At 69.0% G+C, this 223,289-nt stretch carries 214 protein-coding genes and 8 pseudogenes (1 of these 222 running past the window's edge); 126 read left to right on the forward strand and 96 right to left on the reverse strand.

Annotated features, from left to right (window positions below):
• The first annotated feature begins 318 nt into the window (after window positions 1-318).
• Window positions 319-855, forward strand: coding sequence for a peptidase inhibitor family I36 protein (locus ACZ3HL_RS28805; protein ID WP_465534737.1), 537 nt, complete (start codon window positions 319-321; stop codon window positions 853-855).
• 146 nt (window positions 856-1,001) lie between these two features.
• On the opposite strand, the gene ACZ3HL_RS28810 is transcribed toward ACZ3HL_RS28805, so the two are convergent.
• Window positions 1,002-2,237 (reverse strand): CynX/NimT family MFS transporter, encoded by a 1,236-nt coding sequence (locus ACZ3HL_RS28810; protein ID WP_465534738.1) that lies wholly within the window; start codon window positions 2,235-2,237, stop codon window positions 1,002-1,004.
• 146 nt (window positions 2,238-2,383) lie between these two features.
• Between ACZ3HL_RS28810 and ACZ3HL_RS28815 the strand changes: the two genes are divergently transcribed.
• Complete coding sequence (locus ACZ3HL_RS28815; protein WP_465534739.1) at window positions 2,384-3,217, forward strand: helix-turn-helix domain-containing protein; 834 nt, start codon at window positions 2,384-2,386, stop codon at window positions 3,215-3,217.
• Between the two features lie 177 nt (window positions 3,218-3,394).
• A complete protein-coding gene (locus ACZ3HL_RS28820; protein ID WP_465411399.1) occupies window positions 3,395-3,625 on the forward strand; it encodes a hypothetical protein in 231 nt (76 codons plus the stop codon).
• A gap of 140 nt (window positions 3,626-3,765) precedes the next feature.
• Here ACZ3HL_RS28820 and ACZ3HL_RS28825 read toward each other — a convergent pair whose 3' ends face one another.
• On the reverse strand, window positions 3,766-4,260 hold the full coding sequence (locus ACZ3HL_RS28825; RefSeq protein WP_465534740.1) for a hypothetical protein: 495 nt from the start codon (window positions 4,258-4,260) through the stop codon (window positions 3,766-3,768).
• A 17-nt stretch (window positions 4,261-4,277) separates the two neighbouring features.
• Window positions 4,278-4,754 carry a hypothetical protein gene (locus ACZ3HL_RS28830; RefSeq protein WP_465534741.1) on the reverse strand — a complete coding sequence of 159 codons (477 nt, stop codon included), beginning with the start codon at window positions 4,752-4,754 and terminating at the stop codon, window positions 4,278-4,280.
• Between the two features lie 906 nt (window positions 4,755-5,660).
• On the opposite strand from ACZ3HL_RS28830, the gene ACZ3HL_RS28835 reads away from it, so the two are divergent.
• The 6 genes from ACZ3HL_RS28835 (at window position 5,661) to ACZ3HL_RS28860 (ending at window position 13,260) form a co-directional block, all read left to right on the forward strand.
• On the forward strand, window positions 5,661-8,537 hold the full coding sequence (locus ACZ3HL_RS28835; protein ID WP_465534742.1) for a type 2 lanthipeptide synthetase LanM family protein: 2,877 nt from the start codon (window positions 5,661-5,663) through the stop codon (window positions 8,535-8,537).
• Window positions 8,538-8,550: 13 nt separating this feature from the next.
• Window positions 8,551-8,745: a hypothetical protein gene (locus ACZ3HL_RS28840; protein ID WP_034318598.1), complete on the forward strand. Its 195-nt coding sequence runs from the start codon at window positions 8,551-8,553 to the stop codon at window positions 8,743-8,745.
• Window positions 8,746-8,834: 89 nt separating this feature from the next.
• Window positions 8,835-11,723 carry an ATP-binding protein gene (locus ACZ3HL_RS28845; RefSeq protein ID WP_465534743.1) on the forward strand — a complete coding sequence of 963 codons (2,889 nt, stop codon included), beginning with the start codon at window positions 8,835-8,837 and terminating at the stop codon, window positions 11,721-11,723.
• A gap of 3 nt (window positions 11,724-11,726) precedes the next feature.
• Window positions 11,727-11,966 (forward strand): glutaredoxin family protein, encoded by a 240-nt coding sequence (locus tag ACZ3HL_RS28850; RefSeq protein ID WP_465411404.1) that lies wholly within the window; start codon window positions 11,727-11,729, stop codon window positions 11,964-11,966.
• Window positions 11,963-12,175 carry a putative acetyltransferase gene (locus ACZ3HL_RS28855; RefSeq protein ID WP_465534744.1) on the forward strand — a complete coding sequence of 71 codons (213 nt, stop codon included), beginning with the start codon at window positions 11,963-11,965 and terminating at the stop codon, window positions 12,173-12,175. The genes ACZ3HL_RS28850 and ACZ3HL_RS28855 overlap by 4 nt, the downstream gene beginning before the upstream one ends.
• Window positions 12,176-12,234: 59 nt before the next feature.
• Window positions 12,235-13,260: a YihY/virulence factor BrkB family protein gene (locus ACZ3HL_RS28860; protein ID WP_465534745.1), complete on the forward strand. Its 1,026-nt coding sequence runs from the start codon at window positions 12,235-12,237 to the stop codon at window positions 13,258-13,260.
• A gap of 213 nt (window positions 13,261-13,473) precedes the next feature.
• Here the strand turns inward: ACZ3HL_RS28860 and ACZ3HL_RS28865 are convergent, their stop codons facing one another.
• Window positions 13,474-14,355 carry a manganese catalase gene (locus ACZ3HL_RS28865; RefSeq protein WP_465534746.1) on the reverse strand — a complete coding sequence of 294 codons (882 nt, stop codon included), beginning with the start codon at window positions 14,353-14,355 and terminating at the stop codon, window positions 13,474-13,476.
• A gap of 33 nt (window positions 14,356-14,388) precedes the next feature.
• Window positions 14,389-14,844 (reverse strand): DUF4383 domain-containing protein, encoded by a 456-nt coding sequence (locus tag ACZ3HL_RS28870; RefSeq protein WP_465534747.1) that lies wholly within the window; start codon window positions 14,842-14,844, stop codon window positions 14,389-14,391.
• 185 nt (window positions 14,845-15,029) lie between these two features.
• On the opposite strand from ACZ3HL_RS28870, the gene ACZ3HL_RS28875 reads away from it, so the two are divergent.
• Window positions 15,030-15,710: a hypothetical protein gene (locus ACZ3HL_RS28875; protein WP_465534748.1), complete on the forward strand. Its 681-nt coding sequence runs from the start codon at window positions 15,030-15,032 to the stop codon at window positions 15,708-15,710.
• Window position 15,711: 1 nt separating this feature from the next.
• Here ACZ3HL_RS28875 and ACZ3HL_RS28880 read toward each other — a convergent pair whose 3' ends face one another.
• From ACZ3HL_RS28880 to ACZ3HL_RS28890, 3 genes are all read right to left on the reverse strand, one after another.
• Window positions 15,712-17,019, reverse strand: coding sequence for an aldehyde dehydrogenase family protein (locus tag ACZ3HL_RS28880; RefSeq protein ID WP_465534749.1), 1,308 nt, complete (start codon window positions 17,017-17,019; stop codon window positions 15,712-15,714).
• Between the two features lie 179 nt (window positions 17,020-17,198).
• The gene (locus tag ACZ3HL_RS28885; RefSeq protein ID WP_465534750.1) at window positions 17,199-19,532 is read right to left on the reverse strand and encodes a chitobiase/beta-hexosaminidase C-terminal domain-containing protein; all 2,334 of its coding nucleotides are present in this window, start codon (window positions 19,530-19,532) and stop codon (window positions 17,199-17,201) included.
• 189 nt (window positions 19,533-19,721) lie between these two features.
• Window positions 19,722-20,177: a hypothetical protein gene (locus tag ACZ3HL_RS28890; RefSeq protein WP_378439293.1), complete on the reverse strand. Its 456-nt coding sequence runs from the start codon at window positions 20,175-20,177 to the stop codon at window positions 19,722-19,724.
• A gap of 170 nt (window positions 20,178-20,347) precedes the next feature.
• On the opposite strand from ACZ3HL_RS28890, the gene ACZ3HL_RS28895 reads away from it, so the two are divergent.
• The 3 genes from ACZ3HL_RS28895 (at window position 20,348) to ACZ3HL_RS28905 (ending at window position 22,747) form a co-directional block, all read left to right on the forward strand.
• Entirely contained in the window at window positions 20,348-21,172 is an 825-nt protein-coding gene (locus ACZ3HL_RS28895; RefSeq protein WP_465411413.1) for a peptidoglycan-binding protein, read from the forward strand.
• A gap of 121 nt (window positions 21,173-21,293) precedes the next feature.
• Window positions 21,294-21,917, forward strand: a complete 624-nt coding sequence (locus ACZ3HL_RS28900) for a cyclodeaminase/cyclohydrolase family protein (RefSeq protein WP_465534751.1) — start codon at window positions 21,294-21,296, stop codon at window positions 21,915-21,917.
• Window positions 21,914-22,747, forward strand: a complete 834-nt coding sequence (locus tag ACZ3HL_RS28905; RefSeq protein ID WP_465534752.1) for a bifunctional 5,10-methylenetetrahydrofolate dehydrogenase/5,10-methenyltetrahydrofolate cyclohydrolase — start codon at window positions 21,914-21,916, stop codon at window positions 22,745-22,747. The genes ACZ3HL_RS28900 and ACZ3HL_RS28905 overlap by 4 nt, the downstream gene beginning before the upstream one ends.
• Before the next feature lie 313 nt (window positions 22,748-23,060).
• Here ACZ3HL_RS28905 and ACZ3HL_RS28910 read toward each other — a convergent pair whose 3' ends face one another.
• The 11 genes from ACZ3HL_RS28910 to ACZ3HL_RS28960 all read right to left on the reverse strand — a co-directional run bounded on the left by ACZ3HL_RS28910 (window position 23,061) and on the right by ACZ3HL_RS28960 (window position 33,177).
• Window positions 23,061-23,624 (reverse strand): hemerythrin domain-containing protein, encoded by a 564-nt coding sequence (locus tag ACZ3HL_RS28910; RefSeq protein WP_465534753.1) that lies wholly within the window; start codon window positions 23,622-23,624, stop codon window positions 23,061-23,063.
• A gap of 62 nt (window positions 23,625-23,686) precedes the next feature.
• Complete coding sequence (locus ACZ3HL_RS28915; protein WP_465534754.1) at window positions 23,687-24,364, reverse strand: DUF6766 family protein; 678 nt, start codon at window positions 24,362-24,364, stop codon at window positions 23,687-23,689.
• Window positions 24,365-24,459: 95 nt separating this feature from the next.
• Window positions 24,460-24,840, reverse strand: coding sequence for a hypothetical protein (locus tag ACZ3HL_RS28920; RefSeq protein ID WP_465534755.1), 381 nt, complete (start codon window positions 24,838-24,840; stop codon window positions 24,460-24,462).
• Window positions 24,841-24,876: 36 nt separating this feature from the next.
• Window positions 24,877-25,488, reverse strand: a complete 612-nt coding sequence (locus ACZ3HL_RS28925) for a flavodoxin family protein (RefSeq protein ID WP_465534756.1) — start codon at window positions 25,486-25,488, stop codon at window positions 24,877-24,879.
• The gene (locus tag ACZ3HL_RS28930; RefSeq protein ID WP_465534757.1) at window positions 25,485-26,792 is read right to left on the reverse strand and encodes a UDP-glucose dehydrogenase family protein; all 1,308 of its coding nucleotides are present in this window, start codon (window positions 26,790-26,792) and stop codon (window positions 25,485-25,487) included. Before ACZ3HL_RS28930 ends, ACZ3HL_RS28925 begins: the two co-directional genes overlap by 4 nt.
• Complete coding sequence (locus ACZ3HL_RS28935; protein WP_465534758.1) at window positions 26,785-27,723, reverse strand: glycosyltransferase family 9 protein; 939 nt, start codon at window positions 27,721-27,723, stop codon at window positions 26,785-26,787. The genes ACZ3HL_RS28930 and ACZ3HL_RS28935 overlap by 8 nt, the downstream gene beginning before the upstream one ends.
• On the reverse strand, window positions 27,720-28,406 hold the full coding sequence (locus ACZ3HL_RS28940; protein ID WP_465534908.1) for an SDR family oxidoreductase: 687 nt from the start codon (window positions 28,404-28,406) through the stop codon (window positions 27,720-27,722). Before ACZ3HL_RS28940 ends, ACZ3HL_RS28935 begins: the two co-directional genes overlap by 4 nt.
• On the reverse strand, window positions 28,406-29,764 hold the full coding sequence (locus ACZ3HL_RS28945) for a PfkB family carbohydrate kinase (RefSeq protein ID WP_465534759.1): 1,359 nt from the start codon (window positions 29,762-29,764) through the stop codon (window positions 28,406-28,408). The genes ACZ3HL_RS28940 and ACZ3HL_RS28945 overlap by 1 nt, the downstream gene beginning before the upstream one ends.
• Window positions 29,761-30,324, reverse strand: a complete 564-nt coding sequence (locus tag ACZ3HL_RS28950) for a D-sedoheptulose-7-phosphate isomerase (RefSeq protein WP_465534760.1) — start codon at window positions 30,322-30,324, stop codon at window positions 29,761-29,763. The genes ACZ3HL_RS28945 and ACZ3HL_RS28950 overlap by 4 nt, the downstream gene beginning before the upstream one ends.
• Before the next feature lie 15 nt (window positions 30,325-30,339).
• On the reverse strand, window positions 30,340-31,962 hold the full coding sequence (locus ACZ3HL_RS28955) for a carbamoyltransferase family protein (protein ID WP_465534761.1): 1,623 nt from the start codon (window positions 31,960-31,962) through the stop codon (window positions 30,340-30,342).
• 264 nt (window positions 31,963-32,226) lie between these two features.
• The gene (locus tag ACZ3HL_RS28960; RefSeq protein WP_465534762.1) at window positions 32,227-33,177 is read right to left on the reverse strand and encodes an NAD-dependent epimerase/dehydratase family protein; all 951 of its coding nucleotides are present in this window, start codon (window positions 33,175-33,177) and stop codon (window positions 32,227-32,229) included.
• Between the two features lie 70 nt (window positions 33,178-33,247).
• On the opposite strand from ACZ3HL_RS28960, the gene ACZ3HL_RS28965 reads away from it, so the two are divergent.
• From ACZ3HL_RS28965 to ACZ3HL_RS28975, 3 genes are read left to right on the forward strand one after another with little or no spacing between them, the layout of a single operon-like run.
• Window positions 33,248-34,135 (forward strand): polysaccharide pyruvyl transferase family protein, encoded by an 888-nt coding sequence (locus ACZ3HL_RS28965; RefSeq protein WP_465534763.1) that lies wholly within the window; start codon window positions 33,248-33,250, stop codon window positions 34,133-34,135.
• Window positions 34,132-35,004 carry a glycosyltransferase family 2 protein gene (locus tag ACZ3HL_RS28970; RefSeq protein ID WP_465534764.1) on the forward strand — a complete coding sequence of 291 codons (873 nt, stop codon included), beginning with the start codon at window positions 34,132-34,134 and terminating at the stop codon, window positions 35,002-35,004. Before ACZ3HL_RS28965 ends, ACZ3HL_RS28970 begins: the two co-directional genes overlap by 4 nt.
• Window positions 34,994-35,899 (forward strand): glycosyltransferase family 2 protein, encoded by a 906-nt coding sequence (locus ACZ3HL_RS28975; RefSeq protein ID WP_465534765.1) that lies wholly within the window; start codon window positions 34,994-34,996, stop codon window positions 35,897-35,899. The genes ACZ3HL_RS28970 and ACZ3HL_RS28975 overlap by 11 nt, the downstream gene beginning before the upstream one ends.
• A 280-nt stretch (window positions 35,900-36,179) precedes the next feature.
• Here the strand turns inward: ACZ3HL_RS28975 and ACZ3HL_RS28980 are convergent, their stop codons facing one another.
• From ACZ3HL_RS28980 to ACZ3HL_RS28990, 3 genes are read right to left on the reverse strand one after another with little or no spacing between them, the layout of a single operon-like run.
• On the reverse strand, window positions 36,180-37,397 hold the full coding sequence (locus ACZ3HL_RS28980; protein ID WP_465534766.1) for a glycosyltransferase: 1,218 nt from the start codon (window positions 37,395-37,397) through the stop codon (window positions 36,180-36,182).
• Window positions 37,398-37,426: 29 nt separating this feature from the next.
• Entirely contained in the window at window positions 37,427-38,392 is a 966-nt protein-coding gene (locus tag ACZ3HL_RS28985) for a glycosyltransferase (RefSeq protein WP_465534767.1), read from the reverse strand.
• Between the two features lie 28 nt (window positions 38,393-38,420).
• Window positions 38,421-38,840 carry a DUF4383 domain-containing protein gene (locus tag ACZ3HL_RS28990; RefSeq protein WP_465534768.1) on the reverse strand — a complete coding sequence of 140 codons (420 nt, stop codon included), beginning with the start codon at window positions 38,838-38,840 and terminating at the stop codon, window positions 38,421-38,423.
• Window positions 38,841-39,197: 357 nt separating this feature from the next.
• Here ACZ3HL_RS28990 and ACZ3HL_RS28995 point away from each other — a divergent pair, with 357 nt between their 5' ends.
• Window positions 39,198-39,890 carry a methyltransferase gene (locus ACZ3HL_RS28995; RefSeq protein WP_465417836.1) on the forward strand — a complete coding sequence of 231 codons (693 nt, stop codon included), beginning with the start codon at window positions 39,198-39,200 and terminating at the stop codon, window positions 39,888-39,890.
• Window positions 39,874-40,089 carry a CDGSH iron-sulfur domain-containing protein gene (locus tag ACZ3HL_RS29000; protein WP_465417833.1) on the forward strand — a complete coding sequence of 72 codons (216 nt, stop codon included), beginning with the start codon at window positions 39,874-39,876 and terminating at the stop codon, window positions 40,087-40,089. The genes ACZ3HL_RS28995 and ACZ3HL_RS29000 overlap by 17 nt, the downstream gene beginning before the upstream one ends.
• On the opposite strand, the gene ACZ3HL_RS29005 is transcribed toward ACZ3HL_RS29000, so the two are convergent.
• From ACZ3HL_RS29005 to ACZ3HL_RS29015, 3 genes are read right to left on the reverse strand one after another with little or no spacing between them, the layout of a single operon-like run.
• Window positions 40,057-41,067 (reverse strand): iron-containing redox enzyme family protein, encoded by a 1,011-nt coding sequence (locus ACZ3HL_RS29005; RefSeq protein WP_465534769.1) that lies wholly within the window; start codon window positions 41,065-41,067, stop codon window positions 40,057-40,059. The genes ACZ3HL_RS29000 and ACZ3HL_RS29005 overlap by 33 nt on opposite strands.
• Window positions 41,068-41,085: 18 nt before the next feature.
• Window positions 41,086-42,183, reverse strand: a complete 1,098-nt coding sequence (locus ACZ3HL_RS29010; protein ID WP_465534770.1) for a carboxylate-amine ligase — start codon at window positions 42,181-42,183, stop codon at window positions 41,086-41,088.
• Complete coding sequence (locus ACZ3HL_RS29015; protein ID WP_465534771.1) at window positions 42,183-43,697, reverse strand: FAD-dependent oxidoreductase; 1,515 nt, start codon at window positions 43,695-43,697, stop codon at window positions 42,183-42,185. Before ACZ3HL_RS29015 ends, ACZ3HL_RS29010 begins: the two co-directional genes overlap by 1 nt.
• 74 nt (window positions 43,698-43,771) lie before the next feature.
• Between ACZ3HL_RS29015 and ACZ3HL_RS29020 the strand changes: the two genes are divergently transcribed.
• The 4 genes from ACZ3HL_RS29020 (at window position 43,772) to ACZ3HL_RS29035 (ending at window position 48,609) form a co-directional block, all read left to right on the forward strand.
• Window positions 43,772-45,070, forward strand: coding sequence for an ATP-grasp domain-containing protein (locus ACZ3HL_RS29020; protein ID WP_465534772.1), 1,299 nt, complete (start codon window positions 43,772-43,774; stop codon window positions 45,068-45,070).
• 3 nt (window positions 45,071-45,073) lie between these two features.
• Window positions 45,074-47,098, forward strand: coding sequence for a CocE/NonD family hydrolase (locus ACZ3HL_RS29025; RefSeq protein WP_465534773.1), 2,025 nt, complete (start codon window positions 45,074-45,076; stop codon window positions 47,096-47,098).
• The gene (locus tag ACZ3HL_RS29030) at window positions 47,085-48,008 is read left to right on the forward strand and encodes an alpha/beta hydrolase (protein WP_465534774.1); all 924 of its coding nucleotides are present in this window, start codon (window positions 47,085-47,087) and stop codon (window positions 48,006-48,008) included. The genes ACZ3HL_RS29025 and ACZ3HL_RS29030 overlap by 14 nt, the downstream gene beginning before the upstream one ends.
• A 151-nt stretch (window positions 48,009-48,159) precedes the next feature.
• Entirely contained in the window at window positions 48,160-48,609 is a 450-nt protein-coding gene (locus ACZ3HL_RS29035; RefSeq protein WP_465534775.1) for a DUF6098 family protein, read from the forward strand.
• A 117-nt stretch (window positions 48,610-48,726) separates the two neighbouring features.
• On the opposite strand, the gene ACZ3HL_RS29040 is transcribed toward ACZ3HL_RS29035, so the two are convergent.
• Window positions 48,727-49,815: a carboxylate-amine ligase gene (locus ACZ3HL_RS29040; protein WP_465534776.1), complete on the reverse strand. Its 1,089-nt coding sequence runs from the start codon at window positions 49,813-49,815 to the stop codon at window positions 48,727-48,729.
• A gap of 70 nt (window positions 49,816-49,885) precedes the next feature.
• Between ACZ3HL_RS29040 and ACZ3HL_RS29045 the strand changes: the two genes are divergently transcribed.
• Complete coding sequence (locus ACZ3HL_RS29045; protein ID WP_465534777.1) at window positions 49,886-50,245, forward strand: hypothetical protein; 360 nt, start codon at window positions 49,886-49,888, stop codon at window positions 50,243-50,245.
• 10 nt (window positions 50,246-50,255) lie between these two features.
• Here the strand turns inward: ACZ3HL_RS29045 and ACZ3HL_RS29050 are convergent, their stop codons facing one another.
• Window positions 50,256-51,194: a universal stress protein gene (locus tag ACZ3HL_RS29050; protein ID WP_465534778.1), complete on the reverse strand. Its 939-nt coding sequence runs from the start codon at window positions 51,192-51,194 to the stop codon at window positions 50,256-50,258.
• Window positions 51,195-51,391: 197 nt separating this feature from the next.
• Here ACZ3HL_RS29050 and ACZ3HL_RS29055 point away from each other — a divergent pair, with 197 nt between their 5' ends.
• The gene (locus tag ACZ3HL_RS29055) at window positions 51,392-51,685 is read left to right on the forward strand and encodes an STAS domain-containing protein (protein WP_465534779.1); all 294 of its coding nucleotides are present in this window, start codon (window positions 51,392-51,394) and stop codon (window positions 51,683-51,685) included.
• 4 nt (window positions 51,686-51,689) lie between these two features.
• Here the strand turns inward: ACZ3HL_RS29055 and ACZ3HL_RS29060 are convergent, their stop codons facing one another.
• Together ACZ3HL_RS29060 and ACZ3HL_RS29065 are read right to left on the reverse strand one after the other, a co-directional pair.
• Window positions 51,690-52,922: a PucR family transcriptional regulator gene (locus tag ACZ3HL_RS29060; RefSeq protein WP_465534780.1), complete on the reverse strand. Its 1,233-nt coding sequence runs from the start codon at window positions 52,920-52,922 to the stop codon at window positions 51,690-51,692.
• Between the two features lie 22 nt (window positions 52,923-52,944).
• Entirely contained in the window at window positions 52,945-53,292 is a 348-nt protein-coding gene (locus ACZ3HL_RS29065) for an STAS domain-containing protein (protein ID WP_465534781.1), read from the reverse strand.
• Between the two features lie 264 nt (window positions 53,293-53,556).
• Here ACZ3HL_RS29065 and ACZ3HL_RS29070 point away from each other — a divergent pair, with 264 nt between their 5' ends.
• Window positions 53,557-54,213, forward strand: a complete 657-nt coding sequence (locus ACZ3HL_RS29070; RefSeq protein WP_465534782.1) for a DNA alkylation repair protein — start codon at window positions 53,557-53,559, stop codon at window positions 54,211-54,213.
• Between the two features lie 423 nt (window positions 54,214-54,636).
• On the opposite strand, the gene ACZ3HL_RS29075 is transcribed toward ACZ3HL_RS29070, so the two are convergent.
• Window positions 54,637-55,020 (reverse strand): nuclear transport factor 2 family protein, encoded by a 384-nt coding sequence (locus ACZ3HL_RS29075; RefSeq protein WP_465417777.1) that lies wholly within the window; start codon window positions 55,018-55,020, stop codon window positions 54,637-54,639.
• Window positions 55,021-55,137: 117 nt separating this feature from the next.
• On the opposite strand from ACZ3HL_RS29075, the gene ACZ3HL_RS29080 reads away from it, so the two are divergent.
• Both ACZ3HL_RS29080 and ACZ3HL_RS29085 read left to right on the forward strand, forming a co-directional pair.
• A complete protein-coding gene (locus ACZ3HL_RS29080; RefSeq protein ID WP_465534783.1) occupies window positions 55,138-55,707 on the forward strand; it encodes a PadR family transcriptional regulator in 570 nt (189 codons plus the stop codon).
• Entirely contained in the window at window positions 55,685-56,122 is a 438-nt protein-coding gene (locus tag ACZ3HL_RS29085; protein WP_465534784.1) for a VOC family protein, read from the forward strand. The genes ACZ3HL_RS29080 and ACZ3HL_RS29085 overlap by 23 nt, the downstream gene beginning before the upstream one ends.
• A 6-nt stretch (window positions 56,123-56,128) precedes the next feature.
• Here the strand turns inward: ACZ3HL_RS29085 and ACZ3HL_RS29090 are convergent, their stop codons facing one another.
• Window positions 56,129-57,970 (reverse strand): glycoside hydrolase family 5 protein, encoded by a 1,842-nt coding sequence (locus ACZ3HL_RS29090; protein WP_465534785.1) that lies wholly within the window; start codon window positions 57,968-57,970, stop codon window positions 56,129-56,131.
• A gap of 61 nt (window positions 57,971-58,031) precedes the next feature.
• On the opposite strand from ACZ3HL_RS29090, the gene ACZ3HL_RS29095 reads away from it, so the two are divergent.
• The 3 genes from ACZ3HL_RS29095 (at window position 58,032) to ACZ3HL_RS29105 (ending at window position 60,063) form a co-directional block, all read left to right on the forward strand.
• Window positions 58,032-58,580 (forward strand): cysteine hydrolase family protein, encoded by a 549-nt coding sequence (locus ACZ3HL_RS29095; protein WP_465534786.1) that lies wholly within the window; start codon window positions 58,032-58,034, stop codon window positions 58,578-58,580.
• Window positions 58,581-58,642: 62 nt separating this feature from the next.
• The gene (locus ACZ3HL_RS29100; RefSeq protein ID WP_465534787.1) at window positions 58,643-59,629 is read left to right on the forward strand and encodes an aldo/keto reductase; all 987 of its coding nucleotides are present in this window, start codon (window positions 58,643-58,645) and stop codon (window positions 59,627-59,629) included.
• Window positions 59,629-60,063, forward strand: a complete 435-nt coding sequence (locus ACZ3HL_RS29105) for a VOC family protein (protein ID WP_465534788.1) — start codon at window positions 59,629-59,631, stop codon at window positions 60,061-60,063. Before ACZ3HL_RS29100 ends, ACZ3HL_RS29105 begins: the two co-directional genes overlap by 1 nt.
• An 8-nt stretch (window positions 60,064-60,071) precedes the next feature.
• Here ACZ3HL_RS29105 and ACZ3HL_RS29110 read toward each other — a convergent pair whose 3' ends face one another.
• The 5 genes from ACZ3HL_RS29110 to ACZ3HL_RS29130 all read right to left on the reverse strand — a co-directional run bounded on the left by ACZ3HL_RS29110 (window position 60,072) and on the right by ACZ3HL_RS29130 (window position 64,636).
• On the reverse strand, window positions 60,072-60,650 hold the full coding sequence (locus ACZ3HL_RS29110) for a hypothetical protein (RefSeq protein WP_465534789.1): 579 nt from the start codon (window positions 60,648-60,650) through the stop codon (window positions 60,072-60,074).
• A gap of 248 nt (window positions 60,651-60,898) precedes the next feature.
• Window positions 60,899-63,208, reverse strand: a complete 2,310-nt coding sequence (locus ACZ3HL_RS29115) for a PQQ-dependent sugar dehydrogenase (protein ID WP_465534790.1) — start codon at window positions 63,206-63,208, stop codon at window positions 60,899-60,901.
• A gap of 174 nt (window positions 63,209-63,382) precedes the next feature.
• The gene (locus ACZ3HL_RS29120) at window positions 63,383-63,799 is read right to left on the reverse strand and encodes a YkvA family protein (protein ID WP_465417758.1); all 417 of its coding nucleotides are present in this window, start codon (window positions 63,797-63,799) and stop codon (window positions 63,383-63,385) included.
• Window positions 63,796-63,996, reverse strand: a complete 201-nt coding sequence (locus tag ACZ3HL_RS29125) for a hypothetical protein (RefSeq protein ID WP_465534791.1) — start codon at window positions 63,994-63,996, stop codon at window positions 63,796-63,798. The genes ACZ3HL_RS29120 and ACZ3HL_RS29125 overlap by 4 nt, the downstream gene beginning before the upstream one ends.
• Before the next feature lie 4 nt (window positions 63,997-64,000).
• A complete protein-coding gene (locus ACZ3HL_RS29130) occupies window positions 64,001-64,636 on the reverse strand; it encodes a TetR/AcrR family transcriptional regulator (protein WP_465534792.1) in 636 nt (211 codons plus the stop codon).
• Window positions 64,637-64,735: 99 nt separating this feature from the next.
• Between ACZ3HL_RS29130 and ACZ3HL_RS29135 the strand changes: the two genes are divergently transcribed.
• Both ACZ3HL_RS29135 and ACZ3HL_RS29140 read left to right on the forward strand, forming a co-directional pair.
• Window positions 64,736-66,178 carry an MFS transporter gene (locus tag ACZ3HL_RS29135; RefSeq protein ID WP_465534793.1) on the forward strand — a complete coding sequence of 481 codons (1,443 nt, stop codon included), beginning with the start codon at window positions 64,736-64,738 and terminating at the stop codon, window positions 66,176-66,178.
• Between the two features lie 27 nt (window positions 66,179-66,205).
• Window positions 66,206-67,375: an FAD-dependent monooxygenase gene (locus ACZ3HL_RS29140; protein ID WP_465534794.1), complete on the forward strand. Its 1,170-nt coding sequence runs from the start codon at window positions 66,206-66,208 to the stop codon at window positions 67,373-67,375.
• A gap of 52 nt (window positions 67,376-67,427) precedes the next feature.
• On the opposite strand, the gene ACZ3HL_RS29145 is transcribed toward ACZ3HL_RS29140, so the two are convergent.
• From ACZ3HL_RS29145 to ACZ3HL_RS29155, 3 genes are all read right to left on the reverse strand, one after another.
• Window positions 67,428-68,681 carry an HNH endonuclease signature motif containing protein gene (locus ACZ3HL_RS29145; RefSeq protein ID WP_465534795.1) on the reverse strand — a complete coding sequence of 418 codons (1,254 nt, stop codon included), beginning with the start codon at window positions 68,679-68,681 and terminating at the stop codon, window positions 67,428-67,430.
• Window positions 68,682-68,852: 171 nt separating this feature from the next.
• The gene (locus ACZ3HL_RS29150) at window positions 68,853-69,290 is read right to left on the reverse strand and encodes a hypothetical protein (RefSeq protein WP_465534796.1); all 438 of its coding nucleotides are present in this window, start codon (window positions 69,288-69,290) and stop codon (window positions 68,853-68,855) included.
• Window positions 69,291-69,379: 89 nt separating this feature from the next.
• Window positions 69,380-69,811 (reverse strand): PPOX class F420-dependent oxidoreductase, encoded by a 432-nt coding sequence (locus tag ACZ3HL_RS29155; RefSeq protein ID WP_465417746.1) that lies wholly within the window; start codon window positions 69,809-69,811, stop codon window positions 69,380-69,382.
• A gap of 169 nt (window positions 69,812-69,980) precedes the next feature.
• Here ACZ3HL_RS29155 and ACZ3HL_RS29160 point away from each other — a divergent pair, with 169 nt between their 5' ends.
• Window positions 69,981-70,757 carry an endonuclease I family protein gene (locus ACZ3HL_RS29160; protein WP_465534797.1) on the forward strand — a complete coding sequence of 259 codons (777 nt, stop codon included), beginning with the start codon at window positions 69,981-69,983 and terminating at the stop codon, window positions 70,755-70,757.
• Here the strand turns inward: ACZ3HL_RS29160 and ACZ3HL_RS29165 are convergent.
• Complete coding sequence (locus ACZ3HL_RS29165; RefSeq protein WP_465534798.1) at window positions 70,754-71,236, reverse strand: GNAT family N-acetyltransferase; 483 nt, start codon at window positions 71,234-71,236, stop codon at window positions 70,754-70,756. The genes ACZ3HL_RS29160 and ACZ3HL_RS29165 overlap by 4 nt on opposite strands.
• A gap of 39 nt (window positions 71,237-71,275) precedes the next feature.
• Window positions 71,276-72,088, reverse strand: a complete 813-nt coding sequence (locus ACZ3HL_RS29170) for a dienelactone hydrolase family protein (RefSeq protein WP_465534799.1) — start codon at window positions 72,086-72,088, stop codon at window positions 71,276-71,278.
• 72 nt (window positions 72,089-72,160) lie between these two features.
• Here ACZ3HL_RS29170 and ACZ3HL_RS29175 point away from each other — a divergent pair, with 72 nt between their 5' ends.
• The 6 genes and pseudogenes from ACZ3HL_RS29175 to ACZ3HL_RS29200 all read left to right on the forward strand — a co-directional run bounded on the left by ACZ3HL_RS29175 (window position 72,161) and on the right by ACZ3HL_RS29200 (window position 75,990).
• Window positions 72,161-73,132, forward strand: coding sequence for a GlxA family transcriptional regulator (locus ACZ3HL_RS29175; RefSeq protein ID WP_465534800.1), 972 nt, complete (start codon window positions 72,161-72,163; stop codon window positions 73,130-73,132).
• Window positions 73,133-73,186: 54 nt separating this feature from the next.
• On the forward strand, window positions 73,187-73,513 hold the full coding sequence (locus tag ACZ3HL_RS29180) for a PadR family transcriptional regulator (RefSeq protein WP_465417733.1): 327 nt from the start codon (window positions 73,187-73,189) through the stop codon (window positions 73,511-73,513).
• On the forward strand, window positions 73,510-73,866 hold the full coding sequence (locus ACZ3HL_RS29185; protein ID WP_465417731.1) for a DUF1048 domain-containing protein: 357 nt from the start codon (window positions 73,510-73,512) through the stop codon (window positions 73,864-73,866). Before ACZ3HL_RS29180 ends, ACZ3HL_RS29185 begins: the two co-directional genes overlap by 4 nt.
• A 1-nt stretch (window position 73,867) precedes the next feature.
• On the forward strand, window positions 73,868-74,194 hold the full coding sequence (locus tag ACZ3HL_RS29190) for a DUF1048 domain-containing protein (RefSeq protein WP_465417729.1): 327 nt from the start codon (window positions 73,868-73,870) through the stop codon (window positions 74,192-74,194).
• A gap of 259 nt (window positions 74,195-74,453) precedes the next feature.
• On the forward strand, window positions 74,454-75,233 hold the full coding sequence (locus tag ACZ3HL_RS29195; protein ID WP_465534801.1) for an ABC transporter ATP-binding protein: 780 nt from the start codon (window positions 74,454-74,456) through the stop codon (window positions 75,231-75,233).
• Window positions 75,230-75,990 (forward strand): annotated as a pseudogene (locus ACZ3HL_RS29200) (ABC transporter permease). Before ACZ3HL_RS29195 ends, ACZ3HL_RS29200 begins: the two are co-directional and overlap by 4 nt.
• A gap of 9 nt (window positions 75,991-75,999) precedes the next feature.
• Here ACZ3HL_RS29200 and ACZ3HL_RS29205 read toward each other — a convergent pair.
• On the reverse strand, window positions 76,000-76,230 hold the full coding sequence (locus ACZ3HL_RS29205; RefSeq protein ID WP_465417722.1) for a hypothetical protein: 231 nt from the start codon (window positions 76,228-76,230) through the stop codon (window positions 76,000-76,002).
• A gap of 40 nt (window positions 76,231-76,270) precedes the next feature.
• The gene (locus tag ACZ3HL_RS29210) at window positions 76,271-77,140 is read right to left on the reverse strand and encodes an alpha/beta fold hydrolase (protein WP_465534802.1); all 870 of its coding nucleotides are present in this window, start codon (window positions 77,138-77,140) and stop codon (window positions 76,271-76,273) included.
• A 104-nt stretch (window positions 77,141-77,244) separates the two neighbouring features.
• Here ACZ3HL_RS29210 and ACZ3HL_RS29215 point away from each other — a divergent pair, with 104 nt between their 5' ends.
• The gene (locus ACZ3HL_RS29215) at window positions 77,245-77,775 is read left to right on the forward strand and encodes a CGNR zinc finger domain-containing protein (protein WP_465417716.1); all 531 of its coding nucleotides are present in this window, start codon (window positions 77,245-77,247) and stop codon (window positions 77,773-77,775) included.
• On the opposite strand, the gene ACZ3HL_RS29220 is transcribed toward ACZ3HL_RS29215, so the two are convergent.
• On the reverse strand, window positions 77,776-78,048 hold the full coding sequence (locus ACZ3HL_RS29220) for a hypothetical protein (protein WP_465534803.1): 273 nt from the start codon (window positions 78,046-78,048) through the stop codon (window positions 77,776-77,778). It abuts the gene before it with no gap.
• A 406-nt stretch (window positions 78,049-78,454) separates the two neighbouring features.
• Between ACZ3HL_RS29220 and ACZ3HL_RS29225 the strand changes: the two genes are divergently transcribed.
• The 4 genes from ACZ3HL_RS29225 (at window position 78,455) to ACZ3HL_RS29240 (ending at window position 82,891) form a co-directional block, all read left to right on the forward strand.
• On the forward strand, window positions 78,455-79,240 hold the full coding sequence (locus ACZ3HL_RS29225; protein ID WP_465417712.1) for a S1 family peptidase: 786 nt from the start codon (window positions 78,455-78,457) through the stop codon (window positions 79,238-79,240).
• A gap of 185 nt (window positions 79,241-79,425) precedes the next feature.
• A complete protein-coding gene (locus tag ACZ3HL_RS29230) occupies window positions 79,426-80,085 on the forward strand; it encodes a Pvc16 family protein (protein WP_465417706.1) in 660 nt (219 codons plus the stop codon).
• A complete protein-coding gene (locus ACZ3HL_RS29235) occupies window positions 80,082-82,055 on the forward strand; it encodes an ATP-binding protein (RefSeq protein WP_465534804.1) in 1,974 nt (657 codons plus the stop codon). The genes ACZ3HL_RS29230 and ACZ3HL_RS29235 overlap by 4 nt, the downstream gene beginning before the upstream one ends.
• Before the next feature lie 113 nt (window positions 82,056-82,168).
• Window positions 82,169-82,891, forward strand: a complete 723-nt coding sequence (locus ACZ3HL_RS29240) for an eCIS core domain-containing protein (protein WP_465534805.1) — start codon at window positions 82,169-82,171, stop codon at window positions 82,889-82,891.
• A gap of 56 nt (window positions 82,892-82,947) precedes the next feature.
• On the opposite strand, the gene ACZ3HL_RS29245 is transcribed toward ACZ3HL_RS29240, so the two are convergent.
• Window positions 82,948-86,307, reverse strand: a complete 3,360-nt coding sequence (locus ACZ3HL_RS29245; protein ID WP_465534806.1) for a phage tail protein — start codon at window positions 86,305-86,307, stop codon at window positions 82,948-82,950.
• Between the two features lie 186 nt (window positions 86,308-86,493).
• Here ACZ3HL_RS29245 and ACZ3HL_RS29250 point away from each other — a divergent pair, with 186 nt between their 5' ends.
• The 15 genes from ACZ3HL_RS29250 (at window position 86,494) to ACZ3HL_RS29320 (ending at window position 104,696) form a co-directional block, all read left to right on the forward strand.
• Window positions 86,494-88,035 carry a phage tail sheath family protein gene (locus tag ACZ3HL_RS29250; RefSeq protein ID WP_465417697.1) on the forward strand — a complete coding sequence of 514 codons (1,542 nt, stop codon included), beginning with the start codon at window positions 86,494-86,496 and terminating at the stop codon, window positions 88,033-88,035.
• A 15-nt stretch (window positions 88,036-88,050) separates the two neighbouring features.
• Window positions 88,051-88,494 (forward strand): phage tail protein, encoded by a 444-nt coding sequence (locus ACZ3HL_RS29255; protein WP_465417695.1) that lies wholly within the window; start codon window positions 88,051-88,053, stop codon window positions 88,492-88,494.
• Between the two features lie 4 nt (window positions 88,495-88,498).
• Complete coding sequence (locus ACZ3HL_RS29260) at window positions 88,499-88,939, forward strand: hypothetical protein (RefSeq protein ID WP_465417692.1); 441 nt, start codon at window positions 88,499-88,501, stop codon at window positions 88,937-88,939.
• Window positions 88,936-89,094 (forward strand): DUF6760 family protein, encoded by a 159-nt coding sequence (locus ACZ3HL_RS29265; RefSeq protein WP_016333592.1) that lies wholly within the window; start codon window positions 88,936-88,938, stop codon window positions 89,092-89,094. The genes ACZ3HL_RS29260 and ACZ3HL_RS29265 overlap by 4 nt, the downstream gene beginning before the upstream one ends.
• A gap of 7 nt (window positions 89,095-89,101) precedes the next feature.
• Window positions 89,102-91,459: a hypothetical protein gene (locus ACZ3HL_RS29270; RefSeq protein WP_465534807.1), complete on the forward strand. Its 2,358-nt coding sequence runs from the start codon at window positions 89,102-89,104 to the stop codon at window positions 91,457-91,459.
• 11 nt (window positions 91,460-91,470) lie between these two features.
• Entirely contained in the window at window positions 91,471-91,917 is a 447-nt protein-coding gene (locus ACZ3HL_RS29275; RefSeq protein ID WP_465534808.1) for a phage tail protein, read from the forward strand.
• A 2-nt stretch (window positions 91,918-91,919) separates the two neighbouring features.
• Window positions 91,920-92,684: a CIS tube protein gene (locus tag ACZ3HL_RS29280; protein ID WP_395875279.1), complete on the forward strand. Its 765-nt coding sequence runs from the start codon at window positions 91,920-91,922 to the stop codon at window positions 92,682-92,684.
• Window positions 92,677-94,497, forward strand: coding sequence for a VgrG-related protein (locus ACZ3HL_RS29285; protein ID WP_465534809.1), 1,821 nt, complete (start codon window positions 92,677-92,679; stop codon window positions 94,495-94,497). Before ACZ3HL_RS29280 ends, ACZ3HL_RS29285 begins: the two co-directional genes overlap by 8 nt.
• A gap of 104 nt (window positions 94,498-94,601) precedes the next feature.
• Window positions 94,602-94,883 (forward strand): PAAR domain-containing protein, encoded by a 282-nt coding sequence (locus tag ACZ3HL_RS29290; RefSeq protein WP_240597075.1) that lies wholly within the window; start codon window positions 94,602-94,604, stop codon window positions 94,881-94,883.
• Between the two features lies 1 nt (window position 94,884).
• The gene (locus ACZ3HL_RS29295; protein ID WP_465534810.1) at window positions 94,885-95,295 is read left to right on the forward strand and encodes a GPW/gp25 family protein; all 411 of its coding nucleotides are present in this window, start codon (window positions 94,885-94,887) and stop codon (window positions 95,293-95,295) included.
• Window positions 95,295-97,256, forward strand: coding sequence for a putative baseplate assembly protein (locus ACZ3HL_RS29300; protein ID WP_465534811.1), 1,962 nt, complete (start codon window positions 95,295-95,297; stop codon window positions 97,254-97,256). Before ACZ3HL_RS29295 ends, ACZ3HL_RS29300 begins: the two co-directional genes overlap by 1 nt.
• Window positions 97,253-97,792: a phage tail protein gene (locus ACZ3HL_RS29305; RefSeq protein ID WP_465534812.1), complete on the forward strand. Its 540-nt coding sequence runs from the start codon at window positions 97,253-97,255 to the stop codon at window positions 97,790-97,792. Before ACZ3HL_RS29300 ends, ACZ3HL_RS29305 begins: the two co-directional genes overlap by 4 nt.
• A 2-nt stretch (window positions 97,793-97,794) precedes the next feature.
• Window positions 97,795-98,769 carry an NADase-type glycan-binding domain-containing protein gene (locus ACZ3HL_RS29310; RefSeq protein WP_465534813.1) on the forward strand — a complete coding sequence of 325 codons (975 nt, stop codon included), beginning with the start codon at window positions 97,795-97,797 and terminating at the stop codon, window positions 98,767-98,769.
• Window positions 98,770-99,052: 283 nt separating this feature from the next.
• A complete protein-coding gene (locus ACZ3HL_RS29315) occupies window positions 99,053-103,099 on the forward strand; it encodes a DPP IV N-terminal domain-containing protein (protein WP_465534814.1) in 4,047 nt (1,348 codons plus the stop codon).
• 277 nt (window positions 103,100-103,376) lie between these two features.
• Entirely contained in the window at window positions 103,377-104,696 is a 1,320-nt protein-coding gene (locus ACZ3HL_RS29320; RefSeq protein WP_465534815.1) for a COG1470 family protein, read from the forward strand.
• Between the two features lie 6 nt (window positions 104,697-104,702).
• Here ACZ3HL_RS29320 and ACZ3HL_RS29325 read toward each other — a convergent pair whose 3' ends face one another.
• The 5 genes from ACZ3HL_RS29325 to ACZ3HL_RS29345 all read right to left on the reverse strand — a co-directional run bounded on the left by ACZ3HL_RS29325 (window position 104,703) and on the right by ACZ3HL_RS29345 (window position 109,044).
• Window positions 104,703-105,326, reverse strand: coding sequence for a response regulator transcription factor (locus tag ACZ3HL_RS29325; RefSeq protein WP_192744943.1), 624 nt, complete (start codon window positions 105,324-105,326; stop codon window positions 104,703-104,705).
• Between the two features lie 100 nt (window positions 105,327-105,426).
• Entirely contained in the window at window positions 105,427-106,077 is a 651-nt protein-coding gene (locus tag ACZ3HL_RS29330; protein WP_465417664.1) for a response regulator, read from the reverse strand.
• A gap of 3 nt (window positions 106,078-106,080) precedes the next feature.
• Entirely contained in the window at window positions 106,081-106,758 is a 678-nt protein-coding gene (locus ACZ3HL_RS29335) for a sensor histidine kinase (RefSeq protein ID WP_465534816.1), read from the reverse strand.
• Window positions 106,759-106,978: 220 nt separating this feature from the next.
• Window positions 106,979-108,058 (reverse strand): M20 family metallopeptidase, encoded by a 1,080-nt coding sequence (locus ACZ3HL_RS29340; RefSeq protein ID WP_465534817.1) that lies wholly within the window; start codon window positions 108,056-108,058, stop codon window positions 106,979-106,981.
• Window positions 108,055-109,044: a LacI family DNA-binding transcriptional regulator gene (locus ACZ3HL_RS29345; protein ID WP_465534818.1), complete on the reverse strand. Its 990-nt coding sequence runs from the start codon at window positions 109,042-109,044 to the stop codon at window positions 108,055-108,057. Before ACZ3HL_RS29345 ends, ACZ3HL_RS29340 begins: the two co-directional genes overlap by 4 nt.
• A gap of 110 nt (window positions 109,045-109,154) precedes the next feature.
• On the opposite strand from ACZ3HL_RS29345, the gene ACZ3HL_RS29350 reads away from it, so the two are divergent.
• From ACZ3HL_RS29350 to ACZ3HL_RS29370, 5 genes are read left to right on the forward strand one after another with little or no spacing between them, the layout of a single operon-like run.
• Complete coding sequence (locus ACZ3HL_RS29350) at window positions 109,155-109,907, forward strand: glutamine amidotransferase (protein ID WP_465534819.1); 753 nt, start codon at window positions 109,155-109,157, stop codon at window positions 109,905-109,907.
• A 29-nt stretch (window positions 109,908-109,936) separates the two neighbouring features.
• Window positions 109,937-110,932, forward strand: a complete 996-nt coding sequence (locus tag ACZ3HL_RS29355; protein WP_465534820.1) for a DMT family transporter — start codon at window positions 109,937-109,939, stop codon at window positions 110,930-110,932.
• Complete coding sequence (locus ACZ3HL_RS29360) at window positions 110,925-111,959, forward strand: phosphotriesterase family protein (RefSeq protein WP_465534821.1); 1,035 nt, start codon at window positions 110,925-110,927, stop codon at window positions 111,957-111,959. The genes ACZ3HL_RS29355 and ACZ3HL_RS29360 overlap by 8 nt, the downstream gene beginning before the upstream one ends.
• A complete protein-coding gene (locus ACZ3HL_RS29365; protein ID WP_465534822.1) occupies window positions 111,956-112,888 on the forward strand; it encodes a ribokinase in 933 nt (310 codons plus the stop codon). The genes ACZ3HL_RS29360 and ACZ3HL_RS29365 overlap by 4 nt, the downstream gene beginning before the upstream one ends.
• A gap of 7 nt (window positions 112,889-112,895) precedes the next feature.
• Entirely contained in the window at window positions 112,896-113,588 is a 693-nt protein-coding gene (locus ACZ3HL_RS29370; RefSeq protein ID WP_465417640.1) for a gamma carbonic anhydrase family protein, read from the forward strand.
• Between the two features lie 8 nt (window positions 113,589-113,596).
• Here ACZ3HL_RS29370 and ACZ3HL_RS29375 read toward each other — a convergent pair whose 3' ends face one another.
• A complete protein-coding gene (locus tag ACZ3HL_RS29375; protein WP_465534823.1) occupies window positions 113,597-114,379 on the reverse strand; it encodes a tyrosine-protein phosphatase in 783 nt (260 codons plus the stop codon).
• A gap of 288 nt (window positions 114,380-114,667) precedes the next feature.
• On the opposite strand from ACZ3HL_RS29375, the gene ACZ3HL_RS29380 reads away from it, so the two are divergent.
• On the forward strand, window positions 114,668-114,931 hold the full coding sequence (locus tag ACZ3HL_RS29380; RefSeq protein WP_465534824.1) for a hypothetical protein: 264 nt from the start codon (window positions 114,668-114,670) through the stop codon (window positions 114,929-114,931).
• A 181-nt stretch (window positions 114,932-115,112) separates the two neighbouring features.
• Here the strand turns inward: ACZ3HL_RS29380 and ACZ3HL_RS29385 are convergent, their stop codons facing one another.
• Window positions 115,113-116,378, reverse strand: coding sequence for a helix-turn-helix transcriptional regulator (locus ACZ3HL_RS29385; RefSeq protein WP_465534825.1), 1,266 nt, complete (start codon window positions 116,376-116,378; stop codon window positions 115,113-115,115).
• A 150-nt stretch (window positions 116,379-116,528) separates the two neighbouring features.
• Between ACZ3HL_RS29385 and ACZ3HL_RS29390 the strand changes: the two genes are divergently transcribed.
• From ACZ3HL_RS29390 to ACZ3HL_RS29405, 4 genes are all read left to right on the forward strand, one after another.
• Window positions 116,529-117,614, forward strand: a complete 1,086-nt coding sequence (locus tag ACZ3HL_RS29390; protein WP_465417631.1) for an S-(hydroxymethyl)mycothiol dehydrogenase — start codon at window positions 116,529-116,531, stop codon at window positions 117,612-117,614.
• On the forward strand, window positions 117,611-118,243 hold the full coding sequence (locus ACZ3HL_RS29395; protein WP_465534826.1) for an MBL fold metallo-hydrolase: 633 nt from the start codon (window positions 117,611-117,613) through the stop codon (window positions 118,241-118,243). Before ACZ3HL_RS29390 ends, ACZ3HL_RS29395 begins: the two co-directional genes overlap by 4 nt.
• Before the next feature lie 212 nt (window positions 118,244-118,455).
• Window positions 118,456-119,463 (forward strand): iron-containing redox enzyme family protein, encoded by a 1,008-nt coding sequence (locus tag ACZ3HL_RS29400; protein WP_465534827.1) that lies wholly within the window; start codon window positions 118,456-118,458, stop codon window positions 119,461-119,463.
• Entirely contained in the window at window positions 119,460-119,666 is a 207-nt protein-coding gene (locus tag ACZ3HL_RS29405; protein ID WP_465534828.1) for a CDGSH iron-sulfur domain-containing protein, read from the forward strand. Before ACZ3HL_RS29400 ends, ACZ3HL_RS29405 begins: the two co-directional genes overlap by 4 nt.
• Before the next feature lie 33 nt (window positions 119,667-119,699).
• Here ACZ3HL_RS29405 and ACZ3HL_RS29410 read toward each other — a convergent pair whose 3' ends face one another.
• From ACZ3HL_RS29410 to ACZ3HL_RS29425, 4 genes are all read right to left on the reverse strand, one after another.
• Complete coding sequence (locus ACZ3HL_RS29410; RefSeq protein ID WP_465534829.1) at window positions 119,700-120,335, reverse strand: TetR/AcrR family transcriptional regulator; 636 nt, start codon at window positions 120,333-120,335, stop codon at window positions 119,700-119,702.
• Window positions 120,336-120,430: 95 nt separating this feature from the next.
• Entirely contained in the window at window positions 120,431-121,267 is an 837-nt protein-coding gene (locus tag ACZ3HL_RS29415; protein WP_465534830.1) for an alpha/beta fold hydrolase, read from the reverse strand.
• A gap of 16 nt (window positions 121,268-121,283) precedes the next feature.
• Window positions 121,284-122,570, reverse strand: a complete 1,287-nt coding sequence (locus ACZ3HL_RS29420; RefSeq protein WP_465534831.1) for an MFS transporter — start codon at window positions 122,568-122,570, stop codon at window positions 121,284-121,286.
• A 147-nt stretch (window positions 122,571-122,717) separates the two neighbouring features.
• Window positions 122,718-123,329 carry a TetR/AcrR family transcriptional regulator gene (locus tag ACZ3HL_RS29425; RefSeq protein WP_465417617.1) on the reverse strand — a complete coding sequence of 204 codons (612 nt, stop codon included), beginning with the start codon at window positions 123,327-123,329 and terminating at the stop codon, window positions 122,718-122,720.
• Window positions 123,330-123,467: 138 nt separating this feature from the next.
• Here ACZ3HL_RS29425 and ACZ3HL_RS29430 point away from each other — a divergent pair, with 138 nt between their 5' ends.
• The 7 genes from ACZ3HL_RS29430 (at window position 123,468) to ACZ3HL_RS29460 (ending at window position 133,667) form a co-directional block, all read left to right on the forward strand.
• Window positions 123,468-124,730: an MFS transporter gene (locus ACZ3HL_RS29430; RefSeq protein ID WP_465534832.1), complete on the forward strand. Its 1,263-nt coding sequence runs from the start codon at window positions 123,468-123,470 to the stop codon at window positions 124,728-124,730.
• Window positions 124,731-124,771: 41 nt separating this feature from the next.
• A complete protein-coding gene (locus ACZ3HL_RS29435) occupies window positions 124,772-127,258 on the forward strand; it encodes a glycoside hydrolase family 3 protein (RefSeq protein ID WP_465534833.1) in 2,487 nt (828 codons plus the stop codon).
• Window positions 127,259-127,380: 122 nt separating this feature from the next.
• On the forward strand, window positions 127,381-128,406 hold the full coding sequence (gene surE / locus ACZ3HL_RS29440; RefSeq protein WP_465534834.1) for a 5'/3'-nucleotidase SurE: 1,026 nt from the start codon (window positions 127,381-127,383) through the stop codon (window positions 128,404-128,406).
• A 358-nt stretch (window positions 128,407-128,764) separates the two neighbouring features.
• Complete coding sequence (locus tag ACZ3HL_RS29445; protein WP_465534835.1) at window positions 128,765-130,003, forward strand: sarcosine oxidase subunit beta family protein; 1,239 nt, start codon at window positions 128,765-128,767, stop codon at window positions 130,001-130,003.
• 13 nt (window positions 130,004-130,016) lie between these two features.
• Complete coding sequence (locus ACZ3HL_RS29450) at window positions 130,017-130,313, forward strand: sarcosine oxidase subunit delta (protein WP_465534836.1); 297 nt, start codon at window positions 130,017-130,019, stop codon at window positions 130,311-130,313.
• Window positions 130,310-133,090, forward strand: a complete 2,781-nt coding sequence (locus ACZ3HL_RS29455) for a 2Fe-2S iron-sulfur cluster-binding protein (protein WP_465534837.1) — start codon at window positions 130,310-130,312, stop codon at window positions 133,088-133,090. The genes ACZ3HL_RS29450 and ACZ3HL_RS29455 overlap by 4 nt, the downstream gene beginning before the upstream one ends.
• Window positions 133,083-133,667, forward strand: coding sequence for a sarcosine oxidase subunit gamma (locus tag ACZ3HL_RS29460; protein WP_465534838.1), 585 nt, complete (start codon window positions 133,083-133,085; stop codon window positions 133,665-133,667). Before ACZ3HL_RS29455 ends, ACZ3HL_RS29460 begins: the two co-directional genes overlap by 8 nt.
• A gap of 4 nt (window positions 133,668-133,671) precedes the next feature.
• On the opposite strand, the gene ACZ3HL_RS29465 is transcribed toward ACZ3HL_RS29460, so the two are convergent.
• Window positions 133,672-134,343, reverse strand: a complete 672-nt coding sequence (locus ACZ3HL_RS29465) for a GntR family transcriptional regulator (protein ID WP_465534839.1) — start codon at window positions 134,341-134,343, stop codon at window positions 133,672-133,674.
• A 112-nt stretch (window positions 134,344-134,455) separates the two neighbouring features.
• Between ACZ3HL_RS29465 and purU the strand changes: the two genes are divergently transcribed.
• The gene (purU, locus tag ACZ3HL_RS29470) at window positions 134,456-135,304 is read left to right on the forward strand and encodes a formyltetrahydrofolate deformylase (protein WP_465534840.1); all 849 of its coding nucleotides are present in this window, start codon (window positions 134,456-134,458) and stop codon (window positions 135,302-135,304) included.
• 263 nt (window positions 135,305-135,567) lie between these two features.
• Entirely contained in the window at window positions 135,568-136,365 is a 798-nt protein-coding gene (locus ACZ3HL_RS29475) for a hypothetical protein (RefSeq protein WP_465534841.1), read from the forward strand.
• 81 nt (window positions 136,366-136,446) lie between these two features.
• Here the strand turns inward: ACZ3HL_RS29475 and ACZ3HL_RS29480 are convergent, their stop codons facing one another.
• The 7 genes from ACZ3HL_RS29480 to ACZ3HL_RS29510 form a co-directional block, all read right to left on the reverse strand.
• A complete protein-coding gene (locus ACZ3HL_RS29480; RefSeq protein ID WP_465417594.1) occupies window positions 136,447-137,670 on the reverse strand; it encodes a glycoside hydrolase family 18 protein in 1,224 nt (407 codons plus the stop codon).
• 203 nt (window positions 137,671-137,873) lie between these two features.
• The gene (locus tag ACZ3HL_RS29485; protein WP_465534842.1) at window positions 137,874-138,866 is read right to left on the reverse strand and encodes a LuxR C-terminal-related transcriptional regulator; all 993 of its coding nucleotides are present in this window, start codon (window positions 138,864-138,866) and stop codon (window positions 137,874-137,876) included.
• Complete coding sequence (locus tag ACZ3HL_RS29490) at window positions 138,856-140,094, reverse strand: MFS transporter (protein WP_465534843.1); 1,239 nt, start codon at window positions 140,092-140,094, stop codon at window positions 138,856-138,858. The genes ACZ3HL_RS29485 and ACZ3HL_RS29490 overlap by 11 nt, the downstream gene beginning before the upstream one ends.
• Window positions 140,091-141,812, reverse strand: coding sequence for a condensation domain-containing protein (locus ACZ3HL_RS29495; protein ID WP_465534844.1), 1,722 nt, complete (start codon window positions 141,810-141,812; stop codon window positions 140,091-140,093). The genes ACZ3HL_RS29490 and ACZ3HL_RS29495 overlap by 4 nt, the downstream gene beginning before the upstream one ends.
• Complete coding sequence (locus tag ACZ3HL_RS29500; RefSeq protein ID WP_465534845.1) at window positions 141,809-142,603, reverse strand: protein phosphatase 2C domain-containing protein; 795 nt, start codon at window positions 142,601-142,603, stop codon at window positions 141,809-141,811. Before ACZ3HL_RS29500 ends, ACZ3HL_RS29495 begins: the two co-directional genes overlap by 4 nt.
• Window positions 142,600-144,303 (reverse strand): NAD-dependent epimerase/dehydratase family protein, encoded by a 1,704-nt coding sequence (locus ACZ3HL_RS29505; protein WP_465534846.1) that lies wholly within the window; start codon window positions 144,301-144,303, stop codon window positions 142,600-142,602. The genes ACZ3HL_RS29500 and ACZ3HL_RS29505 overlap by 4 nt, the downstream gene beginning before the upstream one ends.
• A gap of 186 nt (window positions 144,304-144,489) precedes the next feature.
• Window positions 144,490-145,047: a response regulator transcription factor gene (locus tag ACZ3HL_RS29510; RefSeq protein WP_465417584.1), complete on the reverse strand. Its 558-nt coding sequence runs from the start codon at window positions 145,045-145,047 to the stop codon at window positions 144,490-144,492.
• Between the two features lie 253 nt (window positions 145,048-145,300).
• Here ACZ3HL_RS29510 and ACZ3HL_RS29515 point away from each other — a divergent pair, with 253 nt between their 5' ends.
• The gene (locus ACZ3HL_RS29515) at window positions 145,301-148,531 is read left to right on the forward strand and encodes an AfsR/SARP family transcriptional regulator (protein WP_465534847.1); all 3,231 of its coding nucleotides are present in this window, start codon (window positions 145,301-145,303) and stop codon (window positions 148,529-148,531) included.
• 2 nt (window positions 148,532-148,533) lie between these two features.
• Here ACZ3HL_RS29515 and ACZ3HL_RS29520 read toward each other — a convergent pair whose 3' ends face one another.
• Window positions 148,534-148,899, reverse strand: coding sequence for a 4'-phosphopantetheinyl transferase superfamily protein (locus ACZ3HL_RS29520; RefSeq protein ID WP_465534848.1), 366 nt, complete (start codon window positions 148,897-148,899; stop codon window positions 148,534-148,536).
• A gap of 365 nt (window positions 148,900-149,264) precedes the next feature.
• On the opposite strand from ACZ3HL_RS29520, the gene ACZ3HL_RS29525 reads away from it, so the two are divergent.
• Genes ACZ3HL_RS29525 through ACZ3HL_RS29565 form a run of 9 tightly spaced genes read left to right on the forward strand, consistent with a single transcriptional unit; the run spans window position 149,265 to window position 154,914 of the window.
• Window positions 149,265-150,149, forward strand: a complete 885-nt coding sequence (locus tag ACZ3HL_RS29525) for a diiron oxygenase (RefSeq protein ID WP_465534849.1) — start codon at window positions 149,265-149,267, stop codon at window positions 150,147-150,149.
• Window positions 150,146-150,988 (forward strand): class-II aminoacyl-tRNA synthetase family protein, encoded by an 843-nt coding sequence (locus tag ACZ3HL_RS29530; protein WP_465534850.1) that lies wholly within the window; start codon window positions 150,146-150,148, stop codon window positions 150,986-150,988. The genes ACZ3HL_RS29525 and ACZ3HL_RS29530 overlap by 4 nt, the downstream gene beginning before the upstream one ends.
• Before the next feature lie 2 nt (window positions 150,989-150,990).
• Window positions 150,991-151,374 carry a holo-ACP synthase gene (locus ACZ3HL_RS29535; RefSeq protein WP_465534851.1) on the forward strand — a complete coding sequence of 128 codons (384 nt, stop codon included), beginning with the start codon at window positions 150,991-150,993 and terminating at the stop codon, window positions 151,372-151,374.
• Window positions 151,375-151,401: 27 nt separating this feature from the next.
• Window positions 151,402-151,650, forward strand: coding sequence for an acyl carrier protein (locus ACZ3HL_RS29540; protein WP_465417571.1), 249 nt, complete (start codon window positions 151,402-151,404; stop codon window positions 151,648-151,650).
• Complete coding sequence (locus ACZ3HL_RS29545; RefSeq protein ID WP_465417570.1) at window positions 151,650-152,474, forward strand: SAM-dependent methyltransferase; 825 nt, start codon at window positions 151,650-151,652, stop codon at window positions 152,472-152,474. Before ACZ3HL_RS29540 ends, ACZ3HL_RS29545 begins: the two co-directional genes overlap by 1 nt.
• Complete coding sequence (locus ACZ3HL_RS29550) at window positions 152,474-153,433, forward strand: 3-oxoacyl-ACP synthase III family protein (RefSeq protein WP_465534852.1); 960 nt, start codon at window positions 152,474-152,476, stop codon at window positions 153,431-153,433. Before ACZ3HL_RS29545 ends, ACZ3HL_RS29550 begins: the two co-directional genes overlap by 1 nt.
• Window positions 153,430-153,699: an acyl carrier protein gene (locus ACZ3HL_RS29555; RefSeq protein WP_125684794.1), complete on the forward strand. Its 270-nt coding sequence runs from the start codon at window positions 153,430-153,432 to the stop codon at window positions 153,697-153,699. Before ACZ3HL_RS29550 ends, ACZ3HL_RS29555 begins: the two co-directional genes overlap by 4 nt.
• On the forward strand, window positions 153,696-154,490 hold the full coding sequence (locus tag ACZ3HL_RS29560) for a hypothetical protein (protein ID WP_465417564.1): 795 nt from the start codon (window positions 153,696-153,698) through the stop codon (window positions 154,488-154,490). Before ACZ3HL_RS29555 ends, ACZ3HL_RS29560 begins: the two co-directional genes overlap by 4 nt.
• A gap of 4 nt (window positions 154,491-154,494) precedes the next feature.
• On the forward strand, window positions 154,495-154,914 hold the full coding sequence (locus tag ACZ3HL_RS29565) for a holo-ACP synthase (protein WP_465534853.1): 420 nt from the start codon (window positions 154,495-154,497) through the stop codon (window positions 154,912-154,914).
• A gap of 273 nt (window positions 154,915-155,187) precedes the next feature.
• Here the strand turns inward: ACZ3HL_RS29565 and ACZ3HL_RS29570 are convergent, their stop codons facing one another.
• Together ACZ3HL_RS29570 and ACZ3HL_RS29575 are read right to left on the reverse strand one after the other, a co-directional pair.
• Window positions 155,188-156,747 carry an MFS transporter gene (locus tag ACZ3HL_RS29570; protein ID WP_465534854.1) on the reverse strand — a complete coding sequence of 520 codons (1,560 nt, stop codon included), beginning with the start codon at window positions 156,745-156,747 and terminating at the stop codon, window positions 155,188-155,190.
• A 191-nt stretch (window positions 156,748-156,938) separates the two neighbouring features.
• Window positions 156,939-157,553, reverse strand: a complete 615-nt coding sequence (locus ACZ3HL_RS29575; RefSeq protein ID WP_465417558.1) for a TetR/AcrR family transcriptional regulator — start codon at window positions 157,551-157,553, stop codon at window positions 156,939-156,941.
• Between the two features lie 158 nt (window positions 157,554-157,711).
• Here ACZ3HL_RS29575 and ACZ3HL_RS29580 point away from each other — a divergent pair.
• Together ACZ3HL_RS29580 and ACZ3HL_RS29585 are read left to right on the forward strand one after the other, a co-directional pair.
• Window positions 157,712-157,975 (forward strand): annotated as a pseudogene (locus ACZ3HL_RS29580) (IclR family transcriptional regulator domain-containing protein); the annotation flags it as partial.
• Between the two features lie 62 nt (window positions 157,976-158,037).
• Window positions 158,038-158,181: a hypothetical protein gene (locus ACZ3HL_RS29585; protein WP_465534910.1), complete on the forward strand. Its 144-nt coding sequence runs from the start codon at window positions 158,038-158,040 to the stop codon at window positions 158,179-158,181.
• 355 nt (window positions 158,182-158,536) lie between these two features.
• On the opposite strand, the gene ACZ3HL_RS29590 is transcribed toward ACZ3HL_RS29585, so the two are convergent.
• From ACZ3HL_RS29590 to ACZ3HL_RS29605, 4 genes are read right to left on the reverse strand one after another with little or no spacing between them, the layout of a single operon-like run.
• A complete protein-coding gene (locus ACZ3HL_RS29590; RefSeq protein ID WP_465534855.1) occupies window positions 158,537-159,892 on the reverse strand; it encodes an MFS transporter in 1,356 nt (451 codons plus the stop codon).
• Between the two features lie 27 nt (window positions 159,893-159,919).
• Window positions 159,920-160,705, reverse strand: coding sequence for an ArsR/SmtB family transcription factor (locus tag ACZ3HL_RS29595; protein ID WP_465534856.1), 786 nt, complete (start codon window positions 160,703-160,705; stop codon window positions 159,920-159,922).
• A 57-nt stretch (window positions 160,706-160,762) separates the two neighbouring features.
• Window positions 160,763-161,731 carry an aspartate carbamoyltransferase gene (locus ACZ3HL_RS29600; RefSeq protein WP_465534857.1) on the reverse strand — a complete coding sequence of 323 codons (969 nt, stop codon included), beginning with the start codon at window positions 161,729-161,731 and terminating at the stop codon, window positions 160,763-160,765.
• On the reverse strand, window positions 161,728-162,522 hold the full coding sequence (locus tag ACZ3HL_RS29605; RefSeq protein WP_465534858.1) for a carbamoyl phosphate synthase preATP-grasp domain-containing protein: 795 nt from the start codon (window positions 162,520-162,522) through the stop codon (window positions 161,728-161,730). Before ACZ3HL_RS29605 ends, ACZ3HL_RS29600 begins: the two co-directional genes overlap by 4 nt.
• Before the next feature lie 775 nt (window positions 162,523-163,297).
• Between ACZ3HL_RS29605 and ACZ3HL_RS29610 the strand changes: the two are divergent.
• The 4 genes and pseudogenes from ACZ3HL_RS29610 to ACZ3HL_RS29625 all read left to right on the forward strand — a co-directional run.
• Window positions 163,298-163,390: pseudogene (locus ACZ3HL_RS29610) on the forward strand (hypothetical protein); the annotation flags it as partial.
• 55 nt (window positions 163,391-163,445) lie between these two features.
• Complete coding sequence (ligD, locus tag ACZ3HL_RS29615) at window positions 163,446-163,688, forward strand: non-homologous end-joining DNA ligase LigD (protein WP_465534859.1); 243 nt, start codon at window positions 163,446-163,448, stop codon at window positions 163,686-163,688.
• A complete protein-coding gene (locus tag ACZ3HL_RS29620) occupies window positions 163,643-163,813 on the forward strand; it encodes a hypothetical protein (RefSeq protein WP_465534911.1) in 171 nt (56 codons plus the stop codon). The genes ligD and ACZ3HL_RS29620 overlap by 46 nt, the downstream gene beginning before the upstream one ends.
• 480 nt (window positions 163,814-164,293) lie before the next feature.
• Window positions 164,294-164,515, forward strand: a complete 222-nt coding sequence (locus ACZ3HL_RS29625; RefSeq protein ID WP_465534860.1) for a DUF2188 domain-containing protein — start codon at window positions 164,294-164,296, stop codon at window positions 164,513-164,515.
• 908 nt (window positions 164,516-165,423) lie between these two features.
• On the opposite strand, the gene ACZ3HL_RS29630 is transcribed toward ACZ3HL_RS29625, so the two are convergent.
• Complete coding sequence (locus ACZ3HL_RS29630; protein WP_465534861.1) at window positions 165,424-166,515, reverse strand: DUF5937 family protein; 1,092 nt, start codon at window positions 166,513-166,515, stop codon at window positions 165,424-165,426.
• Between the two features lie 79 nt (window positions 166,516-166,594).
• Here ACZ3HL_RS29630 and ACZ3HL_RS29635 point away from each other — a divergent pair, with 79 nt between their 5' ends.
• Window positions 166,595-167,851: an MFS transporter gene (locus tag ACZ3HL_RS29635; RefSeq protein WP_465534862.1), complete on the forward strand. Its 1,257-nt coding sequence runs from the start codon at window positions 166,595-166,597 to the stop codon at window positions 167,849-167,851.
• A gap of 394 nt (window positions 167,852-168,245) precedes the next feature.
• Here the strand turns inward: ACZ3HL_RS29635 and ACZ3HL_RS29640 are convergent.
• Window positions 168,246-168,674: pseudogene (locus tag ACZ3HL_RS29640) on the reverse strand (transposase); the annotation flags it as partial.
• Window positions 168,675-168,688: 14 nt separating this feature from the next.
• Complete coding sequence (locus tag ACZ3HL_RS29645) at window positions 168,689-171,466, reverse strand: AfsR/SARP family transcriptional regulator (protein ID WP_465534863.1); 2,778 nt, start codon at window positions 171,464-171,466, stop codon at window positions 168,689-168,691.
• A 118-nt stretch (window positions 171,467-171,584) separates the two neighbouring features.
• On the opposite strand from ACZ3HL_RS29645, the gene ACZ3HL_RS29650 reads away from it, so the two are divergent.
• The 6 genes and pseudogenes from ACZ3HL_RS29650 to ACZ3HL_RS29675 form a co-directional block, all read left to right on the forward strand.
• Window positions 171,585-172,265 carry a hypothetical protein gene (locus tag ACZ3HL_RS29650; RefSeq protein ID WP_465534864.1) on the forward strand — a complete coding sequence of 227 codons (681 nt, stop codon included), beginning with the start codon at window positions 171,585-171,587 and terminating at the stop codon, window positions 172,263-172,265.
• Window positions 172,262-173,935 (forward strand): PrsW family intramembrane metalloprotease, encoded by a 1,674-nt coding sequence (locus ACZ3HL_RS29655; protein WP_465534865.1) that lies wholly within the window; start codon window positions 172,262-172,264, stop codon window positions 173,933-173,935. Before ACZ3HL_RS29650 ends, ACZ3HL_RS29655 begins: the two co-directional genes overlap by 4 nt.
• Entirely contained in the window at window positions 173,935-174,816 is an 882-nt protein-coding gene (locus tag ACZ3HL_RS29660) for a hypothetical protein (protein WP_465534866.1), read from the forward strand. The genes ACZ3HL_RS29655 and ACZ3HL_RS29660 overlap by 1 nt, the downstream gene beginning before the upstream one ends.
• A 154-nt stretch (window positions 174,817-174,970) precedes the next feature.
• Entirely contained in the window at window positions 174,971-175,351 is a 381-nt protein-coding gene (locus ACZ3HL_RS29665) for a hypothetical protein (RefSeq protein WP_465534867.1), read from the forward strand.
• A gap of 50 nt (window positions 175,352-175,401) precedes the next feature.
• Window positions 175,402-176,244 carry a hypothetical protein gene (locus ACZ3HL_RS29670; protein ID WP_465534868.1) on the forward strand — a complete coding sequence of 281 codons (843 nt, stop codon included), beginning with the start codon at window positions 175,402-175,404 and terminating at the stop codon, window positions 176,242-176,244.
• Window positions 176,245-176,474: 230 nt separating this feature from the next.
• Window positions 176,475-176,909 (forward strand): annotated as a pseudogene (locus ACZ3HL_RS29675) (transposase); the annotation flags it as partial.
• Window positions 176,910-177,023: 114 nt separating this feature from the next.
• Here ACZ3HL_RS29675 and ACZ3HL_RS29680 read toward each other — a convergent pair.
• The gene (locus ACZ3HL_RS29680) at window positions 177,024-177,986 is read right to left on the reverse strand and encodes an amidohydrolase family protein (RefSeq protein ID WP_465534869.1); all 963 of its coding nucleotides are present in this window, start codon (window positions 177,984-177,986) and stop codon (window positions 177,024-177,026) included.
• Between the two features lie 114 nt (window positions 177,987-178,100).
• Here ACZ3HL_RS29680 and ACZ3HL_RS29685 point away from each other — a divergent pair, with 114 nt between their 5' ends.
• From ACZ3HL_RS29685 to ACZ3HL_RS29695, 3 genes are all read left to right on the forward strand, one after another.
• On the forward strand, window positions 178,101-178,505 hold the full coding sequence (locus ACZ3HL_RS29685) for a MarR family winged helix-turn-helix transcriptional regulator (protein WP_465534870.1): 405 nt from the start codon (window positions 178,101-178,103) through the stop codon (window positions 178,503-178,505).
• Between the two features lie 174 nt (window positions 178,506-178,679).
• The gene (locus ACZ3HL_RS29690; RefSeq protein WP_465534871.1) at window positions 178,680-179,048 is read left to right on the forward strand and encodes an effector-associated constant component EACC1; all 369 of its coding nucleotides are present in this window, start codon (window positions 178,680-178,682) and stop codon (window positions 179,046-179,048) included.
• Complete coding sequence (locus ACZ3HL_RS29695) at window positions 179,045-180,538, forward strand: caspase family protein (RefSeq protein WP_465534872.1); 1,494 nt, start codon at window positions 179,045-179,047, stop codon at window positions 180,536-180,538. Before ACZ3HL_RS29690 ends, ACZ3HL_RS29695 begins: the two co-directional genes overlap by 4 nt.
• A 223-nt stretch (window positions 180,539-180,761) precedes the next feature.
• On the opposite strand, the gene ACZ3HL_RS29700 is transcribed toward ACZ3HL_RS29695, so the two are convergent.
• A complete protein-coding gene (locus ACZ3HL_RS29700) occupies window positions 180,762-181,136 on the reverse strand; it encodes a hypothetical protein (RefSeq protein ID WP_465534873.1) in 375 nt (124 codons plus the stop codon).
• A 178-nt stretch (window positions 181,137-181,314) separates the two neighbouring features.
• Between ACZ3HL_RS29700 and ACZ3HL_RS29705 the strand changes: the two genes are divergently transcribed.
• Entirely contained in the window at window positions 181,315-182,346 is a 1,032-nt protein-coding gene (locus ACZ3HL_RS29705; RefSeq protein WP_465534874.1) for an ArsR/SmtB family transcription factor, read from the forward strand.
• A gap of 722 nt (window positions 182,347-183,068) precedes the next feature.
• A complete protein-coding gene (locus ACZ3HL_RS29710) occupies window positions 183,069-183,620 on the forward strand; it encodes a hypothetical protein (RefSeq protein ID WP_465534875.1) in 552 nt (183 codons plus the stop codon).
• Between the two features lie 67 nt (window positions 183,621-183,687).
• Here the strand turns inward: ACZ3HL_RS29710 and ACZ3HL_RS29715 are convergent, their stop codons facing one another.
• A complete protein-coding gene (locus ACZ3HL_RS29715; RefSeq protein WP_465534876.1) occupies window positions 183,688-184,239 on the reverse strand; it encodes a hypothetical protein in 552 nt (183 codons plus the stop codon).
• A 114-nt stretch (window positions 184,240-184,353) separates the two neighbouring features.
• On the opposite strand from ACZ3HL_RS29715, the gene ACZ3HL_RS29720 reads away from it, so the two are divergent.
• On the forward strand, window positions 184,354-185,028 hold the full coding sequence (locus tag ACZ3HL_RS29720; RefSeq protein WP_465534877.1) for a TetR/AcrR family transcriptional regulator: 675 nt from the start codon (window positions 184,354-184,356) through the stop codon (window positions 185,026-185,028).
• A 300-nt stretch (window positions 185,029-185,328) separates the two neighbouring features.
• Here ACZ3HL_RS29720 and ACZ3HL_RS29725 read toward each other — a convergent pair whose 3' ends face one another.
• From ACZ3HL_RS29725 to ACZ3HL_RS29745, 5 genes are all read right to left on the reverse strand, one after another.
• The gene (locus tag ACZ3HL_RS29725) at window positions 185,329-187,458 is read right to left on the reverse strand and encodes a transglycosylase domain-containing protein (RefSeq protein WP_465534878.1); all 2,130 of its coding nucleotides are present in this window, start codon (window positions 187,456-187,458) and stop codon (window positions 185,329-185,331) included.
• Window positions 187,459-187,564: 106 nt separating this feature from the next.
• Entirely contained in the window at window positions 187,565-189,388 is a 1,824-nt protein-coding gene (locus ACZ3HL_RS29730; protein ID WP_465534879.1) for a glycoside hydrolase family 15 protein, read from the reverse strand.
• Between the two features lie 10 nt (window positions 189,389-189,398).
• Entirely contained in the window at window positions 189,399-190,406 is a 1,008-nt protein-coding gene (locus ACZ3HL_RS29735; RefSeq protein WP_465534880.1) for an SDR family oxidoreductase, read from the reverse strand.
• Window positions 190,407-190,539: 133 nt separating this feature from the next.
• Window positions 190,540-191,238, reverse strand: coding sequence for a DUF4396 domain-containing protein (locus tag ACZ3HL_RS29740; RefSeq protein ID WP_465534881.1), 699 nt, complete (start codon window positions 191,236-191,238; stop codon window positions 190,540-190,542).
• A 29-nt stretch (window positions 191,239-191,267) separates the two neighbouring features.
• Window positions 191,268-193,061 (reverse strand): chloride channel protein, encoded by a 1,794-nt coding sequence (locus tag ACZ3HL_RS29745; protein ID WP_465534882.1) that lies wholly within the window; start codon window positions 193,059-193,061, stop codon window positions 191,268-191,270.
• Window positions 193,062-193,117: 56 nt separating this feature from the next.
• Here ACZ3HL_RS29745 and ACZ3HL_RS29750 point away from each other — a divergent pair, with 56 nt between their 5' ends.
• Window positions 193,118-193,651, forward strand: a complete 534-nt coding sequence (locus ACZ3HL_RS29750; protein WP_465534883.1) for a MarR family winged helix-turn-helix transcriptional regulator — start codon at window positions 193,118-193,120, stop codon at window positions 193,649-193,651.
• A gap of 118 nt (window positions 193,652-193,769) precedes the next feature.
• Here ACZ3HL_RS29750 and ACZ3HL_RS29755 read toward each other — a convergent pair whose 3' ends face one another.
• From ACZ3HL_RS29755 to ACZ3HL_RS29775, 5 genes are all read right to left on the reverse strand, one after another.
• Complete coding sequence (locus ACZ3HL_RS29755) at window positions 193,770-194,528, reverse strand: lysostaphin resistance A-like protein (RefSeq protein ID WP_465534884.1); 759 nt, start codon at window positions 194,526-194,528, stop codon at window positions 193,770-193,772.
• Window positions 194,525-195,655: a site-2 protease family protein gene (locus ACZ3HL_RS29760; protein WP_465534885.1), complete on the reverse strand. Its 1,131-nt coding sequence runs from the start codon at window positions 195,653-195,655 to the stop codon at window positions 194,525-194,527. Before ACZ3HL_RS29760 ends, ACZ3HL_RS29755 begins: the two co-directional genes overlap by 4 nt.
• A gap of 43 nt (window positions 195,656-195,698) precedes the next feature.
• Window positions 195,699-195,950, reverse strand: coding sequence for a DUF3040 domain-containing protein (locus ACZ3HL_RS29765; protein ID WP_465534886.1), 252 nt, complete (start codon window positions 195,948-195,950; stop codon window positions 195,699-195,701).
• Window positions 195,951-195,981: 31 nt separating this feature from the next.
• Window positions 195,982-197,436, reverse strand: a complete 1,455-nt coding sequence (locus ACZ3HL_RS29770) for a peptide MFS transporter (RefSeq protein ID WP_465534887.1) — start codon at window positions 197,434-197,436, stop codon at window positions 195,982-195,984.
• Window positions 197,437-197,579: 143 nt separating this feature from the next.
• The gene (locus ACZ3HL_RS29775) at window positions 197,580-198,569 is read right to left on the reverse strand and encodes a universal stress protein (protein WP_465534888.1); all 990 of its coding nucleotides are present in this window, start codon (window positions 198,567-198,569) and stop codon (window positions 197,580-197,582) included.
• Window positions 198,570-198,794: 225 nt separating this feature from the next.
• On the opposite strand from ACZ3HL_RS29775, the gene ACZ3HL_RS29780 reads away from it, so the two are divergent.
• The gene (locus ACZ3HL_RS29780) at window positions 198,795-199,394 is read left to right on the forward strand and encodes a DUF4232 domain-containing protein (protein WP_465534889.1); all 600 of its coding nucleotides are present in this window, start codon (window positions 198,795-198,797) and stop codon (window positions 199,392-199,394) included.
• Window positions 199,395-199,528: 134 nt separating this feature from the next.
• On the opposite strand, the gene ACZ3HL_RS29785 is transcribed toward ACZ3HL_RS29780, so the two are convergent.
• Complete coding sequence (locus tag ACZ3HL_RS29785; protein ID WP_465534890.1) at window positions 199,529-201,322, reverse strand: thiamine pyrophosphate-requiring protein; 1,794 nt, start codon at window positions 201,320-201,322, stop codon at window positions 199,529-199,531.
• Window positions 201,323-201,502: 180 nt separating this feature from the next.
• On the opposite strand from ACZ3HL_RS29785, the gene ACZ3HL_RS29790 reads away from it, so the two are divergent.
• The 4 genes and pseudogenes from ACZ3HL_RS29790 (at window position 201,503) to ACZ3HL_RS29805 (ending at window position 206,062) form a co-directional block, all read left to right on the forward strand.
• A complete protein-coding gene (locus ACZ3HL_RS29790) occupies window positions 201,503-202,630 on the forward strand; it encodes an enolase C-terminal domain-like protein (RefSeq protein ID WP_465534891.1) in 1,128 nt (375 codons plus the stop codon).
• Window positions 202,631-202,668: 38 nt separating this feature from the next.
• A pseudogene (locus tag ACZ3HL_RS29795) lies at window positions 202,669-203,082 on the forward strand (FAD-binding oxidoreductase); the annotation flags it as partial.
• Between the two features lie 119 nt (window positions 203,083-203,201).
• Complete coding sequence (locus tag ACZ3HL_RS29800) at window positions 203,202-205,736, forward strand: FAD-binding and (Fe-S)-binding domain-containing protein (RefSeq protein WP_465534892.1); 2,535 nt, start codon at window positions 203,202-203,204, stop codon at window positions 205,734-205,736.
• 107 nt (window positions 205,737-205,843) lie between these two features.
• The gene (locus ACZ3HL_RS29805) at window positions 205,844-206,062 is read left to right on the forward strand and encodes a hypothetical protein (protein ID WP_465534893.1); all 219 of its coding nucleotides are present in this window, start codon (window positions 205,844-205,846) and stop codon (window positions 206,060-206,062) included.
• Between the two features lie 14 nt (window positions 206,063-206,076).
• On the opposite strand, the gene ctaD is transcribed toward ACZ3HL_RS29805, so the two are convergent.
• Entirely contained in the window at window positions 206,077-207,768 is a 1,692-nt protein-coding gene (ctaD, locus tag ACZ3HL_RS29810) for an aa3-type cytochrome oxidase subunit I (protein WP_465417496.1), read from the reverse strand.
• Between the two features lie 261 nt (window positions 207,769-208,029).
• Between ctaD and qcrA the strand changes: the two genes are divergently transcribed.
• From qcrA to ACZ3HL_RS29830, 4 genes are read left to right on the forward strand one after another with little or no spacing between them, the layout of a single operon-like run.
• Complete coding sequence (gene qcrA, locus ACZ3HL_RS29815) at window positions 208,030-209,181, forward strand: cytochrome bc1 complex Rieske iron-sulfur subunit (RefSeq protein ID WP_465534894.1); 1,152 nt, start codon at window positions 208,030-208,032, stop codon at window positions 209,179-209,181.
• Window positions 209,178-210,731 (forward strand): cytochrome bc1 complex cytochrome b subunit, encoded by a 1,554-nt coding sequence (gene qcrB, locus ACZ3HL_RS29820; RefSeq protein ID WP_465534895.1) that lies wholly within the window; start codon window positions 209,178-209,180, stop codon window positions 210,729-210,731. The genes qcrA and qcrB overlap by 4 nt, the downstream gene beginning before the upstream one ends.
• Entirely contained in the window at window positions 210,721-211,323 is a 603-nt protein-coding gene (locus ACZ3HL_RS29825) for a copper chaperone PCu(A)C domain-containing protein (RefSeq protein ID WP_465417490.1), read from the forward strand. The genes qcrB and ACZ3HL_RS29825 overlap by 11 nt, the downstream gene beginning before the upstream one ends.
• A 43-nt stretch (window positions 211,324-211,366) precedes the next feature.
• The gene (locus ACZ3HL_RS29830) at window positions 211,367-211,804 is read left to right on the forward strand and encodes a hypothetical protein (RefSeq protein WP_465534896.1); all 438 of its coding nucleotides are present in this window, start codon (window positions 211,367-211,369) and stop codon (window positions 211,802-211,804) included.
• Window positions 211,805-211,829: 25 nt separating this feature from the next.
• Here the strand turns inward: ACZ3HL_RS29830 and ACZ3HL_RS29835 are convergent, their stop codons facing one another.
• Window positions 211,830-212,201 (reverse strand): hypothetical protein, encoded by a 372-nt coding sequence (locus ACZ3HL_RS29835; protein WP_465417486.1) that lies wholly within the window; start codon window positions 212,199-212,201, stop codon window positions 211,830-211,832.
• A 33-nt stretch (window positions 212,202-212,234) separates the two neighbouring features.
• A complete protein-coding gene (locus ACZ3HL_RS29840; protein WP_465534897.1) occupies window positions 212,235-212,729 on the reverse strand; it encodes a DUF4383 domain-containing protein in 495 nt (164 codons plus the stop codon).
• Between the two features lie 171 nt (window positions 212,730-212,900).
• Between ACZ3HL_RS29840 and ACZ3HL_RS29845 the strand changes: the two genes are divergently transcribed.
• Both ACZ3HL_RS29845 and ACZ3HL_RS29850 read left to right on the forward strand, forming a co-directional pair.
• Complete coding sequence (locus tag ACZ3HL_RS29845; protein ID WP_465534898.1) at window positions 212,901-213,959, forward strand: glucose 1-dehydrogenase; 1,059 nt, start codon at window positions 212,901-212,903, stop codon at window positions 213,957-213,959.
• Window positions 213,960-214,344: 385 nt separating this feature from the next.
• Window positions 214,345-214,875, forward strand: a complete 531-nt coding sequence (locus tag ACZ3HL_RS29850; protein ID WP_465534899.1) for an SPW repeat domain-containing protein — start codon at window positions 214,345-214,347, stop codon at window positions 214,873-214,875.
• On the opposite strand, the gene ACZ3HL_RS29855 is transcribed toward ACZ3HL_RS29850, so the two are convergent.
• The gene (locus ACZ3HL_RS29855; protein WP_465534909.1) at window positions 214,817-216,403 is read right to left on the reverse strand and encodes a phytoene desaturase family protein; all 1,587 of its coding nucleotides are present in this window, start codon (window positions 216,401-216,403) and stop codon (window positions 214,817-214,819) included. The two genes, ACZ3HL_RS29850 and ACZ3HL_RS29855, sit on opposite strands and share 59 nt — an antisense overlap.
• 411 nt (window positions 216,404-216,814) lie before the next feature.
• Between ACZ3HL_RS29855 and ACZ3HL_RS29860 the strand changes: the two genes are divergently transcribed.
• Complete coding sequence (locus ACZ3HL_RS29860; protein WP_465417476.1) at window positions 216,815-217,180, forward strand: hypothetical protein; 366 nt, start codon at window positions 216,815-216,817, stop codon at window positions 217,178-217,180.
• Window positions 217,181-217,200: 20 nt separating this feature from the next.
• Here ACZ3HL_RS29860 and ACZ3HL_RS29865 read toward each other — a convergent pair whose 3' ends face one another.
• Window positions 217,201-217,323, reverse strand: a complete 123-nt coding sequence (locus ACZ3HL_RS29865; protein ID WP_465417474.1) for a hypothetical protein — start codon at window positions 217,321-217,323, stop codon at window positions 217,201-217,203.
• Window positions 217,324-217,366: 43 nt separating this feature from the next.
• Window positions 217,367-217,711 (reverse strand): DoxX family protein, encoded by a 345-nt coding sequence (locus tag ACZ3HL_RS29870; protein WP_465534900.1) that lies wholly within the window; start codon window positions 217,709-217,711, stop codon window positions 217,367-217,369.
• A 622-nt stretch (window positions 217,712-218,333) separates the two neighbouring features.
• On the opposite strand from ACZ3HL_RS29870, the gene ACZ3HL_RS29875 reads away from it, so the two are divergent.
• Window positions 218,334-218,705: a hypothetical protein gene (locus tag ACZ3HL_RS29875; protein ID WP_465534901.1), complete on the forward strand. Its 372-nt coding sequence runs from the start codon at window positions 218,334-218,336 to the stop codon at window positions 218,703-218,705.
• 61 nt (window positions 218,706-218,766) lie between these two features.
• Here ACZ3HL_RS29875 and ACZ3HL_RS29880 read toward each other — a convergent pair.
• Both ACZ3HL_RS29880 and ACZ3HL_RS29885 read right to left on the reverse strand, forming a co-directional pair.
• Window positions 218,767-219,592, reverse strand: a pseudogene (locus ACZ3HL_RS29880) (type I glyceraldehyde-3-phosphate dehydrogenase).
• A pseudogene (locus ACZ3HL_RS29885) lies at window positions 219,570-219,698 on the reverse strand (hypothetical protein); the annotation flags it as partial. The pseudogenes ACZ3HL_RS29885 and ACZ3HL_RS29880, both read right to left, overlap by 23 nt.
• Window positions 219,699-219,853: 155 nt before the next feature.
• On the opposite strand from ACZ3HL_RS29885, the gene ACZ3HL_RS29890 reads away from it, so the two are divergent.
• The 5 genes in view from ACZ3HL_RS29890 to ACZ3HL_RS29910 are tightly spaced (at most 5 nt apart) and all read left to right on the forward strand, a layout consistent with a single transcriptional unit that may run on beyond the window.
• Entirely contained in the window at window positions 219,854-220,390 is a 537-nt protein-coding gene (locus ACZ3HL_RS29890) for a flavodoxin domain-containing protein (protein WP_465534902.1), read from the forward strand.
• Window positions 220,374-221,279 (forward strand): universal stress protein, encoded by a 906-nt coding sequence (locus ACZ3HL_RS29895; RefSeq protein WP_465534903.1) that lies wholly within the window; start codon window positions 220,374-220,376, stop codon window positions 221,277-221,279. The genes ACZ3HL_RS29890 and ACZ3HL_RS29895 overlap by 17 nt, the downstream gene beginning before the upstream one ends.
• A gap of 5 nt (window positions 221,280-221,284) precedes the next feature.
• The gene (locus ACZ3HL_RS29900) at window positions 221,285-221,890 is read left to right on the forward strand and encodes a CBS domain-containing protein (protein ID WP_465534904.1); all 606 of its coding nucleotides are present in this window, start codon (window positions 221,285-221,287) and stop codon (window positions 221,888-221,890) included.
• The gene (locus ACZ3HL_RS29905; protein ID WP_465417462.1) at window positions 221,887-222,786 is read left to right on the forward strand and encodes a universal stress protein; all 900 of its coding nucleotides are present in this window, start codon (window positions 221,887-221,889) and stop codon (window positions 222,784-222,786) included. The genes ACZ3HL_RS29900 and ACZ3HL_RS29905 overlap by 4 nt, the downstream gene beginning before the upstream one ends.
• On the forward strand, window positions 222,747-223,289 hold the start of the coding sequence (locus tag ACZ3HL_RS29910) for a phosphoketolase family protein (RefSeq protein WP_465534905.1). The gene runs 1,881 nt beyond the window's last position; the window shows 543 of its 2,424 coding nt (coding positions 1-543); it begins with the start codon at window positions 222,747-222,749; the stop codon falls past the right edge of the window. The genes ACZ3HL_RS29905 and ACZ3HL_RS29910 overlap by 40 nt, the downstream gene beginning before the upstream one ends.

The following is a 223,289-nucleotide window of genomic DNA, read 5'->3' on the forward strand; positions in this document are numbered from 1 at the left end:
TGAGCACATTCAACACGGCCCTGGCGGAACTAGAAACGCCCAGGACTCCCTGGCGTCTTAGCTAGAACACGACTTGCCACTCACGACCACCTGTACCCACGCCGCCTTTTCCCAATTCCTCAGTAGCAGTGGTGCGGTCCAGCCGTCGTCCTACTTTCGAAGGACTCCGGTAGATAGCGGAGTATGACAACCTCCGCCCCCGATCAGGACTAATCTGATCGAAGTGCGTGAATCTGGGGCTGGGCGCGTGCGAAATGTCGAATCGCTGGTCGATGTTTCGCGCTGCGAAACAAAGAAAAGGGGATGAGAATGTTGAAGGTGAAAGCCGTGGTCGCCGCGGTTCTGGTGACCGTGTCGCTCGGTTCCATCGCCACTCCTGCCTATGCGTCCGATGAGGCGTCGCTGCCGAAGCGCACGGTCACCAAGCATACGGGCGACGGAGTCGTGGTCACCGAGACGCTCGACTACGCCAAGTCCCGGTACGCGAACATCCGGGCGAAGGCTGCCGATGACTGCATGGTCGGCTACCTGTGCATGTGGGAAGACGCGCACGCGGGCGGCCAGGTCGTCATGTGGAACGACGTGAAGGGTAACCATGAAAACGATTTCACCAACGTCTGGAGTCCTGGCCAGCCGTATGGGCCGAATCGTTGGGGTGTCCTTTCCAAGGATTTCAATGACCAGATGTCTTCCTGGATGAACCGCACTTCCCGAACCTGGTATTGGTATTTCGGTGCGAACGGCACTTGGGAACGCCACCAGATGGGGTGGTCCGGTGATCGTTGGATCAACGTGCTGGACAACGAAAACGATCACGCGTCATCGGTCTACTCGTGGCTCGGTCAGATCTCGTGATCCACGGCCGGGATTTCAGCGCCGGCTTCGATCAAATTCGGTTCGGTCACCAGGCATTCCTACCACTGGTGGAGCCCGCCGACCCGTTGCCACCGCTGGGTGGACAGCGTGTGACCGCCCACTCCCGCGGACGGCACCGCACCTGATCACCGAGCAGGCGCTGGAGTTTGATCGGGTGCCCGGTGATCACCGGAGGGACGCACGGTTCCCTTGCCGGCCACCAACCCGATGACAGCCTGGCCGAACGCGGGGACGCACATCAGGATGAGCGGTGCGTGCCAGCCCGAGCTGACGGAGTGCAGGAACCCGAACAGCACCGGCCCGGCCGCCGCCAGCAGGTAACCGGCCGATTGCGCCATCGCCGACAGCGCTCCCGCTCCGGCCGCGTCCTGCGCACGCAGGCCGAGGAAGGCCAAGGCGAGCACCAGGCAGACGCCACCACCAAAGCCGAGGACGACGGTCCACACCACGGCCCATTCCGGCGCCAAAAGCAGTCCGATGTAGCCGGCGAGCATGATCAGCGAGCTCGCCGTCGCCAACCCGCGCTGGTCACGCGCTCGGCGCAGCAACGCGGGTGCGGCCAGACTCGTCAGCACCGCGACGACCTGGAAGAGGAACAGCAGCCATCCCGCCGAGGCCGGGCTGATCCCGGTGTCCTGGACCACCCCGGGAAGCCACGTCACGACGACGTAGAAGCCCAGTGACTGCAGTCCCATGAACGCCGTGACCGCCCAGGCCAAGCCCGATTTCCACGGCAGCCGGTGTCCACCGCCCACCGCCGCCGCGACCGGCGGCGGGGTCCGCAGTCGCGGTGACCACAGCACGAACGCCACCAGCGCGAGCACGATCCAGCAGCCCAGAGCGGTCGACCAACCACCGGGCGCGGCCTCGCTGATCGGCACGGCCACCCCGGAGGCCACCGCCGCGACACCGCCCATGACCGTGGCGTACGCGCTCGTCACCAAGCCCACCTTCGTGGGGAAGTCGCGTCTGACGAGGCTCGGCAGGAGCACGTTGCCCACCGCGATACCTGCCCCGATCAGCACGGTCCCGCCGAACAGACCGGCCACCGTCGGGATCCACCGGATCGCGATCCCGACCATCAGCACCACGAGCGCACCCGCGAGAACCCGCTCCGGCCCGCGGCGCGCGGCCAGCCGCGGCACCAGCGGGGATATCACCGCGAATGCGAGGAGGGGCACCGTGTTCAGCAGCCCGGCCACTGCAGCCGACAATCCCAGGTCGGCCTGCACTTGATCCAGCAGCGGCCCGACTCCGGTCAGGCTCGGCCGCAGGTTCGCCGCGATCACCAGCAAACCCCAGAGCAGTAGCGCCTGGCCGGGACGACGCGTCGGCTGTCGTGCGTCCAATGCGGAACTCATGTCAGCAGGCCGACCTGGTGCAACGCTCGTTCATGCGCCCATGTTCTGGCCAACTCGCGTCGGCAACCAGGCCGTGCTCAGGCTGGCCCCCACAGGGCTACCCTGAGCAGTGCGCGCTTGGCGAATCGCGCCGTAAGTTGAGGATCATGGGTTCTCCGTTGGGTGACTTCATCCGAGCCAAGCGAGACGCTGTCCAGCCGGAGTCCCTGGGGCTGCCGGACCGAGACCGTCGCCGGTCGCCAGGACTACGCCGTCTGGACCTCGCAACTCGAGCGGGCATCAGCGTGGAATACCTGGCCCGCATCGAGCAGGGGCGTGACCGCAACCCGTCCACCGCGGTCGTGAACACGATCGCCGACGCGCTCAGTCTCGCCACCTCGGAGCGTAACCACCTGCGTTACCTGGCGAAGATCACCGGGGACGGATGCTCCGCCCACTTCAAGCCCGCACCGCCGCGCCGTGAGGTGCGCCAGTCCGTCATGGACACGTTGCGCATGCTCGAACAGGGAATCGCCATCGTGACGAACAGGCTGGGCGACGTCCTCGCCCATACCGGCACGTACGCGACGGTCACCAGCGGAACCGGTCTGCTCGACGCCGAAATACCGAACATCACGCGCTACGTCTTCACCGATCCCCGCGCGCGCACCTTCTTCACCGATTGGGACGCCATCGCCGACGAGCAGGCGTTCGACCTGTGGCTCGCGCCCTCCGTCGAGAATCTCGAATGGCTCGCCGCCGAGCTGATCCCACTCGCGGGCACCGACTTCACCCGCAGGCTGAACCGCCACGAGGTACCACGACGAGGCGTTCTGCGACTCAAGCATCCGTCTGGCCCCGAACTTCGGCTGACGCGCGAAACCCTGGAACTGCCCTCCGACGACCAGCAGATCGTCGTGTTCCTGCCCGCGGACGACCAGACGGCGCAGGCCGTCGACCACCTGCACAGGCACGGAGGACGACTGCGGTCCATCTCGTGAGACTTGCCGGGACCGTTTCGGTCCGGCACAACGGCGTGCGACTTCGGCAAAGAGAGCAGTGGCGAGCATTCCGGCAAGTGCGGCCGGCTCGAACTCGGCCGTTCGGCAGACAAGCGAACCCTGTTCATGGTTGTTTGTTCACGCACGTGTTCCAAGAAGAGAACTGGGGCTACACAAGTGAAGAAGAAGACCGTGGCGACCGCCGCCGTCCTGGGCGCGCTGGCGTCGACGATCGCGTTCGCGCAGCCTGCCGGCGCGGGTGTCGATCCGAGGTACTACTACGAGTCCAGCTGGTCGACCGAGGGCGACTGCCGGATCAACGGCCACTCCGGCCAGGAGGCCGGCCGGTGGTCGGCCTACTTCTGCTCCGCGTCGACCTGGTCGTGGGATCTCTACATCAAGCCGTAGCCCGCGAAGCCGTGGGGACCTGAGCGCCCCGTGGCAGCCGGACGACATCACGACGACGGCGACACACCCACGTCGGTGGCGTGCTGAAGGGGCTCCTTCCCTACCTTCGGAGTGGGGAAGGAGGCCTTCGCCATCTCAGGTCAGTTCACCGTCACGGTCGCGGCCACCGGCGGTTGCTGCTCCGAGGGCAACGCGCACCACCAGTAGGTGAGCGGCCTGCCGAAGCGATGGAGGCCGAGGGTGACGGTGCCGGGAGTCGAGAACGTGACCTGCTGGGTACCCTCGACGATGAAGTCGCCACCCGTCGGGATCGGGGCCGGGTTGTTCAGCACGTCGATCTTGACCTCGCCGGTGCCCACCCCACCCTGTCTCAGGAAACCGACCAACCAGGCCGACCTCGCCGACAACTCCGAATTCGCCCAGGGCTCGACGCCGTCGACCTTGACGAAGACCGGCACGGGCACCCCGCGGGTCGCGGTCGCCGGCGCGGTGATCGTCACGTGCACCGTTTTCGGACCGCTGTATGCGGGGCAGGTCTGGGTCACGGTATCGGCGGAGGCGGTACCCGCCGTCACGGTCAAGCCGAACCCGGTGGCCACAGCGACGGCGACGGCCGCGATCTTTCGACGGAACATGGGAAGGTCCTTTCCACTCAAGGCTGCACGGTCACGGTCTCGGCGACCGGCGGATCGGCCTGCCCACAGTTGTAGTACGGAGGAACGCCGTATCCGTTCATGGCGAGGGTGCCCGTTCCCGTACTGGTGAAAGTGACTTTCGCCGTCCCCTGCATGATCCACGGGTCGCCCGGCTCGAGGACGGTCGGTGAGCTCAGGTAGAAGTTGACGGTGCCGCTGCCGGCGCCGCCCAAGACGACTCGTCCCGAGGTATAAGGGGTACCCGAACCCGAATAAGGCTTGACGTTTTCGACCTTGACGAAAACCGCGGCCTCCACATTCTTTTTCACGACGGCGGGCGCGGTGACGGTCACGTGCACGGTCTGACTGGAAAGCCTCGGATGACAGGCCCAGGTCTGGGTGACGGTACCGGCCGCGGCCGAATCCGCCGCGACGGTAAGTCCGAACGCGGTCGCCAGCCCGACGGCGACGGTCGCGATTGTTCGACGAAACACAGGACAACCCCTCTTCCGACGAGTGAGTGAGCGATCACCGTCCCGCAATCGGCCGGAGCGAAGCGTCTTCCTTCGTGCTATTGGACGCGGGGTGTCGTCACCCGTATCGGTGATTCTCGTCGACTCACCATTCGTGGCGTGTGGATCACCGGTTCGTGTCACATACCCGCCCACTTGCCGTAGCGGAGGCTTAGCTTCCACATCGGCCCACCATCTGCCTGCTACACACAGTGTCATCGCCCGCGAAGCCCACCCCTGGCGCAAAACACGAAAGACTTACGTGTTTATCGTAGGAAGATTCACGACTCGCCGGCGGCCCGGGAAATCGTTTTTTGACAGAGTGCCAACGTGGTGAAAATCTTCGATCGCTCCTCGCGAGAGCAAAACCGAACACGAAATCCGATACAAGGAGCCCCTCAATGCAGATGTTCACCCAGCACCTGCACCACGGCCACGACCTGATCTCGGGTCTGCTCGCGCACCTGGCCCACGTGCTCGGATGGCTGGTCTGACGCTCTAAGCACAGGGTTTGACGGGGGCCAATCTGTTGGCGCGGGTCGGCCCCTCGTGTTTGCGACCCGGGAAAGGGGCACAACCGTGTCCCTTTCCCGGGTTCCGGTTTTTCATCGCCGAAAAGAAGACCGTTCATTTTTCCGCCCGCCCCCAGGCGGGCGCGGGCCGGACCCCCAGAACCGGCCCGCGCCCGACACCGCGGTGATCCCCCTGCGACCACCGCGAGTTCCGCGCCACCCGACCATGGTGCGGCCGGGACCGGTCCCCACGCATGGGTGCCGGGACCCCATATTCCGCTGAAGGCTCTCCTGTCCGTCACTCTCCGGACATCTTCGTGCGTGCGCTGAATGTGGGGGTGCGGCCCCCATGTGCGCACCACGCCGAGCTGAAACCATGACTTCCGTGACGCCCCCACCATCGGCGACGTCCCTGCCGCCGAAGTGGTGGGTACACGGCCAGACCCCGCGCGAACGGACAGCGGACAAGCCCGCCTGGGCGGACTTCGCCGAACACGCGGTCACCGCGCTTCTGCCGGAGCATCCCCCAGCGAGTGACTGGCGTGCCGAGTTCGCCGGGGTCTTCAGGTCGCTCGTCCACGCCGCTTCGCGTGACGCGGTCCCGGACGAGCTACCCGGCGCCGACGTAGAAGCCCTCCGCCGGGGTTTCGCGGCTCAACTCGACCAGCATCTGCTCAAACTCGCGGTCCGCACACTGGTCCTCGAACTCCACCGCGACCGCAAGGCCGGAAACCTCCGGGGCGAGACCCCCGAAGAGCGCTTCTCGGATTTCGTACGACGGCAAGCCAGTCCGGGCGGGCTCGTACGGTTGTTCGGCGAGTACCCGGTCCTGGCCCGGCTCGTCGCTCAGGCGTGCCTCCACGCCGCCGAAGCCCACGCCGAGACGCTGGCCCGGTTCTCGGCCGACGCCGCCTTGCTGCCCTGCTCGGTCGTCGACGGGGAACTCGGCACGCTCGCCGAGGTCGCGGGCGGGATCGGTGACTCGCACGCCCGCGGCCGTTCGGTCAAACTGCTCCGGTTCTCCAGCGGCGCCAAGGTGATCTACAAACCCCGGCCGCTGATCCTGCACGAGCGGTTCACCGACGTCGTCACGCGGCTGAACAAGCGGCTGCCCGGACTCGAACTGCGGACCGCGGACGCGCTACCGCGTGCGGGCTACGGCTGGCTCCGGTTCGTCGAGCACCGGCCGTGCGCCGACATCGGCGACGTCGACCGCTTCTACCGGCGGCAAGGCATCCTCCTGGCGCTCCTGTACGCGCTCGACGCCACCGACGTCCACTACGAGAACGTCATCGCCTGCGGCGACCAGCCGGTGCTGATCGATATCGAGACGCTGTTCCAGCCGTCGCCGCCCGATCCGCCGGAGGGCGACCCCGCGGCGGCGATGCTGGCGAGGTCGGTCCAGCGCACCCTGCTGCTCCCCCAGCTCTTCGCGGGCGAAGACGGTGCCGTCGACATCTCCGGCCTCGCCGGCCGCGGCGGCAAGCTACCCACCGACCGCGTCGATTGGGCCGATCCGGGCACCGACCGCATGCGGCTGGTCCGGGTGCCCGGCGAACTCGCGGGCGGGAACAACCTGCCGCGTCTCGACGGCCGCGACATCACGCCCGCCGAGCACAGCGCCGCGTTGCTGGCCGGGTTCCGGCTCGGCTACGACGCGATCTCCCACGGGCGGGACGAGCTCGCCGAGCACCTCCGGCGCTGCGCCGAGGATCCCATCCGGGTGCTCATCCGGCCGACGAACTTCTACTTCCGGTTGCTGGACGAGACCACCCATCCCGACCTGCTTCGCGACGCCGCCGACCGCGACCGCGCGTTCGACCTGCTCGAAGAGGATTCCGCCGCCGAGGAGAAGCTGCTCCGCCTGGTACCACACGAACGGGACGACCTCTGGGCGGGCGACGTGCCGATGTTCACTTCGAATCCCGGCTCGACGTCGCTGCTCGATTCGCGCGGCGAGAGCGTCGAAGGGGTGGTCGACCGGCCGTCGCTGGACACCGTGCTGGCGAAGCTCACCGACCTGGACCCTCTCGACCAGCGCGACCAGGAATGGCTGATCTCGGCCACCCTCGCGATCAGCACGGCGACCACGGGCCATCACGGTGGCGAGACCGCGGAGACGGCTGCGCCGAACCAGGCGCCCGACGCGGAACGACTGCTGGTCACCGCGTGCGGCATCGCCGACCAGATCGTCGCCAACGCCTTCTCCGACGAACACCGCTCCAACTGGCTCGGAATCGAACTCGTCGACGACCGCTACTGGACCGTGCTGCCGATGGGCGCCGGGCTCGGCGAGGGCTACTGCGGTGTCGCGTTGTTCCTCGCCCAGCTCGCCGAACTGACCGGGATCGCGCGATACCGCGATCTGGCCGCGTACGCGATCAGCCCGCTCCCAGGCCTCTTCGCCACGCTCCGCGCCGACCGCGAGCTGGCCGCCACCGCCGGCTGCGGCGGTCTTCTCGGCCTCGGCGGCGTCGCGTACACGATCGCGCGGCTCAGCACGCTGGTCGGCCTTCCGGCGGGCGATCTCATCGAGCAGGCCGTCGACCTGATGCCCGAGGCGACTCCCGAAACGCCCGCCGGGTTCACGACGGGACTGGCGGGCGGTGTCGCGTCGATGCGGTCGGTGTATGTCCAAACAGGACTGGACGCGGCACTGGCGCGGGCCGACCGCTACGCCGGGGAACTGCTCGACCGCGAACGTCCGCACGAGAAGTCGTTCGCCCGCGGTTCGGCCGGGATCGACTGGGTGCTGCGGGCACACGACCGTTCCGGCGAAGAACCGCCCGGAAGGGCGGACGATCGGGCGGAAAGCACCGGCGGTTGGTGCGAGGGCCTGGCGGGTGACGCGCTCGGCCTCGCCGCTCACCGGCCCGATCCCGGATACGCCGTGGACCTCGACCGGATGATCAAACGGGTGGCCGACGGGGCGCCGCTGAAGGATCTCAGTCTCTGCCACGGCGAGTCCGGAGTGCTGGACGTGTTGTGCGTGCTGGCGGAGAACGGGCACACTGGCGCCGCCGCCGCGGTACGCCGCCGGACCGGTCATCTGCTCGCTGCCATCGACCAGCGCGGTGCCCGCTGCGGGACACCCGGCGCGGTGCCCTCGCCGGGGCTGCTGAGCGGTCTGGCGGGAATCGGTTACGGCCTGCTGCGGCTGGGATTCGGTGACCGCGTCCCCTCCGCGCTCCTGCTCCGCCCCGACCGGCCGCATCCCGCGGCCACCGTAGTCCCGCCGGTAAATCGAGTATGAGGAGAAAGATCGCATGTACGAAAGAGATCTGCCCGCCACCGAAGACGTCCTCGGCGCCGTGAACCTGCCGCGCGCCCTCGAGGTCGGCTCGCGCAATCACGCGCTGGCGGGCGGCAAGCCGCGGCTGAGCGCCAACCCGCTCGCCACCCTGTCCACGGACCCCGGTTCGCCGTCCGTCGTCAGCGTCTTCACCGGCGGCTGGATCTGAGACAGGCTCACGGAGGCGGGTTCGCGCCGCCCGCCTTCGTGATCACTTCTTGGCCGTGACGGGGAAAACCGCTCGCTATAGTCACGGCGGTGGGTATCCGTTCGTCGCGGGTGATCGGCCGCGACGCCGAACTGGCGGAGCTCTCCGGAGCTCTCGATCGCGCCATCGCCGGCCGCGGCGGCGCGATCTTCCTCGTGGGCGAAGGCGGTATCGGCAAATCGCGGCTCGCCGTCGAAGCCGCCTCACGAGCGGTCGCCGCCGAAATCCCGGTGTTGCAGGGCCGGGCAGGTTCGATCGGCCCACTCGTCCCGTTCCGCCCGCTGGCCCAGGCACTGTGGTCGTATTTCCGCGGCGGAGGCCCTCCGTCGGCGGCCGAACTCGATCCGTTCCTCCCCGTGCTCGCCCAGCTCATCCCCGACTGGGGCCGGGGAGACCGGCCACGGGAGTCGGGCTCCCTGCTGGTGCTCGCCGAAGCGGTGTTCCGGCTGCTGGCCGTCACCAGCCGCGACCGCGGCGCGCTCCTGGTCCTCGACGATCTCCAGGACGCCGACGCGGAGACGCTGTTCATTCTCGAATACCTCGTCGACAACCTGTCCGCGGCGCAGGCCCTGTTCGTCGGCACGCTCCGCAACGAGCCCTCCGACGCCCTGCGCCTGGCCACCTCCGGCGCTCAGCGGATGAGCTGCGCCGTCGTCGAACTGGGGAGGCTCGGCCTCGCCGACACCCGCGCCCTGGCCGCCGCCTGCCTCGAGACCGAGCCGGGGCGGCTTCCGTCGGCCGCCGCGGAACTGTTGTGGCGCAACAGTGCCGGCCTTCCCTTCATCGTCGAGGAACTGCTCCACGGCATGGTGAACGACGGACTGCTGGTCGAAGGCCGCGACGGCTGGCGCGTCATCGGCGAACTCCGCGCCCGCGTTCCCGCCGCGCTGGTCACCAGCATCGGCGTCCGGATGGAGCAGCTCGGCGAGCAGGCGGGCGAGCTGCTGTCGGTCGCGGCGATCATCGGCCGCCGCTTCCCGCTGGCGGTGGTCCAGACGGTCACCGGCACCAACGACCGGACGCTGCACAACCACCTGAGCGCCGCGGTCTCGGCGAACCTGGTGACCACCGACGAGACGACGCCCGGCTGGTACGCCTTCCGTCATCCACTCACCGCGGAAGCGTTGCTGGCACGCCAGTCACCGGCGCGGAAGGCGGCTCTAGCCCGTCAGGCCGCCGACGCCGTCGAGAAGCTCTACCCGGGGCTGCCGGGCGATCTATGCGCGCTCGTCGCGTCGCTCCGGCTGACCGCGCAGGACGAACAGGCCGCCGGCCGCCTGTTCGCCGAAACCGGCCGCCGGGCCCTCGACGCGGGAGCCGCGGACTCCGCGGTCACGATGCTCACCAAGGCCGTCGACCTGCTCGCCGGGGCCGACGCAGGCGACCGGGCCGAGGTGCTGGAGACGCTGGTGCACGCGCTCGGGCAGACCGGTCAATTCGACCGCGCCGTCGAGCTTTCCGCCGGATTCGGCGAGATCGGCACCCTCGAACGCGCCGCGAAACTTCATACCCAGCTGGCCTGGGCCGCCTACATCGCCGGACGGCACGACGAATGCCTCGCCCAGATCGAACGCGCCCGCGCTCCCCTCGGTTCGGCGATCTCGCCGGCTCAGCAGGCCGCGCTCGACGCCGTCGAAGCGAACCTCTGGCTGGACGTCCCCGGCCGGGCGGACACGGCGGAACGGCTCGCTCGCCAGGCATGGAAGGTGGCCGAGGCGACCGAGCAGCCGTTCGTCGTCTGCCAGGCGCTGCAGGTGCTCGGCATGCTCGCGCTGTCGCGGGACCTCACCGAATCCGAGCACTACATGCAGCTCGCGCGGCGGACCGCCGAGGACAACCAGCTCCACCATCTGCGCACCCAGGCGCTGGTCCGGCTGGGCGGACATCGCGTGCTGATGAACGGCGACGAGCAGACCCTGCTGCTCGCCCGCGCGGACGCCCAGCGCACCGGGTCGATCACCCTGCACTGCGCGGTCGATTCCGTGCGCACCATGCACGCGATCCTGCGGTGCGAATTCGGCACCGCGCACGCGCTGCTGGCGGAGAACCTCGCCGTGCTGGGCAGGCTGCGGTTGACCGCGTTGCTGCAGTACGCCCATATGACGAGGGCGATGTCCGCCGGGCACCGCGCGGACCGCCCCGCGATGGAGCAGGCGCTCGACGACTTCCGGGAGAGCGGCGGAGAGAACGCGCAGGAGATGGTGCTCAGCATCGGGCTCGCCCGGGTCTTCTGTTCGCTGCTCGAAGAGGACTTCGACCGGGCCCGCCGCGAACTCGGCCAGGTCGTCGAGCTGGAGGACCGGCGGCCCAGCCGGTTCCACCTCGCCGGCAGGCACGGGCTCCGGACGCTGGTCGGCACCCTCGACGGCGCCCCCTGCCCAGAGGACGGCTCCGCCGTGAGCGGGATGCGGTGGAACCGGCAGTTCGTCGAATTCGCGCACGCGGTCGAGCACGGCAGACGAGGCGACGCGGCGGCGGCCGGACAGGCGGTGGCCTCCGCGCTGGAGACGTCGGCGCCCTATCCCCTGGCCCGGCATCTCGGGCTCCGGCTGATCGCCGAACCGGCCGCCGCCGACGGCTGGGGTGATCCGGCGGGCTGGCTCAAAGAGGCCGAAGAGTACTTCCACCGGAGGGAGATCCCGGCGGTCGCGGCCGTCTGCCGGACCCTCCTGCGCAAACTCGGCGCACCCGTCCGGCAGCGCCGCTCCGGGGTCGACCGGGTCCCCGGCGACCTGCGATCGTCCGGCGTCACCGTGCGCGAGTACGAGGTCCTGATGCTGCTCGCCGAGCGGATGGGCAACAAGGACATCGGCGCCCGCCTGCACATCTCGCCGCGGACGGTCGAGAAGCACGTCGCGAGCCTGCTCGCCAAGACCGGGCTCGCCGACCGTGCCGCCCTCGCCGAACGCGCCGCCGGACCGCGACCTGGCATGCTGTGATCCATGAGCGACCTCACCGTGTACGGCGCCGGCTGGTGCCCCGACGTCAAACGCAGCCGTGCCCTCCTCGACTCGAAAGGCATCGAGTACGACTACGTCGACGTCGAAGCGGATTCCGGCGCGGAGGAGACCGTGCGGGCGCTGCAGAACGGTGAGCGGCGGATCCCGACCATCGTCTGGCCGGACGGCACCCACCTGGTCGAGCCGAGCGACGACGAGCTCACCGCCCACCTGAACCGGTGACCCTGCCGGACGTCCCGCTCGGCACGAGAGTCGTCGTGCGCTACCGGATCGAAGGCGGGTTCACCGACGCGCTCGGCTACCTCCGTTCCCGTGGCGACACGGAATGCACGGTGGAGACCAAACGGGGACTCGCCACGATCCGGCTGGCCGACATCGTGCTGGCGAAGACGGTCCCGCCCCCGCCCGCGCCACGTAACCGCCCGGCCTGACCACCCGTTTCGTCCCCGCGCCACCGGGTAAGCCAAGGAAACCCCAGCAGGAGGTTCCCTTGGCTGCCAAAGCGAAAGACCCGGACGGTCCCACCGAGTTGTCCCGGCGATCGTGGTGGGCGGTGCTCAAACGGACGATCGCCGGGTTCAACCGCGACAACATGCTGGACTGGGCGGCCGCGCTCACCTACTACGGCGTGCTCTCGCTCTTCCCCGGTCTGCTCGTGCTGACCGCGATCCTCGGTCTGATGGGTCCGTCGGCCACCCAGGCACTGATCGAGAACGTCGGCCGGATCGCACCCGGCCAGGGCCGGGACATCCTGATCGGCGCGATCGAAGAGCTGTCCAAGACCGGCGGGCTGGCCGGAACCGCGGCGATCATCGGCACCGCGGGCGCGTTGTGGTCCGCGTCCGCCTACATCGGCGCGTTCATGCGGGCGTCCAACGTCATCTACTCGATGCCCGAAGGCCGCCCGATCTGGAAGACCGTGCCGTTGCGGATCGGGCTCACCATCGCCGTGCTGATCGTGCTCGCCCTGTGTGCCGCCGGGGTGGTGGCGACCGGCGGGATCGCCCGCTACCTCGGTGACCTGATCGGCCTCGGTTCGACCGGCGTCCTCGTCTGGGACATCGCGAAATGGCCCGTGATCGCGTTGCTGGCGGGGCTGGCGTTCGCGATGCTCTACTGGGTGAGCCCCAACGTGCGGCAGCCGAAATTCCGCTGGCTGACACCGGGCGGCCTCGTGGCCGTGCTGCTCTGGGCCGCGGCCACCGCTGGGTTCGCCATCTACGTCGGCAACTTCGGCTCGTACAACAAGGTCTACGGATCCCTCGCCGGCGTCATCGTGTTCCTGGTCTGGCTGTGGATCTCGAACATCGCGGTCCTCCTCGGCGCCGAACTGGACGCCGAACTCGCGCGTGGCAAGGAGCAGGCCTCCGGATCCCCCGCCGACGACGAACCCTTCCTCCCGCCGCGTGACACCGCGGCGATGGACGACGTCGAAGCGGCCGCGGTCGCCGAAGCCGAAACGAGGAACGCCGACTACCCGAAGGAGCAGAGCCACCAAAGAGACACCTTCTCCTGACTGCCGCGGCGTCGGTGCCGAGTTGAGCGACTTGGTTAGAACGATCATTGCCACTCACGGCAGTCCCCTATGGACAGTCGCGGAGGTGCCACCGCCACTGTGGCAAGCCCGTCTCCCACTTGACCAGTGGTTATGTGACTTGCCGGTCCCCTGCTGAAAACCGTGAAGGGCTCCTCCCCTCGGCCGTGGGGAGGAGCCCTTCACATGGGGGTACTAGCTCTTGCTCGACTTGGTGGCCTTCTTCTTGGCGTCCTTGACCTTGCCCTTGACCGTCCCGACCGCGTCCTGCAGCGGCGCGTAGGTGCCATAAAGCGCCGGGTCCGGTTTCGGAGCGGTGCCCGGTCCGCCGAGCGCTTCGGGCTCCATCAGGTACTCGATCCCGTCTTCGCCGAAGCTCCAGCCGCCCTTCGCACCGTCCGGGCCGTCGGACAGATGCCAGATGGTGTTGTTGTGCTCCTGGTTCTCCTCCTCGAACAACGCCGTCGGCGCGATGTCGCTTTCCAGGCCGTCGGCCTTGAGTTCCTCGATCGCGGCGAGCCACTGCTTCTGGTGCACTGTGTCCCGCGCGAGGTTGAACTGCAGCATCGCCTTCACACCGGGGTCGTCGGTCATGTTGTACAACCGGGCCGTCTGCAGGCGGCCCTGCGCCTCGGCCGCGGCGTTCGCCCGGAAATCGGCCAGCAGATTGCCCGACGCCACGACGTAGCGGCCGTTCCAGGGGTAGCCCTGGCTGTCGCTCGGCGTGGCGCCGCCGCCGGAGATGATCGCCTGCTGGGGATCCATCCCACCGAGGATCGCCGCGGTGGCCGGATCCTTCACGGCTTCGGCCATCGTGGTGGCGGGCGCGCCTTCGAGCAGCCGGGCGACCATCGTCGCGAGCATTTCGACGTGCCCGATCTCCTCGGTCGCCGTATCCATGATCAAATCCTTGTACTTGCCCTCGATCCGGCAATTCCAGCCCTGGAACAGGTACTGCATGGTGACGGTCATTTCACCGTAGGCGCCGCCGATGAGCTCCTGCAGCTTACGGGCGTACAAAGCGTCGGGCTTTTCCGGTTTGGCCTCGAATTGGAGCGATTTGGTATGACGGAACACTGACGACCTCCAGAGAATTGAGGAGAGAGCGGGTTAGCGCGAGTCGGCGATCGGCGCCTTGGAACCGGAGAGCGGAATGAGCCCGAGGGCGATCATCCCGACGGCGAGCCCGAGGTGAAGCCAGTTGTCGGCGGTGTTGACCGGTACGAAATTCGCCGCCGACCCGTGGTCGATCAGCAGCCCGTACAGCCAGAGCACGAGGTAGATCACCCCGCCTCCGACGAGGAACGCCTTCGCGCCGCTCACCGTGCGGGCCAGCAGAATGCCCGCGACACCGAACGCCAGGTGGACGATGTTGTGCAGGATCGACACCTGGAACACGCCCAGCAGCAACGCGCCGGACTCGTGCCCGGCGCCGCTCAGCTGCTCGTAGTTCGTGGTGATACCGGGAATGAAGCCGAGAATGCCGACGAGCAGGAAGACCGCGCCCATGCCGAGGGCGATGAGCTGGCGCGGAGCCCGCCGAACCGTGGCCGGCGATGCAGTCATGATTTCCTCCGATCCAGGTGGAACAGGACTGTCGGACGCCCGATGGGCGAACAACACGCGAGTACCCGGACGAAAGCCGGTCACACCGGAAAACGGGTGATTTCGAATCCGGGGGAATTCCCGTGTAATCCGGCCTCTCCGGGGTAGCCCCTGCGGAACACACACGTCGCCAGGAGGGTGAAATCGTGGCCGAGGACAACACACCGCAGGCAGGGCCGGTCGGCAAGCTTTTCCGCGCCGGATTTCACGCCCTGGCGGCACTTCGCGGCGCCAGGGCCTTCCACCCGAACGGCCTACTGCTCAACGGAGAACTTCAGGCTTTACGGCGTGACGAGCTCGCCCTGCCGGAGGAACCGGTGGCCGTGACCGTGCGGATGTCCAAGGGAGCCGGTCTTCCGGGACGCGTACCTGACGCGCTGGGGCTGGCGGTGCGGATCCCTGCCGTCGGAGGTCACCCGTGGGATCTCACGTTCACCACTTCGGGCACCGGCCTCGTCGGCCGGGTGCTGCCGCGGGCGGCCCGAGCCTGGACCGCCGGCCGCTACAGCACGTTGCTGCCCTATCGCACGAAGGGCGAACTGGTCTGGCTGTCCGCCCGTGCGGAGACGTCACGGCACGCCGAAGCGTCACTCGATGGATTGAGGCGGCTGGTGACGGAAGGGCCGGTGACCTACCTCGTCGAGACCGTCCGTGCGAACGGACGTCGGAACCCCTGCGCGAAGCTGACCCTTCACGAGGTCGACGAAGACTCCCCTCGTCCCGCCATCGATCCGATGCTCAACCCACCGCCGGGCTGGGAACTGCGTCCCGGTTGGCTCACCGGGCTACGTGAGCGCGCCTACGAAGGCAGCCGGGAAGGCCGCTGATTCACCCCGCGAGCGGCTTGTCCAGTACGGCCTTGACATGGCTGAAGTTGTCGATCGAGTAGCGCCCGTGGTATCGGCCCATCCCGCTCTCCCCCACGCCGCCGAACGGCAGCTCAGGCGCCGCGAGGTGGATGATCGCGGCACCGAACACCAGCCCGCCCGAAGACGTCTCCGTCTCGATCCGGCGCTTCGTCTCCTCCGATTCGGTGAAGGCGTACAACGCCAGCGGCTTGTCACGCTCGTTGACGAACGCCAGCGCCGCGTCGACGTCGGGAACGTCGATGATCGGCAGGATCGGGCCGAAGATCTCGTCCCGCATCACCGGGGCGTCCGGGGAGACACCGGTGAGGACCGTGGGCGCGATGTACCTCTCGTCGCGGTCGGCCTGGCCGCCGACGACGACGGTTCCGTCGCCCAGCAGCCCGGCGAGCCGGTCGTGATGGCGGGTCGAGATGATCCGGCCGTAGGAATCGCTGGTGGCCGGATCGTCGCCGAACATCGCGCGAACCGTTTCGGCCAGGTGCTCGGCCAGCTTCGGGCCGGTGTCGCCGATCGCGAGGACGTAGTCGGGCGCGACGCAGGTCTGGCCGGCGTTGGCGAACTTGCCGTACGCGAGCCGCTGCGCGGTCACCGCGAGATCCGCTCCCGGCTCGACGATCGCCGGACTCTTCCCGCCCAGTTCCAGCGTGACCGGCGTGAGATGCTTCGCCGCCGCGGCCATGACGATCCGGCCGACCGTGCCGTTCCCGGTGTAGAAGATGGTGTCGAACTTCTGCTCCAGCAGCGCCGTCGTCTCGGGGATCGCCCCCTCGACGACCCGGACGCCCTCGACGTAGTCCGGCAGATGCTCCGCGATCGCCGCCGAGGTGTTCGGGGACAGTTCGCTCGGCTTGACGACCGCGCAGTTCCCTGCTGCCAACGCCCCGACGAGCGGCGCCAGCACCAGCTGCAAGGGGTAGTTCCACGGCCCGATGATCAGGGCGACCCCGAGCGGCTCGCGTACGACCCGGCCTTCGCCCGGCCGCAGCGGGTGTGGGAGGCCGGCGGGCTCCGGGGTCAGCCAGGCGTCAAGATTCTCCAGCGTGTGGTCGATCTCGTTGCGCACGAGCGCGATCTCCGCACGTTTGGCCTCGACGGGGTTTTTGCGCAGATCGGCATAGAGCGCCTCGATGAAGACGTCGGCCTGCTCGGTCAGGAGCCTCTTGAGGCCCGTGAGCTGCGTCCGCCGCCAGTCCACCGGTTTCGTGACGCCGGACCGGAAGAGGTCACGCAGTTCTTCGACGACGGCTTGGGCATCCGTGCTGATCATGGTCTTGAGCCTAACCGCGGGCGTTGGTCGCCGCTTGGTATAGGTCGTTATACGGCAGGCTGTCTCCGTCTTGCCGACCTGCACGACCGTGATGAGCCGCTGACACAGGCTCGTTCATGAAGGATTTGGGACCCTCGATGTCCCAAATCCTTCATGAACAAAGTGCGGGGCGACGGACACTACGGGTAGCTCACCAGGTTGCTCGGCCGTGTGTCCGGTGGCGTCACCGCCCCGGCGTCGTTGATCACGTGCGTGATGGTTCCCTTGTAGTTCAACGACACCGTCACCATGTTGTGGAACCGGACGCCGGAGCGGTTCGGCACCTCGAACGCGTGGTACAGGTTCACCGACGGATTGTCGTTGAAGAAGCAGTAGCTGCCCAGACCCCATGCCTCGTGGGAGGTCACGTTGTCCCCCACCTTGTACGCGGCGTACCCGTTGAGCCCGTTGGGACTCTTCCAGCCCGCCTGATCCGGGACGTCGTACGGGATCTCGTTCTGGAAGAAGATCGTCCTGCCGTTCTGGCCGTTCCAGATGACCTGGTACTTCTGGTAATGCTCGACGAACAGCCCCGTGGCCAGCACGTTGTCGCCGTTGACGACCACGCCGGTGTCACCGGTGTTGATCGTCCAGCCGTAGGTTCCCGCGTTGCCGTGGTCGGCCCGCCACGCCCAGATGTGGTCGATGATCGTGTCACGGCTGTTGACGATCAGGCTGTTCGTCGCCCTCCCCGCGATCTGGCCGCCGATCCGGAAGAACACGTCCTGCAGCGTCGTCGGGTTCGCGGAGTGGTTCGCCGTCGAGCCCGCCTGCCCGACCGTGAGCAGCGACTGCGAGTTGGTCGTCCCGGCGTCGAACAGGAGCCCCTTGATCCGGACGCCGTCCACGTCGGCGACCTTCATCGCGTCGACGCCGTTGTCCGGCACCAGTGTCGGATAGCCGACGCCGAGGACGACGGTGTTCGCCTTCGTCACGTTGAGCGTCTGGTTCAGGTGGTAGACGCCCGGAGTGAAGAACAGGTTGCAGCCCTGGGAGAGCGCGGTGTTGATCGACGACGCCGTGTCCTCCGCCTTCACCACGTAGAACTGGCTCATCGGGAGCGAGCTGCCCGGGGTGCCGCCGTTGGCCCAGCTGGGGCCGGAAGCGTTGGTGCGCAAGGAAGGCAGGAACACGCGATACTTGCCGGAGCCGTCGAGGTACAGATACGGGACGTCACGGGACACCGGCGTGGTGCCGAGCGTCGTCTCCGGCGGATTCGGGAAGGTGTTCGCGGGAGCGCCACTCGTCCCCGAGAAGACCATGTTCCAGACACCGCCGTCCCAGCTGCCGTAGCTGCTGTCCCGGGTGTACCACTGCTGTTGCGAGATCGACGCGGTCTGCCCGGACACCTTGCTGTCGGCGGTGTAGCCACCACTGGCGAACCCGTAGCTGGCCGGGTAGAGCTGGAGCCCGCCGCGGATGTCCATCCGGCGGAACGGCGCGGCCTGCGCGACGGCCCAGCGGGTCGATCCGCTGCTCGGGACGACGGCCAGGTTCTCCGCCGAGCGCCAGAAGTTCTGCAGCGCCACCCCCTTGTCCGACTCGTTGAACGCGTCGACGGTCACGTCGCCGTTGATCACGACGTCGCCCGGGTTCTGCCCGAGCCCCGCGACGGAGGTGTAGTAGCCGACGTTGTCGTGGATGCCGTTGTACACGCCGGGCTTGAACAGGTGCGCGTACCGGCGCTCGGTGAACTGCGCGGTCAGCGTGTCCTTCTGCGCGTTGAAGTCCGCGTCGAGTTTGGCCTGGATCGACGACGCCGGCATGCCGGGGTCGAAGATCCGCACGTTCGGGCCGAAGTCCGGGACCTCGGCCTGCGCCGGACACGTCGCCTGCGTCGATCCGATCGTGTAGCTCGCCGAGGCCACCGGGGAGTTCGCCGAACCGGACTTCAGCGCGATCGCGGAGATCGTCGAGGTGGCGGAGACCGTGATCGGGCCGGTGTACACAGTGGACGACGCGGTCGGCGTGGATCCGTCCACTGTGTACCGGATGGTCGCGCCCGCGGTCGCGCTCGACAACGTCACCGAGCGGGCGCTCGGATAGCTGCCACCCGGTGGATCGAACGTCGGCGAGGCGACGGTCGTACCGCCGCCACCGTGGGTGTACGTGAAGTGCGGGGTGTCGTACTGCGGTCCGCTCTTCTCGTAGGTGAACCAGTAGTCGAGCACCGTGCCCGCCGACAGCGAGCCGACGGTGTGCCGCCACGTGCCACCGTTTTCGGTCATGCGGACGTTCTGCTGCCCCACCCCCGGGACACCGGTGTAGTGGATGTCGACGTACCGCGCCGGCGTCGACGGCGTGAAGGAGAACTGCGCCTGACTCGAGTTCAAGGAGGCGGCACTCTGACTGTAGTCGGCGGCCGCGGCGGTGGCACCGCCAAGCCCGGCCGTGATCAGGAGCGCGGAAAGGCCGGCGGCGAGCACGCCGCGCACCCCTTTCCGTCGTGGGGACCGCACAAGGATCCGGTTCACGTCGTGACACCTCCGGCGTTGGAAATCCACGGGCGAAGCAATTCGTTGCGCGCCACAACAAAGTAGCCGTCCGTGCGATATGTCCAGATCACGCTTCGGTAACAGTGGTGGTCCAAACCACTGAGTGCGCCGGACAGCGCAGGGCGATACGGCCGTTCGGCGTCCTCGCGCGGTGCGATCGGGCGCTGGTCAGCGGTCTGGGACGACGTAGAGCGTCGACGCTTCCCCGCCGTGCATGGCGCTCAGGCTGGTCCGGCAGGCCAGGAGGACCTCGCGGTTCGCGACGGTGTCCGGCGGTACACCGCAGCCGTCGCAGAAGAGCTCGACCGAGCCGGGAAAGGTCTCGTCGACCCGGACTTCGACCGTGCGATCGCAGCGGCGGCACCAGCGATGCCCGGTGACGACCAGGACGTGCATCGGATCGGAGATGCACTGATGCACCCAGCCGCGGTGGACGTAACACGTCGTCCGGACGTGCGCGCTCAGCCCGTGCTCCTCGGCCACGTCCTCCGCGGCCAGGATCGCGGCGAGCCGCCGGTCGGGGATCTCGCCGTACCGGTCCCGGCGTCGCGCCGGCGGGGCCGAGTCCGCCGCCGCGAGCAGTCTGAGATGAGCCCTTGAGGGTGGCTGAGTCCGTAGCACCATGTGGGTCTCGACCTTTCGGCGTCCACTGGAAGTCTTATCAGCTCGCTTCCGATTTCGCCGGAGTGACACCCGACCGGGCGACAAGGACCTGAGAAAGGTTCGTTTGTACGGCCCTTGTATTCACGCTGCCCATGCTGACCGGACAACCGAATCCGTTCAGGAGGCAGGAATTGTTGACCAAGGTAGCCGTGCTCGCGACAGCGACCGCGCTCTCCCTCGGCGTGGCCGCACCGGCCGGCGCCGAAGTGACCGCGTTGCCCGCGGCCAGCATGGAAGCGGTGCTCAAGGCCGCGCAGATCGACCCGCGCCGGGCCGACAGCGCGCTGACCCCCGGGGCCAAGGACAGTGTGGTGCTGGTGGAGCAAGCGCTGGCCGCCAAGGGACTGCTCGCCCAGCAGTACGTCGACGGCCATTTCGGGACGTCGACCATCACGGCGTACTCCAGCTACCAGAAGTCGCTGGGCTACACCGGGATCGACGCCTCCGGCCTGCCGGGCAAGACGTCGCTCGAGAAGCTGGGCGAGGGCCGCTACACCGTCACCGCGGTGGTCTCGGCGGGTAGCCGCCTGACCTACCACGGCAAGACGATGAACACGCGGACCAAGGCGATGCTGGTGAAGGCCGAGGGGCTGCTCGGCAGGCAGCTCACCATCACGCAGGGCTCCTACAACCCCGGCGGCGTCGGCGCTTCGGCCGGGACGCACGACGGTGGCGGCGCGCTCGACATCGGCGTCGAGGGCATGTCCTCGACCACGCGGACCGACGTCGCCCGGAAGCTGCGTCAGGTGGGCTTCGCGGCTTGGGTCCGGACCCCGGCGCAGGGTTTCGCCTACCACATCCACGCCATCGCACTGTCCGATCCGGACCTGTCGTCGGGCGCGCAGCACCAGGCCGGTGACTACTACCTCGGCTACAACGGCCTCGCCGGCCGCGGTTCCGACGACGGCCCCGTCGTCACGCCGAAGCTCACTTGGGAGGAGTACCAGCGGTCCTGACCCCGCCGGCCGAAGGCCACCTTCGCCGACGTAGATCGTCGCGAAGGTGGCCTTCGGGCTGTCCGGGAACCCCCGGGTAGGCTTCGGCGCGACGGCAAAACCAGCGGGAAGGGAACATCGCGTGGAGGCTCAACCGGTCGGTCAATGGCTCGACGAGCTGGCATCGAAGGCCTCGACGCCCGGTGGCGGCGCGGGTGCCGCGATGAACGCCGCGGTCGGTGCCGCCCTGGTCTCCATGGTGTGCAACCTGACCATCGGCAAGCCGAAGTACGCCGAGCACGAGGCCACCATGACCGAGGCACTGGCCAAGGCCGAAGACCTCCGTGCGCGCGCTCTCGGCCTCGCCGCCGACGACGCCGCCGCGTTCGACGCCGTGGTCGCCGCGTACAAGCTCCCCAAGGCCACCGACGAGGAGAAGCAGGCGCGCACCGCCGCGATCCAGGCCGCGCTGGTCGGCGCCGCCGAGGTCCCACTGCGCACGGCCGCCCTCGCCGCCGAGGTCGTCGACGTCGCCGCCTCGATCCTCGAAGGCGCCAACACCAACGTCATCTCCGACATCGCGGTCGCGGCTTCGTCCGCCAAATCCGCGCTCGAATCCGGTGTGGTCAACGTCGAGGTCAACCTCGCGTCCATGGCGGACGAGCAGCTCCGCAAGGAGACCGAGGCCCGCCTCACCGAGTACACCCCCGCCGCCGGGCGCGCCGACGCCCTGATCGCCCAGGTTCGCGAAAGGCTCGCCCGATGACCCTGATCGACGGGCGCGCGATCGCCGCCGCCATCACCGCCGAGGTCACCGAGACCGCCGCCAAGCTTCGCGAATCGGGCACCGCTCCGACGCTCGCCGTGCTCGTGCCGACCGATGACGACGCCACCGCCTGGTACGTCCGCTCGATCGAGCGCGCCGCGAAGAAGGTCGGCGTCGACTGCCGCGTGGTCCAGCTCGAAAAGCCGACCGGCGAGGATGTGACCCGCGAACTCGACAAGCTGTCCGCGGACCCGTCGGTCCACGGCATCATCTGCCAGACCCCGCTGCCCGAAGGCGTCACACTCGACGACGTCGGCGCGCACATCGACCCCCGCAAGGACGTCGACGGCGCCAACCCGGTCAGCCTCGGCCGTCTCACCGCGGGCCTCCCGACCTACGCGCCCGCGACTGCCGCCGCGGTGCTGGAAATCCTGAAGCGCGAGCAGGTCGCCCTGTCGGGTGCCCAGGTCACCGTCGTGGGCCGCTCGACCATCGTCGGCAAGCCCGCCGCGCTGCTGCTGCTCGGCGAGCACGCGACGGTCACCGTCTGCCACTCCCGCACCAAGGATCTCGCGGCGGTCACCAGGACCGCGGACGTCCTGGTCGTCGCCGTCGGCCGGGCGCACTTCATCGGCGCCGACCACGTCAAGCCCGGTGCCGTGGTGATCGACGTCGGCACGAACCCGACTCCCGAAGGCGGGCTCGTCGGCGACGTCGACCAGGCCGCGGTCGAGGAGATCGCGGGGTCGATCACGCCGGTCCCTGGTGGCGTCGGCCCGGTCACGACGTCGTTGCTGCTGCGGCACACCGTCACCGCCGCGCGGTCCTGATCCACGACGAGAGGCGGCGAGTCCACTGTGGACTCGCCGCTTTTTCCTTTGCCAGGGCGAGCTCGACGTGTTGCGAAAGCCACTTTCGCAACCTTCAGTGTTGCGAAAGTGGCTTTCGCAACGTCCGTGGAGCCGGGAGACGTCCTGCGAAGGGTGGCGCGCCGGAGGCCGCGGAAATGCTGTCGCGAAAGGTACTTTCGCGGCACGCTTCCCCAACCGAACCGAGAGACGCCCCGCCCCAGTCCGTGAAGGCCTCCTTGAGGGACCCAGAGTCGCTCAAGGAGGCCTTCACGGACAGAACGCCACAGAAGGCTCAGGTGGCGCGGTCCGTCAGCGCGTCCCGGATCTTGTCGATGAACGCCGTTCCCGGCGCCAGGATCCGGTTCGCCGGCGGCCGGTCCGGGGCGGCGGGATGCGGCCGCGTCGGGGCGATCTCCTTGGCCCGCAACACTTTCTCGCCCAGCTCCCGCAGGTCTTCCGGCGAGCAGGCCGCCTGCAGTTTCGGCAGCAGGTCGCTTTCCTCCTCTTCGATGTGGTGCCGGACGTCCTCGATCAGCTTGGCGACCAGTTCGTCGAAGCGCTTGTCCGACGGTTCCAGGCCGATGAGCTCGCTCATCACGCGTTCGGCTTCGGCGTGCTCCTCGATCTCGTGGTCGGCGACCTCGTCGCCGTCCGGAAGGTGCTTCCGCGCGGCGGGGTACATGTGCTGCTCTTCGGCGATCGAATGCCGCACGAGTTCGGCGATCACGTGGTCCGCGAGGTCCTTGCGATGCCGATCACCGCCCTTGCCGGACTCGAGTTCCTTGAAGATCCGTTCGAAGGCGCGGTGGTCCTCGGTGATCACCGAGACGAGGTCTTGGTGCGTGGTGGTGGTCATGGACACTCCTGTCCGTCGTCGTCAGTCCGACGCCGCACGGATACCCGTTCCCCGCGGTTCAATCACCCGGATTCGTCGGTGGCGTGATGCGGCGCGCCCACGGGTTTGGATTCCGGGGAGCCGCGCTGGCGCAGGTACACGCTGAACACCGCCATCGAGCCGATTGCGAGGAATTCCGACTGCCAGTTCTGCAGGCTGCGGTTCCAGAAGTCCGACGACATCAGATAACCGAACCACGACTCCGGATCACCGAATTCGGTGAGCTGCTCGGCGTTGTAGGCGCTCATCCCGGCCACGGACTGCGCCAGCCAGGACAGCAGGAAAAGCCCGAGCATCACCAATCCGAGTGACATCGAGAAGATTCCCGTGCGCCAGCCGCCCGCCCGCGCCCAGTTCGGCGAATCGGCCGTCGAATGCGGGCCGATCTGCTGCTCCTCGTCCGTTTCCAGGCCGACCCGGTCGGCCGGTTTCGATTCGGGGGAGCCGCGTTGCAGCAGCCATACGGTCGCGAACACGTACAGGAAGAACTGGAGGTACTCGGATTGCCAGTTTTCGGCGACGTCCACGGCGAAGTCCGCGGACGTCAGATAGTCGAGCAGGCCGATCGGTTCGGCCGCGTGGCTGAGCCGTTTGTCGTTGTAATCGGCGAGCCCCGCGAACGCCTGTCCCGCGAGGCTCAGCAGGAACAGCAGCCCGAACGCCAGCGAGAGGGCGTTGTCCCGGAGAAAGCGCCGCATCATCCGCCTCCTTCACCGGTGGAGCAGGCCGAGTAGGACGCAATAGCCGAGGACGGCCACGACGAAGACGAGGTAGACGGTGAACACCGGGCGCGTTTTCACGGTCCACCCACCGCGCAGTCGTAGACCTGTTCGTTCCGGTGGCGGCAGCCCGCGCCCGTGATCACCCAGCCGGCGGACGATTCGTGCAGGAAGAGCGTCTCACGGGCGGTCTTCACCTGGGCTTCTTCGCTCCAGATCGAGACCGTTTCGGGCGTTCCTTCCGGGACGTCGGCGCCCGCGAGGCCGCGTTCGCAGCTCTCCGGCGCCCAGGATTCCCGTGCTCGTGGCGCCAGCAGGGCACAAGCCGAGCGATGATCACCCGACGCGAGCGCGCCGAGGAATCGCCCGGCGGCTTCTTTCACCGGTTCCTGCCCGCTCGCTCCGGCGCAGCCGGCGAGCAGCAGGCAAACACCGAACGCCAGCGTTTTGACGATCACGAGAGCGTGGTACCCGTTCCCACTCTCGTTCACACCTCAGGGCGCGGGGTACTGCTTCTCCCGCAGCAGATTCGCCAAGTGGACGGCGTTGCGCGCGAGGGTCGCGTTGGTCGAGGCGACCGCTTCGGGCGTTTCGTCGAGATCGTTGTAGTCACCGCCTTTCATCGCCTCGCCGTTCCAATAGGTCCCGCCCTGGGCGGGCACGGTGAAACCGACGTCGTCGAGGGCCTGGAACAGGTCGGCGGTGATCTTGTGCGCCCCGTCCTCGTTGCCGACGACGGCGGTGACGCCGACCTTGCCGTACATCGCGGGCCTGCCCTCGTCGTCCGTTTCGGACAGTTCGGCGTCGAGGCGTTCCAGGACGCGCTGCGCCACACTGGACATGTGGCCGACCCAGGTCGGTGTCGAGATCAGCAGGATGTCGGCCGCGGCGATCTTCCGGCGAAGCTCCGGCCAGGCGTCGCCGTCGCCCATGTCACCTTCCACGCCGGGTTTGACGTCGTGGTCGACCACCCGCACGAGTTCACCGGTGGCTCCGTGCCGGGCCAGCTCGTCGAGCAGCTGCTGGGCGATCAGCGCGCTGCTCGACGGTGCGGGGGACGGTTTGAGCGAGCACACCAGTGCGAGGGCCTTCAACGGCTGGGTCATCCTGTCCTCCTGTTCGGATCGGTACCGAGCCCCGTATGGGTGAAGCCCGCCTCGCCGATGGTCGCCGGGTCCAGGAGATTCCTGGCGTCGACGACGACGGCCCGTTCGGTGGCGGCGGCGAGCCGTTCCCAGTCGAGCTCGCGGAACTCGGGCCACTCGGTGAGCACGACCAGCGCCGCCGCGTCCTTCGCGACCAGGTACGGGTCGTCGACGACCTGGACGATGTCCGGTTCGACGGCCTCGACGCCGGGGTCGTACGCGGTGAGCACCGCGCCGCTCCTAGCGAGCTCCCGCGCGACCGCGAGCGCGGGGGACTCGCGCAGATCCCCGGTCCCCGCCTTGAACGCCAGTCCGAGCAACCCGATACGGATGCCCGAGAGCGAGCCGTCCGAAACACCGGTGATCGCGAGCCGGATCTTCCGCACGACGGCCGCCCGCTGCCGCGCGTTGGCTTTCATGGCGTCCCGCAGGATGCCGAAGTCGACGCCGGCGTGCTCGGCGGTCCGCAGCAGCGCGGCGGTGTCCTTGGGCAGGCACGAGCCACCCCAGCCGGGGCCGGGCACGAGGAAGGCGGGGCCGATCCGGGAATCGAGCCCCATGAGCCGCCCGACGTCACGGATGTCGGCGCCGTAGTGCTCGCAGAGTTCGGCGAGGACGTTCACATAGGACACTTTCAGCGCCAGGAACGCGTTGCTGGCGTACTTCGCGAGCTCGGCGCTGGCCGGATCGGTGAACCGAACCGGCGCGCCGGTCTCGCCGTACAACGCGGCCACCCGTTCGGCGGGCGCCCGGTTCTCCGGCGCCGAGCCGAGGACGATCCGGTCGGGTCGCAGGAAGTCCTCGACGGCGTGCCCCTCGCGGAGGAACTCGGGATTGCTCACCACCGGCAGATCCGGCCCGAGCCGCTCCGCCAGCCGGCTCCCGGTGCCGACCGGGACGGTGGACTTGGTGACGACGACACAGCCGGGCCGCAGCAGGCCGGGGAGCGTGGCCACCACCTCGTCCAGCACCTGGACGTCGGCGGCGCCGTCCTTGCCTTCCGGAGTGGGCAGGCAGAGCAGTACGAAGTCCACATCGGACAGCTCCCGCGGCTCGGTGGTGAACCGGAGCCGTCCACAGCCGAGGCCGTCCCGGACGAGTTCCGTGAGCCCCGGCTCGACGATCGTGACCTCGCCGCGCCGGAGCGCGTCCACTTTGGACTCATCGTTGTCGGCGCAGACCACCTGATGCCCCAGCTGCGTGAAGCACGCCGCGCTCGTGAGCCCGACATAGCCGGCGCCGATCACCCCCACCCGCTCACTCACGGGAAGCGCTCGTCGCCAGCAGGTCTTCGGCCGCGGCGAGCACGCGCTCTTCGCGTAACAGCAGCAGCCCCGGATCCGGGGCTTCGCCGTGCGGATCGCCGACGTCGCCCACCCAGAGGACCGTATGCCGCCGGGCCTCGGGAGGCGGGCCCCAGAGCCGCGGCGGGGTCGGCCCGAACAGCAGGACCGACGGCGTCCCGTACGCGGTGGCGAGATGCCCGGCGCCGGTGTCACCGCAGATCACCAGCCGGGCTTCGGCCACCGTCGCGGCCAGTTCGGCGAGACCGCCTCCGGCGAGCACCGCCTCGCCGGGAAGACCGGCCGCCTCGGCGACCTCGCGGACGAGCGGCGTTTCCCGCGCGCTGCCCGTGACGACCACCCGGTGACTGCCGGAGAGAGCCCGCGCCACCCGCGCGTACCGGTCCGGTGGCCAGCGCCGGGCGGCGGACGCTGCGCCGGGATGGATCACCACCGCGCCCGCCGCCGGGCTGGGACCGGGAGGCGGCGGCAACGCGAGATCGGTGCGGTCGGCCGGGATGCGGGCGGCCTCGAGCAGGCGGCACCAGCGGTCGACTTCGTGCGTCTCGGCGGCCCACTCCGGGCCGTCGACACCGGGGAAGTCCGGATGCCGGTGCGTGATCAGCTCCAGGGGATCCTGGGCGAGCAGGTCGTGGATGCTCTCCGGGCCGCGTCCGTGCAGGTTGACCGCGAGCCGCGGCGGCTCACCGGGCCAGGACAGCTCACCGAGCCCGGCCGTCGGGAGCAACTCGTCCACGGCGTCGATCAGTTCGACGATGTCGCGCAGGTTCTCGGGCGCGGCGAGCACCAGGCGCTCGCCGTCGAAGGCGCGGCGCAGTGCCCGCAGCGCGGGAACCGCGGTGAGCAGATCACCCAGACCGAGGGCACGCAGCGCGAGGATTCCACCGGTCACGGCCAGGACCCCTCTTCCGAAGCGCACACCACGAGTTCGCGGACCTCGCAGCCGGGCGGCTGGGAGAGGGCGAACACCACCGAAGCCGCGACGTGCTCGGGCTGGTTGAGTTTCGCGTCCGGCGGCGGCTTGTACTGCTCGGCCCGGTCGTCGAAGAACGCCGTGTGCATGCCACCGGGGACGAGCAGCGTCACCCCGACCCGGCCGGCCAGTTCCATGGCGAGTGCCCTGGTGAAGCCGACGACGCCGAATTTCGAGGCGCAGTAGGCGCTCGCGTCGCCGGCCACCCGCAGTCCGAGCGTCGACGCGCAGGTCACCACCGTGCCGTGGCTCAGCCGCAGATGGGGTAGCGCCGCGCGGACGACCGCCGCCGTGCCGAGCAGGTTGACCCGGACCACGCGTTCCCAGTCCTCTGTGGACACTTCGTCGAGCGCGCCGCACGCGTCGGTCCCCGCCGCGGTGAAGACGCCGTCGATCCCGCCCGCCCGTTCGGCGAGCTCGTCCACGGCGCGCGCGGCCGCGGCGGAATCGGCCAGGTCGGCCTGGACGAACGCGAAGTCGCCCGCCGGCTCGGCGCGGTCGACGACGAGAGGTGTACCGCCCGCATCGCGGACGGCTTCGACGGTCGCGGCACCGAGTCCGGAGGCGCCGCCGGTGATCAGGACGTTGCCGAGAGGGCGCATCATGCTCCTTCCGCCGCGGCCACCAGCCGGGTGGTGGAATAGCCGCGGATGGTCGGGATCAGGACGATCTCGCCGCCGTGCCGGCGCACGACGGCGCTTTCGGGGAGTTCCGTGTCCGCGTAGTCGCCGCCCTTGACCCAGACGTCCGGGCGGAGGCGGTCCAGCACAGCGGCGGGATCGGGTTCGTCGAACACGACGACGGCGTCGACCGAAGCGAGCTCGGTGAGCAGCCTGGCGCGGTCCCGGGCGGTCACGATCGGCCGTCCCGGACCCTTCAGGCCGCGCACGGAGGAGTCGGAATTGAGGCAGACGACGAGGGCGTCGCCCAAGGCGCGCGCCTGCCGGAGCAGGCTGGCGTGACCGGGGTGCAGCAGGTCGAAACAGCCACCGGTGGCGACGAGCCTGCCGCCTCGTGCGCGGACCCGTGCGGCCACGTCGAACGCCGAAGCACCGTGGTGCGCGGTCTCCGGGCGAGGTTCGTTGTCCACAGTGGACAACGTGGCGGCGCCACCCGTGGCGACGAACCGCGCCGCCGTCTCGACCCCGGTGGCCACCGCGTCGGCGGTGGACGCCCCGTCGAGCAGCGCGGCGGTGACCGCGGACGCGAAGCGGTCACCCGCGCCGCAAGTGTCCTTGGCGGCGATGCCCGACGGAGGCCGGAACGTCGTGCACGAACCGCCCTCGGTCAGCACCGCGCCCTGTGAGCCGGTGGTCACGCAGACCGCTTCGGCCTTCCAGAGCGAGTACACCTGCTTCGTCAGGTCCTCGGCGTCGGCGCGGGTCTCGGTGAGCTGCTCGGCTTCGGCGAGATTCGGGGTGGCGAGCCGGATCCCCGGCACGGGCTCCGATCCGCGGGGATGCGGATCCCAGACGACCGGGATCGTGCCCGCCAGTTCGGCGAGCAGCTTGCGGACCTCCGGATGGCCGGTGACGCCGCGGCCGTAGTCGGCGACGAGGATCGCCCCGGCCGAACGCAGTGCTGCACGGACGCCGGCGGTGAGCGGCGAGTACTCCGCCCTCCCGTCACCGCTGTCGAGGCGGACGAGCGACTGCCCGGCGGCGCGGACGCGGGTTTTGGTGACGGTGGTGCCGCACAACGGCATCGGCACCACCCGGACCTCGCGCTCCAGGAGCCCGGACAGGGTCCGGCCCGCCTGGTCGCCACCCAGCGGGGCGACGAGAACGACCTCGGCGGTCGACCGCGCCGCGAGCAGCGCGGCCAGCCCGGCGCCGCCCGGCCGCCGCCATTCGCGGGAGAGGTCGACCACGGGGACCGGCGCGTCCGGGCAGAGCCGGTCCGACGTGCCGTCGACGTCGACATCCAGCAGGGCGTCGCCCAGGACGACCAGCGGCCTCACGTGGGCACCCCGAGCGCGTCGTCGAACGCGGTGCACAGGGCGTGCACCAGCGCGAGATGGACCTCCTGCACGGTGGCCATCGACGGAGCCTCCACCGGGATCGCGTCGGAGCACAGCGCGGCGAGCGGGTTGGGAGAGGGGCCGGTGATCGCCCAGGTGGTGATGCCGAGTTCGTGCGCGGCCTTGGCTGCCGCGACGACGTTCTGGCTTCCCCCGCTGGTCGACAGGCAGACGAGGATGTCGCCCGGGCGGCCGTGCGCGCGCACCTGCCGGGCGAAGACCTCGTGCTCGCCGTAGTCGTTGACGATGGCCGTCACGGCGGAGGTGTCCGCGTGCAGGGCGATCGCCGAGAACGGCTGCCGGTCGTTGCGGAACCGGCCCACCAGTTCGCCGGTGAGGTGCTGCGCTTCCGCGGCGCTCCCGCCGTTGCCGCACGCGAGCAGCCGGCCGCCCGAGGACAGCACGGTGGCCAGCCGGTCACCCCAGTCACGGATCTTCGGCGACCAGGAAGCGGACTTCCCGGCGGCCTCGCTCAACGCTGCGAAGTGTTCTTCGATCACGACACACCTCCAGGGTCAGGGACGGCGGACCACGAAAGGTCCGAGGGCGAGCAGGTCGATGGGGGCCGAACCGAAGCACTCCAGCGCGTCCCGCGGGGAATCGACCATCGGCCTGCCCGCGGTGTTGAGGCTGGTGTTGACCACGGCTGGGACGCCGGTACGCCGTTCGAACGCGCCGAGCATCCGCGCCACGAGGGGCTCTTCGCCCGCGTCGACGGTCTGGACCCGGGCGGTGCCGTCGACATGGGTGACGGCGGGAATGCGATCCCTCCATCGTGGAGCGACGTCGTGCACGAAAAGCATGTACGGACTGGGAAGCGGGCCGCGGGAGAAGATCTCGCCCGCGCGTTCGGCGAGCACCATGGGGGCCACCGGACGGAACTGTTCGCGGCCCTTCACGTCGTTCAGCCGCTCCAGATTGGCCTCGTGGCCGGGATGCGCGAGCAGCGAACGGTGGCCGAGCGCGCGCGGGCCGAATTCGGACCGGCCCTGGAACCAGGCCACGATCCGATTTTCCGCCAGCGCTTCAGCCACGGCCTCGGCGACGTCGTCCGGCCGTTCGTAGCGCACGTTCGCGGTCTTGAGCGCGTTCTCCAGCTGGTCGTCCGTCCAGCCGCGGCCCAGGTCCGCGCCGGTCATCGGGCGACCGCGTTCGCCGAAGTCGGCCGCGAGCTGCAGCGCCGCGCCGAGTGCGGTGCCGGCGTCACCGGCGGCGGGCTGGACCCAGATCCGGTCGAACGGGCCCTCGGCGTGGAGCCGGGTGTTGGCCACGCAGTTGAGCGCGATCCCGCCCGCCATCGCGAGGTCGGTGTGCCCGGTGTGGTCGTGGATCTCGGCCGCGAGTTCGAGCAGCACGTCCTCCAGGCAGCGCTGCACGCTCGCGGTCAGGTCGGCGTGGACCTGACCGGGTTCCCGCCCCGGCTCGACGGCGGGCGCGAACGAGGCCCAGTCGATCTCGCCGGTGCGGAAACCCATCCCGTTGGTGTGCACGCTTTCCGCGATCCGGTCGAGGAACCGGGGCTTCCCGTAGGAGGCCAGCGCCATCACCTTGTACTCGTCGCTGGAGCGGGCGAAGCCGAGGTGCTCGGTCAGGTCCTCGTACATCAGCCCGAGCGAATGGGGGAGCCGTTGCTCGGCGATCTCCCCGAACTTGCCGTCGCGGTACTCGCCCGCGAGAAAGGACGTGCTCTCGCCGCGGCCGTCGGCCACCAGTACCGCGCAGTCGTCGAACGGCGCGGCGAGCGCGGCCGAGGCGGCGTGCGCGACGTGGTGCCGGACGAACCGCACGGTCGCGGGATCCAGCCCCGGCAGGGCCGCCTTGAGGAACGCGGGGGCCCGGCGGGCGAAGTCGGTGCGGAGACATTCGTTCTTACCGTCGTGCCCCGCCAGACCCGGCTCGACGAGCGCCGGATCGTACGAATAGCCGACGGCGTCGAGATCCTCTGCGGAGATCCCCGCCTCCGCCAAGCACCACGCGGCGGCTTCGGCCGGCTGTTCCCAAGCGGAGAACGGCACCGGCCGCTTGCCGTGCTTGCGACGGCTGAACCGTTCCTCCTCCGCCGCGGCCACGATCTCGCCGTCGACCACGAGGGCCGCGGCCGGGTCGTGGAAAACGGCGTTGACACCGAGTATGCGCACCGGGCCACCTCTCCGGTCGGGGAACGCGGGCCGTGACCCGCGCTTACCTCCGTAGCGCTACCCGGTGCGGTCGGCGATAAACGACGCGGCGCGAAAGCCCAGGACGTCGCTACCGAGCGAAGCGTCTCTCGGGAGATTCGGGGGCCGGGCTCCGATCCGTCATTCGCGTGCGCAGGCACGGAACTCACGTGATTGAAGCCGTAACTCGCGTGATCAGAGCCGATCCGGCTTCAAGCACGCGTGTTCCGGCTCCAATCACGTGAGTTACGGGTTCAGGCTCCCGGACCGCGGCCGCGCGAACCAGGCGACCGTGCGCGGAAGCCCTTCCGTCAGCGGGATTTCCGGCTCCCAGCCGAGTTCCCGGCGGGCACGGGAGATGTCCGGGCAGCGGCGGGCCGGATCGTCGACCGCCGCTTCGACGTGCTCGACCCGCGACGCGCTGCCGGTGACCGCCAGGACCTCCTCGGCGATCCGCAGTACGGTGAGTTCGTGCGGATTGCCCAGATTCACCGGGCCCGGCACGTCGGAACCCGCCAGCGCGATCAGGCCGCGGACCGTGTCGTCGACGTAGCACAGGGAACGGGTCTGGTCGCCCGTGCCGGTGACGGTGAGCGGTTCGCCCGCCAGCGCCTGGCCGATGAACGTCGGGATCATGCGGCCGTCGTCGGGGCGCATCCGCGGGCCGTAGGTGTTGAAGATCCGCGCTATGCCGGTGTTCACGTCCCGTTCCCGGCGCATGGCCGAAGTGAGCGCTTCGGCGTACCGCTTGGCTTCGTCGTAGACACTGCGCGGTCCGACCGGGTTCACGTGCCCCCAGTATTCCTCGCGCTGCGGGTGCTCCCGCGGGTCGCCGTAGACCTCGCTCGTCGAAGCGAGGACGAATCGGGCGCCGTCGCGTTCGGCGATGTCCAGCGCCCGCTCGGTCCCGTGCGAACCCGCGCGCAGCGTTTCGAGCGGAAGACGGAAGTAGTCACGGGGCGAGGCGGCGGACGCCAGATGGAAGACGGCGTCGAACGGACCCGGCGCGCTCATCGGGCCGGTGACGTCACGGGAGAGGAGCCGGAACCCCGGACGGTCGAGGAGATGTGCCACATTGGCCATGACGGCCGTGGCGAAATTGTCGGCCGCGACGACCTCCGTTCCCGCGTCCAGCAAGCGTTCGCACAGATGCGAGCCGACGAAACCCGCGCCCCCGGTCACCAGCACTCTGTCCATGGCGACTGGCTACCCGCGGCGAGGGCCGGAAAAACCGTGTGAATCCGGCGAGGCCGGGTACGCCTCGGATATGCGTGCATTGGTGATCGGCTGGGCGAGTTTCCGGCACGGCGAGGCGACGGCAGGGGACGTTCTCAGTATGCGCAGGGTCGACCAGGCGCTGTCGACCATGGGACTCCCGCACGATCTGGCGTGGAGCCCGGTGTACCGGCCGGGCGACGTGAACTACGAAGAGGTGGATCCGGCACGGTACAGCCACGTGGTGTTCGTCTGCGGGCCCGCGCACGGTAGGCAGGTGCGCGAGGTGCACCGGAGGTTCGCCCACTGCCACCGGATCGCCGTCGGGGTCACGGTGATCGACCCGGAGGAGGACACGGTCACGGGCTTCGACGAGGTCTTCGCGCGGGATCGGGACGGCGTCGGCACACCGGATCTCTCCCTCGGCGTGCCGACCGACGCGGCGCTGGTGACGGGGGTGATCCTGGCGCCGGAACAGCGGGAATACGGCGACTCCAGCCGCCACGCGGCGGTGCATGACTCCGTGACGGACTGGATCTCCGGGGTCGATTGTGCCCGGGTGCCGCTCGACACGCGGCTGGCGGCTTCGGATTGGGAACGCTGTGAGACGCCGGACCAGTTCACGTCGATCCTGGCGCATCTCGACGTCGTGGTCACGACGCGGCTGCACGGGCTGGTCCTGAGTCTTCAGACAGGCGTGCCCGCTCTGGCCATCGATCCCGTCGAGGGTGGTGGCAAGGTCACCGCCCAGGCCGACGCGCTCGGCTGGCCCGCCCTCGTCCCGGCCGAGGAGGCGGGGGACCGTGACGTGCTCGACTCATGGTGGCGCTGGTGTTCTTCGGTACAGGGCCGGGCGGTGGCCGCGTTGCGCGCGCTGCCCGGTGACGACGGGCTCGTGCGGGACATGGTGAAGGCGCTCAAGACCAGGCCGGTGCGATGAGCGCGCCCGCGACGACGGTGGTGATCGCCACCCGCGATCGGGCACCCGAACTGGAACGGACGTTACGGCGGCTGACGGCGTTGCGGCCGCCACCGCCGATCGTGGTGGTGGACAACGGATCGTCCGACGGTACGGCGGACATGGCCGCCACGTTCCCTGGCGTGCGCGTCGTCCGGTTGCCGCGCAACATCGGTGTGTCCGCGCGGAATCTCGGGGTCGCGGTGGCGCGGACGCCGTATGTCGCCTTCAGTGACGACGATTCCTGGTGGGCCGAGGACGCGCTCGCCGAGGCCGAGCGCATCCTCGACGCCCACGACGACGTCGGCCTGGTCGCCGCGAAAACCCTGGTGGGGGAGGCAGAACGCGAGGACCCGGTCGTCTCGTTGATGGCCGCCAGCCCCCTCGGCAGGCCCGACGGGCTTCCCGGGCCGGCCGTGCTCGGGTTCCTCGCCTGCTCCGCGGTCGTCCGGCGGACCGCCTATCTGCAGGCCGCCGGTTTTCACCCCCTGCTGCATTTCGGCGCCGAGGAGCGGCTGCTGTCCTACGATCTGGCGGCACGCGGCTGGTGGCTCTGCTACGCGGAGGACGTGCGAGCGCACCACCACCCGTCGCCGGTGCGGCCGTCGCCGTCGTGGCGTGAGCGCGCCGAACTCCGCAACCGGATGCTGATCACGGTGATGAGGCGGCCCGTGCGCCGATGTCTTGCCGAAGGATTCCGTGCGCTGGCAAGGGTTCCCCGGGAACCACACGTGCTCGGCGCGCTCGCCGGGGTGCTCCGGCGGCTGCCCCGCGCGCTCGCCGACCGGCAACGGCTGCCCGCTTCGGTGGAGCGCCGCATCCGCGTTCTGGAACACGCCCATGGAGGATGAAGTGACCGGCCGGATCACGGTCGTGGTGATCACGCACAACCGGCGCGCGCAGCTGCTGGAAACCCTCGACTCGATGACCGCGCTGCCCGACGCGGCGCCGATCGTGGTGGTGGACAACGCTTCCGGCGACGGCACGGCGGACGCCGTCGAGGACCGGTTCCCGCCGATCCGGGTGATCCGCTCACCGCGGAACCTCGGCGCCGTCGCGCGCAATCTCGCCGTCCGCGAGGTGGAGACGCCGTATGTGGCGTTCTGCGACGACGACACCCGCTGGCAGCCGGGATCGCTGCGGCGCGCCATCGAGCAGCTCGACGTCCACCCAGGACTGGGTGTGGTGACCGGGCGGTGCCTGGTGGAGCCCGCGCTGACCGAGGACCCGATCACCCCGGAACTGCGGCACTCCCCGGTTCCCGGCCCGGACTGGCTGCCCGGCCCGGCGCTGCTGGGCGTCATGGCGGGCCTGTCGGCCGTCCGCGTCCGCGCGTTCCACGACGTCGGTGGCTTCTCCGACCGGATGTGGCTCGGGGGAGAGGAGGAGCTGTTCGCCCTCGACCTCGCCGCCAACGGCTGGTGGATGTGCTGGGACGAGGAGATGGTGATCCACCACGCTCCCTCGGCCGTCCGCGATCCGCGACGGCGACGGCAGCTGGGCATCCGGAACACCCTGTGGACGTTGTGGTTGCGCCGTCCGATCGGCAGTATCGCGCGCCGGATGGTCGCGGTGCTGCGGTCGGCGCCCTTCGATCGGGCGACGTTCGCGGCGGTGGGGGAAGCGGTGCGGGGGATCCCGTGGGTGCTGCGTGAGCGCGCGGTGGTTCCGGATGCGGTGGAGCGGGGGCTGGTGTTGCTGGAGGAGTCGCAGCGGAACTCGGTCGCGCGACGGTATGTGGGGTGAGACGGGGTCTTGAGGGCTCAGGAGGTTGCGAAAGTGGCTTTCGCGACATGCGCGCCGGATCGGGCTTTGTGAGACGCGCTACGGAGGTCCGATCGTGAACGAGCGTGGTCGGTGTGTGGAAATAGGGATGTTCAGTGGCTTTATTTCCACACACCTCTCCGCAGGGTGTTGCGAAAGCCACTTTCGCAACCTTCAACGTTGCGAAAGTGGCTTTCGCAACGCGCGTGGGGCTGGGCGGGGAGAGATGCGCACCGGACGAGGCCCGCGTACGTGAAGCCGCTCAGGAAGGCGAAGCGGCTGTCGCCACTTCCGTCTCCCCGCTCGAAACGCGCCCATAAGCGCGCAAGGTGTCCGCGGCCACCCGGTCCCACGAGTACCGCGCCCGCACCCGGTCGGTCCCGGCGATCCCGAACGACTCGCGCGCCGAAGCGTCGCCGAGGAGCCGCCGCAGCGCTCCCGCCAAGTCCCTCGGGCTGCGAGGCGGAACCAGCAGACCCGTGACGCCGTCGACGACGGTGTCGGTCAGCCCGCCGACGGCGGTCGCCACGACCGGGACACCGCACGCCATCGCCTCCAGCGGCACGATGCCGAACGGTTCGTACCAAGGCGTGCACACCACCGCGTCGGCGGAGCGCAGGAGCGCGGGCATGTTCTCACGGGACACCAGTCCCGCCAGGTGGACGCGGTCGGCGACGCCGGCCCGATCGGCGATTTCCTGGAGTCGCCGCACTTCGGGAGCCCCGGCGAGAGGGCCCGAGTCCGGGCCTCCCGCGATGACCAGTTCCGTGTCCGGCAGCGACGGCAGCGCGGCGATGGCGAGGTCGAAACCCTTGCGCGGCACCAGCCTGCCGACACTGACGATCCGCTGCCTGGCCGTGCGGGGAGCGGTCTCACCGTCCGGGGTGAACTCGGTCAAGTCTACTCCGCAGGGGACGACCGAGGCCCGTGAGCGCGGCAGGCCCATCCGCACGAGTTCGAAGACCTCGTCCGAGCACGTCGCGATCACCCGGTCCGCCTGTTTGGCGATCATTCGCTCGAGCCGGATCCGCTCGGGCGGGCTCGTGTCCTTTTTCCCTTGATAGCGTCGTTTCACCACGCCCAGCGCGTGAAAGGTCTGGGTCACCGGGATGCCGAGATCCTTCGCCGCGAGGATCGAAGCCAGGCCGGACATCCAGAAATGCGCGTGGACGACGTCCGGCCGGTCCTTGGCCCAGCGCGAGCGCAGCACCCGGCCGAACTCTCCCATATGCGGCAGCAGCTCGTCCTTCGACAGCTTTCTCGCCGGGCCCGCCGGGACATGGACGACGTGGTAGCCGTCCGGCGTCTCGACCGTCGCGGCGACGCGCCGGTTCTCGCGGCGCGTGTAGACGGTGACGTCGTGGCCCTGCCTGCTCAGCGCGGCGGAGAGCTCGGCGACGTGGACGTTCTGGCCACCGGCGTCCGCTCCGCCGAGGGCGGCGAGCGGGCTGGCGTGCTCGGAAACCATCGCGATCCTCATCGGGCTCCTTCCCGCCGCGGTCGGCGTGGTCAAGCGGTCACCTCGGTCAGCACGGCGTCCCAGCGGGCGAGGAACGCGTCGAGCCCGTAATGGCTCAAAGCGAACTCGCGCGCGGTCTTCCCCGCCAGTACGGCGAAATCGGGTTCATGGATCAATGCGCGGTAGGCCCGCGCCAGCACGTCGATGTCCGTCGAGACGGCGCCGGCGTCGGGCGGGATCGCGAGTACGGCTTCGGTGGTCGCGAGTGCGACGACCGGCATGCCGAGGTGCATCGCTTCGAGCAACGAGAGCCCCAGCGACGTCCACCGGGCGGTGTGCAGGTAGACGCGGCGCCGGGCGACCTCGGCGTGCAGGTCCCGGGTGCGCAGGTCGCCGCCGGGACGCACCGCGGCGTGTCGGCCCTCCAGCTCTTCGCTGCCGATCCCGAACACGTCGACCGGCGCGATCTCCGCGAAAGCGGGCAGTAGATCGGTTCCGGTGATCCGCCCGCGTCTCGCCGGTTCGTTGATCAGGGCGGCGCCGTGGGGGAGTTCACCGGTGTAGCGCTCGCCCGGATCGGGGATCCCGTGCGGGACGACCACGGTGGGCGCGAGGCCGGAGTCCCACATCAGTTCGTTGAAGTGGGTGACATGGACCAGCGGGATGTCGCCCCGGTCGGACAGCGGATGCCGGGTCGTGGCCGCGTGCTCCCGGGGTGTGTTGTGCTCGACGTAGACGGCGGGCACTTCCCTGCCGGGGCGGCGGCGCAGCCACCGCGCGGCCAGGTGGATCTCCTCAGGCCGTTGGAGAACGACGACGTCGATGTCGAGGTCTTTCAGTTCGTCGACCGGGACCTCTTCGGCGGCGGGCCACTCACGGCCGCTGAGTCCGCGTCCCCACGGCCCGCCCTCGTCGAGCAGCGGCAGGTGGTAGCGATGGCCGCCCTGCACGAAGGATTCGGTCCAGGATCCGTGAACGTGCCACAGGAGGATCCGGAGCGGGGCCGGTTTCGTCATACCCGCCAAGTTGCCCGTTGTGGACGGACTAAACGTTTTCCCTTGGCTTACTTTGCTTCCGAGTGGCGGCGATACCCACCACGAGGGTCGCGAGCGCGGTCAGCGCGTGGAGGGTGTTGTCGGCCCAGTTGAGATTGACGGCGTCACCGGACATGTCCGTCCCCGCCGAGAGCACGCCGAACGCGGTCAGCCCCGCGAACGCCACGAAAGCCAGCCAGCAGTAGGCCGGGATCGCGGACGGTTTGAAGAACGCGACCAGGCCGAGTACCCCGAGCACGGTTCGGATGACGTCGAGCATCCCGGTCGCGCTGAAGATCCACACCGTGTTCCCGCCGGCCTGGTTCGCCTCGGGGAGGAAGAAGAAGCCGAGTACCCCCAGCACGAGATGGACCAGTGCGATCACCAGCACCACCGGTCGCAGAAGGAAGCCTGTCGTACGCAGGTTCATCGGAAACGCCTCCGTTTCGCCGCGAACCCGTCGGATACCCCGTGGAGACGTCGTGAAACTCCCCAGGCCGGGCGAGCCGGGGGAGTTCCGCGCGCTGGCTCAGCCGGATTGCGGGTCGGTGTCGTCGTGGGGGTCACCGGACGAGGTGCCCTGCTCCCCGCGCACCTCTTCGCGTTCTTCCTCGTCCCGTTTCTCGCCGGGGTCGGCCTTCTTCTCCATCTGGGCCTCCTTCGGTCGCTTGTCCTTGCGGCTACCCCCTTCCGGGCGCGGCCAACCCTCGGATCGCAGGCCATTGTGGACGTTTGGCACCACACGACCGGGGTAGCCGGGAGCAACATCGGCGAACCCGGAGGGGACATGACCGCGATCTCCAACGCAGCAGCGATTCCACTCACCCCGGCGCGCCCCCGGCTGCTGCGGCCGCCAGGGGTGTACCGCCCGCAACACGACACCTGGCTGCTGGCGAGCGTGTTGAGCAAGTCGGGAATGCCGGCCGGGGCAAGAGTTCTCGACCTCTGCACCGGGACCGGCGCCCTCGCGCTGGCGGCCGCGGCCCACGGCGCGGGGTCGGTGACGGCGGTGGACATCTCCCGGCGGGCCCTGGCCGCGGTCTGGGTCAATTCGCGGTTGCGCCGGCTCCCGGTCCGGCCGCTTCGGGGCAGCTTGGCCGAAGCGGCGCGCGGTGGGCCGTTCGACGTAGTGCTGGCGAACCCGCCGTACGTGCCGTCCCCGGTTCCCGCGGCCGGGGCCGCACGGGCGTGGGACGCCGGGCCGGACGGCCGGATCGTGCTCGACCAGGTGTGCGCCGGGGCGGCGTCCCTGGTGGCGCCGGGCGGCTATCTGATGATGGTCCACTCCGCGGTCGCCGGCCCGGACAAGTCGCTGGAGCAGTTGCGCGCGGCGGGAATGACGCCTGCGGTGGTCGCCACCCGGTCGATCCCGTTCGGACCCGTCATGCGGGCGCGGGCGGCCTTCCTCGAAGCGGCGGGCCTGATCGGCGCCGGGCAGCGGCACGAGGAACTGGTGGTGATCCGTGCCGACCGGCCGTGAGACCAGGGTCCGGATCGAACCCGGCGGGCCCCTCCTGGTGGAGGGGCCGGTCGAGATCGTCACCGAAGACGGCGAGACGGTGACCTCGGATCGCTTCGTGGTCGCCCTCTGCGCCTGCCGCCGCAGCAAGCGCTACCCGTTCTGCGACACCAGCCATCGCCGCCGTTCACGGCAAGGGGTGCAGCGGCCTGAGGAGTGAGCTCTCCCCGGCTGACCAGGCGCCAAGCAGGTGCTCGGTCAGCCGGCCCTCCAGCAGGTCGGTGGCCTGGATGCCCAGCGCGATGTCCGCGGCCAGCTCCGGCTCCCGGTCGAGCAGGTCGCCGACGACGTCGTGCCGCAGCACCTGTTCGTGCACCGCGTCGGCCTCGATGTGCTCGGTGTAGAAGTACCGGCATTCGGCGGGGCCGCCGAGGCGTTCCAGTGCCTGGTCCATGCGCCTGGCGGCGGGCGCGGTGGTGATCTCGGCGGCGGCGAAATGCCCGACGAGCGCGCCGCGCAGGCTCCGGTGCAGGCCGAACAGCGACATCATGTTCACCGTCGCGAGCATGGTGGCCGGGACGTGGTCGAGGTAGGCGAGGTAGCCGGACGACAGGCCCGCCGCGGTGAGCAGATCCGCGAACAGGCGGGAATGCGCCTGGTCGGCCCGCCCGCCGCCGAACTCGTCGAACTCCACGGCGACCAGTGCCGCCTTGGCCCTGCCCCGCAGCCGGGGGATCACCCACGCGTGGGGATCGGCCTCCTTGAGGTGGTAGATCGACCGATGCGCGAAGTACTCCTCGACGTGCCACCATTCGCCCTCGTCCCGCAGGAAATGGGAAACGCCGCCCCCGTCGGCCGGTTCGACGAGCAACTCGTCCAGCAGCCCGCGGACGTCGTCCCCGCCGGGCACGGCGGCGCGGATCCCGTCCAGGAACGCGTGCTCCAGAACGGACCGGAAACCGAGCAGGCGGGAGTCCCACTCCCATTCGGAGTCGACGCCGTCGAAGCCCTGATAGTGCAGCTCGTAGCAGACGTGCAGCGCCAACTGCAGGTCTTCACCGAACGGGTCGGCCTCGGTCGCCGCCTCGAGGTCGAAGTCGTCGCGGCGTCCGCCTGCCAGGGTGTCCACCACGGCGGCCGAGAGCGGGCCGCGGATCTCGGGCAGCCTCGCGGCCACCTCACGGTCGATCGTCGTCATGCCCCGGGAGTACCCGGTCTAGGCGTGCGGAACCGTCTCTTCGGTCAGCATCCGCAAGACCGCGACCTCGCCGTCGACGGCGGCCCGGCGTTGCCGTTCGGCACCGGTGCCCTCCCGTTCCAGCTGCCCGAGAAGGGTGCGGACGAGCTCCGCGTCCCCGGTGTCCTCCAGCGCCTGCTTGGTATGCGTCAGCAGCGCGGCGACCCGGTCGCCCACGGGGACCGGCTTTCCCGCGACCGGATCGACGGCCGGTCCCGAAAGACCGTGACGTGCGGCCGTCCACACCGCGGCGGCGGCGATCTGCGGATCCAGCGGCGCGGCCTCCACCCCGTGGTCCAGATCGGAGAGGGCGGTGCGCACCAGCGCGCGAGTCAGCAGGCCCTGAAGGACTGCTTCGTCGACGGTGGAGGCGGTGTCGGCGGCGCGCACCTCGACCGTCGGCCACCGTGCCGACGGCCTCGCGAGCCAGAAGGTCTGGTTCTCGTCCACCAGGACACCGCAGTCCACCAGCCGTCCGACCTGCTCCTCGTAAGCGGCGGCGTCCGCGAAGTACGGTGCGACGCCGGAACCGGGGAACCGGCTCTGCTCGACCATCCGCCAGCTCTCGTAGCCGGTGTCGCGGCCGCCCTCGAAGGGCGAGTTGCCCGACAGCGCGAGCAAGGTGGGCAGCCATTCACCCAGATGGTTCACGACGGCGACCGCCGTCTCCCGGTCGGGGACGCCGACGTGCACGTGGCATCCGCAGGCTTCGTACGCCTTGACCACGCCCGCGTACAGCGCGTCGACCTTGCCGAACCGGTCGTCGGTACCGTAGTCGCGCTCGGGTGAGCGGCGCGGGGGAGTGCCGGACGCGATGACGGCGCAGTCCTCTGCCGCGGCCGCTTCGGCGAGCGTGCGGCGCCCGGCGGTCAGGTGTTCGTACAGCTCGTCGGCGGTTTCGCAGACCCCGGTGGCGGCCTCGATCTGGGTCGGCCGCAGCTCCCGGTGGACCGCGGCGCCGTCCGGCAGCGGACAGCAGATCCGGTGCCGTTCGAGCACCGCCTCCGCCCGGGGACAGCTCACCCCGGTCCTGGGGTCGACCAGCAGGAACTCCTCTTCGATACCGATGCCGGTCATCACCGCTCCCGCTTCTTCGGCAGCGCGCGCACGGCCGGCCCCTGGATCACCGACCCGTCCAGACCGAACCGCGAACCGTGGCAAGGGCAGTCCCAGGTCTTCTCCGCGTTGTTGAACGCGACGAGGCAACCCAGATGGGTGCAGTGGGCACCGACGGCGTGCAGTTCACCGCCCGGATCGCGGTAGGCGGCGACGAGTTCGCCGCCGTCACGGGTCACCTTCGCCTCGCCGGGCAGGATCTCGTCCAGCGACGCTGGTTTGCGCAGCGCGCTGAGATGGTCGCCGACCAGGAACTTCGCCACGGTGGCGTTGTTCTCGACGGTCGAGATCGCGGACCGGAGGTCGAAACGGTTCGGGTCGTACAGACTCACGGACGGGTTGTCACGTCCGGTCAGGAGATCCGCGAGCAGCAGCCCGGCCGCGGTGCCGCCGGTCATCCCCCACTGGCCGAAGCCGGTGGCGACCCAGAGGTGGCGGCTCGCCGGGTGATAGCGCCCGACGTACGGCACCGAGTCCAAAGTAGACAGATCATGGGCGGACCACCGATGGGTGACCCGGTGCACCCCCGCGTGCTCGCCCGCCCAGCTCGCCAGCCGTTCGTAGCGGCTCTCGACGTCGACGGAGTCACCCACCCGGTAGTGCTCGCCGCCCACGACCGCGTACGGGACGCCGTCCTTGAGGTAGCTCCGCACGGAGTGGTGGGTGTCGGCGTCGAGGTACATCCCGTCGGGCGAGCGATTGCCTTCCACCGGTCCCGCGACGACCAGGTCGCGCACCGGGTCGAGCCGGGCGAAGAACAGGCCGCGGTCGAAAACGGGGTAGTGGGTGGCCACCACGACCTCACCCACCCGGACTTCGCCGGAACTGGTGCGCACCTTGACGCCGCCGAGTTCGTCGACGCCTTCCGCCCGCACCCCCTCGACGATCGTCCCGCCCGCGCGTTCGATCTCGTCGGCCAGCGCGAGCAGCCAGCGGCGTGGGTGGAAATGCGCCTGAGAGGCGAACTTCACCGCGCCGAGGGCGGGCACGTCGAGGTCGACCTCGGTGACGTATGAGGCCGGAAGACCGGCCTCGGCGGCCGCTTCCGCCTCGCGTTCGAGGCTTTCGACCGTCCCGGGATGGGTCGTGTAGACGAAGCTGTCGGCGCGGGTGAAACCGCAGTCGATGCCGAGTTCGGCCGTGGCCGCGGCGATCCAGTCCAGCGCGGCCGCCTGCGTGTACGCGTACGTCGCGGCGGCTTCGGAGCCCTTCGTCTTGGCCAGCGTGGCGTACTTGAGCCCGTGCTGGGTGCTGACCTTCGCCGTGGTGTGGCCGGAAACCCCGGCCGCGAGGCGGCCGGCCTCCAGCACCAGGACCGAGCGGCCCGCCCTCGCCAGCCGGTACGCCGTCGTGAGCCCGGCGATACCGCCGCCGAGCACGGCGACGTCGGCCTCCGGCGGCAGCGGCGTTCCGGTGCGGTCGGGAGCGGGAGCGGTGTCGAGCCACAGTGAACGCGTTCCGGGCAACTCGGTCATGACGGCCGGATTCCCGGGCGGCGACAGGGGCAAACCAGGGTTTTCCGGAACTTCGGAGCGGGTAGCACTGGCCTATGACCACATCCTCCAGGCCCCCAGAGGAAAAGAACATCTTCGTGATCGGTCTCGACGACAGCAATGACGAGGTGCTGAGACGAGTCCCCGGTGCCGACCGGTATCGCTTCCACGCCTTGCTGTCGCCCGAGGAACTCCAGCACGGCGAGATCCCGATCGTGGAACTCGTGGAGAAGGCCGAGTCGCAGCTGGACGCCTTCGACGGCCCGATCGACGCGATCGTCAGCTACTGGGACTTCCCGTCTTCGACGATGGTGGCCATGCTGTGCGAGAAGTACGGCCTTCCCGGTGTTTCGCTGGAAGCCGTGCTGAAATGCGAGCACAAGTACTGGAGCCGCCTCGAACAGTCGAAGGTGATCGACGAGGTGCCGGCGTTCGGCATCGTCGACCTGGACGAGGACGACCCCCGGCCGCCGGAGGGTGTCGACTACCCCATGTGGCTCAAGCCGGTGAAGTCGTTCTCCTCGGAGCTGGCCTTCCACGTCGCCGACGAGGACGAGTTCGACAAGGCCGTCGCCGAGATCCGGGCGGGTGTCGACCGGGTCGGCAAGCCCTTCGAGCGTGTGCTCGCCACGGTCGATCTCCCCGCCGAGGTGGCCGCCGCCGGGGGAGCCGCGTGCCTCGCGGAAGGTGAGCTCAACGCCGTGCAGGCCGCGACCGAAGGCTATGTCTACAAAGGACAGGTCACGGTCTACGGCGTCATCGATTCGATCAACTATCCCGACACCGCTTCGTTCCAGCGGCATCAGTACCCCTCGCAGCTGCCCGAGGACGCCGTCGAGCGGATGAAGGAGATCTCCGTCCGCGTCATGGAGCAGATCGGCTTCGACAACGCCACGTTCAGCATCGAGTTCTTCTGCCACCCCGAATCCGGCCAGGCCTGCCTGCTGGAGATCAATCCGCGGCATTCGCAGTCCCACGCGGAGCTGTTCGAATACGTCGACGGGGTGGCGAACCACCAGATCATGGTCCAGCTGGGCCTCGGCCAGGACCCCCGGACGCGGCGCAACCGGGGTGACTACCGGATCGCGGGCAAGTGGTACTACCGCCGCTTCCGCGACGGGCTGGTCACCCGGGTGCCCACCCGCGGCGAGATCGCGGACCTGGAGGCGGAGATCCCCGGGGTGAAGATCGAGCCGGTGGCCGAGAAGGGGGTCCGGCTCTCCGATCTGCCCGAACAGGACAGCTACAGCTACGAGCTCGCGCACATCTTCGTCGCGGCACAGACCGAACGGGAGATGGAGAGCAAATACCGCCGGTGCGTCGAGGCATTGCGGTTCGACTTCGAGGAGGGATAGCCCATGCGGACGGTGGCCTCGCTGCCGTACGAGATCACCGAGGAGGACCATGTCTGGATCCCGGTGTCCGACGGTGTCCGGTTGTCGGCCCGGATCTGGCGGCCGGTCGCTTCGGACGGTGAGCCGGTCCCCGCGATCCTGGAGTACATCCCGTACCGTCACCGCGACCTGACCTCGGTGCGGGACTCCGTGCACCATCCGTACCTCGCGGGACACGGCTACGCCTGTGTCCGCGTCGACATCCGAGGTTCGGGGGAGTCGGAGGGCGTTCTCGCCGACGAGTACCTCGAGCGGGAGCAACTCGACGCCGAGGACGTCCTGGAGTGGATCGCCGCGCAGCCGTGGTGCTCCGGCCGGACCGGCATGATGGGGATCTCGTGGGGCGGGTTCGCCGCGTTGCAGGTGGCGGCGCGCAAACCGCCGAGCCTGACCGCGATCGCGATCTCGTCGTTCACCGACGACCGCTACTCCGACGACATGCACTACATGGGTGGTTGCCTGCTTTCGGACAACGTCGCCGAAGCCTCCACGATGTTCGCCTACGCCACGTTGCCGCCCGACCCCGCGCTCGCGGGTGAGCGGTGGCGCGAGCTGTGGCACGAACGGCTGGAGAACTGCGGCCTCTGGGCCGGTGAATGGCTGAGCCACCAGCGCCGGGACGACTACTGGCGGCACGCGTCGGTCTGTGAGAACTACAGTGACGTCCAGGTGCCGGTCCTCGCCTCCAGCGGCTGGGCGGATGGGTACTCGAACGCGGTTTCGCGGCTGCTGGCCAATCTCGACGTGCCGCGGCGCGGGCTGATCGGGCCGTGGTCCCACAAGTACCCGCATCTCGGACGGCCCGGCCCCGCCATCGGGTATCTGCAGGAACTGGTCCGCTGGTGGGACCACTGGCTGAAGGACGTCGAGAACGGCGTCATGGACGGGCCGATGCTCCAGACCTGGATGCAGGACAGCGTCCCGCCGTCGACCTCGTACGAGGACCGTCCCGGCCGCTGGGTCGGGGAGCCGTCCTGGCCTTCACCGCATGTGCGCCCGTCCGAGCACCGGCTCGCCCGGCACCGGATCGCCCGTCCGGGTGAGGAGGTCCCGGCGGAGAACCTGTCGGTGGAGTCGCCGCTTTCGGTCGGCCAGTTCGCCGGCAAGTGGGCTTCCTACAGCGCTCCGCCCGATCTGCCCTACGACCAGCGGGAGGAGGACGGCGGCTCGCTCGTCTTCGATACCGACGAACTCACCGAGCCGTGTGAGATCCTCGGTTCGCCGGTGGTGGATCTGGAGGTCTCCGCGGACAAACCGGTGGCGCAGGTCGCCGTCCGGCTGTCCGACGTCGCCCCGGACGGCAGGGCCACCCGCGTGACCTACGGGCTGCTGAACCTGACCCACCGGGACGGGCACGACGAACCGGAGCCGCTCGAACCGGGTAAGCGGTACCGGGTGCGCGTCGAGCTCAACGCCGTCGCGCAGGCGTTCCCCACCGGGCACCGCATCCGGCTGTCGCTCTCGTCGTCGTACTGGCCGCTGGCGTGGCCGCCGCCGGAACCGGCGATGGTGACCGTCCACACAGGACAGAGTTCGCTCACGCTGCCGGTGCGGCCGATGGCGGAAGCCGACGAGGTACCCGCGCGGCCGTTCGGCGAACCCGAAGGGGCGGAACCGCTGCCCGCGACCCAGATCGAGCCCGGCGAGCAGCGCTGGACCGTCTCGCGTGACCTGATCGACTACCGGTCCGCGCTGGACATCGTCAAGGACGAGGGCAAGGTCCGGTTCGACGACATCGATCTGGACGTCACCAGGAACGTCTTCGAGCGCTACTCGTGGGTGGCCGACGACTTCTGCTCGCCGGTGGCGGAGACGGCCTGGTCGATGACGTTCGCCCGTGGCGACTGGGAAGCGAGGTCCGAGACCCGTACCCGGGTTTCCTGCACACCCACGGAGTTCGTCGTCGACGCGCAGCTCGACGCCTACGAAGGCGAGCGAAGGACGTTCTCCCGCAACTGGCATCGGACGGTTCCCCGTGATCAGGTCTAAGACGAGTCTCGCGGCGAAGTCGCTGCTCGCGTGGTTGCGCCTCACCGGTCGGAAGCGCACCTACGCCGAGCTCGACCGGTTCCGCCGAAGCATCGAAAGCAGCCAGGCGAAGGGAGATCGGGGGCCGATCCGCTCGGTCAGGCGCCGGTTCGACGTCCAGCGGTCCGAAGTGGACGGGCGGCCCTGCTACACGATCCGCTCGCGCGGCGGCGGGGACGGCAAGCACGTGCTGTACTTCCACGGCGGCGCCTACGTGCACCAGATCCAGCACGACCACTGGCGGTTCTTCGGACGGCTGATCGACCGCACCGGCTGCTCGGTCACCGTGCCGATCTATCCGCTGGCCCCGGACCACCAGTGCCCGGAGACCACCGCGTTCGTCCGCCGTGCCTACGACGAGTTCTCCGCGGGCGCCGGCCCGGAGGAGCAGATCGTGATGGGGGATTCCGCCGGCGCGGGGATCGCACTGGCGCTCATCAAGGCGTTGCGGGACGAAGGAAGGCCGGTGCCCAAGGAGACCGTCCTGCTGTCGCCGTGGCTGGACCTGACGATGAGCCACCCGGCGCAACCCGCGCTGGACGAGCGGGACCCGTACCTCGCGCTCACCGGCCTGAACGAGGCGGCCAGGCTCTACAGTGGACAGCTGCCACGTACCGATCCCCGGCTCAGCCCGGTGTTCGGCGACCTTTCGGGGCTCGGGGCACTGACCGTCTACATCGGAACCAAGGACGTCCTCCTGTCCGACGCCCGGCGCCTCCACACGCTGTGCACCGAACAGGGCGTGCCGCTGAGTTACCACGAGTACGAGGGCATGATCCACGCGTGGATGCTGGCCTCGATCCCGGAAGCGAAGCTGGCGCTGGAGGAGATCGCGCATCTTGTGGACCGAGCGCTCGTGAAAGGGGTGTAGCCGCGTGAAGAGCGGGTAACCGGAAGGCAACGGCCGGTGCAGCGAGGTTGTACGTCCGCCGGCCGTGAGGTGGACCGGCGTGGGCAACCCCGGCGGGGCAGGGACGCCGGCGCGCCGGTCACCGTGTCCACCCGTCGCACAGGAGCGCTCGATGCAGCAGCTGGAATCACTGGGGGAGCTCGCCGCGCTGGTCCGGCGGCGGAAAGGCCTGTACGTCCGGTGGGCGCCGACTCCCGAACATCGTCCCGGTACGAGCCTGGACGAACTCACCGGCGCGGAACTGCCGGGACTCTCGGTGAACCCGCTCGACCCCGAACCCTGGTGGCGCGACCAGCCGCTCGAACTCTGGCTGGCCAGGCGGCTTTACGACTACTGCCACCTCCGGCACGAACGCCGTCGCGAGACCAAGCCCTGGGTGCTGGCCGGCCGGATCGTGGGCTCGGGGCCGGACAACGAGCCGCTGCTGACCGTTCCCGAACCCGTCGGAAGGATCTCCACCGCGGTCCTCGGCGAAGCCCGCGAGCTGTTGCGCGACAAGGCCCGGCACGACACGGACTGGGGCCCGCTGCGCCGCCCGCCGGAACTGGGCCGGACGCCGTAACTCGCGTGATCGAAGGCGTAACTCGCGTGCTTGAAGCCGTAACTCTCGAGTTACGCCTTCAAGCACGCGAGTTACGGCTCCAGGCACGCGAGTTCGGTCTTCGATCACGGCGGCGGGCTACTCCGGCCGGACCGCCAAGAGGTCCACGACGTCTTCCGCGCGTCGCCGCTTCTCGAACCGGGCCCGTTGCCGGTCCGCCCCGCTGCCTTCGGCGGCGAGCCGGTCGCAGCCGTCGCGGACGAGATCGAGGTCGCCCGTCTCTTCGAGGGCACCGGCCGCGAAGGTGACGACGTCGTGGAGCACGTCGTTCGCCGGGGCGAGGTCGCCGGTCCGGAAATGCGGGCAGCGGCCGGAGAGTCCCTCCCGTGACGCGCGCCAGATCTGGGCCCGCAGGACCTCGTTGGACAGGTGCGAGGGATCCCCCTCCGTCGCGAGGATCGTGCCGACCAGCCCCCGGATCAGCACCCCGAGCAGAACCGCTTCGCCGGCGGTGGCGGCGACATCGCCGAGCCGGAACTCCACGGTCGGCTGCTTCTCGGAAAGCCGCACGTCCCAGTAGACCATCGCGCGATCGAGGATGGCGCCCGCCCGGAGCCAGGCGTCGACGACGCTTTCGTAGTGGTCCAGCGAGGTGAACAGCGGCGGTGAACCGGCCGACGGCCAGCGGTTCCACTGCTGGTAGCGCCAGCTGGCGTACCCGGTGTCGTACCCGTCGCAGATCGCGGAATTGGCGGTCACCGTCAGCAGCGCGGGCAGGAAGGGCCGGACGTGGTTGATCACCCGGATCCCGGTTTCCCGGTCGGGGACGGCGATGTGGACGTGACAGCCGCAGGTGTGCGACGTCCGCGCGGTCGCCCCGAAATGTTCGGACATCCGCTCGTAGCGCGGATTCGGGGTGATGGCGGGCAAGGCCGTCTCCGCGAGCGGCGCGCTCCCGCTGGGCAGCAGACGGCAGCCCCGCCGGGCGGCGGCCATGGCCAGTTCCGCCCGCATCGTCGTCAGCTGCCGCTCGGCCTCGTCATGGGTCGTGCAGACACCGGTGGCCGATTCGGCCTGGGAGAGGGTGAGCTCCTGCTGGAGTTCGCCCTGCTCTTCGTCCTCGTCCGCGGCGTCCACGACGGCGTCGCCCGCCGGGGCAAGGTGACCTGCCCGGTCCACCACGAAGAACTCTTCCTCGACCCCGAAAGTGAGTACGTCCTTGTTCACAACCGCTGATACCCACGGCCCTCTCGCCACAAACTTGTTTTCGCAGGTCGTGGACGGGGTATTTCAGGGCATGACACCGAAGTCGGAGGAGCCGCCGTACCTGCTGGCCGCACAGGCCGGGTCGGTCGTCCGTCACCTGTACACCAGGCTGCGCGACGAGGAACCTGCCTCGCCCGCCGACCTCTGCCGCACCATCGAGGCGTTGCAGCGGCTCGCCGACGACCTCGCCAATGTCCTGCCGGGCCTGCAGAAGCAACTCGAAGCGAGTCTGCTGGACGGCCAGGTGGGCGCGGGTGAGACGCCGGCCGAGGCCTGGGACAAGGTCGCCGAAGTCGGCTACGCGCTCGCGCAGGCTCGGACGGGCGGCCTCCTGATGGCCGCCGAACTGCGCGTTTCCCGGCGAACGCTCGGAGAGCTGGCCTCTTCGTGACGCTCCGCGCTCAGCTGACCGGTTGGGCGCGGACCACCGCCACCGGGCAGTGCGCGTGGTGCAACGCGTCGTCACTGACCGAACCCAGCAGCAGGCGCCGCAGATCGCCGTGATCGCTCCGGCCGAGCACCAGCAGCGCGGCCTCACTGGACTGCACGGTCAGCGCCTGCGCGGCGGGCCCCACCCCGTGCACCAGCTCGACGGCGACGTCCGGATAGCGCTCCCGCCATGGTTCGAGCTGCCGGGCGACGAGTTCGTCGGCGACCTCCTGGGGGAGACCGGGCGCCGGATCCAGTACCGGGCCGCCGAGCAGGGGTTCGCTCGCGGGCCCCCAGATCGGCATCCGCGCGACGTGGACCGCGTGCACGGTGAGCCCGTGCCTCGCCGCGAAATCGAACGCGAACCCCGCCGCCTGCGCGCTCTGCTCGGAGCCGTCGGTACCGAGGATCACCGGTCCACCCGGCGGAGGCTCTTCGCCGCGCACGACCACGACGGGACGACCGGCGGTCTTGGTCACGCCCGATTCGGTCGAACCGAGGACCGCTCTGGTGAACAACCCGGTGTGGGATTCGCCCAGCACGATCATCGCCGCGTCCACCTCGTCCGCGACCGAGGTCAGGACCTCCTCCGGAGTGCCGCCGCGGACGACGGTGCGGACGTCGAGATCGGGGTCGGAGCGCTTGAGGGCTTCGGTCATCGAAGCGAGTTGACGGCGGGCAGGCTCCACTTCCGCCGCGTCGTCGGCGGCCTGGGGAACCGCTTCGTTCAACGGCGTCGCGACAGGGTCCGAGCCGGGTGGGGGGAGCCGGTCCCGGGTGCAGTACGCGAGGACCAGGCCGAGGTCGCGGGTCTTCGCCTCGGCGACCGCCCAGCGGACGGCGCGGCGCGCCTCGGGCGACCCGTCGAAACCGGTCACGACCGGTCCGGTACCGCTCTGTGCAGCGGACATGGAACATCACCTCCGACGCGGTGGTGATACCCGCTTCAGGCGGTCTTCAAGCGATCCGTTTCGCCGGGCCGCGTACCTGGGTACTTCCAGGTATGACTTCCCTGTCGACGCCCCGCGCGCTTGACAAGAAGCGCGCCTTCTCAGCGGCCTCCGAACTCCGGGCCCTCGAGGAACCTCGAGGACGTCTCCGGCTGCACGTGAGCAGGCCGACCAAGGGGACCGCCGTCGTCAAGGCGAACGGCGAGGTCGATCTCGGGACCGCGCCGCGACTGTGGGAGATGCTCGCCCAGCGGCTTCACGGCAGCGGTACCACGCTCATCCTCAACCTGTCCGAACTCGAGTTCTTCGGCGCGACGGGTATCCGGGTGCTCGAACGGGCGCAGTTGCTGGCCGAGGACAGTCACACACGGCTCTTCGTCTTCCCCGGCGAATGCCGGTCCGCCCGCCGGATGCTCGGCCTCTGCGAGGCCGGCAAACTCCACACGCTGTGACGAGTCACAACCGGGTCGCACGAGCGACGAGTGCCGCGCTCACCAGGGCGACGTGGTCGAGCCGGGTGGGATCCAGTCCGGTGAGGTCGGCGATCCGGCGCAGGCGGTAGTCGACCGTGTTGGGGTGGACGTGCAGGGCGGCGGCGGTCTGACGGCGCCCGCCCCGGCGGAGGAAGGTCTCCAGCGTCTGCAGGAGTTCCTCGTTTCCGTCCAGCGGCGCCAGCCTGGAAGCCAGCCGGTCGAGCGCCGGCCCCGGACGGGAGAGCTGGTATTCGAGCAGGACGTCGTCGAGCCGGTACAGCCCGGGCGGCCGCCCGGATCCGATGGCGACCGCGAGCACGTCCTGCGCGAGCTTCGCCGCGTCGGGCACCCCGGCGGGTTCGGCGGCGGCCGCCCCGGCGATCACCTCCGCCCCGGCCGTGCGGGCGACGTCGGCGAAGACGCGGTCCAGCCGCGCCCAGTCCCGTGTGGACAGTTCGCCGGCCGGGGTTTCGTGCGGTAGCAAGGCGATGCCGCCTTCCGGAGTGAGCGAGGTCAGGACGGTGCCCCGGATCTGCCGCTCCAGTTCGACCCGCAGCCGCCGGAGCTTCCGCCGCCCGGCGACCAGCGGGTCGACCCCGTCGACCTCCTCGTCCGGATGCGCTCCGACCGACACCGCCAGGACGAGGTAGCACGGCGGCAGCCGCAGCCCGGCCTGCCCCGCCGCGACCTCCGCGGGTTCGCCGTCGAGCAGCGCGGAAAGCACCGTATGCCGTGCCGACCGCTCGTCGTCGAACATCGTCTGCCGCTCGTCGAGGTATCCGGCGCCGACCGCGGGCGTGACCACTTCCAGGTAGCGCAGGGTCAGCGCGTTGACGGCGAGGACGTCGGCGACCTCCTCCGGGCGCGCGTCCGGCCTCAACGACGCCCAGACCACTTGGACGCCGATGTGGTACGCGGTGAGCACGATGTCGATCGGGATGCCCTCCTCCGCGCGCCGGGCCGCCGACTCGCGGAGGAGGGCGAGCTCCTCCCGTTTCGGCGTGGACCCGGTGCGCAGAGAGTCGATGAACGAGCGCAGATTCTGCTCGATCACCCGGGTGATGTCGCCGCTGAGTTCCTCGGCGGGGAGCAGACCGTACTCCGGGATCCGGGAGACGATCTCGGCGAGCACCGTCTTCGTGAGCGACGGCAGGGCCTCGGTCAGCCGTTCCGTCAGGGGACGTCCGCCGATACGGAAGGGCTTGTCACTCGTCACAACCGCCCATCATGACACCTGGTCAGCGAGCGAGCACGTCCCGTGCCGAATCGAGGGTCGGGTGCACCGTGAAGACGGCGTCGAGGCCGAGCAGCGACATCGGCCGCAGCAGGGCCCGCTCCTGGGTGACCATGATGAAGGGGACGCCCGCTTCTTCGGCCTTCGCGCGGATCTGGACCAGAACGGTGAAGCCGGACGAATCACAGAAGGTGACCGCGGACAGATCCGCGATCAGTGCCGACGGCTTGAACCGGAGCTCCTCGTCCAGCGCTCGTCGCAGGTCGTCCGAGACGCCGAGGTCGATTTCCCCGGCTACGGCGACCACCGTGTCTTCGGCGGAAGCGGTGATCGAAATGTCGAGTGAGGACACGAATCTCCGCGTCGAACGTGCCGGATAAGAAGTAGGTGCGCGGTAATCGGTCAAGTTGACTCCTTGCCGGTTTGAGGGGGCCGGCTGCTGCCCGGTGGGCAGGCCAGACCCGGAAAAGGGACCCGGCGGCTGGTGTCTGAACCGCGACGGGTCAACCGTAGCAGTCTTGTGGCCCGGCACGCCGGGTGAGCGGTGCCCGGCAGGTCGTCACGCCCTCCGCGCCCGGGCTTCGCCGACCGTAGGCTGGCGTCACGGGAGGCCGAAATGACGACAGCCGAGGTGATGGCCGAACTGGCCGCGCTCGAAGACCCGCGCGCCCGGCAGGTGAACGAGAAACACGGCGACGACCACGGGGTGAACCTCGGCAAGCTGCGCGCGATCGCGAAGCGGCTGAAAACCCAGCAGGAGCTCGCGCGCGAGCTGTGGGAAACCGGCGACACGGCGGCGAAACTGCTCGCACTCCTGATCTGCCGTCCGAAGGCGTTCGACCGCGACGAGCTGGACCGCATGGTGCGCGAGGCGCGGACCCCGAAGGTGCACGACTGGCTCGTGAACTACGTGGTCAAGAAGAATCCGCACGCCGAAGAGCTGCGCCTGGCGTGGTCCGCCGATCCGGACCCTGTCGTCGCGAGCGCCGGCTGGGCGCTGACCACCGAACGTGTGGCGAAGCAGCCCGAGGGCCTCGACCTCGCCAGGCTGCTCGACGTCATCGAAGCGGAGATGAAGACCGCGCCGGATCGCCTGCAGTGGGCGATGAACCACTGCCTGGCGCAGATCGGGATCGACCATCCGGAACATCGCGCCCGGGCGATCGGCATCGGGGAGCGCCTCGAGGTACTCAAGGATTATCCGACCCCGCCGAACTGCACGTCGCCGTTCGCGCCCGTCTGGATCGCCGAGATGGTGCGACGGCAGTCGTGACCCGCGGGGTTGCCTGTCCGTGAAGGCCGCTGCTCCGGCTCGGGGCCCGAGAGTGGCGTGGTGGTTCGTTCATGAAGGAATCGGGACGCTCAAGGTCCCAATTCCTTCATCGACGTTGGTGGTCGCACGCCTTACGGCCCACACGCCAGCCCGCAAGTCAGGCGTGGGCACGCAAACGAAGTCCGTGAAGGCCTCCTTCAGGGACTGCATTTGCTCACCCACCGGTGTGGTCGGCGGTCGAGTGCCCCCGATGTGGCATTGGGGACACCGAACGTCTCCGATGCCACATTGGGGGCACCGTTGTCTCGGTGCCCGATGGAGCCGCGATTCTGGGAAGGCTGGTCCGCCGTCCAGTCCGTGAAGGCCTCCTTCAGGGACCCAGAGTCCCTCAAGGAGGCCTTCACGGACTTCGGGACCGGCGCCTCAGCCGAGCGCGTCCGCCTTGATGGCCTCGAACTGGGCACCCATCCGCGCCGCGAGCGCCTCGGCCGCCCGCAACGGCCGGACCATCACCTTGAAGTCGGTGATCCTGCCGTCGCCGTCGAAGGTCAGGATGTCGCAGCCGTTGATCTCCAGCCCGTCGACAGTCGCTTCGAACTCGTACACGTGATGCGCGCCGTCGTGGATCTCGCGGACGTAGCGGAAGTCCTCGAACACGCGCAGCACACCGCGCAGGATCGCCGCGGTGATCGCCTTCCCTTGGTAGGGCTTGAACGCCACCGGACTGGTGAAGACCACGTCGTCGGCGAGCAGCGCCTCGATCGCGGCGGCGTCCTTCGCTTCGACCGCTTCGCGGAACGTGGGCATGGGCGATCTCCTCATAGTCAACTTGTTGAGTAGATGACGCCGAGCGTAGGTGATCACCGCGCCGCTGTCCATCAAAGTGTCTAATCAACTTTGCGACTAATCCACTATCATCGCGCCATGGCGCTGCGAAACGCGATCCTCGCGACGCTCCTGGACGGCGAGTCCTCGGGCTACGACCTGGCGAAGAGCTTCAACGCGTCGGTCGCCAACTTCTGGACCGCGACACCGCAGCAGCTCTACCGCGAACTGGACAAGATGGAGGCGCAGGGTCTCGTGGCGGCGCGAGTCGTCGAACAGCGGCGGCGGCCCACCAAGCGGCTCTTCTCCTTGACCGACGCGGGTGCGGCCGAGCTCGCCGAATTCACCACCCGGGCACCGAAGCCGACCGCGATCCGCGACGAGTTGCTGGTCCAGGTCCAAGCCCTGGAGGCAGGCGACGACAGGGAGGTCCGGCGCGCGGTCGCGGACAGGATGGCCATCGCCGAGACGAAGCTCAAGCGGTTCGAGCGCCTTCGTGAGCGTCTGCTCGGCGAGTCCGCCGAAGCGGAGTTCCTCGCCACCGCACCCCGTGTCGGCCCGTATCTGACCCTCGCCAGGGGGATAGCGTTCGAACAGGAGAACATTCGTTGGTGCGAAACGGTTCTCGCGGTGCTCGATCAGCGCGATGGAGGTGAACGGCTTGGGTGACCGGAAATCGGGCCCGAAGTTCCGTCAGGTGGTGCTGGACGGCACGGACGTCCGTGGGCTGGCGGAGTTCTACCGGCGGCTGCTGGTGTGGGACTACCGCCCCGGTGACGAAGCGCCCCCGCCCGGCACCGAGGACAAGGATTGGCTGGTCCTGCGCAACCCGGACGGCGGGGCGCAACTCGCGTTCCAGCAGGTCGACCGGCTGCCAGAGGCGAGCCGGCCGGACGCCGAACCGGTGCCCCAGCAACTGCACCTCGACCTGACCGTGGACTCGGTCGAGGCCCTCGAGGCACAGCACGTCCGCGTCCTCGAACTCGGCGGGCGGCTCCGGTACGACCGCAGCGAAGACCCGGTGGAACCCTTGCGCGTCTACGCGGATCCGGCGGGCCATCCGTTCTGCGTCTTCGTCGACTGAACGCGCTCAGGCGCGGCACAGCAGCGCGTCAGGAGTGCGATTCGAGCCGACGCGCCCGGTATACGCGACACCGGCGACGTATTCACCCGGAGCGCATTGGCCCTTGTAGTGACCCGACGCGAAATCGCCGCCGGGACTCCCGGACGGCCGGTCGTCGCCGCGGTCGAACCAGACCGTCCGGCCGGTCCTGCCGAGCGGCGTGGCCGATTTGCCGCACAGGAGCGCGGAGAACGCCGCGCCGGTGACGCTGTAGCCGACCGCGGCGTGATCCGGCGGGCAGTGCACCTTGGTGTAGCCGGGCGCCCAGTCGGTGTCCACATAGGTCTCTCCGCGGACCACGGCGTAGCCCGCCGGCACGGCGAGCCTGCCGGTGCACAAGCCGCGGTTCCCGGTATGGGAAAGACCGGCGAGCCGCTGACCGTCGGGGCAGACCCCCTTGCGCGCGCCCGGATTCCAGTCCGCCATCGCGCGAACCCCGCGCGAGGCCTGGAAATCCGCGTAGTCGAGGTTCAGCACCGACCAGCGCTCGGTCTCGGGGATCCGTCCGGAGCGGGAAGGCGCCTCGACCAGCCGTCGCCACGCGGGGCCACGCCAGTCCGTGCCGTCGAGCACGTCGGCGCGGCGGCCCGCGGTGTCCCAGGAGAGCAAGGACCAGCCGTTGCCCGTGTTGCCCTCGTGGAACCCGACGGCGGGCCAGTAGGCGAAGTCGGTGTCGGTCTCCGCGAGATAGCCGACGAAATTTTCGAACCAGGCTCGGCTCGCCGCGTCGGTGGTGTGACGTCCTTCGCCGAACTCGCTGATCCAGAGCGGCGCGGTGTAGTGCTTGCCGGTCTCCGCCGAGACGAAGAACGCCTGCCGGTAAAGGACATCACGCAGTTCTTGCGGCGAAAGGTCGCGGTAGCGCGGGTCGTGGGTCTCGCCCGTGCCGGTCGCCCCGGAGTGGTTCGGACCGGTGTAGCCGTAGAAATGTGCGGCGTAGACCAGTTTCCCGGAGTCCACGAGCGTATGCGACAGCGTGCGGGCGGGCTCCAGCGTGGGCCTTCCGTGGGGAAGGCCGTCCACGGGCAGACCGGTCCAGTTGATGCCCTCGACGATGAGCAGCAGGTCGGGATTGGCCTCGGTCAGGATCCGGTCGGCCACACGCTGGCTCGCGCGCTGCCAGTCCGTGCCGTTTCCCCAGCCCCAGTTGGGATCGTCGAAGACGTTGCGGCGGACCTCGTTGTACAGATCGGCACCGGCCACCCGTTTGTTCGCGGCGTAGCGACGCGCCATGAACAGCCAGTCGTCCTGCCATCGCTGCTCGGTCTGCGCGGTGTTCCAGCGCTCGTTGCCGTCGAGACCACAGCACCAGCGGGAGGTCGTGGTGTGGTTGTTGAGGATCACCGCGAACCCGCGTGCGGTCAGCCGCGCGACGACGCGGTCGTAGACCTGCAACGGGGTGAGCCCGCGTAGTTCCGGGTTCGCCGGGAGGTCGGGGACCGGACTGGTGTCGTGGATCATCGCGTTGGAGAAGGGAAGCCGGACGCTGTTCAGGCCCAGCTCCGCCAGTCCGTCGATGATCGTGTCGATCGAAGCCCGGTCCAGCCCGAGCGGGGTCTGGTAAGCGATCTCCCCGGCATGGTGCGCGGCCGGATCGTTCACGTCGCCCGAGCCGGTCCACGTCCCGCTCGCGCCGTGCCAGTTGGCGGCCTTCAGCTTGAACCGGTCGCCCGCCGCGTCGACGATGTAGCGGCCGCGTGTGCTCAGCGGAGCCACCCACTCCGACGGGTCCGCCACGGCGACGGTGGACGGGGGAATCACGATTCCGGCGGTGACCAGGACGGCGAGCAGCACACTCTTGATCCTCACCCGCCGGAGGCTAGCCAGTCGCGCGGCCGGTTGTATACGGACGATCGGGTAGCTTCCGTGCATGACCACCGCGCTGATCATCGGTGACCTCCAACGAGGTATCACGGGCACTTACCCGTTCACCGGGACAGTCCTGCCGCCGATCAGGAATCTGCTGCCGCGTGCGCGTGCGGCCGGCGCGCTCGTCGTGTTCGTCCACTTCGCACTTCGCGGCAACGGAGCCGACCTGCCCGCGGGGAACGCTTTGTTCAAGTCGTTCCACGAAGCGGGGGACACCTTCCACGAAGGCTCGGCCGGGACCGAGATCGATCTGCCGGTCGACGGCGAGGACGTGGTCGTGCTGAAACGCCGTGCCAGCGCGTTCGCCGGGACGGATCTCGATCTGGTGCTCCGCGCCCGGGGAATCGGCACGGTCGCGATCGCCGGGGTCGCGACCAGCGCGATGGTGGCCGCGACGGCCTACGACGCGGCGGATCGCGGCTATCACGTGACCGTGTTGCGCGACGGTTGCGCCGACGGCGATCAGGCGATGCACGACTTCTTCGTGGACACGGTCTTCCCGAGCCGGGGGTTCGGGGTCGTGACGTGTGCGGACTGGCCCGGCGAATAATCGCGGGACCGGATCGTCCGGATATGGCACCGTGGTCGCCGAGCTGATCAGGGGGTCGGGGTATGGAGACGAGGCGACTCGGGCGCACCGAGGTCGAGGTGACGCGGCTGGGTTTCGGCGGCGGGCCGCTCGGCGGGTTGTTCGCGCCGCTGGACGACGAGACCGCGGCGGGAGCGCTGGCCGCGGCGTGGGACGGCGGGATCCGGTACTTCGACACGTCACCGCATTACGGGATCGGGCATTCCGAACGCCGCATCGGCGAGTTCCTGCGGTCGCGGCCGCGCGATTCCTTCGTCCTGTCGACGAAGGTCGGCCGTCTGCTGATACCCCAGGATCCGGCCGGGCGAACGGATCCGGCGGGCTTCCACGTCCCCGCGACGCACCGCCGGGTCCGCGACTTCACCCGTGACGGGATCCGGCGCAGTGTCTCCGATTCGCTGGAGCGGATGGGCCTCGACCGGATCGACGTGCTGTACCTGCACGACGCCGAGGAGTACTTCCAGGACGCGCTGCGCGACGGCTACCCGGCCCTCGCGGAGCTGCGCTCGGAAGGGATCGTCGGCGCGATCGGCGCCGGCATGTACGACACGGCGATGCTGACCACTTTGGTCAAGGAGACCGATGTCGACGTGATCATGCAGTCCGGTCGCCACACGCTGCTCGATCACAGCGCGCTCGACACCTTCCTGCCCGCCTGCGAGGAACGCGGCGTCTCGGTGATCGCGGCGTCGGTCTTCAACTCCGGGCTGCTCGCCGTGCCGAGGCCGGCCGGGGGAGCGCACTTCGACTACGAGACCGCCGCACCGGAAGTCGTGGAGCGGGCGAACCGGATCGCCGACGTGTGCGAAGCGCACGGCGTGACGCTTCCCCAAGCGGCCATGGCCTTCCCGCTCCAGCATCCGGCCGTCGCCGGCATCGCGGTCGGGATGCGGTCCGCCGAAGAGGCACGACGCAACTCGGAATCCTTCGCCGCGGAGGTTCCCGCGCAGGTCTGGGCCGATCTGCGGGCCGCGGGTCTGCTCGGTCCGACAGCGGTTAGGGTGGTCTGATGGTGTCGGTGAAACAGGTCCAGGTCACGTTCGATTGCGCGGAACCCGAGCGTCTCGCCCGTTTTTGGTGCGAGGTACTGGGTTATGTCGTGCCTTCGCCGCCGGAGGGGTTCGCGACCTGGGACGACTACACCCGCACGCTTCCGCCCGAGAAACAGGACGCCGACTTCGCCTGTGGCGACCCCAACGGCGTGGGTCCGCGGCTGTGCTTCCAGCGCGTTCCCGAAGGCAAGGTCGTCAAGAACCGGGTGCATCTCTGTGTGCGGGCGGGCATCGGGCTCGTGGGGGAGGAGCGTCTCGCCGTCCTCCAGGCCGAACGTGCCCGCCTGGAGGCGCTCGGCGCGGTCTGCGAGCGGGTCATGCTCGCCGACGGGGAGAACGAGTCCTGCATCGTGATGCAGGACATCGAGGGCAACGAGTTCTGTCTCGACTGAGGCCGGGTTCATCGTGCGTCGCGGATGCTGAACGTCGTGACGCAGAAATCGCCGTCCGCCTTGCGATCCGCGATCACGGTGCCCCTGGCCGACCGTCCTTTGACGACTCCGGCGACGTCGGCCAGGACGAACTTGGCCGTCCCGCCGGTGGTCGTCACCTGAACGCGCGAACCCAGCGGGAGCAGGGAATCGATCTTGTCGTCCATGAACCTCTTCTGCGTCTCGCAAGCGAGCGCGATCGCCGACGGCTTGTCCCCGGCGGCGATCTTGGCGAGGAAGTCCGCGATCACCTGAACGCCCTTTTCGGGCGGTCGAGCCGGACGCCTGGTGATGGTGCTCCTCGGGCGGCTGACCCTGGTGCTGCTCGGGCTTTCCGTGGTGCTCGTGGGGGACGAGGTGGTCGTCGTATGGGTGGGCACGGGCAGCGAGATCCCTGGTCCCTTGCGGAGCAGGAACCCGGGCGCGGCGAACGCAGTGACGCAGAAGGCGACCAGCGCGATCACCGCGACCAGGATCCCGATGGCGACACCGGGTTTGACGGTCGACGGCTGGGTGTTCTGCTGGCCGGGCAGGCCTGGATAGGTCATCGGAATCACCTTTCGTGCGGATCTGAATCGGCGATCCGACGAGGCGTTTCCGGAGTGGGTTCCGACCCTTTCGGAGGTCTTACGGCTGTCGCGAAAGGTGTTCCGTGACAGAGAGAAGCGTGCTTTCACGGCGAAGTGGCCATCTAGCGTGATTGGATGGACGACACGCGTGATCAGGCGGACGACTCGCGTTGGAGCCGTGCCGCGGGCGTGTCGTCCCTCCTCTCACGCGTGTCGTCCGGTCGGCTTCAGCAGGGTTGCAACAGCCAGCAGAGCCGGTACTTCGCCTGGTAGGTCGTGGACGTACCCGGCGCGATGATGTTCTGCGTCCGCGCGCCGCCTTGCGCCCAGCCGGTGTAGGCGTACTTCAGGTTGAGCGGTGGCAGATTCTGCGGGCTGTCCGCGCTGATCGAGTTGGTGGATCCGGCGATCACCGTCCGGGAGAACGGCGTGCGCTGCTGCGTGCCGCCGACGGTGAGCATCGCCTGATTGGGACTGGAAGTGAAGTTCAGCGACACCGTCTTCGGCTGGAGGTCGACCGTCTTGCTGCCGGTCCGGCCGGTCGAGTCGGTCGCGGTGAGAGTCAGCTGCAGGTACGACGGGTAGTCGTGGTCCGGTGCGACGAACGAGCCCGCCGCGACGCCGGGGAAGTCCTGGACGTTGTGCGTGTGGCAGGTGCCGTTGGTCGCGCAATGCCGGATCGCGAGCCGCCACGAAAGCGCCGAAGCCGGGAGTTGCCCGTCCTGGGCGTCGACGGCGCGGCCGGCGAAGGACACACTCTGGCCGACCGACCAGGTCAGCGTGCCCGCCGGGCCGTCGATGACCGGCACCGGGTCGAGACCCTCCGGGTTGCCGACGGTCACCCGCACCGTCGTGGTCGCGCTCGCGCCGTGGGAGTCCGTCACCCGCAATCCGGCGTCGACGGCGGCGGCCGCGGTGTAGGTCCAGGTGGGATCGGAGGCCGACGAATCGTCGTAAGCGCCGTCCGCGTCGAGGTCCCAGGCGTAGGCCAGGCTGTCCCCGGCGTCCGGGTCGGTGGACGACGTGCCGTCGAACCGCACGGTCAGCGGCGCCGGCCCGCTCGTCGGAGTCGCCTTGGCCACCGCGGAGGGCGGCCGGTTGGTGCCCCCGGGATGGCTCACGCGACGGAGTTCGCCGCTGCCCAGCGCGACGTAGAACAGGTCGCCGCCAGGCCCGGTGAGCACCTGCACCGGGACGTTGACCCCGGTCACGAACGGTACGAGACGGCTCGGGCTCGGCTGACCGCCGACGGTCTGCATGGCCCAGATACAGCCACGGGACGAGTCGGAGAAGAACAGCGCGCCGGCGTATTCGGCGGGGTAGTTGCTGCCGGATTCGAACGCGATCCCGCTGATCGACGAGCCCCCGGTGGGGCAGGGGTCGCTCGCCACCACCTTGGCGCGATGGTTGTAGGCGTAGTACGGGGCGGAATGCCCGCCGGAGGAGTACAGGGATTCGCAACGGTCGAGGTTCGCGCCGTCGTAGCCGGCCTGCCTGGCGTTGCCTTCGAAGCAGGGCCAGCCGAAGTTCTCCGCCACGCCGTCACCGACGTCGGCGACGCGGTTGATCTCCTCCCAGGTGTCCCAGCCGACGTCACCCGCCCAGAGCTCGCCGGTGCCCGGCCGGAAGCCGAACCGGAACTGGTTCCGTGCGCCGTAGGCGATCACGCGCCGGGCGTTGGCGTCGGCGCTGTTCGCGAAGGGGTTGCCGGGGACGCCTTCGCCGGTGTCCGGGTCGATGCGCAGCACCGTGCCGTTGAGCAGGACCGGCTGCCCGGCTGGGCGCCGCGGCGACTGCGACCGCAGCGCCCCGCCCTCCGCCGTCGGCGGTGCGAGATTCGTTCCGGCAGGCGAGGGCGGATCGGCGCACGGGTTCCCTGCCTGGCCGTAGTCGGCGAAGGCGAAGCTGGCGCCATCACCGCCGCCGGCGTACAGGGCACCGTCCGGACCGAAAGCGAGCGCGCCGACCGAGTGGCTGGGGAACTGCTGGCACCACCCTGTGACCAGAGGCTTTTCGCTGACGGCCGTGCCCGCCGAACCCATCGTCAGCTGGGAGACCCGGCCGGTCACCACGCAACCCTTGTCCGTCGCGCCCGGTGGGGTCGGGCAGGTGTCACCCCACCGCGGCGCGGTCCCGCCGGGTTCCGCGTCGAACGTGTACGAGACGTAGACGTACGGCCTGGCGGGAAAAGCGGGGTCGACGGCGAGCCCGAGCAGGCCGCGATCCCAGAAGTCCTGTGTCTGCGGGCGGAGGTCGGCGAACACCGTCGCCGTCGAGTCGGCGAGCGAGTCGAAGACCTTGACCAGGCCGCTCTTTTCGGCGACGAACACCCGGCCGTCCGGCGCGAACGCGGTGGCGGTCGGCGAGCTGAGCCCGCTGATCGCCACCGTGTCGGTGAACCCGGCCGGCACCGCGGCTTCGGCGGGCGCGACGGTGACGAGACCGACCGCGAGCGCGCCGGCCAACGGGCCGACCACGCCCACCGCCAGTGCGCGCCGTGATCTTCGGGGGAACGGGAAACGACGGGAACTCAGCACACGAACTCCTCCTGCGCGGGGACCGGCCGGAAAAAGACGGCTCTCCGGTATGCCGCGAGAAAGCCGAAAGTTGTTACGCGTCTGCCAGAAAACGCAGGCCAGGGGCTCTCCGCCGAGTGATCGTGACCGGGTGGATTTTGGGACGTCAGATGTCCGGAAATCCACCCGGTCACCTCAGCCCGTGGGGAAGCCGGTCAGGCGGGCGAGCGCGCCGAATCCGTCGTCGGTGCCGGGCCAGTGCGCGCGGACGGCGTCGAGCCCGGCGCGGCGGACGACGCCACGCAGCACGACGGTGACGATGATGGCGTCGTCGGCATAGCCCAGAACGGGGATGAAATCGGGCACGAGATCGAGGGGAAGGGCGAGGTAGACCAGAAGGAGTGCGAGCCTGATCCGTACGCCACGCGGCAGCGTCTCGTCCGCGGCCAGACGGCGGATCAGCCGCAGCACGTCGGGCAGCAGCCGCAGCGCCTCACGGAGCAGCCCGCCACGCGGCCGCGCGACGACGAGCGCCACAACCAGCGCGAGCCAGGCCAGGAGCAGCGCACCGGCGAGGCCGAGCAGCAGATCCCACCAGAACGACCCGGTCATCGTGGGTCGGGAGCGTCGGCGCGTAGAGCGGCTTCCTCGACGGCGTCGCGGGCAGCGTTCGGTTCGGCGATCACCGCCTGTTCCCCGGCCGGGCCGGTGAACGCCATCGGCAGCACGCGCGCCGTACCGCCTTGATGGCGGACCCGGTCGACGAGACGGCGTACGTCCCGCGTCACCTCCGCTCGCACAGGGGACACGACGTCAGCTGTAGGCGCGAAGGAACACGTCCACCCCGTCGGCGAGGATCGCGAGAACCTCCGGCTCGCCCACCGCGCCCTCCTGGTCCTCGTCGGTCACGTCGAGGACCAGACGCATGGTCAGGGCGACGAAGTGCTGCATGGCGCGCCGCGGGTCGGCCGGCCGGAGCTTGCCGTCCGCCGCGAACTTCGCGAACCGTTCCTCCATCATCCGTTCGGGTTCGTCCCGGGCCGCTTCCGGTAGCCGCGGCGCCACCGGGGCCTGGGAACTCAACCGCCGGAACGTCGCGTAGTCCGAAGTCGGGAACATCCCCGTCGTCACCCGGCGCGCGAAACCGAGTAAGGCGTCGCGGATGTCGCGGTCGTCGGCGAGCTCTTCGTCGATCGCCTTGCGCACGGTCGCGACCACGGCGTCGTTGGCGCGGCCGAGAACTTCGCGGAAGAGGGTCTGCTTGTCGCCGAAATGGTCGTAGACGGTGCGTTTGGACACTCCGGCCCGCGCCGATATCGCGTCGACGCTGGTGAGTTCGTAGCCGTCCGACACGAACAACGCCTCGGCGGCGTCAAGGATCGCCGCTCGTTTGGTCTCGGCTCGCAGCCGACGGCCCGGTGTCCGCGCGGTCGCTCTCGGGGTCGCCATGTTCTCATCGTATTCTCAGCCGCAGAAAACTGCACCGTGTAGTGTAGTTTTTGAGGCGGAAGACCCGCCTTTCCCTGAATCCCGCACAAGGAGTCCTTCATGCAGGAGAGCAGGATCGGCGCAGGACCCCAGACAAGCTGGAGCGGGCGGCTCATCGGCCTCGTGGCGGTGCTGGTGCTCGTCAACTTCATGGTCGACACGGCCATCACCGCACCGCTGCTCGTCCTTCCGGAGATGCTCGACCACTTCGGCACCGATCAGACGGCCTGGCTCAACGCCAGCGCGATGCTCGCGGGTGTGATGTGGGCGCCGTTGCTCGGCAAGAGCGCCGACGTGTACGGCAAACGCAAGGTGCTGGTGCTGACCTTGCTGCTCAGTTGCGCGGGCGCGCTCGTCTGCGCGGTCGCACCCGGCCTCTGGCTCTTCGTGCCAGGCCGCCTGTTGCAAGGGGCGGCCGTTGCCGCCTTGTTCCTGTCCGTCGCGATCGTCCGCGAGATCTGCGCACCCCGGATCGCGATGATCGTGGTGGGCATCGTGACCTCGGGGTCCGCGGTGCTCAACATCGGTTCCCGTTTCCTCACCGAGAAACTGGCCGCGGAGTTCGGTTTCCAGATCTTGTTCCTCGTCTCGGCGGTCGTCGCGATCGCGATGGCGATCTGTGTCCGCGCCGTCCTTCCCGAATCCGTGCTCAAGACCCCGGGCAGGATCGACATCGGAGGAGCGCTGCTCCTCGGCGGCGGCCTTGCCGGAGTGCTCGGCTACGTCAGCCTCGGCTCGGAGTTCGGCTGGTTCGCCCTCGGTCCGGTGGTCCTGCTCGCCGGTGGTGCCGCGGCCTTGGCGAGGTGGTTCCTCGTCTCGAGCCGGAAGCCCGATTCGCTGATCGACCTCCGGCACATCGGCGCGCCCCTGGCGCTCACGTTGCTCGTGCTCGTCCTCGGCACCGGTTCGTACCAAAGCATGCTCCAGCTCATTCCGCTGGTCAGCGATGTCTCGGCGGACCAGGGACTCGGGTACGGCCTGGCGGGCCAGGGAACGCTGGCGCTGCTGCTCGCGGCACCTGGAATCGGTGTGATGATCGGCGGTCCGGTGGCCGGGGTGCTCGCCACCCGTGTCGGGCCGGCGATGACCCTGGCCGGCGGAATCGCGCTCGGAACCGTGGGCACCCTCGGGATGTTCCTCGGCGTCTCGCGGTTCCCGGTCGCGGTGTTCTTCGCCTTCCTGCTGGGTTTCACGGTCGGCGCGCTGGGAACCTCCGGCTTCAACCTGGCGGGCGGACTCGCGCCCGCCGAACGGCAGGGCATCGTCTCCAGCCTGGTCATGGTCGTCGTCGCGATCGGCTCGGTGGTGCTGGACTTCGTGGGCGCCGCGGTGCTCAAGTCGACCGCCGTCTCCGTCGGCGGCGAGACGGTGAATTCGGGAGCGGGTGTCTTCACCTACATCACCATCGCGTCCGTCGCCTTCGCGATCGCCGCGGTCCTCGTCGTCTTGCTGGTGCGAAAGTCGCGCTCCAGCACCAAAGTTCCGTCACTGGCAGCTCTCTGACGGAATCCGAGAAGGGAAAAGTACATCGTGAAAGGCACTGTTCTGGTCTCCGGCGCGAGCATCGCCGGTCCCGCCGTCGCGTTCTGGCTGCGCCGTCACGGATTTTCCGTGACAGTGGTGGAGAAGGCGGGCGCGCTGCGCGGTGGCGGATATCCGATCGACATCCGCGGCACCGCCCTGGAAGTGGCTCGCCGCATGGGAATCCTTCCGCTGCTTCGAGAAGCGCATATCGAGACACGTTCGCTCACCTTCGTCGGTGCCGACGGCGGCGAGGTGGCGTCGGTGAACCCGCAGGCGGTGACCGGCGGAGTCGACGGGCGCGACGTCGAGGTACGGCGCGGCGATCTGGCGGAAATCCTCTACGGAGCCACGCGCGACGACGTGGAGTACGTCTTCGGCGACTCGATCGAGGCGCTCACCGAACATGAGGACGGTGTCGATGTCACCTTCCGCGGCGGAGCGCGACGCGGTTTCGACCTGGTGGTCGGCGCCGACGGACTGCACTCTCGCACCAGGGAACTCGTTTTCGGTCCCGAGTATCAGTACCACCGCTATCTGGGATACTGCTTCGCCGGTTTCACCATGCCCAACGAATTTGGCCTGGCGCGGGAAGGCGTCATCTGGAACGCGCCCGGACGCGGAGCGGCGCTGTACGCGGTGAAGGGAAGCGAGAAGGTCCACGGCTTCCTGGTCGCCGCCCGCCCCGAACCGCCGTACGAGGTCCTCCGCGATCCTCAGGCGCAACGCGACCTGATCGCCACGACTTTCGCCCATGACGGTTGGGAAATCCCGGCCATGATCGGCGCGATGCGCGACGCGGACGACCTGTTCTTCGACACCGTCAGCCAGATCCACCTGCCACGCTGGTCCAGTGGCCGGGTCGGGTTGGTCGGCGACGCCGCTTACGCGCCGTCGTTCCTGACAGGACAAGGATCCAGTCTCGCCCTCGTCGGTGCCTACATGCTGGCGCGGTCGCTCGCCGCCACCGGCGCTTTCGACGCGTACGAGAAGGAGACACGGGAATTCGTGGAACTGAACCAAGCACAGGTCGGCGTGGGTGAAGCGGCACTCTTCCCGGTCACCGCCGAAGCCCTCGCGCGACGGGACAGCCGGCTCCGCGGTCTGACCACCTTGCCACCGGAAACCGGGCGACCCGCGCATACCGCGCTCGTGCTGCCCGACCCGATCGTGGTCTAGCAGGGATGCCGAAGGGCCCGTCGCCGGCGTGGCCGACGGGCTCCTCGGGGGTTCAGACGTGGTGCAGGGTGTTACGCCGGGGTTGTCGGAGAGGATCTCGGTACTGGGGTGGGATGAACTCCGGTAGCCCGTCGGCCGCCATCCGTACTTGCCAATCACCGTGGTGGATCAGCCGGTGATGAAAACCGCACAACAGCACCAGATTCCGGAGATCGGTTGGTCCGCCGTCGACCCAGTGCTCGATATGGTGGGCGTGGCAATTCTTGGGTTTCCGATCACATCCGGGAAATGCGCAGCCGCCGTCGCGGATGTTCAACGCGCGGCGTTGGCCTGGAGTGACGAACCGTCGCAGCCGTCCCATATCCAGCGGTTCACCCGAGGCGCTCATCACGACCGGCAACATGAGACAGTCGCAGGCGGCGAGGCGTGCTTCCCGGGCGGTCATCGTCCCGACGAAGTCCAGACACGTGGTCCCGAGACCCGACTTCAACTCATCGAGCCCGATGGTCACGTGTACCAAGGTGCGGTAGCCGCTGGTGCCCGGCTGGTCTGGGCAGGCGATCGCGAGATCGAGGAGGTCGACCCAGGCGTCTCCCAGGCGTTCGCACTTCATCCGCAGATCGGCTTGCCCGAACTCGTCCACCGGGCGCGGCTGGGCGTGCGCCTCCAGTGCGGCGGCGGTGCGGGCACCGGTCTCGTCATCAAGCAGACCGGTCAGCTTCCAGAAGCCGTCCTTGCGGCGCTCCAACGTGATTTCCCGGCGTGGTTCCTTGGGTTCGGGATCTTTCGGTTCCTTGCCGTCGGGGTCTAGCCAGCCCAGAAGTTTCGCCTCGGCCTTCGCGAGTCGTCGCGGCCCGGCATCGGGGGCAAGTTCGGCGAGGATCCTGTCCGCTTCCGCCCGATCCTCAGCCGTGGTGTCGGCAGGAAGGTTCTTCAGGATCTCCAGGATCTGATCGATCCGCTCATCCCCGACCAACCCCTCCGCCGCCACCGCAGCCGTCGCGGGAGCGACCGGCGGAACCTCGCTACCGTCCAAAGCCCGCGTCGGATTCAACGCGAGCGCACGGTTCACCACCGCACGTGCCTCACCCACCGACAACCCCGCCATATCCGCGAACCAATTATCCGTACGGCCATACCCATACAAGTCTTTGGGGCCCCGATTCTCGATCTCCGCCAAAAACTGCCCCAAACCGGCAGTGGCCATCCGAATCACCCGCAAAGACTGCTGCACACCATGCGCAAGCTCCAGCTTGCCGGCGCGCCACAACTCCTGCGGCAACTCGGGGAGAAAGGTCTCGGACACCCCTCCAGAATACCGCAAACAATAGAACAAATATTCGTAATTTTAAGCGACAAGGAAACGAGCAAACCAACACTGAAGGGTGATTCGGTCGCGAAACGACGACTACGCCCTGAACGCGATGGCCAGATCGCCCGCGGCGCCAAAAGCACCACCTGGGTCGCAGGACACGGGCTAGCGGGGCAGCGTCGACAGCTTCGGTGCCGCCGGGATCGAGTCACGTTCGACGGTGAAGATGGCGAGGAAGTAGTTCGCCGTAGCGCAGTTGACGTTCTCCCCGCCGGTGAGATTCGCGGTCAGCGTATCGCCTTCGACGGTCAGTTCCGCGCCATCCTCGGCGCAACCGGGCACGACGAAGGCGAAACCGCGCCGGCCTGCCGGCGGCGCGAACGACAAGGCGGCACGGACTTCGTCCGGGTTCGAGATCTTGGCGCGTTCCAGGGCTCGCTGGAGCTCCTGTGCGTCGGCTGTTCCCAGCTCCGCGGGTTTCAAGCCCGCCAGTCCGCGGGCCGAGCCGAGGGCCGTGAAGGTTTCGAGCTCCACCTGCCCGTTGCCCGCGCCCGCGCCACATCCCGCCACGACCAGTAGAAGGCATACCGCGATCCATCTCATGCGACGTGGACGTAGCGAGCCGTTCCGTCGGTTGCGCGGTCCGGGTCTCGAAGCGATATCCGAAGTGTTCCGGCGGCTGACCGTTCGTCCTACGGCTGTCGCCCGCGCCGGAAGGGTTCGACGCCGACGACATGGCGAGAACGAGTCGGCTCGACGAGGACCTTGACCCGCCGTTCTCCCGGGATCCGCCATTCGAAACGGTCGGTCCCGACGTACTTCTTCGCCAGCCGGTCCATGCACCGATCGGCCTCGTCGCCTTCGACGAACTCGACGACCCGTCCGTGGATGACTACCCGGTCGTAGGGATTCTCCGTGTCCAGGCAGGAAAACGACACCCGAGGTTCGCGGCGGAGGTTCTCTTCCTTCACCCGGCCGACGGCGGTGTTGAACACGATGTGGTCGCCTTCGACGTCGATCCACATGGGGGACACCTGGGGGGAACCGTCCTGGTTCACCGTGGCCAGGTGCCAGAACCTCGGTGCCGCGACCCAGTCGCGGATCTGTTCGCTCAACTCGGCCACGCGGTCCTCCAGTGCGTCGGGACGACGATTGTCGCGTGACCGGCAGTGGATGTCACCCCTTGACAGTCATGACAGTATTTTTCCAACCATATGACTTGTGCGTTGCCGGGGTTGTGGCAGAGGAGACGACGACGATCCGGGCCGGCGCCTCTGGGGAGAGGAACTGTCCATGCGGCCAGCCCGCCGAATCTCGGTCGTACTCGCGCTCGGCGTCACGGCGGGAATCGCCTTCGCGTCGCCGACCCTCGCGGGCCCGTCCGGTGACGACTACTACCAGGACGCGCTGGGCAAGACCGGGCCCGAGCTCAAGGCGGCGTTGCACAAGATCATCAGTACCAACACCAAACTGACCTACGAACAGGTGTGGGACGGGATCAGGGCCATCGACGAGGATCCGGCCAACAAAGCGAACGTCGTGCTGCTCTACAGCGGCCGCTCACAGGCGAAGACGGCCAACGGCGGGGGAGTCGACGACTGGAACCGGGAACACGTCTGGGCCAAGTCTCACGGCGACTTCGGCACGGCGGTCGGGCCCGGTACCGACCTGCACCATCTGCGCGCGGAGGACGCGTCGGTCAACAGCACGCGCGGGAACAAGGACTTCGACGCCGGCGGTTCCCCGGTCGAGGAAGCGCCCGGCAGCTTGACCGATGACGATTCGTTCGAGCCACGCGACGCGGTCAAGGGCGACGTGGCCCGCATGATCCTCTACATGGGCGTCCGGTACGACGGCACCGACGGATTCCCCGACCTCGAACCCAACGACGCCGTCGGCAACGGGTCCAAACCCAACATCGGCCGGGTCTCGGTCCTGCTGAGCTGGCACACCCAGGACCCGCCCGACGCCACCGAGCAGCGCCGTAACCAGGTGATCCACGACCAGTTCCAGCGCAACCGCAACCCGTTCATCGACCATCCGGAATGGGCTGCCTCCATCTACGGCTAGGCGATTTTCCGGACGAAGCACACCCTGTCCTGGCCGGGGCCGTCGTAGTCGCTGTGCACGGGGACACCGTCGGGTTCGAGGGTGAACCCCATGGCGCGGTGAAAGGCGATGGATCCGGTGTTCCCCGGCGACGTGATCGCGCGGACTTCCGTGCGGCCCGCCTCCGCGGCGCGCCGGAAGAAGGTCGTGTACAGGCGGCGGGCCGTCCCCCGTCCGCGAAGTTCCGGATCCACGCCCACGAAATGGATGTACGCCTGGACGTCGTCGTCGGGGGAGTAAAAGCCGACGAGGAACGCCCTGATTCCGGTTTCGTCCTCCAAGACCAGGCTCGTTCCGGAGAAGAACTGGAGGAACAGTCTGGGGAGCAGCAACGAGAGCTCCCGGGCCTCGGCGGGGGTACGCGAGTCGCCCCACCACCGTTGGACCCGGTCGACGATCGCGCTGTGGTCGGAGACGTGGGCTCGGCGCGGTTCGGGCATGGCGGTCCCCTCTCGGACGATCTTGAGGCCACCCCGTTTCTACCGGGTCGTCAGCCGATCGGCGAGGAAGGCGAGGATCTCGTCCCTCGCGCGCCGCGTGGGATGGCCATCCGAGTCGACGAAATGGGCGGTGACAACGCTGTGCGGCGTGCCGACCAGGTCGCGGAAGAACGGGGGAGGGTCGGTGTTCGCGGCGCTGTCCGGCAGCACCCGTCCGTCGAAAGCGTCGCCGAGGAGAGCCTGGTAGGCGGCGAACCGCTGTCCGGTGCACCAGCGGTCACCTTCGAAGCGGTAGGCGAGCACCTTCAGGCCGTCGCGAGCGATCCGGTCTCGCACCTCGGTCGCGTCCTCGTCGGAGAGTTCGAGCGCGCCCTGGTCGTCCAGTGGCAGTGACGGGTGGTTGACCACGGGTGCGACGACGGCGGGTTCGAGCGCCATGGTGAGGGCGAAGTTGCCGGTGAAGCACAGGCCGATCGCGCCGACCCCGGGGCCGCCGCATTCGGCGTGGGCGATCCGCGCGAGCCCGCGCAGCCACCGCGTGACGGGGCTGGTCCCGCCGCCGGCGAACGCCCGGAATTCGGCACTGACACACGCGCGGCGGACCACTTCTTCGCCGTCCTCCGCGGTGGGATACGCGCCGTCGCGCCCGAAGAGCGAGGGGACGTAGACGGTGAAGCCCGCGTCTCGCACCCATCGCGCGAACCGGAGAACGTCAGGACTGATACCGGGCATCTCCGGCATCAGCACCACGCCGGGCCCGGATCCCGCGACGTGCACCGTCTTCGTCACGCCGTCCACCTCCACGGGCCGGCGGGAGAAGTCGGTGAGGGCATCGTCCGGGTGTTTACGCATGGCGAAAGCCTCGACCGGTGCGGCCTTCGCGGGGATAGGCCAGATCGCCGGATAGCGGGGTAATCTCGCCACATGCTGCGCGTGGGGGTCTTGGCCTACCCGGGCTGCTTCGCGTCGGAGGTGTTCGGTGTTCCCGATCTCCTCACGATGGCCACGCACGTCGCGGGGCCGGACCAGGCCGGCTACGAAGTTTCCGTCGTTTCCCCCCGTCGCCGGGTCGCGGCGTCGGGTGGTGTGGGGGTGGCCGTCGCGCCACTGCGTGAAGTCGACGTCCTCGTCGTGCCGGGATTCGAGCTCACGCCGGGACAGGACATCGACGCGAGGATCGCGAACCTCGCGCCGGAGATCGAAGCGATCCGGTCGCACGCCGCCGCGGGCCACGTCGTCGTCTCGCTCTGTGTCGGCGCGTTCCTGCTGGCCGCGGCCGGGCTGCTCGACCATCGCCGCGCGACCACATCGTGGCTCTTCGCGGACGAACTGGCTCAGCGGTGCCCCGAAACCGAAGTCCGGCCCGAGCGGCTCGTCGTCACCGACAGGGGAGTCACGACGACGGCGGCGTTCAGCGCCATGTACGACTTCGCCCTCGAACTGATCCGCGAGCACAGCGGCGCCGAAGTGGCACGGACGACGGCGCGGGTGGCGCTGGTGGACGACGCGCGATCGTCACAGACGCCGTACGTCGACACGCGGCTCCTGCCGCGGCCGGGCAACGCGTTCTCCCGCCGCGTCATGCGATGGCTGGACCAGAATCTGGCCGTCCGCTACGACCTCGCCGCCCTGGCCGCACGGTTCAACGTGAGCACCCGGACGTTGCTGCGGCGGTTCGCGGAGGAGGCCGGGCAGACGCCGCTCGAATACCTGCATTCCTCGCGCGTCCGGCGCGCCCGCCACCTCCTCGAAACGACGGATCGGACGGTCGCCGCGATCTGCGCCGCCGTCGGCTATCGGGATCCGGGAACGTTCGCCGCGCTTTTCGCGAAGCACACGGGAAGGCGGCCCGGTGACTATCGGGCCGCCTTCCGGCGCGACCCCAGTACTCTGTGATACTTTGTAGTGGTAGTCAGTGCCACTGAGTACCAGGAGTTCAAGAGGGTCACGATGGATGGTCTGACCGAGATGCTGAAAGGCACGCTCGAGGGTTGCGTGCTGGAGATCGTCGGCGGCGAGGAGACCTACGGGTACGCCATCACGCGCCGGTTGAACGAGCTCGGCTTCGCGGAAGTGGTCGAGGGGACGGTGTACGCCATCCTGCTGCGGCTGGAGAAGAACGGGCTGGTCCAGGTGACGAAACGGCCGTCCGGGCAGGGGCCGCCGCGCAAGTTCTACGCGCTGAACGACGCCGGGCGCGAGGAGCTCGCGAAGTTCTGGGCGAAATGGGAATTCGTCACGTCGCGGATCGACGAACTGAAGGAGGGCGGGAAATGAAGTTCTGGGACACCATCACGGGCAGCGATCTCACCAGGGAATGGAAGGCCTTCGAAGTCCGGGTCGGGGCCTTGCCCGCCGATCACCGGGCAGCGTGGGAAGAGATCACCGGGCATCTTTCGTCCTATTCGGACTTCACCGGCAGGAACCTGATGCCGATTTTCGACGGCGCACTGGGGCTGCTCGAGGAAACGGCCGCGGACGGGCAGAGCGTGCGCGAGGTGCTGGGTGACGACATCGAGGGCTTCTGCGCGGCGCTGGCCGGAGGGGAGCGCCGTCGTGGCTATCGCGACCGCTGGCGTGAGCAGCTGAACCGGAACGTCGCCAGGAAACTGAAGCAGCTGGGAGGCTGACGTGGGCATCCGGGACATCATCGAGGGCAAGAAGCAGTGGCGTGCGCACGTGGCCAGGGTCAAGGCGCTCCCGCCGGACTATCAGATCGTCTACCAGGAGATGCAGAGGTATCTCTTCAAGGTGGGGCCGGTCGACCTGGCCGATGGGCCGCTCCTGCCCGGGATCGTGGATTTCTTCGAGGAGGGCGTGGCGTCCGGAAAGGGAGTGCTGGCACTCGTCGGGGAAGACGTCGCCGCGTTCTGCGACGAGCTGATCAAGGACACGCCCACCCACGCGGACCTCTATCAGGAGTCCATCGGCGGGCGATCCGGCGAGGCCGGTGAATAACGCCGACAGCACTTGCTTGCGGGCCAGCCTTGCCTGACTGGTGTCATGATGTCCGGTTCCCGCGAGGGTCGTGAGTGGTAAAGACGGTTAGAACGATCATTGCCACTCACGACCCCTCACACATAGCGCACAAATAGGGGACACGGGGGAGTCTTGGTGTCCCTTGTGGACGGTGCGGTCACGATCGGCCGGCCCCCGGCATGCAAGACGCCACATTCGGCTTTCCCCTCAATGGTAGTGCTCCGAGAAAGGCTTGACGATGGCTGCGCGGCAAAGCGAGGCGATCCGGGTACGAGGACTGGAGAAGTCGTTCAAGGCTCTGCATGTCCTACGAGGCGTCGATTTCGAGGTGGCGCGGGGCAGTATCTTCGCCCTTCTCGGCTCCAACGGGGCGGGTAAGACCACGGTCGTGAGAATCCTGTCCACGTTGCTCAAGGCGGACGCGGGGACGGCGAGCGTCGCCGGCTGGGACGTCGCCACACGACCGGCGAGCGTGCGGGAAAGCATCAGCCTCACCGGACAGTTCGCCGCCGTCGACGAGATCCTCAGCGGGCGTGAGAATCTCGTGCTGGTCGCCCGGCTCCGGCATCTGAAACAGCCGGGCAGGATCGCCGACGAACTGCTGGACCGGTTTTCGCTGGCCGACGCGGGTGCGCGGAAGGTGTCGACGTATTCGGGTGGAATGCGCCGTCGGCTGGACATCGCCATGAGCCTCATCGGGAATCCGCCGGTGATCTTCCTGGACGAGCCGACCACCGGGCTCGACCCCGAGGCCCGTGCCGAGGTGTGGGCGGCGGTGAAGGAACTCGCCGCCCGTGGCACGACGGTACTGCTGACGACGCAGTACCTGGAGGAGGCTGAACAGCTCGCCGACCGGATCGCCATCCTCCACAAAGGACGGATCATCGTGAACGGCACGCTCGCCGAACTGAAGCGGCTGCTCCCGCCCGCCGAGGTCGAATACGTCGAGAAACAGCCATCTCTCGAAGACGTCTTCCTGGCCATCGTCGGTGCGGACAAGGAGCGGAGCGGGCGATGAACAAGCACTTCTTCGGCGACACGACCGTCCTGCTGGGCCGATCGATGAACACGTCACGCGCAGCATGGACACCATCGTCACGACCGCGATGATGCCGGTCGCCATGATGCTGATGTTCGTCTACGTCTTCGGCGGAGCGATCGAAACGGGGACGGATTCGTATGTGAACTACATGCTGCCCGGCATCCTGCTGATCACCGTCGCGTCGGGTGTCGCCTACACCGCGCTCCGGCTCTTCACCGACATGAAGAGCGGGATCTTCGAACGATTCCAATCCCTGCCCATCGCACGCTCGGGCGTCTTGTGGGCGCACGTGCTGACCTCGCTGGCCGCCAGTCTGATCTCGCTCGTCATCGTCGTGGGCGTGGCCCTGCTCATGGGCTTCCGTTCCACGGCGGGTGTGGCGACCTGGCTCGCGGTCGCCGGCATCCTGCTCCTGTTCACCCTGGCGCTGACGTGGCTGGCCGTCATCCCCGGTCTGTCCGCGAAATCCGCCGACGGGGCGAGCGCGTTCTCCTACCCGCTCATCTTCCTGCCGTTCCTCAGCTCGGCGTTCGTGCCGACGGCCACCATGCCGGGCCCCGTGCGGGCCTTCGCGGAGCACCAGCCGGTGACGTCGATCGTGAACGCCATCCGTGACCTGTTCGGCGGGCAACCGGTCGGCGACGACATCTGGATCGCCCTTGCCTGGTGTGCCGGTCTTCTCGTCGTCGCGTACTCGTTCGCGACGATCAGCTACCGGCGCAGGATCGCCTGACGCCGCCGGTCAGTCGTCCGGGCCGCGCAGGGTGAGAACCACGCGGAGCACGTGTTCGACCGCGGCCGGGAACGCGGCTCCGCGTAGTTCTCCGCGGCTGACGAGGGTGCGCCCGGCGAAGTCCAGCATCCGGTCCTCGCCGAGACGCCGGACGGTCAGCGTCGCCACTTCCTCGAGGTCGAGTCCGGGATGATCCAGGCGGGTCAGTGCGAATTCGATGAGCAGCTGTTCGTCCGTCACTTCACACCTCCGTCCCGCCTCGAGGATACGGCGGCCGTGGTCAGCGCAGGACGCGGCCGAGGAAGTCCCGGATGAGGCCGGCGATCTCCGTGCCGTGTGTCTCCAGCGCGAAGTGCCCGGCGTCGAGCAGATGCAATTCGGCGTCGGGCAGGTCGCGAAGGAACGCGCGGGCACCGTCGGCGCCGAAGATCTCGTCGTGCTCGCCCCAGGTGATGAGCGTCGGCGGGCGGTGCTCGCGGAAGTACCGCTGGAAGGCCGGGTAGGCGTCGAGATTGAACTGGTAGTCCCAGAAGAGCTGTAGCTGCACCTCCTGGTTGCCGGGGCGGTCGAGCAGGGCCTGGTCGAGGGTCCAGGTGTCCGGGGTGAGCCGGTCCAGCCGGTCGGCGGGGACGCCGTGGGTGTACTGCCAGCGGGTCGCCGCGGGCTTCAGGAGCTCGCGCACGGCTTCTTCGTGGGTTTCGCGGTCCTTGGCGTGCGCGAACAGAACGTCCCAGAACGGTGTGAAGCCGTCGACGTAGGCGTTGCCGGACTGGACCAGCAGCGCGGTGACCCGGTCCGGGTGACGGCTCGCGATGCGGAGCCCGATGGGGGCGCCGTAGTCCTGGATGTACAGGGCGAAACGGTCCAGGCCGAGCGTGTCGACGAGACCCATGGTGATCGCGGTCAGATTCTCGAACGAATAGTCGAACCGATCGACGGGCGGGGCGTCCGAGTGGCCGAAGCCGATGTGGTCGGGGGCGATGACGTGGTAGCGGTCGGCCAGCGCGGGGATCAGTGTGCGGAACATATGCGACGACGTGGGAAAACCGTGTAGCAGCACCACGGTCGGCGCGGTCGGATCACCGGCTTCCCGGTAGAACACGCTGCGGCCGTCGATGGTCGCCGTGCGGTGCATGGTGGCTTCGGACATGGGTGGGTGCTCCTCGCGACTGGTTCTAACCGTCTAAATACTTGAGAACGGTTAGAGATAAGCAGGAGGAGACCTAACCTGTCAAGCGGTCGACGGAGGGTAGGATGACGGCTGTGTCGCAACGCCCCTTGGTCGGTGAGCCGATCGCTCTGGACCTGCTGAACACCACCTGGCCCGAACGTGGTGAGCAGCGGGACGTCTTCGACGAACCCGGCGGGGTCGGTGCCTGGCTGGCCGAATGGGGCCTCCCGGATACGCCGGGAGCGGAGGAACCGTTGCGGCAGACGCGTTCCGTCCTGCGCGCAGCGCTCGAAAGCCCCGGCGCTTCAGCGGAACGCGCGCTGAACGAGGTGCTGGCGCGCGGACGTTTGCGGCCGGAGCTACGGCAAGGCGGCCCCGAGGAAGTGATCGAGGTCGAGGAAGCGGCTTGGCGACCTGCGTGGCTCGCGGCGTACGGCTACTTGGGCCTGCTTCGCGCGCGCCCGGAACGGATCAAGCGGTGCTCGGCGTATCCGGTGTGCACGCTGTACTTCGACGACACGACCCGGAACGGCACCAGGCGATGGTGCTCCATGGAGACCTGCGGCAACCGGGCGAAAGCCGCTCGTCACTATCGCCGCGAACGGACGGCCTAGCTACCGCCCGAACCAGCGGTGCCGCTTCGCGGCGGGTTCCTGCAGTCCCAGGCTTCCGGCCAGGAAGAAGGTCCCGGTCACGACGTTGCCGGGTGCGGGTGGCTGCTCCAGGTCGGTGGCCGCGATGGCGACGTCGAGTTCGATCGCGGCGATGGTCCGGACCCGGATCCGATGGAATGCCTTGCCGGTGACCGTGTTCACGGGAGTTTCGGCCTCGACGACCTCGCCGGCGAACAGTGCGCGGGCGGAGGGCGTCCTTCGCGGGCTTCCCACCTGTCGACCGTGTCGCGAAAGCCACTTTCGGGACATCAGGCGTCGCGAAAGTGGCTTTCGCGACACGGGCGCCGGTGGCGAGTGGTCGGCGCGGGTGACTGGCCGGGGCGAAGGGAGCTTTCACTGCATTAGATACGGCGAAGGGAGCCTTCACTCCGCCATCCACCCCACCCGCAACACGCCATCCCGAGCGGGGCCTCGGCCGGCTCGCCGTCAGACCGGGTCCGACCCGCCAGCCGAGCTGTACGACATGGCCACGCCCATCAGGTGATCGGCCGGTCCTGCTGTCACGCTGGGTCGGCCATTCGGCCGAGGTGCACCCGGCCGATGAGCCGATCCGGTTGTGATCATCACCCCATAGCGTGACGACTGTCAGCAATTCGTCGTCTACGGGGAGTTCATGATAATGCTTCGCAAAACAGGCGTACTGATGGTCGGGCTGGCCGCGGCGGGAGCGGTGCTGGTGCCGGGGGTCGCGGCGGCGGCCGACGGGCCGACGCCCTACGTCATCGGCGGGCACGACGCCACCGAGGACTATTCGTTCATGGTGTCGTTGCAGGAGGGCGGGCGGCACTTCTGCGGCGGTTCGCTGATCAGTGAGGACTGGGTGGTGACCGCGGCGCACTGCGTGCGGGGAGCGCAGCCGGGGCAGATCAGGACCAGGATCGGGGCGCGGCAGCACAACAGCGGGGGCACCGAGACCGGGGTCAGCCGGATCATCGTGCACCCGGACTTCACCGGGAAGGAGCCGCTGGGCCAGGACATCGCGCTGGTGCGGTTGGACAAGGCGGTGACCGAGCAGCCGATCAAGATCGCCGAAGCCGTGGGCGGCGCGGGGACGGCGACCCGGATCCTCGGCTGGGGTGAGCACTGCGCCGAGCAGAACTGCGGCGCGCCGGAGATCCTCCAGGAGCTCGACACGAAGGTCAGGCCGGCGGAAGACTGCCGCAGTATCGTCGCGGGCAAGGAGATCTGCACCGGTTCCGACACGCCGGACGCGATGGGCTGCTACGGCGACTCGGGCGGGCCGCAGATCAAGGGAAGGCCCGGTGAGTGGGAACTGGTCGGCGCCACCAGCCGCGATGGTGACGCGGATCCGAAATGCGCCAGCGGTCTGGGCATCTGGACCGATGTGACGGTGTACCGGGACTGGATCGCCGAGCAGACGAGCCGAACGCCGACCGTGGCGTGATTTCGGGGCGTGTCGCGAAAGCCACCCTCACCTCGGACGTGGCTTTCGCGGCACATCCGGCTCGTCGGCCGCGTCGAGTTGCCCGTAGGGGCAGCCGGGCGTACCCGAAGGTCTGCCGTCGTGCGGCTGGCCGGTCGGCGCCGCCGCGACCATCGTGGGAAGACCGCCGTCCGAGGAGGTCCGCAGTGATCCATGAGGTCGATGAGGCGCTGCGCCGGCTGGTCCGGGGCGAGGCCCGGCGCGGCAGCGAGATCGAAGTCGCGTTCGACGCACCGACCAAGGAGTGGGCGTCGCGGCGCAACGCTCCCACGGTGAACGTCTATCTCTACGACGTCCGCGAGGATCTGCGCCGCCGCTCACGCGGCCTGCTCAACGAGTACGACCCGCTCGGCAAGATCTCGGCGCGGCATCTTCCGCCCCGGCACATCAAGCTGTCCTATCTGGTCACCGCGTGGACGCAGCGCCCGGAAGACGAGCACCGCGTGCTGTCCGACCTGTTGCTCGGCCTGCTCGCCTACGACGCCGTCCCGGAGCCGGTGCTCACCGGGTCACTGGCGGAGATGGGCCTGCCGGTGCCGATGACGGTCGCGTTGCCACCGCCCGAAGACCGCGCGTTCGCCGACGTCTGGACCGCCTTGGGCGGCGAACTGAAACCGTCGCTGGACGTCGTCATCTCCGCGCCTGTCCACAGTGGACGGGTGTACCCGGCGGAACGGCCGCCGAAGGAAGGCCTGAAGCTCGACACCGGCGACGGCGACGTGATCGGCCATCATGTGGCGGAGAGCGGGGCGGTCGAAGGACAACGCCGGGTCGCGATGGCGCGCACCCACCGGAAGTCCCGATGAGCCTGGAGTACCTGTTCGAGCGGCTGGCCCGGCTCGAACAGCGGATCCGCGACGCGGTCGAGAGCCGCCGGGCCGCCGACCCGAACCCCGACGACCCCTTCCGTGGGCTGTACCTGTCGAACGAGACGATCGACGCGCTGCTGGAAGGCCACCGTGAGCCGTTCCCGCCGTTCACGGACTCCGTGCCGGACGGCCGCCTGTACCCGTTGGCGAAGCGCGCGGGACTCACCGGCGTCGACGTCGAACTGCTGCTGGTGGCGCTCGCGCCCGACCTCGACAGCCGGTTCGAGCAGTTCTACGGCTACCTCAACGACGACGTGACCCGCCGCCGGGCGACAGCGGGTCTGGCCCTGCGCCTGTGCGGCATCCCCGAGGCGTCGGCCGCCGGCAGGGCGCGGCTCGACGCCGACGCTCCGCTGATCACTTGTGGCCTGCTCACCCTCGAGGAGCAGGATCGCCCCTTCCTGTCACGGACGCTTCGTGTCCCCGACCGGGTGGTGAACCACCTGCTGGGCGACGATCGGCTCGCCCCGGAACTCGCCGGATGCGCGCGCCTCGGCACGGAGTTCACCGACGCGGCCGGTGCGGATCGGCTCACCCGGGCGATCAGGGGCCAGGTCGGATTGGTCTATCTGAAGGAGCATCCCGGTGGGGGTGCCGAAGAACTCGGTGCCGCGGCGCTGGCCGGTGCCGGCTTCCCCGCGCTGGTGGTCGACGCGGCACGGTGGCAGGGCGAGCTCACCGGTGCACTCGTGCGGGAGGCTTTGCTGCGCGGTGCCGGGTTGGTGCTGGGCCCGGTCGACGACTCGCCGCGACTGGAGAAGCTCGTTCATCCGGCGGTGCCGGTGATCGTGCACGGCACCGGGGCCTGGGACCCGCGGTGGAGCGCCATCCCGCCGTTGCAGCTCGACGCGTTCCCCCTGTCCGCGGCGAGCCGGGTGGGTCTTTGGCGCGGCCATCTCGAGGGTGGGCTCGCTCCGGACGTCGACCCGGGGGAAGCGACCGCGCATTTCGTGCTGGGGCCGGGGCAGATCGCCCGTGCGGCGAAGGCGGCGTCGGTGACGGCGCTGGCGGATGGCGGGCCGGTGCGGACTGCCCACCTGCGCGCGGGCGCGCGGAGCCAGAACGCGGCCGGTCTTCAGCGGCTCGCCCGGCGGATCGAACCCGTGGTCGGCTGGCGCGACCTCGTGCTGCCCGCGGGCGTACTGTCCCTTTTGGACGAACTGGCCGCGCGGGCGCGCTACCGGGACCGGGTGCTCGACGAGTGGCGGATGCGGCCGGGTGGCGGCCGCGGCCGGGGTGTGACGGGGCTGTTCGCCGGCGATTCGGGGACGGGTAAGACGATGTCCGCCGAGGTCATCGCCGCCTCGCTGGGGATGGATCTCTACACCGTGAACCTGGCGACCGTGGTCGACAAGTACGTCGGCGAGACGGAGAAGAACCTGGAACGGATCTTCACCGAGGCCGCCGGTGTCAACGGGGTGCTGCTCTTCGACGAGGCGGACGCGATCTTCGGCAAACGGTCCGAGGTCCGTGACGCTCACGACCGGTACGCGAACATCGAAAGCGCGTACCTGTTGCAGCGGATGGAAACCTTCGACGGCATCGCGGTGCTGGCCACCAACCTGCGGGCGAACCTCGACGAGGCGTTCACCCGCAGGCTGGACGTGATCGTGGACTTCCCGTTGCCGGACGTCGAGTTGCGGCGTCAGTTGTGGGACCGCTGCCTCGGCGCCCGGCTGCCCCGGGCCGACGACCTGGACCTGGGTTTTCTGGCCGAAGCGTTCGAGCTCGCCGGAGGACATATCCGCTCGGCCGCGGTGACCGGCGCGTATCTGGCCGCGGAGGCCGGCCGTCCGGTGGCGATGACGGATCTGGTCGGCGCGGTCGCGCGGGAGTACCGCAAGCTGGGCAGACTTTGCCTGGACCGCGAGTTCGGCCCGTATCTGGCGCTGGTGACCGAAGGCTGACCTGCCCGTTCGGGCGGCCGATACCGCCCTTTCGGCCGTGCGGGGCAGCCTGGTGCGCGGCGCCGCGACGGCGCAAGCTGGACAGGCGGCGTAGCGACCCGAGGGAGCGGACCATGCGCGGGCACAGTCACGACGACGACTTCGAAGCGAGCTTGCGGCCGAAAGGCGACCGGCTGGAGCGGGACGAGGGCGGCCTGCTGGGCCGCGCCGCCGCGGCCGGGCGCCCTGACGTCCTCGGTCCGGCGGGCATGCTGGATCTGCAGCGCGCGGTGGGAAACGCCGGCGTGAGCACCTTGGTCGAAGAAGAACGTTCGCCGGTGCACGACGTCGTCGGCTCCGGTGGCGGTTCGCCCCTGGACACCGAGACCCGGGCGGATATGGAAGGCCGCTTCGGGCACGACTTCGGCGACGTCCGGGTGCACACCGACGGCGCGGCGCACGACTCGGCGAAGTCCGTCAACGCCCAGGCCTACACGGTCGGTTCGAATATCGTGTTCCAGCGGGACAAGTACGACCCGGGGTCGGACGCGGGCAAGCACATGCTGGCGCACGAGCTGACGCATGTCGTCCAGCAGCGGAGCGGGCCGGTGGACGGGACGGACACCGGCGGCGGGGTGAAGGTCTCGGATCCCTCGGATCGGTTCGAGCGCGAAGCCGTCGCCAATGCCGACCGGCTGATGTCGGCTCCTGCACCTTCACCTGCCGTCCAGCGGTGCGAGGACGACGGCGAGGCGCACGTCCAGCGCGAAGAAGCTCCTGAGGCCGAGGAAGGCGAAGAGGAGAAGATGGCGCAGACGTACGTGCAGCGCGAGGAAGAGGCCGAGGAAGAGGCTTAGATAGTCGTGAGTGGTAATGACGGTTAGAACGATCATTGCCACTCACGAGCCGGCGCTCAGGTGCCGTCCGGCCCCTTGAAACCAGGCTGAATGGCCCAGATGCCCGTTCCGCTTTCCGCGGCACCATTGGATTTGTTGCAGGTTCCGCACATGCCGTGAAGGTTTTCCAGGTCGTTGAAGAACGTCGTGCGGACATCCTGATCGGATCTGCGTCCGGTGGCGTTCCAGTGCTTGATCACGGAAGGTTCCTTGTGATCGAGGTTTATCGCGGAATTTCCTATTCCCGGAACAAGGTGTGGCGACTTGTAGTCCTTGCCGGGGCAGATGTACGAGGTACCCATATTGTACACCGGGTCGTGCTGCCAGCGAGCCGCTTCCCGCAGCTTCTGGCTCATCAGGCGACTGAGTTCCGACTGGCGTTTGAGTTTGGCGGGACCGTTGAAGCCTCCGTAGAACGTGGGGCGGAACTTGCCGTCGGTGCGGAACTCGGAGCGGACCTCGCCGCCCAGCACGTAGGTGGACTCTTTGAGCATGTCCAGGTCGATCTCGTGACCGATCGCCTGCAGAGTGGAGGCGATGAGGAGCCGCTCCTGCCAGATCGCGGCCTCGGCGTTCTGGATTTCCTCCCGGGCGTTCGTGGCGAGGGCGTCCTTCAGTTTCGTCTCGTGCCCGACAACGATGCCGCGCATTTGTGACAGCTGGGTCCCCACGGCAGGCCTGCTCTTGATCATGTCGTGCTCGAGCGCTCGGTCGATCTTGTCCACCAGCGGGTCGGCATCGCTCGCCATCATCAGGACCGGGCGGCCGCCACGGACTTCCATGTAGAGGGAGTGACTGTTGCCCTTCATGGTGACCGCGGTCTTCTTCTTGAGTTTGGCGAACAGCGCGTCTTTGAGGGACTTCGCGCCTTCGATGACCTTGGCTCCCTTGCCCTTCAGCTTCGACCAGATCTTCTTTCCTGCCTTGACGATCGTGCCGACCACCGTGTCGATCGCCTTGCCGACCGGGGCTTGGACCTTCTCCAGGATCGACTTGATCTTCTCCGAGATCCCGCCCAGTCCGAGCAGGCTCGCCAGGAACCCGAGCACCATCGGCAGCGCCTTCGCCAGCGTGCGCTCGATCAGCCCGGCCACTGCGCCGGCCCCGCCACGGGCGATCGACTCGACCGAGTCCAGCACCGACGAGACGAACTCCTTGATCTGGGCGGCCTTGTCGACGAAGAACATGACGATGTCGTAGATCGCCTTGCAGGCCTTGATGAACGCGGCCGCCGGGTTGAGCATCGAGATGATCCAGGTGATTCCCGCCTTGACGATCTTCTCGATCACGAATTCCTTGATCTGGCCCAGCACCAGCTCCTTGAGGTCGCCCAGTTTCTCGACCACCCAGCGCCAGAGCCCCGGCACGCCTTCGGTGATCAGGATCTTGACCACCTCGAAGGTCTGCTCCAGCTTGGCGAGCACGGGTTCCGGGATGAAGCGGAGGATCCGTGCCCGGACGCTCGCCCAGGTGAGCCCCAGGAGCGACATGATCATCTTCAGGATGCCCTTGGCGTCCAGGGTTTCCGGGATCTCGATACCCGCGCTCGCCAGGTTCCCGAGCAACCAGGCCTTCAGCCCGTCCTTGAGATGCTGCACGATGTTCGCGCCGAAGTTCATGACGCCGGTCTTGACCGCGTTGACCAGGTTGCCGAGGAACTCGATGGGTTTCGCGATGATCAGGCCGACCGCGTTCGCCGCCCGCGACAGGACGCCCAGCAGCATGTCCTTCAGCTTGAGGATCGTGTCGATCGCGCCGCCGACCGCCTCCTTCGCCTTGTCCCACAGGCCTTTGTTCTCCGCCTGCAGCGCCTTGATCTCTTCGTCGACGGCGTTGCGGGCTTCGCTGTACTTCTGTGCCAGATCGTCGACCAGCGACTGCTGTTTCTCGTCGACGGAGTTCTCGAGTTCGTCGAACTGGCCGCCGAACTCCTTGGCCGCCTCGCCCGCGATCTTGCGCAGGGCAGGGGACTGCGAGTCGACCTTCTGCCGCACGCGCTCGCGCCCCTCGGCGATCAGCCTTTTCGCTTCCGTCAGCTGCTGGCCGACGAAATCGGCGATCTCCCCGATGACGCCCTGCATCTTCGACTCGTAGACCTTCTTGGCTTCGAGGAAGAGGTTGTTCGCCTCGGCGGGCAGGCCGGCGAACAGGTCGTAGGTCCAGCGGGCCGCGCCGGTGACACCGTCGTAGCGTTCGTCCTTGTACTTCTTCATCCGCGCCTGGTGGTCGGCGGTGAACGCGGCCTTAGCTGCCGCTTCGCCGGTCTCGAACCGTTTGGCCACCTGGTCGTCGAGCGCGCCGATGACCCCCTCGACCTTCGTCTTGGTCTCGTCGAAGATCGCCTTGATCTCCGCGGTGATCCGGGCCCGGTCCTGTTCGTCCTTGGATTTCGTGGCCGCCTTCGCCGCCTGCCCGCGTTGCCCGGCGGACGACCGTGCGCCGGTCATACCCGCCATCGCGGCCTGTCCGGACGCCTGCGCCGCGCCGGTGACGGCGGCCAGCGTGCCCGCTTCCGACTCGCGAACCGCCGCGGGTGCCGCCGCCGTGTGCTGTTCGCCTTCTCGTTTCGCGGCGAGCGCGCCGGTGAACTCGGGTTCGTTGGACTGCGCGAGCTGCTCGTCGGTGACTCCGGCTTCGGCCATCTTGCCGTGGGTTTCGCACTGATCGGCGCGCAGATCGGTCTGACCGGGCGGGGCCTTGTCCGGGGTGGCCTTGCGGGGGTCCGGCGGCGACAGCACGGGCGGCGGTGGGGATTCCGGTAGCGGCTTCACCGGTTTCTCCGTGGCACCGCCGGTATCCGGCGCTTCTTTCGTGCGGTCGGTGACGTCCTTGGCGGAAGCGTCTTTTCCGCTGGTGACCTTGCCCATCACCTCGGACTTGATCTGGTCCGCTTTGCCGGAGGAGGCGAACTTGTCGGCTTCGTCGAGATTCTTCGGCGCTTGCTTGGCCACGGCGGCGTTGACCGCCGCGACGAAGGCGGCCTTGTCGAACCCGGCCGGCTTGGCGGCGGCCATCTTGTCCGCCTGCGCCGCCTTGGCCTGCGCTTCCTTGTCGTCGGCGGGCGCGACCGCGGCGTCCTGCGCCTTCTTGACCTCCGAGGCGGCGGGCGGATGCGCTTTGGCCGCCTTGGCCTGCCCGCTGACGTCCTTCTCGAGCGACCCGAACTTCGGGTCCGACGCGGGCGTCACGCCGGTGGGCGCGACCGGGGGAGCGGGGCAGCTGCTGCGCTGCAAACCGACGAGACGCGTCACCGCCGCGTTGCCCGCGGCGGCCTGGAGCCGCAGCAGTGCCGGCGGGGTGGCACGGCGCGCGGGCTTGACCGGCCGCGCGGGTTGCGCGGCCGGGGCCTGTACCACCTTGTCCCGGCCCGCCGGCATGTCTTCACTTTCGGCTTCGCCGGGCCGATTGCCAACAGCCGGAAGGGCGGGCCCCGCTGCCCGAACGGGCAGCTGCCTTTTCGGGCAGGAATTGGTTCCCGCCGACCTATCCGCTTGGTCGTTTCGCGGCGAACGCCCGCACAGGAGCATCGCCGGGACAGAGAGTGCGTCGAAAGGGAGGCCCGCATGCCCACCTATCTCACCCCGGGTGTGTACGTCGAGGAGATCGAGGCGGGCGCCCGGCCGATCGAGGGTGTGGGCACCGCCGTCGCCGCCTTCGTCGGTTTCGCGGCGGACGGCCCTTTCAACACGCCCACCCTGGTGTCCAACTGGACCCAGTTCACCCAGACCTTCGGTGACTTCGTCGAAGGCTGCTATCTGGCCCAGTCGGTTTACGGCTATTTCCTCAACGGCGGTGCCAACTGCTACATCGTCCGGATCGGCGGCCCGCGGGGCCAGGAAAACGGTGCGGCACCGAAGGCGGCGACACGTCAGGCCGTGCTCGGTGGCTACCGTTTCGTCGCGAAAGAACTCACGAGTGGCGGACAGGCCGGAGAGCTCACCGTCGAAGTCACCGAACCGACCGGGGAGAACCCCGGCGACGACCGGTTCACCGTGCTCGTCAAGAAGGACGGCAAGGTCGTCGAGACCCACAACGTGACCACCAAGCGCACCAAGGAGAACGTCGTCACGCTGGTGCGCGAGAAGTCCAGCTTCATCACCATCGAAGAGCTCGCGACCGGTGGCGCGGTGGCGAAACCGGACCGGGGCACCGCCGTGCTCACCGAGCCGCCGCAGCCACCGCCCGTCCCGCGTCGCATTGCGGCGGACGACTATGTCGGCGACGTCGCCGACCGCACCGGTTTCGGTGGCCTGGAGGCGATCGACGAGATCACCATGGTCGCGGTGCCGGATCTGATGGCCGCTCACCAGCGCGACCTGATCGACCTCGACGGCGTCAAGGCCGTCCAGCTGGCGATGATCGCGCACTGCGAGCTGATGGGCGACCGGATGGCGATCGTCGACCCGCCGCCCGGGCTCAACCCGCAGGAGATCCGCTCCTGGCGCATGGACCAGGCCGGGTACGACTCGAAGTACGCGGCGCTGTACTACCCCTGGGTGCAGGTGCTCGACGCCGCCAGCGGGACCAACACCTACGTGCCGCCGAGCGGATACATGGCGGGTGTGTGGGCGCGCACCGATGCGACTCGCGGTGTCCACAAGGCACCGGCGAACGAGGTCGTCCGCGGCGTGCTGGCGCTCGAGACCCATCTGACCAAGGCGGAGCAGGAGCTGCTCAACCCGATCGGCGTGAACTGCGTGCGTTCGTTCGCGGGCAAGGGGATCCGGATCTGGGGAGCGCGGACGCTGTCGAGTGACCCGGCGTGGCGCTACCTGAATGTGCGGCGGCTGTTCAACTACCTCGAGGAGTCGATCCTCAACGGCACCCAGTGGGTCGTGTTCGAGCCGAACGACGACGCGCTGTGGGCCCGCATCCGGCGCACGATCAGCGCATTCCTGGTGATGGAGTGGCGCAAGGGTGCGTTGTTCGGCCTCACTCCCGACGAGGCCTTCTACGTGAAGTGTGACCGGGAGACCAACCCGGCCGAGGGGATCGACCTCGGCCAGGTGATCTGCGAAGTGGGCATCGCGCCGGTGAAACCGGCGGAGTTCGTGATCTTCCGGCTGGCCCAGATGTCCGGCGGCACCAGCCTGGTCAACGAATAGTGAAAGGGCTCCGAAATGGCACTTCCCGATCTTGACAAGGCCGTCGGCTGCTCGTTCGGGCTCGAGATCGACGGCGTTCAGATCAAGCAGATCTCCGAGGTCTCCGGACTGAAGATGGAGCAGGACGTCATCGAGCTCAAGCAGAACACCGTGGACGGCAAGTACGTCATCAAGAAGCTCCCCGGCCGCCCGAAGGCGGGCGAGGTGACGCTGACCCGCGGTCTGACCGACGACAGCAGCTTCGAGAAGTGGGTCAAGGACGCGCACTTCGGCAAAATGGGTGCCGCTCGTAAGGGCGGCGCGATCATCGTCTACGACTACGAAGGCACCCCGCTCAAACGCTACAAGCTCACCAACGCGTGGCCGAAGAGCCTGGAGATCGGTGCGCTGAAGGCGGGCGACACCAGTGTGCTCACCGAGAAGCTCGTGGTCACCTACGAGCAGATGGAAGTCGAGTGAGCCCATGCGCAGGGTGATGGCGTCGGCGCCGGCCGAAGAAGCGCCCGTCGTGCCGGACGCGCAGGCCCGGCCCAGGCTGCGGACCGAGTTCGCGTTCGAACTCCCGCGCGGCTACGTCGACGACGCGGGAAACGTGCACCACTCCGGGGTGATGCGGCTGGCGACCGCGAGGGACGAGCTCGTCCCGCTCCGGGACGACCGGGTTCGCGAGAACTCGGCCTTCCTCACGGTGGTGCTGCTGGCCAGGGTGATCACCCGGATCGGCGACGTCACCGATGTGCACGCCGGGATCATCGAGAACCTGTTCGCCTCGGATCTGGCGTTCCTGCAGGACATGTACCGGCGGATCAACAGCGAAGGCCATACCCGGGCGGGTGTCGCCTGCCCGGAGTGCGGCCACGAGTTCGTCGTCGACGTCGCCGGTGGCCGCCTGGGGGAATCGTGACGTACGCGGCCGGACGGCTGCACGAGGAAGTCGCGTACGTCGCCTACCACCTGCACTGGTCGCTCGACGACATCCTCGACCTCGAACACCACGACCGGTTGACCTACGTCGCCGAGATCGCCCGGATCAACACTCGGATGAGCGAGGGACGGTGACGCCGCGATGTGGATGTGGCGCAGGAAGCAGCCGGACCCGCCTCCGGAATCGCCGGCACCGGCCACGTTGCCGGTGACCCGTGCCGAATGGCGAAGCCTGCCGCCGATCCAGCGCGCCGTCGCGGAGCATCCGCTGATCAATCCGGTGCAGCGATTCAGCTCCACGCTGACGTCCTGGCGGAGCCCGGCCTACCTTGAGCCGCTGGGCCATCGGGTCGGCCCGGCGGAGCCCTCGGGGGTCATCGATGGTCTCGCGCGGGCGCCGATGCCAGCGCCGGACATGCCCGTGGTGCAGCGGTCTGTGCGCAAACGTGGTGTGCTGTCGCGTCTTTGGGGAATGTCGGTGCAGCGCGCTGCCGAGCCGGACCCGCCCGTGGTCGAAAGCCTCGCCCCCGAACCGGAAGCCGAGCCGCCGGCAGCGATCGAGGAGCCGGGGCGGTCTTTCGAGCCGACGGCCACGTTCGTGCTACCAGCCGTCGCGGCCGCGCCGCGGGAAACCGATCGGCCGTCGATGCCGCTGACCGCCGCCGGCCCGTCGGCGGTCTCGGCGCCGGTGAGGACGATCCAGGCGATCCGGTCGGAAACCCCGAGCGCTCCGTCGCCTACGCCGGAGCCTCCGGTCGAACCCATTCCGCTGTCCCCTGAACCGCCCGAGGGCGACCATGGCGCGATCGTGCCGGAGCCAGACCCGGTTGGTGCCGAGTTCTTCGAGACCGTGCCGGTCGGGGCCGCGGACCCGCTTCCCGCCGGACCACCGGCCTCGGAGGCGGTGACCCCGCGCCCGGTCGAGCCGTCGCGGCCCGCGCTACCGGTCGTCCAGCGGACCGGACAGATCGAGGCGGCCCCACGGCGGCTGGGGCTCGGCGCACCGATCCTGCCGGACTCGGACCAGGCCGAGGTGCTGGTTCCACCGGTCGTCGAAGTGCCCGACGCGGCTGGACCCGTCGTCGAAGCCGAGGTGGACGCTCCGTTGGCGGGCGCCGTCGAGACTTCGGTGCTGCCCACGGCGACGGCCGCCTCGGCGCCGGTGGCGGACGAGGTTCCGCGGCCGGTGGCCCGGATGGTGGCGGGGGAGGAGCGGATTCCTCCGGCCACGTCCGTGGAGACGCCGTCGCCGGTGTTGCGGACCTCCACGCCGGTGGCGGTCCAGCGTTCGGTCGTTGAACCGGTTCGGGGTCTTCCGTCGCCGGTCCACGGGGAGGTCTCTGCGTCGGTGGCGGTTCAGCGTTCGGTCGTTGAGCCGGTTCGGGGTCTTCCGTCGCCGAACCGCCAGGACGCACCGCGGTCCGTGGCTTCGGTTCAGAGACCGGTGCAGCGCCTGCGAGGCGAGTCACCACGGGAGCCCGCGGAGGCGCCGATCTTGGTCTCCCGGGCAGTCGAACCACCGCCGAGCCTGCCGATGGTCACCTCGTCGCGATCTTCACCCCGCACCGACTCCCACCCGCTCGAACCACCGCGGATCCGGTCCGGGACAACAGAAATTCCAGAACCGCCCGGCACCCCGGGCGGCTCGGTGAGCGCGCCACCGGCATCGGCGATCCCCACATCGCCGCTGCCGGTGGCACGAGTCGTCGACGGCGTGGCCACTGCATCGCCCGCACCGGCGGTGGTGGCTCAGCCGTCGGCGACCCGGCCGACCCTCACCGCCTTGATGAGCGGGCAGAGCGCTGCCTCCCCGCTGCCGGAATTGCCCGTGTCCCGCTTGACGAGCGAGGGCAGTGCTGCCAACCCGCTACCGGAACTGTCCGTGTCCCGGGTGATCGAGGCTCCGCCGCTCACGAACCCGCTGCCGTCCGCCCGTGTCGCGGACGCTTCGACACCACGGGCCGTCCAGCGCGCCCACGAGCCGAGCCCGCTGATCGCGGAGACGCTTACCGCCAAGAGGATCGCGTTGTCGCCGGTCGTTCAACGGAATGACGTAGGAGCGTCCCCTCAGCCGACGGCGGTGCTTCCAGTGGCGAGAACCGCGGAGAACGTCGAGCCGAGTGAGCGAACCGGGCCGTTGCCGGTGGCGAGGACCGCCGAAGCAGCGAACGGCTCGCGGTCCACAATGGACGTTCCGCGGACCGCGCCACGCGCTGTCCCGAGCGAGAACGGCCTGGTACTCAACCTGCCACCCGTCGTCGTGTCGCGGCAATCCGAGGCGGCCCCGGTCGTCCAGCGCGAGCCGGAAGCTCCACCGCCGGAGCCCGTCGCGCCGCCGCCCGCGGCATCGGTGCCCACGGCGCCGGCGACCGCGACGGCGGCGCAGCCGGAGACCGAGGAACTCGTCAAGAAGCTGTTCGACCCGCTGCTCCGGCGGCTCAAGACCGAACTCCGCCTCGACCGTGAGCGCCGCGGCGCGCTCACCGATCGCCCGCACTGAAGGAGAAACCGATGCCGAACGCGGAAGAAGCCGTCGCCGTCTGTTACGTCGTCAAGCTCGACGACAAGAACCTCGGCAACCTCGGCGCATTCAGCAGTTGCGACGGGCTGGGCTGCGAGTTCGTCATGGAGCAGCGGGAAGAGGGCGGCAACAACGGGATGGTCTGGCAGCTCCCGACGCGGATCAAGTACTCCAACATCAAACTCTCCCGGCCGATCACCGAAGCCAGCTCGCAGATCACGAAGTGGTTCGCCGGTATGGCGGGCGGCATCGAGCGCAAGACCGCGACCATCGAAGCACGCACCCTCGAAGGCACCGTGATCGCCAGCTGGTCGCTGGAGGGTGTCGTTCCCGTGCGCTGGAGCGGGCCGCAGCTCTCGCCCGACTCGCCGAAGGTCGCCACCGAGACCCTCGAACTGGCCCACCACGGCTTCCTCAGCCCGGCGAAGAAGGGCTAGCCATGTCCTCGCCCGTCACGTTCACCTCCGCCGGATCCCAGCCGCCCGCGGCGTACGGCTCCGGCGAACCGGCGCCGAACAACCTCCAGCGCGCGCTGCTGGAGGTCCGGAAACCCCCGCAGTCCGGCGGCACCGGGCAGCCCGGCGCCAAACTGTTCGAGATCAAGTTCCAGTTCAACCCCAAGGAACTCTCGCTCACCAAGAACGCCAAATGGGGCCGTGACCCGCAACGCAACGCGAAGAAGAGCGGCCCGCCCGAGTTCAAGGGCTCGGACCCGTGCAAGCTCGCGCTGGAGATGTTCCTCGACGCCACGGACAAGATGGACGACGCCGTCGTCAAGAAGGTCGAGCAGCTCTTCACCTGCTGTGTCGCCACCGAGGAAAGCCGCCAGCACGGCAAGGGTTCGCCGCCGTGGGTGATCTTCAAATGGGGCGGCATGACCGGCTTCCCCGCCTACGTCGCCAACGTCACCGCGAAGTACACGCTGTTCACCCCGTCGGGGACCCCGGTGCGCGCGGTGTGCACGGTGAACCTGGAGGAGATCGCGGGCGAGCTGAGCGGCCAGAACCCGACCTCGGGCGCGCTGGCGGCACGGGACACGCACGTGTTCGTCGCCGGCGATTCCCTGCAGGCGGTGGCGTTCCGTGCCTATGGCGACGCGGGGAAGTGGCGCGAGATCGCCGACGCCAACGACATCGACGACCCGATGCGGCTGCGGCCCGGAACCCGGTTGCTCGTGCCGGCACTGGAGGAACTCGATGGCTAACGAGAGCTTCGCGAACAACCTCATCGTCGAGGTCGGCGGCGGTCCGCTGCCCGACGACGTGAAGACGCTGCTCTCGTACGCCTATGTCGACGACAGCCGGAACCTGCCGGACATGTTCGTCCTGCGCTTCCGCGACTCCGGGCACGTGGTGCTGGACAAGGGGAAGTTCACGGTCGGCGCGCCCGTCAAGCTGAAGGTGCAGACCTCCGATCCCGAAGGGCCGCAGGAGCTGCTTTCCGGCGAGGTCACCGCGGTCGCGATCGACCTCGACCGGATCGGCACCTTCACCGAGGTCCGCGGCTACGACCACGCGCACCGGCTGTTCCGCGGCCGCCGGGTCGCGGTCTACCCGGGGATGAGCCTCGCCGACGTCGTCAGGAAGGTGACCCAGCGGGCCGGGCTGAAGGTCGGCACGATCGATGCGGTCCGTGGGGTCGGCGGCCGCCCGAACACGCAGTTCAGCCAGGACAACGTCAGCGACTGGGAGTTCCTGTCCCGGCTGGCCGATTCGGTCGGCGCCCAGATCGCGGTGCGCGACGGCGCGCTGGACTTCAGCCTCGCCGAGAAGCCTTCGGCCGCACCGGCCGTCACCGCCAAGGCCAACACCGACCCGCTGGTGCTCGAAGCACATCGGACGCTGGTCAGCCTGCGCGCCAGTGTCACCGCGGCCGAGCAGGTGCCCGAGGTCGAGGCCCGTGGCTGGGACATCGAGCGGAAGAAGCCCCTGGTGGCCGCCGAAAAGCCGAAGAACGCGGGAACCGAGGTCGAGGGTGTCGACCCGGTCGCGCTCGCGAACAAGTTCGCCAGCCCCAAGTACGTCTCGGCGGATAAGCCGCGGCGGACCCAGGCCGAGGCCAAAGCCGCGGCGGTCGCGCTGTCCGAACGGCTCGGCAGCGCCTGCACCGAACTCGACGGGGTGGCCAAGGGCAACCCGAAGCTCCGGGCGGGCGCGGCGGTGACGCTGACCGGCGTCGGCAAACCGTTCGCCGGCAAGTACACGCTCACCAGTACCCGGCACCTGTTCAACGCGGAAGTCGGCTACACCACCGAGTTCGCCGTCTCCGGCAGGCAGGAACGGTCCCTCTACGGGCTGGTCTCCGGTGGTCACGGGGCATCCGCGTGGCCCGGAGTGGTGCCTGCCGTGGTCAGCGACGCGCGGGATCCTGCCGGGCTCGGCCGGGTCAAGCTGACCTTTCCCTGGCTGGATCAGAACTTCACCAGCAACTGGGCGCGCACGGTGCAGCCCGGCGCCGGGAACGGGCGGGGCGCGATGGTCATGTCCGAGGTCGGCGACGAAGTGCTCGTCGGCTTCGAGCAAGGCGACTTCGACGCGCCGTATGTTCTCGGCGGGTTGTATAACGGCGTAGACGCGGTCCCGAAGTTCACCGCGTCGCCGATCGACGGCAACAGCGGCGAGATCGCCGTACGGGGCTTCGTCTCCCGCAAGGGCCACAAGCTCGAATTCGCCGAGCAGGACGGCATCGTCGTCGCCTCCGGGGACGGGAAGCTGGTGGTCAAGCTCGACCAGAAGAACCAGATGATCGAAGTGACCAGCGGCAAGGGCGTCACGGTGAAGGCGCGCAACGGGGTGAGCATCGACGCGGGCAGCGGTCCGCTGGAGCTCAAGGGCCAGAAGGTTTCCGTGAAGTCGATGACCGAAGCGACCGTCGAGGCGGGCAGCGGCCTGAAGCTGTCGGGTAAGGCGGGTGTGCAGGTCGAAGGCGCGACGGTTTCGGTCAAGGGACAGGGCCAGGCGGAGCTGACCGCGAGCGGCATGGTGACCGTGCGCGGCGGCGTGGTCAAGATCAACTGAGGGGAGGGCGGAGCCGAGATGTATGCGACACGCCGGCGACTTCGCGCACCAGGCAGACCGGCAACCGAGACCCGCCGGGTCTTGAGCGACTGAGGGGAGTGGGCATGCCACCAGCCGCGAGGGTCGGCGACCCGACCGGGCATCCGGGCGTCATCGCCGGGCCCGGTGTGCCGACCGTGCTCATCGGCGGGATGCCCGCCGCCACCGTCGGCACGCCGCACACCTGCTCGTTCCCGCCGCCCGCGGTGCATCCGCCGACACCGATCGTGCCACCGGGCTGCCCGACGGTGCTGATCGGCGGCCTGCCCGCGGCGCGCATGGGCGATCTGGCCGCCTGCGGCGCGCCGATCGTTTTGGGTTGTCCGACCGTCCTGATCGGAGGCTGACGTGGATTTCCTCGGCAGGGGGCTGGCGTTCCCGGTGCGCACCGACGCGACGGGTTCGATCGCCTTGGTCAGCGGAGAACGCGAGGTCGTCGAGAGTATCCGGCTGATCTTGGCCACCGCTCCCGGTGAACGGCCGATGCGCCCGGAGTTCGGCTGCGCGGTGCACGATCTGGTGTTCGCGCCCGCCGATTCGGCCACCGCCGGGCAGATCGCCTACGAGGTGCGCACCGCGCTGGAACGGTGGGAGCCGCGGATCACGCTCACCGACGTCGTGGTCGGGTTCTCCGAGGCCGAGCGCGGCACGCTGCTGATCGACATCAAGTACCAGCTGCGCGGCACCAACGACCCGCGCAACCTGGTCTTCCCGTTCTACGTGATCCCGCCGCACGAGTCCATTCAGGACGGTGTGTGATGTCGCTGCCCCTGCCCAATCTCGACGACCGCCGGTTCCAGGACCTGGTGGACGAGGCCAAGTACCTCGTCCAGCGCAACTGTCCGGAATGGACGGACCACAACGTCTCCGACCCCGGCGTGACGCTGATCGAGACGTTCGCGCAGATGGTCGACCAGGTGCTCTACCGGCTCAACCGGGTGCCGGACCTGCACTACCTGCGGTTCCTCGACCTCATCGGCGTGCGGTTGTTCCCACCGGCCGCCGCGCGCGCCGACGTGACGTTCTGGCTGTCGGCGGCGCGGGACGTCCCGGTGGTCGTGCCCGCGGGGAACCAGGTCGCGAGCGTGCGCGACGAGGTCGAGGACCCGGTCGTGTTCACCGTGGAGCGGACGCTGACGATCGTGCCGTGTTCGCTCACGGGCCTGGCGATCGGCGGGTCCGGCACCGGTGCGCCACCGGTCGACCGCACCGACGAGCTGCTGGTCGGCGGCGAACCCGCGTGTTTCGCCGAAAGTCCCGCGCCCGGCGATTCCGTCTACTTCGGACTTTCGGACGCCGTGCCCGGCTGCGCGGTGCTGCTGCGGATCGACTGCGAGGTCGAGGGACAGGGCGTCGACCCGCACGACCCGCCGTGGGTGTGGGAGGCATGGGACGGGCACGGCTGGGCGGCCGGTGAGATCGACCGGGACAGCACCGGCGCGTTCAACCGGCCCGGCGACGTCGTCCTGCACGTGCCGCCGACACACGCGGTGTCGGTGCTCGCCGGCAGGCACGCGGGCTGGATCCGATGCCGCTTGACGGAACCGAAGCAGCATCAGCCGTTCTTCCAGCGGCCACCGCGGCTGCGTTCGGTCGAGGCGTCGACCATCGGCGGCACGGTCGGCGCGGTGCACGCCGAGGTCGTGCGCGGCGAGATCGTGGGCACCTCGGACGGTCTGCCCGGCCAGCGGTTTCCGCTCGGCAGACGCCCGGTGGTGGCCGGCGGGGACGAGCTGATCGTGGAGGTGTCCGGTCCCGACGGCTGGCAGGTGTGGACCGAGGTGTCCTCGTTCGCCGAGTCGGGGCCGGACGACCGGCACGTCCAGTTCGACCGGGTGAACGGTGAGATCGCGTTCGGCCCGGCCGTGCGCCAGCCCGAGGGCGGCCTGAGGTACTACGGTGCCGTTCCGGCCAAGGCCGCCGCGATCCGCGTGCCCGCGTACCGGGCCGGTGGCGGGCGGCGGGGGAACGTCGCCCGCGAAGTACTCGAGGTGCAACGGGATCCGATCCCGTTCGTCAGCACCGTGGAGAACCGCCGCCCGGCGACCGGCGGGGTGGACGGCGAGTCGGTACGGGACGCGGCGGTCCGCGGTCCCCTGCTGCTGCGCACCCGCGACCGCGCCGTCACCGCCGAGGACTACGAACAGCTCGCGCGCGAAGCGGCGCCCGAGGCGGCGAGGGTGCGGTGTGTACCCGCGCACGGCCCCGACGGCCGCGAGACCGGCGCGATCCGCGTCCTCGTCGTGCCCGCGGTTCCCGACACCGGCGAGCTGAACTTCGCGACGCTGATGCTCGAACCCGGGATGCGCACGCGGATCGAGCGGTATCTGGACGAACGCCGTTGTGTCGGCGCGCTCGTGTCCGTGGAAGCGCCGTTCTACCACGGGGTGACGGTCGTCGCCCGGTTGAAGGCGCGCCGCCGGACCAGCCCCGGCGCCCTCGGCCCGCGCGCGACGCAGGCGCTCTACGACTACTTCAACCCGCTCACCGGCGGGCCGGACGGCGATGGCTGGCCGTTCGGGCGGCCGGTGCAGTCCGGCGAGGTCTTCGCGGTGCTGCAACGGCTTCCCGGGGTCGAGATGGTCGAGGACGTCCGCCTGTTCTCGGCCAATCCGATCACGCGGGAACGCGGCGAGCAGGTCGACCGGCTCGACCTGCCGCCGCACGCGCTCGCGTTCTCGTTCGGGCACCAGGTCCGGGTCCGGGAGAGTGACGGATGAGAACGGCCGTGCCCGGGCTGCCGAGCCCGCATCCGATCGGCGAGCAACTGCCCTCGGTCTACGCCGAGGACCGGTTCGTCCAGGGCTTCACCGGTGCGCTCGACGAAGTGCTCGCACCGGTCTTCGCCACGTTGGACAACTTCCCGGGTTACCTCGACCCGGAATTGGCGCCGGAGGACTTCGTCGGCTGGCTGGCGCATTGGGTGGCGTTGCGCGTCGACGAGGGGTGGAGCCCGGCCCGGTTGCGCGAACTCGTGCTCCGGTCGGTCGAGCTGCATCGGTGGCGCGGTACGCAGCGCGGGCTCGCCGAGCACGTGCGGCTGCTGACGGGTGGCGCTGTCGAGGTGACCGACAGCGGCGGTGTCGTGGCGTCGCCGGAGCCCGGGGCGCCGCTCCCGGATCCGGGAGCACCGTGGGTCCACGTGCGCGTGCGGGTGCCCGAGCGGAACCGGATCGACGAACGACGGCTGACGGCGACGGTCGTGGACTCGGTGCCCGCACATGTGCGCGTCACGGTGGAAGTGGTGGAGGGGTAGCGATGGTGATTTACCGGGAGTGCGGGCATCAGGGGCCCGCCGACGTCGAGTTCTGCGGGGAATGCGGGCGGTACCTGAAATGGGACGACGAGGAACCCGTCGCGGCGCGCCGGCCGGTCGCCCAGTACCAGGCCGTGCAACCCGCCGAGCCGCTCGCGCCGGTCCGGCAGCCGCAGCAGCGGACGGTCGAAGACCAGACGCTCCACCCCGGCGACCTGATCTGCGGCAGATGCGGCAAGGGCAACGTGCCCACCCGCAATTTCTGCGGCCGTTGTGGCGCGTCCCTGGCCGAATCGGAGGTCGTGAAGACCTCGTGGTGGCGACGGTTGTTCGGTCGCCGCGCCAAGGAACACAAGGCGGGGGAGCGGCCGGGCAAGGACGGTGTCCGCCGCCGCGCCGGCCGCGCCGGTGCCGCGCGACGCCGCGTCGGCAAGGCCGTCCGCCGGGTGGTCGCGGTGATGCTGCTGCTCTCGGCGCTGATCTACGCGCTCTACCAGCCTTTCCGGGGCGCGATCAACACCGCCGCGGTCGGCCTGTGGAATCAGACGACGGGAATCTTCGAAACGAAACTGAATCCGGTACGCCCGAGCAAGGTGACCGCGAGCGCGCAGTCTCCCGGCCATCCGGGGAACCTGGCGGGCGACAACGCCACGAACACCTTCTGGGCGGCGCCCGCCCAGAGCGAACCCGTACTGGTGTTCACCTTCGACCGTCCGGTGGATCTGCGGAAGGCGATCGTGCATTCCGGCAACGGCGCGAACTTCCAGGCCGCGCACCGGCCGAAGGCCCTGCATCTCGTCTTCTCCACCGGCAAGACCTACGACATGGTGCTGGCCGACACGCCGGACGCCCAGGAGGTCCCGATCGAGAACAGCGCGGGCGCGACCGGCGTCGAGCTGCACGTGGTCGGGCTGCATCGTTCGCTGGACGGCATGGACGTCGCGATCTCCGAGATCGAGTTGTTCGAGGCCGGCTGAGGAAGGGGGCGAGTGTCGTGTCACGAGCCTTGACCGTCCACAAGGGACACCCAGGCCGCGCTTCGCCGCCAAGTCACCGGGGCGCGCCGCCGAGACCGCTGACGTTGCGAAAGCCACTTTCCCAACCTTCAACGTTGCGAAAGTGGCTTTCGCGACACGCCACCTTTGCCTTGCGCGAAGTGATCGAAGCGGACGCCGAAAGCCGATCTTTGGTCCTTTATGGACAGTCGCCGATGCTTTCGGGACCTGACACTTTCCGGTGGCACCACTGAGGAAGGACTGGATGACCATGCGCCCGAACCGAGCGGTGGCGGCGATCGCGTGCGTCGCGGTGCTGGGCGGAGCGGCGCTCACCGGGGTCTTCGCGCCGACCGCGGCGCAGCAGCCCGCCCCGCCCGCCGCGCCCTACCGCGTCGGATACGTCAGCGCCGCGACCACGGGCCTGGTCCAGGCGACAGGCGAGGGCGTGGTGGCGGCGCTGCCCCCGGGCGCCGCGGGCGTCGATTCCGACGCGTCCGCGGGCAACGGCGGCCTGGTGTGGGTGAGCAAACGGGCCGTCCGCGACGGAGCCGAGCGCGACGGCGAGATCTGGTACCTCCGGGACGGCACCCAGGTTCCCGCACGCCTGACCGACGACGCGACCGCCGACTCGCGTCCGGCGTTGTCGCCCGACGGTTCGTCGGTCGCGTTCGTCTCGGAACGCACGGGCAGCAAGGACATCTTCGTCATCGGCGTCGACGGCCGGGGTCTGCGCCAGGTGACTTCCGGCCCGGCGGCGGACGATTCGCCGAGCTGGTCGCCCGACGGTGGCCGCCTCGTGTTCAGCGGCACCGGCGACGACCCGGCCGGTGACCTCTACACCGTGCCGGCGAGCGGCGGCGCCCCGACTCGCCTGACCACTGACCCCGGCGCCGACATCCAGCCCGCCTGGGCCCCCACGGGTTCCCGGATCGCTTTCACCACCACCAGGTTCGACCCGGCCGGGGACGTCGTGGTCATGGCCGACACCGGTGGCGCGGTCACCCGGGCGGTACCGGAGCCCGGTGACTCGTCCGAGCCCGCGTGGTCGCCGGACGGTGCGCGGCTGGCCTTCACCACACGGCAACCGGATCCGCTCGGCGACGTCAAACAGGTCGCCCTGTCCGGCGGTCAGGTCTCGGTGATCTCCGCGCGGCCCGAGGCCGGCGAGACCGAACCGACCTTCCGCACCGGAGGGCAGCCGGTGTTCACCCAGCTTCGCGGTGGGGACACCACCGACATCTGGAGCGCCGACGCGCGCGGCGGTGATCGCCGCGACCTCACGAACCGGCCGGACGCGGACGAAGCCGATCCCGCCTTCTCACCGGACGGGACTTCGCTGGCCTACACGGAATTCGGCACCGGTGAGTTCCGGAGCAGCCGGATCGTCGTGGCGAACGCCGACGGCGGCGCGCCCCGGCCGCTGACCGGGGCCGAGGACGGTGAACGGGAGCGGCACCCGGCATGGTCGCCGGACGCGACGAAGATCGCCTTCACCCGGACCGTGTCGATCGGCGACGGGTCGGACAGTTTCGTCCGGATCGTGCGCGTCGCGGACGGCCGTCGTCTCGGCGACATCCCGATCCCGGCGCATCTGCGCGGTGACGACTCGCAGCCGGTGTGGTCGGCGGACGGAACGAAGATCACGCTCACCCGGGCCGCCACCCGGATCGGGCCGCCGGGACCGTCCAGAGTGGACCCCGCGGTGGTGGACGTCCCGGTCGGGCGCGGCGGTTCGGCGCGGATCGGGAAGACGGTGCAGACCGACCGGATCCGGTCGCTGCCGGATGTCGTCCTGCTGATGGACCAGACCGGTTCCATGGGCGGGGTGATCGAGCAGGTCAAGACGAACCTCGGCAAGGTCATCGACAGCGTGCGCGACCGGGAGCAGGAAGCCCGGTTCGCGGTCGCGGCGTTCGGCGACGTGGCCGACGACGAGGGTGAACCGATCCCGCGGTCGTTCTTCGTGCAGCAACCGCTGACCCCGGCGGGCACCGAAGCCGAGCGCAAGCTGCTGTCCGACGCGTTCGCCCGGATCGAGGCTGGCGGCGGCGGAGACACCGCGGAAGACTGGCTGCTGGCCCTGCAGAAGGTCGCGACCGGAGCCATCACCTTCCGCCCGGGCAGCAGCCGGATCGTCGTCCTGGTCGGAGACGCGGCGAGCCACGAAGACCCGCCGGACAGGGGTTCGCCGGTCCGGGCGGCGGTGATCGCCGCGCTGAACGCGGCGGACATCAGCGTGGTGGCCGTGCCGGCGGTCACGGGCGGGTCGAGCGAGGATCCCGACCGCGGCCTCGACGCGCGGGGGCAGGCGACCGCGATCACCAAGGCGACCGACGGTGTCCTCACCCCCGGCACCGACGCCGGCCAGATCGCGGAGGCGATCATCGCGGGTATCGGCGACCTCCCGGTCAGCGTCCTGCCGGTGAGCTTCTGCGATCCCGGCCTCACGATGACGTTCGATCCCGCGGGGCCGCAAAGTGTTCCAGGCGGCACGAACGCGCGATTCACCGAAACGGCGACGGTGTCCCCGACGGCCGTGCCGGGTTCACTCCTGCGCTGCCGCGTGGAGTTCCGGTTGAACGGGGAGACCACCGTGCGGCCGGGCTACACCGAAAGCGTCACCGTGCGCGTCAAAGATCCCGCTCTGCCACTGATCACGCTGCACGACCGGACGGTGAACGGGACCGGCCCCACGGTGATCGACTATCCGGTGAGCGCGGTGGATGTGGACGGCGGCCGGCTCAGTCCGAGCTGTACGCCCTTGTCCGGCAGCTTGTTCCCGGTCGGGGCCACCACGGTGACGTGCAGGGCCACCGGGAAGAACGGCACGGCCGTCGAGACCGCGGTGATGGCCGTCGTCCCGCCGGGGGAGGGCCGGCGGAAGCAGGTGTGGCAGGTCTCCTTGACCCAGCCTTCGCCCGACGTCGTCGTGCCGGGAGACCAGCGTGATCTTTCGTCGCTGTTCGGGCCGGGTTGCGGTGCGGGCGCGGAAGGAGCGGCGGACGTCTCGCCGGACGGGGCCACACTGGCGTTCCAGAGCGGCAACACGCTGGTCTGTGTCGCTCCCGCGGACGGCGGGCCGGGCCGGATCCTGGTGCAGCGCACGGGATTCGTCGACGATCCGGCCTGGTCGCCGGACGGCGGGCTCGTCGCCTACACGAATTCCCCGGGTGAGTCCCCGTCACGGGTCGCGGTCGTGCCGTTCACCGGCGGCGACGGCCGGATCCTCATCGAGGGCCCCGGCGGGGCCGGGCAACCCGCGTTCCAGCGGATCCCCGACCTCGCCGTGAGCGCGACCGCCGTACCCGCCGCGATCCCGTTCGAGGGGCTCACCACGTTCGAGTTCGTCGTCACCAATCGCGGGGTCACCGCGTCACCCGCGGTGGGTCTGTTCGTCCGGCTGACCGCCGGACTGCGGCCGTCCGCGGTCCTTCCCACCAAGGGCACCTGCACCCCCGAACTGGTGTGCGCGTTCGGCACGCTGGTGCCGGGCGAGGAAGTACGGGTGCGGTTCGGCGCGACGGGCCTGACGGCGGGAACGCAGGTGGCGACCGGCACGGTCACCGCCACCGGCCAGGACGCCGACCCGCGGGACAACTCCGTGACGGCGGTCGTGACGGTCGGTGGGAAGCCGGCGCCGCCGGTGACTCCCGGCTCGCTGTCGGTCGGGATGTCGGTCTCGGCGGTCCCGCTGTTCGCCGGCGGCGACGACGTGGTGCTGACGTATCTGGTGCACAACGGATCCAAGGCCGCGATGCCGGGTGTCCGGCTCGTGACCCAGCTGCCCCCGCAACTCCCCGCGACCTCGGCCGCACCAGGATGTGCGCCGGGTGGCGGAAGTTGCGCGCTCGGGACGCTGGCACCCGATCAGACCGTGACGGTCCGGATCTCCTTGGCCGCGAAGGCCGCTTTCGAGGGCCAGGTGTCCGGAACGGTGAGCACGACGGGACCGGACGGCGACGCCGGGGACAACACGGCGAACGCGCGAGTGGTGGTCCGGCAGCCGGTGGTCGAACTGGACCCGAAGGTCGGCACACTCGGCTTCGTCCCCCGGGTGCGGGGAACGGACTTCCCGCCGGGCGCGACGGTCCGGCTGGCCTGGTCGGCGGGTATCTCCGCGCCGGGGCTGGTCACGGTCGGCGCGGACGGAAGATTCGAGGCGCGCTTCTTGATCTTCCACCACGACCTGATCGGCCCGCGCACCGTGAACGTGACCTCGGTGGCAGGCCCGAAATTCGGGCAGGCGCGGTCGGAGCCGATCCTGGTGGTGCTCCGCACCCTGCAACCCCCGTTCCTCACCCGAGGCTGAGTGTCCGTCGGCGGATTCGGGGCGGGTAGGTCACGATTTCCCGCCGCCGGGCTGAAGGCTCCTTTCGTCGCACCAGGCGCGGCGACGGGAGCCTTCGGCCCCCACCGGCCCCGTCCACGAACACGGCACGGTCGGTCTTCTCCCTGACCGGTTCCGGCATGTCGTGAACCCGCCGACAGGCCGAGGAAGGCACTGCCCCTATGGGCAACAACCGGCGCACCGCCGCACACCCGTCCGCTGGTGCCGGTGGGAGCGCCGGACGCGCAGACTTCCGGGTATGGGAGCAACGGCGACGCTGTCGGAGGCGGGCCTGGTCGCGGAACCGGGCCAGGAGATCAGCTGCTCGGTGACCGTGCGCAATGCCGGGCGGGTGGTCGACCAGTTCGCGATCGAGGTGGTCGGCGACCCGGGTGCCTGGGCCACCGCGGAACCGGCGACGGTGAACCTGATGCCGGGGGAGGCGGGCACGGTCGTCGTCCGGTTCGCGCCGCCGCGGTCGTCCGACGTCCGGGCGGGCGTGATTCCTTTCGGGGTCAGGGTTTTTTCGAGCGAGGACCCGGCAGGGTCGGTGGTCGAGGAGGGCACCCTCCGGCTCGGCGCCTTCACCGAGGTGACCGCCGAAGTCGTTCCGGCGAAAGTGGAGGCCGGTTCCAAGGCCGACTTCGAAGTGGCCGTCGACAACCGCGGGAACCATCCGGTCGCGGTCGAGCTGAGCGCGCTCGATCCCGAGGACGAGCTCGACTTCGAGCTCGAACGGAACCGGGCCGACCTCGCGCCGGGAACGGCCGCGTTCGTCCGTCTCCGGGCCAGGCCGCGGAAACGGTTCCTGCGCGGGCAGCCCGTCCGGCATCGCTTCCAGGTGTTCGTGATCGCCGACGACGCCGAACCGCTCAAGACCGAAGGCACCATGGTGCAGCGCCAGTTGCTGCCGAAATGGCTGCTGCCGGCGCTGGCCGCGTTGCTGGTGTTGTTGCTGGCCTTGGTGGCGTTGTGGTTCACCGTGCTGAGGCCCGCGGTGAAATCGGCCGCTCGTGAAGCCGCTCAGGAACAGAACCAGGAGGTGATCAAGGCCGCGCAGGACGCGGGTGGTGCCGCGGGCGAGGCGAAGAAGGACGCCGATCAGGCCAAACAGAACTCCGAAGACGCGATGAAGGCCGTCGGGCTGACCCCGCCCGTGGACGGCGCGCCTCTCGCCCCCAGGCCGTCGAACGGTGTCCCCAACCCGGCGGGCAACGCCGCCGGGACACCGACCGACTTCCGCGTGGCGGCGGACGCGGCCGTCGACTCGAACGTCAACCGCTTCACCGAATTCCCCTACACCCTCCCGGATGCCGCGAAAACGTTGGTCGTCACCGACCTGATCCTGCAGAACCCGCGTGGCGACAACGGAACCCTGCGGCTGTTGCGGGACGCCGGCGGCACCAAGACGGTCCTGCTGGAAGTCGGCCTCGCGAACTTCCGCGATCTCGACCACCACTGGTTGCAGGCCTGGCGGTTCGCCCCCGGGGAGAAGATCGTGCTCGCCGTCAGCTGCCAGACCCCGGGAGGTGGTGCCCGGTGCACTCCGTCGGTCTCCTTCTCCGGCCGGATCGAATGAGCCGGGTCAGATCAGCCCCTCGCGCAAGGCGAACGCGACGGCGTGAGCGCGGTTGCGGAGCTGGAAACGGTTGGTGATGTCGTGCAGGATCGACTTCACCGTCCGCTCGGAGTAGCTCAGCCGGTCGGCTATCTCCTTGGTCTCGAGCCCGTCGGCGATCATCCGCAGCACCTTGGTCTCGCGTTGCGACATCCCGGCCAGATCCCAGCCGTTCGGTTGCAGCACGTCCCGCTGCAACCGCGACACCCGGGACAGCAGACGGCCGAGCAGGTCCGGCGGCAGCGCGCCTTCCCCGGCGGCCGCGGCCTTCACCAGTCGCACCAGGGTGTCGGGGGTGGCGTCGCCCCGGCGGATGATCGCGGAGACGCCGTTGCCCACGACGTCCAGCAACTCGGAGTCGTCCACCTCGCCGGCGACCAGCACGATCCCCGCGCGGCCGGCGCAGTGGAGGCTGCGCAGCAACTGCCGCGCCTCCTCGTTGAGCCGCTCGACGATGACCAGGACGACGGCCGGCTCGTCGGAGTCTTCGGCGAAGCGGATCTCAGGGCGTGAGCGCAGCGCGGCGGTGACACCCGCGTGCGTGATGGTGTCGGTGGCATGAAGCAGCACCGGGATCTGGTCGACGAGCATCGATGAACCCTCCCCGTGAACGGCGTTTCGTCCTTTCTCAAGGATCGTGCGGACCGGGTTCGGCGAACAGGGACCCGGTGTCCCGATTTGTCCCGCTTCGCTACTCCGACCGGGCGACGCCGGCCTTCCGGATCTTGGCGATGGCCTGGGCCCGGTCGGTGACCTGGAGCTTGCGGAAGATGTGGGACACGTGGTTTCGCACCGTTTTCGGGCTGAGCACCAGCCGGTCGGCGATGGAGGCGTTCCCCATACCCTGTGCGATGAGCCGCATGATCTCCCGTTCGCGCGCGGTCAGCTGCGGAAAGGACTCGTCGCGCGGGGATTCCGTGCCCAGCAGCGAAAGCACCCGGGTCGCGATCGCCGGGCTGAAGATCGCCTCGCCGTCGCCGATCACCCGTACCGCGCGGACGACCTGTTCGTTGCGCGCCCCCTTGAGCAGGTAACCGCGCGCCCCGGCGCGCATGGCGGCGAACACCGCGGCTTCGTTCTCGAACATGGTCAGCATGAGCACACCGGTGTGCGGGCCGGCGGCCACGATCCGGCGGGTCGCCTCGACGCCGTCGAGGTCCGGGAGGTTCAGGTCCATCAGGACGACGTCGGGCTCCACCCTGCGCGCTTCCGCGACCGCGGTGAGGCCGTCCGGCGCCTGGCCGACGACCTCGATGTCGTCGGTACCGTCGAGGATCGCGCAGATGGCCGCCCGGAAGGCGGGATGGTCGTCCACCACGAGCACACGGAGGGCCGGGAACATCGCTCACTCCTTGGCGGCGAGCGGCAGCCAGGCGGCGATCCGGGTGCCACCCGACGGCACCGGCTCGATCACGCAGCCGCCGCCGAGGTCGCCTGCCCGCTCCCGCATCGAACGCAGCCCGGTCCCGCCGACCGCGGGCAGCGCCTCGCCGCCGGTGCCGACGCCGTCGTCGACGATCTCCACCCGCAGATCGCCGTCCCGCGGCCAGAGCCGCACCGCGCACTGCCGGGCACCGGAGTGGCGGGCGATGTTCACGAGCGCCTCGCGGATGATCCGGTACGCGGTGACCTCCACCTCGGCCGACAGCGGTGGCAGCTCACCGCGGACCTCGACCGCCACCGCCAGCGGGCCGTGCTCGGCGGGTACCCGGTCGGCGAGCAGTCCGGCATACCGGCGCACGGCCGTGACGAGGCCGGTTCCGTCGAGCGCGGGCGGGCGCGCGTCGGTCACGATGCGGCGCAACTCGGTGATGGCGCCGTGGAGTTCTTCCTCGAGCCGGGCCAGGAGGCGCTCGGCCCCGGCCCGGTCGCGGACGAGCAGATCGCGGGCCGCGCGCAGCCCGAGCACCGCCACGGCGAGGGTCGGTCCGACGCCGTCGTGGAGATCGTTGAGCACCGTCCTGAGCCGGTCTTCGTACCCGGCAGGACGAACGACGTCGGTGACGACGAAGGTCCGGCGCATTCTCTTCCCCCCGTCCGGCGGCAGGACCTGGAACCAGTTCTCGCGACTCGAACGCGCGTAGCGTTCTGGTCACTCGCTGTACTAGTCGCGGAACGCGGCCCCGGCGTTTCCTCGCCTACCGCCAGGTCGGGTAACGGTTTGGGGCCGATGCGAACGTGCCGGGGTCGGTCTCCGCGCGGGCGCTGTGGTTTCCGGACCTCGGGGTCGCCCGAGCGGTCGATCACCGAGCCGTCTCAGCCGGCCTGTCCGCGGCGGACGAGGCCAGCCGCAGGTAGTTGCGCGAAGCCTCGCGCCACGATTCCAGCTCCAGCCTTTCGTTGGCCGCGTGCATCTGCCGGGGATCTCCCGGGCCCCAGATCACGATCGGGGCTCCGGCCACCGATCCGGCCAAAGCCGAGGCGTCGGTGAAATAGGTGGCGGCGGGTGCGGTGGTCCGGCCGGCGAGCAGCTCGGGCAGGAGCGCGGTCCGGACGGCGGGCAGGTCGAGCTCCACCTCCGCGACGATGGCCGGGTCGAGCGAGGAAGCCCAGGCGATCGCCGGCGCTCCACCATCCACAGTGCGCACATCCAGCGTCAGAACAGCCGACGCGGGCACGATGTTCGTCGCGGTCCCGCCCTCGAAGGTACCGACGTTGACGGTTTCCTCGCCCAGGTAGTCGTCGGCGGCCAGCGGGAGGGAATCGAGCGCGCCGAGGGCCCGGCCGGCGAGCAACCGGATCGCGTTGCGGCCGAGCCCGGGTGTGGAACCGTGCGCTGCCTTCCCTTTCGCGGTGAGCCGCAGCCAGGTGGCGCCGCGATGTCCGAGTGACACGCGGTTCCGGGTCGCTTCCGGAACCACGACGATCCGCGGTGTCAGGTCCAGAGAGGCCGAAGCCTCGGTCGCGCCGAGGCACCCGATCTCTTCGTCGCTGGTGATGAGGACCTGCGCGGGGACACCGGTTTCCGCGGCGTTGCGCAACGCGGCCAAGGCGGCGACCAGCCCGCCCTTCATGTCGACGCTGCCGCGGCCGTGCAAGAACTCCTCGTCGACGTCCGCGGAGAACGGGGTGCGTTCCCACAGTGCGGGGGAGCCGACGGGGACGGTGTCGATATGGCACACGAACAACGCCCCGTCGCCGGAATGGCTGCCGAGCAGTACCCACGGTCGCCCGGTGGTGGAGCGCCGCAGCACGCGTACGCCCGCGGTGGCGGTGGCGTAGGAGACGGCCAGCTCCTGCGCGGCGGCCTGTGCGGCGCTGTCGCCGGAGGTGGTGTCATGGCGCACCAGGTCGCGCAGCAACGCGAGGGCTTCGTCGGTCATGCGGGGTACTCCTGGGTCGATTCGCGGACGACGAGCCGCATGGAGAGCACGTGGTCGGCGGGGGCGCGACCGGCCGCGAGCCGGGTGATCTCGTCGACCGCCTTGCGGGCCATCTGCTCCGTCGGCTGTGCGACGGTCGTCAGCCGTGGCGAGGTCCATTCCCCGAGGGTGATTCCGTCGCAGCCGATCACCGAAAGGTCTCCCGGCACCGTGACGCCGGCGCGGCGGGCCGCTTCGAGCAGACCGACCGCCGCGATGTCGCTGGCGGTGAACACGGCTGTCGGCGCCGCGCCGGCGCGTGCCATATGCGCGAAGAAGTTCATGCCGAACGCCGAGCTGAAGGCGCCGCGCACGATCATCGACTCGTCCACCTCGACCCCGTGGGTCTTCATGGCCGCCCGGTATCCGGCCTCACGCTGGTCGGCCGTACGCAGTCCGGCCGGTCCGCCGACATGGGCGATCCGCCGGTGGCCCAGGGAGAGCAGATGGGTGGTCGCCTGGTAGGCGCCGCCGAAACCGTTCGCGGTGACGTGCGCGATCCGCGGCCCGGTGGCCTCGACGTACTCGTCGAGGAAGACGACCGGGAAATCGCCTGCCAGCCGGCTCGCGAAGGCTTCGTTGGTGTTGTTCATCCCCAGGTAGACCAGCCCGCCCACATCCGGCACCCGCATCAGGCGCTCGACGGCGGCGCGCTCCCGCAACGGCGATGAACCGGTGAGCGTGGTGAGCACGTCGATGCCGTCCGCCGCGGCGGCGTCGACCACCGCGTCCGCCAGCGTGGAGAAGTACGGGTTGTCCAGGGACGGGACCACCAGGCCGAGGCTGAGGCCGGTGACTTGTTTCTGCACGGGCGGATGCCCGAGGACCGACAGTGCGGCGTCGATGCGCCGGGCCGTCTCGGGGGCGACGTTGAGCTCTCCCTTGACGTACCTCGACACGGTCGACACGGCCACTCCGGCCTCTCGGGCCACCTTCGCCAGTGACATCCGGCTCCTCCCCGTTGAGCGTTGACGGCGACTGCAGCGCATCCTATATTGACGCCGTTGCGCTATGTTGCGCAACGAACGCTAATGCTTTTAGCCCGAAGGAGTCGTCGATGGTCAAGGTCCTGCTAGCCGGGGAGTCGTGGGTCAGTGCGACGATCGACCACAAGGGATACGACCCGTTCGCGCACACGCAGGTGGAGATCGGGTGCGAGCGGCTGCTGGCGGCGCTGGCGGCGGAAGGGGTCGAGGTGACTCACCTGCGTTCGCACGACGTGGCCGAGAAGTTCCCGCAGACACTGGAGGAACTCGGCGCCTACGACGTCGTCCTGCTCTCCGACGTCGGCGCCAACACGCTGCTGCTGCATCCGGACACCTTCACCCGCGGCCGTCCGACACCCAACCGGCTCAAGCTGCTGCGCGAGTGGGTCACGAACGGCGGCGGCCTGATGATGGCCGGCGGCTACCTGAGCTTCCAGGGCTTCGAGGGCAAGGCCAACTACCACCGGACCCCGATCGAGGAGATCCTCCCGGTCGACATCGACCCGTACGACGACCGAGTCGAGGCACCGGAGGGCGTCCGTGCCCGCGTCGTGCGGCCCGGCCACCCCGTGGTCGACGGCCTCGACCAGGAGTGGCCGATCCTGCTGGGTTACCAGCACACCACGCTGAAACCGGACGCGGAGCTGCTCGCCACCGTCGAAGGCGACGTCATGCTGGCCGTGCGCCAGGTCGGCCGCGGCCGCACGCTCGCGTTCACCTCGGACATCTCCCCGCACTGGGCTCCGGAGGAGTTCATGGACTGGGACGGCTACCGCAAACTCTTCGCGCAGGCGATGACCTGGCTCGCCGGCCGCGAACTCTGAGCCGCGCACTCGGGATCAAGGAGGATTCGATGAGTACGTCACCCACCGGCCGCGCGGCTTCGGTCGTCGTCCTGACGATCGCGACCGTCTTCGCCGGAATGCTCGGCCCGTTGCAGTCGCTCGTCAACGGACATCTCGGTACCGCGCTCGCCGACGGGCACGCCGCCGCGCTGGTGTCCTTCGGTACCGGACTGGTGCTGATGCTGATGCTCGTGCTGGCGCGCGCCCGGACACGCGACGCGTTCTTCCGGCTGCCCGGTCAGCTGGTGCGCGGCGAGATCCCGCGGTGGAACTTCTTCGCCGGCCTGTGCGGTGCGGTGATCGTGCTTTCCGAAGGCGTCACAGTGGGTTTCCTCGGGGTGGCGATCTTCCAGACTTCGCTGATCTCCGGCATGGTCATCTCCGGCGTGGTGTGCGACCGCCTCGGTATCGGAGTTCCGTTCAAACAGGCGATGAGCGCGCCGCGCGTGGCCGGGGCGATCCTCGCCATCTGCGCCACGGTGCTGGTGGTGTCCCCGAACTGGTCGGCTCCGCACATGATCGCGCTGGCGATCATGCCGTTCGTCGGCGGCTTGCTCGCCGGCTGGCAGCCCGCGGGCAACTCCGAGGTCGGCCTGCTGTCCGGCTCGATGTTCGTGTCCATCACCTGGAACTTCCTCATCGGCTTCGTGGCGCTCGGCCTCGTGTACGTGGTGCGGATGGCGGTCGCGGGCGCGCATTTCGCGTTGCCGGGCACCTGGTGGATGTACTTCGGCGGCCCCCTCGGCCTCCTGTCGATCGCACTGATGGCCTTGCTGGTGCGTGGTCTCGGGCTCCTGTTGCTGGGATTGGCCTCCACGGCCGGTCAGCTCATCGGGTCGCTGCTGCTCGAAATCGTCGCTCCCGCGGCGGGTTCGAGCCTGCATCTGGTCACCGTCATCGGCGCGTTCGTGGCGCTGGCGGCCGCGGCGATCGCGATGATCCCGTCCCGGCACACGGCCGAACCGGTGGTCCTCGCCCAGCCGGCCGAGGTGCGCCGTGGCTGAGGTGCGCGGTGTTCTCGGCGCGGTCGACGCGGCCGGCCTCGGGTTGGTGCTGCCGCACGAGCACCTCTTCAACGATCTGTCCTCGGCGGTCGCCGAACCCTCCTATGTGTCCACGCGGCGGCTCGTCGAGGCGGAAGTGGGGCCGGGCTGGCAGTTCCTCCTCCGTCAGGATCCCTACTGCTGCGCCGACAACGTGGCGGCGAAGGACCGTGCGAGCGTCGTGCGCGAGGTGACCGCGTTCGCCGCGGCAGGCGGCGGCACGGTGGTCGACGCGACCGGAAGCGCGGCGATCGGCCGGGATCCGGTGGCCCTGGCCGCGGTCGCCGAGGCCACCGGGGTCACCATCGTCATGGGCACCGGTGCGTATTTGGAGAAGTTCGAGGGGGAGCGCATCACCGCGGTCACCGTCGACGCGCAGACCGAGCACATCCTCGCCGAACTGGACGAGGGCGTCGGCGAAACGGGGATCCGGGCCGGGGTCATCGGCGAGGTCGGTGTTTCGCCGTTCTTCACCGAGGGGGAGCGGGCCTCCTTACGGGCCGCCGCGCTCGCGCAGGCGGCGCGGCCGTCCGTGGGGCTGAACATCCACATGCCGGGCTGGCAGCGCCGCGGGCACGAAGTGCTCGACCTCGTGCTGGAGGAATGCGGCGCGCTTCCGGCCAAAGTGGCGCTGGCGCACAGCGATCCGTCCGGCGAAGACCCGGCATATCAACGAGAGCTGCTCGAACGCGGTGTGCTGCTGGAGTTCGACATGATCGGCCTCGACATTTCGTTCCCCGGCGAAGGCGTCGCCCCGACGGTGTCGCAGACCGCTCGCGCCGTGGCGAGGTGGGTGCACGAGGGCTTCGGGGACCAGATCATGCTGTCGCACGACCTTTTCCTGAAGCAGATGTGGACGCACAACGGCGGGAACGGGCTCGTGTTCGTGCCGACGATCTTCGCCGATCTGCTCGAAGCCGAAGGCGTCGCGGCCGACGCCGTGGCCCGGCTGATGCGAGACGTCCCGGCCCGGTGGCTGACCGCATGAGCCGCGCGATAGCGGTGGTCGCGTCGCTCAACGTCGATCACATCGTGAAGGCGCCGCGTATCCCGGAGCCGGGGGAGACCCTGATGGGCTTCTCGGCGAGCCGGGAACTGGGCGGGAAAGGCGGCAACCAAGCGGTCGCCGCCGCCCGGCTCGGCGCGGAAGTGGCCGTGATCGGCTGCGTCGGCCGGGACGAGGACGGCGACGAGTACCTGGAAGCCCTGCGCGCCGAAGGGGTGGACGTGTCCCACGTGCGCAGGTCCGCGCTGCCCACCGGCAGGGCGGCGATCACCGTCGACGCGGAGGGCGTCAACTCGATCGTCGTCGTGTCCGGGGCGAACGCCGGCATCCCCGCGGCGGCGGCCGAAGCGGCGATCAGCGAACTGCCGGGGCTTCGGGTCATCGCGGGTCAGCTGGAAGCGGCGCCCGAAGCGACGGAACGCGCTTTCGCGGCTGCTCGCTCCCGGGGCGTGCTGACCGTGCTCAACACCGCGCCCGCCGACGACGTGGCCGGGAAACTGGTGCCGCTGAGCGATGTCGTGGTGTCGAACGAAATCGAGTTCCGTCAGCTCACCGGTCAGGATCCGTTCGACGACGACGGTTTGCGGCGTGGCGGTGCCGAACTGTTCGCCGCGGGCTGCCGGTGGGTGATCGTGACGCTGGGCGCCGGGGGATGCGCGGTCCTCGACGCGTCGTCGTCCACGCGCGTCCCGGCCGTCGCGGTACGGGCGGTGGACACCACCGCAGCGGGGGATTCGTTCGTCGGAGCGCTCGCCGCCCGGCTCGCGGAAGTCCCCGGTGAGCCGGCGGCCGCGGACGTGGTGGCGGCTTGCCGTTTCGCGGCGAAAGTGGCCGCTGTCGTCGTGACGCGGCACGGAGCGCACCCCTCGCTGCCGACCTTGGCCGAGGTGTCGGAGGACCGTTCGGGATGAGAGCGCGATGTCCGAAATCCGCCAGCATGCCGACGGTGGGCCGGGCGAATATCTGCTGATGATCGCTGAAACGCGGGGGATCCGCATCCGGCACCGCGGGCAGGAACCACAGGTCCACCCCACCGCCTACGTCGCCCCGACGGCCACGCTGGTCGGTGATGTCCGCGTGGGGCCGAGGGCGCGGGTGATGTACGGGGCGGTGCTCGACGCCGAGGGCTCCCGGATCGAGATCGGGGAGGCGGCGGTGATCTGCGAGAACGCGGTGTTGCGCGGGTCCGCGGTCGCCGGTGATCAGCCGGTGCTCGTCGGCGACCACGTTTTCGTGGGGCCGCATGCCACGCTGCTGGGTTGTGAGGTCGGCAGGTGCTCGTACGTGGCGACCGCGGCGACGATCCTGCAGCACGCCCGGTTGGGGGCCGGCTCGGTCGCCGCTGTCGGCGCGCTCGTCCACGCGCGGACCGTGGTGCCGGACGAGTACTTCGTGCCGCCGCACACCGTGGCGCTGGACACGCCGGTGCGGCTGGTGGCCCCCGGCGATCCAGAGCTGGCCGAGGCCATCGGCCGGGTGGGTTTCGCGCGGACGGCGTTCGGTGTCGACGCGGACTGGACCGACCGGATCAGCAGGTACGAGCGCATCGCGGAGGTGCGCGTCGCGGAATTCGGCACGCACGCGGACGATGAGGTCCTGAATCCCGGCTAGGGCGCGTTTCATAAGCCAGGCCCCAGGAGCCTGCTGCGAACGCTGTGGATTTCGCTGCCGGTAACGCCGATGCCGAGCAAGTACTGCTCGGCATCGAATCCGTCGAGCGTCGCCGTGACGGCTTCTTCGAGCGTGGTGGACCGGTCCGCGAGGGCGGCCTGGATGAGTGGTTCTTGGCCGGGGGTTCCCATGGCGGCGAACAGGGCTTTGAGGGCTTCGGCGGACATGGCGTAGTCCGCGGCGATCGCCCGGGGCTCGACATCGGCGAGCGCGAGCAACAGAAGCGCGACGAGCCCGGTTCGGTCTCGGCCGGCGCCGCAGTGGAACAAGACCCCGCCGGGGCCGGTGCCGGCGATCGCCTTGATGACGGCGGCGCAACGCCCGGCCTTCCGCTGGAGGAAAACGGGATAGTAGAGCGGGGTGCCGTTGAGCCGCTCACGGTTGACGTGCCGCCAGAACTCGATGTCGTCGATGTCGTCGAGCGGGACTTCGAGCCGGTCGACGCCGGCCGGGGTGGCGGGACCTTCCGGGGAGGCGGCGAATCGCGCCGAGCCGGCCTGTGCCGTGGACGGAGTTTCCGCGGGCCGGATCTCGTCCGCGTTACGCAGGTCGATAACCGTGTGGACACCGCACTCGCGCGCCTGGGCCCAACCCGCCTCCGTGACGAAACGAAGGTCCGCCGCCCTGAAGAACGCGCCGTAGCTCGTCGTCGCGCCGGACCTGGTCGGTAATCCACCGAGGTCCCTGGTGTTGAAGAAGCCTTCCCAGGCAACCGTTCTACTGGTGCTCATCGATCAGGAACTCCCACTCCTGCCCTGCGGCCCGGCACCCCCTTGGACGTCGAGCCGGGTTCCGTCGCCGAGGCTAGCTCGGGCGTGGCCCGGTGTCGATCACCCCGGCCGAGGCGCCGCCAGTACGAACAGTGAATATACGTATGCAGGCTGAAGATCCCGATCGTCGTCGCCGACCGGTGCGGCGTCGAACGGGGCACCGACTGGATCCGGGGCAGCGCGGTCATCGACCAGTCCGGATACCTCCTGGCGGGACCGGGATTCGCGGACGACGACGGCGGTTCCGCGGTGCTGACCGCCGGCGTCGATCCGGCTTCCGCGAGGGACAAGGTGCTCGGCGAGTACAACGACGCGTTCGCCGATCGACGGCCCGGCCTCTACGCCGCGCTGGTGAAAACCGGTGCCGATGAAGGGAAGTCCATGTCCCCTCCGGATGCCGGCCGGGCTGGAAGAGGTGACCGGCGGGCAGCGGCCTCGCCCTCTCGGCTCGATGTTCCGGCCTGGGGTGCGCTCAAGCACGAACAAGCGCCGACAACGCGAAAGTCACCCTGACCCCGCGCGAAGTGTCCACAAGGGACACTTCGCCTCGATCGAACGCCCGGTCGATGTCATAGTGTCCGAGTCCACGCGGGGTCTTGAGTGTTGGAACGATCATTGCCCCTCACGACCCCGCACAACGGTCTCCGGCTCGCAACACGCCACGTTCGCCCTACCGCTCTGAACAGGCCCGCGATCACGGCACGATGGCCTGGGTACCGGAGACTCCGGCACTCAGGGCCAAGGCCGCGGCTTCACCACGTGAGGTGACGTTCAGCTTCTTCAGAAGGCCGGCGACGTGGAATTTGACCGTGCTTTCGGTGATGCCGAGCGCTGCGGCGATGGACTTGTTGCGTTGACCCTGGGCCACCAGCCGTAGCACTTCGAGTTCGCGAGGGTTGAGGTCTGCCAGCTGACTCTCGTCGACGCGGCCCGCGGCAGGCTCGAACGGGAGGTCGATGGTGACGCGGCTGCCCCAGCCGGCGACGGCGTCGATCTCGACGGTGGCCCCCAGTGTTCTCGCGCGCCCGTCGAGCTGCGAGCGCAGTCCGTGGACGTCGAGGTTCCCGGATTCCTGGTCCCGGATGTCGAGGTGCAGCGCGGTGCTGTCGCTCGACCAGGCGATCCGGAGGCGGGTCAGATCCGGCTGGCCGGTGAAGGCCAGGACCGCCGCACATGTCATCGCCCTGGCGGCATGGGCGACCTCGCCCGGTACCGGCCGTCCGTTCTTCGCCGGGGCCGTGAACTCCAGCTCCGCGTCGTGGTGGCGCAGCATCTGCCGGATTTCCCGCCGCAGCCTGGCGAACGCGGTGTGCATGGGCTCTTCGGACTGAGCGAGATCGGTTTCCCGGGCGGATCGGAGCGCGACCAGCGCGGCCGAGGCGGAGTCGGTCGCGGCGAGCCGGGCGCGGTGGTCGTCCAGCCGGGCCGACCGCAACGTGGTCAGAACCGTGACGAGAGCGGTTTCGTGGGCTGCGGCCATTTCGGCGATCGTCCTGGCGCGTTCGCTGGAGGCCGCGCGGGATTCGGCGAGGTAGTCGGGGCTGGCCTGGGTCACCTGTTGGCGGATCGAGGTCGCGACGATGCCGAAGACCTCGGCCAGGGGATCGGGATACGGGAAGCGAGCCCGGCTCGACCGGGGGACGAGTACGAGCAGGGTGCCGATCGGATCCTGCACGGCCCACACCGTCCGGAGGGTGCCGCCGAGAGTGGCCTTCGTGGTCAGCTGGCGGCCGGGCCGCACGTTCGCCTTGAGTGCTTCGAGTTCGGCGATGGTGACCTTGTCGGTGATTTCCCGGGCGCCGGTGACCTTGCGAGGCCGTCCGGTGCACTCTCGGGTGAAGATGACCAGGGCCTGATGTGGCCAGCCGTCGGCGAGGAAACGCGAAAAACGGTCGGCGATCTCGCGCAGCGGGCCCCCGATGACGTCGCGCAGCGCGGTCAGGTCGGCGGAGTCGGGCATCGGTTGAGCCTAGCCGTCGGCTCGCCTGGTCGAAAGGACAGGATCCACTGGACCGATGACCAGGTCGCCGCCGCGCGTTTCCGGCCTAACCTCACGTGAAGCATGCGCTCATGTGCATGCCTATGTCGCCGAACGGTGGAGGAACAGGGAATGCCACAGCAGGTGCGCGGGGTGATCGCCCGGTCCCGGAACGCTCCGGTGGAGCTGACGGACATCGTGATCCCGGACCCGGGCCCCGGCGAGGTCGTCGTATCGATCGCGGCCTGCGGGGTCTGCCACACGGATCTGACCTACCGTGACGGCGGCATCAACGACGAGTTCCCGTTCCTGCTCGGCCACGAGGCCGCGGGCACCGTGGAAAGCGTCGGAGAGGGCGTGGATTCGGTGCGGCCGGGGGATTTCGTCGTCCTCAACTGGCGCGCGGTGTGCGGGCAGTGCCGCGCCTGCAAACGCGGACGTCCGCAGTACTGCTTCGACACGTTCAACGCGACACAGAAGATGACGCTGACCGACGGCACCGAGCTGACCCCGGCCCTGGGCATCGGCGCGTTCGCGGACAAGACACTCGTCCACGCCGGACAGTGCACCAAGGTCGATCCCGCCGCGGACCCGGCAGTCGCGGGCCTGCTCGGCTGCGGCGTCATGGCCGGGCTCGGCGCGGCGGTCAACACCGGCGCGGTCGGCCGCGGGGATTCGGTCGCGGTCATCGGCTGCGGGGGTGTCGGCGACGCCGCCATCGCCGGGGCTCGGCTGGCGGGCGCGGGTACGATCATCGCGGTCGACCGGGACGAGCGGAAGCTCGCGTGGGCACGTGAACTCGGCGCGACCCACACCGTCGACGCCTCCGGCACCGACACGGTCGCCGCGATCCAGGAACTGACCGGCGGTTTCGGCGCCGACGTCGTCATCGACGCGGTCGGCCGTCCGGAGACGTGGAAGGCGGCCTTCTACGCGCGTGACCTGGCGGGCACGGTGGTCCTGGTCGGCGTTCCGACGCCGGACATGCGCCTGGAGATGCCGTTGATCGACTTCTTCTCCCGTGGTGGCGCGCTGAAATCGTCCTGGTACGGGGATTGCCTGCCGGAGCGGGACTTCCCGATGCTGATCGACCTCCACCTGCAGGGCCGGTTGCCGCTGGAGCGGTTCGTGACCGAGCGGATCGGCCTCGACGGTGTCGAGAAGGCCTTCCACGCCATGCACGCCGGCGAGGTGCTGCGTTCGGTGGTGATCCTGTGAGCGGGGACCTGCGGATCGAACGTGTCGTCACCGCCGGGGTCTTCGAACTCGACGGCGGGTCGTGGGACGTCGACAACAACGTCTGGCTCGTCGGGGACGACGACGAGGTCGTGATCGTGGACGCCGCGCACGACGAGAAGACCATCACCACGGCGGTGGGCGGCCGTGACGTGGTCGCCGTCGTCTGCACCCACGGGCACAACGACCATGTCACCGTCGCTCCGCAGCTGAGCGAACACCTGCACGCGCCGGCAGTTCTGCATCCGGGGGATCAGGAGCTGTGGGAGATGACCCACCCCGGCATCCGTTTCCGGCGGATGGAGGACGGTGAGCGGATCGCCGTGGCCGGCACGGAGATCGAGGTCATCCACACACCGGGACACTCGCCTGGATCGGTTTGCCTGTATCTTCCCGAGGCCAAGGCGCTCTTCTCCGGGGATACGCTGTTCTCGGGAGGGCCCGGCGCGACGGGACGCTCGTTCTCCGACTTCCCGACGATCATCTCCTCGATCAGCGAACGGCTTTTCACCCTGCCCGAGGACACCACCGTCCACACCGGACACGGCGACCCCACCACGATCGGCACCGAAGCGCCGCACCTGGCCGAATGGATCGCCCGCGGACACTGAGGATCGGTGGTCGCGCCGATCACCATCGGCCTGCTGCTCATCGAGATCACCGGCGCCGACGCGGCCGTCACGGTGGACACCGACCGGCCTTTCGGTGCGAATTCTCTCCCGCCCGGGGTCACCCCACTGGGTTATCTCTGCGTTTCGCGCGAGACAGGAGCGTCCGCGCGGTGTCCCTCCAGTGCGATGTTCCGCAAAGGAGGGAGGACGGTATGCGGCTTCCGGAGTCACGAGGGCCGGTGAGTGCCCGGGTCATCGAAGCACTGACAGGAAGTCCGGGGCAGGCGGTGCTGGCCGAAGTTCGTTCGTCCGGCCAGCCGGGCGCGGTCTGCGACGACGATCTCCAGCTGGCTCTTTACCTGTGTTACGAGCTGCATTACCGCGGTTTCGCCGGGGTGGACGAGCGCTGGGAATGGGATCCGGGCCTGCTCTCGTTGCGGTCGGTGCTCGAACGCGAATTCGAACGGGATCTGCTGCGAAGGGTCGGGCATCCGGTCGCCGAGAATCCGCGCGATCTGCCGGTGACGCTCACCGCGCTCGTCGAGTCCGCGGACGGCCCGCCGCTGGCCAGGTATCTGCAACGCTCCGCCACGGCGCAGCAGTTCCGCGAATTCGTCCAGCACCGGTCGGTGTATCACCTGAAGGAGGCCGATCCGCATACGTGGGCGGTGCCGAGGCTGGCGGGGCCGGTCAAGGCCGCGCTGGTCGACATCCAGGCCGACGAATACGGCGGCGGTCGCGCGGACCGGATGCACTCCGAACTGTTCCGCTCCACGATGCGGGCCTTCGGGCTGACCGACACCTACGGCGTTCACGTCGATTCGGTGCCCGCCGTGACGCTGGCGACGTCCAACCTCATTTCGCTGTTCGGCCTGCACCGGCGGTGGCGGGGCGCGCTGATCGGGCATCTCGCGGCCTTCGAGATGACGTCGTCGCTGCCGAACCGCCGCTATGGGCAAGGCGTGCGCCGGCTCGGCGGCGACGACGTCGCCGCCCGGTTCTTCGACGAGCACGTGACCGCCGACGCGGTGCACGAGCAGATCGCCGCCCACGACCTGTGCGGCGGATTCGCGCGCCAGCATCCGGAACTGGCGGGGGATGTGCTGTTCGGGGCCGCCTGCTGCCTCGACCTCGACGCGGCCTTCGCCGAACACCTGCTGGATTGCTGGCGGCGGGGCGTGTCCTCACTGCGACCCGAGCACGCGGCGAGGGCGTCATGACCGTCCGCGGCGAAGGGGCGCGGGTCACCGTCTACGAGAACGGGCCGCTGCTGCTCCGCGGCCGGTTCACCGTCGAGGATCAGGGCGGCAAACCGGTCGTGACCGCACGCACGGTCGCGGTGTGCCGCTGCGGGCGGACCGCCTTGCCGCCGTGGTGCGACGGCAACCACAAGGCAGGCAAAGGCGCGCCGATGAGCCGCTGAGTGGTGACGGGGCGTCCGGACAGCGGCTCGCCGTCACCTGCCCGGGTGACCGGCCCACCGATGCTTCACGGCGTCGACGAAGGCACCGAACTCCACGGTCATCGAGACCGTGCCGGGGTCGAGCATCCACTGCTGCTGCAGGCCGTCCAGTACGGCGATCGTCGTGTGCACCAACGTGGCCACCGGGGCGTCGGCCCGGATCTCCCCGCTGTGCTGTCCACTGTGGATCGCTTCGGTCAGCCACCGGGTCACTGTCGAGTAGTGCGATCGCGTCCACTGGTGCGCGGGGTGCAGCGGATCGGTGGCTTCGGCGGTCACGCGTACGAACAACCCCACCAGTTCCGGTCGCGTGGCGTTGCGGGCGACCAGCGCCTCGAGCGCCGCGAACGCGGCCCAGCTCAGGGGCATCCGGTCACCGCCTTGCCGGAGGAAGCGGGTGTCCTCCGCGTCGCGCGCTTCGAGCACCGCCGTCAAGAGGGCGGTCTTGCTGGGAAAGTGGTGCAGCAGCCCGGACTGGGAAAGCCCGGCGGTGCGCGCGACGGTGGCGATCGAGGTGCCGCGGTATCCGGTGGCGGAGAACAGTTCGGTGGCCACTCGTACGACGGCCGCCCGCGACGCCGCGCCGGCCGCTTCCCCGCGTGTGGTGGGCCGGTCGGCGGGGAGGGACATGAAGCGCTTCTCCTGGCGGTCCTGCGCTCGCGCGCCCGATGGGGTTACGAGCGCAGGGTAGCCCGCCAAGGCCGGAGGGGCGCGAACCAGGCCGCCTAGCCCGTTTGCGCCCAGAATTCCGCGAAGAGGCGCGCCGTGACGTCCGGCTTTTCCTCGTTCGGTGTGTGCCCCGCGCCGGCGATGACCTCGTACCGGGCGCCGAGGCGGGCCGCCATGTCGCGTTGTGCCTCCGGCGGCCACGCCGCGTCGTTCTCCCCATGGGCCACCATGATCGGGACCCCGGCCGCCCGCAGTTCCGCCACGCGGTCCGGTTCGCCGGTGATGGCGCGGGCGATGCCGAGCAGATTGGCCGGGTTGGTCTCGTGGATCCGGGTCCGCAGATAAGTCACGACCGGTTCCGGTGCCCCGGCGGCGAAGAACGGTTCGAGGAATCGCCAGGCGCCGGCCGAACCTTCGGCGGCGATGGCGTCCTGCAGCGTCGGTCCGGCCGGTCCGGTGACGGTGGAGCCGCCAGGGCCCGAGCACAGGATGGTGTAACTGCGGAAGCGGTCCGGCTCCCGGATCACCGCCGCGCGCGTGACCAGGCCGCCGAAGCTGTGCCCCGCCAGATGGACCCGCTCGCCGGGCACGACGGCGTCGAGGACCTCCAGCAGGCCGGTGGCGAAGGCGTCCACGGTGTAATCGCCGGCGTCGTCCGGGCCTTCGGACAGCCACTGTCCTTGCTGGCTGTAGGTCAGCACGTCGTAACCGGCTTCGGTCAGCCCGCTCAGCATCGGCACGAAGTCCTCTTTGGACCCGGTGTAGCCGGGGACGAGGACGGCGACGCCCTTGGCCGCGCCGGCGCCGCCTTCCGGCGTGGCCCGGACGGCGGACAGCCTGCCGGCCGTGGTGGGCACGGTGAGGGTGCGGGCTCGTGAGGGAAGGGAGTACAACGGTTGCTCCTCGGGGTCAGCGGACGGATCGGATGGGCAGGAACGCGGCGGCGCCGACGAGCACGAGCAGGCCGGCGACGGCGAACAGGACGTGGTACCCGGCAAGGGTGATGAGAAAAGCGGAGAAGGTCGGTGCCACCGCTTGCGGGAAATTGGTGGCGACGTTGAGCAGTCCGAGGTCCTTGGCGGCGTCGTCGCCGCTCGGCAGCACCTGGGTCATCAGCGCGACATCGAGGGTCATGTAGGTGCCGAACCCGAAGCCGGAGATCGCCGCGAAGGCCAGCATGCCCCCGATGGTCGGGCTGATCAACGGGCACGCCAGGCCGACGGCGATGATCACCGATGCGGCGATCACGAACGGCTTGCGGCGTCCGACGCGGTCCGACCACGGGCCGGTGACGAAGCTGGAGAGCACCGTGCCGACGAGCATCACCAAGGACAGTTGCCCGGTGACGGCGTTCGCGCGCTCCAGCGGAATTCCCACGTGGTCGACCAGGATGTAGAGCTGGAAGTTGTAGACGGCCCAATAGCCGAGCACGAACGACATCCGGGCGACGAAGGCCCAGGCGAAGTCGGGGTGACGGCGCGGGCTGACCCAGAAACCCTTCAGGAACGCCGACCACGACCAGGCCGCACGCGGCTGCCCCGCACTCGAGGTGTCGCGGTTGACGAGCACGAACAGCAAGATGACCACGAGCACGACGGCGGCGAAGACGCTGTAGCCGATCCCGAGGTCGGTGGCGAACCGGGCGGCCAGCAGCACTCCCGCGGTGGCGCCGACCATGCTGCCGACGCCGACGAAGGCGGACGCAGTGCCACGCTGCCCGGGCGGCAGCCGGTCGGCCAGGATCGCCGTCATCGGGCCCTGGACGATATTGAGCGAGACCTGCACGAGGAGCCACAGCACGGCCAGCAGCGCGACGGAGCCCGCCACGGGAAGCGTCACCAGGAACACCGCGCCGAACAGCGCGCCGAGCATCATCCACGGGGTGCGGCGGCCGAACCGGCTGCGCGTGCGATCGGACAGCGCGCCGACGATGGGCTGCACGAAGAGCGTGGCGAACGCCGACACGCTGACCACCAGGCCGAGGCTGCCGACCTTTCCCGCGGGGTCGACCTCGGCGACCTGGTTCGGCAGCAGGATGCCCAGCAGGCCCGAATAGGCGAGGAAGAGGGAGAAGTTGCCGACCAAGAGCGACCCGATGAGCACGCGCCCGCGCCCTGGACCAGGGCGGGGGCCGGGAACATCGTCCGGCGCGACGGTCGCGGGGTGCGGTGCTGGGTCAGGCAGTGTGGGGGCCATGGCCGCCTCCTGAACGCGATGCCGGGCACCACTGCCACGGCGAATGCGGCGCATCACATCACGGCAACCGACCGCGTGGTCGGTCTGTTTATGTGTTCGTGACCTATTAGGGTCGGGTATGTGACTTCGGCCGGGTGGCTGGCCGGCTCAGGTGGCCTGGCGCAGCAACTGGACCAAAGCGCTGAACGAGGCGGCCATGTCCGCCTCGTCGGGGTCCAGCAGCCACTGGAACTGCATACCGTCCATGACCGCGATCACCAGGGGTGCCACGGCTTCCGGGGTGAGGTTCCCCGGCAGGCGGTCGCCGAATTCCCGGCGCAGGGTCTCGGTCAGTGAGGCGCGGATCGTGGCGTACCGGCGGGTGAAGAACTCGCGTGCCGGATGGTCGCCCGTGACGCTCTCGCCGAGCAGTGCGGAGAACGTCTGGACCACGCCTGGCCTGCTCGAGTTGTATTCCACGAGGGTGGCCAGCAGGTCCAGTGGCCATGGCCCCGTCGCCTGTTCGGTGGTGCCGGCGGTGTCCCATTCGTCGCGCGCCTCGAGAAGGGCGACGAGCAGGTCCTCCTTGGTGGGGAAGTAGTGCAGGAGGCCCTGCTGGGTGATGCCGACGCGTTCGGCGACGGCGGCCAGGGACGCGCCGCGGTAGCCGCGTTCGGCGATGACGGCCATGGCCGCCTTGAGGATCTCGCCGCGCCGGTCCGCGCGCCGCCGTCCGGGGCGGGCCGTGTCGGCGTGCTCGGCCGGGTCTGTTGCGCGCACTGGGCAAGGGTAGCCGGTGGCTTGTCGATAACAGAATGAATACGAAACCTACCGAGTATCAGGTAGGTAGGTCACGATGGCTGCCATTCGAGCGGAGCCCGCCGGGCACCGTCGCCACCTCGACGAGGAGGACCGGCTGTGGACAACGTCATCGCGGCCACTCCCACGGCCCCCGAGGCCGAGGCGGACGCGCGTGCGCCCCGCGGTTTCGTGCTCCGGCTGGGACTCGCCAACTTCGGTCTGTACGCCGCCTTGATGACCCCGGTCATCGTCACGCTGGCGCTGCGGGTCGCCGAGGTCGCGCCGCAGGCCAAGGAATCCACCCTCGGCCTGGTGCTGGGGGTCGGCGCGATCCTGGCTCTTCTCGTGAACCCGTTGTCCGGCAGGCTTTCCGACCGGACCCGGTCGCGGTTCGGCCGGCGCCGTCCGTGGCTCGCCGGCGGCACCGTCGCCGGAATCCTCGGCCTGGCGGTGATCGCCTTCGTGCCGTCCGTGCCCGCGCTGGTGGCCGGCTGGGCGATCGTGCAGGCCGGATTCAACGCCGTCTACGCCGCACTGATGGCGACGATTCCGGACCAGGTCCCGGAAAGCGGCCGCGGCACGGCCTCCGGCGCGATCGGCACGAGCGTGACCGCGTCCGTGCTGGCCGGATCGGGTATCGCCGCGCTCAGCTCGGACGCGCGAGTGATGTTCCTGCTGCCCGCCGTCCTGACCGTCGTGCTGGTCGGCTGGTTCACCCTGAAACTGCGGGACCGGCGGCTGGAGACGGCCCCGGAACGCTTCTCCGCGAAGCAGTTCTTCGGCAGCCTGGTGTTCAACCCCGCCGCCGCGCCGGACTTCGGCTGGGCCTGGCTGACGAAGTTCCTCGTCATGTTCGGCTCGGTCGCCCCGATGACCTACCTCGCCTACTACGTCCCGTTCCGGATGGGCCTCGCGCCGGCGGAGACGGCGGGCATCGTCGCCGGGATGATCGCCGGCGGATACGCGGTGCAGTCCCTGATGGCGCTGCTCGGCGGCTGGGTCTCCGACCGGTTCGGCAGGCGCAAACCGTTCGTCATCGGCTCCGGCGTGATCGTGGCCATCGGCCTCGGCGTGCTGGCCGCCGCCCCGAACCTGCTGTGGATCGGCGTGGCGCAACTGGTGCTCGGCATCGGCGGCGGCCTGTTCTACGCGGTGGACATGGCGATGATCACCCAGGTGCTGCCGGATCCCGCCAACCCGGCCAAGGACCTGGGCGTGGTCAACATCGCCAACGCCCTTCCCCAGTCGCTGATGCCGATGATCGCCCCGTTCGTGCTGGCGGTGGGCGGCGGCCGGAACTATCCGCTGTTGTTCGGCATCGCCGCCGCGGCGGCGCTCGCCGGAGCCGTCCTGGTCGGCCGGATCAAGGGAATTCGATGAAGCGGCGGACCGGCCGCCGTGTCACTACAGAGGGAGTCGCAGTGAACAGTCACCACGCCGATCACGGGGCCGAGATCGAGGCGGCGATCGACGCCGCCTTGCCCGCCCTCGGCCTCGACGTCAAGACGAGGCTGGTGGCGGGTCAGGGCATGTGGTCCCTGCCCCCGCTGCCGGAGATCGGCCTGCGATCGCTGGTGATGTCCGACGGCCCGATCGGGGTCCGCGGTGTGCGCTGGACTGCCGCCGACCCCTCGATCGCCCTGCCGAGCCCCACCGCGATGGCGGCCACGTGGGACCCCGGGCTCATCCGCCGGGCAGGCCACCTGCTGGCGCAGGAAGCGCGCCGCAAAGGCGTGCACGTGCTTCTGGCGCCGACGGTCAACCTGCACCGTTCACCCTTGGGCGGCAGGCATTTCGAGTGCTATTCCGAAGACCCGTTCCTCACCGGCGCGATCGGGACCGGGTATGTGCGCGGCGTGCAGGAGGGCGGTGTCGGGACCACCGTCAAGCACTTCGTCGCCAACGACGCCGAGACCGACCGGTTCACCGTCGACAACCTCGTCGACGAGCGCACGCTTCGCGAGCTGTACCTGACGCCGTTCGAGATGATCGTCGCCGGTGCGAAGCCGTGGGGGGTGATGGCGGCCTACAACTCGGTGAACGGCCCGACGATGACCGAGCACGACGAACTGCAGAACGGGGTTCTGCGGGGAGAGTGGGGTTTCGACGGCGCCATCGTCTCCGACTGGTTCGCCACCCGGTCCACCAAGGGCGCCATCGACGGCGGGCTCGACGTCGCGATGCCCGGCCCGCGCACGGTCTACGGCGAAGCCTTGGCCGCGGCCGTCCGCGCCGGTGCGGTGCGAGAGTCCACAGTGGACGAGGCGGTGCGCCGGGTACTGCGCCTGGCCGCGCGGACCGGTGCCTGGGACCGGGTCGCTCCCGCCGTCGCGGAGGACGAGCTGCCTGCCCCACTCGACGGCGTGGCGCTGGCCAGGGAACTCGCCGGACGGACGTTCGTGCTCCTGCGCAATCGGGACGAGGTGCTCCCGCTGGACGCCGCCCGTCACGGCACCGTCACCCTGCTCGGCGCGGCCGCGCGGGACGCCCGGGTGCTGGGCGGCGGCTCGGCCCAGGTCTTCCCGGAGCGCGTGGTGTCCCCGCTGGAGGGCCTGCGTGCCGCTCTGCCGGAGGGGGCACTGACCTACCGCATCGGTGCCGACCCGACGGACGAGCTCAGCGTCGCCGGCAACTGTTTCGGGCTGCGCGCGGTGTGCCGGGACGTCGAGGGAACGGTGCTGGGTGAGGAACCACTGCCCCAGGGCATGGTGCAGTGGTTCGGTACCGACCTGCCCGACGGGGTCACGCTCGACCGCCTGCACTCGGTGGAGATCACCGGACGGTTCACTCCGCGCGAGTCCGGGCTGCATTCGTTCGGTACCAAGGGTCTTGGCGCGTTCGTCCTGTCCGTCGACGGCGCGGTGCTCTTCGACGGCGTCGCGGTCGCCGACGGCCTCGACCCCTTCGAGGCGTTCTTCGCCGCGCCGTCCGAGCGGGCCAAGGCGGAGCTCGTCGCGGGAAGAACCGTCGAGGTCAGCCTGGTCTACACCGTTCCCGACCTGTCGGAGGCGCCGGTCACGACCATCAGTTGCGCGCTGGTGCACCGCGAGCCCCAGCTCGACGCCGACGAGCTGATCGAGGAGGCGGTGGCCGCCGCGTCCGTGTCCGACACCGCGATCGTGGTCGTGGCGACCACCGAGCGGGTGGAGAGCGAAGGATTCGACCGCGCCGACCTGCGCCTGCCGGGCCGCCAGGACGAACTGGTGCACCGGGTGGCCGCGGTCAACCCGCGCACGATCGTCGTGGTCAACGCCGGCTCCCCGGTGGAGATGCCGTGGCGTGACGAGGTCGCCGCGGTGCTGCTGAGCTGGTTCCCCGGACAGGAGGGCGGTTCCGCGCTCGCCGACGTCCTGCTCGGCGAGACCGAACCAGGTGGCAGGCTGCCCACCACGTGGCCGGCCCGGCTCGGCGACGCGCCGGTCACCCAGGTGCGTCCTCAGGACGGGAAGCTCGGCTACGACGAGGGTGTCTTCATCGGCTACCGCGCCTGGCAACGGGGCGACGCCGAACCGGCCTACTGGTTCGGTCACGGACTCGGCTACACCGACTGGTCCTATGAGGACGCCCGCGTCCTCGAACCGGACACTGTGGACGGTGACGTGCGGGTCATGGTGACCGTGCACAACTCCGGCATCCGCGACGGCCGTGAGGTCGTCCAGGTCTACGCGTCCCGTCCGGACAGCGCGGTGGACCGCCCGCACCGGTGGCTCGCCGGTTTCGCGACCGTGAAGTGCGCCGCCGGGGCGCGGGCCACGGTGGACATCACCCTTCCCCGGCGTGTCTTCGCGCACTGGGACGGCGGATGGGCTGTCGAAGCGGGGGAATTCGGTCTCCACATCGGACGGTCGGCCGCCGACATCCGGCTCGTGCGCGCCACGACCCACACGCCAACCGCAGGCCAGGCGTAGGTCCGTGAAGGCCTCCTTGAGGGACCCAGAGTCCCTCAAGGAGGCCTTCACGGACCTTCGGCAGCCGACCCGCGAGATTGCCTTACCCCTCGATAAGTCCCCAGCACGAAAGGAAACCGCCCATGAAAACACGTTCGGTCCTCAAGGCCGGTGCCTTGCTGGCGGCCACCGCCACCGTGGTGTTCACCGGTGCCTCGGGTGCGGCCGCCGCGCCGGCGCCGCTGGCCGGGATGCGCGTCCTGCTCAGCAATGACGATTCGATGCAGGCCGCGCGGCCGGACGGCGCGGACGGCGTCGGCCTGTACGACCTGCGGAAACGGCTCTGCGCCGCGGGGGCCGACGTGATCGTGGTCGCGCCGTGGGCGTACATGAGCGGTGCGAGCGGAGCGGTGACCACCGGTGGCACCGTCTCCGCGCAGCGTCGCACCGTGATGCCCGCCGGATACCGGCAGGACTGCGCGGGAGCGCCCAGCGGCGGCGCGGTGTTCGGCCTGTGCCGGGGAGCTTCGCCGTGCACGGCGGCGTCCCCTTCGGCCACCCCGGCCGACACGGTGAAGTTCGCGCTGCGCGGTGGACTCGGTCATCTGGTGGGTTGGCGCGACGAGCCCGACGTCGTGGTGACCGGGATCAACTCGGGGCCGAACGTCAGCTCGGCGATCAACGACTCGGGCACCGTGGGCGCCGCGATCGCCGCGCTCGACAGCGAGGTCCCGGCGGTGGCGTTCAGCGGGATGGTCGGGGACGGCCTGGTCGTCGGCCGGAAGACCTACGAGGCCGCGGCCGGGTTCGGTGCCCGCCTGCTGACCCAGCTGCGGCAACGCGACCTGCTGTCCCCGCGGTTCGCGCTGAACGTGAACTACCCCGACGCGGCGCGAGGCAAGGCGAGCCGGGTGTCCTGGACCAGCATGGGCACCGGCCCGCTCGGCGTGGCCACGTTCGCCCCCGTGGACGCCGACACCTTCACCCTGGGCCTCGGTCTCTGCCCGGCGGACCGGTACTGCCTGCCCGAGACCAAACGCGATTCGGACACCGAGGCCATCCGCCGCGGCGAGGTCTCGATCACGCCGATCACGGCGGACCGGACGCTTCCGGGCCGGGACGCGGACCGGGTCCGGGCGGCCGTCATCGGCGGACGGCTGCCCGGCTGAGGGGGAGCTGCCCGGTCACCGATGCGTGGTGGCCGGGCAGCGGGCGTCCGCTGACTACAGCCCGGTGGCACGGACCCGTTCCCGGCCGGAGAGGCACAGGACGTTCTCGGTGTGCTGCGGCGCGGCGAGGGTGTCGACCGCGAAGTAGTGGCCGCGAACGGTATCGCTCTCCGGTGCGGGATCGCAGGAAACAGCCCTCGGTGCCCGCGGGCACGAATCCGGTCGGAGCGCGCGGTTGACTGCGCGGTGCGCACCGGCTTACCTTGATGTGAGGCTGATATATTAGTCGTCATGTTATAGATATACGGAAGGTGGGTTCCATGTCCGCACCGGTCGACCGCCCGCGGGCGGAGACGGCGTGAGCGTCGTGACCGAGCCGCCCGGCGCCGACCTGCCTGATCATCCGGACTTCTTGTGGAAGAACCCGGAACCGAAGAAGACCTATGACGTCGCGATCGTCGGCGGGGGCGGGCACGGGCTGGCCACCGCTCACTACCTGGCCGCGAACCATGGCATCACGAACGTGGCGGTGCTGGAGAAGGGCTGGCTCGCCGGCGGCAACATGGCCCGCAACACCACGCTGATCCGGTCCAACTACCTGTGGGACGAATCCGCGGCCATCTACGAGCATTCCTTGAAACTCTGGGAAGGACTGGAAGACGACCTCGGCTATCCGATCCTGTTCTCCCAGCGCGGTGTCCTGAACCTCGCGCACACCGAGCAGGACGTCCGGGACTCCGTGCGCCGGGTGGAGGCCAACAGGCTCAACGGCATCGACGCCGAGTGGCTGACGCCCCGGCAGGTCAAGGAGATCTGCCCGATCGTCGACATCTCGGACGAGATCCGCTACCCGGTGCACGGCGCGACGTACCAGCCGCGTGCCGGGATCGCCAAGCACGACTACGTCGCGTGGGGTTTCGCGCGGCGCGCGGACGAGGCCGGGATCGACCTGATCCAGGACTGCGAGGTCACCGGGTTCACCGTGGACGGTGACCGGGTCACCGGGGTGCGCACGACCCGCGGCGACATCGGCGCCGGCACGGTCGCGCTGTGCGCGGCGGGCCACACCTCGGTGCTGCTGGAGATGCTCGGGATCCGGGCGCCGCTGCAGTCGCATCCGTTGCAGGCGCTCGTGTCCGAACTGCTGCGGCCGGTGCATCCGACGATCGTGATGTCCAACGCGGTGCACGTCTACGTCTCCCAGGCGCACAAGGGCGAGCTGGTGATGGGCGCGGGTGTCGACGCCTACAACGGTTACGGCCAGCGCGGTGCGTTCCACGTCATCGAGCGGCAGATGGCCGCGGCCGTGGAGCTGTTCCCGGTGTTCGCCCGCGCGCATCTGCTGCGCTCGTGGGCGGGCATCGTCGACGTCACTCCCGACGCCAGCCCGATCGTCGGACACACCCCTTACGAGAACGTGTTCGTGAACTCCGGCTGGGGAACGGGCGGGTTCAAGGCCACCCCGGGTATCGGCTGGTGTTACGCGGACACCATCGCCAACGGCGAACCGCATCCGTACGTGGCGCCGTTCGCCTTGGACCGGTTCGTCTCCGGCGCGCTCGTGGACGAGCACGGCGCCGCCGCCGTCGCCCACTGAATCGAGGACCGTCATGCAACTCGTCCGCTGCCCGTGGTGCGGCCCTCGTGAGGAGGTCGAGTTCCACTACGGAGGCCAAGCCGACGTCGCCTACCCCGGGAATCCCGCTGAACTGACCGACCGGCAATGGGCGGAATTCTTGTTCTACCGCGACAACCCGAAGGGCCCGTTCGCCGAGCGCTGGAACCACACGGTGGGCTGCCGTCGCTGGTTCAACGCCGTCCGCGACACCCGCACCTACGAGTTCCTCGCCACCTACCTCGTTGGCGAGCCGCCCCCGGCCGCCGTCCGGCCGGAGGTGACCGGATGAGCCGCGTCGCCGGATACGGCCGGATCGACCGGGACCGTCTGCTCACCTTCACCTTCGACGGCCGCGCCTACACCGGCCACCCGGGCGACACGCTCGCCTCGGCGCTGCTCGCGAACGACGTGCACCAGGTCGGAACGAGCGTCAGGTTGGGCCGCCCGCGCGGGATCGGCGCCGCGTGGACCGAGGACCCGACCGGCCTGGTCCAGATCGAGAAGCCGTTTCCCGAGCCGATGCTGCAGGCGTCCACTGTGGAGCTGACCGAAGGTCTGGTGGCCCACAGCCTCGACGGGCAGGGCCGGCTCGCCGAAGTGCCTGATCCGGCCCGCTACGACCGCAAGCACACCCACACCGGCACTTTGGTCGTCGGCGCCGGGCCTGCCGGGCTGCTCGCGGCCCGCGACGCGGCCCGCGCCGGGGAATGTGTCGTGCTCGTCGACGACCGTGCCGAGCCCGGCGGCACGCTCACCGGAGCCGAGATCATCGACGGACGCCCGGCCCGGCGGTTCGTCGACGAGGTCGTGGCGGAGCTGACCGCGCACCCGCAGGTCGTCCACCTGCAGCGCACCACGGCGTTCGGCCGGTACGACGACGGGTTCGTCCTCGCGGTCGAGCGGCGCACCGACCACCTCGGTGCCGAGACTCCGGCGCATCGCTCGCGGCAGCGGGTGCACCGCATCCGGGCGCTCAGGGTCGTCGTCGCGACAGGGGCGATCGAACGACCGGTGGTCTTCGAGGACAACGACCGGCCGGGCGTCATGCTCGCCTCGGCCGCCCACGACTTCCTGCACCGCTACGGCGTTCTCGTGGGCCGGGAGATCGTGGTGTGCACGACCGGCGACTCCGCCTACGCCGTGGCCGTCGACCTCGCCGGGGCCGGTGCGCGGGTGACCGTGCTCGACGCGCGCGACCGCGCGCCGGCGGAGTGGGACGCCCGCTGTGCGGCCAGGGGGGTCGAAGTCCGGCCGGGCGCGGTCGTCACGGGCACCGAAGGAGAGCGGCGCGTCTCGGGCGTGCTCGCCCGGACCTCGGACGGTGGCGTCCGGCTCCCCGCCGACCTCCTGCTCGTCTCCGGCGGCTGGAACCCGGCCGTGCACCTCTTCAGCCACGTCAAGGGAGCACTGGCCTACGACGCGGGCCTCGGCGCGTTCCGGCCCGCGAGTCCGCTGCCTGGCGTGACCGTGATCGGCGCGGCCAACGGGATCTTCGCCTTGGCCGACGTCCTGCGCGACGCCGCGGGCGACGACGCTCCGGCCGTGGCCCCCGAGCCGGTGCCCACTCCCGCGAAGGTGCTCTGGAAGACCGACGGGGATCCCGCGCGGCAGTTCGTGGACATCCAGCGCGACGCCACGGTCGCCGACATCGCGCGCGCCGTCGGTGCGGGCCTGCGATCCGTGGAGCACGTCAAGCGCTATACGACGGTCGGCACCGCGCACGACCAGGGCAAGACCTCCGGTGTGATCGCGTCCGCCATCACGGCGGAGCTGCTCGGCTGCGGGGTCGCGGAGCTGGGCACCACCACGTTCCGGCCGCCGTACACCCCGGTCGCCTTCGCCGCGCTGGCCGGCCGCGAGCGCGGACGCCTTTTCGATCCCGAGCGCGTCACCGCGCTGCACAGCTGGCACATCGAGGCCGGAGCGGTGTTCGAGGACGTCGGGCAGTGGAAGCGCGCTCGCTACTACCCGCGTACCGGTGAGGACATGGACACCGCCGTCCTGCGCGAATGCGCCGCGGTCCGGGACGGCGTCGGCATTCTCGACGGGTCGACACTGGGCAAGATCGACGTACAGGGTCCGGACGCCGGAGTGTTCCTCGACCGGATCTACACCAACATGATGAGCACGCTGAAGATCGGCCGCGTGCGCTACGGCGTCATGTGCGGCGTCGACGGCATGGTGTTCGACGACGGCACCGTGCTGCGCATCGCGGAAAACCGCTACCTCGTCACCACGACCACCGGCGGCGCGGCCGGCGTGCTGGACTGGATGGAGGAGTGGCTGCAGACCGAGTGGCCGGATCTGCGGGTCCACCTCGCCTCGGTCACCGAGCACTGGTCCGTCTTCCCGGTCGTCGGACCGCGCTCGCGCGACGTCGTCGGGGCGGTGTTCCCGGACGTCGACGTCTCGAACGAGCGGTTCCCGTTCATGTCCTGGCAGGACACCTCGCTCGACGGCGTACCGGTCCGGCTGGCCCGTATCTCGTTCTCCGGCGAGCTGGCCTACGAGGTCAACGTCAGCTCCTGGTACGCCGTCGCGCTGTGGAAGCGCCTGCTGGCGGCGGGGGAGCGGTTCGGCATCACGCCCTACGGCACGGAGACGATGCACGCCCTGCGCGCCGAGAAGGGATATCCGATCATCGGCCAGGACACCGACGGCACCGTGAGCCCGCACGACCTCGGCATGAGCTGGGTCGTGTCGAAGAAGAAGGACGACTTCCTCGGCAAGCGGTCGTTTTCCCGTGAGGAGAACCAGAACCCGCTGCGCAAGCAGTTCGTGTCGCTGCTGCCGACGGACCGCCGCACCCGGTTGCCGGAAGGTGCCCAGATCATCGAACGTCGCGACGACGGACGGCTGCCCGAGCCGCCCGTTCCCATGCTCGGCCACGTCACGTCGAGCTACCACAGCGCCGCGCTCGGCCGCCCGTTCGCGCTGGCGCTGGTGAAGAACGGACGGGCGCGCGTGGGCGACCTCGTCCACGTTCCCGTCGGCTCCGGGCTGATCGAGGCACGGATCGGCGAAACCGTGCTGGTCGACCCGGAAGGAGCACGCCGCGATGGCTGACACTCTCTACCGCGCATACCCGCTCGATGCCTGGAAGCCCGCCCTGGCGGCGCTGAGCCGCGCCGTCGACGGGTTGACCGCGCAAGCCGAAAGCGGGGTCGCCGCCGTGGACCTGCGGCTCGATCCCGATGGCCCGGGTCCGCAGGCGCTCGGCCGCACGATCGGCGCCGCGCTCCCAGTCGAGCCGAACACCTGGACCCCCACCGCGGACGGCCAAGTGGTCTGGCTCGGCCCCGGCGAATGGCTGGTCACCTCCGCGAATGCCGTGCCGCACGAACTCGAGGAGACGCTCGGCCGGGCCGCCTCCGGCTACGACGGCGCCACGGTCGACGTCACCGCCCAGCGGACCGGCATCCGGCTGCGCGGACCGCTCGCGCGTGAGGTGCTGACGTTCGGGTGTTCGCTGGACCTGCGGCCCGCCGCCTTTCCCGCGGGGGCCTGCGCGCAGACCACCGTCGGCCGAGCCGTCGTGCTGCTGCTCGCCCTCGGCGAGGAGGACCTGCGGTTGTTCGTCCGGCCCTCGTTCGCCGGATACCTCGCGGAGTGGCTGCTCGACGCCGCCGGCGAATTCCGCTGAGCGGTCAGATGATCGCGCGGATCGCCTTCTCGAACCCGGTGACGTGAGCCAGCGCGATCTTCCCGGCCGAGCCGGCGTCTCCGTCGGCGATCGACCGGAGGAGGCCGACGTGCTCGGCGATGTGCCGGTCGAACTGGGTCATCCGGTCGAGGAACAGGCAGAAGATGCGCGTCGCCAGATTGTGGTACCGGATCAGGGTGTCTTCCAGATGGGGGTTGCCGGCGGCACGGTAGATCGTGCGGTGCACCCGCAGATCCCACTGCATCAGCTCGTGCCGGGACATCGCGCGGACGTCGCCACCTTCGATCGTGTCGGCGAGCTCGACGACGTCCGCGCGGACGTCCGGCGCCGCCATCGTCGCGGCACGCCGGGCGGCCAGCGGCTCCAGCTGCGTGCGGATCTCGGAGATGTAGGCGAGATCGGAGATGTCCACACCGGTGGCGAACGTCCCGCGGCGCGGGTACGAGACCACCAGACGATCCAGCTCCAGCCGCTTGAGGGCCTCGCGCACCGGCGTCCGGCCGATCCCGATGGACTCGGACAACGCCGCGTCGTCGATCGGGGCCATCGGCGGGATGTCCAGCATGATCAGCCGATCCTGGAGCTCGGCATAGGCGCGGTCGGCGAGCGACCGCGGCCGGCGGTCCAGGTCGCGCGGGAGACGAACAGGGCTCACGACGTCATCCTAGCCGGTGATATCCACAGCGGCACCAGAAGTCACAGCACTGGTCAGAACTTAAATACAACTGATATATTAGACTGGTCGTCGGACGTCGAGGAGTACCCAGATGAGCCGGAGCACCGTCCTCACCCTGAGCTGCCCCAACCGCACCGGGATCGTGCGCGCGGTCAGCGGCTACCTGTTCGAAAACGGCTGCGACATCGATCAGCACCAGCAGTTCGACGACTCCGTGCGGGACCGGTTGTTCATGCGCACCCAGGTCTCGGCTCCCGACGAGATCGATCTCCGGGAGCTCGCCGAAGGGTTCGCGCCGGTCGCCGCGACGTTCCAGATGACCTACGACTTCGCCGCCGACCACGACGCGCGGGTCCTCGTGATGGTCTCCAAGCTCGGCCACTGCCTCAACGACCTGATCTTCCGCTGGCAGGCCGGCGGCCTTGGTGCGGACCTGGTCGCGGTGGTGTCCAACCACGAGACGCTGCGCCCCATGGCCGAGGCGGCCGGGTTGCCCTTCGTGCACGTACCCGTGACCCCCGAAACCAAGGAAGCCGCCGAGGCCAGGTTGTTGCGGCTGGTCGACGAGTTGGACGTCGAACTCGTCGTCCTCGCCCGGTACATGCAGATCCTCTCGGACGCGACGACCAAGGCCCTCCACGGACGCGCGATCAACATCCACCACTCGTTCCTGCCCGGTTTCAAGGGCGCCAAGCCGTACCACCAGGCCTACGAACGCGGCGTCAAACAGGTCGGCGCCACCGCGCACTACGTGACCTCCACTCTGGACGAAGGCCCGATCATCGAACAGGAGGTGATCAGGATCGACCACACCTACGACCCGCGCGCCCTGCAGACGGTGGGGCGCGACGCCGAAGCGCTCGCGCTGTCCCGCGCGGTCCGCTGGCACTGCGAGCGCCGTGTCCTGCTCAACGGCGCCAGCACGGTCGTCTTCCCCTGACCGCAGGGGATCGTGTGCGTGTGGTGCCTCGCTGTGCGGCGCTCGCCGGGGCGCACCTGTCGGATGGGCGTCGACGACCTCGATCATGGTCGGGGAGAAGGCCGCCGATCTGATCACCGGCTGACGCGGCCCGCCCCACCGAAGCACTGACCGGCAAGCGGCAGTTTTGGTTTGCAGGGGTCACAATCGCCCCGCATTCTGTGACACTTTCACGGGCTGTGTCCCGCTGTGACAGCGCGAGAAGGGAATCTGCTGTGTCCGGAATGCTCAACAGACGCAAGGCGATCGCTCTCGGTGGTGGTGCCGCGCTCGGCGTCCTGGCCGCCGGTGCCGACACGGCCGCCGCCGCGACGGGATGGTTCAGGCTGCCGATCGTCACCGCCAACATCGGCCGTGACAACCTCGGCGCGCGCGAGGCCGCGATCGACGCCGTCCGCAACTGTGACCCCCAGGTGCGGCCCCTGGTCGGCTGGCAGGAGATCAACGAGGGCGACACCGGTGAGCGCGCGATGATCGACCACTACTTCGGGCCCCTGTACAACAACACGTTCCTGCGGCACAACACGTCGTTCCGGATCCCGATCTCGATCCCGCAGCCCTGGGAGGTGGCGAGCGCGAAGACCACGTACGTGCACGGCGGCATCAGCGGGGTGACCCCGCCCCGCTGGATCAACGAGGTCGTGGTGCGGCACCAGAACCACCCGGCACTCCAGTTCGCGCTGATCAACTCGCACTACATCGCGAACGCGTACAACGGCGACCAGCGCGCCGACCTGCGGGACGAGTGGAACGAGCACAAGAGGATCCACGCCAGTCGCGTGCTCGCGCACCACAACGTCGGGCGCCTGGTCTTCTGGACCGCGGATACCAACAACCGGAACTATTACAAGGCCACCAGCCTGGACGCGGAGCGCCGGTGCTTCGGCACCGGGATCGACCGCATCAACTGGCTGGCGGGCAACGGCGTCGTCCAGGAGCAGTTCATCGACACCAAGACCGTGGACATGCGCGTGGACGGGCATGACGCCCGGGTCGCCGTCTTCCAGGTCCGCCTGGCCTGACGGCGGCGCGGGCCGGGTGCCACTCCCCGATCCCGCGGAGGCCGGCGGTTCCCCACGCCGAGGGAACCGCCGGCCGCTCCATCAGGGCCGGAGCCAGGGCCCGGTCATCGCGGCGAGAAGGCTGTGCTGCGGATCGTCGGCCCCCAGCTCCCACATCATCATGCCCGCCAGGCGGTGGCGTTTCGCGAACAGCGAGCGGTCCTGGATGGACCGCGGGTTCTCGTAGCTCACCCAGATCTTCTTCTCCGGGTTCCAGAGGTACGGCGAGCGGACAATGGGGTCCCAGCCCTTGCGGAATCCGGGATCACCGGCCCACTCCGGGCCCATGAGGACCTTGTAGTCGAGGAACTGCATGGCCGTGTACGGCTGGTAGAGGCCGTCGTTGGCGGTCGAGGTGACGGTGAACGCCCGACCGTAGAAGGGAACGCCGAGGACGATCTTCTCGCGCGGGACACCGTGGCCGGTCATGTACTTCAGCGCGCCGACGTTGTTGTTGTACTCGTCGTTCGGATCACCGGGCCGCTTGACCAGCGGGTCGTTGAAGCAGGAGAACTTCGAGTAGCCCGTGCAGAAGTCGTAGGTCATCAGGTTGAAGATGTCGACGAGCCTGCCGACTTCACGCAGGTCGAAACTGGTGGACGCGTCGTAGGGCGCGCCCCCGGTCCCGGTGCCGTCGTCCTGCACGCGGCCCGCGGGGATGTCCGCGGACAGCTTCATGGCGCGGCCGGGCCTGCCGTGTTCGCGGGCATAGCGCTGCAACTGTGTCCGGAATTCCTTGAGCAGCAAGGTGAAGTTCGCGCGGTCGGCGGGCGAGTTGCCGATACTGGGCAGCCCTCCGGAGACCGGGAACTCCCAGTCGACGTCGAATCCGTCGACCAGCCCGACTGGGAACGCGCTCAGCCAGTTGTCCACACAGGACTTCACGAAGGCGCGCCGGGATTCCGCGGTCGCGGCGCCGGCACCGAAACCCGGTGCGGCCCAGCCGCCGATGGAGATCAGCACGGTCAGGTCGGGGTGGCCGCGTTTCACCGCCGCGAGGCTTTCGATGTCCTTGCGCTGCTTGGCGTCCGGGGTGCTGCACCGGCCGCCCGCCGGTGAGGCGAACCAGTAGCTGATGGTGTTCAGCATTTCCCAGGGGACCTGATCGGCGGGCGGCGTGCCACCCCAGAACGCCTCCAGGACCGGCCGGTCCGGTGGCGGGGCGGCCTCGATCTCCGGTGTCCCGGAAGCAGGCGAGGCGGGGAGCAGTGCCAGGACCGCGGCGAGGCACAGCCCCAGCCGTAAGGCCAGATTCTTCGGTCGCATGGAAGATCCTTTCTAGTGGGGATGCGTCGGAAATGCGGTGCGTACATCGGTGTCGCGCACGATTTGAGCGCTTCCGCCTGTCGAACGTGTCGCGAAAGCCACTTTCGGGATATCAGGTGTCGCGAAAGTGGCTTTCGCGACACGGACGCCGACGGCGAGGTGGCCGGCGCGGGTGAGTGTGGCCCAACCAAAGACGCTGGGCCCTAGTGGAGATGCGTACGAGTGGTAGTGGCGACGAGGCCCGCCCGTGCGGCGGCGACGCCCGCCTGGAACCGGCTCTCCGCGGCGAGTTCCTGCATCATCGCCGAGATGTGCCTGCGCAACGTCCGTTCGGACAGACCGACCCGGCGCGCGATCACCTCGTCCTTGAGGCCGGCGGCGAGCAGGTCCAGCACCCGGGACTTGACGACGTCGAGGGTGCCGGCGTAGCCCGCCCGGCCGGGGTCGAAGTCGGTGCCGGATTCCCAGCCTCGGTCGTGCGTCCCGGCGAGGAACTGCGCGATCACCGGCCCGTGCACCATCGCGACGGCCTGGTCGCCTTCGAGGCCGGCTCGGAGGAACGCGACCTGGCGGTCGAAGACGGCGAATCGGTCGAAGATCTCGTCCGAGGTCCGCACCCGGCCGCCGAGGGAGGCGACGTTGCACAGGAACGACCGGGTCGCCGCGTCCGCGCGGGCCGCGTGCGGGTACAGCACCCGGACACGGATCCCGCGCCGCAGCGCGTCCAGCACGAGCGGCCGCAGATGCCGCGCTTCCGGCGGCTCGTGCGCCACGCAGGACTGCATCATCAGCACTTCGGACTCGCAGCCGTTCGCCGTTTCGACGAGCCGCAACTCGGTTTCGCGCGGATCGCGCGAGACCTGGACCGGCGGGTTCGCCCGTTCCGCGCGGCCGAAGGCGTCGGCGAACGAACGCAGTTGCCGCCGCCGGGCCAGCAGCAGGCTGCGCTGGTCGTGGATCGCCCGTTCCAGCGGCAGCAGCAGTTCGGCCCGCGCGCTGTCGGGGTCGACCGCGACGACCTCACCGTCGCGGGTCTCCCGGATCAGCCGCAGCCGCCGCAGGAGGCCGAACGCGCGGTCCACTTCGGCCGCCGGGACGCCGAGCCGGGCCGCGATCCCCGCGGGCCCGTCGCCGTCGAGGATCCGTTCGTAGACCTCGACGGCGAACTCGTCGGCCTCGATCCGCTCACTGAGCACTTCGCAGATCCCTGATCGAGCGGACCGCGAGCAGCAGCCCGGTACAGACGAACCCGAGCACGGTCGCGAGGATCATCAGTGGCCGTGCGCCGAAAAGGCTCGCCATCGGCCCGGCGAGCGACCTGCCCAGCACCAACGCGAGCAGCGACCCCGAGACGTCGTAGGCGTAGACCCGGTTCAGCAGTTCCGCGGGAATCTGGGTCTGGACCGTGGTGGACCACAGGACACCCCAGTAGGCGAGGCCGAAACCGGCCAGCGTCCAGCCGACGATGAGCAACGCGACCGGAAGCCCCACCGCGGGCGTGATCGGGTACAGCGCGAACAACGCCCAGCCGATCGCCCCGGACAGCAGTGGACGGCCCGGGCGGACGCGCATGGCGATCGCGCCGCCCGCGACCCCGCCCGCGCCGAAGGCGGCCATCCCGATGCCCAGCGCGGTCGACCCGTAGTCCGAGACGACCAGGTCCGCGCCGACCGGCAGGGAGACGCCCGCCACGAAACAGCCGTACACCAGGTGGATCGCGATCACGCCCCAGAGCCAGCCACGTGCGGCGAACTCCCGCCAGCCTTCGACCAGCTGACGCCAGAACGACGGTTCACTGTCCTCAGTGGACTTCATCGGCTTGAGCCGCAGGGCGAACAGGCAGATGGCGCTGATGCCGTACGTCGCGGCATAGATCCCGAACACGGTCCCGGTTCCGGCGACGGCCACCAGCACACCGGCGAGCGCCGGGCCGAGAACGCCCGAGATCGCCTCGGAAATCCGCAGGATGCCGTTCGCGCCCTGGACGTCCTCCGCGACCTGCGGGACCATGCTCGCCACACCGGGCTGGAACAACGCGGTGGCGGCACCGCTGAGGAACTGCAGGACGACGATCGTCGGCAGCGAGGGTGTTCCGACGGCGAAGGCGACCGCCATCCCGCCCTGGACGACCAACCGGACGAGGTCCGCGATGATCATCATCCGGCGGGGCGTGAACCGGTCCGCGAGCACGCCGCCGAACAGCATGAACAGCGCGAGCGCGCCCATCCACGCGCCGAGGGCGTATCCGACGCCGTCGATCCCGTGACCCGCCGCCAGCACGGCGATCGAGAGTGCGACGGGCAGCATCGCGTCGCCCAGCATCGACCCGCTGCGCGCGGTGAGGTAGAGCTTGAAGTTGCCGGACCAGAGCCGTCCGGCGGCCGGTTTCCCTTCACCGGTCAGGGTTTCCGTGTCATGACTCATACCGGCAGCTCCCGCCCGCTCGCGGAGCCGATGGCCGTGGCCGCCCAAGCGCCCGGATCCAGCGGATCGGCGGGAGGCTCGGCGCAGATCACGTAGTGGTGCGGTGCCAGCGCGGTCGGCCGTCCCGGCAGCGCGGCCAGTACTTGGGCGTGCAGGTCCGCGGGCGTCGCCGGTCCGGTCAGATGACACACCAGGCGGTGACCCAGGACGTCGTCGGGCTCCGCGGTCACCAGATGCGGCCGGTCACCCAGGACGTCGGAGACCAGTTCCCGGACGGCGTCCAGCTCGACCCAGCACGAGTCCGAGAGGTACCAGCCTTCCCCGCGTTCGACGGGGGCGAGCGTGGTGAGCGAATGCAGTTCCTTCACCGGAAGATCCGCCTCGGCCGCCGCGCGCAACAACGCCAGGAGGCCGCGGCCGAACTCGGTCACCTCGGCGGTGTCGAGACAGCCGGGGTCGACCCACAGGGTCAGATCCAGTTCCGAGTCGAGGCGGTACAGGCAGCCGAAGAAGCGGGTCGGGATGTCCTCCTGCGGCAGGAGCGCCAGCGTGCCACCGATCTCGGGGTCGTCTTCGACGTCCGGTCCACCCGGCAGCCACACCGACGGCAGCCTGCTGTACGCGGCGCGAGGCGGCTCGCCGACCGCGGTGTCGCCCAGCGCGCTCATGTCGTTGAACACGAGATCCCTGGCGAAGGAGAAGCCCCGTTCGCCGGTGACGCGGGTGATCACTTCCCAGATGGCGTCGGCTTCGAACCAGCTGTGCCGGTACGCGGGCACGGATGCGGCGCGGACGGCGTGGACCAGTTCGTCGAACGTCTCCGGGATGGTGACCGGGAGCAGCGCGTCCTGCGCCATCGAACCGAAGAAGCGGCGCAACTGCTTGAGCACCCGGTTACCGGACAAGGACGTCGTCACGCAGGTGGACTGCGCGGTCCGGTGCGCGATCAGCGCGTTGAGCGCGGCCAGGGCGATGGCGGACGGGCTCGCGCTGGTCCGCTCGGCGATCGCCGCGATATGGCCCATCGCGGCCCGTGAACGGACTCGCAGCCCGGGCCGGAGGAAGCCGGTTCCGGTGGCGGGCACGGGGAACATCGCCTGCGGAACCGTGCGCAGCTTGCTTTCCCAGTACCGCGTCGCCGCTTGCCCCAGCCGCTGCACCGCGGGCGTCTTCTCGAGTTCGACGACGTCGAGAGGCTGCGGTGAGTCGTCCTCCGGCAGCTCGTGCCCCGCGGCCAGCTCGGTCCATTCGCCGAGGAGGAGTTCGCAGGTGGCGACGTCCATCGCGGCGTGGCTCACCACCCAGACGAGCCGGCGCGGGACGGCGTTCTCGGTCACCACGGCGAGACGCAGTGGCAGCTCGGCGGTCAGATCGAAGACCCGGGACCGCAGGGCGCGCGCGGTGCCCTCGGCCGTCCGGAGGACGTCGCCGCCGCTCTCGACGACCTCGACCTCCACCTCGCCTTCCGCGAGCACGTGCTGGAGCGTCCGGTCTCCGAACGAGTACGTCGTCCGCAGCGACTCGTGGCGTTCGAGCAGCCCCCGGATCCAGGTGGCGACCTGTTCCAGCGGCGCGCCGGGCACGTCGAACACCATCGCGAGGTTGAGCCGCGTCGGATCGTCGTCGAGGGTGATGGCGCGGACGATGTTCGCGTGGCCGAACGCCAGCGGACCGGAACGTGCCGTCTTGCCGGTGAAACGGACCTGGAACCGGGTCATTTCGTCACCTCGTGGGTCGGGCGGGCCAGGGGAGCGGCGGTGGTCTCGAACCGGCAGAAGGCGACTGTCGCGTCGTCGTGGTGTTTCCCGGCGAAGTGGCCCGGCGCGGTACGGAGTTCGGCACGGCGGGTCTCGCGGACGACGGCGGCCGGGCCGTCGAGCTCGGCGACGTCGAGCAGCTGGTGCCAGGTCCACCCGTAGCGTTCGACGAGCCGGTACGCGCCGTCGGTGAGGAGCGCGGCGCGCCGCAGTCGCGAGACTTCCACGGTGCCGGTGCGGGCCTGGTCGGCGGCGGCCGGGTCACTGCCCGCGACCCAGAACCCGCCGGGCGCGTTGCGCAGGGGCCGGACCTCCTGCCAGGACAGGTGCAGCAGCCGGTCGATCCGGTCGTCGATGACGGCCTCGACGGTGCCGTCGAGCCGTTCGAGCACCACCGCCGAATCGCTGAGCACCAGGTAGTCGGCGAGTCCGTCCCGTTCGCGCAGGATCGCCACGGTCGCGGTCGGGCCGCAGGGATTGCCGAGATCGCAAGTGCCGGAGTGGGCGTCGCGGACCGACTCGATGGCCGCGCGGAGGACGGCGCGCAGGTCTTCGGCGGGACGTTCGACGAGGAGCCGGTCCAGCGCGGTGCCGAGCCGGGCCACCAGCCAGCGGACGTCGTGCACGCAGCCGGTCTCCGCGCCCGGTTCCGCCGTCGCACCGTCGATGACCAGCGCGTGATACCGGCCCGACAGCACCAGATCCTCGTTGACCAGGCCGTCACCCGGCGTGGAGAGACGATCGACTTTCATGCTTCTTCCCTTTCGTAGGCGAGCCACTGGGCCAGTGCGCGGATGCCTTGATCGAGTTCCGTCGCCGGTTCGTCGGCGACCAGGGGAGGGGCGGAAGGGTCGGGCGGCGACGACGGCCAGCTGACCGGAACCCTCCGGACGGTCCGGGCCACCGCGTCGGCCAGGTCCTGGCTGGTCAGCGGGGACGGCGTCGCGACGGTCCGCCGCGGCACGGGCTGGTGCAGGAGGTGGTGCACGGCGAGCGCGATGTCCCGGATGTAGGCGGGCCGGTGGGTCGCCCGCGCCGGGACGTCGGCCTGGATCGGTTGTGCCAGCAGGGCTTGCCGGGTGAACGTCTCCAGGACGGAATAGCCCTCGATACCGGGCCCGTACGGAGAGCCGGTCCGCAGGACGCTGGTGCCCGGCGTGGCGGCGGGGACGGGTGCGCCGGGAGGGCAGACCTGGACCACGTGCCGCGCCGCCACCGGCGGGAGCGTGGAACCGGGTTCGGCGACGTGGACAACGGCGTCGACGTCCGGTCCGTCGTTTCCGTCCAGGACCTCGTATCCGCGATCGGCCAGATGACGCGCGATCTCCCGGCCGAGCGGGCGGTGGGTGGTGGTGACGAGGACGCGTTCCCGCCGCCGCGCGGGCGAACGTCGCGCCAGGGCACCGGCCTCGTGACCGAGACGGGCCAATTCGGACAGAGCGGGCCGCAGCGTCCGAAGCGTGGAAGCGCCGACGGTGGTGCACACACCGCCCGCGCCGATCGTGCCCAGCGCGAGCGAGCCGACCCGGTCGAGCCGGCGGCCGGTCCCGAGCGCGCCGAGGAGATAGGCCGTGGTCCAGAGTCCTTCGACGGCTTCTTCGTCGAGATGCCGTTCCAGCTCGTCGAGAGCGTCGAACACCGACCCGGTGACGTCGAGCCGTTGCTTCTGGCAGGCGTCGAAATCCAGTCCCGCGCGGCCGAAGTACCGCTCGGCGTCGATGGTCGCCGGTCTTCCGTCGTCACGGACGACGCACTGCGCGATCCCGTGCTTGAAGAACGGGATGACGTCGGGATCGAGCGGGCCCGCGCCGAGCGACCAGTCGTCGCCGGGCGGGACGGCGAAGCACGCCGACCGCCGTGATCCGTGGGAGTCGTTGCGGAGGACGCTGGGTTCGTCCGCGTGCTCGACGAGGTTCGGCGCGACCAGGAGCACCGGTACCCCGGCCGCGCGCAGATAGCGGGACATGACGACGTCGTCGGGCCAGGTCGAGCCGTGCGCTTCGGCGAAATCCGCGAAACCGGCCGCGATCTCCGCGGGCAGGGCCAGCGCGACGGTCGGGGTGTACTCGTGGGTCGCGGTGACCCATCTCGCCCCGGCCAGCGCGGCGAGCCGCACGGCGGCACCGTTGCGGGAGTTCCAGTTGGTGTAGAAGGCGATCGCGGCATCGGGCGCGGCCGCGACGGCGGCCATGGCGTGGTCGAAGAAGCCGTCGGCGGGAACGGCGTCGTCCTGGAGGACCAGGTGGTGGGTCGTGCCTTCGGCGATCGCGGACCAGGCCCGGATCGCGGTGCGCAGGGCGGTCGGCGGTCCGGCAGGGTCCGGATCGGCGACCGGCCGCAGCGCCCCGGCGGGCGCGGCGGCCAGCAGACGGCCGGTGAGTCCCGGCCGCCGCGGATGGGTCATGACGGCACCGGTGAGCACCATGTCGTGGCGGGGAGTCGGAGTGGTCACGTGGCAGGTCCAATCAGGACGTGAATTCGAGACGATCCAGAACGGAATCTAGGTCGGTCCCGGCAGGCGCCACCAGAATTTGGCCGAAAGCGGACTCGGCGACCGGCGAAAGAGACATCGATCGGCGACGCCGGAAATGATCAATCCACAGTGGACGAAGAATGCGACCGGAACCGGACAACCGCTTCAGCCGAGTGCGTCGGCGGGAAGCCACCCGCATTCCGCCGCCCGGAATCCGAGTTCGAACCGGCTCCTCGCGCCGACGCGGGCCATGAGGACGTTCACGTACCGCCGAACGGTCCTCGCGGATACGCCCAGCCGGTTCGCGACCGCTTCATCGGTCATTCCGTCGACCAGGCAGCGCAGGATCGCCTGTTCGAACTCGTCCGGCCGAGCGGACGTCAGCTCCCAAGGCGTCGCCTCCTCCCATCGAGGGTCGAAGGCGTCGGCGAGGGCGGTGATCAACGTCGGCGTGGTCACCATGAGCAAGCCTCTGGCGTCGTCACCACCTGAAGGGACCAACGCCAGTCTCCGGTCTATCAAAAGGGATTCTTCGATCGCCCGATCGGTAACCTTGACCCGGAGCCCGTGCCGCACCGCCTCGATGAGCTCGCCGCGCGCGTGCTCCGCCGGTGTCGTGCACAGCAGCCGCACCCGGACGTGCGGCGGGAAGGCGCCGCGTCGCGCGGCCTCGGTGACGGTCCCGCCGAACCACGGCGAACCGCCCGTCGCGGTGGTCAGCACTTCCCGTCTTGCGGTGGAAACCAGATCGAGTACAGTCGACAGGCTCGTTCCATCGGTCGGGTTCGGAGCGGATGACGCAGACACTGACCTTGCCCCCAGGCGTGTTCGTCCTACACGGTCGCACTTTGTTTTCCCGCCAGCTGAATTCTTGTTCCGAAGCATGCGGAGAGCCGGTATAAATCTGGTATAGACCACTAATCCGGGAAGGTCGCGAGTACTTCGCGATTATTCCGGCGAGGTGAGTGGGGGGTAGATGGAGTTCACGATTCTCGGGCCGCTCGGTGTCCGCGACGGAAATACCGAACTCGATCTCGGCGCGCCGAAGGTCCGCCGTCTGCTGGCGCTGCTGCTCCATCGCGCGGGCGAGGTGGTCCCGGTGAGCGCGCTGGTCGACGGCCTGTGGGCGGGCCGCCCGCCACGCACCGCGGCGAAGAACCTCCAGCTCTATGTCCTCCAGCTCCGCCGCGCGCTGGCGGATCCGGATCGCGTGGTGCACCGCAGACCCGGCTATCTGCTGGTGGTGAATCCCGGCGAACTGGACGTGCGGCGGTTCGAGGACCTCGCCGACCAGGCGCGCACGGCACACGAGCGGCGGAACGCGGTCGTCGCCGGAAGTCTCGCGCGGCAGGCGCTCGCGGTCTGGCAGGGCCCTCCGTTCAGCGGGCTGGCCGACAACAGCGCCGCACTCCAGGTCGAGGCGGACCGGCTGCAGGAACGACGGCTGGTCCTGCTGGGGCAGCGCATCGACGCGGATCTGGCGCTCGGCAGACACGCGGACGTCGTCGCCGAACTCACCGAGCTGGTCTCGGAACATCCGTTGCGGGAGCATTTCCAGGCCCAGCTCATGCTCGCGCTCTACCGGTCGCGGCGCCAGGCCGAGGCGCTGAAGGTCTACCGGCGGGCACGCGCCCTGCTCACCGGCGAGCTCGGCCTCGAACCGGGTGCGGAGCTGACCGACCTCGCCCAGGCCATCCTGCGCACCGATCCGGCACTGGACCTGCCCACCGCCGAACAGCCGGTTTCCGCCGGACCGAGGCAGCTGCCCGCCGCGGTGCCGACGTTCACCGGCCGCACCGCGCAGCTGCGCCGGATCGACGCCCTGGTCGCCGGCGGCGCACCGGTGGTGGTCGTCAGTGGCACCGCGGGGGTGGGCAAGACCGCGCTGGCACTGCAATGGGCACACGGCGCGCTCGACCGGTTCCCCGACGGCCAGCTCTACCTGAATCTGCACGGCTACGCGCGGTCGGCCACGGTGACCGCGGCCGAAGCGCTGGTCCGGCTCGTGCGCTCGCTGGGCGTCCCGCCCGACCGGATACCGGTGGACCCCGACGAACTGGCCGCGCTCTACCGGTCCGAGCTCGCGGGCAAACGGATGCTCGTGGTGCTCGACAACGCCGGCACGGCCGATCAGGTGCGGCCGCTGCTGCCCGGCCGTCCCGGCAGCCTCGTCGTGGTGACCGGCAGGCAGGAACTGCCCGGGCTCGTCGTCCTCCACGACGCCGGTGCCGTCCGGCTCGACCTGCTGACCGAAGAGGACGGGCTCAGGCTGCTCGCCAGGATCGTCGGCGCGCAGCGGGTCAAGGAGGAACGGCGGGCGGCGGCGACGCTGGTCCGGTTGTGCGCCGGGCTGCCGCTCGCGTTGCGGATCGCGGCCGCGGACATCGGCATCGGCGGGGACCGGCCGATCGGCGCCGTGGTCGACGGGCTGCTGCGGGCCGACCGGCTGGACCGGCTCGGGATCGACGGTGACCCGTCGACCGCGGTCCGCGCCGCGTTCGCGCTCTCGTACCGGCGGCTCGGTCCGGCCGCGCGGGGCTTGTTCCGGTCGCTCGGCGTGGTCCAGGTGCCGGATTTCACCGCACGGTCGATAGCCGTGCTCGCCGGGCAGATCCCCGAGAACACGTCCCAGGCTCTCGCCGAACTGGAGCGTGCCCATCTCGTCGCCCGGGGCGCCGACGGCCGGTACCAGTGCCACGACCTGCTCCGGCTGTACGCGACCGAACGCGCGCGGGCCGAGGACGGCGCGGCCGAACGCGAGACGGCCAGGCTCCGGCTGTTCGGCTGGTATCTCGCGACGGCGACCGCCGCGGTCACGCGGATCACGCCGCAGATCCTCCGGCTGCGTGAAGGAGCCGAATTCGGCGAGACCGGCGTCGTCTTCGATGACGACGCCGATGCGCTGGAGTGGCTCGAAGCGGAACGTGCCGACCTCGTGGCCATCGTCCACGACGCCGCCGCGCAGGGCCCGCACCGGGTCGCCTGGTTACTGGCGGACGCCCTTCGAGGTTTCTTCTGGCTCAGGAGGCATTCCGTGGAATGGGTCGCCGTCGCGAAGGCCGGGCTGGCCGCGGCGGTCGTGGACGGCGAGCCGCGCGGCCGGATCGCCGCCCGGCAAAGCCTCGCGCAGGTGTATCGCGGGCTGGGCGACTACGCGGCCGCCGTCCGGCACTACACCAGGGCGCTGGAGCTGGCGACCACCGAACGGTGGCCGGAGGCGGAAGCCGCCGCGCGCGGCAATCTCGCCGGAGTCCACTGGGAGCTCGGCGCGCTCGACGAGGCCGTCGCCGAACTCGACCGCGCGATCGAACTGAACAGCCGGATGGGCTGGGAAGCGGGACTTTCGGTCAACCTGCACAACATCGGGACGTTGCTGCGGGAGCTGGGCAGGCCGCAGGAAGCCATCCGGCGGCTGACCGAGGCCCTTTCGCTCATCGAACGCACCGGCAACCGCGACGGCGCCGCGCACGTGTACACCACGCTCGGCGAGGTCTATCTCGACCTCGGCAGGCTGACCGATGCGCGCGAGTCGCTGTCGAAGAGTGTTTCCCTGCACCGGGAGAACGGCGCTCGTTACGGCGAGACGACCGCGCTCTGCACGCTGGCGGCGTTGTGCGCCGAGACCGGGGAATTCGCCGAAGCGGCCGAGCATGCCGAGGCGATGCTGGAACTGGCCCGGGAGACAGGGGATCGCCGGGCGGAGGCGAACGCGCTCGCGGCGCTGGCCGAACTCGGTGGCCGGACCGAGTTGTCCGTGGCTCCCGAGGTGCTGGCCGGACAGGCGGTGGAACTCGCCCACGAGATCCACTACACCCGCGCGGAGATCGTCAGCCTGCTGGCGCTGGCCGAGGTATGCCGTCGTGGCGGGCGGCTCGACGACGCCGTCACGCATGCGGGCACGGCCGCGGAACTGGCCGCACGGCGGGACTTCCGGCTCCTCGCGGCCCGGGCGCAGATGGTACTGGCCACCACCCGGCGGGACCGCGGCGACCGGAAACAGGCGGCCGAATGCGCAGAGCGGGCGCTGATCCTGCACCGCGGCACCGGCAACCGGATCGGCGAGGGACACGCGCTCGCCGTCCTCGGCGAAGTCACCGCGAAACGGGATCCCGGTGCAGGGCAGGGACTTCTGCGGAAGGCGCACGACATCCTCGCCGACTGCGGTTCGGTCGAACGATTCCGGGTGGCGAACCTGCTCGCGACCTGAGGTCAGGCCGTCCCCAGCGCGACCGCGATCACGAGCCCGCGCTCACAGGAAATGGAGACGTCGACCCGCTCGATGCCCAGCGCGCGGGCTCGTTCGGCCGCCGCACCGCGCAACTCCACCGACGTCGTTCCCGCTCCGGACCGCCGGATCACGATCTGGGCGGGCGGAACCGGACCGGACAGGCAGGTCCTGAGCACCTTCAGCACCGCCTCCTTCGCGGCGAACCGGCAAGCGAGACAGACGCTGTCCGCCGTCGCGAGGTCGTCGATTTCCTCCTGGGAGAACAGGAACTTCAGGAACCAGCCGCGCCGCGCGAGCAGGTCGAGTTCGGCCACGCGCAGCGCGTCCACTCCGACGAGCGTGGTCATACGTTCCCGGTCCCTTCGCATCTCGCGCCGGTCGCCCGGTCGAGCGGGTCAGATGTGTCATGGTCGCGGGCGGCCACCTGCACCGGCCGACCCCTCGCCGCCGGCGCGTCCTGACCTCTTGGGCGGGCGGCTGGGGTTGCGAAAGCCACTTTCCCAACCTTCAGCGTTGCGAAAGTGGCTTTCGCAACACCCCACTGTTCCCCTGCCCCTCGATCGCTCGAACCGCCATGCGGCCACCCTATGCCGCCACCGCACCGGGAAACCAGGGTGCTGGCCGGTGTCGGCCAGACCGCTTGTGGACGTTGAATCGCGCGGATTCCTTGCCGTAGCGTCGAATCGAGCCCGGAAGAACGGAGGAAGCCTTCGTGGCCAGTGACATCAGCGACATCATCGACGCGGACGAACGGTTTCGCGGCCTGCTCGATCGCCTTTCGTCGAAGTCGATCGACGACTACTACAACCCCTATCAGATGTTCGAGTGGCCGGACAGCCTGCCCGAACGGATGTGGTGGATGAGTCCCGAGCTCACCACCACCTACGGCACCGAGTTCGCCACGACGCTGAGCGAAGACCGGCTCTTCGCCCTGTCGCGGTTCGAAAGCATCAACTTCTACAGCCTCAACGTGCACGGGATCCGCGAGCTGCTCATCGAGGTCGTCGCGCGTATCCACACGGCGGGCTTCGAGACGCCGTCGGAGTTCTTCCACCACTTCATCGGTGAGGAGAACGAGCATATGTGGTTCTTCGCCGAATTCTGCCTGCGCTACGGCGGGAAGATCTATCGCGCACCGGGTGCCGGCGTCGCCATCCCGCCCGCGTCCTCGTCCAAAGTGGAGAGTCTGCTGGTGTTCGCGAGGATCCTGATCTTCGAGGAACTGGTGGACCACTACAACTCGCTGATGGCGCGGGACGAACGCCTGCACGAGACGATCCGCGCGATCAACCGCATCCACCATCAGGACGAATCGCGACATATCGCGTTCGGCCGGGAGCTGGTGGAGCATCTCTACGGCGACCTCAAGAAGACGGCGACCGAAGAGGACCTGGCCGAGGTCTCGGCCTATCTCCGGCGGTACCTCACCTACAGTTTCGAGTCGCTGTACAACCCGCAGGTCTATCGCGACGCCGGCATCGAGAACCCGCTGGAATTCCGGCGTGCGCTGCTCGACGCGCCAACCCGGCCCGCCACCGAGAAACAGGTGTTCCGCAAGACCTTGAAGTACCTGGAGCGAACGGGGATCCTGCGATGACCCGCACCACCGGAGTGGACGGCGCCGAAGCGCTGGCGATCCTCGGTCCCGACGAGACCGCCCTCGTCCAGGAACTCGACCGGACCTTCCTCGGCTGGGCCGGTGCCGCCGGGGCGCGGGAGATCAGCCCGCCGCCGCTGTATCCGGTCACCGACCTGGAGAAGTTCGACGTCTACGCGAACTTCCCGCAGCTGGCGTTCGTGGCCGGTCCGCTGGATCTGGCCGACCGGGAGGGAAAACCGGTCGACGGGCGGTTCGCCGGCGGCGATCTGCAGGACGGCCGGTACGGTCTGCCGCACGCGACCTGTTACGGTGCTTACCTTTTCTACGAGGGCACGAAGGTGTCCGAGACGGAGATCGTGACACTCGTCAACCGCTGTTTCCGCAGTGAGGACCACTACAGCGGATTGCGGCGGCTGGCGAGTTTCCAGATGCGTGAGATCGTCGCGCTCGGCTCGTTCGAGCACACGCAGGAAGTCGTTTCCCGCTTCACCGAACGGATCCTGGCGTTCTCCGGCGAACTCGGCCTCGGCCTGGAGAAGGAGGCCGCGATCGATCCGTTCTTCCAGAACGACGGCGCCCGCGCTCTCCTGCAGAAGCTGAGCCCGGTCAAATACGAGTTCCAGCACGGCACCCTCGCGATCGCCTCGGTCAACACCCATCGGAACTTCTTCGGCGAACGGTGCGACATCCGCTTCGGTGACGGCAAGGAGTTCGCCTACACCAGCTGTGTGGCGTTCGGCCTGGAGCGCTGGCTCGCCGTGCTGACCGAGGTCCACCACGGCGATCTCCCGGCGGCGCTGGCGGCCGTCCGAGCGGCGGCCGGCCGGGCCGGGTGACCATGGCCGCGAGACGGATCGGCATCGACGTCGTCCCGCTCAGCCGGGTGCGCGAGCTGGTCGGCCAGGACGCGGAACCCGCGCTGCGGCGCCTGCTCTCCGCCGCCGAACTGCTGAGTTCGTCCACTCCGGACGGTCCGGACCTGCCTGGTATCGCGGGACGCCTGGCCGCCAAGGAAGCGGTGTTCAAACTCTTCCACGTCGGCGGGCAGCCCGTGCCCTGGCTCTCGACCGAAGTGCTCAAGAGCGACGGCGGCTGGCCGGTGGTCCGGCTCACCGGACGCGCCGCGCGACTGGCCAGGGAAGCCGGGCTCGACGAGATCGAAATCAGCATCACCCACGACGACGCGTACGCCATCGCGGTCGCGGTGTCCGCCGCGGACTGAGAAGGAACCAACCTCGAAGGAGAAGACATGCCCACCCCTGGTATCGAGAAGGTCAGTGACTGGATTCTCGGCAGGCACCCGGAACGCACCGAGCTGGCGTTCGAAGAGGACCTGATCGAAAGCCGCTTGGTCGACTCGCTGTCGTTCGTCGAACTGGTCTACGTGATCGAGGACGCGAGCGGTGTCGAGGTCGACTTCGACAACATCGACATCGTGGACTTCAAAACCCTGTCGGCCATCGAGAAGGCGTTCTTCGCCGGAGCGGGAGTCAGCTGATGCACGCCGTTTCCTATACCGCGCAGTGGATGGCGGCGGCTCGGTCGCTCGAGTCCGAGCGCGAGGACGCGCTGTTCACCGACCCGCTGGCGAGCGCCCTCGCCGCGCCGGACGGGTTCCGGCTGATCGAGCGCTACGCCGGTGGCGGGCTGCTGCCGTTCATCAGCATCCGGACGAGGTTCCTCGACGACGCGATCGGCGAACTGCGGTCGGATCCCGCCATCCGCCAGGTCGTGCTGATCGCGGCGGGGATGGACACCAGGGCGTTCCGGCTGGACTGGCCCGAAGACACCGTCGTCTTCGAGGTGGACCACGAGCCACTGCTGGTGGAGAAGCAGCGGCGGCTGACCGAACTGGGCGCCGAGCCGCGTGTCGATCGCCGGGTCGTACCCGCCGACCTGACCCGTGAATGGCTGCCGGAACTGGAGAAGGCGGGCTTCGACCCGGCCCGCCCGACGTTGTGGGTGGCCGAGGCGCTGACCTTCTTCCTGACCGAGGAGCAGGCGGGTGGCCTGCTGAAGACGCTGGGTTCGGTGTCGGCTCCGGGAAGCAGGCTGGCGCTGGACATCCTCGGCCGTGCCCTGCTGCGCAGCCCGTTCTCGAAGCCGTTCCTCGACCGGCTGGCCGACGACGGGACACCGTGGATCTTCGGCACCGACAAGCCGGAGGAGTTCCTGCTGGCCCACGGCTGGAAGGTCGACGAGCTCAAGGAGCCCGGCCAGCCCGGCGCGGGTGAGGGCCGCTGGCCGTACGAGGTACAGCCGCCGGAACGCCGCGGCGCCAACCGGCTCTGGCTGTTGCGGGCCGAATACCTGGAGGGCTGATGGGCGCGACCACACTGGAACGCGTCGAATCGTTCGTACCCGAGCGCAGCGTTCGCATCGAGGAGCTCGGCGAGCACCTCGGGCTGCGCCGGGCGGAACTCGGCGTGTTCCGGAAGTTCTACGGCCTCGACACACTCCGGTTCGATCCCGGGATGGACCTGTTCGACCTGCTGTTGCCCGCCGCGAAGCGGGCGCTGGCGGCGCTGCCCGCCGGCCGGAGGATCGACAGGCTGGTGTTCGCGCATACGACCCAGGCGCTCGCGCCGGCCGACGTCGACATCGCCCAGGAGCTCGCGCGGCGGCTGGGGCTGGTGGACGTCGAGGCGTTCGCGTTGTCCCACCAGGCGTGTGTGAGCAGTCTGGGTGCCATCGACGTCGCGGCCGAGCTGCTGCGGGCCGAGGGCGAGACCGGCGGTTACGCGCTGATGGTGACCGGCGAGCGGGCGTACTCGCCGATCGTGCAGCTGATCCCCAACACCGCGATCATGGCGGACGCGGCCTCGGCGTGCCTGCTGACGGTGGACGGCGACGGCGACGTCGTGCATTCCTTCGTCACGAAGACGCTGGGACAGTACGCGGAATGGCTGGCGCTGACCCCGGAGCAGAACACCGAATTCGGCCAGCTCTACGGGCCGCGGCTGGCCGAGGTGATCCTGGAGGCGGTGGCCGAGGCGGGATGCGGGTTCGACGACATCGATCTGGTGATCCCGCACAACGTCAACGCCCTCGCCTGGCGGCAGACGGTGAAGGCGCTGGAGGCGCCGTCGGAGAAGTTCTTCCTGGAGAACATCCCCAAGCTCAGCCATTGCTTCTCGTCGGACGTGTTCCTGAACTACACGACCTTGCGGGAGAACGGCAGGCTCGTCGACGGCGCCCGCTACGTGCTCGTCACGGTCGGTCTCGGTGCGACGTTCGGCGCCATGGTGATCACCCATCGGACGCGGGGGAGCGGGACGTGACGGCCCGCGACGAGGTGGTGTCGGCGATCGGGGACGCGCTCGGGGACGTCCTGGAACGGGAGATCACCGGGCTGACCGAGGACACGCGGCTGTTCGACGACCTGCGGCTGGACTCGTCGAAGGTACTGGAACTGCTGATGCTGGTGGAGATGGCCGTCGGCATCACGGTGGATCCGGACGACCTCGACATCGATCACCTTCGCACCGTCCGTTCGTTCGCCGACTACGTCGAATCCAGGCAGGCCATCGGGGAAGGAGTGTCATGAGCGGTGAACCGACCCTGCGCGGCACGAACGCGGTGATCTCACCGCCGGGGCCCGGCTACCGGGAGGACGCGGCGGTCTCGAGGTTCCTCGCGGATCTCGTCGAACCGTTCGGATCCAAAGTGGACGAAGAACGCTGGCAACGCGGCGCGCACGTCTCGCACAAGGCGCTGACCGACCGGTTACTGGAAGCCGAGGGCGTACGCGCGAGCCGCCCGCAGCTGATCATCGTGACCCACGCCCTGCCCGACGTCCTCCCGTTCACCGCCGTGGCGCCGTACCTTGCTGACCGGCTTGACGTCACGGCGACCACGTTCTCCGTGGCACAGCAGGGTTTGGCCGCGCCGTTCACGGCCCTGCGCATCGTGTCGGCGTATCAGCGGTCGGGACGGTGCGAGGAGGCGGTCGTCGCTGTACTGGAGCAGACGACGCTCCCGACCCCGCATCCCCTGGTCGACGACGGCGGGCTGGTCGACTCGGGGGCCGCGCTGGTCCTCGGCACCGGGCCGGGGCCACGTCTGGCGTCGGTGTCGTCCGGCGGGACGGTGGGCGAATTGCTCGAACCTCATCGGGAGTCCGGCACGCTCGTTGTCCTCGGCCCGTGGGTGACGGAAACCGTCGAGGCCGGGGACGTCCACCGGGTTGCGCCGGGCTCGTACTGCACCAGTGTGTGGCTCGCCCTGGCGGGAAACTGGCCGGCCTGGCAGGAGACGTACCGGAAGGTCGTGCTCTGCGACACCGATCCGCTGAGCGGTCGCAGTCACGCCGCGGCCTTCACCTTCCCGGCCGGGTAGCCCGATGCGGATCGGGGCCGACCTGCTGCACCTCGGCGAACTGGACCGGCTGCTGGCACGGCCATGGTTCCGTGCCTACGTCTACGCCGAGTCCGAACTCGCCACCGCGGCCGGGTTCGGCCCCGATCGGCGACGGGAGTTCCTGGCGGGCCGGTTCGCCGCGAAGGAAGCCGTCGCGAAGGCGATCGGCACCGGTTTCGCCGGTGGCGTCGCGCCGCGCCAGATCGCCGTCGAACGAGCCGATTCCGGGGAGGCCCTGGTGGTGCTCACCGGCGCGGCGGCCGCGGGCGCCGCCGCGCTCGGGGTCGTGGAGGTACAGGTCTCGATCACGCACAAGGCGGACCTGGTCCTGGCGGTCGCGTTGGCGGTGATCACTCCAAGACGAAATCAGCGATCCATGGTCGAAATCGGACGAAATCCTTGAGACAGACCGTTGCGACGCTGCTTGACTCCGCTGGCGGGAACACCGGCGGTGCGCCTGAGACAGCTCGGCGCCGATTGGCGTAGGCGACTTCGCCGGTTCCAGGAAGCCATCGGGGCTGGGATGGATCCGACGTGGACTGGGCGGAGATCGCCGGGAACGCCTCAGTCGGACCAGTCCCGGCCCCAGTACATGATGGCCCCCTTCCTTGCGCCTACCGCAAGGAAGGGGGCCATCATGTACTTCACGCAAGGCCGCTAGCGGGGTCCCGACGAGTCAGGAACTCTTCGGAGCCGGGGGTGCCATGTGGCGGCGGTCGACCAAGGGCACTTCGCGGACGAAGTAGGCCGAGATGAGCGCGATCAGGCCGGCGATCGCCGAGCCGATCGCCACGAGGTGCAGGCCGTTGGTCACCGCGGCCGACCAGGCTTCACGCACCGGCGCCGCCAGCGTGTCGAGCTGTTCCGGCTCCAGCCTGGTGCTTCCCGAGGCCAGCAACGTGCTCGCTTCGGAACCGAGTTTGCCGGTCAAGGTACTGCTCAAAGCGCCGAAATACAGGGTGCCGAAGATCGCGGCGCCGATACCGCCGCCCAGCGTCCTGGTCAACGAACCCATTCCCATTCCCGCACCGATGTCGCGCGGTTCGACGCTCGCCCGGATGATCAGGATCGTGTTCTGGATGAGGCAGCCGAGGCCGATGCCGAGCGGGATCCCGACCAGCGAGGCGACCACCGGATTCGTCTCCGGCCCGAGGAAGAGCACCATGAGCATGCCGACCGTGATGGAGACTCCGCCGATGATCGGCAGGATCCGATACCGGCCGGTCCGGCGGATGTAGGCGGAACTTCGTGTCATCACCAGCACCATCCCGGCCATCAACGGGATCAACAGGAATCCGCTGACGGAGGGCCGGATGCCCCGTGCGTTCTGGAAGTACAGCGGCAGGAAGTTGACCGTCGCGACCATGGTCACGTTGAACGTGAAGCCGAGAACTTGGGCGAGCGCGAAGTTCCTGGTACCGAACATCCGGAACGGAACGATCGGCTCGGGGACCCGGCGCTCGACGTACACGAACGCGGCCAGCGCGAAAACCATGACCGCGCACAGTCCGATGATCAGCGCCGACCCCCATGAGTACCGGGTTCCCGCCCAGCTCGTGATCAGGGTGAGGCTGACGACCGCGGCGATCAGCAGGATCGTACCGAGGTAGTCGATCCGCACCTTCTCCTTCCTCGGCGGCATGGGGACGTTGACCCCGACGACGGTTCCGATGAGGCAGAGAATGCCGAACGGCACGTTGACGTAGAAGCACCAGCGCCAGGACCACGCGTCGGTGATGACGCCGCCGATCAAGGGACCGCCGATGAGCGCCACTCCCATCAGCAGGCCGGACCAGCTCGAGACCTTGGTGGATTCCTTCGGTGGCAACAGAACCTGCACCATCGCCAGTGCGCCGACCAGCAGGCCGCCCGCGCCGATGCCTTGCAGTGCGCGGAAAGCGATCAGTTCGGCCATGTTCTGCGCCAGGCCGCACAGTACCGAGCCGACCAGGAAGACGACCACGGACAGCACGAACATGATCTTGCGGTTGAACAGGTCGCTGAGCTTTCCCCAGACCTGGGTGGAGGCGGCGATCGCCAGTGCGTACGACGTGATGACCCAGGCCATCGACGCGAGCCCGCCCAGATCGCCGACGATGCTCGGCAGTGCGGTGGCGACGATGTAGCTGTCCAACATGCCGAGGAACATGCCGAACAACGCGCCCGCGATCCCGAACTTGGCCAACCGTGGATGGCCGGTCGTGGACTGCGGTGGGGTGGCGGTCGTTTCCGGCATCGTGTCTCGTCCCTTTCCCTTCGTGTCGAGTGCTCCGACGCCGACACCTCGATGGCGTACCGCATAGCGTTATGACTCGGTCGCTCTTTGTAGTCGAGTGAAGCCGTGGCCATTCCCGGTTTCGGGCGTGGCGGAACGCGCCCGTGTTCAGCGGGCCGTCGTGGACGGCCTCGTTCGATCGCGCGATGGGGTCAGGGGCGGGGTGGTGGCAGCCCCAGGGAAATCCCGGTGAACACCTCGTGCACCAGAGCGGGCATGGACACTGGTGGGTCGGTGTCCACGTAGCGGTTCAGTGCGGCGTTCATGGCGCCGATGGTCACGTTGGCGACGAGCTGTGGGTACAGATCGGCGTGCGGGTCGGTGCCTGTGCGCTCGGCGATCGCCTCGACCAGGTCGTCGATGGTGTTCCGGGCCATCGCGGCCTGCATTTCCGGCGTGGCGTTCAGCTTGCGCACTTCGAGGAGCTGTTGGTCGGTCGGCTGCCCGAAGGGCACCCCGTCATCGCGCAACGGCTCGATCAGCGCTTCGGCGATCGCGGTCCACAAGGGCTCCTCCGCCGGCCGGGCGCGCAACAATTCGGCACTGCGACGTAACCGGTGGCTGACCCGGTAGGCCAACGCGTCGTACTTGCTGCTGAAGTAGTTGCTGAACGTACGCAGCGACACCCCGGCGCGCGCCGCGATGTCTTCACGGACGACGTTCTCCAGGCCGACCTCGAACATCAGCTCCAACGCCGCGTCGCTCAGCGCCTTGCGGGTGTCGAGCTTCTTGCGTTCCCGCAGGCTGACGGGTGCTTCGCTGGGCATGTCCCGATCGTACCGCTCAACCTGCCCAGCGGGCAACTTTGCCTTCCGGGCACATTTAACGTCTCGACGACGGCCGCTACCGGATCGGGATGCGCCTCTGGACGATCGGCGCGCTCGCCCCGCAGCAGCGCGGGCTACGGGAGGCGGCACTTCCCTACATGCACGACCTGTACCAGGCGACCCAGGAGAACATCCAGCTTGCGGTCCTCCAGGACCGTCAAGCCCTCTGCATCGAGAAGATCTCCAGCGCCAAGGCCGTGCCCACACTCACCCACATCGGCGGCCGCCTTCCTCTGCACGCGACCGGGGTGGGGAAGGCCCTCCTGGCCTTTTCGGGTGATGAGGTGATCAGATCCCTCGCCGAGGGAGGCCTGACCCGGATGACTCCGCACACCATCACCCAGCCCGGCAGGCTGGCGGCCGCACTGGCCGAGGTTCGCAAGTCCGGAGTCGCCTACTCCTATGAGGAGATGACCCTGGGGCGGTGTCCGTCGCCGCCCCCGTCCTCGGACTCGATGGCCGGGTTCGTGCCGCGCTCGGCATCGTGGCGCATTCTCGAGCCGCCGTCGATCGGCTCGCTCCCGCGGTACGCGCTGCGGCACTCGGCATCGCCCGCTGGGCCGACTGAGCCACGCCGTCCTGTCCGGACAGGACGTTCAGGTCGATGGCCGGCTTCAGGATGTCGGCGACGCTGGACTTCGACCACGCGTCGGAGTCCGCCGCCACAGACCCGACACAGAACCAGGCAGGACCGAGATCGCCGAACGACTGGACGCCTGCGCCCGCCGAGCCGAACTTCCCTCCGGCGAAAGCATCCCACGGTCGACGACGAGGGCATGCTCCAATGGCTGTAAGAGAACATGGCCGAATCGCGCAGGCCATAACCTCCACAACGGTGCTCTGTCGGTCCGGCAGAGGCCACGGGGCGGGCCAGTGCGTTGTTCAGTAGTGCCGAGGTCGTCAACCCCAGGTGGGCCCTTCGGTCATCGCCGGCCGGGGATGGTGAGCCAGGTCAGCCCGAGCGCGGCAGTCCAGGCGACCGCGCCGATCACGCCGATCGTGTGCAGCCCCGAGGTGAACCCGGCGCCGTCGGTGGGCGAACCGGCGACAGCTCCGTAGACGGCGACGGCCAGGGCACCGGCCGCCTGCCGGGAAGTGTTGTTGACGCCGCTGGCGAGCCCGGCGCGGTCGGCGGGGACCGAGCGGACCGCGGCGGCGACGACGGCGGCGGTCATCAGGCCCATGCCGATGCCCAGGCCGAGCAGGACCGGGAGCAGCCGGAGGTATCCGCTGTCCGGTTCGAGCCCGACCATCGCCAGCGAACCGGCCGCGCCGACGAGGAGACCGCAGGTCAGCGGCAGTCGCGGGCCGTAGCGGCCGGTGAGGCGGCCGGTGACCGGGGCCAGCGCCGCCAGCGGGACGAACAACGGCAGCAGCATCAGACCGGCGGTGAACGCGCTCCGGTGCTGCACGGTCTGCAGGTACAGCGTCGCGACGAAGATCGTCCCGATCCCCACCAGGTTCATCGCCGCCGCCACCAGGTTCGCCCCGGCGAAAGCGGGTTCCCGCAAGAGGCTCAGCGGGAGCAGTGGTTCGGCCGCCCGGTGTTCACGCCAGCCGAACCCGGCGAGCGCGAGCACGGCGCCGAGCATCGCCAGGGGTTCGCTCGCGATGACGGCGTATACGGTCGCGGCCAGGGTCGTCGTCGCCAGGAGGATGCCGGGGATGTCGAGCCGGCGCGGGTGCTCGTCGGTGCTTTCCGCGACCAGCCGCAGGGTCAGCGGGATCGCGGCCACGATGATCGGCAGATTGATCAGGAAGACGGTCCGCCAGCCCACGCCCGAGACCAGCGCGCCGCCGATCAGCGGTCCCGCGGGCAGCGCGAGCGCCGAGACGCCCGCCCAGACACCGACTGCCCGCGCTTGCTCGGCCCGCCCGGGGAAGGCCCGGGTAATGACGGCGAGGGTGCCGGGCAGCAGCATCGCCGCGCCGATTCCCTGCAACGCACGGCCGCCGACCAGGGTGGCGACATCGGGCGCGACCCCGCACACCAGCGACGCCACCCCGAACACGCCGAGCCCGCCGAGGACCACCCGTTTGTGACCGTAGCGGTCACCCAGCGTGCCTCCCGCCAGCAGCAGGCTGGCCAGGACGACCGCGTAGCCGTCGACCACCCATTGCTGGCCGCGCAACCCGGTGTGCAGACCGTCGGCGATCTGCGGCAGCGCGACATTGACGATCGTGACGTCCAGCTGTACCAGGAACATCCCGACGCACATGACGGTCAGCAGTAGCCGCCGTCTCGTCGAGGCGGGCCGTTCCGTCGCGGTCGAAGCCATCGAGCGCTCGTCCTCCGTTCTCTGGGGTCACGCCACCTTCGGCGCCGCGAAGTCGAAACCGAAGATCTCGGCGAACCCTTCGCGACCCTCGTCGGTCACCCGTAGTGCGCGGGGAACACCGTTCGCCCGCCGGGACACCCAGCCCAGCTGTTCGACCCGGGTCAGCAGCGCCGCGCCAAGGGCACCGGCCAGGTGATGCCGTTGTTCGGTCCAGTCGACGCAGTAGCGCACGACCTTCCGCCGCCCCGCCGGGACCACCACGCCCAGCCCGTCGAAGAACTTCCAGCCGGTCTCCGTGACCCGATACTCGATGTCGTTGCCAGGCGAGGAAAGCCGGTCGCTGCCCGCGGACTCCGGATGATGCAGCCCGTCGCCTCCGTCGAGTGCGTCGTTGGCAAGCAACGATCGCATCACCTCGACACCGAGCCTGCCCGCCATGTGGTCGTAACAGGTCCGCGCCGTGCGCAGCGTCCGTGCCCGGCCGGCTCCGCGCAGCGATCGGACCGGTCGCGGCGGAGCCAGCCGTGCCAGGGCTTCCAGCGCTTCGGCGACCCGGGCGGACGCCAGTTCGTAGTAGGCGTGGCGGCCCTGCCTGCGGACCCGCAGGAGACCGCCTTCGGTCAGCCTGGTCAGATGCGCACTCGCCGTCGACGGCGCCACCCCGGCCTCCGCCGCCAGCACGGACATCGGCAACGCGCGGCCGTCCAGCAGCGCCAACAGGATCGCCGACCGGGCGGGATGACCGACCAGTTCGGCGGGAGTGGTGAAATCCGCTTCCCCGCCGAGCCGGGCGGTCTCGTGCTTCCTGGCCATACATCCACTGTAGGACGCTTTCGTTTCGCTTCCGGACGAAACATGGGCGCCGTGCCGTCAAGCCAGGCCCAGCAGCCGGCAGAGCAACGCCGCTCGCAGGGAAACTCCCCGCTGAACTCCCTCGAAATAGTGAACATTGGGCAGTGCCGTGCTTTCCGGCGGCAGCTCACCCGCACGCGGCCCGGTGTGGAAAACGTGGGCGTGCGCACCGACCGTGCTGAGCAACTTCCGGTCGAACACGTATTCCGGGGCCAGCGGGGCGGCGTCCGGATCCCGCCGGGCGGCGGGGACGTGGAAGTCCGGAAGTTCGAACGGGATCATGCTGACCGCGTCGGAGACTTTGACCAGATCGACCGCATTGTCCACTTCGTACGAACTGACGCCGTGTTCCTCCATTAAGGACTCTTCGTCCAGATCGACACCGCGGCCGGGAGGGATCAGGAAGACGATGCGGGCGATCCCCAGCCTGCACAACGCGATCAGGGTCGATCTCGTGGCCCGGCAGCCCGGATCACCGACCAAGCCGACGGTCGCCCCGTCGAGCGAACCGAGTGTCCGGCTGATCATCCAGCTGTCCAGCAGGCCTTGTGTGGGATGCTCGCGTTCGCCGGTGCCGGCGCTGATGACGGGCACCGGCGAGACGGCTGCCGCGCGCTCTGCCGCGTCGTCGTCGGTGTGCCGCAGTACCAGCAGGTCGGTATAGCCACCGACCACCCGCACCGTGTCTTCCAGGCTCTCCTGGAAGAAGTCTCCCGCGCGTGTGGTCGAAACGTCGGCGAACCCGATCGACGTGCCGCCGACGCGCCGTGCCGCCGCCTCGAAGCTGAGCCTTGTCCGGGTGCTGTTCTGGTAGAAGCAGCAGCCGATCACCGCGCTCGGCGCCAGATTGGGCAGCACGGACGGTGGTTGCGCGGCGATCCAGTCCGCCAGGTCGAACACCGACCGGATGTCTTCGGTTCGCCAGTCCAGCAGGGAGATCGCGTGCGCCGGGGTGGTGCCGGTGCCGACCTGGAACGGGGCGATCATCGTTCCCACCATCGGCCTTCGACGGTCTTCGCCATCCACTTCTGGGTGTCGAGCATCGCGTAACCCGGTGTCACCGGCAGCTGCTGCGAGCCCGGCAACTGGTCCAGCCCGGTGATCGCCTGGCCGAGTCGTGACGCGAGCATGCCCTGGGCCAGTGGCGGTGTTCCGGCGAAGATCGGGCAGGTGAGCTCGTCGATGAACCACTGCTCCAGCATTTCCGGGCCGGGGTAGTCGGGCATCTCGGGGATGAACCGGCTGATCAGCTGTCGCGCGTTGTACCGGCGATCGTAATCCGAGACCAGGGTTGCGGCGCCCGAGTCGACGAGGACGGTGGCGAACCCGGACTTCCGGAAGCCGACGGCCGCCTTGGCGCAGCAATGCTCGTACTCCGCGGCTCCCGTCAGCGGGCCGAGGATCAACATCGCGGGAATTTCCGGTCCGCTGAAAGGAGGCGGATCTGTCCACAAGGGAATCTGCAGGGTTCCGGGATCGAGTGCGGTGATGTCGTGGCGTTCCAGTACCCCGCGCTTGGCCAGGGTGGCGGCGCAGCCGGAGGTACCCGCTCCTGCCAGGAGATGGTCCACCGGATGCCCTCGCGTCTCTTGGTCGACGATGATCTTTTCGATGATTCGAGGGGTGACCGGTTCGAAGTACACCACGTCCGCGACGCCGGGATCGGTCGCGATCGCTGTCGGATCCGTGCTCACCGCGGTGACCCGTATGCCCTGCTCCCGCAGAATCCGGCAGGCCGCGCCGCATGATTGCGCCGACTCGGCGTCGTTGCCTATCACCAGTACATGTTGAACGACTGTTCTCTTCGGCATTTCCCCACCACTGATTGCCGATTCGGTAGGCGGATCGCCTTTCCGAGCTGATTTCGAGCGTAGAAACGCGCCGGACGATCCGCAACCGGGGTCCGTGTGGGAATTCCGCCCCCGGCTACCTGAACCGCCGCAGTGGAGGCCTGCACACGCACTACCGGAGGCTGGGCCGAATGGCGCAGCTGGGACACCAGGTCATGACGTATGTCTGATTGGTGCCGGACTGTTCACCTCGGTGAAACTCACCTGATCGGCGCAAAAAGAATTGTCGGGATAAGAGGTGATCGTCAGGAATGCCCGGAATGACTCGACCGTATGTCGAATGCGAAGCCATGCGGATTCCATTTCCCGGCATGGAGTGTTCGACGAATTCGATGTCGTTCGAGGACGGACAGCACATCGCACCGATCGCAGAGCGGTCCGGGCGGAACCGGCACCGTCCTGGACTCGGGTAGAAACTTGCATCTCGGTCCTGCTGAAGACCACGCGTGAGCAAGCACAAGGTGAACCGGTGGCCGGGGCGAAGATCACCGTCCAGGCCGGTCACCGGCGACTCGTTCTATCCAATTTGGACAAACCCTTGTATCCGGGCGGATTCACAAAAGGCGGGAGGTGATCAACTGCTACTCACGTATCGCCCCGGTGTTGCTGCCGCATCTGGCAGGGCGTCCGGTGACGTTCATCCGCTTCCCCGGACGGTGTCGGCGGTGAGCAGTTCTTCGAGAAGAACGGCGCGCCGGCGTGGCTGCCGACCGTCCGGATCGCTCGCAGCGGCAGCCGCGGCTCGACAGAGCCGATCACGTACGCGTTGCTGGACGAACTCGCCGCGGTGGTGTGGGCGGCGAACATGGCCGCACTCGAACTCCATGTTCCACAATGGACAGTCGACGACAATGGTGGGCACCCCCGCCGGACCAGCTGGTGTTCGACCTCGACCCGGGCCTGGAACCTCGATCGTGCACTGCTGTCGCGTCGCCGAACGACTGCACGACGCCCGGGCCGAGGACGGGTTGACCCCGTTGGCGAAGACGTCCGGCTCGAAAGGCATGCAGCTCTACTGCGCCATCGCCACCGACGACCCCGTCGGCGTATGCCAAGAGACTCGCGCAACGCCCGGGAGACACCGGACCGGGTGACCGCCGTGATGGCCAGAGTCCAGCGGACCGGGCGAGCAGAACAACTGGTGTTCACCGCCGACGACGTCCTCGACCGCGTCAGCGAACACGGCGACCTCGACGCCACGCGAGCGGCACTCCCATAACGCTCGACCGTCCGGGACGAACACCGTTGCCGCCAAACAGGTCAGAGCGCTTAGCCTTGTGCATCGCTTAACCGCTGATGGGTCGCTGTCGGAGACGTTTCCCGCGCCTGCCGCGCCGTGCACGCGAGACCGTCCCTCAAAGGCGGCCGCACGGCGTGAACAAGGGGAGGGTCGCGCCGCGGCCAGGTGATTCCACCCTGAGATCTCTGCAGGTCTATCCGCATTTCCGAGAACGGGAAGCCACCCGTTCAGGCAGCGTGGCGGGGGACGTCACGAACCGTCGGGCACACAACCCGCGAGGAGGGTGGAGCGGCATGCCCGGCGGCCGGCCACACGAGGCGAGGACCAGACCGGGGCAGCGCCCCTGAGTAGACACCCGTCCGGGGCGTCCCGGCGAGACCCCGAACGGACGACGTTCGGACAGCCACGTGACCGGGTAACCACTGGCTGTCGATGACGATGCGGGAGAGGAGTCCCACGATGCAGGGTGACATCGAGACCTATTACGAGGACGGCCAGTGGAAGAACAAGGTCGAGGGCAGCACTCGCGCGGCCAGTACCCATGACACCAAGGCCGACGCGGTCGACAAGGGCCGCGACATGGCGCGGGAACGCAAGGTCGAGCACTTCATCCGGAATCAGGACGGCCAGATCGGTGAGCGCAACACCTACGGCCACGACCCTCGCAACATCCCTGGATGAGCGCTCGAAGACGAGCCCATAGGCGCCCAGCCGTTTAGTCAGGCTGGGAGTGGACACTGCGCGGCGCAGTGCGTCGTTCAGAAACAGCGGTGCTCTGGTCCCGCCGGTCCAGAGGTGTGTCCGCGGGACGCACTCGCCGAAGGTCGAGCCCAGCACAGCGCGCACCGCCTCGCGGTCGGGCAGGGACGGCTCGACGTCGTGCAGCTTGACGTTGGTGTGCTGGGAGATCGTCTTCAACGCCGCGAAGGCATGCTCGGCCGACCAGCCGCGCAACAACATGAACATCCCATCGGCCTGTTCGATCACCGGCAGGGTATCCAGGGCCTGACGCAGCTGGTCCCGACTCGGCCGCAAGCCGTCAACCTCGACGGGCAGCGCGCCCTCGCGCGTTCAGGCGGTCTGCTCGACTAGTGCGACGTCAAGGTTCGTGAGCAACCATGGCCTATGCCGACTACCTAACGCAAAATCCGGCACGCTCCAACGCCCATGCCCGCTGCGTTTCCGCCGAGCGGTCACGCGGCGGACGGCGAGGTTCAACTCGAGACCTCGGTCCAGGTCGGCATGCCGCGTAGCGTCGACGCTGCGACAAGGGCGGGCCGGGCGATGCCGCCGAAAGGCTGCGCCGCCATCGTCCGGCGGCTCGTTCGGACACGTCCGGGCCGCCGCGTTCGCCCGCGAAATACTGACTGCCACGGCTTTCCGCCTAGTGGGGGCCGAACGCGATGAGGTCCGGATTCGTGGTCAACGTCGCTCGGATCTGTGCTGGGTGACGAGGACGACGCCGAGAGCGGCGAGTGTGAAGCCGATGACGGCACCGGGCGTGAGGTGTCGGCCGAGCAGGGGTACTCCCGCGAGCGCGGTGGGGAGACTTTCAGCGATTGTTGTCCTGTTTCTGGAGCGGGGCGAGGTCATCGCAGGAATGCGGCGTGCAGGTCGTTGCCGAGCCCGCGTAGCGCCGTGATGTCGAGGCGGTAGACGACGCGGCGCCCCTGTCGCTGTGCGCTGGCCAGTCCGGCCTCCTTCAGCACGGCGAGATGACGGGAGATCTCGGCGTTGGACAGATTCCACAGTTCGGCGAGCTCGCTCGTCGTGCGGGGGCTGCGGGCGAGGCTGCGGGCAAGGCGGAGCCGGATGGGGTTGTCGAGGGCGTGCAGGCGACGCCGGACCTGGGTCGAGTCGGGCCCCAGGTCGGGGGAGACGTCGGGCACGGGGTACTGGACCACCGGCGCCAGTGCGGGCGCGTAGACGACCAGCAGGTGGGGACTGCCGAACACGCTGGGCAGGAAGGTGACGCCGGTCCCCACAGCGGTGGCGAACCCGTCCTGCACCTTGTCGACGAGGAGCCGGGATCCGTCGTCGCTGAGCCCGATCCACGGTGACACCTCGGCCAGCGGCGGTCCCGGTGTCGGCGTGGTCCGGAACAGGTCCCGCTTGCGCCGCGCGTCCCTGCTGAGGTGCGGCTCGACCCGCTGCCACATCGCGGCGAAGAACGCCGACTCGCATGCCTCGAACAGCGCGCGGACCGCGCGTCGAGCCCGGGACGGGTCCGTCAGGGTGGCTTCGGCGAAACGGGCCGCCCGCGCGCCGCGCGCCCGCGCACGGTCGAGTGCGACCTGACGGACACCGGCATCGGAAAGAGGGGACGCCGCCCTGTCGACCAGTGGGATCGACCCGCAACTGCTGGTCAGCAATGCTGACGAGATCCACGTCTCGTCGCTGAGCCGGTCGAGGGCGTCCAGTTCGCCGGTGATCGAGGCACGCGGCTGGTCCGGCAGGAACATGTCGGGTCGCGACGTGCGGAACAGGTAGTCCATCCGACGCAGTTCGTGGACCAGTTCGACCGGCAATCGGTCCACAGCTGAGCTGACCCACTCGCGCTGCTCGTGATGATGCCCCGGCTCGGCGATGACATGCAGCACCGCGCACAACTCGGCGAGCGGCGAGACCGCGAACCGGTAGTCGCCGGGACGCACGCCGCGCACGTCGATCGCGATGGTCATCTGGCATCCCCTCCTTGATGATTGACGATATCCGTCAACTGTCGAGGTGGCGGCGTTCCCCTCCGGAACAGTGGGGTCCGTGCTCAACTCCCCAGCTCCGTCGAGGTTGCGGCTCGGCCTCCGGTATTGGCGGCTCTGGTCGGCCGCGTCGCTGTCCAGCCTCGCCGACGGCACCCTCAAGATCGCGTTGCCGCTGCTGGCGCGGGCTCACACCGACGCGCCGGTGCTGATCGCCGGGGTCGGGTTCGCCGCCACGCTGCCGTGGCTGCTCTTCTCGTTGCCGGCCGGTGCCATCGTCGACCGCGCTGACCGGCGACGGGTCCTGATCGGAGCCAACCTGGCGCGGGCCGTGCTGCTGTCCGTCGCGGCGGTGGCCGGCGTGGCCGGTGTCGGCTCGATCGCGGTGCTGTACGTCGTGGCCTTCGGTGCCGGGGTGACGGAGACGCTGTACGCGTCGGCGGCACAGGCGATCGTGCCCCGGCTCGTGGAGCGCGACCGCCTCGACCGGGCCAACTCCCTGCAGCAGATCGCGGACCAGGCGGCCAACCAGTTCGCCGGTCCGGCATTGGGCGGGCTGCTCGCCGGCCTCGGTGTCGGGGTCGCGCTCGGCGGTCCCGCCCTCGTCTGGGCGCTCGCCGCCGGCATGCTCGTGACCCTGCCCGGCGTCTTTCGGGCCAGGGTGAGCGCGCCGGGTGTGCAGAGCAAGCTGGCCGCGGACATCGCGGCGGGACTGCGTTACCTGGCTGCCAGCCGTGTGCTTCGGTCGGTGAGCCTGTGCGTCGCGATCACGAACTTCGCCGGTGCGGCGGCCGCCGCGGTGTTCGTGGTGTACGCGGTGGGCTCCGGATCCGCGCTCGGGCTGGAGCCAACTGGCTTCGGGCTGCTCATGACCGCGTCCGCGGTGGGCAGCGTGGCGGGCTCGGGGTTGATCACGATCGCGACCGCACGGCTCGGCCTGCGTACGCTGCTGATGATCAACAGCGGGACGCAGGCAGTCCAGATCCTGGTTCCAGTGCTCACCCATGACCTCTGGGCCATCGGAGCCGCCTACGCGCTGGGCGGCCTCGGTGTCGCCCTGTGGAACATCGGCACGGTCACCCTGCGCCAGCGGCTGGTACCCGAGGCCCTCCTCGGTCGTGTGATCAGCACACACCGGCTCATCTCCTGGGGCAGCCTCGCGCTTGGTTCACTCGCGGGCGGCGTCGTCGCCCAGACGATTGGCCTGGCCCCGCTCTTCTGGACTGCCACCGCACTCACCCTGACCGGCATGCTCGCCCTGATACCACTGACTGCCACCCTGATCGACAGGGAAGTGCGCGCCGGCTCACCGCGCTGACCCCGGAAATACCACAGGTCGAACAAGATCGACAGGTCATTGGCGGTGAGGCCCTGCACCGCTGTCGTTGCAGGGCCTCATTTCCGGTGGCTGAATCCCGTTGATTTTGGCCGACGTCGGCAAATTCGTGACTCGCCGAGGCGTTGTCCTGCTCCTGTGCGCTGGTGCGGTGAACGAACGAACCAACAGCGTCCGCTCATGCCGACGAGCGTGTTACCGAGCTATCGAAGGATCTGGGTGTCCTTGAAGCCCATGTTGCACATCTTCTCGGGCGAGAAGACAACCATGATCTCGTCACCTCCGACGAATACGCGCCGCCCGTCCGGCGGCCCCGGGGATGACGGCGACGAACCAGGGTCTGTCAAACGAGCGGTGTAACTCGGGGTGAAGGAAATTACTTGCGTCCGGCGGCGAGCTGGCCGTCGAAGGCGATCTCGAAGGCGTTGAGCGCGGGTTTCCAGTGCATTGTCCAGCGTTTGCGGCCGGTGCCGGTCGGGTCGAGGCTCATGATCGTCATGTAGACGCACTTGAGCGCGGCTTGCTCGTTGGGGAAGCGCCCGCGGGCCTTGACGGCGCGGCGGATGCGGGCGTTGACGCTCTCGATCGCGTTGGTCGAGCAGATCATCCGCCGGATCTCCGGATCGAACGCCAGGAACGGCACGAACTCGGCCCAAGCGTTGTCCCACAACCGCACGATCGCCGGATACCGGCCGCCCCAGGTTTCGGCGAACTCGCCGAACCGCTCCCGCGCGGCGGCCTCGGTCGACGCCGTGTAGACCGGTTTGAGGGCTTTGGCGATCGGGTCCCAGTGCCGGCACCCGGCATAGCCCTTGTCGGCTATCGGCGCGCGCTGGTGTCGAGGAGCTTGGATTCGATCTCGACGGTGGCGGGGTGGGACAGGGGGTCAAGGATTTCGAGCGCTCGGGTCCATGCGTCGCAGGCTCCGGGGTGGTCGCCTGCAGCTTGCAACGCGTCGCCAAGGTGGTCGAGAGTTGTTGCTTCCAGGTAGGGACTGCCTAGTTCGTGAAACAGGGCGAGTGAGTCGCGGTAGTCCTGCGCGGCTTCGGTGTACTGGCCGAGGTTGTGGTGTGCGCGTGCGAGGCAGTGGAGGTTGTGGGCTCGGCCGTCTCGGTCTCCGATGCGGTCCAGTAAGGGTTTGGCCTCTTTGCAGCGGGCGAGGGATTGGGCGTGGTGGCCTGCTTTGCCGTGATACCAGCCGATGGCGGTGAGCGTGAATGCTTCCCATGCGTGGTCGCCTGCTTCGCGGCACAGCCGTAGAGCGTGGTGGGCGTGCAGCAGAGCGCGGGTGTGGCACTGCTGTAGGTCGTAGACCGAGCTGAGGGAGAAATGTGTGATGGCCATACCAATGGTGTCCCCGAGGCGTGTGTAGAGATCGAGCGCGTGCCGCAGGTTCTTCAGGGCTTGGTCTTGGTCGCCCAGCAGGATTTCGGCCCTGCCGAGTAGTTGGCGGCTGGTGGCTCGGGCGAAGTCGTCGTCGAGGCGGTCGGCGGCCGCCAGTGCCGTGCGCTGGGACTCGGCGCGGTGCGCCAGATGACCTCGCCTGCTCAGGTATGTGCTTTGCACCCAGGGCAACTGCCAGGCGTGCACGTCGAGGCCCGCGCGGACGGCTGCCGCGGTCACGGCGAGCAGGTTGTCGTGCTCCGTGGTGAGCCATTGCATGGCCTGGGGGTAGTCGTCGACGGGCAGTTGTGGGACGTGGTCCTGTGCTGTGGCGAGCACGATCGGTGGCCAGTGCGGTGCCAGGTGTCGTTCGGCGGCGAATCCGGTGTGGAGGTAGAAATCGAGGCATCGGTGCAGTGCGGTTCTCCGTTCGTCGTCGGTGTCCTCCAGCTCGGCCAGTTCGGCCGCGTAGACGCGGAGCAGGTCGTGTGAGCGGAAGCGGCCGGGGCGGTGCTCGTCGACGAGGTGTGTCCGTGTCAGTTCGTTCAGCAGGGTGCGGGTGCGTGACATGTCGGTCCCGGCCAGCGCGGCCGCGGCGAACCGGCTCGCGTCGGGGCCGGGGTGCAGGCTCAGCAGCCGGAACAGCCGGGCCGCCTCGGGGCTCAGCGTGCGGTACGACCAGGCGAACACCGCTCGCACGCTCGATGTGGTGCCTTCCTCGTCCAACGCGTCCAACCGCGCTCGCTCGTCACGCAGTTCATCGGCCAGTGCGCTCAACGGGAAGGCGGGGTTGGCCACCGCGCGCCCCGCCACGACGGCCAGGGCCAGCGGGAGCCGGGCGGAGTGCGCGAGAAGTCGCGCGACCGCGTCGGGTTCGGCGGCCACCCTGTCGGATCCCAGCCGTCTGACGAGAAGAGACACGGCCTCGATCTCCTCGAGCACGGTCAGGCGGACGGGCACGGCCCCCTCATGGGTGATCAGATCGGTGGCCCGCCCACGGCTGGTGATCACCGTGAGGCAATCCGCGCCACCGGGAAGAAGGGGCCGGACCTGGTCGGCGTCGTAGGCGTTGTCCAGTACCACCAGTGCTCGCCGTCGGGCCAGCAGACTGCGATACAGCGCGGCCCGCGCGTCCAGGCCCGCCGGGACGTGCTCTGCCGGCACGCCCAGCGCCTCCAGGAAACCGTGCAGTACATCGACCGGAGACAACGGCTTGCCCACTCGATCGAACCCGCGGAGGTTCACGTACAGCTGCCCGCCGGGGAACCGCCCGGCCTCGCGATGCGCCCAGTGCAGCGCCAAGGACGTCTTGCCTGACCCTCCGGTACCCGTCACCAGAACGACGCCGGCGGCGTCGTTCCGCGCCTTGTCGAGCAGACTGAGTTCACGGGTGCGGGCGACGAACCATGGTGACGCCGCCGGTAGCTGCCGTGGCACCGGCGCCTGGGCGTGCTCCGCCCCCTGGGCGGTGGGCGGAGGCGGCACTTGCGAGGCGAGCATCTGCTGATGCAGATCTCGCAGCTGATCGCCGGGCTCGACTCCGATCTCCGCGACGAGCCGGGCGCGGAACGTGCGGTACTGCGTCAACGCCTCCACCCGGCGCCCGCATCGGTACAGGGCGAGCAGGTGCTGACCGGTGAGTCGTTCGTCGAACGGGTTCGCCGCTGTCGCGGTGGTCAGCTCGGCCAGTAGTTCGGCGTGCATCCCGAGGTTCAGTGCGACGTCGTGGCGCTCGACCTGGGCGGTGTACCGCTCTTTCTGCAGCTGGTCGCGCATCGCCGCCAGCCAGGGGCTGTCCAGCTCGTCGAACGGCGCACCTCGCCAGAGCCGCAACGCGCGGTCGAACACGGCCAGCGCTCGCCGGTCTTCGGCGGCTTCGCGAGCTTGCCCGAGCAGACGCCGGAAGAGGTGCAGGTCGACGGTTTCGACGTCGACCTGCAGCACGTATCCGCCATTTCTGTGGGCGATGTCGAACCCAGCGACGTCCCGCAGGGCGGTCCTGAGCCGGAAGAGGTAGCTGTAGAGGGCGTTCCGAGCTTGGCGAGGGGCTCGCTCGCCCCACACCCGGTCTTCCAGCTGGGCGGCGGTCACCTTGTGGCCTGCCTCGGAGAGCAGGACGGCGAGTACGGACCGCTGGCGAGCGTGCCCGATGTCCAGATCCTGTCCGTCGAGCCGAACACGAACGTCGCCGAGGACGGCGAACTCGACCTCCACAACACCTCCCTCTCTACCTGCGGATTCAAGATTAGCGCGAGATACGTACAGGACTGATCACCCATCGTAGTAGTCCAAGGCCGACCCATAGAGCGGCCTCAGGACGGAGGACGAACGCATGAGGCTTCACCCCGGTGGGCCGGTGCCGCAGTCGGTCATCGCCGTGGTCCAGCCGGTACTCGTGGTCGCGTTGTCGCTGGCCGGGGCCTGGCTGTGCGCGCACTCGTCGCGCGTGCTGGGCGGGGTCCTGCTCGGCGTCGGCTTGTTGCTCTGGCTGACCTCCATTCTCCTCGCCGCGCCTCTGGGATGGGTCATGGCGGGCGCGGCGGCCACAGTGATCGCCGCTTTCGCGGCGTGGGAGGGGGTGAACGACGCGGCGTTGTCCGAACGCGGCGTCCGCACGTCCTGCACTGTGCTCGACATCCAGACCCGTCGCGTGCCGATCCGGACCTATGACGGTGAGCAATGGAGCACGACCACGGACACGTACTACGACCATCGCCTCGCCTGCTCGGACGAACGCGAGGAGAACGTGTCTCTGTCATACCGTGCCGCCGGGGAGGGCGCCCGGCTGGACGTCGTCTACGACTCCGTCGGCGCGGTCGCGACCCAGCCCGCCGACGCGGTGTCGGACGGAACCCTTTCCGCCTGGGTCGGTGGTGCCTCGTTGCTGGTCGCCGTGGGTGCGCGTGTGGCCGGGGTCATGCACGATGGACGGCCCTTCAACGGCCACCTTCGGCGTGGGAGAAGTCGGCGGCGGTGGCGGTCCCGGTCGCTGGAAGGGGCACGTCCGTCGTGACCCGGGAACTCATCCGTGCTTCCGGCGGCAGGGGCACCGGCCAGAGGGCGGGATACGAACCTGATCCGCACCGGCGGATCTTGGTGATTTGCGCGGTGATCGGTGGCGTCCTCGCTCTGGTGCCGTTTCTGCTTTTCCTGACCAAACCGGCATTGGAGATTCAGCCCGGCGCGTTCTCCGAGAGCTTCGACGCCGCGGCGAGTACGCGGTCCCGGTCGTTCGCCGCCGGATTCCTGGTGGTCATCCGGATCCTGATGCTCATCGTCCTGTATCGAGCGGTGCGTCATCGCTGGCTCGCCTCCCCCGACGCACCGGTGACGCGCGCCCTGGTGGTCATGGCGGCGGCGCTGGCCACGCTCTCCGCCTTCCATCTGATGGTGGCGGCCGTGCAGCTCGCCCAGCCGGAGTACCAGGTGTCGGAGATGGTCACCGCGAACATGAACGCCGGCCTCAGCGCCCTGCTGCTGGCGTGCCTGATCCTGGGCGGCGACCGACTCCACCCCAGACGTGCCGCCGACGGTGAGCGACCGCGGCGACGGGACAGGAACAGTCAGCTGTGGATCGCACTCGCGTGCGCTCTGCCGCCGATCGCGCTCCTGATCAAGATGATCCACGCGAGGGCCGAGAGCGGGGCGGACCTGGTGTCCGCGGCGCTGCTCTCGCTGCCCACGACGGCGATCGCGCTCTGGGCCGTGCACCGGATGCAACGCCATCGGCGGATGCCTTTCCGGCTCCTGATCGCCGGATTCGGCTGGGGTGCGGCGGTGGCCGTCGGATACGGAATGGCGCTGCCGGTCCTGTACACCTCCTTGAGCGATCAATTGCTGGGCTTCACCAGGTTCGTCGTGATCATCGACGGTGTCAAAGTGCCCGTTTTCGAGGAATTGGCCAAGGGCGTCGGCGTGCTGCTGATCGCCGTCGTGGCACGGCGGTGGGTCACCGACCTGGTGTCCGGTCTCGTCGTCGGTGCCAGTGTCGGCCTGGGGTTCAACTTCCTCGAATCCATGTTGTACATGTCCGCCCCGGGGATGGGCGGCGCCGTCTATCAGCACTGGCTGCGGCAAGTGGTCGGGATCATGCTGATGCATGTGGCCTTCTCGGCGCTGGTCGGTGCGGCGATCGGTGCCGCCCGGCAGATACGCAACCCGAGGACAAGGCTCGCCGTGATCGGTTGCGGCCTGCTGACCGCGATCTGCGGCCACTATCTGTACAACAGCCTGATCTCGTTGCTGCCACTGATGTTCCGGGTCAGCGAGCCGGTGTTCGCCATGGTCGTGTTGCCAGCCCTGATTCTGCTGCTGCTCGGCCCGCTCCTGGTGATGTATCTGGTGCTGCTGCGCCGCGGCCTGCGCTACCAGAGCACCGCGCTCGCCACCGAACTCCGGCACGAAGCGAACAGCGGGCACCACGCGGTCACCGCCGCTGAACTGCCGGTGCTGCTCAACCCCGCACGCCGCTTCCGAACCCTCGTCGACGCCTTTCTGCGTGGTGGGCCGCTTGCCTATCGCCGACTGTCCCGCCTGTACCAAGCCCAACTCGACCTGGGCATGTGTCACTGGCACCAGGCACGTCAGGACCCCGACCGGGCAGAGGTGGACTTCACCCAGCTACGGCGAGAGATCCAGGAGTTCAAGACCGACGACGAAATCCGCACAGGACGGGGCCGCTGATGCGTAACGCGCTCCGGAGGGTCGTGCACGTCGTCACTATCGTGCTCGCCGTGCTGTTGCTCACCCCCGCGACAGCGGTCGCCCGGTGCACGGGTGGCCTGGTCAACACCCTTGGCTCCACGGGAGACGACGGCTGCGGCGGTATCTACCCGGCGGTCGGCTCTGCCGTCGCGGTGGCCGCCGCTCTCGCCGTCGCCGCCGGCCACGCCGCGTTCAGTTACGCCCGAGGCGGGACCAACGGGAAGGTCGGCACCGGCACCAAGATCGGCGGCGACCCGACACCTGAGTCGATCGCCCATGGCACGGTGCGGATGGAGGAACACCCTGACTTCGCGGCCGAGACGGCAAAGGTGGAGGCGATGGGCTTCACGATCGTCGCGGTCGAGAGCGACCCCTCCGTGGCGATCCGCCGCTTCGTCGGGCTGGCCGGGGAAACGATCAGGACCGACCTCGAGCTGAGACTTCGACCAGGCATGCGTTATCTGGACCTAGAGCACGAACTCGGACACATCAACCAGCTCTTCGACACGAATCGCTTCCCTGATGGCCCACCGCCGAGCGAGATCGTCACACCGACACGGAACTCACCGAAGGGCTACAAGCGAGCGTTCAACCAGAGCGGAGTATTGACGATCGATCAGAACGCAGTCCTGGAATACCACAACCGGCTGCAGGAACTGCTCTGGCTCAGCGAGCGTGGCGCCCCGCAGGACGTCATGCGGGAGCATCTCGCCGGAGCCGACGACTGGTTCGACCGCTACCGCAAGGCCACGTCCGGACGCCAGGGGAACAGGACGGTCGACTGGCAACGCCGGCACTTCGGTGACCTCCAGGAACTTGAGCAGCGGGTGCGTTCGATGCACGCCCATCTGCGGCCCTGATCGCGGTGACGAGCAGGAGGAAGGTGGCACCGTGCAGGTGACTCCCAAAGCGGACTACCCGGTGGAAGTGCGTTCTCGGCGCTGGGAAGTGGATGGCCCTCAAGCCGCCCTCTACGAGGGCATCTGGGACGTTCTGCTCAACAGAATGGTGACAGTGTCATTCGTTCCCGACATCGGTCAGCCGGTCCACGACCGCGCTCGATCGCCGGCCGACCTCGACGAGATCGCCACCGAGCGACAGGCTCGGCTGGAAGCCGCCATGTTCGCCGACTACACGGTGACGCCGAACACCGAATTGGCCGGCCGCACCACCCGGTCACAGACCACATCCTGGCGCGAGGGCCGGTACGGCGTGGTGTTCTACGTCGGCCCGGCCGAGTACGCACGACTGACGGCCGACCTGCAGGCACTCGACGTCGTGGGGGCCACGGTCTCCGAACTTCGCGGGCACCCGGCCGTGGATTTCGTCGAACGTATCGTCGCCTCACCCGAGTTCGCCGACGAGGATGCGTTCTGGTTGCGCGGAGAGGACTGACGGCGGCCAATTCGCCGGGTCGCCGTTTCAGTGTGTTTTAAGGAGAAACAATGGAATTCGACTTCTATGTCACCGATCTCGGGAGTCTGTTGGGCGGCTGGACGGTCAACGTGATCGGGGCCGAACTGAGTAAGCACAGCCGGTTGCTGTGCGCCGAGGTCTCCCGTTCGTCGTACTCCACTTCGGACAAACTCGTCAGAGCCAGTCGGGAGGACCGGGATCGGTGGTGCTCGGCGACGCGCCGACTGCTGGCGGAGATCCGCACCCTGCAGGAACGTGAAGAAGCCGTCAGCCTCCACCGGCGGGCGCCGTTTCGGGGTGGTCTGTGGTGGCGAATCAAGTACGCGCGGCGGAACTGGTTGCTGCGAAAGGGATATGACGCGGCGAGCGCGCGGCTGCGGTCGGACTTCGCGGCTGCTCGCGCGGACCACCAGAAGAGCATGGATGATCTTCCCGGTTACCTGGAGGAGTACGCCGTGCGGGAGAAGGAGCGTGAACGGCGAGAGGATGCGCAGACCAGGAAGAAGCGTGCGGAGGCCATCACCGACGTGTCCGGTCCGGTGTGGGCCTACGAGATCCGTAAGCATTCAGGCGGACGCCGCAGCTTCTGGATCTATCTAGGGAGCCTGGACACCGGAGGCGGCAGTAAGCACACCGTCCAGGAGGTCCACGCCGCGCTGACCGCGGAACGGGCCGAACATCGCTACACCGGCGTGTATTGGGGGCAGGAGACCGCTCGCGCATTGAAGGAGAAATACGAGACCGTGGGCTGGGGGTGGGCACGGCTTACCGGCGAAGTGATCATCCCACATCCCCACGACCCGAGGAATCCGCCGATGTGGTCGAAGTACCACGGTGGTCCCTCGAGCAACTACGGCAGCGGCAGCTTCTGATGAAGGGCAAGGCCAACGTGGTGGGCCCTGGTCGCTCGAAGCGGCGTCACCAAATGCGTCATGGGCGGCCTCCCACGGTCGGGAAACACTACCGCCGTACGCACCCGAGGTCCCCATCAGTGCCTTACTGCGGCTAGCTCGGTCTGCGCCGCTGCCACGACGACTTCGTCAAGTCCGCTGGCGGGACTGTAGAACGAGCGGTGTAACTCCCGATCATGGATGTGCACCTGATGGCCGACATGATGTCTGGCGTGGAGAACGTTGAGGGCTCGACGCCTGTGACCGGCCTGGACGGCCTGGATGAGCAGCTTGTCGCGCAGCTGCTGGGCAGCGCCAAGGCCAGTGGGCTGAAGTTAACCGGTGAGGGCGGGGTGTTGCAGCAGCTGACGAAGCTGGTGCTGGAGTCCGCGCTCGAGGGTGAGATCACAGATCACCTGGGCTGTGACAAGCACGACCCGGCTGGTCGTGGGACCGGTAACTCGCGCAATGGTGTCCGTTCGAAGACCGTGCTGACTGATGTCGGGCCGGTCGAGATCGACGTGCCATGCGACCGCGACGCCAGTTTTGAGCCCAGGATCGTCGCGAAGCGGCAGAGGCGTCTTGGCGGTGTGGACGAGATGGTGATCTCGTTGGCTGCCAAGGGATTGACGACCGGGGAGACCTCCGGCCCGGCGGCTCGGGGATGGCGGCGACGAACCACACTGCTCCTGCGGCGAAGTCGGGACGCACAGCCATATGCCGATTTGAGCGTGTTCGGCTGTTGCTGTCGATGCGTCCGATCAATGGTTCGTTTGGTAGGGGGTGGTGCCAAGGAGTTGGTGGGCGTTGCGGGTGGTGAGTTGACGCCAGGCGGGATCGGTTCCGGTCCACGTGGTGTCGAGTGTGGTGAGGGCGTGGAGGACTTGGGGGTGGCGGGTCCAGACGTAGTCGCTGCCGTAGAGCAGGTGCTCGGGTGTCGTGATGGTGGACAGGGCCGTGATCTGGGACGGGGTGGGGGTGCCTGCCAGGTCGTAGTGGAAACGGTGCAGCAGTTCGGAAGCCGACGGGCTGTGGGTGTCTTCGTTCAGGGTGGCGAACAGTTCGAGCCGGTCGGCCAGCAGCGGCAGCACGCCGCCGGCGTGGGGGACGATCAGGCGCAGGTGGGGGTAGCGGTGGGCGGCGCCGCTGAGGATGAAGTCGATGACGGTGCGGGCGGTGTCGAACAGGAACTCGACCATGGGCCGGGGTCGGCCGAGGGCGAGGGCTTCGTGTCCGGCGCAGCTGGTGGGGTGCAGGAACACGACGGCGCCGCGGCGGTCCAGTTCGGCGAGGACTGGGGCCAGCAGGGGGTCGCCGAGGTAGTACCCCGCGGTGTTGGTCATCCAGATGACTCCGTCGGCGCCGTGGGCGAAGGCGTGGCTGACCTCGTCCAGTGCGCCGTCGATGTCGGGTAGTGGCAGGGAGGCGAAGTAGCCGAACCGGTCCGGGTGGTTTCGTTTGATCTGGGCGGCGGCCTGATTCACCTCGCGGGCCAGCCGCCGGGCGGCGGCGGCATTGCCGAAATACACCCCGGGTGAGGAGATCGACAGGAGTGCGCGGTCGATTCCGGCGTCGGTCATCAGGGCGAGGTGATCCTCGACGGTCCAGTGTGGCCAGTAGCTTTCCGGCATGCCGTCGGCTTCGCGGTGTCCGGCCGCGGTCGCGGTGCGGATGTAGTCCTCGGTGGTGAAATGCGCGTGCACGTCGATCAATCCGTCGGGCATGCCCGGGCCCCCTCGTCGGCGTGGGCGGTGACGAACCTGGCCATCGGGGCTCCTGTCCTCGCGAGTTATATACCAACTAGTATATACGTGTTGGTACTTGCGGGAGGAGGGTCCGTGGACTCGGAGATGATCGACATAGCGGTGCTGCTCAGGCGAGTGCAGCTGCGCAAACAGGCGGCTTGTGATCAGGCGCTCGCCCGGTGGGAGATGACCCTGCCGCAGTGGGGGATGCTCCGCGCGGTCGCCGCGCGCCCGGACTCGTCCACCCACGCCTTGGCCTTGGTGACCGGGCAATCCGACCAGGCCGCTGGTGCCGTCGTCGCGCGGCTGGAACAACGAGGACTGCTGGAACGCCACAACGGCCGCGGCAAAACCATCCTGCACCGGGCCACCACCGCCGGCACCGCACTGCTCAACGACTGCGATCAGGCGGTCGCGCAGACCATGCGAGCCAGCCTGTCCGGCCTCGACGACAACGAGATTCACACCTTGCGTGACCTTCTCGGCCGATTCACCTGATGCCGAGTGCCCGATACTCCCGGACCGACGCAACCATGGTGACAAAAACGATGCCGGACGACCGATCATTGGAGCCGCGCCGGCGAGCTGCTTCACTCCATTAAGCCGCGCCTGCTTAAGCCGGGGCACGCTACCCTCCGGAGTTGACTGGAGACGTACTGCGGTGGGAGTTCGATGATGGAGCAGGCAGCGGAGATCACGATTCTCGACGGCGTTCAGCTCGACGTCGAACGGCGGTTTCTCCACGACTGGTTCCGGACTGCTCCCGGTTTCCGCGGATCTGTACGCACACCGGCGCGGCCTCCGGAATCGGGAAAGCTGGGTGGTGTCTCTGACGTGCTGGTCGTGGTTTTCGGGGCCGGTGGAACCGCCACGTTGTTCGTCAAGCTGATGGCGGACTGGCTCGTCGCCCGTCGCCCCAAGGTGCGCATCAAGGTCACCGGTCCTGACGGGCGGACTGTCGAGGTCGAAACAGAGAATTTGACCGGAGACCAGCTCACCGACGTGGTGTCGAAGATCGTGCACCTCGAAGACAAGGCATGAACGTCCCACATTCCGCCACCTCCTCGGCTGTGCTGGTCGGGAGCAGCCGCTTCGCCGACCACGAGCTGCTCAACGTGCCCTCGATCCGCACGAACGTCCACGACCTCGCCCAAGAGCTCTCGCTCGAAGGGCACGGTTTCCTGGCTCCGAGCAGGATCACGTCGGTGATCGACAAGGAATTGGCCGAGGTTGGAAGCGCGGTGCGGCAGGCCTGTGCCACCGCGACTGATCTCCTCGTCGTGTACTACGCGGGCCACGGCCACCTCGATCACGCCGGCGAGCTGTACTTGAGCCTGCCCGGGACCTCTCCGGACCTCCTGGCCTGGACGGCCATGCCGTGCGCGACGTTGCTCGCGGAGATCGACGCTTCGCCCGCGCGGCAACGGATCCTGATCCTTGACTGCTGCTACGCGGGCCGCGCGGCGCTCGGTGGGGAACCGCGGGAAGGCCTCATTCAGCAACTACCCGAACCGGAACGAACCTTTGTGCTCGCCGCGACCCCAGCTCACACCCGCGCTGACGCACCCGTCGGTGCCCGGTACACCGCCTTCACCGGCGAGCTGATCGAGCTGTTGCGTCACGGCGCGCCCGGAGGCCCTGACCTCCTCGACGCGGAGTACGTCTGTAGCCAGTTGCGGACCCGGCTCACCCGTCGTGGACTGCCGTCGCCCTGTCGCAAGGCCACCGGCAGCATCCGGCCGGTCCTGATCGGGCGGAACCCCGCCGTCGGTACCGTCGCGCCGGAAGAACCACAGCCAAGCGTCGAAGACCACGTGGAGCGCGGGACCCCGGTCCCGGCTGCCCGGACAGAGCGGCTGTCCTGGGTTCCTGATCCCGCGGGAGACGTGGTCCGGCGGCTGGACTCGATCGTGGACCAGGCGCATGCCGCGGACGGGTTGGGGGGTGCCGGCCGTCCGGAACGCGCGGCAGCGCTTCTTGAGGAGCTGATCGCCGACGCTGCACTGCTCGTCGGTCAGAACGACCGCCACGTCGTCCTGCTGAAAATCAGGCGTGCCGGATGGCTGAGGCGAGCCGGCGCGATGGCCGACTGCCGTGAGGTGTGCGAAGACGTCCTGTCCGGATACGACGAACTGGATCTCGACAACCGGTGGACACGGGCCGTGGTCATCGACTACGCCCACGTCCTCGGCGAGGCCGGAGACATCAGCAAGGCGAACGAGTACGTCGACCTGGTCGCGGCCGAGACCGACGGACTCGTCAACGACTACGACCTCGAGCCGGTCGTTGAACTTCGCCTGGCACGGATCGAGTGGGAACGCCGCGGTGGCGACCTTGAGCAGGCAGCCCGGCTCGCCGCCGATCTGCTGGGACTTTTGCGAGCCCGCAAAGGTTTCTCCGGCGACCTGACCTGGCGGGCGGAGAGGGTCTACACGAAGCTGATCAAGAAGATCGGCCGGCGCCGCGGGCTGAGGCTTCGGCTGCGTGCGGCGCGCACCACGGCAGGCACCATCCTCAAAGACAACTGGTGACCCTGCCCCACCCGGCCCTGGGCGCTGGCACGCATTCCGAGGCGTCGTGAGGAAGTGACTGGACTCCATCGCGCCCGGCGCTCGCCGTTGTGATCACTGTGACGAGCTCCCGAACCGGCATTACGCGCACGATGATGGACCGGATTCCGTACTGGTGTTTCGCCGGCGACGGAGTGGTGGTGACCGTGGCGCCGGGCTGAGGGCTCGGCACCACGGTCTCAGCTCAGCACTTCTTCGTGGAGCCGCCGTTGCTGAGGTACTTGTCGGAGAACCAGCCTGCGCGCTGTGTGCCCGCGACACGTCCCCAAGTCCAGGTACTCACGCCGCCGACCGATTCACCGGAAGTCCAGCAGTGGTAGTAGATCAGCGTGTTACTGCCGGCTTGTCCCAGTGCCTCGCAGGTGGTGTGCGGTCCGGTCCGGTAGCGCAGAACCGTTGTCGTCCGGCCCGAGCCGCTGTCCTTGTTCGAATGCGCGTGACTGCAGTCCATGGTCTGAACAGGTTCGGGCGCGGCCGTGGCTGTCCCGCCGACGCTGACCAGCGCCGCCGCGGCCACGGCAGGCAGTGTGAGCAAGGCGCGGATTGACGATTTTCTCATCATTCTCCCTCTCGATCGCTCTTTTCCGATGTGAATGCGTCGCCGTGAAGACGCAATGGAAATCATTCGACGGCCCCAGTTGGGGCGTAGGCCACCTCGGGAACTTGATCCAGTGGATCGCATGACCAGTTTCTGGCACTCTCGACCGCGCTGCCATGTGTTCAACCACAACTGAAACGTGCGGCACAGCTACATCTGGGGGGATGACTTGCTGAAAGTGTTTTTTACCGCGGAAGACCTGCTCAAGGTCACCGTGGCGGGCACTCCCGCTCCGCTGATGGAACTGGTCCTTGCGTTGATGACGTTGCAGCGCCGCGACAATCGCCACGTCTTCGGTGGCTGGCGAAGACGGACGGCACGCGGTCTGCCCGTGCAGGCCGAGCCGCTACTGCAGTTGTTGTCTCCTACCGGTGTCGGGCCCCTGTTCCTCGACCCGCCGAGTGCCGGGCTGGAGGATGGCTTGTCTCAGGTTCTCGCTACCGACCGAGCGGTCGTCGAGGCGGAACTGCGACGGATCTGCGCGGTCGACCAGCCGCGGACCGCCTGGATCCGGCAGCTCGCCGTACAGGATCGCCACGCCTGGCGCATCCTCGAGCACGCCATCACGGAGGCGCACAGGCACATCTTGGCCGTGGAGTGGCCACGGCTCCAAGTCGCCTTCCACGCCGAAGCGGCCTGGCGTGCGCATTTCCTTGCCCGGCACGGACTCGAGCGCACCTTCACAAGCCTGTCCGCTGGGTTGCGATGGCGCGATATGAGCCTGGAGATCGATTCGCCCGGTGTTGACAGGGAAGTGACGTTGGGTGGCGAAGGCGTGGTGCTCCTGCCGTCACTGTTCTGGACTGGCCGGGTTCTCGTGGCGCCGCAGCCTGCCGGACCGGCGTTGATCATCTACCCCGCCCTCACACCGCTTCCCTTGCACGATGCCGACACGGTCGGCGATCCTCTCGCGGCACTGCTGGGCGGCACGCGAGCGGACACCTTGCGTGCTCTGACGAAGCCGCACACCACGACTGAACTCGCGCGCACCCTGCACGTCTCCGTCCCCGCGGCCTCGATGCAAGCCAGGACCCTGCGCGACGCCCGGCTGATCACCACCCATCGAGACGGCAAAGCCGTCCTGCACTGGTGCACGCCACTCGGCGTCGGTCTGATCGCCGCTCCGACAACCGAGCCCGTGAATCACCGCGGCGTTGTCGCGGGTAAATAACGCAGCCGGTCGGTGCGGAGTCGCTGCACGGCCTCACGCCGTGGCCTGGTCAGAGATCCGGAAGCCCTCGGCGAGGGGTACTGGTCGGAGGTGACCTGGCCGCTCTCGCGCCAGAACCGGTCGATAGACGGCGGCCGTGGGCCATCCGCGGCCACGGGGCATGCCGTGCGCCCCGCGCCCAAGAGAGAGTCGAATCTGTTGGATGCTATATGTACGGCGCGTCAATTTCCGCAACGGTTGGTGCGCTTGAATTCCCTGTCCAGGTGAATCGGTAAGGGACATCAATGGAGGTGGTGGCCTGCAGGGCGCGGAAATACGGACAGATAGAGGCAGTCCAAGCATATTCTCAGGTGTGTGCCTTGGTCGGCCCGACGTGGTTGTCCCACTGGCCTCAAGTAAGCGCCTTCGGCTCCGAAGTCGATGTTGAAGTCATGTGCCGGGTTCAGTGCGCGGTTGTTGTCGCCGAGAATCGACGACAAGTTCGCCTTCCAGTACGAGTCGGGTTCGACGCGGTAGCCGGCCGAGTCGCACGGTCCTGCGTTAGGGGCCGGGGACGGGAGGTCGGTGATGAACTCCGCCTCGCACACGGATCCGGTCGATCAGGTGGCCCGACCGCCTGCAACGCCACGACCTCGACCCTGTCCCGGTCGGTCAGGCGTGTCCTCGGTATCAGTTCCGCTCGTTTCCCGTACACGGTGGCCGTCGACGCTTAGCCTCACTCCGTGGAGGAGTTTCCCGACCCGTCGGGGCCACCCTACCCCTACCGGTACCCGCTGCCCGCTGAGGCGAAGGCGGAGCATCAGCGCGCCGTCGAGTACTTCCGGCGGAAGCATGCGTTCTGGGACAGCCTGATGATGCCTTCGATCTCGGTGGCCTTGGTCGTGGCCGGGATATTGGCTGAGGACGACGAAGGCTACCTGTCGGTGCCGGTGTTACTCGGTGTGTTTGTGATCACCGGCGTTCTGATGGCCCTCGTCGGTCCCCGGAAGGACGCCCTGGCGGACAAAAGGGACCAGCATGTGAATCTGCTGAAGACCTACCGTGTCCTGCCACACGAGATCGACGGATCGGCGCCTGCGACGCTTCCCTCGGACTTCGACACGAGCCGCGACCACTTCGGCGTGCCTCTCCCAGGCAAGGCGGATCCGTCTCCCCGTGCGACGCCTGACGTCACACCCGCCGCGACCGGCATCGACAAGATCCCGGGCGAAAATCCCTACAACGGGATGATCCGGCTCAGCCCTCCCCAACGCCGACCTGAGATCGACCCTTAGCAACGGGCCAGGCGGCGTTGGTCGGCCATTCTGCGGACATCGTCTGGGAAAGCGTTACCACTTGGCATTAACCGAAGTGGGCGTTCGCCGTTGGAATCGCCAGCAAGATGATGACCAGCAGTGAGCCCGCGGTAGCCAGCACCAGGCGTAGTCCGATCACGTAGCGGTACCAGGTGGGGACGCTGGTCACCGCGGCGTTGACGAACGGTGCGACTTCAAGATTTCGCAGTGTCGGGTCATCGGACTTGGCGAAGGCCGACGTGATGAAGCGCGTGACGAACACTTCGCCCGGCATGATGACGCATCCGAGGATGAGAACGATCGGCTGGAAGATCCACGACAGGAGCTGACCTGCCCCGTTTCCGGTGAGGTTGAGCGAGGCCAGCGTCGCGAGGCACAGGCCGATCGCGACCGCGACCACGACGCTGGCGCGGCTGGTGCCGAAGTTGATCCCGCGCTCGGCCAGGAGCGTGGCCGGGAAGCCTTGTCGCACCACCTCGGTCTCGGCGGCCCGCTGGGCGCGGGGGCCGTGGAGAGAGCCGGCAACGGGAATGACCACGAAGGTCGCTGCCAGCGCGAACTGCAGGATCGAAGCGGCAACGACGACGAACGGCACCACTGGAGTTCCTTTCCTTGGACTTGCACACTGTTCGAGTCCCACTGTAGGGAAGCACTCGAACAGTGTGCAAGTGTGCTCTCGAACACCGTGCAAGTCGTGGTCTATCCTGAGCGGATGCCGCGCGAAACCTTGACCCGGGAACAGATCGTCCGAGCCGCAGTCGAACTGCTGGACGCGGACGGAGTCGACGGCCTGAGCATGCGGCAGCTGGGTGGCCGGCTCGGCTCGGCCGCGACCTCGGTCTACTGGCACGTCCAGAGCAAGGAGAATCTCGTCGTGCTCGCCGCCGACACGGTATGGGGTGAAGTCGAGCTGCCCGACCTGGACGAGGCTGACTGGCGGACCGCCGCCACCGTGATGGCCGAAAATATGTACGCGATGATCCTGCGGCACCCCTGGCTGGTGCCTGCCATGAGCACCCACCTTGTTTATGGCCCAGGTAAAGCGCGCCACGACGACCACCTGCTCGCGATCTACGAAGCCGCCGGGTTCGCCGGACGAGACGCGGAACAGGCCATGAAGGTCGTGTTCACCTTCGTGCTGGGCACCGCTCTCGGCGCGGCGTCCGAGATCGCGTGGAAAGCACGACCAGGCCGCGCCGCAGGTGACGAGGACGACCAGGCAAGGGTCACCCGGATGACCGAGATCGCCATGCGGTTTCCACGGCTGCGCGCCCTCAGCGAAGGATGGACCGACAACGACCCGGCCACCACCTCCGGCCGGGAACTCGAATTCGGCCTCCAGGCGATCCTCGATGGCCTGCAAGCCCGACTCCCCGCCCGGCCATAGACACGCCGCCCAGCGACAGAGCAGTCGCCGCCCCGTGCGACCACTCCGACCCAACGTTACGGGGGAGGTTCAGCTTGCCGTGCAGCCATGATCCGGTCGCCTCAGACAGCCGGGATCGCCGGAGCTTGGTGGAGCACTGACTCCTTCGGTGACTCGTCGAAGAAGTGGGACGTGTCGCGGCGCCGCTCGGCTATCCGGCCGAGCGCGCTGCTGATTCTCCGAAGTGCTCGCGCGCGCGACGCTGACGAATTTGCCGCATATACAGCCAAAAAGCTGTACATGACACCAGCGATACGCGCTCTAGTCGGCCGGGGCCAAGCGGCCGGTCAAGTGGCGTGAGGCAGGCGATGGAAGTGGTTTCTCCGGTACGCCGTCGAGAAGTTCGCGCATCGCGGCGAAGTAGGGCGGCGCGGCGACGGCGCCGCCGAACGCTCCTCGCGCGCAGCCACCCAGGCGGACTGGTGGGCCGGGGCAGATGGTGGCCGGTTCCGCGCCGTCGGCGAACACCATCGAGGACACGGCGTAGTCGTTGACGCCGCCGACGAAGCTGGCCGCCCGGCTGTGTTGTGTCGTGCCGGTCTTCCCGAAATCGGGGCGGCTCCAGCCCGCTTTGCGTGCTGCTGCGGCGGCGGTGCCGGATTCGGTGTCTTCGCTGAGTCCTGCCATGAGGGTGTCGGCGACGGCGGGGGAGACCGCTGTCTCGCATGGTCGCCTGCTGACCGGTACCGGGTTGCCGTCGCGGTCGGTGACCGACAGTACGGGGGTCGGCGGGCACCAGATTCCGCCGCTCATCAGGGTGGCCGCGACGTTCGCCATTTCCAGTGGGCTGACCGGGCTGTTGCCGAGGGTGAAGGACAGCAGGTTCCGGAAGTACTCCGATTGCGGCTGGTTGTAGCGGGGGTCCGTGGCTCGGGGGTCGTCCGGATCGGTCACGGGTGCTTCGCCGGCGCTGTTGGCGGCCAGGGTCTCCCGGAGGCCGAGCCGGTGGGCCATGTCGATGACCGCGGGCACACCGACTTTCCTTTCGAGGCCGACGAAGGCGACGTTCGGCGATGTGGCCAAGGCCCGCGAGAGGGTGATGGGGTCGGGATAATCGCCGCTGTTCCGTACGCGGTAACAGGGAGTCCGGTCGTTCGCGTCCGGTGGGGTGAAGCAGGCGCTGTCCGGGTTCGGTAGCCGGGTGTGCAGGCCGGCCTCTCCGGAGGCCAGCGCTGCGGCGGCGGTGAAGATCTTGAAGCCGGATCCGGCGCCGAATTTGTTGGCGGGCCCGGCGACGATGTTCGTCGAACGTTGGCCGCGGGCGGCGTCGGGGCCGTGGTTCCGGTTGGCGACCATGGCCAGTACTTCATGGCGGATCTTGCCGGGCCTGATGACGGCGAAGGTGTTGGCGACACCCGGTTCGGTCGTGGCCACGTTGTCTTCGACCGCCGATTTGGCCACTCGTGAGACGCGCGTGTCCATGGTCGTACGGATGGTGTAGCCGCCGGTGGCCAGCCGCCGGGCGGTGAACCCGGACTGCTCCAAATAGGACTGGACGTAGGCGCAGAAGAATCCTGCCTCCGGCGCGGCTCCCACGCAGGTTCCCGGCATCGTCACCGGGCCGTCCGGGAGCACGCCGAGGGGCTGGGCCTTCGCGCGCTCACCGTCCGGCGCGGCCAGGGAGCCCGCGGACACCATGGCGTCGATCACCACATTGCGACGGACGAGCGCCGCGTCGGGATGGGTGTAGGGATTGAAGGCGCTGGGGTTGTTCACCATACCGGCGAGCAAGGCGGCTTGCGGAAGCGTCAGCTCGGCCGCGGTGGTGCCGAAGTAGGCCCGCGCCGCGGTGGCGATGCCGTAGACCTGGCCGCTGAACTGGACGAGATTCAGATATCCGGTGAGGATGTCCTCTTTGGACATACGGCGGCTCAGGTCGAGCGCGAGTTTCGCCTCACGGATCTTGCGGGCGAGGGTGTCGCGTTGGGCCAGCTGCTGAGCGGCGGGGTCGTTTCGGTGGAGCACATGGATGAGATAGTTCTTGACGTATTGCTGGGTGATGGTGGAGGCGCCCTGCAGCGAACCGCCCGCGGCGTTGTTGATCAATGCCCGCAGAATCGCCCGTGGGTCGATCGCGCCGCCGTCGTAGAAGGCCCGGTCTTCGATCGCGACGATGGCCGCCTTCATCGTGGGAGCGATTTCGTCGGGTTTCAGCGGAAGCCGGTTCTGTTCGTAGAGCGTCGCGATCGTCCGGCCGTGCCGGTCGGTCAGTGTCGTCGTATGCGGCGGGATTTCCGTGAAGAGGTCGGCCGAGGTCGCGGCGACCGAATCACTGACCTCATTGGACACGACACCGGCCCCGATCGCCGCCGGCGCGAGGATACCCGCCAGGAGGATCCCGGCGAGCGAACACAAGGCGACGAACGACCTGAGACTTCGGCTACGAGACATTCCGCACCCCTCGCACGAACGGCTCACCCCAGGCAGGCTCCTCGACCTCCACCGTGACACAGCGGCGTCGTGGTTGACCTGACGAACTTCTTACGATGAGCTTCCGTCATCGGCTACCCGGCTCGGAACCGTTGCCACGACGGCGAATCGGCCCCTGGTCGTCGCCGCTGAGGTGGAGCGCGGTGTTGATCAGCGCGACGTGGGAGAACGCTTGCGGAACGTTGCCCACAAGCCGTTCCGCGCCGGTGTCGTACTCTTCGGACAGGAGGCCGACATCGTTGCGCAGGTCGAGCAGCCGCTCGAACAGTTCGCGGCCTTCGTCGCGGCGGCCCTGCAGGATGTAGTTGTCGGCGAGCCAGAACGTGCACGGCAGGAACGCGCCTTCGCCGGGTGGCAGGCCGTCCAGCTCCTCGGTCCGTTTCGTCATGGTGTAGCGCTGCACGAAACCGTCTTGGCACAGATGCTTTTCCACCGCCTCGACGGTTCCGCGCATCCTCGGGTCGTCGGCGGGCAGGAACCCGACCGCGGGGATCAGCAACAGGGCGGCGTCCAGACTGGAGCCGCCGTAGTACTGGGTGAAGGTGTTCCGTGCGGTGTCGAAGCCCTTGTCGCAGGTCTCGGTGAAGATGTCGTCCCGGAGCGCCTTCCAGCGGTCCACCGGGCCTTCGAGCCCGAACTGCTCGATACCTCGTACGCCGCGGTCCACCGCGGCCCAGGCCATCACCTTCGAATGGGTGAACTGCCGTCGTGGCCCGCGCATCTCCCAGATGCCGTTGTCCGGGTCGTCCCAGTGGGACTCCAGGAAGTCGAGCAGCGTGCGCTGCAGCTGCCACGCGTCCGGATCCGGCGGGATACCGTGGGTGCGGGCCTGGTGCAGCGCGTCCATGAGCTCGCCGTACACGTCGAGCTGGAACTGCTCCGAAGCCGCGTTGCCGATGCGCACCGGCCGTGATCCGGCGTATCCGGGCAACCACGGCAGTTCCGATTCGGTCAGCCTGCGTTCCCCCTCGACGCCGTACATGATCTGCATCTGCTCGGGAGCGCCTGCCATGGCACGCAGCAGCCACTCACGCCAGGCGCGGGCCTCTCGTTCGTACCCGGCCTCCATCAACGCCATCAACGTGAAGGTCGCGTCGCGGATCCAGCAGAAGCGGTAGTCCCAGTTGCGCACGCCGCCCAGCTGCTCGGGCAACGACGTGGTGGCCGCGGCGGCGATCCCGCCGCTCGGGCTGTACGCGAGCGCCTTCAACGCGATCAGGGAACGCACCACGGCGTCCCGGTACTCGCCGTCGTAGGTGCACTGTCCTGCCCAATCCCGCCACCAGTTCTCCGTGTGCCGGACGGTTTCTTCGATGTCGACCGGCTCCGGGTCCGGCTGGCCCGGCCTGGTCCAGGCGAGACGCAGCCCGACCCGCTCACCGGCACCGGCGCTGAACTCGGCGGAGCACACCCCCTGGTCGTCGGGGCGATGCGGCACATCACCGTCGAGGACGACCGCGTGCGGACCGGCGATCGCCCGGATCCGGTCGCCGTCGGTGCGGATCCACGGCCGGTCGTGGCCGTATTCGAAGCGCACCCGGACGTCGCTGCGCAGGTGGACCCGGCCGTGCACGCCTTCGACGGTGCGGAGCACGCGGGGGTGGTCGTGCCGGATCGGCATGCAGTCCACGATCCGCACGGTGCCCTCGTCGTTGGCGAACTCCGTTTCCAGCACCAGCGTGTCCTCGCGGTAGGAGCGGCGGACGGTGCGCGCGCCACCGAGCGGTGCGAGCGTCCATTGGCCGTGTTCGGGATCACCCAGCAGTGCCGCGAAACACGCGCCCGAGTCGATCCGGGGCAGGCACAGCCAATCGAGTGAGCCGTTGCGCCCGACCAGACCCGCGGTCTGGGTGTCGCCGATCAGTGCGTAGTCCTCGATGCGCAGGGACATGGGGCCTCCTTCAGCGCTTGCGGGTCGCGACGGCCAGTCCCGCGGCCGTCACGGCCGCGGCCGCCGCCCCGAGAACGCCGTGATGCCGGGACGCCCACAGCTGCGGGCTCCGTGCGGTGGCCTTGCGGTCGAAGCGTCCGTGCGCGCCGAAGTCCTTCCCGTCCTCGTCGTCGGCGGCCACCCACAGATTCGCCGGCCGGTCCGGGTCGCGGGACCGCCCACCCTGTTGCGACCGGAAGGCCGTGCGCGCCAGATAGCGGTCCAGCAGGCCGGGGGCGAACTTGTTGGCGATGAGCGTGCCCACCGTGGAACCGCCGACCCAGTATTCCCGCCGGTTCGGGTGCTCGGCGGCGTAGACGACCGCTTTCGCGGGGATTTCCGGCTGGTAGATGGGCGGGACCGGCTGGGCTTTACGAGGAAGCCGTGACAGCACCCAGTCGAATTGCGGGGTGTTCACACCGGGCAGCTGGACCATCGTCACGTGCACGCCCGACTTGGCGTGCAGAAGTTCGCAGCGCAAGGCTTCGGTGAATCCCTGAATCGCATGTTTGGCGCCGCAGTACGCGGTCTGCAGGGGAATGCCCCGATACGCGAGTGCCGACCCGACCTGGACGATCGCGCCGCGGTCACGCGGCCGCATCCGGTTCAGCGCGGCGCGGGTGCCGTGGACGTATCCGAGATAGGTCACCGAGGTGATCCGGCTGAACTCGTCCGGTTCGATGTCGGTGAACGGAGCGAAAACACTGGTGAAGGCGTCGTTGACCCACACGTCGATGGGGCCCAGCTCGTCCTCGGCCCGCTGAGCCGCGGCGTCCACGGCCTCGTGGTCGGCCACGTCGACGGGCAGGACCAACGCCCGCCCGCCTGCTTGTTCGACTTCGGCGGCGGCCGCCTTCAGCCCCTTTTCGCCGCGGGCCAGCAGCGCCACCCGGTCACCGCGCGCACCGAATTCCCGCGCCACGGCGCGGCCGATGCCGCCGCTGGCGCCGGTCACGACGACCACTCGCCCCTGTTCCACGGTCGGATGCCTCCTGGTCGGACGGTTGCCTGGCGTACACCTCCCCGCGTACCCGTCTTCGGGCCGGACATGCCTGCTGATCGCGTCCGGCCGAAATCGTCAGGTGTTCGTAAGGATGCCGGGTTTCCCCGGTTCACATGGCTTCCTTGATGCCGCGCCGGATGAGCCAGGCGTTGACCGGCCACGCGGTGAAGAACCCGAGGATCATGCCGATCTGCATCCCGAACCAGTAGACCGGATGATCGGGATGCAGCTGGTGCGGCGCGGGGAAGAACACGAACGACATGAGCGCCATCCAGCCGAACAAGCCCACCTCGAACGCGGTCAGCGACAGGAAGTCCGCTTTCGCCGCCTGGAGCAGCCCTTTCCGGACGCCCAGATTGCGCATCGGGGCGATGGCGAAGTACTGGAAAACGATGCCGAGCGCGAGGGCGAGCACGTAGTCACCCACATAGGCGGCGTAGACGGCCTCGCCGGCGATCGTCAGCCCGAAGCCGAAGATCACGAACTCGGCGATGATGTCGCCCAGGGTGCAGCCGGCCCCGCAATGCGAGACCCCGACCGCGGTGACCGCCCGCCGCGGCTTCTCCGGCGGTTCACCGTGCCGCTCCTGCCATCGACGGCTTTTCGGACGGCCCCACGCCCGGTAGGCGGCGACCGCGACGGGCCCGAAGTACAGGGCGGTCACCGGCCAGACGGCTTCCATGATCCGCATCGGCTGGCGATAGCGCCGGAGGTAGAGGTCGGCCAGTATCCAGGCCGCGGAAGCGAATCCGAGGCCGAGCGCGCACCAGGCCACGATCGTCAGCCACAGGGGTGGAATCGTCAGCACCTCCTTGCCGTCGTCCTTCTACGAAACCATCAGGCCGGTCTTACCGCAGCGCTCTCGGCGGGACGCAGCGCGGCGAGGATCGCCTCGTGACTGATCCAGCCGGTGAGGGTTTCGGTCGCGGTGTCCAGTACGGGCAGGCCGGTTCCCGTCGCGCGGGAGAGAGCGTCGAGTGCTTCGTCCAAAGTGGACTCCCCGGTGACCAGGGGTGGTAACTCGGCCAGCGTGCCCACGGTGACGGCGCGCTGCTCGTCGCCGCCCAGCACCTCGGCGACGACACGGGCGGTGACGCAGCCGCGGTACCGCCCGTCCGCACCGGTGACCGGCAGGATGCCGTGTCCGGAGAGGGCCAGTTCGCGCGCCGCCTGTGCCGCCGGCATCCGCTCGGGCAGCGCGTGGGGGAGCGGTTCGGCGACGTCGGCCACCCGGGTGCCCGCCAGTGCCCGTGTCTCGTGCCGCTGGTCGAGATCGACGCCGCGGCGGCGCAGCTTGACGGTGTAGATCGTGTCGCGGCCGAGCAGGCCTTTGCTGGTCAGGGTGGCGATCACGATCGCGGTCATCAGCGGCAGGATGATCGTGTACTGCCCGGTCAGCTCGAACAGGATGATGACGGCGGTGATCGGCGCGCGGGCGGCACCGGCGAAGGCGGCCCCCATGCCGATCAGCCCGTAGACACCGGGGGAGGACGTCGTGCCGGGCAGCAGCCCGTGCACGGCGACACCGAACGCCGTGCCGCCCATCGCGCCGATGAACAGGGATGGCGCGAACACCCCACCGGATCCGCCGATGCCGATGGTCAGGCTGGTCGCGACCATCTTCGCGGCCAGGAGCAGCAGCAGGAAACCGAGGACGTACTTGCCCTCCACCGCGTTCTGCAGCACCGGGTAGCCAACGCCGTACATCTCCGGCAGGAGCAGGAGCAGCCCGCCCAGCAGGAGACCTCCCGCCGCGGGACGCAGCCACTCCGGTCCTCGCCAGGCCCAGTCGCAGACGTCCTCGATGCGGTACAGCACCTTGGTGAACAGCACCCCGCACGCGCCGACCACCACACCGAGCACCACGAACAGCAGGTATTCGAGCGGGCCGCGCAGGGTGAACGGCGGCAGGTCGAGGAAGGCGACGTCGCCGAGCACGGCCCGGCCGACGACGCTCGCGGTCACGCTGGAAAGCACGACCGCTCCGAAGGACTCCACCGCGAAGTCGCGCAGGAGCAGCTCCATGGCGAAGAACGGCCCCGCCATCGGCGCGTTGAAGGTCGCGGCGATACCCCCGGCCGCGCCACAGGCGACCAGTACCCGTAGCCGGTTTTCGGGCAGCCGGAACCAGCGTCCGAAGGTGGACCCGAGCGCCGAGCCGATCTGCACGATCGGGCCTTCCCTGCCGACGGACCCGCCGGAGCCGATCGTCAGCGCGGACGCCAGTCCTTTGACGACGGTCACGCGGGCGGGGATCCGGCCGCCGCGCTCGGCCACGGCGTACATCACCTCCGGTACCCCGTGCCCGCGTGCCTCCGGCGCGAACCGGTACACGAGCGGGCCGTAGACCAGCCCCGCCAGCACCGGCGCGATCAGCAGAAACCACGGTCCCAGCGCCGGGAACCACGGATGGGCCGCGCCGCCTGCCGCCGAGTAGTCCTCGTGACCGGAGAACAGCCGGGTGAACGTGGAGATCAGCCAGCGGAAGAGCACCGCCCCGGCTCCCGCGCCCGCGCCGATCGTCACGGCCAGCAGCACCAGTCCGGTCGAGCTCTCCCGCAGCCACACCCCGATCGGCTGCCGGGCCGGTACGCGGACCTGGTCGCGGTCGTTCGTTCCCGTCGTCACCATTGCAGTATGCAACAGTTGCCTAGGGCATGAATATGGGGCCGGAGCGGAGAACGGGCATGCGGTACAACTGTGACGTGCCCGCACGCCGTCCCTCGCGTCCCGCAGCCGCCGCCGAGCCGCCCGGCCCCGACGACGTGGACGCCCTGACCGACGCGTTCCTGACCGCGTCGCGCCTGCTCGTCGCGGTGTCCGCGAGGTCCATCGGCGCCGTCGACGACTCGATCACCGTCGCCCAGTTCCGCGCGCTGGTGGTGCTGGACACCCGAGGGCCCGTGAAGCTGACCACGCTCGCCGAATACCTGGCCGTCACTCCGTCGACCGCGTCCCGGATGGTCGACCGGCTGGTCCTCGCGGGCCTGGCGGGCCGGAAGGCCAGTCCGACCTCGCGGCGGGAGCTGATCGTGAGCCTCACCGGCCAGGGCGCCGCTGTCGTGCGCTCGGTGACCGAACGACGGCGCGCGGAGATCACCCGGATCGTGTCGCGGATGCCGGCCCCCGCCCGCCGTGGTCTCGTCCGGGCGCTGAAGTCGTTCGCCGAGGCGGGCGGCGAGCCCCCGCTCGACGCGGGTGCGGACGTCCCTTGGTTGTGAGCCGCGACTTCCGGGGATTCTCCCGCCTTTGATCGGGAATGCTCTGGCGAGAGTGCGGCGAAGGGATGCGCATCGCGACGGCGAGCGGACCGACGTGCCGGTGAAACCCGGTGAGCGGTCAGGCCGGTGACCATCCGGTGGTGGCCAGGAGCAGCGCGATCGCCGGGAGCAGATTGTTCAGCTGATGGGCGACGACGCCGGCGATCAGGTTTCCGGTGAACATCCTGGCGAGCCCGAGGGGGATCGAGATCACCAGCAGCAACGGGGTGCGCAGCAGTTCCAGATGCGCGATCGAGAACAGCACGCCGGTGGTCGCGAAGATCGCCCAGCGGTTCCACCGCCAGTGCTCCAGCGCACGCCAGAGCACGCCTCGGAACAGCACTTCCTCGCACAGCGGGGCGACCAGCAGGACCGTCAGGAAGGCGAGGATCGCCACGGCGGGGCTCAGCCGCCGGTCGGCGAACGCCTCGCCGACCGCCGACTGTGCCTGGTCGCGCCCGACCCAGACGCTCCACAGCACCGACGCGGGAATCGTGAACAGCAGCCCGCCCGCGCCGATGGCCAGTCCGACGCCCAGATCACGCCGGTTCCAGCGGATCACCAGCTCGCGCTGGACCCGTCCCCGCCGCGGCCCGTCGCCGAGCAGCGCGGTACCCGAGACGGCGACCAGGGCGGCCATGAGCGGCGGCAACGCGAGCAGGGCCACCAGCGGCCACGGCGGGAGGCGGCGGTCTTCGAGCACCGCCGGATCCGTGGCGGCGAAAAGCACGAGCAGCAGCACCGACGAGACCAGCAGCGTCAGCTCCGCGGCGATGGAGACACCGAACAGGCGAAAGCCCGAGCCCAGCCGGCCGGTGACCGGGGCGGGCCCGATCACGAGCCGGATCCGGAAGCCAAGCCGTGGGCGGCGGCCGCCCGGCTGATGTCGCTTGGCGAGACGATGCCGACCAGATCATCGCCGTCGTAGACCAGGGCACGGCCGTCGGCGCGGTCGTTGAGTCGTGGCAGCAGTGCGGACAACGCTTCATCGGGGCGAGCGGTGGGGATTTCGGCCTTCGGGCACGCCGCCTCGCGCAGGGTGCTGAGTTCCCGGCGCTCGGCGGGCACGGAACGCAACCGGTTGAGCGTGACCATCCCTTGCGGACGTCCTTCGGCGTCGAGCAACGGAAAAGCGGAATGCCGCCGGAGCATCGCGACGTCGCCGAGGAACCGGGCGACGGTGACGTCCGCCGGCGCGGTCTCCGGATTCGGCGTCATCACGTCGCGAACCCGGACACCGCCCAGCGCCGCACCCGTCCGCGCCTGTGCCTCTTCGGCACCGGCCATGGTGACGACGAAGAGCCCGAGCAGGATCCACCAGAGACCGAGCCCCATCCCGGACAACGCGCGGACGAGGCCGAGACCGATCAGCACGAAACCGAACACCCGGCCCGCCCTGGCCGCCCAGATCGTCGCGGTCAGCCGGTCGCCACGCCACTTCCACACCGCGGACCGCAGGATCCGGCCGCCGTCCAGCGGAGAGGCGGGAATCAGGTTGAACCCCGCCAGCAGGAGGTTGATACCGGCGACGTAGCCGAGCACGCCCACGCCGAGCATCGGCAGGCCCGCCGCGCCGGCGGCCCACGCCAGCAGGAACATCCCGGCGCCGGTGACCGCGCTGGCGGCGGGACCGACCACCGCGATACGGAACTCGGCTCCCGGGGTCAGCGCCTCTCCCTTGAGCCGCGCCACGCCGCCGAGCAACCACAGCGTGATTCCCTCCACTTCCACCCCGTTGCGCCGGGCGACGACCGCGTGCGCGAGTTCGTGTACCAGGAGGGAAAGCACGAACAGCGCGGTCGCCACGACGGCAGCGATCAGGTAGAACCCCCACCACAGGCCGGGAAAGGCCTTGGGCAGTCGCACCGACAGGCCGACGAGCAGGAGAACGCCGATCCCGAACACGCTCCAGTGCAGGCCCACCGGTACCCCCGCGGGCCTGCCGAGCCGGACACTCGCTTTCATCGTGGGGACCCCTTTCTTGAGCGGCTCCGGGTGGGATGGTGTGCTACCGCGACAGGCGATGACGTGCGACGAGCGCCGCCGTCACCCCGCCCAGACCCGTCAAGATCAGCACCGGGGCGCCGGACAAGCAGCCGAGCAGGAACAGCGCCCCGGAGACGATCGCGAGCGTGAGATAGAGCCAATCGTGACCCCGGCGCGCTCGTGGCTTGGCGAATTCGGCGGCGAACTCGGGTTCCTCCTGTTCGAGCCGCCGCTCGATCTCGTGCAACCGTTGCTTCTCTTCGTCGCTCAGCATCTGTGCTCCCTGGACGAACGGAAATCCCGCATCAGTGGACGCCCTTCATCAGACGTTTGATGAACGGGCTGACCGCGGCGAGGACGAGCCCGAACAGAACGGCGCCGCCGCCGACGAAGGCGAAGTAGGCGGCTTCGTCGGCGGGGTCGTAGTACTTGGCCAGCGAACCCGCCATGGAGGTACCCAGGGCGATCGAAAGGAAATTGAGCGCGACCATCTGGGTGCGGAACGCCTCGGGGGCGAGCTTGGTCGACAACGACAGCCCCACCGGCGAGAGCAGCAGCTCGGCGATCGTGAACATCAGCAGGATGCCGACCAGGACCAGCAAGGGCGTCGAGTTGGCGGCCCCGCCGGCGGTCGGGAGGAACAGCAGGAAGGCGGCGCCCATGGCGACGGTGCCGAGCGCGAATTTGATCGGTGTCGACGGCTGGCGCGGGCCCAGTTTCGTCCAGAGCGCCGCGAAGGCGCCGGCCAGCAGGATGATGAAGACCGGATTGATGGAATTGGCCCAGGACACCGGCATCTGCCAGTCGAAGAGGGACCGGTCGAGCCGCTGGTCGACGTAGATCGTCACGACGGTGAACTGCTGCTGGAAAAGGGAGAAGAAGACGAAACTCGCCAGGAACATCGGGATGAAGCTGAACACGCGGCTCCGCTCCACCCGGGTGATCTTCTTGCTGGAGAGGATCACGGCGAAGTAGCCGACGGCCGCGGCCGTGATCACGATGACGGTGACGTTCGCCAGATTCGCCGCGGTGACCAGTCCGGTGAGCACCGCGGCCACGACGACCCCGATGACGACGGCCACGCCGCCGAGCACGAGCGGTCGCTTCGACCGGGGCAGCGGATTGGGGACCACGTTCGCTTCCGGGCCGAATTTCTTGCGCCCGAACGTGTACTGGATCAGACCCAGGGCCATGCCCAGCGCCGCGAGGCCGAAACCGTAGTGGAAGCCGATTTCCTTCTGGACGAGCCCGGTCAGGAGCGGCCCGACGAAGGCGCCGAGATTGATGCCCAGATAGAACAGCGAGAAGCCGGCGTCCCGTCGTGTGTCGCCTTCCGCGTAGAGGGAGCCCACGATCGACGTGGCGTTGGCCTTGAGCCCGCCGCTGCCCAGCGCGACCGCGCCCAAACCGACACCCACACCGAGGAAACCGGGCAGCAGGGCGAGGGCGAGGTGGCCGAACATGATCAGTATCGCGCTGAAGAACAGCACTCGTTCGGACCCGGCGACACGGTCGGCGATCCAGGCGCCCGCCACGGTCGACAGGTAGACGAGCCCGCCATAGGCCCCGACGATGCTCGTCGCCGTCGCCTCGGAAAGACCGAGTCCGCCTTGCGTGGCCGAGTAGTACAGATAGATGGTGAGAATGCCCTGCATTCCGTAGAACGAGAACCGCTCCCACATCTCGACCCCGAAGAGGGTCGCGAGCCCCCGTGGATGGCCGAGGAACTTCTTGTCCTGCTGGGTTTCAGCGCTGCTCATGTCGGCCTTCCTCGTGTCGGGATTGCTTTCCCTCTGGTGCCGGCCGGGTGTTCCGGTGCCGGAAAGAGATACTCAGTGACCGCGCCGCCGTCTCGACTTGAACGAGCGAGCGTCCGCCACCCGCTCCATGGCGCGCTGATCGCTCATGACGGCCCCTCGGTGCCGCCGTGCTCGTCCGCGTCGGGCCTGGTATCGGTGAGCACGGCGACCGAACACGGGGCGTGGTAGAGCACCGCGTGGCTGACCGAGCCGAGGAGAGCCCGGCTCAAGGCGCCGCGGCCATGGCTGCCCACCACCAGGAGTGCCGCGTCTTCGGCCTGGGCGATCAGCGCGTCCGCCGGCCGGTCGACGACGTGGTGGCGGGACACCGACACGGACGGGAACCGTTTCTCGCATTGACGTAGCTGACGCTCCACCAGACTCTCGGCGAGTGCCTCGAACGTCTCGTGCTCCCGCGGTCCCAGTGCGGCCATCACGAGGGTCTGGGCGGCCTTGTCCAGCGGCCGGTCCGACCAGGCGTGCACGGCCCGCAACGGCACGCGGTGCCGGTCCGCGAAGGCGAACGCGAAGGCCAGCGCCCGTTCGCTGATATCCGAGCCGTCCGTGCCGACGACGACGGGTTTGCTCATCGGCACGACCTGCGGCTCGCGCACCACCACGGTCGGGCGACGGGCGGCGCGGGCGAGTTCGGCGGCGGTGGAGCCCAGGAGCGCCCTGGTCAGCGCGGCGGTCCCGGACGCGCCGAGGACCAGCAGGGGCGCGTCGACCTCGGCGGCGACCATCGGCAACGCGGTGACCGGGTCGCCGTCGACGACCGAACCCGTGACCTCGAGCCCCGGCCATTCGAGGAGAGTGCGCTCGACGGTCGTGGTGAGCTGTTCTTCCGCGATCTCGCGCAGGTTCTCGCCGTTGAGCTGCGGGTAGGCCGCCGTGCCCACCGCGTGAAGAGAAGGAGTGACCGGCGCGTACATCGCCTCCGGCACGGGCCATTCGAAGCAGTGGACGAGCAAAAGGGGACGCTCCAGGAGCGCGGCTTCCGCAGCACCCCATTGGACGGCCTGATGTGACTCCGCGGAGCCGTCGAAACCCACGAGCACGGCGCCTTGGCCATTTTCGACCGGTGAGGTGGTCAAAAGATCTCCCTTCGCAGTGTGTTCGGCGGCTCGGCGTCTCGCCGAGTCCGGCCGGCACTGGGAGGCCTTGCCCCGCCGACCTTCGCTCACACGCGGCCAGGGCGGCCCGTGACGCCTTCGTTATCGAGCGGACAGTCGCAGTGAGACCCAGGGCGGGTGTTCCCACCTGAAGCGGCGGGTAGCCGAAAAGGCACCTCAAAAAACCGCGAAAGAAAGGAGCGGCTGATGACCCGAAAAGCGCCCGCCCTCCTGGCAGGGGTCATGCTCACCATGATCGCCGGTTGCGGAGGAGGGACAGAGCGGGCGGCTTCGGCCGACGACGTGTCCCAGGACGCGACGGACATACGACCAGCCCCGGCGAGGCTGGGGCCGTCACCGGAACCCCCTGAAGCCGACCCATCTGCGACACCACGGTGCCTGGGGACCGCGCTGCGGGGCGAACTGCGACCAGGGCATCCCGGTGCGGGTAATCGTTACGCGACGCTCGTGGTCACCAACCAGGGTGGTACCTGCCGGCTGTACGGCTACGGCGGTCTCGAACTGATCGGTGCCGACGGCCGCCCGTTGCCGACCGATCTGCGGCGCACGCTCAAACCCGAACCGCAGCCGGTCACGCTGGCACCGGGGGCGTCCGCCGGGAAGAAACTGCATTGGGGAGTCGTCCCCGGGCCGGGAGAGCCCGCCACGGATCCATGCCAGCCGACGGCCGACCACATCGAGGTGATCCCGCCGAACGGGACGAACCGGTTCGACGTCCCTTGGCCGTTCGGCCCCGTGTGCCAGCACGGACACATCGAGGGGAGCGCCTACTTCCCGGCGCCGTAACGGACTTCGGCTCCGCGCAGCCGGCCCATCCCGCTCTGGCGGCGTTGCGAAAGCCACTTTCCCAACGTTGAACGTTGCGAAAGTGGCTTTCGCGACATACCACCTTGCGATGCCTCGCGGCGGAAGCGTTCCCCTCAACCGTTGCGGTTGGGGAGGAATTCCTGCGCCTTCGTCTTCACCCCCTGCGCGATGAGGTGCAGCGCGTCGGGGTCGCCCTTGAGCACCGCCTGGGCCGCCGACTTCATCTGCTCGAAGGTGGCGTGCGGGGGAATCGGCGGGACCTCCGGGTCGCACCGCACGTCGAGCACGGCCGGACGGCCACAGGCGAGCGCCCGGTCCCACGCGTTGCCGAGGTCGTCGGGCGAGTCGACCTCGATGCCTTCGAGCCCGAGGCTCCGGGCGAAGCCGGCGTAATCGACGTCGGGAAGGGTTTGGGATTCCTCGAACTTCGGTGCTCCGCCCATGGCGCGCAGCTCCCACGTCACCTGGTTGAGGTCGTTGTTGTGGAAGACGCAGATGACGCAGCGGGGGTCTTCCCACAGTTCGCGGTAGTGCGCGATGGTGATCAGCTCGGCGAGCCCGTTCATCTGCATCGCTCCGTCGCCGACCAGCGCGATGACCGGCCGGTCGCTGTGCGCGAACTTCGCGCCGATGGCGTACGGCACGCCCGGCCCCATCGTGGCGAGTGTGCCGGAGAGCGACCCGCGCATGCTGCCGCGGAACTTGAGGTCACGCGCGTACCAGTTGGCGGCGGATCCGGAGTCCGAGGTGACGATGGCGTCGTCCGGGATCCGCTGGGACAGTTCCCACACCACTCGCATCGGATTGACCGGCTTCGCCTCCACCATCGCCTGTTTTTCCATGGTGTCCCACCAGTCGGCGACGTCCTGCTCGATCTTTTCCCGCCACGACCGGTCTTCCTTCCGCTGCAGCAGAGGAAGGAGCGCGCGCAGCGTCTCCGCGGCGTCCCCGACGAGATTGGCCTCGGTGGGATAACGCATGCCGATGAACCGGCCGTCGAGATCGATCTGCACGGCACGCGTCTGCCCGAATTCGGGAAGGAATTGCGTGTAGGGGAAATTCGACCCGATCATCAGCAGCGTGTCGCAGTCCTTCATCATTTCGTAGCTGGGCCGGGTGCCGAGCAGCCCGATGGCCCCGGTGACGTAGGGCAGATCGTCGGGAAGCACGTCTTTGCCGAGCAACGCCTTGGCGACACCACCGCCGGTGACCTCGGCCAGTTCCCGCACTTCCGCGACCGCGCCACGGGCGCCCTGGCCGACCAAAATGGCCACCCGCTCGCCCGCGTTGACGATCTCCGCTGCGTGCTCGATCCCTTGCCGGGCGGCGATCACCGTCGGCGCGGCTTCGCTCGGCGGGCTGGACGGCACGTTCTTGAAGGCGTGTTTCGGTGGTGTGTAAGGCTCTTCCTGGAGGTCGGCCGAAATGATGACGGCGGTGGGGGTGCGTTGCGATTCGGCGATCCGGATGGCGCGGTCCAGCGCGTTCGGCAGCTGCTCGGAGACGTTTACCTCGACCAGGTATTCGCTCGCGACGTCCTTGAACAGGGTCTGGAGATCGATCTCCTGCTGGTAGCTCCCGCCCATGGCGCTGCGCGCGACCTGCCCCACGATGGCGACGACGGGCACGTGATCGAGTTTGGCGTCGTACAGCCCGTTGAGCAGATGGACCGCCCCCGGGCCGGAAGTGGCCGTGCAGACGCCGACCCGGCCACTGAACTTGGCATAACCGACCGCTTCGAAGGCGGCCATTTCCTCATGCCGCACTTGCACGAAACGCGGCTGGTTGTCCGCTTTGCCGAACGCGCCGATGAGGCCGTTGATGCCGTCACCGGGATAGCCGAACACCTGCTCGACGTTCCATTCCCGCAGCCTTTCGAGTACGTGGTCGGCGACCGTCGTGGCCATGATGTCTCCTTCGCGGTTCGTTTTCGGAGCTGTGTCCTCACTGGTCGCCTACCCGCACAGAACGGTCTGACACGTACCGGCTCCAGGAACCGGTGAACTCTTTATTCCATCGTTTTCTCCGAGCTCGTTTGGGGCCGCTCCCGCCGGGTAGGCGACCAGGAGCGAAAGGGAGGTGATGGAGTGTTTTCCGGCAACGATCCGGCCGACGGTGATGTGGTGATCGAATCGCTCCGGGCGACGGCGTACCGGCTTCCCACACCGGTGCCCGAGGGTGACGGCACCTTGGAGTGGAACGCCACCACGATGGTGTACGTCGAAGCGACGGCGAACGGCACCACCGGTTCCGGCTGGACCTACTGCGGCGCCGGTGCCGCGGACGTCGTCAACGAGGTGCTGGCCGAGGTGGTCCCCGGGCGGCCGGCGCTCGACGTGCCGGGCGCCTGGCTGGCGATGCAGCAGCGGATCCGGAATCTCGGCAGACCCGGCGTCGTGTCCTGCGCGTTGTCGGCGGCGGACATCGCGTTGTGGGACCTCGCCGCCCGGCTCACCGGGCTCCCGCTCAGCAGGCTGCTCGGCAAAGTGCGTGACAGTGCCCCGGTCTACGGCAGCGGCGGGTTCACCACCTACGACGACTCCCGGCTGCAGACGCAACTGGAGGATTGGGTCGGCGGTCAGGGCATACCGCGCGTGAAGATCAAGATCGGTGAATCCTGGGGTGGAGCGGTCAGACGCGACCTCGCGCGGGTCCGGTTCGCACGGGAGGTGATCGGCCCGTCCGCCGAGCTGTACGTCGACGCGAACGGTGCTTACCAAGCAGGCCAGGCGATCCGCGTCGGCGAGCGGCTGGCGGAGTCGGACGTCCGCTGGTTCGAGGAACCCGTGTCGAGCGACGACCTCGCCGGGCTGCGAAGGATCCGGGAGGGTGTCCTGCCGGACGTGGCAGCCGGTGAATACGGCTACGACCTGCCGTACTTCGGGCGGATGGTGGCCGCCGAAGCCGTCGATTGCCTGCAGATCGACGTCACGAGGTGTGGTGGCTACACGGAATGGTTCCGCGCCGCCGCGGTCGCCGCGGCGGCGAACCTCCAGGTGTCCGCCCATTGCGCGCCCAACCTTTCGGTCCACGCGGCGGTCTGCACCCCCAACTTCCGCCATATCGAATGGTTCGCCGATCACGATCGGCTCGAACGACTGTTCTTCGAGGGAACCGTGCCGCCCGATGGCGGCCTGGCCCGGCCCGACCTGGGTGCTTGCGGGCACGGGCTCGTTTTCCTGCCGGAGGAAGCCGGCCGTTACCGCGTGCGGTGAACCCCGTCCGTCCCTGCCCGACCCGGAGGTATGTCCCCATGTCCCGTCCTGTTGCCGCGCCACCCGGCCTCGCCCGCGTCGACGTTCCCGCCTTGGAGAGCGACTTGCGGGCGGCCGTGGAAGGAGAAGTCCGCTTCGACGCGGGTTCGCGAGGCGCCTACGCCACCGATGCCTCCAACTACCGGCAGGTCCCCATCGGGGTGGTGGTGCCGCGATCCGTCGAAGCCGGAGCGACGGCGATCGACGTCTGCCGTCGCCACGGCGCTCCGGTGCTGTCGCGGGGCGGAGGCACCAGCCTCGCGGGCCAGGCCACCAACACGGCCGTGGTGATCGACTGGACGAAGTACTGCAACCGGCTGCTTTCGGTGGATCCGGACGCCCGGACCTGCGTGGTGGAGCCGGGCATCGTGCTCGACGAACTCAACGCCGAACTCGGCGCCCACGGCCTGGAATTCGGCCCGCGGCCGTCGACGCACAGCCACTGCGCGCTCGGCGGCATGATCGGCAACAATCCTGCGGCGCCACCGCCCAGCGCACCGGCAAGACCGTCGACAACGTCCGGCGGCTGGAGGTGCTCACCTACGGCGGCCTCCGCTGCTGGGTCGGGCCGACCGGCGACGACGAGCTGGCGCGGATCATCGGCGAAGGCGGCAAGCGGGGCAGGCTCTACCAGGAGTTGCGGGTGGTCCGCGACCGGTACGGGGACGAAGTCCGCCGCCGGTTCCCGGACATTCCGCGCCGGGTGTCCGGTTACAACATCGACGCGCTCCTGCCCGGCGCCGGCTTCGACGTGGCGAAGCTCGTCGTCGGCAGCGAAGGGACACTCGCCACGGTCCTGCGCGCGGAGCTGGATTTGGTCCCCGTCGTACGGCATACCGCGATGCTGGTGCTCGGCTATCCCGCCATCGCCGACGCCGCGGACGCGGTGCCCGATGTGCTGGACGGTGTGGCCCCGGTCCGGCTCGAAGCCCTCGACGACCGTCTCGTCGAGTTCATGCGGGCGAAGCACATGCATCCGGAATCCGTCGACGCGCTCCCCGACGGCCGGGGATGGCTGATCGCCCAGTACGGCGGGGACACCCCGGACGAGGCGCTGGAGGCGGCGCGGACGACCTTGCGGAAGCTCGGCCGCGCCGACACCGACGGGAACGTGCGGATGACGGGCGCGCCGGACGAACAGGCTCGGCTGCTCCAGGCCCGTGAGTCCGGGCTGGGGGCGACCGCGCGAGCGCCGGGGATCCCGGACACCTGGCCGGGCTGGGAAGACTCCGCGGTGCCGCCGGACCGGCTCGGGGACTACGTCCGGGATCTGCGCGGGCTGTTCGCCGAATTCGACCTCGACCGGCCGTCGCTGTACGGGCATTTCGGCCAGGCGTGTCTGCACGTCCGCATCCCGTTCCGGCTCGACGAGGCCACCGGGGTGGCGGCCTACCGCGAGTTCCTCGAACGCGCGGCCGATCTCGTGGCCTCCTACGGCGGCTCGCTCTCCGGCGAACACGGTGACGGACAGGCACGGGGCGAACTGCTCGTCCGCATGTTCGGGCCGCGGATCGTGGAGGCGTTCGGTGCGGTCAAGGCCGCCTTCGATCCGGACAACCGGATGAATCCGGGAAAGGTGGTCGCCCCCTTCGAGCTGGACGCCGACCTGCGTCTCGGCGCCGGCTGGCGGCCACAGGACCGCCCGACCCAGTTCGGTTTCCCCGAGGACGACCACAGTTTCTCCCGCGCCACGTTGCGCTGTGTTGGGGTCGGCCAATGCCGCCGTCCCGATCCGGACTGCGGGGTGATGTGCCCGTCCTACCAGGTCACGCGCGAGGAAGAGCATTCCACGCGCGGCCGGGCCAGGCTGCTGTTCGAAATGATGGAGGGACACGAGGACTCCCCGGTGCGAGACGGCTGGCGCTCCACCGAGGTACGCGACGCGCTCGACCTCTGCCTGGCGTGCAAAGGCTGCAAGAGCGACTGTCCCGTCGGGGTGGACATGGCGACCTACAAGGCCGAATTCCTCTACCAGCATTACCGGGGCCGTATCCGGCCGATGGCGCACTACGCGCTCGGGTGGCTGCCCGCGCTGGCCAAGGCCGTGAGGCCGGCCCCTGGCGTGGTGAACGCCCTGCTGCGCGCACCCGGCATCGCGGCACTGGGCAAGCGCCTGGCCGGGGTCGCGCCGCAACGGGAGGCGCCCGCGTTCGCCGGGGAGACCTTCCAGCAGTGGTGGGATCGGGAACGCGCCGACGGTCAGCCGGAACCGGGTGAGGAGAACACCGTGGTCCTCTGGCCGGACACCTTCGCCAACCACTTCGCCCCGCATATCGGCAAGGCGGCCGTCCGGGTACTGGAGTCCGCCGGCTTCCGGGTCGCGGTTCCCTCGGGCTCGGTGTGCTGCGGCCTCACCTGGATCTCGACCGGACAGCTCCCGGTCGCGAAGCGGGTGTTCCGGCATACGCTCGACGTGTTGCGGCCGTGGATCGAGGCGGGAACCCTCGTCGTCGGGCTCGAACCGTCCTGCGCCGCCGTCTTCCGCTCGGACGCCACCGAACTGCTGCCCCGGGACCACGACGCGCACCGGCTGACGGACCGCTTCGTGACGCTCGCCGAAGCCCTGCTCCACCACGCCCCCGAAGAATGGCGGCCGGTGTCGCTTGACCGTCACGCCATCGTCCAGAAGCACTGCCATCACCACGCCGTCATGGGATTCACCACCGACACGACCGTGTTGCGCCGCGCGGGGGTGGACGTCGAGGTGCTGGACTCCGGGTGCTGCGGGCTGGCCGGGAACTTCGGCTTCGAACGCGGCCATTACGACGTTTCGATGGCCTGTGCCGAACGTGCCCTGCTGCCCGCGGTCCGTGAGGCGGCGCCGGAAACCCTGGTCCTGGCGGACGGGTTCAGTTGCCGCACCCAGATCGAGCAGGGGGGCGCCGGCCGGGGGCCCCTGCATCTGGCCGAGATACTCCAGGAAGCCATTCCGGACGGACGCTCGCCGGAACCCACGCGTTTTCCCGGCGAGCGGTCGGGGAGGGCCGTTACCGCCGCCGCGGTGGTGGCCGGGGTGACGGCCGTACCGCTGGTCTGGCGCCGCCTGCGGCGTTCTTCGCGATCGTAAGGTGTTCGTCAGGTAGCCGGGCGCCGGTTCGGGACACCCTCCGGGGGAGGGCCGGCGCCCTGTGTCCGCGTCGGCCACCGTCGAACCGAGCGCGGGAGGACCGACCGATGGCCACTGTCAGGCCGCAGGACAACGTGATGATCGCCGGTGTGGCCGGGAATCTGGCGGCCGAACTTCGAGGAATGGCCAAATCGGACGTCGACAAGGCGGTCCGGCTGGCCAAACGGGAACTCGACGGCCAGGTGGTCCCGGAAGCGCTGCCCGAAATGCTGCACGCGCTGGCACGGCAGCGGCTGGTAGGGGACACCGGCCGAACCGGGCGCTGAGCGGCTCCACCACCTCATTTCCGATGGCCGAACAAGGTCACTTGGGACTCCCGTCGCAACCGGCCCGCCATTTCCGGATGGTGGAGTTCGAAAGCCGGGCGTTCGGACCGGATCCGGGGCAGGTCGAGGAAGTTGTGCCGGGGTGGGGGACAGGTCGTCGCCCATTCCAGTGAATTGCCGTACCCCCAGGGATCGTCCACCGTGACCGGCGTGCCGAAACGCCTGCTGCGTACGACGTTCCAGATGAACGGCAGCATGGACACACCGAGGACGAACGCCCCCACACTCGACACGGCGTGCATCCAGGTGAAGCCGTCGGCGCTGGTGTAGTCGGCGTAGCGGCGCGGCATTCCGGCGTTGCCGAGCCAGTGCTGGACGAGGAACGTGGTGTGGAAGCCGATGAAGGTCAGCCAGAAATGCAGCTTGGCCAGCGATTCCCGCATCATCCGGCCGGTGATCTTGGGAAACCAGAAGTAGATTCCGGCGAAGGTCGCGAACACGATCGTGCCGAAGAGGACGTAGTGGAAATGCGCGACGACGAAGTACGTGTCGTGGGTGTGGAAGTCCAGGGCGGGTGACGCCAGGATGACACCGGTGAGCCCGCCGAGCAGGAAGGTGACCAGGAACCCCATGGACCACAGCATGGGGGACGGGAAGGTGAGCCGTCCCTTCCACATGGTGCCGATCCAGTTGAAGAACTTGATCCCCGTGGGTACCGCGATCAGGAACGAGAGCAGGGAGAAGAACGGAAGCAGCACTGCTCCGGTGGCGAACATGTGGTGTGCCCATACCGACAGCGACAAACCGGTGATCCCCACGGTCGCCCAGACCATCAGCCGGTAACCGAAGAGAGGTTTGCGGCTGAACACGGGGATGATCTCGGTGATGATGCCGAAATACGGCAGCGCGACGATGTAGACCTCGGGATGGCCGAAGAACCAGAACAGGTGCTGCCACAGGATCGCGCCACCGCTGCCGGGGTCGAACACATGCGCGCCGAGGTGCCGGTCGGCGAGCAGGCCGAACAACGCCGCGGTGAGGACGGGGAACGCCGCGAGCACCAGGATGCCGGTGAACAGGATGTTCCAGGTGAAGATCGGCATCCGCCACATCAGCATGCCGGGGGCGCGGAGGCAGATGATGGTGGTGATCATGTTGACGGCGGCGAGAATGGTGCCGAGCCCGGAGACGATCAGGCCCGCTGTCCAGAGATCTCCGCCCACGCCGGGTGAATACGTGGCGCTGTTGAGTGGCGCGTAGGCGAACCAGCCGAAGTCGGCGGCGCCCCCGGGAGTCAGGAACCCGCCGACCGTCATGAGGCCCCCGAACAGGTACAGCCAGTAGGACAGGCTGTTCAGCCGGGGGAACGCCACGTCCGGCGAGCCGATCTGCAACGGCACGAGGAAATTGGCGAAACCGAACACGTTGGGCGTCGCGTAGAGCAGCATCATGATCGTGCCGTGCATGGTGAACAGCTGGTTGTACTGATCGGTCGAGACCATCTGCAGTCCCGGCTGGGCAAGCTCCCCGCGCATCAGCAGGGCCATCAGACCCGCCAGCAGGAAGAAGCCGAACGAGGTGGCCAGGTACAGCACCCCGATCGTCTTGTGGTCCGTGGTGCGCAGGAGTTCGAAGATCCGGCCGCGCTCACCGCGGTGACGTGGCGGGCGAGGTTCGATCAGGATCGGCGCGTCCACTCCGGACATGGCTCACCTGTGCTCTTCCGTCGGCTTCGTGGTCCGAACCGTGGTACCCGGCCACACCGCCGCCCACACACGAGCTGATCGCTGTCCACCGCATTGGAATATTTCCCGGCTGACGGTTCCTTCGCCGCCGAGTAGAGGAATTACGCGAGTCCGGTTGCGGGTAACGATGTGGTTTCGACCAGTTTTCCCGCGATTGCCGGCACTCTTGACGGGCAGAGCTGTGAAGACGGTGATATCGGCGGAGAGCTGGTGAGGTGAGTGGTGACGGGCGACGAAGAAGGGTATTCCGCGAAAGACGCGCGAGAACGCGCCCACGCCACCAGACAACGGCTCGTCGAGCAGGGCGCCGCCGCGGACGACGTCGAATTGCGCCGTTACCAGGATCCCTGGCCGGTGGCGGGCACCCGTGCCGAGCGGCGAGCCAGACGGCGTGTCCTGGCGTGGTGGACGCTAGGCGGCGTCGGCGGGCTGGCGCTGGCGGGGATCTTTTTGTTCTGGCCGTGGCGTTACGTCGCCCCTGGCCAGGACGGTCACCTGGCCTACGCGCTCTACACGCCTATGCTCGGGCTCGCCTTCGGTGTCGCGGTGCTCGGCTTCACCGTCGGAATGGTGTTGTACACCAAGAGATTCCTTCCTGCCGAGGTAGCGGTACAGCAGCGGCACGACCCCGAGGGGAAAGGGTCGGACGCCTTCGACAAGAAGACCCTCACCGCCACGGTGTCCGACGCGACGGAGCGGGCCGGACTGCGTCGCCGATCGGTGTTCGCGCGGGTGGCGGGCGCGAGCGTCGCGGCGCTGGGCTCGGGGGTCGGGGTGGCCGTGCTCGGCGGTTTCGTGAAGGACCCGTGGCAGGAGGACCGCCCTGGTGCGCCGGATCCGCCGGACACGTTGTGGCATACCGGATGGCGGTCGCGCGACGGGGAAAAGGTCTATCTACGGATCGATACGGGTGACCCGGGGGATGTCGTGCTGGCCAGGCCGGGAAGCGTGGCCGCCGGAGGAATGGCCGCGGTCTTCCCCTTCCGGGAGTCCGAGCGAGGCCATCCCGAACTGCTGGCCGAGGCGCTGCACCGGGCGGACGACCCGGCGACCCTGTTCCGCCTGCGCCCTGAGGTCACCCTGGAGGATCGTCCCGACCGGAGAGCGATGGGCCATGGCGACTATTACGCCTACTCGCGGATCTGCACGCATCTGGGGTGTCCGGTTTCGCTGTTCGAGGACCAGGCCAGCCGATTGCTCTGTCCATGCCACCAGTCGCAGTTCGATCTGGGGGACTTCGGCCGTCCGGTTTTCGGACCGGCGGTGCGGGCACTGCCCCAGTTGCCGATCGACCTGGACGACGACGGCTATTTCTTCGCCACCGGAGATTTCAGTGATCCGGTCGGGCCGGGTTTCTGGGAACTGAAGCCGTGAGCCGGGCAATCCCGGCCTTCGAGTGGTGGGATCGCCGGATTCCCGCCGCGAGAAGCCTGCGCGAGCAGCTGAACAAGGTGTTCCCGACGCACTGGTCGTTCCTGCTCGGGGAAATCGCCCTGTACAGCCTGATCATCCTGCTGCTTTCGGGCACCTATCTCGCGCTGTTCTTCGATCCGTCGATGGAGCAGGTCCGCTACGGAGGGTCCTACAGCCTGCTGCAGGGCGTACGGATGTCGAGGGCTTTCGAATCGTCGCTCGACCTTTCGTTCGATGTCCGGGGTGGGCTGATGGCCCGCCAAGTCCATCATTGGGCGGCGCTGGTGTTCGTCGCGGCGATCCTCGTGCACATGCTGAGGATCTTCTTCACCGGGGCCTTCCGCCGACCACGCGAAGTGAACTGGGTCGTCGGGATGCTGCTGTTCACCTTGGCGCTGGCGGAAGGGTTCGCCGGCTACTCCCTGCCGGACGACCTGTTGTCCGGCACCGGTTTGCGGATCGCGTCCGGTATCGTGCTGTCCATTCCCTTGATCGGCACCTGGCTGCATTGGGCGCTGTTCGGTGGCGAGTACGCCGGTACGGAGATCATCCCGCGGCTGTACGGCATCCACGTCTTCCTCTTGCCTGGGCTCATCCTCGCGCTGGTCGCCGTCCACTTGGGACTGGTCTGGTACCAGAAACACACCCAGTTCCGCGGTGTGCGCCGCGCCGAGGGCAATGTCGTCGGCGTACGGATCGTCCCGGCCTTCGCGATGAAGAGCGGCGCTTTGTTCGCCGGTGTCACCGGGACGCTCGGCGCCATGGGCGGGCTGTTGCAGATCAATCCGATCTGGAACTACGGACCGTACAACCCGGCGCACGTGTCGGCGGGCTCGCAACCGGACTGGTATCTGATCTGGGTGGACGGGGCGGCGCGGATCTGGCCCGCCTGGGAGATCCCGTTCTTCGGGCACCGCGTTCCCGCGCCACTGTGGCCGACCGTGGTCCTTCCCGCCCTCACCATCGGCCTCGCCCTCCTCTATCCCTGGCTGGACAAGAAACTGACCGCCGACCGCGAACCGCACAATCTGGCCCAGCGGCCCCGTGACGTCCCGGCCAGAACCAGCCTGGGCGTGATGGCACTGACCTTCCTCGTGGTGCTGTACCTGTCCGGGATCAACGACATCCTCGCGCTGCTGTTCCACGTGTCGCTCGACGCGGCCGTCTGGGCGGGCAGGATCGGCATCGTCTTCCTGCCGCCGCTGGCCTGCTTCCTCACCTACAGATGGTGTGTCGGTGCGCAGCGATCCGATCGGCGGGTGCTCGAACACGGCCTCGAAACCGGAGTCATCGAACGCCGGCCCCACGGCGCGTTCGTCGAACTGCACCAGCCACTGGCCCCCGGTGACGGCGGGCGGCATCTGCACTACGCCGGGGCACCGGTACCCAAGAAGCCCAACTCCCTCGGACTGGCGGGTTCGCCCGCACCGGGTGGCCTATTCCGGCCGGACCCGCGGGCGGAAACCGAGGCACTGAACGAAGCGCGAAAGGCGGATAGCGATGAATATTGAGCAGGCAGTACGACAGCGTCTCGATGAGGGCACCCGCCCCCGGAACGACAGGTGGCTCCGCGCCGCACTGGCGATCGCCGTGGCGACCGGTCTGCTGTCCGGTTGCGGCGATCCTCAGGATGATCTGACGGTGGGCACGCTCGGAACCAACGTGGACGCCGGCCCGGTGCAGTTACGCAACGTCTACGTCGATGTGGAACCGCTTGCCACCGGAAGCCAGGCCACCGTGCGGTTCGCGGTCTTCAACGAAGCCTCCCATCCGGAGGAGCTGACAGGGGTGACGTCGCCCCACGCTGATCGCCTTGTGCTGCAGTGGGACCGTGCGTGCGACGGGACCGCCGAAGTGGTCCCCACGCTGCCGGTGCTTTCCCGGGGGAGGGTGCCGGGTGCCGACACGACCAATCTCGGCTCCGCGTACTACGTCACCATGACCGACCTGACGGGGCCGATCATGGAGGGCACGACGGTGCCCGTGACGTTCACTTTCGCCAAGGCGGGCGAGGTACGGGTGGACGCGCTGGTGGTGACCGAGACGCAACGGGTCGAGATTCCCGGGAAGGGGTGCCGGGAGGCCCCACCGGCAACGGGCTGACCGGGGGAGCAAGGGACCTTTGCTACCACCCCGCCGCGCCCAAGTGGCTTTCGCGACGCCTCCCGGGGCGGTGTCGGCGAAACTCGCCCCGGAGATGTGCTCCGGATTCCAGGAGATCGGCGAACGACTCTGCGAGCTGATGAAATTCTTCGCGTTGCTGGTGTTCGGTGCCTTGCTGAATCCGGAGTCGCTGGACCGGATCCCGGTGGGTGGGTTTCTCGTCGCGGCCGTCGCGCTGCTGGTCGCCCGTCCGGCCGGCTCGCTGATCTCTTTCGCGGGCACCGGCCTTCCCCGGAGACAACGATGGGCGGGACCGAAGGGACTGGCGTCCGTGGTGTACGGGTTGTACGTCGTGCAGGCGGACCTCGCCGCCGGCGAGGAGGTGTTCGCCTTCGTCATCGCGCTTTCCGTGCTGGTCCACACCACCACCGACGTTCCGATCGCCCGCCGACTCGCCGACCGCGAAGACCCGGCCGAGTGAGGAGTACGTCCGTGCCGGACCCGATTCAGTTCGGCGGTACGGAGGTGACGGTACCGACCTGGAGTGGCGTTCCCTGCATACAGGTCGTGGGCGTGCCGGGCTGTGACCGTCCCACGACACGGACACGCTGACCCGGTCGAAGGGCCTCGCGATCACCGCCCAGCAGGAGGTAGGTGTCCTGTGCCGTCCGCAGGACCAGGCAATCCGGCTCGACTCCCGACGCGACCACCCCTTCCACGGTCACTGTCTCGCCTCCGGCCGGGGTACTGGCCGATATCGACGTCGGGGGCACGGTCGCGGGCGGTTGCTCGGCGGGACTTCCGCAAGCGGTGGCCGCCAGCGCGGCGGCCGGCAGCAGGGTTCCCCACCGGTTCCTTCCCGGTGTCTGAACGGTCATGGTCTTCCTTTCGTGTTCGATGCCGGCCTGGGCTCAACCCAAGCCAGGCCCCTTCTTGGCCTCGGGCTCGGGAAAGCCGCCAGGCCCCAGCGCGGTCAGTGCGCCGAGCATGATCATCCCCACGCCCAAGCCCAGATGCAGCCAATTGTCCGCGGAATTCACCGGTACGAAGTTCGCGGCACTGTCGAGGTCGATGAACAAGCCGTAGAGCCACAGAACCAGGTAGAGGAGTCCGCCTGTGAAGAGATACAGCCGCGCGGTGCGCGCCGTACGTGCCAAAAGGAGGCCGGCGACACCGAACAGCAGGTGGACGATGTTGTGGACCACGGAAACCGCGAACAAACCGAGCAACAGCGCGCCTGACCCGTGGCCGGCGAAACCGAGCTCGTCATATCGCGTCGTGACGCCGGGGACGAAGCCGGCGATCCCGGCCAGCAGAAAGACACCGCCAACCGCGAGCGCGGCCCCTTGTGACGCCGAACGCCCCGGTGTCCGTCCTGCAGGGCGTGACCGGTCATCTGTGGACATTTCCCGCTCCTTTCCTGGCAAGTCGAATGGGAGTACCCGGTGCCCAAGGCCGCAAAAGTCACACGAAGGGCCGGCTGCCATTTCGTGACCGTTTCGCAGCCGCGAGGGTCAAGAAGTGCCGGGACGGGTAACCGCCCCGTGTACAGCTGCTCGTTACGAACGGAGTCCCTGATGCAAGCGCTGACCGTCGTGCCCGGCCAGGCGAACTCGCTCGAGGTGTCCGAGGTGCCCGATCCGACGCCCATGCCCGGCGAACTGCTCGTCCGCGGTCTGGCACTCGGCGTCTGCGGCACCGACAAGGAGATCGCCCTCGGGCAATACGGCTGGGCACCGCCCGGACGTGAGCGTCTGGTGTTGGGGCATGAGTCCCTCGGACAGGTCCTGTCCGCACCGGCAGACAGCGGCTTTTCCGCGGACGACCTGGTGGTCGGTGTGGTCCGCCGGCCGGACCCGGTGCCCTGTGGCGCCTGCGCGGCCGGCGAGTTCGACATGTGCCGCAACGGCCGCTACACCGAACGTGGCATCAAGCAGATCGACGGCTACGGCAGCGAACTGTGGACGGTCGAGACCGAATACGCGGTGAAGGTCGATGACGGGCTCTCGCGGGTCGCGATGCTGATGGAGCCGACGACCGTGGTCGAGAAGGCGTGGGAACAGGTGTGGCGGGTGGGGGAGCGGGCCTGGTTCGAGCCCCGGCGGGTCCTGATCACCGGTGCCGGGCCGATCGGCCTGCTCGCCGCGTTGCTCGGTGTCCAGCGCGGGTTGGATGTGCACGTACTCGACCGGGTGGCCACGGGCCCCAAACCGGGTTTGGTCGACAAGCTGGGCGCCACTGCTCACCACGACCCGGTCGCCGAAGTCGCCGCGCGTCTCGAACCGGACGTGGTGATCGAAGCCACCGGCGTGGGCAGCTTGGTGTTCGAGGCGATGGAACACACCGCGCCCTACGGCATCGTGTGCCTCACCGGAGTCTCGACGGCCGGGCGTGCGCTGTCCGTCGACGCCGGTGCCGTCAATCGTGAGCTCGTGCTGGAGAACGATGCCGTTCTCGGCTCGGTGAACGCCAACCTGCGACACTACCGCCAGGCTGCCGAAGCCCTGGCCAATGCCGATATCCACTGGCTCGAAGAGCTGATCACCCGGCGGGTCGGCCTTGCCCATGCCGCGGACGCGTTCACCGCCGAGGAAGACGACGTCAAGGTCGTCGTGGATCTCACCGCATCCGCCTGAAATACGAGCAGAACCATTCCGGACGATCGTAAGGGCATCGTCAGGTCGTCCGCGTTTGGCTCGTGCCAGTCTGGAAGTACGTGGTTGTCCCCGATGCAGGAAGGCAGCGACATGAGTGCGCCCCTTCTGGAGCCGCCCACCGGTGACCTCGTCGTCCGGTGCCGGTGCGAGACCGGCGTGACGATCGTGGTCGCCGAGGGTGAGGTCGGAACACCCTGACGTCCCGAGGCTCCTGGACGTGGTCGAGGATTGCGTGTCCGGATCTGAAACGACCTCGTCCTTGACTTCACGAGAACGAGTCTCGAAGAGGACGGACGTTCAATGAGGATTCGCGCTCCGGAGAACCGGATCCGGCGATACCTGAGCCTGGTCGGCCTCTGACGGGGTGTTCGACGACCATCGCGGACAGGTGACGAAGATGAACCATAGAGTCGGCCTTTCGGAGGCGAATACCGTCGCCCGGCAGACCGAGAAGAACACCCGGCGTCGCGGCGACGGACGGACGCTTCCGAACGACACGGGGCTCGGGATCGTGGACGCGTTGACCTATCTGATCGGTGTCTGGCTGATCCTCACCCCGTTCGTCCTGCAACCGCTGAACGGCGAAAGCTCCTTCCACGGCGGCTGGAACGCCGTACTGATCGGGATAGCGTTGGCTGCGACGGGCGCTGTTTCGCTTGTCGACCCGCCAACCGCCCCCGTGACGAACCTGATGCGGCTGCCGTTGGGTGGATGGCTTGCGGTGTCGCCATTTCTGCTTGATGACGAAGGCGGCGCACCCGCGATCGCATGGGTGGCGAACAACGCGGTGACCGGGCTGCTCGTACTCGTCCTGTGGGGCGTGGGCCTGCTGCTCGTCACTCGTGCAGGAACCGGTGGGCCGAGCGGATCAGGGCGGCGTAAAGCGGGCCGGTGACGCCGCATCGGGCGAGGGCCGCCTTGGCCGCGTTGCCCCCTGGCGCGCCGTGGACGGCCCCGCCGGGGTGCGCGGACGCACCGGCGAGGAAGAGCCGGTCGACCGGGGTGTCGGCGCGGCCGAGGCCGGGCACAGGACGGAAGACCAACTCCTGGTGAAAGGCAGCGGTCCCCTGGTTGATCGCGCCGTCGACGACACTGGCATCGTGGTCCTGCAGGTCACCGGGCCCGCTGACACGGCGTGCGATGATCAGGTCTCGGAAGCCCGGCGCGTGGCGCTCGACGATCTGTTCCAGGTTGTCAGCGAAGCGGCTGAGGCGACTGTGGTCCCACAGCTCGCCGTGCGGTACATGGGTATAGGCCCACGCCGACTCGGTTCCCGCCGGTGACCGAGCGGGGTCGGCGGTGGTCATCTGTCCCAGGAGAACGAAAGGATCGTCGGGTACCCGCGCCGCGGCCAGGTCGGCGGCGAACCGGGCCATGCGATCCATGCCGCCACCGAGGTGTACCGTCCCGGCCGCCCCCACTTCGGGATTACTCCAGGGAATGACGCCCGACAACGCCCAGTCGGTCTTCACTGTCGCATGATCCCAGTCGAAGTTGCCGAGGTCGGAGACGAAAGACCGAGGCAGGTGTTCTTCACCGACGAGGTCACGGAAAAGTTGCGGAGCCGGAACATCGGCCAGCACCGCGCGGTGTGCCCGGATCACCTCGCCATCGACGTCACTCACCCCCAGGGCCCGGCCACCCGCGACGAGTACACGGCCGACCTCGCGGCCCCACGACAGCACGCCACCTCGGGATTTCAAGCGCCGTACGAGTGCGTCCGTGATGCCGGATGCGCCACCGGCGGGCACCGGGAAACCGAAATCCTGGCCAAGGCAGCACAGCAGCCAGCCGAACAGTGCGCTACCGGCGTTGTCAGGTCCCAGGTCGCTGTGCAGGGCATTGCCTGCCAGCAGGGCTTGGGCACCTTCCCCGGTGAAGCGTTCTTGCGCGAACCGGCGAGCGGGAAGCGTTGCCCGCCGCGCGAACCGGATCGCGTCGTGAGAACCGAGTGCGCGCAACAGCCGGGCACCCGCCCGTACCGGCGGGAAGGGGCGCATCATCGAGTCCAGCAATGGGTCACGGATTCGCTGCCAGAAAGCGAATTCGTCCGCCCATGCGTCGCCGTCGGCGGTGTCGAAGGTGGACAGTGAGTCGATTGTCTGCGAGAGGTCCGTCGACAGGATGGCGGCGCGGTCATCGAGAAACTGGTGCGCCACCACCCGAGGCGCTCGTCGCCACGCCAAGCCGTGGTCTTCCAATTCCAGCGCGCCGATTACAGGTGAAGCGATCGTCATGGGAAAGAAGGCACTGCACAGGTCAGAGCGGAAGCCCGCCGCTGTCGTTTCCCCCGTGCGGACTGCACCGCCAGGCGTTGATTGGGCTTCGAGGACCACTACCTGCCAGCCTTCGTCGGCGAGGAGATTGGCTGCCACCAAACCGTTGTGCCCGGCCCCGATCACCACCGCGTCCGCAGTCTCCATCGTCACCATCGGTCCTTCCTCGCCCAACGCCCGCCCTGGTCGACTCCGACAGGTCGAACAGGGAGGCACACTTGCCCGGCGCTACTTCCTCGGCGACTACCCCATGTCCGTGGTGGCAAACGACTTGCCTGGCGCGCTGAACTACTACCTGAGATCTGATCCCGCGGCCGGAGGCGTCCCGGTACCCCCAAGCCAGCTGATGAGCCACCGGTTCCGGTGCCGGCTTGTTCCCTCCCCATATGCCCGGTGCGGCCGGTCTCCGGTAGGGACGCGGCGCGGGCGTGACCAGCCGCTGGGGTCGGGCGATGGCACGATCAGGGGAGGTGGCCAGTCCCTGATCGCAGGAAGCATGTATCCGTCCGATGAGCCAACCGATCGTCGAAAGCAGCCCGGTAGGGCATCGCCATCGAGTTGCGGACCCGCGCGAGGCAGCGCCGTGGATGGTCGGGGCAGATCCGTTCGTGGCCGGGCAAGGTCGTCCCGGGCAACGACCGGCAGGTCACCGCGGCGGTCTTGACGCTGATCGGGAACGCTCGGCGGCCTCGGGACCAGGCGACCGAGCTGACCGCGCCGTTCGCTCCGCGGTATCGGGCGGGCTGGTGCAATGAGGCGATCGTGCGGATGCTGGACACCGACCCGGACGGGACCCGGCAGTCGGCCAGCCTGCCCGATCCGCCCGTCGCGGGAACCACGTTCCCAGCGTGGGCCGAACGGATACGCCTCGTCTACGGCGACGAGGAACGCCGAAAACCGGCCACGCACCCAGCAGCGGCCTGAGGGTCCTTCCGCTCAGTCCACTAAGGACGGACACATTGAGACAGGCCGCAGGTGGTCGGCCAGCCGAGCAGGCTGAACGGGACGCCTTCGAGGTAGGCGCGGATACCGGCGAGCGGGTACAGGCAGGCCGGGTCGATGAGCACGCAGACCTCTTCGACGGCCCCAGAGCGGGTACGGGCGCGCTCCTCAGACGGCAGTGCTCAACGCCAAAGTGGCGATGGCCAGGAAGAAGAACGGGTATTGCAGACCAAAGGAGTAGTCGCGTGCTCTCAAGTGGGTCGCGATGGCCGCGCCGAAGAAGAGAACGAGACCGGCCGCGGCGGCGATAGCGATCATCGGTATCCAGAAGCCGATGAGCAGTCCCAGCGCGGCCACTGCCTTGGGGACTCCCAGCCAGGGCATCCACCGCCGAGGCACGCCGACCGCGTCCATGGCGACGCCGACACGTTCCCACCGCACGAAGTCGGCACCGGCCGAAAACAGGCAGTACGCGACGGTCGTTACGGTGACGATGACGTAGGCAATAGTCATAGGGCCACGGCTCCGGGGGTCTCGGCCAATAGGGCGCTTCGGCCTCTATGACGGATGAGCCGGTTCAGAGGTAACAGCGACGACGATTTACTTCAAGGCTTCTTGAGTGCACAAGGAAGTCCTCGGTGTGCACCTGGTGGTATGGCGCAGTCCGTAAGGCTATGGCCAGCCATCGTGGATGTGTGGTGGCGGAACTGTCGGGCGGCCTGCACGCGACACAGAGGTATGCGTAGTCGTGGCTCACTTCCACTCCCGCTTCCAGGCAGCCCGCGAGCGACGGTCAGTGGCGACCGTCAAGACCCTGCGTCTGCCGTGTCCTGCACCCGCAGTCCGACAGCTCGACCCGAGATGGACGCCGCAGTGCGGATCAGCTTGTAGGTGTCTGGGGCTCGGTGGATGCGCCGTAGTGAGGAGCGGCGCTGATCTGATCGGTATGTGCGCGGTCATGTCGTGTGGGGAGGTGAGCAGGTGTGGCTGATGGTCGAGAGTGAGTTGCTGGGCCGCGGTGAGCTGGTGCACGGCGACCACGTTGTCGACCTTCACGATCAGCAGCGCGCCGATCCTCAGTACCGCGTCGGGAGTGGGCCGCAATGCGGTCAGGGCCCGTCCCAGGTTCTGCATCATGGTGGCAGGTATCAGCTACGTCCGGTTCGAGCGTCTGGCCCGGCTCGCCGACTCCTCGGGCCAGGCGACGATGACGGAGCTGGCCGACGGTGCCGACTGCAGCCGCAGCGGTCTGGCCCATCAGGCGGTCCTGATCACCCGCGGCCCGAGTGCGGAAGACCAGCGCGCCACCGTCGTCACCCCACCGAGGAAGGCCGGGCTCATCGCGAAGGTGCTACCCGGCCATATCGAGGTCGCACGCCGGCTGCTGTTCGACCCGCTGTCCGCTCGGGACCCGGAGGAGCCTGTCCGGGGCAGGAACTTCCACAGCGACATCTTGCGTCTGGTTGCCATCCGCATCCACTGCGAAATCGCCGCTCCTCCTCCGTAGCTCAGGCGGTTCCAGGACGCCATCGCCGCTGGCGTTGACCCGGTGGCACTGGTCGAGAGCATCAACGAGGCCCAGGCGGACCGAGCGGCAGCGCAAGGGCGTTAGCGCTCGCGGGCAAGCCTGCGGGGATCACGGGTGCTTCCGTGTAGCGCAGGATCCCTTTGAGCGCGCCGTCCGCGGCCTCGGCGAACACGTGATTGATCTGCTCGGGGGTCACCGGGCGATCGAGTTCGACGGTGAGATCGGTGAGCGAGCCGTCCTCGACCGGCACGCGCACGGCGACCCCGGCGAGTTTGCCTGCCAGCTCCGGGATGACCAGTCCGATCGCCTTGGCGGCGCCGGTGCTGGTGGGCACCACGTTGACCGCCGCCGACCGAGCCCGGCGCGGATCCTTGGTCGCCGGTGTAGCTGTGGATGGTGGTGAGCAGTCCGCGCCGGATACCGAAAGCCGAGTGAAGAACCTTCACCATCGGTGCGACACAGTTGGTCGTGCACGACGCGTTGGAAACGATGTGGTGGTTTTCGGCGTCGTAGTCACCTTCGTTGACGCCCAGCACGATCGTCGCGTCGACGTCCTTGCCCGGCGCGGAGATCACGACCTTCCTGGCGCCGGCGGCTTCCCGAGTCCTGAACTTGCCAGTGGACTCGACGTCGACGTCGACGTCGACGCCGTACTCGCCCCACGGCAGCCGGGCCGGATCGGCCTCCGCCTTGACCTGGATCAGGTGGTCGCCGACGCGGAGCGCTTCGCCGTCGACGATTTCGACCGGTGTTCGGAGCCTTCCGTACGTGGAATCGTGGACCCAGCAGGTGCGCCAGCATCTCGGGCGAGGTGATGTCGTTGACCGCCACCACTTCGATCGGGCTTTCCGGTGACTCCAGTACACAGCGGAGGATGTCGCGCCCGATCCTGCCGAAGCCGTTGATCCCGAGCCGTACCGTCATGATCTGTCTCCTTGCCGTCCTTCGGTCCACCGATGATCTGGTCGGCATCGAGGGCGTCGTAGAGACGAAGGTCCTTCCTCGAACCGGCTAACGGCCGCCCGGCGATCGAGCCGGGACTCTGGGCCCGGCCCGCCGGGACTTCGGCCCCTCCTCCTGGGCTAGGCACTGGTCGAAGCTGGAAACAGACCAGACAGGAGAATGAAATGAAGATCCTCGTAGCGGCGGCCAGCCGCCACGGCGGGACCTGGGAAATCGCGGAGGAGATCGGCCGCGCCCTCGCTTCGGAGCTGCGCGGATACGCGGTCGTGCGGGTGTCTCGGGCCGAGGATGTCAGGGCAGTCGAGGAGTTCGACGTCGTTCTGCTGGGCAGCGGCGTGTACCTGGGGCAGTGGCTCGAGGCAGCGCGAAACGTCGTCGGCGAGCACGCCGGGATCCTCAGGTCCAAGAAGGTTTGGCTCTTCTCCAGCGGCCCGGTGGGAACGCCGCCGAAGCCCGCGGAGGACCCGGTGGATGTTGCCCGGCTGATGACGCTCTCCGGCGCCCGCGGGCACGTGGTGTTCCCGGGCCGGATCGAGCGGAGCCTGCTGCGGTTCGCCGAACGAGCGGTCGTGACGGCGCTCCGGGTCGAAGACGGTGACTACCGGGATTGGCCGGCGGTGCGGGCCTGGGCGGGCGAAGTCGCGGCCGCCTTGAAGCCCGCCCGGACAAGAGAGGTGAGTGGGCATGTCGAGCGTGGCTGAAGGCGCTGTCGTCGTGGGGATCGACGGTTCGGGGTCCGCCCGGCGGGCCGCGGTGTGGGCGGCGGGAGAGGCAGCGAAGAGCGGGAAGCGGCTTCGGCTGGTGCACGTGTACACGGTTCCGCCGGTGAGGATGCCCGGGGTGGTGCCGTCCGTCGAGGCGATCCGATCGGCGTTCGAGGCACAGGGAGCGCGATGGCTCGCCGAAGCCTGCGAGGCGGTGGCCGAGCGCTATCCGGACCTGGTCGTCGAGACCGCGGCGCGCGAATGGGCTCCGGTGGCCGCACTGATCCAGGAGTCGCAGGCGGCGACCATGATCGTGCTGGGCTCCCGCGGCCTTGGCGGCTTCACCGGTCTGCTGGTCGGATCGACGGCGGTGGCGTTGGCGCAGCACGGTCATTGCCCGATCGTCGTCGCGAGAGGGAAACGCCCGGAAGACGTCCCACCGGAGACCGGTCCCGTCGTCGTGGGCACGGACGGTTCCGAGTCGAGTGACGCCGCTTTGGCTTTCGCTTTCGAGGAAGCGTCGCTCCGTGGCGCGGATTTGATCGTGGTGCGGGTGTGGAACGAGGTCACCGACCACGAGTCGGTGCGGGCGCACGCCTTGGCGGTGGGCCCGGGCACGGTCGAGCCGGCGGAGCGGCGAGCGGTCGACGAACAACTCGCGCCCTGGCTGGCCAAGTTCCCGGACCTGAGCGTCGAGACGGTGGTCGCCCGCGGTCGCCCGGTCCGTGCCCTGCTCGGTTTCGGCGAACGTGCCCAGCTGCTGGTCGTCGGGTCGCGAGGTCGCGGCGGGTTCCAGGGGATGTTGCTCGGTTCGACGAGCCAGGCACTCGTCGCGCACTCGGAATGTCCAGTGGCCGTCGTCCGCCCATTGACCGAAGGCGAGTGAGGACCATGCGAGCACGGGATTTGATGTCCGCGCCGGTCGTCACGGTGACGCCCGAGACCACCGCGAAGCACGCGGCCGAACTGCTGGCGGAGAAGGGTTTCACCGCACTGCCGGTGGTGGACGAGGACGACCGGCTGATCGGCATCGTCACCGAGGCGGATCTCATCCGGAACCGGTTCCCGCACGACATGCGTTCGGGACCGGACCATGAGGCACGCCCGAGGCCGGGGCTGACCGTCGCCCAGGTGATGACGTCACCGGCCACGGGCATGAGTACCGGTGCGGACGCCGCCGATGTCGGCCGGGCCCTGCTCGACGGGCGTATTCGCGCGATGCCCATCGTGGACGGTTCCCGGGTGGTCGGAATCCTCACGCGAGGCGACTTCGTGCGTGCCTTCGCCCGTTCCGACGAGGCGATCGCCGCGGACGTCCGCCACCACCTGGCGATCTACGGCGGCCCGGGCCGGTGGACGGTCGAGGCGCGCGACGGGGTCGTGCGGATCGGCGATGCCTATGACAACGACACCGATCGTCATGTGGCCAGGCTGCTGGCCGAGGCGGTTCCGGGTGTGGTGGAAGCGAAAGTGACCTATCAGGAGGACGAACGATGAACGCGCCGGACCGGAAGATCGTCGTGGGGGTGGACGGGACAGAGCCGGGACGGGCCGCCGTCCGGTGGGCCGCCGCCGTCGCGGAAGAACGGCTGCTGAAGATGCTCGTCGTGCACGCACTTCGCGTCGACAAGCTGGCCTACGGAGCGGGATTGGCGGGGCCCACGCCGTGGTACGACGTCCTCGCCGATGAGGGTAAGCGGGTTCTGGAGGAGGCTGTCGCGCAAGCGCGTTCGGTGGCGCCCGGGGTCGAGGTGGACACGCGGATGCCGGCGGACTCGCCGGTGCCCACCTTGATCGACGCGTCGAAGTCGGCGGCGATGGTGGTCGTCGGCGGCACCGGGAAGGGCTTCTTCGGCGAGATGACGATCGGTTCGACGGCGTCGGCGGTCGTCGCTCACGCTCACTGCCCCGTGGTGGTCATGCGGGGTCGGAAGAACACCACCGCATATCCGGCCGAGGGGCCGATCGTGGTGGGAATCGACGGCAGCCCGCTGAGCGAGCGCGCACTGGAGATCGGCTTCGAGGAGGCGGCGTGGCGGAAGGCCGAGCTCGTCGTCGTCCACGCGTGGCGGGACGTCACCTACGACGACGCCTACGGGATGGCGCGGCTCGTCGTGCAGTGGGAATCGATCGAGGAAGAGGAACGACGGCTGCTGGCGCAGCGTCTCGCGGGCTGGCAGGAGAAGTACCCGGACGTCAAGGTCGAGCGGGTCCTCGTCGAGGACCGCCCGCGGCACGCCCTGCTGGAGTGGAGTGCCAAGGCGCAGCTGGTGGTCGTGGGAAGCCGGGGCCGGGGTGGATTCACCGGGCAGCTGCTCGGTTCCACCAGCCAGGCGCTCGCGCACCACGCGGAATGCCCGGTGATGGTGGTCCGGCCGGAGAAGTCGCGGTGACCGTTCTCGGCGCACCCGCCGCTCCGGCGGTGCTGACTTCGGCCGAGTTGTCCCAAGTGGACGCTCAGTGGCGGGCGGCGAACTATCTTGCCGCCTGCCAGATCTACCTGATGGACAATCCGCTGCTGGAATCGCCGCTGAAACCCGAGCACGTGAAACCGCGCCTGCTCGGGCACTGGGGTACCTCCCCGGGACTGAACTTCGTCTACGCCCACCTCAACCGGGCCATCGTGCGGCGGAACCTGAACGCGATGTTCGTGACCGGACCCGGCCACGGTGGACCGGCTCTGTATGCGAACACCTGGCTGGAGGGCAGTTACTCGGAGGCGTGGCCGGAGGTCCCGTACGACAAGGACGGCCTGCGGACGCTGTTCCGGCAGTTCTCCTTTCCCGGCGGGGTGCCCAGCCATGTCGCGCCACAGGTTCCGGGGTCGATCCACGAGGGCGGCGAGCTCGGCTACTCGCTCGCGCACGCCTACGGTGCCGCGTTCGACAACCCGCAC

The sequence above is a fragment of the Amycolatopsis sp. NPDC000009 genome (assembly GCF_055563465.1).

Bases quoted from the DNA above. Each gene is read 5' to 3' on its own strand.
- ACZ3HL_RS29825 (WP_465417490.1), top strand. From the start codon at position 210,721: ATGAATATTGAGCAGGCAGTACGACAGCGTCTCGATGAGGGCACCCGC.
- ACZ3HL_RS29365 (WP_465534822.1), top strand. From the start codon at position 111,956: ATGAGCCGCGCGATAGCGGTGGTCGCGTCGCTCAACGTCGATCACATC.
- ACZ3HL_RS29590 (WP_465534855.1), bottom strand. From the start codon at position 159,892: ATGGCTTCGACCGCGACGGAACGGCCCGCCTCGACGAGACGGCGGCTA.
- ACZ3HL_RS29160 (WP_465534797.1), top strand. From the start codon at position 69,981: ATGCGGCCAGCCCGCCGAATCTCGGTCGTACTCGCGCTCGGCGTCACG.
- ACZ3HL_RS28850 (WP_465411404.1), top strand. From the start codon at position 11,727: ATGAGCGACCTCACCGTGTACGGCGCCGGCTGGTGCCCCGACGTCAAA.
- ACZ3HL_RS28905 (WP_465534752.1), top strand. From the start codon at position 21,914: ATGACCCTGATCGACGGGCGCGCGATCGCCGCCGCCATCACCGCCGAG.
- ACZ3HL_RS29350 (WP_465534819.1), top strand. From the start codon at position 109,155: ATGGTCAAGGTCCTGCTAGCCGGGGAGTCGTGGGTCAGTGCGACGATC.
- ACZ3HL_RS29280 (WP_395875279.1), top strand. From the start codon at position 91,920: ATGTCCTCGCCCGTCACGTTCACCTCCGCCGGATCCCAGCCGCCCGCG.
- ACZ3HL_RS29250 (WP_465417697.1), top strand. From the start codon at position 86,494: ATGCCCACCTATCTCACCCCGGGTGTGTACGTCGAGGAGATCGAGGCG.
- ACZ3HL_RS29670 (WP_465534868.1), top strand. From the start codon at position 175,402: ATGGAATTCGACTTCTATGTCACCGATCTCGGGAGTCTGTTGGGCGGC.
- ACZ3HL_RS29180 (WP_465417733.1), top strand. From the start codon at position 73,187: ATGGATGGTCTGACCGAGATGCTGAAAGGCACGCTCGAGGGTTGCGTG.
- ACZ3HL_RS29745 (WP_465534882.1), bottom strand. From the start codon at position 193,061: ATGGTGACGACGGGAACGAACGACCGCGACCAGGTCCGCGTACCGGCC.
- ACZ3HL_RS29355 (WP_465534820.1), top strand. From the start codon at position 109,937: ATGAGTACGTCACCCACCGGCCGCGCGGCTTCGGTCGTCGTCCTGACG.
- ACZ3HL_RS29335 (WP_465534816.1), bottom strand. From the start codon at position 106,758: ATGCGCCGGACCTTCGTCGTCACCGACGTCGTTCGTCCTGCCGGGTAC.
- ACZ3HL_RS29260 (WP_465417692.1), top strand. From the start codon at position 88,499: ATGCGCAGGGTGATGGCGTCGGCGCCGGCCGAAGAAGCGCCCGTCGTG.
- ACZ3HL_RS29135 (WP_465534793.1), top strand. From the start codon at position 64,736: ATGCAGGAGAGCAGGATCGGCGCAGGACCCCAGACAAGCTGGAGCGGG.
- ACZ3HL_RS28825 (WP_465534740.1), bottom strand. From the start codon at position 4,260: ATGTTCCGTCGAAAGATCGCGGCCGTCGCCGTCGCTGTGGCCACCGGG.
- ACZ3HL_RS29570 (WP_465534854.1), bottom strand. From the start codon at position 156,747: ATGCCGGAAACGACCGCCACCCCACCGCAGTCCACGACCGGCCATCCA.
- ACZ3HL_RS28890 (WP_378439293.1), bottom strand. From the start codon at position 20,177: ATGGTGCTACGGACTCAGCCACCCTCAAGGGCTCATCTCAGACTGCTC.
- ACZ3HL_RS29540 (WP_465417571.1), top strand. From the start codon at position 151,402: ATGCCCACCCCTGGTATCGAGAAGGTCAGTGACTGGATTCTCGGCAGG.
- ACZ3HL_RS29150 (WP_465534796.1), bottom strand. From the start codon at position 69,290: ATGAGATGGATCGCGGTATGCCTTCTACTGGTCGTGGCGGGATGTGGC.
- ACZ3HL_RS29345 (WP_465534818.1), bottom strand. From the start codon at position 109,044: ATGTCACTGGCGAAGGTGGCCCGAGAGGCCGGAGTGGCCGTGTCGACC.
- ACZ3HL_RS29895 (WP_465534903.1), top strand. From the start codon at position 220,374: ATGTCGAGCGTGGCTGAAGGCGCTGTCGTCGTGGGGATCGACGGTTCG.
- ACZ3HL_RS29455 (WP_465534837.1), top strand. From the start codon at position 130,310: ATGAGCCGCGTCGCCGGATACGGCCGGATCGACCGGGACCGTCTGCTC.
- ACZ3HL_RS29410 (WP_465534829.1), bottom strand. From the start codon at position 120,335: ATGTCCCTCCCCGCCGACCGGCCCACCACACGCGGGGAAGCGGCCGGC.
- ACZ3HL_RS28970 (WP_465534764.1), top strand. From the start codon at position 34,132: ATGAGCGCGCCCGCGACGACGGTGGTGATCGCCACCCGCGATCGGGCA.
- ACZ3HL_RS29780 (WP_465534889.1), top strand. From the start codon at position 198,795: ATGACCCGAAAAGCGCCCGCCCTCCTGGCAGGGGTCATGCTCACCATG.
- ACZ3HL_RS29025 (WP_465534773.1), top strand. From the start codon at position 45,074: ATGCGGACGGTGGCCTCGCTGCCGTACGAGATCACCGAGGAGGACCAT.
- ACZ3HL_RS29035 (WP_465534775.1), top strand. From the start codon at position 48,160: ATGCAGCAGCTGGAATCACTGGGGGAGCTCGCCGCGCTGGTCCGGCGG.
- ACZ3HL_RS29520 (WP_465534848.1), bottom strand. From the start codon at position 148,899: ATGACCACGCTCGTCGGAGTGGACGCGCTGCGCGTGGCCGAACTCGAC.
- ACZ3HL_RS29215 (WP_465417716.1), top strand. From the start codon at position 77,245: ATGACGGCTGTGTCGCAACGCCCCTTGGTCGGTGAGCCGATCGCTCTG.
- ACZ3HL_RS28965 (WP_465534763.1), top strand. From the start codon at position 33,248: ATGCGTGCATTGGTGATCGGCTGGGCGAGTTTCCGGCACGGCGAGGCG.
- ACZ3HL_RS29475 (WP_465534841.1), top strand. From the start codon at position 135,568: ATGCTCAACAGACGCAAGGCGATCGCTCTCGGTGGTGGTGCCGCGCTC.
- ACZ3HL_RS29020 (WP_465534772.1), top strand. From the start codon at position 43,772: ATGACCACATCCTCCAGGCCCCCAGAGGAAAAGAACATCTTCGTGATC.
- ACZ3HL_RS29005 (WP_465534769.1), bottom strand. From the start codon at position 41,067: ATGACGACGATCGACCGTGAGGTGGCCGCGAGGCTGCCCGAGATCCGC.
- ACZ3HL_RS28815 (WP_465534739.1), top strand. From the start codon at position 2,384: ATGGGTTCTCCGTTGGGTGACTTCATCCGAGCCAAGCGAGACGCTGTC.
- ACZ3HL_RS29690 (WP_465534871.1), top strand. From the start codon at position 178,680: ATGATGGAGCAGGCAGCGGAGATCACGATTCTCGACGGCGTTCAGCTC.
- ACZ3HL_RS29340 (WP_465534817.1), bottom strand. From the start codon at position 108,058: ATGACCGACGAAGCCCTCGCGTTGCTGCGCGACCTGGTGCGCCATGAC.
- ACZ3HL_RS29855 (WP_465534909.1), bottom strand. From the start codon at position 216,403: ATGGAGACTGCGGACGCGGTGGTGATCGGGGCCGGGCACAACGGTTTG.
- ACZ3HL_RS29195 (WP_465534801.1), top strand. From the start codon at position 74,454: ATGGCTGCGCGGCAAAGCGAGGCGATCCGGGTACGAGGACTGGAGAAG.
- ACZ3HL_RS29245 (WP_465534806.1), bottom strand. From the start codon at position 86,307: ATGCCGGCGGGCCGGGACAAGGTGGTACAGGCCCCGGCCGCGCAACCC.
- ACZ3HL_RS29680 (WP_465534869.1), bottom strand. From the start codon at position 177,986: ATGCCCGACGGATTGATCGACGTGCACGCGCATTTCACCACCGAGGAC.
- ACZ3HL_RS29300 (WP_465534811.1), top strand. From the start codon at position 95,295: ATGTCGCTGCCCCTGCCCAATCTCGACGACCGCCGGTTCCAGGACCTG.
- ACZ3HL_RS28940 (WP_465534908.1), bottom strand. From the start codon at position 28,406: ATGCGCCCTCTCGGCAACGTCCTGATCACCGGCGGCGCCTCCGGACTC.
- ACZ3HL_RS29305 (WP_465534812.1), top strand. From the start codon at position 97,253: ATGAGAACGGCCGTGCCCGGGCTGCCGAGCCCGCATCCGATCGGCGAG.
- ACZ3HL_RS29700 (WP_465534873.1), bottom strand. From the start codon at position 181,136: ATGAGAAAATCGTCAATCCGCGCCTTGCTCACACTGCCTGCCGTGGCC.
- ACZ3HL_RS29875 (WP_465534901.1), top strand. From the start codon at position 218,334: ATGGTGGCAGGTATCAGCTACGTCCGGTTCGAGCGTCTGGCCCGGCTC.
- ACZ3HL_RS29285 (WP_465534809.1), top strand. From the start codon at position 92,677: ATGGCTAACGAGAGCTTCGCGAACAACCTCATCGTCGAGGTCGGCGGC.
- ACZ3HL_RS29890 (WP_465534902.1), top strand. From the start codon at position 219,854: ATGAAGATCCTCGTAGCGGCGGCCAGCCGCCACGGCGGGACCTGGGAA.
- ACZ3HL_RS29110 (WP_465534789.1), bottom strand. From the start codon at position 60,650: ATGACCTATCCAGGCCTGCCCGGCCAGCAGAACACCCAGCCGTCGACC.
- purU (WP_465534840.1), top strand. From the start codon at position 134,456: ATGAGCCGGAGCACCGTCCTCACCCTGAGCTGCCCCAACCGCACCGGG.
- ACZ3HL_RS28980 (WP_465534766.1), bottom strand. From the start codon at position 37,397: ATGAGGATCGCGATGGTTTCCGAGCACGCCAGCCCGCTCGCCGCCCTC.
- ACZ3HL_RS29185 (WP_465417731.1), top strand. From the start codon at position 73,510: ATGAAGTTCTGGGACACCATCACGGGCAGCGATCTCACCAGGGAATGG.
- ACZ3HL_RS29480 (WP_465417594.1), bottom strand. From the start codon at position 137,670: ATGCGACCGAAGAATCTGGCCTTACGGCTGGGGCTGTGCCTCGCCGCG.
- ACZ3HL_RS29210 (WP_465534802.1), bottom strand. From the start codon at position 77,140: ATGTCCGAAGCCACCATGCACCGCACGGCGACCATCGACGGCCGCAGC.
- ACZ3HL_RS29565 (WP_465534853.1), top strand. From the start codon at position 154,495: ATGCGGATCGGGGCCGACCTGCTGCACCTCGGCGAACTGGACCGGCTG.
- ACZ3HL_RS29805 (WP_465534893.1), top strand. From the start codon at position 205,844: ATGGCCACTGTCAGGCCGCAGGACAACGTGATGATCGCCGGTGTGGCC.
- ACZ3HL_RS29405 (WP_465534828.1), top strand. From the start codon at position 119,460: ATGACCGTCCGCGGCGAAGGGGCGCGGGTCACCGTCTACGAGAACGGG.
- ACZ3HL_RS29560 (WP_465417564.1), top strand. From the start codon at position 153,696: ATGAGCGGTGAACCGACCCTGCGCGGCACGAACGCGGTGATCTCACCG.
- ACZ3HL_RS29660 (WP_465534866.1), top strand. From the start codon at position 173,935: ATGCGTAACGCGCTCCGGAGGGTCGTGCACGTCGTCACTATCGTGCTC.
- ACZ3HL_RS29720 (WP_465534877.1), top strand. From the start codon at position 184,354: ATGCCGCGCGAAACCTTGACCCGGGAACAGATCGTCCGAGCCGCAGTC.
- ACZ3HL_RS28925 (WP_465534756.1), bottom strand. From the start codon at position 25,488: ATGACCCAGCCGTTGAAGGCCCTCGCACTGGTGTGCTCGCTCAAACCG.
- ACZ3HL_RS29695 (WP_465534872.1), top strand. From the start codon at position 179,045: ATGAACGTCCCACATTCCGCCACCTCCTCGGCTGTGCTGGTCGGGAGC.
- ACZ3HL_RS29375 (WP_465534823.1), bottom strand. From the start codon at position 114,379: ATGAGCACCAGTAGAACGGTTGCCTGGGAAGGCTTCTTCAACACCAGG.
- ACZ3HL_RS29450 (WP_465534836.1), top strand. From the start codon at position 130,017: ATGCAACTCGTCCGCTGCCCGTGGTGCGGCCCTCGTGAGGAGGTCGAG.
- ACZ3HL_RS29290 (WP_240597075.1), top strand. From the start codon at position 94,602: ATGCCACCAGCCGCGAGGGTCGGCGACCCGACCGGGCATCCGGGCGTC.
- ACZ3HL_RS29515 (WP_465534847.1), top strand. From the start codon at position 145,301: ATGGAGTTCACGATTCTCGGGCCGCTCGGTGTCCGCGACGGAAATACC.
- ACZ3HL_RS29270 (WP_465534807.1), top strand. From the start codon at position 89,102: ATGTGGATGTGGCGCAGGAAGCAGCCGGACCCGCCTCCGGAATCGCCG.
- surE (WP_465534834.1), top strand. From the start codon at position 127,381: ATGAAAACACGTTCGGTCCTCAAGGCCGGTGCCTTGCTGGCGGCCACC.
- ACZ3HL_RS29240 (WP_465534805.1), top strand. From the start codon at position 82,169: ATGCGCGGGCACAGTCACGACGACGACTTCGAAGCGAGCTTGCGGCCG.
- ACZ3HL_RS29175 (WP_465534800.1), top strand. From the start codon at position 72,161: ATGCTGCGCGTGGGGGTCTTGGCCTACCCGGGCTGCTTCGCGTCGGAG.
- ACZ3HL_RS29310 (WP_465534813.1), top strand. From the start codon at position 97,795: ATGGTGATTTACCGGGAGTGCGGGCATCAGGGGCCCGCCGACGTCGAG.
- ACZ3HL_RS29650 (WP_465534864.1), top strand. From the start codon at position 171,585: ATGAGGCTTCACCCCGGTGGGCCGGTGCCGCAGTCGGTCATCGCCGTG.
- ACZ3HL_RS29730 (WP_465534879.1), bottom strand. From the start codon at position 189,388: ATGTCCCTGCGCATCGAGGACTACGCACTGATCGGCGACACCCAGACC.
- ACZ3HL_RS29770 (WP_465534887.1), bottom strand. From the start codon at position 197,436: ATGAGCAGCGCTGAAACCCAGCAGGACAAGAAGTTCCTCGGCCATCCA.
- ACZ3HL_RS29235 (WP_465534804.1), top strand. From the start codon at position 80,082: ATGAGCCTGGAGTACCTGTTCGAGCGGCTGGCCCGGCTCGAACAGCGG.
- ligD (WP_465534859.1), top strand. From the start codon at position 163,446: ATGGTGGGCACCCCCGCCGGACCAGCTGGTGTTCGACCTCGACCCGGG.
- ACZ3HL_RS29120 (WP_465417758.1), bottom strand. From the start codon at position 63,799: ATGACCGGGTCGTTCTGGTGGGATCTGCTGCTCGGCCTCGCCGGTGCG.
- ACZ3HL_RS29385 (WP_465534825.1), bottom strand. From the start codon at position 116,378: ATGCCCGACTCCGCCGACCTGACCGCGCTGCGCGACGTCATCGGGGGC.
- ACZ3HL_RS29500 (WP_465534845.1), bottom strand. From the start codon at position 142,603: ATGAAAGTCGATCGTCTCTCCACGCCGGGTGACGGCCTGGTCAACGAG.
- ACZ3HL_RS29545 (WP_465417570.1), top strand. From the start codon at position 151,650: ATGCACGCCGTTTCCTATACCGCGCAGTGGATGGCGGCGGCTCGGTCG.
- ACZ3HL_RS29870 (WP_465534900.1), bottom strand. From the start codon at position 217,711: ATGACTATTGCCTACGTCATCGTCACCGTAACGACCGTCGCGTACTGC.
- ACZ3HL_RS29255 (WP_465417695.1), top strand. From the start codon at position 88,051: ATGGCACTTCCCGATCTTGACAAGGCCGTCGGCTGCTCGTTCGGGCTC.
- ACZ3HL_RS29080 (WP_465534783.1), top strand. From the start codon at position 55,138: ATGGCGCTGCGAAACGCGATCCTCGCGACGCTCCTGGACGGCGAGTCC.
- ACZ3HL_RS29050 (WP_465534778.1), bottom strand. From the start codon at position 51,194: ATGTCCGCTGCACAGAGCGGTACCGGACCGGTCGTGACCGGTTTCGAC.
- ACZ3HL_RS28880 (WP_465534749.1), bottom strand. From the start codon at position 17,019: ATGATCAGCACGGATGCCCAAGCCGTCGTCGAAGAACTGCGTGACCTC.
- ACZ3HL_RS29400 (WP_465534827.1), top strand. From the start codon at position 118,456: ATGCGGCTTCCGGAGTCACGAGGGCCGGTGAGTGCCCGGGTCATCGAA.
- ACZ3HL_RS29490 (WP_465534843.1), bottom strand. From the start codon at position 140,094: ATGAGTCATGACACGGAAACCCTGACCGGTGAAGGGAAACCGGCCGCC.
- ACZ3HL_RS29095 (WP_465534786.1), top strand. From the start codon at position 58,032: ATGACCACCGCGCTGATCATCGGTGACCTCCAACGAGGTATCACGGGC.
- ACZ3HL_RS29625 (WP_465534860.1), top strand. From the start codon at position 164,294: ATGCAGGGTGACATCGAGACCTATTACGAGGACGGCCAGTGGAAGAAC.
- ACZ3HL_RS29070 (WP_465534782.1), top strand. From the start codon at position 53,557: ATGACGACAGCCGAGGTGATGGCCGAACTGGCCGCGCTCGAAGACCCG.
- ACZ3HL_RS28910 (WP_465534753.1), bottom strand. From the start codon at position 23,624: ATGACCACCACCACGCACCAAGACCTCGTCTCGGTGATCACCGAGGAC.
- ACZ3HL_RS28960 (WP_465534762.1), bottom strand. From the start codon at position 33,177: ATGGACAGAGTGCTGGTGACCGGGGGCGCGGGTTTCGTCGGCTCGCAT.
- ACZ3HL_RS29275 (WP_465534808.1), top strand. From the start codon at position 91,471: ATGCCGAACGCGGAAGAAGCCGTCGCCGTCTGTTACGTCGTCAAGCTC.
- ACZ3HL_RS29630 (WP_465534861.1), bottom strand. From the start codon at position 166,515: ATGACCATCGCGATCGACGTGCGCGGCGTGCGTCCCGGCGACTACCGG.
- ACZ3HL_RS29840 (WP_465534897.1), bottom strand. From the start codon at position 212,729: ATGTCCACAGATGACCGGTCACGCCCTGCAGGACGGACACCGGGGCGT.
- ACZ3HL_RS29785 (WP_465534890.1), bottom strand. From the start codon at position 201,322: ATGGCCACGACGGTCGCCGACCACGTACTCGAAAGGCTGCGGGAATGG.
- ACZ3HL_RS29075 (WP_465417777.1), bottom strand. From the start codon at position 55,020: ATGCCCACGTTCCGCGAAGCGGTCGAAGCGAAGGACGCCGCCGCGATC.
- ACZ3HL_RS29320 (WP_465534815.1), top strand. From the start codon at position 103,377: ATGGGAGCAACGGCGACGCTGTCGGAGGCGGGCCTGGTCGCGGAACCG.
- ACZ3HL_RS29835 (WP_465417486.1), bottom strand. From the start codon at position 212,201: ATGACCGTTCAGACACCGGGAAGGAACCGGTGGGGAACCCTGCTGCCG.
- ACZ3HL_RS29600 (WP_465534857.1), bottom strand. From the start codon at position 161,731: ATGATCGCCCCGTTCCAGGTCGGCACCGGCACCACCCCGGCGCACGCG.
- ACZ3HL_RS29330 (WP_465417664.1), bottom strand. From the start codon at position 106,077: ATGTTCCCGGCCCTCCGTGTGCTCGTGGTGGACGACCATCCCGCCTTC.
- ACZ3HL_RS29535 (WP_465534851.1), top strand. From the start codon at position 150,991: ATGGCCGCGAGACGGATCGGCATCGACGTCGTCCCGCTCAGCCGGGTG.
- ACZ3HL_RS28985 (WP_465534767.1), bottom strand. From the start codon at position 38,392: ATGACGAAACCGGCCCCGCTCCGGATCCTCCTGTGGCACGTTCACGGA.
- ACZ3HL_RS29905 (WP_465417462.1), top strand. From the start codon at position 221,887: ATGAACGCGCCGGACCGGAAGATCGTCGTGGGGGTGGACGGGACAGAG.
- ACZ3HL_RS29575 (WP_465417558.1), bottom strand. From the start codon at position 157,553: ATGCCCAGCGAAGCACCCGTCAGCCTGCGGGAACGCAAGAAGCTCGAC.
- ACZ3HL_RS29900 (WP_465534904.1), top strand. From the start codon at position 221,285: ATGCGAGCACGGGATTTGATGTCCGCGCCGGTCGTCACGGTGACGCCC.
- ACZ3HL_RS29100 (WP_465534787.1), top strand. From the start codon at position 58,643: ATGGAGACGAGGCGACTCGGGCGCACCGAGGTCGAGGTGACGCGGCTG.
- ACZ3HL_RS28990 (WP_465534768.1), bottom strand. From the start codon at position 38,840: ATGAACCTGCGTACGACAGGCTTCCTTCTGCGACCGGTGGTGCTGGTG.
- ACZ3HL_RS29325 (WP_192744943.1), bottom strand. From the start codon at position 105,326: ATGCTCGTCGACCAGATCCCGGTGCTGCTTCATGCCACCGACACCATC.
- ACZ3HL_RS29015 (WP_465534771.1), bottom strand. From the start codon at position 43,697: ATGACCGAGTTGCCCGGAACGCGTTCACTGTGGCTCGACACCGCTCCC.
- ACZ3HL_RS28835 (WP_465534742.1), top strand. From the start codon at position 5,661: ATGACTTCCGTGACGCCCCCACCATCGGCGACGTCCCTGCCGCCGAAG.
- ACZ3HL_RS29550 (WP_465534852.1), top strand. From the start codon at position 152,474: ATGGGCGCGACCACACTGGAACGCGTCGAATCGTTCGTACCCGAGCGC.
- ACZ3HL_RS29460 (WP_465534838.1), top strand. From the start codon at position 133,083: ATGGCTGACACTCTCTACCGCGCATACCCGCTCGATGCCTGGAAGCCC.
- ctaD (WP_465417496.1), bottom strand. From the start codon at position 207,768: ATGTCCGGAGTGGACGCGCCGATCCTGATCGAACCTCGCCCGCCACGT.
- ACZ3HL_RS29170 (WP_465534799.1), bottom strand. From the start codon at position 72,088: ATGCGTAAACACCCGGACGATGCCCTCACCGACTTCTCCCGCCGGCCC.
- ACZ3HL_RS28915 (WP_465534754.1), bottom strand. From the start codon at position 24,364: ATGATGCGGCGCTTTCTCCGGGACAACGCCCTCTCGCTGGCGTTCGGG.
- ACZ3HL_RS29420 (WP_465534831.1), bottom strand. From the start codon at position 122,570: ATGGCCCCCACACTGCCTGACCCAGCACCGCACCCCGCGACCGTCGCG.
- ACZ3HL_RS29495 (WP_465534844.1), bottom strand. From the start codon at position 141,812: ATGACCCGGTTCCAGGTCCGTTTCACCGGCAAGACGGCACGTTCCGGT.
- ACZ3HL_RS29725 (WP_465534878.1), bottom strand. From the start codon at position 187,458: ATGTCTCGTAGCCGAAGTCTCAGGTCGTTCGTCGCCTTGTGTTCGCTC.
- ACZ3HL_RS29765 (WP_465534886.1), bottom strand. From the start codon at position 195,950: ATGCTGAGCGACGAAGAGAAGCAACGGTTGCACGAGATCGAGCGGCGG.
- ACZ3HL_RS29315 (WP_465534814.1), top strand. From the start codon at position 99,053: ATGACCATGCGCCCGAACCGAGCGGTGGCGGCGATCGCGTGCGTCGCG.
- ACZ3HL_RS29760 (WP_465534885.1), bottom strand. From the start codon at position 195,655: ATGAAAGCGAGTGTCCGGCTCGGCAGGCCCGCGGGGGTACCGGTGGGC.
- ACZ3HL_RS28840 (WP_034318598.1), top strand. From the start codon at position 8,551: ATGTACGAAAGAGATCTGCCCGCCACCGAAGACGTCCTCGGCGCCGTG.
- ACZ3HL_RS28995 (WP_465417836.1), top strand. From the start codon at position 39,198: ATGACCGCGATCTCCAACGCAGCAGCGATTCCACTCACCCCGGCGCGC.
- ACZ3HL_RS29595 (WP_465534856.1), bottom strand. From the start codon at position 160,705: ATGGCCAGGAAGCACGAGACCGCCCGGCTCGGCGGGGAAGCGGATTTC.
- ACZ3HL_RS29390 (WP_465417631.1), top strand. From the start codon at position 116,529: ATGCCACAGCAGGTGCGCGGGGTGATCGCCCGGTCCCGGAACGCTCCG.
- ACZ3HL_RS29845 (WP_465534898.1), top strand. From the start codon at position 212,901: ATGCAAGCGCTGACCGTCGTGCCCGGCCAGGCGAACTCGCTCGAGGTG.
- ACZ3HL_RS29085 (WP_465534784.1), top strand. From the start codon at position 55,685: ATGGAGGTGAACGGCTTGGGTGACCGGAAATCGGGCCCGAAGTTCCGT.
- ACZ3HL_RS29105 (WP_465534788.1), top strand. From the start codon at position 59,629: ATGGTGTCGGTGAAACAGGTCCAGGTCACGTTCGATTGCGCGGAACCC.
- ACZ3HL_RS29130 (WP_465534792.1), bottom strand. From the start codon at position 64,636: ATGGCGACCCCGAGAGCGACCGCGCGGACACCGGGCCGTCGGCTGCGA.
- ACZ3HL_RS29530 (WP_465534850.1), top strand. From the start codon at position 150,146: ATGACCCGCACCACCGGAGTGGACGGCGCCGAAGCGCTGGCGATCCTC.
- ACZ3HL_RS29045 (WP_465534777.1), top strand. From the start codon at position 49,886: ATGACACCGAAGTCGGAGGAGCCGCCGTACCTGCTGGCCGCACAGGCC.
- ACZ3HL_RS28810 (WP_465534738.1), bottom strand. From the start codon at position 2,237: ATGAGTTCCGCATTGGACGCACGACAGCCGACGCGTCGTCCCGGCCAG.
- ACZ3HL_RS29165 (WP_465534798.1), bottom strand. From the start codon at position 71,236: ATGCCCGAACCGCGCCGAGCCCACGTCTCCGACCACAGCGCGATCGTC.
- ACZ3HL_RS29750 (WP_465534883.1), top strand. From the start codon at position 193,118: ATGCGGTACAACTGTGACGTGCCCGCACGCCGTCCCTCGCGTCCCGCA.
- ACZ3HL_RS29620 (WP_465534911.1), top strand. From the start codon at position 163,643: ATGCCAAGAGACTCGCGCAACGCCCGGGAGACACCGGACCGGGTGACC.
- ACZ3HL_RS29225 (WP_465417712.1), top strand. From the start codon at position 78,455: ATGCTTCGCAAAACAGGCGTACTGATGGTCGGGCTGGCCGCGGCGGGA.
- ACZ3HL_RS28975 (WP_465534765.1), top strand. From the start codon at position 34,994: ATGGAGGATGAAGTGACCGGCCGGATCACGGTCGTGGTGATCACGCAC.
- ACZ3HL_RS28870 (WP_465534747.1), bottom strand. From the start codon at position 14,844: ATGACTGCATCGCCGGCCACGGTTCGGCGGGCTCCGCGCCAGCTCATC.
- ACZ3HL_RS29010 (WP_465534770.1), bottom strand. From the start codon at position 42,183: ATGACCGGCATCGGTATCGAAGAGGAGTTCCTGCTGGTCGACCCCAGG.
- ACZ3HL_RS29370 (WP_465417640.1), top strand. From the start codon at position 112,896: ATGTCCGAAATCCGCCAGCATGCCGACGGTGGGCCGGGCGAATATCTG.